203 protein-coding genes, 1 tRNA gene and 7 pseudogenes (1 of these 211 cut by a window edge) are annotated in these 230686 nt (G+C 41.2%); 118 read left to right on the top strand and 93 right to left on the bottom strand.

Translation table 11 applies throughout. From position 1 onward, the window contains the following. The 13 genes from RMZ43_RS09900 to RMZ43_RS09840 all read right to left on the bottom strand — a co-directional run. Positions 1–713 carry the 5' portion of an LLM class flavin-dependent oxidoreductase gene (locus tag RMZ43_RS09900; RefSeq protein WP_322653108.1) on the bottom strand. Its footprint begins 397 nt before the window's first position, so the window shows 713 of its 1110 coding nt (coding positions 1–713); its start codon is at positions 711–713; its stop codon lies off the left edge, out of view. A 74-nt stretch (positions 714–787) separates the two neighbouring features. After that, a complete protein-coding gene (locus RMZ43_RS09895) occupies positions 788–1861 on the bottom strand; it encodes an aliphatic sulfonate ABC transporter substrate-binding protein (protein ID WP_322653107.1) in 1074 nt (357 codons plus the stop codon). 70 nt (positions 1862–1931) lie between these two features. After that, positions 1932–2117, bottom strand: a complete 186-nt coding sequence (locus RMZ43_RS09890; protein ID WP_322653106.1) for a hypothetical protein — start codon at positions 2115–2117, stop codon at positions 1932–1934. Between the two features lie 86 nt (positions 2118–2203). Next, positions 2204–3442 carry an acyl-CoA dehydrogenase family protein gene (locus tag RMZ43_RS09885; protein WP_322651435.1) on the bottom strand — a complete coding sequence of 413 codons (1239 nt, stop codon included), beginning with the start codon at positions 3440–3442 and terminating at the stop codon, positions 2204–2206. Positions 3443–3448: 6 nt separating this feature from the next. Further along, positions 3449–3604 (bottom strand): hypothetical protein, encoded by a 156-nt coding sequence (locus tag RMZ43_RS09880; protein ID WP_322651436.1) that lies wholly within the window; start codon positions 3602–3604, stop codon positions 3449–3451. A gap of 248 nt (positions 3605–3852) precedes the next feature. Next, positions 3853–4650, bottom strand: a complete 798-nt coding sequence (locus RMZ43_RS09875) for a class I SAM-dependent methyltransferase (RefSeq protein ID WP_322651437.1) — start codon at positions 4648–4650, stop codon at positions 3853–3855. A gap of 198 nt (positions 4651–4848) precedes the next feature. Beyond that, on the bottom strand, positions 4849–6786 hold the full coding sequence (locus tag RMZ43_RS09870; protein ID WP_322651438.1) for a TIGR03986 family type III CRISPR-associated RAMP protein: 1938 nt from the start codon (positions 6784–6786) through the stop codon (positions 4849–4851). Further along, positions 6767–7381 carry a type III-D CRISPR-associated protein Csx19 gene (csx19, locus tag RMZ43_RS09865; protein WP_322653105.1) on the bottom strand — a complete coding sequence of 205 codons (615 nt, stop codon included), beginning with the start codon at positions 7379–7381 and terminating at the stop codon, positions 6767–6769. The genes RMZ43_RS09870 and csx19 overlap by 20 nt, the downstream gene beginning before the upstream one ends. Then, a complete protein-coding gene (locus tag RMZ43_RS09860; RefSeq protein WP_322653104.1) occupies positions 7374–8897 on the bottom strand; it encodes an RAMP superfamily CRISPR-associated protein in 1524 nt (507 codons plus the stop codon). The genes csx19 and RMZ43_RS09860 overlap by 8 nt, the downstream gene beginning before the upstream one ends. Continuing rightward, entirely contained in the window at positions 8887–10500 is a 1614-nt protein-coding gene (locus RMZ43_RS09855; protein WP_322653103.1) for an RAMP superfamily CRISPR-associated protein, read from the bottom strand. Before RMZ43_RS09855 ends, RMZ43_RS09860 begins: the two co-directional genes overlap by 11 nt. Continuing rightward, positions 10497–11165: an RAMP superfamily CRISPR-associated protein gene (locus tag RMZ43_RS09850; RefSeq protein WP_322651442.1), complete on the bottom strand. Its 669-nt coding sequence runs from the start codon at positions 11163–11165 to the stop codon at positions 10497–10499. Before RMZ43_RS09850 ends, RMZ43_RS09855 begins: the two co-directional genes overlap by 4 nt. After that, on the bottom strand, positions 11166–12803 hold the full coding sequence (locus RMZ43_RS09845) for a Cas10/Cmr2 second palm domain-containing protein (protein WP_322651443.1): 1638 nt from the start codon (positions 12801–12803) through the stop codon (positions 11166–11168). Continuing rightward, complete coding sequence (locus RMZ43_RS09840) at positions 12800–14074, bottom strand: Card1-like endonuclease domain-containing protein (RefSeq protein WP_322653102.1); 1275 nt, start codon at positions 14072–14074, stop codon at positions 12800–12802. Before RMZ43_RS09840 ends, RMZ43_RS09845 begins: the two co-directional genes overlap by 4 nt. 114 nt (positions 14075–14188) lie before the next feature. On the opposite strand from RMZ43_RS09840, the gene RMZ43_RS09835 reads away from it, so the two are divergent. Then, the gene (locus RMZ43_RS09835; RefSeq protein ID WP_322653101.1) at positions 14189–15580 is read left to right on the top strand and encodes a TIGR03985 family CRISPR-associated protein; all 1392 of its coding nucleotides are present in this window, start codon (positions 14189–14191) and stop codon (positions 15578–15580) included. A gap of 195 nt (positions 15581–15775) precedes the next feature. On the opposite strand, the gene RMZ43_RS09830 is transcribed toward RMZ43_RS09835, so the two are convergent. Both RMZ43_RS09830 and RMZ43_RS09825 read right to left on the bottom strand, forming a co-directional pair. Continuing rightward, complete coding sequence (locus RMZ43_RS09830) at positions 15776–17113, bottom strand: LLM class flavin-dependent oxidoreductase (protein WP_322651446.1); 1338 nt, start codon at positions 17111–17113, stop codon at positions 15776–15778. A 629-nt stretch (positions 17114–17742) separates the two neighbouring features. Then, complete coding sequence (locus RMZ43_RS09825) at positions 17743–18864, bottom strand: LLM class flavin-dependent oxidoreductase (protein ID WP_322651447.1); 1122 nt, start codon at positions 18862–18864, stop codon at positions 17743–17745. Positions 18865–19027: 163 nt separating this feature from the next. Between RMZ43_RS09825 and RMZ43_RS09820 the strand changes: the two genes are divergently transcribed. From RMZ43_RS09820 to RMZ43_RS09810, 3 genes are all read left to right on the top strand, one after another. Continuing rightward, positions 19028–19387: a hypothetical protein gene (locus RMZ43_RS09820; RefSeq protein ID WP_322653100.1), complete on the top strand. Its 360-nt coding sequence runs from the start codon at positions 19028–19030 to the stop codon at positions 19385–19387. A gap of 222 nt (positions 19388–19609) precedes the next feature. Further along, positions 19610–19777: a hypothetical protein gene (locus RMZ43_RS09815; RefSeq protein WP_322651449.1), complete on the top strand. Its 168-nt coding sequence runs from the start codon at positions 19610–19612 to the stop codon at positions 19775–19777. 29 nt (positions 19778–19806) lie between these two features. Then, positions 19807–20565: a gamma-glutamyl-gamma-aminobutyrate hydrolase family protein gene (locus tag RMZ43_RS09810; RefSeq protein ID WP_322653099.1), complete on the top strand. Its 759-nt coding sequence runs from the start codon at positions 19807–19809 to the stop codon at positions 20563–20565. 350 nt (positions 20566–20915) lie between these two features. Here RMZ43_RS09810 and RMZ43_RS09805 read toward each other — a convergent pair whose 3' ends face one another. From RMZ43_RS09805 to zwf, 3 genes and pseudogenes are all read right to left on the bottom strand, one after another. Then, positions 20916–22013 (bottom strand): AI-2E family transporter, encoded by a 1098-nt coding sequence (locus tag RMZ43_RS09805; protein ID WP_322651451.1) that lies wholly within the window; start codon positions 22011–22013, stop codon positions 20916–20918. 255 nt (positions 22014–22268) lie between these two features. After that, positions 22269–23105, bottom strand: coding sequence for an LssY C-terminal domain-containing protein (locus tag RMZ43_RS09800; protein ID WP_322651452.1), 837 nt, complete (start codon positions 23103–23105; stop codon positions 22269–22271). A 36-nt stretch (positions 23106–23141) separates the two neighbouring features. Continuing rightward, positions 23142–24524: pseudogene (gene zwf / locus RMZ43_RS09795) on the bottom strand (glucose-6-phosphate dehydrogenase). 705 nt (positions 24525–25229) lie between these two features. Here zwf and RMZ43_RS09790 point away from each other — a divergent pair. After that, positions 25230–26408 (top strand): annotated as a pseudogene (locus tag RMZ43_RS09790) (IS630 family transposase). Here RMZ43_RS09790 and RMZ43_RS09785 read toward each other — a convergent pair. Both RMZ43_RS09785 and RMZ43_RS09780 read right to left on the bottom strand, forming a co-directional pair. Beyond that, entirely contained in the window at positions 26371–26574 is a 204-nt protein-coding gene (locus RMZ43_RS09785; protein WP_322653989.1) for a hypothetical protein, read from the bottom strand. The pseudogene RMZ43_RS09790 and the gene RMZ43_RS09785 overlap by 38 nt on opposite strands. Positions 26575–26642: 68 nt before the next feature. Continuing rightward, the gene (locus tag RMZ43_RS09780; RefSeq protein WP_428850715.1) at positions 26643–26849 is read right to left on the bottom strand and encodes a hypothetical protein; all 207 of its coding nucleotides are present in this window, start codon (positions 26847–26849) and stop codon (positions 26643–26645) included. A 37-nt stretch (positions 26850–26886) separates the two neighbouring features. Here RMZ43_RS09780 and RMZ43_RS09775 point away from each other — a divergent pair, with 37 nt between their 5' ends. The 26 genes and pseudogenes from RMZ43_RS09775 (at position 26887) to RMZ43_RS09650 (ending at position 60390) form a co-directional block, all read left to right on the top strand. Next, complete coding sequence (locus RMZ43_RS09775) at positions 26887–28575, top strand: alpha-keto acid decarboxylase family protein (RefSeq protein WP_428850714.1); 1689 nt, start codon at positions 26887–26889, stop codon at positions 28573–28575. A gap of 165 nt (positions 28576–28740) precedes the next feature. Continuing rightward, on the top strand, positions 28741–28929 hold the full coding sequence (locus tag RMZ43_RS09770) for a hypothetical protein (RefSeq protein WP_322653986.1): 189 nt from the start codon (positions 28741–28743) through the stop codon (positions 28927–28929). Further along, positions 28922–29107 (top strand): hypothetical protein, encoded by a 186-nt coding sequence (locus tag RMZ43_RS09765; RefSeq protein ID WP_322653985.1) that lies wholly within the window; start codon positions 28922–28924, stop codon positions 29105–29107. Before RMZ43_RS09770 ends, RMZ43_RS09765 begins: the two co-directional genes overlap by 8 nt. A gap of 643 nt (positions 29108–29750) precedes the next feature. Continuing rightward, on the top strand, positions 29751–30572 hold the full coding sequence (locus tag RMZ43_RS09760) for a response regulator transcription factor (RefSeq protein WP_322653984.1): 822 nt from the start codon (positions 29751–29753) through the stop codon (positions 30570–30572). 460 nt (positions 30573–31032) lie between these two features. Next, positions 31033–32736: an HAL/PAL/TAL family ammonia-lyase gene (locus RMZ43_RS09755; RefSeq protein WP_322653983.1), complete on the top strand. Its 1704-nt coding sequence runs from the start codon at positions 31033–31035 to the stop codon at positions 32734–32736. A gap of 17 nt (positions 32737–32753) precedes the next feature. Further along, on the top strand, positions 32754–34193 hold the full coding sequence (locus RMZ43_RS09750) for a cytochrome P450 (RefSeq protein ID WP_322653982.1): 1440 nt from the start codon (positions 32754–32756) through the stop codon (positions 34191–34193). Between the two features lie 58 nt (positions 34194–34251). Next, positions 34252–35760 (top strand): class I adenylate-forming enzyme family protein, encoded by a 1509-nt coding sequence (locus tag RMZ43_RS09745; RefSeq protein ID WP_322653981.1) that lies wholly within the window; start codon positions 34252–34254, stop codon positions 35758–35760. Between the two features lie 329 nt (positions 35761–36089). Further along, positions 36090–37910, top strand: coding sequence for a ScyA-related TPP-binding enzyme (locus RMZ43_RS09740; protein WP_322653980.1), 1821 nt, complete (start codon positions 36090–36092; stop codon positions 37908–37910). Then, the gene (locus RMZ43_RS09735) at positions 37907–39043 is read left to right on the top strand and encodes a 3-oxoacyl-ACP synthase III family protein (RefSeq protein WP_322649044.1); all 1137 of its coding nucleotides are present in this window, start codon (positions 37907–37909) and stop codon (positions 39041–39043) included. Before RMZ43_RS09740 ends, RMZ43_RS09735 begins: the two co-directional genes overlap by 4 nt. A gap of 59 nt (positions 39044–39102) precedes the next feature. After that, on the top strand, positions 39103–40164 hold the full coding sequence (locus tag RMZ43_RS09730; RefSeq protein WP_322649043.1) for a cupin domain-containing protein: 1062 nt from the start codon (positions 39103–39105) through the stop codon (positions 40162–40164). Positions 40165–40256: 92 nt separating this feature from the next. Beyond that, positions 40257–41162, top strand: coding sequence for a hypothetical protein (locus tag RMZ43_RS09725; protein ID WP_322649042.1), 906 nt, complete (start codon positions 40257–40259; stop codon positions 41160–41162). A 42-nt stretch (positions 41163–41204) separates the two neighbouring features. Next, positions 41205–42203 carry a spondin domain-containing protein gene (locus RMZ43_RS09720; protein ID WP_322649041.1) on the top strand — a complete coding sequence of 333 codons (999 nt, stop codon included), beginning with the start codon at positions 41205–41207 and terminating at the stop codon, positions 42201–42203. A 203-nt stretch (positions 42204–42406) separates the two neighbouring features. After that, positions 42407–43405: an oxygen-dependent coproporphyrinogen oxidase gene (hemF, locus tag RMZ43_RS09715; protein WP_322649040.1), complete on the top strand. Its 999-nt coding sequence runs from the start codon at positions 42407–42409 to the stop codon at positions 43403–43405. Positions 43406–43756: 351 nt separating this feature from the next. After that, a complete protein-coding gene (locus RMZ43_RS09710) occupies positions 43757–44392 on the top strand; it encodes an L-2-amino-thiazoline-4-carboxylic acid hydrolase (protein WP_322649039.1) in 636 nt (211 codons plus the stop codon). A 201-nt stretch (positions 44393–44593) separates the two neighbouring features. Further along, entirely contained in the window at positions 44594–46183 is a 1590-nt protein-coding gene (locus RMZ43_RS09705) for an FAD-binding protein (protein ID WP_322649038.1), read from the top strand. 227 nt (positions 46184–46410) lie between these two features. Then, positions 46411–47697 (top strand): annotated as a pseudogene (locus RMZ43_RS09700) (glutamyl-tRNA reductase); the annotation flags it as partial. Positions 47698–47912: 215 nt separating this feature from the next. Next, entirely contained in the window at positions 47913–48977 is a 1065-nt protein-coding gene (locus RMZ43_RS09695; protein WP_322653979.1) for an aromatic ring-hydroxylating dioxygenase subunit alpha, read from the top strand. A 153-nt stretch (positions 48978–49130) separates the two neighbouring features. Continuing rightward, positions 49131–50207 (top strand): aromatic ring-hydroxylating dioxygenase subunit alpha, encoded by a 1077-nt coding sequence (locus RMZ43_RS09690; RefSeq protein ID WP_322653978.1) that lies wholly within the window; start codon positions 49131–49133, stop codon positions 50205–50207. A 208-nt stretch (positions 50208–50415) separates the two neighbouring features. Beyond that, complete coding sequence (hemE, locus tag RMZ43_RS09685) at positions 50416–51468, top strand: uroporphyrinogen decarboxylase (RefSeq protein ID WP_322653977.1); 1053 nt, start codon at positions 50416–50418, stop codon at positions 51466–51468. A 6-nt stretch (positions 51469–51474) separates the two neighbouring features. Continuing rightward, positions 51475–52461: a hydroxymethylbilane synthase gene (hemC, locus tag RMZ43_RS09680; protein WP_322653976.1), complete on the top strand. Its 987-nt coding sequence runs from the start codon at positions 51475–51477 to the stop codon at positions 52459–52461. 366 nt (positions 52462–52827) lie between these two features. Continuing rightward, a complete protein-coding gene (gene hemB / locus RMZ43_RS09675; RefSeq protein WP_322653992.1) occupies positions 52828–53817 on the top strand; it encodes a porphobilinogen synthase in 990 nt (329 codons plus the stop codon). A 312-nt stretch (positions 53818–54129) separates the two neighbouring features. Further along, complete coding sequence (gene hemF, locus RMZ43_RS09670) at positions 54130–55161, top strand: oxygen-dependent coproporphyrinogen oxidase (protein ID WP_416212444.1); 1032 nt, start codon at positions 54130–54132, stop codon at positions 55159–55161. Between the two features lie 33 nt (positions 55162–55194). Beyond that, on the top strand, positions 55195–56394 hold the full coding sequence (locus tag RMZ43_RS09665; protein ID WP_322653974.1) for an ABC exporter membrane fusion protein: 1200 nt from the start codon (positions 55195–55197) through the stop codon (positions 56392–56394). A 22-nt stretch (positions 56395–56416) separates the two neighbouring features. Next, a complete protein-coding gene (gene devC, locus RMZ43_RS09660; RefSeq protein ID WP_322653973.1) occupies positions 56417–57583 on the top strand; it encodes an ABC transporter permease DevC in 1167 nt (388 codons plus the stop codon). Positions 57584–57689: 106 nt separating this feature from the next. Next, positions 57690–58445 (top strand): DevA family ABC transporter ATP-binding protein, encoded by a 756-nt coding sequence (locus RMZ43_RS09655; RefSeq protein WP_322653972.1) that lies wholly within the window; start codon positions 57690–57692, stop codon positions 58443–58445. Positions 58446–58653: 208 nt separating this feature from the next. After that, positions 58654–60390 (top strand): Calx-beta domain-containing protein, encoded by a 1737-nt coding sequence (locus RMZ43_RS09650; protein WP_322653971.1) that lies wholly within the window; start codon positions 58654–58656, stop codon positions 60388–60390. Positions 60391–60693: 303 nt separating this feature from the next. On the opposite strand, the gene RMZ43_RS09645 is transcribed toward RMZ43_RS09650, so the two are convergent. Beyond that, positions 60694–60766 (bottom strand) — tRNA-Val (locus tag RMZ43_RS09645). Between the two features lie 113 nt (positions 60767–60879). Between RMZ43_RS09645 and RMZ43_RS09640 the strand changes: the two genes are divergently transcribed. Then, positions 60880–61500: a metal-binding protein gene (locus RMZ43_RS09640; RefSeq protein WP_322653970.1), complete on the top strand. Its 621-nt coding sequence runs from the start codon at positions 60880–60882 to the stop codon at positions 61498–61500. 3 nt (positions 61501–61503) lie between these two features. Beyond that, the gene (gene mazG / locus RMZ43_RS09635; RefSeq protein WP_322653969.1) at positions 61504–62331 is read left to right on the top strand and encodes a nucleoside triphosphate pyrophosphohydrolase; all 828 of its coding nucleotides are present in this window, start codon (positions 61504–61506) and stop codon (positions 62329–62331) included. A 125-nt stretch (positions 62332–62456) separates the two neighbouring features. On the opposite strand, the gene RMZ43_RS09630 is transcribed toward mazG, so the two are convergent. From RMZ43_RS09630 to RMZ43_RS09620, 3 genes are read right to left on the bottom strand one after another with little or no spacing between them, the layout of a single operon-like run. Then, positions 62457–63647 (bottom strand): transporter substrate-binding domain-containing protein, encoded by a 1191-nt coding sequence (locus RMZ43_RS09630; protein ID WP_322653968.1) that lies wholly within the window; start codon positions 63645–63647, stop codon positions 62457–62459. Between the two features lie 35 nt (positions 63648–63682). Further along, on the bottom strand, positions 63683–63913 hold the full coding sequence (locus tag RMZ43_RS09625; protein ID WP_322653967.1) for an aldehyde dehydrogenase family protein: 231 nt from the start codon (positions 63911–63913) through the stop codon (positions 63683–63685). Beyond that, positions 63879–64001, bottom strand: a complete 123-nt coding sequence (locus RMZ43_RS09620) for a hypothetical protein (RefSeq protein ID WP_322649023.1) — start codon at positions 63999–64001, stop codon at positions 63879–63881. The genes RMZ43_RS09625 and RMZ43_RS09620 overlap by 35 nt, the downstream gene beginning before the upstream one ends. Before the next feature lie 288 nt (positions 64002–64289). Here RMZ43_RS09620 and RMZ43_RS09615 point away from each other — a divergent pair, with 288 nt between their 5' ends. From RMZ43_RS09615 to RMZ43_RS09600, 4 genes are all read left to right on the top strand, one after another. Beyond that, positions 64290–66584 carry a PAS domain-containing hybrid sensor histidine kinase/response regulator gene (locus RMZ43_RS09615; RefSeq protein ID WP_322653966.1) on the top strand — a complete coding sequence of 765 codons (2295 nt, stop codon included), beginning with the start codon at positions 64290–64292 and terminating at the stop codon, positions 66582–66584. Positions 66585–66599: 15 nt separating this feature from the next. After that, complete coding sequence (locus RMZ43_RS09610) at positions 66600–66728, top strand: hypothetical protein (protein WP_322653965.1); 129 nt, start codon at positions 66600–66602, stop codon at positions 66726–66728. Then, complete coding sequence (locus RMZ43_RS09605; RefSeq protein ID WP_322653964.1) at positions 66715–66858, top strand: hypothetical protein; 144 nt, start codon at positions 66715–66717, stop codon at positions 66856–66858. The genes RMZ43_RS09610 and RMZ43_RS09605 overlap by 14 nt, the downstream gene beginning before the upstream one ends. Before the next feature lie 807 nt (positions 66859–67665). Further along, a complete protein-coding gene (locus tag RMZ43_RS09600) occupies positions 67666–68970 on the top strand; it encodes a glutamate-5-semialdehyde dehydrogenase (protein ID WP_322653963.1) in 1305 nt (434 codons plus the stop codon). 294 nt (positions 68971–69264) lie between these two features. On the opposite strand, the gene RMZ43_RS09595 is transcribed toward RMZ43_RS09600, so the two are convergent. Next, positions 69265–70677: an isochorismate synthase gene (locus RMZ43_RS09595; RefSeq protein WP_322653962.1), complete on the bottom strand. Its 1413-nt coding sequence runs from the start codon at positions 70675–70677 to the stop codon at positions 69265–69267. Between the two features lie 407 nt (positions 70678–71084). On the opposite strand from RMZ43_RS09595, the gene menA reads away from it, so the two are divergent. Genes menA through RMZ43_RS09580 form a run of 3 tightly spaced genes read left to right on the top strand, consistent with a single transcriptional unit; the run spans position 71085 to position 74433 of the window. Then, on the top strand, positions 71085–71981 hold the full coding sequence (gene menA, locus RMZ43_RS09590) for a 2-carboxy-1,4-naphthoquinone phytyltransferase (RefSeq protein ID WP_322653961.1): 897 nt from the start codon (positions 71085–71087) through the stop codon (positions 71979–71981). Between the two features lie 44 nt (positions 71982–72025). Beyond that, on the top strand, positions 72026–73045 hold the full coding sequence (locus RMZ43_RS09585) for an o-succinylbenzoate synthase (RefSeq protein WP_322653960.1): 1020 nt from the start codon (positions 72026–72028) through the stop codon (positions 73043–73045). After that, positions 73030–74433, top strand: a complete 1404-nt coding sequence (locus RMZ43_RS09580) for a 2-succinylbenzoate--CoA ligase (protein WP_322653959.1) — start codon at positions 73030–73032, stop codon at positions 74431–74433. The genes RMZ43_RS09585 and RMZ43_RS09580 overlap by 16 nt, the downstream gene beginning before the upstream one ends. Before the next feature lie 123 nt (positions 74434–74556). On the opposite strand, the gene RMZ43_RS09575 is transcribed toward RMZ43_RS09580, so the two are convergent. Continuing rightward, complete coding sequence (locus RMZ43_RS09575; protein ID WP_322653958.1) at positions 74557–74985, bottom strand: acyl-CoA thioesterase; 429 nt, start codon at positions 74983–74985, stop codon at positions 74557–74559. Between the two features lie 121 nt (positions 74986–75106). Between RMZ43_RS09575 and RMZ43_RS09570 the strand changes: the two genes are divergently transcribed. The 4 genes and pseudogenes from RMZ43_RS09570 to RMZ43_RS09555 all read left to right on the top strand — a co-directional run bounded on the left by RMZ43_RS09570 (position 75107) and on the right by RMZ43_RS09555 (position 77391). After that, entirely contained in the window at positions 75107–75646 is a 540-nt protein-coding gene (locus tag RMZ43_RS09570) for a GNAT family N-acetyltransferase (protein WP_322653957.1), read from the top strand. Between the two features lie 83 nt (positions 75647–75729). Beyond that, positions 75730–76506, top strand: a complete 777-nt coding sequence (locus RMZ43_RS09565) for an SAM-dependent methyltransferase (protein ID WP_322653956.1) — start codon at positions 75730–75732, stop codon at positions 76504–76506. Positions 76507–76737: 231 nt separating this feature from the next. Next, positions 76738–76878 (top strand): annotated as a pseudogene (locus RMZ43_RS09560) (cupin domain-containing protein); the annotation flags it as partial. 21 nt (positions 76879–76899) lie between these two features. Next, a complete protein-coding gene (locus RMZ43_RS09555) occupies positions 76900–77391 on the top strand; it encodes a hypothetical protein (RefSeq protein ID WP_322653954.1) in 492 nt (163 codons plus the stop codon). Between the two features lie 84 nt (positions 77392–77475). Here RMZ43_RS09555 and RMZ43_RS09550 read toward each other — a convergent pair whose 3' ends face one another. Together RMZ43_RS09550 and RMZ43_RS09545 are read right to left on the bottom strand one after the other, a co-directional pair. Then, the gene (locus RMZ43_RS09550; protein WP_322653953.1) at positions 77476–78174 is read right to left on the bottom strand and encodes a Crp/Fnr family transcriptional regulator; all 699 of its coding nucleotides are present in this window, start codon (positions 78172–78174) and stop codon (positions 77476–77478) included. An 8-nt stretch (positions 78175–78182) separates the two neighbouring features. Further along, positions 78183–79580, bottom strand: coding sequence for an amidase (locus RMZ43_RS09545; RefSeq protein ID WP_322653952.1), 1398 nt, complete (start codon positions 79578–79580; stop codon positions 78183–78185). A 290-nt stretch (positions 79581–79870) separates the two neighbouring features. On the opposite strand from RMZ43_RS09545, the gene RMZ43_RS09540 reads away from it, so the two are divergent. After that, positions 79871–81214 carry a hypothetical protein gene (locus tag RMZ43_RS09540; RefSeq protein ID WP_322653951.1) on the top strand — a complete coding sequence of 448 codons (1344 nt, stop codon included), beginning with the start codon at positions 79871–79873 and terminating at the stop codon, positions 81212–81214. A 264-nt stretch (positions 81215–81478) separates the two neighbouring features. Here RMZ43_RS09540 and map read toward each other — a convergent pair whose 3' ends face one another. The 5 genes from map to RMZ43_RS09515 form a co-directional block, all read right to left on the bottom strand. After that, complete coding sequence (map, locus tag RMZ43_RS09535; protein ID WP_322649000.1) at positions 81479–82306, bottom strand: type I methionyl aminopeptidase; 828 nt, start codon at positions 82304–82306, stop codon at positions 81479–81481. 279 nt (positions 82307–82585) lie between these two features. Beyond that, a complete protein-coding gene (locus RMZ43_RS09530; protein WP_322653950.1) occupies positions 82586–83110 on the bottom strand; it encodes a cupredoxin domain-containing protein in 525 nt (174 codons plus the stop codon). Between the two features lie 180 nt (positions 83111–83290). After that, complete coding sequence (locus tag RMZ43_RS09525) at positions 83291–86110, bottom strand: M16 family metallopeptidase (RefSeq protein ID WP_322653949.1); 2820 nt, start codon at positions 86108–86110, stop codon at positions 83291–83293. A gap of 139 nt (positions 86111–86249) precedes the next feature. Next, positions 86250–86693 carry a VOC family protein gene (locus tag RMZ43_RS09520; protein ID WP_322648997.1) on the bottom strand — a complete coding sequence of 148 codons (444 nt, stop codon included), beginning with the start codon at positions 86691–86693 and terminating at the stop codon, positions 86250–86252. Positions 86694–86772: 79 nt separating this feature from the next. Further along, positions 86773–87282: a TIGR02652 family protein gene (locus RMZ43_RS09515; protein ID WP_428850717.1), complete on the bottom strand. Its 510-nt coding sequence runs from the start codon at positions 87280–87282 to the stop codon at positions 86773–86775. Positions 87283–87523: 241 nt separating this feature from the next. On the opposite strand from RMZ43_RS09515, the gene RMZ43_RS09510 reads away from it, so the two are divergent. The 4 genes from RMZ43_RS09510 (at position 87524) to RMZ43_RS09495 (ending at position 92536) form a co-directional block, all read left to right on the top strand. Next, positions 87524–88051, top strand: a complete 528-nt coding sequence (locus tag RMZ43_RS09510; protein WP_322648996.1) for a gamma carbonic anhydrase family protein — start codon at positions 87524–87526, stop codon at positions 88049–88051. A gap of 204 nt (positions 88052–88255) precedes the next feature. Then, positions 88256–88381 (top strand): photosystem II protein Y, encoded by a 126-nt coding sequence (locus RMZ43_RS09505; RefSeq protein WP_012411301.1) that lies wholly within the window; start codon positions 88256–88258, stop codon positions 88379–88381. Between the two features lie 187 nt (positions 88382–88568). Next, positions 88569–89864, top strand: a complete 1296-nt coding sequence (locus RMZ43_RS09500; RefSeq protein ID WP_322653948.1) for a bifunctional folylpolyglutamate synthase/dihydrofolate synthase — start codon at positions 88569–88571, stop codon at positions 89862–89864. 602 nt (positions 89865–90466) lie between these two features. Continuing rightward, the gene (locus tag RMZ43_RS09495; RefSeq protein WP_322653947.1) at positions 90467–92536 is read left to right on the top strand and encodes a hypothetical protein; all 2070 of its coding nucleotides are present in this window, start codon (positions 90467–90469) and stop codon (positions 92534–92536) included. Positions 92537–92604: 68 nt separating this feature from the next. On the opposite strand, the gene RMZ43_RS09490 is transcribed toward RMZ43_RS09495, so the two are convergent. Beyond that, positions 92605–93909 carry an ABC transporter substrate-binding protein gene (locus RMZ43_RS09490; RefSeq protein WP_322653946.1) on the bottom strand — a complete coding sequence of 435 codons (1305 nt, stop codon included), beginning with the start codon at positions 93907–93909 and terminating at the stop codon, positions 92605–92607. A 211-nt stretch (positions 93910–94120) separates the two neighbouring features. On the opposite strand from RMZ43_RS09490, the gene RMZ43_RS09485 reads away from it, so the two are divergent. From RMZ43_RS09485 to RMZ43_RS09465, 5 genes are all read left to right on the top strand, one after another. Then, positions 94121–95227 (top strand): type IV pilus biogenesis protein PilM, encoded by a 1107-nt coding sequence (locus RMZ43_RS09485; RefSeq protein ID WP_322648992.1) that lies wholly within the window; start codon positions 94121–94123, stop codon positions 95225–95227. Between the two features lie 4 nt (positions 95228–95231). Further along, positions 95232–96008 carry a PilN domain-containing protein gene (locus RMZ43_RS09480; protein WP_322648991.1) on the top strand — a complete coding sequence of 259 codons (777 nt, stop codon included), beginning with the start codon at positions 95232–95234 and terminating at the stop codon, positions 96006–96008. Beyond that, positions 96005–96781, top strand: coding sequence for a pilus assembly protein PilO (locus RMZ43_RS09475; protein WP_322648990.1), 777 nt, complete (start codon positions 96005–96007; stop codon positions 96779–96781). Before RMZ43_RS09480 ends, RMZ43_RS09475 begins: the two co-directional genes overlap by 4 nt. A 140-nt stretch (positions 96782–96921) precedes the next feature. After that, the gene (locus tag RMZ43_RS09470) at positions 96922–99297 is read left to right on the top strand and encodes an AMIN domain-containing protein (RefSeq protein ID WP_322648989.1); all 2376 of its coding nucleotides are present in this window, start codon (positions 96922–96924) and stop codon (positions 99295–99297) included. Positions 99298–99488: 191 nt separating this feature from the next. Then, positions 99489–100523, top strand: coding sequence for a cysteine hydrolase family protein (locus RMZ43_RS09465; RefSeq protein WP_322648988.1), 1035 nt, complete (start codon positions 99489–99491; stop codon positions 100521–100523). A gap of 140 nt (positions 100524–100663) precedes the next feature. Here RMZ43_RS09465 and RMZ43_RS09460 read toward each other — a convergent pair whose 3' ends face one another. Next, a complete protein-coding gene (locus RMZ43_RS09460; protein WP_322653945.1) occupies positions 100664–101557 on the bottom strand; it encodes a LysM peptidoglycan-binding domain-containing M23 family metallopeptidase in 894 nt (297 codons plus the stop codon). A gap of 260 nt (positions 101558–101817) precedes the next feature. Between RMZ43_RS09460 and RMZ43_RS09455 the strand changes: the two genes are divergently transcribed. Beyond that, positions 101818–103026, top strand: coding sequence for an HhoA/HhoB/HtrA family serine endopeptidase (locus RMZ43_RS09455; RefSeq protein ID WP_322648987.1), 1209 nt, complete (start codon positions 101818–101820; stop codon positions 103024–103026). Positions 103027–103271: 245 nt separating this feature from the next. On the opposite strand, the gene RMZ43_RS09450 is transcribed toward RMZ43_RS09455, so the two are convergent. From RMZ43_RS09450 to ispD, 3 genes are all read right to left on the bottom strand, one after another. Next, complete coding sequence (locus tag RMZ43_RS09450; RefSeq protein WP_322653944.1) at positions 103272–103619, bottom strand: DUF760 domain-containing protein; 348 nt, start codon at positions 103617–103619, stop codon at positions 103272–103274. A gap of 219 nt (positions 103620–103838) precedes the next feature. Continuing rightward, the gene (scpB, locus tag RMZ43_RS09445) at positions 103839–104375 is read right to left on the bottom strand and encodes an SMC-Scp complex subunit ScpB (protein WP_109009187.1); all 537 of its coding nucleotides are present in this window, start codon (positions 104373–104375) and stop codon (positions 103839–103841) included. Positions 104376–104658: 283 nt separating this feature from the next. Then, positions 104659–105348 (bottom strand): 2-C-methyl-D-erythritol 4-phosphate cytidylyltransferase, encoded by a 690-nt coding sequence (gene ispD, locus RMZ43_RS09440; protein ID WP_322648985.1) that lies wholly within the window; start codon positions 105346–105348, stop codon positions 104659–104661. 69 nt (positions 105349–105417) lie between these two features. Here ispD and RMZ43_RS09435 point away from each other — a divergent pair, with 69 nt between their 5' ends. Next, on the top strand, positions 105418–106368 hold the full coding sequence (locus RMZ43_RS09435; RefSeq protein ID WP_322653943.1) for a glycosyltransferase family 9 protein: 951 nt from the start codon (positions 105418–105420) through the stop codon (positions 106366–106368). A gap of 260 nt (positions 106369–106628) precedes the next feature. Here the strand turns inward: RMZ43_RS09435 and RMZ43_RS09430 are convergent, their stop codons facing one another. Then, positions 106629–107114, bottom strand: coding sequence for a CRR6 family NdhI maturation factor (locus tag RMZ43_RS09430; protein ID WP_322648983.1), 486 nt, complete (start codon positions 107112–107114; stop codon positions 106629–106631). Between the two features lie 634 nt (positions 107115–107748). On the opposite strand from RMZ43_RS09430, the gene RMZ43_RS09425 reads away from it, so the two are divergent. Continuing rightward, on the top strand, positions 107749–108195 hold the full coding sequence (locus RMZ43_RS09425; RefSeq protein ID WP_322648982.1) for a Fur family transcriptional regulator: 447 nt from the start codon (positions 107749–107751) through the stop codon (positions 108193–108195). 149 nt (positions 108196–108344) lie between these two features. Here the strand turns inward: RMZ43_RS09425 and RMZ43_RS09420 are convergent, their stop codons facing one another. Next, complete coding sequence (locus tag RMZ43_RS09420) at positions 108345–111356, bottom strand: pentapeptide repeat-containing protein (RefSeq protein ID WP_322653942.1); 3012 nt, start codon at positions 111354–111356, stop codon at positions 108345–108347. Positions 111357–111499: 143 nt separating this feature from the next. Here RMZ43_RS09420 and RMZ43_RS09415 point away from each other — a divergent pair, with 143 nt between their 5' ends. Then, positions 111500–113263 (top strand): DUF3685 domain-containing protein, encoded by a 1764-nt coding sequence (locus RMZ43_RS09415; RefSeq protein WP_322653941.1) that lies wholly within the window; start codon positions 111500–111502, stop codon positions 113261–113263. Positions 113264–113374: 111 nt separating this feature from the next. Continuing rightward, entirely contained in the window at positions 113375–114085 is a 711-nt protein-coding gene (locus RMZ43_RS09410; protein ID WP_322648979.1) for a diacylglycerol/polyprenol kinase family protein, read from the top strand. Here the strand turns inward: RMZ43_RS09410 and RMZ43_RS09405 are convergent. From RMZ43_RS09405 to RMZ43_RS09390, 4 genes are all read right to left on the bottom strand, one after another. Next, positions 114041–114541 carry a hypothetical protein gene (locus tag RMZ43_RS09405; RefSeq protein WP_322653940.1) on the bottom strand — a complete coding sequence of 167 codons (501 nt, stop codon included), beginning with the start codon at positions 114539–114541 and terminating at the stop codon, positions 114041–114043. The genes RMZ43_RS09410 and RMZ43_RS09405 overlap by 45 nt on opposite strands. A 69-nt stretch (positions 114542–114610) precedes the next feature. Next, positions 114611–116065 carry a dihydrolipoyl dehydrogenase family protein gene (locus tag RMZ43_RS09400; protein ID WP_322650075.1) on the bottom strand — a complete coding sequence of 485 codons (1455 nt, stop codon included), beginning with the start codon at positions 116063–116065 and terminating at the stop codon, positions 114611–114613. Between the two features lie 121 nt (positions 116066–116186). After that, complete coding sequence (cobD, locus tag RMZ43_RS09395) at positions 116187–117317, bottom strand: threonine-phosphate decarboxylase CobD (protein WP_322653939.1); 1131 nt, start codon at positions 117315–117317, stop codon at positions 116187–116189. Between the two features lie 26 nt (positions 117318–117343). Continuing rightward, positions 117344–117628, bottom strand: coding sequence for an HU family DNA-binding protein (locus RMZ43_RS09390; RefSeq protein WP_010998076.1), 285 nt, complete (start codon positions 117626–117628; stop codon positions 117344–117346). A 689-nt stretch (positions 117629–118317) separates the two neighbouring features. Here RMZ43_RS09390 and RMZ43_RS09385 point away from each other — a divergent pair. The 3 genes and pseudogenes from RMZ43_RS09385 to ctpC form a co-directional block, all read left to right on the top strand. Beyond that, positions 118318–118542: pseudogene (locus RMZ43_RS09385) on the top strand (ISKra4 family transposase); the annotation flags it as partial. 227 nt (positions 118543–118769) lie between these two features. Next, complete coding sequence (ispG, locus tag RMZ43_RS09380) at positions 118770–119996, top strand: (E)-4-hydroxy-3-methylbut-2-enyl-diphosphate synthase (protein ID WP_322650073.1); 1227 nt, start codon at positions 118770–118772, stop codon at positions 119994–119996. A gap of 259 nt (positions 119997–120255) precedes the next feature. Next, positions 120256–121539 carry a carboxyl-terminal processing protease CtpC gene (gene ctpC, locus RMZ43_RS09375; protein ID WP_322650072.1) on the top strand — a complete coding sequence of 428 codons (1284 nt, stop codon included), beginning with the start codon at positions 120256–120258 and terminating at the stop codon, positions 121537–121539. 150 nt (positions 121540–121689) lie between these two features. Here the strand turns inward: ctpC and RMZ43_RS09370 are convergent, their stop codons facing one another. Further along, positions 121690–121875: a DDE transposase family protein gene (locus RMZ43_RS09370; RefSeq protein ID WP_322650071.1), complete on the bottom strand. Its 186-nt coding sequence runs from the start codon at positions 121873–121875 to the stop codon at positions 121690–121692. A 257-nt stretch (positions 121876–122132) separates the two neighbouring features. On the opposite strand from RMZ43_RS09370, the gene RMZ43_RS09365 reads away from it, so the two are divergent. Both RMZ43_RS09365 and RMZ43_RS09360 read left to right on the top strand, forming a co-directional pair. Then, on the top strand, positions 122133–122636 hold the full coding sequence (locus RMZ43_RS09365) for a DUF6174 domain-containing protein (protein ID WP_322650070.1): 504 nt from the start codon (positions 122133–122135) through the stop codon (positions 122634–122636). A gap of 634 nt (positions 122637–123270) precedes the next feature. Next, complete coding sequence (locus RMZ43_RS09360) at positions 123271–124110, top strand: DNA/RNA non-specific endonuclease (RefSeq protein ID WP_416212098.1); 840 nt, start codon at positions 123271–123273, stop codon at positions 124108–124110. An 80-nt stretch (positions 124111–124190) separates the two neighbouring features. Here the strand turns inward: RMZ43_RS09360 and RMZ43_RS09355 are convergent, their stop codons facing one another. From RMZ43_RS09355 to RMZ43_RS09345, 3 genes are all read right to left on the bottom strand, one after another. Next, the gene (locus RMZ43_RS09355; protein ID WP_322653938.1) at positions 124191–124583 is read right to left on the bottom strand and encodes a nuclease A inhibitor family protein; all 393 of its coding nucleotides are present in this window, start codon (positions 124581–124583) and stop codon (positions 124191–124193) included. 604 nt (positions 124584–125187) lie between these two features. After that, positions 125188–126084, bottom strand: coding sequence for an SPFH domain-containing protein (locus RMZ43_RS09350; RefSeq protein ID WP_322653937.1), 897 nt, complete (start codon positions 126082–126084; stop codon positions 125188–125190). A 218-nt stretch (positions 126085–126302) separates the two neighbouring features. Next, entirely contained in the window at positions 126303–128351 is a 2049-nt protein-coding gene (locus RMZ43_RS09345; RefSeq protein ID WP_322653936.1) for an elongation factor G, read from the bottom strand. Between the two features lie 408 nt (positions 128352–128759). Between RMZ43_RS09345 and RMZ43_RS09340 the strand changes: the two genes are divergently transcribed. From RMZ43_RS09340 to RMZ43_RS09325, 4 genes are all read left to right on the top strand, one after another. Next, positions 128760–129680 (top strand): tetratricopeptide repeat protein, encoded by a 921-nt coding sequence (locus tag RMZ43_RS09340; protein ID WP_322653935.1) that lies wholly within the window; start codon positions 128760–128762, stop codon positions 129678–129680. An 81-nt stretch (positions 129681–129761) separates the two neighbouring features. After that, the gene (locus RMZ43_RS09335; RefSeq protein WP_322653934.1) at positions 129762–130316 is read left to right on the top strand and encodes a phosphate-starvation-inducible PsiE family protein; all 555 of its coding nucleotides are present in this window, start codon (positions 129762–129764) and stop codon (positions 130314–130316) included. Positions 130317–130550: 234 nt separating this feature from the next. Continuing rightward, positions 130551–130796: a hypothetical protein gene (locus RMZ43_RS09330; RefSeq protein WP_322650065.1), complete on the top strand. Its 246-nt coding sequence runs from the start codon at positions 130551–130553 to the stop codon at positions 130794–130796. Between the two features lie 201 nt (positions 130797–130997). Beyond that, entirely contained in the window at positions 130998–131945 is a 948-nt protein-coding gene (locus RMZ43_RS09325) for a class I SAM-dependent methyltransferase (RefSeq protein WP_428850713.1), read from the top strand. A gap of 37 nt (positions 131946–131982) precedes the next feature. On the opposite strand, the gene RMZ43_RS09320 is transcribed toward RMZ43_RS09325, so the two are convergent. The 3 genes from RMZ43_RS09320 to trpS form a co-directional block, all read right to left on the bottom strand. Then, complete coding sequence (locus tag RMZ43_RS09320) at positions 131983–132975, bottom strand: cyclase family protein (RefSeq protein ID WP_322653932.1); 993 nt, start codon at positions 132973–132975, stop codon at positions 131983–131985. Positions 132976–133287: 312 nt separating this feature from the next. Then, entirely contained in the window at positions 133288–134208 is a 921-nt protein-coding gene (locus RMZ43_RS09315; protein WP_322653931.1) for a methylenetetrahydrofolate reductase, read from the bottom strand. Positions 134209–134266: 58 nt separating this feature from the next. Next, positions 134267–135277, bottom strand: coding sequence for a tryptophan--tRNA ligase (gene trpS / locus RMZ43_RS09310; RefSeq protein ID WP_322650061.1), 1011 nt, complete (start codon positions 135275–135277; stop codon positions 134267–134269). Between the two features lie 485 nt (positions 135278–135762). Between trpS and RMZ43_RS09305 the strand changes: the two genes are divergently transcribed. Both RMZ43_RS09305 and RMZ43_RS09300 read left to right on the top strand, forming a co-directional pair. Next, entirely contained in the window at positions 135763–135900 is a 138-nt protein-coding gene (locus tag RMZ43_RS09305; protein ID WP_322653930.1) for a hypothetical protein, read from the top strand. Between the two features lie 280 nt (positions 135901–136180). Further along, positions 136181–137761 (top strand): B12-binding domain-containing radical SAM protein, encoded by a 1581-nt coding sequence (locus tag RMZ43_RS09300; protein ID WP_322653929.1) that lies wholly within the window; start codon positions 136181–136183, stop codon positions 137759–137761. A 92-nt stretch (positions 137762–137853) separates the two neighbouring features. Here the strand turns inward: RMZ43_RS09300 and RMZ43_RS09295 are convergent, their stop codons facing one another. Both RMZ43_RS09295 and RMZ43_RS09290 read right to left on the bottom strand, forming a co-directional pair. Next, on the bottom strand, positions 137854–138720 hold the full coding sequence (locus RMZ43_RS09295) for a calcium-binding protein (protein WP_322653928.1): 867 nt from the start codon (positions 138718–138720) through the stop codon (positions 137854–137856). Positions 138721–138791: 71 nt separating this feature from the next. After that, on the bottom strand, positions 138792–140057 hold the full coding sequence (locus RMZ43_RS09290; protein ID WP_322653927.1) for a glycosyltransferase family 4 protein: 1266 nt from the start codon (positions 140055–140057) through the stop codon (positions 138792–138794). Positions 140058–140208: 151 nt separating this feature from the next. On the opposite strand from RMZ43_RS09290, the gene RMZ43_RS09285 reads away from it, so the two are divergent. Next, positions 140209–140949 (top strand): DUF429 domain-containing protein, encoded by a 741-nt coding sequence (locus RMZ43_RS09285; protein WP_322653991.1) that lies wholly within the window; start codon positions 140209–140211, stop codon positions 140947–140949. Positions 140950–140986: 37 nt separating this feature from the next. After that, positions 140987–141454 carry a DUF29 domain-containing protein gene (locus RMZ43_RS09280; RefSeq protein WP_322653926.1) on the top strand — a complete coding sequence of 156 codons (468 nt, stop codon included), beginning with the start codon at positions 140987–140989 and terminating at the stop codon, positions 141452–141454. Between the two features lie 215 nt (positions 141455–141669). Here RMZ43_RS09280 and brnA read toward each other — a convergent pair whose 3' ends face one another. The 4 genes from brnA to RMZ43_RS09260 form a co-directional block, all read right to left on the bottom strand. Then, positions 141670–141957 (bottom strand): type II toxin-antitoxin system BrnA family antitoxin, encoded by a 288-nt coding sequence (gene brnA / locus RMZ43_RS09275; RefSeq protein ID WP_322650056.1) that lies wholly within the window; start codon positions 141955–141957, stop codon positions 141670–141672. Between the two features lie 16 nt (positions 141958–141973). Continuing rightward, positions 141974–142132, bottom strand: a complete 159-nt coding sequence (locus RMZ43_RS09270; RefSeq protein WP_322653925.1) for a hypothetical protein — start codon at positions 142130–142132, stop codon at positions 141974–141976. Positions 142133–142341: 209 nt separating this feature from the next. After that, positions 142342–144906, bottom strand: a complete 2565-nt coding sequence (glgP, locus tag RMZ43_RS09265; RefSeq protein WP_322653924.1) for an alpha-glucan family phosphorylase — start codon at positions 144904–144906, stop codon at positions 142342–142344. A 574-nt stretch (positions 144907–145480) separates the two neighbouring features. Further along, positions 145481–145804, bottom strand: a complete 324-nt coding sequence (locus RMZ43_RS09260; protein ID WP_322653923.1) for a hypothetical protein — start codon at positions 145802–145804, stop codon at positions 145481–145483. 598 nt (positions 145805–146402) lie between these two features. Between RMZ43_RS09260 and RMZ43_RS09255 the strand changes: the two genes are divergently transcribed. The 4 genes from RMZ43_RS09255 (at position 146403) to RMZ43_RS09240 (ending at position 149065) form a co-directional block, all read left to right on the top strand. Beyond that, complete coding sequence (locus tag RMZ43_RS09255) at positions 146403–146540, top strand: hypothetical protein (protein WP_174707946.1); 138 nt, start codon at positions 146403–146405, stop codon at positions 146538–146540. Positions 146541–147097: 557 nt separating this feature from the next. Then, positions 147098–147793 (top strand): acyltransferase, encoded by a 696-nt coding sequence (locus RMZ43_RS09250; protein WP_322650051.1) that lies wholly within the window; start codon positions 147098–147100, stop codon positions 147791–147793. Between the two features lie 192 nt (positions 147794–147985). Next, positions 147986–148498 carry an outer membrane beta-barrel protein gene (locus tag RMZ43_RS09245; RefSeq protein ID WP_322650050.1) on the top strand — a complete coding sequence of 171 codons (513 nt, stop codon included), beginning with the start codon at positions 147986–147988 and terminating at the stop codon, positions 148496–148498. A gap of 282 nt (positions 148499–148780) precedes the next feature. Then, complete coding sequence (locus RMZ43_RS09240) at positions 148781–149065, top strand: hypothetical protein (protein WP_322650049.1); 285 nt, start codon at positions 148781–148783, stop codon at positions 149063–149065. 191 nt (positions 149066–149256) lie between these two features. Here RMZ43_RS09240 and RMZ43_RS09235 read toward each other — a convergent pair whose 3' ends face one another. The 3 genes from RMZ43_RS09235 to murJ all read right to left on the bottom strand — a co-directional run bounded on the left by RMZ43_RS09235 (position 149257) and on the right by murJ (position 154316). Then, the gene (locus RMZ43_RS09235) at positions 149257–152103 is read right to left on the bottom strand and encodes a DUF3769 domain-containing protein (protein ID WP_322653922.1); all 2847 of its coding nucleotides are present in this window, start codon (positions 152101–152103) and stop codon (positions 149257–149259) included. Positions 152104–152300: 197 nt separating this feature from the next. Beyond that, complete coding sequence (locus tag RMZ43_RS09230; protein ID WP_015114068.1) at positions 152301–152417, bottom strand: photosystem II reaction center protein I; 117 nt, start codon at positions 152415–152417, stop codon at positions 152301–152303. 294 nt (positions 152418–152711) lie between these two features. Further along, on the bottom strand, positions 152712–154316 hold the full coding sequence (gene murJ / locus RMZ43_RS09225; protein ID WP_322650047.1) for a murein biosynthesis integral membrane protein MurJ: 1605 nt from the start codon (positions 154314–154316) through the stop codon (positions 152712–152714). A gap of 432 nt (positions 154317–154748) precedes the next feature. On the opposite strand from murJ, the gene RMZ43_RS09220 reads away from it, so the two are divergent. Further along, complete coding sequence (locus RMZ43_RS09220) at positions 154749–157766, top strand: GAF domain-containing sensor histidine kinase (protein ID WP_322653921.1); 3018 nt, start codon at positions 154749–154751, stop codon at positions 157764–157766. Between the two features lie 521 nt (positions 157767–158287). Next, a complete protein-coding gene (locus RMZ43_RS09215) occupies positions 158288–158692 on the top strand; it encodes a PAN domain-containing protein (protein ID WP_322653920.1) in 405 nt (134 codons plus the stop codon). Between the two features lie 46 nt (positions 158693–158738). On the opposite strand, the gene RMZ43_RS09210 is transcribed toward RMZ43_RS09215, so the two are convergent. The 3 genes from RMZ43_RS09210 to RMZ43_RS09200 all read right to left on the bottom strand — a co-directional run bounded on the left by RMZ43_RS09210 (position 158739) and on the right by RMZ43_RS09200 (position 161326). Further along, on the bottom strand, positions 158739–159101 hold the full coding sequence (locus RMZ43_RS09210) for a hypothetical protein (RefSeq protein ID WP_322653919.1): 363 nt from the start codon (positions 159099–159101) through the stop codon (positions 158739–158741). Between the two features lie 112 nt (positions 159102–159213). Next, positions 159214–159720: a pentapeptide repeat-containing protein gene (locus RMZ43_RS09205; protein ID WP_322653918.1), complete on the bottom strand. Its 507-nt coding sequence runs from the start codon at positions 159718–159720 to the stop codon at positions 159214–159216. A gap of 85 nt (positions 159721–159805) precedes the next feature. Continuing rightward, on the bottom strand, positions 159806–161326 hold the full coding sequence (locus tag RMZ43_RS09200; RefSeq protein WP_322653917.1) for an LCP family protein: 1521 nt from the start codon (positions 161324–161326) through the stop codon (positions 159806–159808). Between the two features lie 115 nt (positions 161327–161441). Here RMZ43_RS09200 and RMZ43_RS09195 point away from each other — a divergent pair, with 115 nt between their 5' ends. From RMZ43_RS09195 to RMZ43_RS09180, 4 genes are all read left to right on the top strand, one after another. Beyond that, a complete protein-coding gene (locus tag RMZ43_RS09195) occupies positions 161442–162563 on the top strand; it encodes a mannose-1-phosphate guanylyltransferase (protein ID WP_322653916.1) in 1122 nt (373 codons plus the stop codon). A gap of 202 nt (positions 162564–162765) precedes the next feature. Next, positions 162766–164412 (top strand): ABC1 kinase family protein, encoded by a 1647-nt coding sequence (locus tag RMZ43_RS09190; protein ID WP_322650078.1) that lies wholly within the window; start codon positions 162766–162768, stop codon positions 164410–164412. Positions 164413–164513: 101 nt separating this feature from the next. Further along, positions 164514–165494, top strand: coding sequence for an ABC transporter ATP-binding protein (locus RMZ43_RS09185; protein WP_322650042.1), 981 nt, complete (start codon positions 164514–164516; stop codon positions 165492–165494). Between the two features lie 64 nt (positions 165495–165558). Beyond that, the gene (locus RMZ43_RS09180; RefSeq protein ID WP_322650041.1) at positions 165559–166347 is read left to right on the top strand and encodes an ABC transporter permease; all 789 of its coding nucleotides are present in this window, start codon (positions 165559–165561) and stop codon (positions 166345–166347) included. 100 nt (positions 166348–166447) lie between these two features. On the opposite strand, the gene RMZ43_RS09175 is transcribed toward RMZ43_RS09180, so the two are convergent. The 5 genes from RMZ43_RS09175 to RMZ43_RS09155 all read right to left on the bottom strand — a co-directional run bounded on the left by RMZ43_RS09175 (position 166448) and on the right by RMZ43_RS09155 (position 173029). Then, positions 166448–168172: a serine/threonine-protein kinase gene (locus tag RMZ43_RS09175; protein WP_322650040.1), complete on the bottom strand. Its 1725-nt coding sequence runs from the start codon at positions 168170–168172 to the stop codon at positions 166448–166450. A gap of 152 nt (positions 168173–168324) precedes the next feature. Then, positions 168325–169161 (bottom strand): alpha/beta fold hydrolase, encoded by an 837-nt coding sequence (locus RMZ43_RS09170; RefSeq protein ID WP_322653990.1) that lies wholly within the window; start codon positions 169159–169161, stop codon positions 168325–168327. Between the two features lie 119 nt (positions 169162–169280). Then, positions 169281–170201 (bottom strand): bestrophin family protein, encoded by a 921-nt coding sequence (locus RMZ43_RS09165; RefSeq protein WP_322653915.1) that lies wholly within the window; start codon positions 170199–170201, stop codon positions 169281–169283. 582 nt (positions 170202–170783) lie between these two features. Beyond that, a complete protein-coding gene (locus RMZ43_RS09160; RefSeq protein ID WP_322653914.1) occupies positions 170784–171188 on the bottom strand; it encodes a VOC family protein in 405 nt (134 codons plus the stop codon). A gap of 776 nt (positions 171189–171964) precedes the next feature. Beyond that, complete coding sequence (locus RMZ43_RS09155; RefSeq protein WP_322653913.1) at positions 171965–173029, bottom strand: NAD(P)/FAD-dependent oxidoreductase; 1065 nt, start codon at positions 173027–173029, stop codon at positions 171965–171967. Positions 173030–173173: 144 nt separating this feature from the next. On the opposite strand from RMZ43_RS09155, the gene RMZ43_RS09150 reads away from it, so the two are divergent. From RMZ43_RS09150 to RMZ43_RS09140, 3 genes are all read left to right on the top strand, one after another. Then, on the top strand, positions 173174–174016 hold the full coding sequence (locus tag RMZ43_RS09150) for a YaaW family protein (protein ID WP_322653912.1): 843 nt from the start codon (positions 173174–173176) through the stop codon (positions 174014–174016). Then, the gene (locus RMZ43_RS09145; protein ID WP_322650035.1) at positions 173998–175380 is read left to right on the top strand and encodes an O-antigen ligase family protein; all 1383 of its coding nucleotides are present in this window, start codon (positions 173998–174000) and stop codon (positions 175378–175380) included. Before RMZ43_RS09150 ends, RMZ43_RS09145 begins: the two co-directional genes overlap by 19 nt. Before the next feature lie 292 nt (positions 175381–175672). After that, positions 175673–176185 carry a hypothetical protein gene (locus RMZ43_RS09140; RefSeq protein WP_322650034.1) on the top strand — a complete coding sequence of 171 codons (513 nt, stop codon included), beginning with the start codon at positions 175673–175675 and terminating at the stop codon, positions 176183–176185. A 111-nt stretch (positions 176186–176296) separates the two neighbouring features. Here RMZ43_RS09140 and RMZ43_RS09135 read toward each other — a convergent pair whose 3' ends face one another. Both RMZ43_RS09135 and RMZ43_RS09130 read right to left on the bottom strand, forming a co-directional pair. Next, entirely contained in the window at positions 176297–176485 is a 189-nt protein-coding gene (locus tag RMZ43_RS09135; protein WP_100897830.1) for a DUF6887 family protein, read from the bottom strand. Continuing rightward, on the bottom strand, positions 176478–176654 hold the full coding sequence (locus RMZ43_RS09130) for a DUF6888 family protein (RefSeq protein WP_322650033.1): 177 nt from the start codon (positions 176652–176654) through the stop codon (positions 176478–176480). The genes RMZ43_RS09135 and RMZ43_RS09130 overlap by 8 nt, the downstream gene beginning before the upstream one ends. Before the next feature lie 164 nt (positions 176655–176818). On the opposite strand from RMZ43_RS09130, the gene RMZ43_RS09125 reads away from it, so the two are divergent. The 6 genes and pseudogenes from RMZ43_RS09125 (at position 176819) to RMZ43_RS09100 (ending at position 183990) form a co-directional block, all read left to right on the top strand. Continuing rightward, positions 176819–177340, top strand: a complete 522-nt coding sequence (locus RMZ43_RS09125; RefSeq protein ID WP_322650032.1) for a Ycf51 family protein — start codon at positions 176819–176821, stop codon at positions 177338–177340. 643 nt (positions 177341–177983) lie between these two features. Continuing rightward, the gene (locus tag RMZ43_RS09120) at positions 177984–179174 is read left to right on the top strand and encodes an iron-containing alcohol dehydrogenase family protein (RefSeq protein WP_322653911.1); all 1191 of its coding nucleotides are present in this window, start codon (positions 177984–177986) and stop codon (positions 179172–179174) included. After that, complete coding sequence (locus tag RMZ43_RS09115) at positions 179171–180403, top strand: aspartate aminotransferase (protein WP_322653910.1); 1233 nt, start codon at positions 179171–179173, stop codon at positions 180401–180403. The genes RMZ43_RS09120 and RMZ43_RS09115 overlap by 4 nt, the downstream gene beginning before the upstream one ends. 49 nt (positions 180404–180452) lie before the next feature. Then, a pseudogene (locus RMZ43_RS09110) lies at positions 180453–180602 on the top strand (ArsR/SmtB family transcription factor); the annotation flags it as partial. A gap of 522 nt (positions 180603–181124) precedes the next feature. Continuing rightward, a complete protein-coding gene (locus RMZ43_RS09105; protein WP_322653909.1) occupies positions 181125–182015 on the top strand; it encodes a CHAT domain-containing protein in 891 nt (296 codons plus the stop codon). Between the two features lie 25 nt (positions 182016–182040). After that, positions 182041–183990: an ABC transporter substrate-binding protein gene (locus RMZ43_RS09100; protein WP_322653908.1), complete on the top strand. Its 1950-nt coding sequence runs from the start codon at positions 182041–182043 to the stop codon at positions 183988–183990. 182 nt (positions 183991–184172) lie between these two features. Here RMZ43_RS09100 and RMZ43_RS09095 read toward each other — a convergent pair whose 3' ends face one another. Next, entirely contained in the window at positions 184173–184391 is a 219-nt protein-coding gene (locus RMZ43_RS09095; protein WP_322653907.1) for a hypothetical protein, read from the bottom strand. A gap of 198 nt (positions 184392–184589) precedes the next feature. Between RMZ43_RS09095 and RMZ43_RS09090 the strand changes: the two genes are divergently transcribed. Beyond that, on the top strand, positions 184590–185141 hold the full coding sequence (locus RMZ43_RS09090; protein WP_322650029.1) for a hypothetical protein: 552 nt from the start codon (positions 184590–184592) through the stop codon (positions 185139–185141). Between the two features lie 92 nt (positions 185142–185233). Here RMZ43_RS09090 and RMZ43_RS09085 read toward each other — a convergent pair whose 3' ends face one another. Next, positions 185234–188908: a PAS domain S-box protein gene (locus RMZ43_RS09085; RefSeq protein WP_322653906.1), complete on the bottom strand. Its 3675-nt coding sequence runs from the start codon at positions 188906–188908 to the stop codon at positions 185234–185236. Between the two features lies 1 nt (position 188909). Next, a complete protein-coding gene (locus RMZ43_RS09080; protein ID WP_322653905.1) occupies positions 188910–189164 on the bottom strand; it encodes a helix-turn-helix domain-containing protein in 255 nt (84 codons plus the stop codon). 490 nt (positions 189165–189654) lie between these two features. Between RMZ43_RS09080 and RMZ43_RS09075 the strand changes: the two genes are divergently transcribed. Continuing rightward, the gene (locus RMZ43_RS09075; protein ID WP_322653904.1) at positions 189655–190710 is read left to right on the top strand and encodes a 1-acyl-sn-glycerol-3-phosphate acyltransferase; all 1056 of its coding nucleotides are present in this window, start codon (positions 189655–189657) and stop codon (positions 190708–190710) included. An 85-nt stretch (positions 190711–190795) separates the two neighbouring features. On the opposite strand, the gene RMZ43_RS09070 is transcribed toward RMZ43_RS09075, so the two are convergent. Next, on the bottom strand, positions 190796–191029 hold the full coding sequence (locus RMZ43_RS09070) for a hypothetical protein (protein ID WP_322653903.1): 234 nt from the start codon (positions 191027–191029) through the stop codon (positions 190796–190798). Here RMZ43_RS09070 and RMZ43_RS09065 point away from each other — a divergent pair. Further along, complete coding sequence (locus tag RMZ43_RS09065; protein ID WP_322653902.1) at positions 191021–191638, top strand: Uma2 family endonuclease; 618 nt, start codon at positions 191021–191023, stop codon at positions 191636–191638. The genes RMZ43_RS09070 and RMZ43_RS09065 overlap by 9 nt on opposite strands. 106 nt (positions 191639–191744) lie before the next feature. Here the strand turns inward: RMZ43_RS09065 and RMZ43_RS09060 are convergent, their stop codons facing one another. Together RMZ43_RS09060 and RMZ43_RS09055 are read right to left on the bottom strand one after the other, a co-directional pair. After that, positions 191745–192206, bottom strand: coding sequence for a GNAT family N-acetyltransferase (locus RMZ43_RS09060; RefSeq protein WP_322653901.1), 462 nt, complete (start codon positions 192204–192206; stop codon positions 191745–191747). A gap of 213 nt (positions 192207–192419) precedes the next feature. Beyond that, positions 192420–192773, bottom strand: a complete 354-nt coding sequence (locus tag RMZ43_RS09055; protein WP_322650023.1) for a winged helix-turn-helix transcriptional regulator — start codon at positions 192771–192773, stop codon at positions 192420–192422. Positions 192774–192892: 119 nt separating this feature from the next. Here RMZ43_RS09055 and RMZ43_RS09050 point away from each other — a divergent pair, with 119 nt between their 5' ends. The 3 genes from RMZ43_RS09050 (at position 192893) to RMZ43_RS09040 (ending at position 194903) form a co-directional block, all read left to right on the top strand. After that, positions 192893–193510 carry an isochorismatase family protein gene (locus RMZ43_RS09050; protein ID WP_322653900.1) on the top strand — a complete coding sequence of 206 codons (618 nt, stop codon included), beginning with the start codon at positions 192893–192895 and terminating at the stop codon, positions 193508–193510. Between the two features lie 347 nt (positions 193511–193857). Continuing rightward, a complete protein-coding gene (locus RMZ43_RS09045) occupies positions 193858–194352 on the top strand; it encodes a hypothetical protein (RefSeq protein WP_322653899.1) in 495 nt (164 codons plus the stop codon). A gap of 224 nt (positions 194353–194576) precedes the next feature. Then, positions 194577–194903 carry a DUF6464 family protein gene (locus RMZ43_RS09040; RefSeq protein ID WP_322650020.1) on the top strand — a complete coding sequence of 109 codons (327 nt, stop codon included), beginning with the start codon at positions 194577–194579 and terminating at the stop codon, positions 194901–194903. A gap of 145 nt (positions 194904–195048) precedes the next feature. Here RMZ43_RS09040 and RMZ43_RS09035 read toward each other — a convergent pair whose 3' ends face one another. Beyond that, on the bottom strand, positions 195049–196065 hold the full coding sequence (locus RMZ43_RS09035) for a hypothetical protein (RefSeq protein WP_322653898.1): 1017 nt from the start codon (positions 196063–196065) through the stop codon (positions 195049–195051). 660 nt (positions 196066–196725) lie between these two features. Between RMZ43_RS09035 and RMZ43_RS09030 the strand changes: the two genes are divergently transcribed. Genes RMZ43_RS09030 through RMZ43_RS09010 form a run of 5 tightly spaced genes read left to right on the top strand, consistent with a single transcriptional unit; the run spans position 196726 to position 201392 of the window. Continuing rightward, the gene (locus tag RMZ43_RS09030) at positions 196726–197973 is read left to right on the top strand and encodes an ABC transporter substrate-binding protein (protein WP_322653897.1); all 1248 of its coding nucleotides are present in this window, start codon (positions 196726–196728) and stop codon (positions 197971–197973) included. Positions 197974–197981: 8 nt separating this feature from the next. Further along, complete coding sequence (locus RMZ43_RS09025) at positions 197982–198932, top strand: branched-chain amino acid ABC transporter permease (RefSeq protein WP_322653896.1); 951 nt, start codon at positions 197982–197984, stop codon at positions 198930–198932. A gap of 14 nt (positions 198933–198946) precedes the next feature. Further along, positions 198947–199549: a Uma2 family endonuclease gene (locus RMZ43_RS09020; RefSeq protein WP_322653895.1), complete on the top strand. Its 603-nt coding sequence runs from the start codon at positions 198947–198949 to the stop codon at positions 199547–199549. 49 nt (positions 199550–199598) lie between these two features. Next, positions 199599–200546: a branched-chain amino acid ABC transporter permease gene (locus tag RMZ43_RS09015; RefSeq protein WP_322653894.1), complete on the top strand. Its 948-nt coding sequence runs from the start codon at positions 199599–199601 to the stop codon at positions 200544–200546. 54 nt (positions 200547–200600) lie between these two features. After that, entirely contained in the window at positions 200601–201392 is a 792-nt protein-coding gene (locus RMZ43_RS09010) for an ABC transporter ATP-binding protein (protein WP_322653893.1), read from the top strand. Positions 201393–201407: 15 nt separating this feature from the next. On the opposite strand, the pseudogene RMZ43_RS09005 reads toward RMZ43_RS09010, so the two are convergent. Both RMZ43_RS09005 and RMZ43_RS09000 read right to left on the bottom strand, forming a co-directional pair. Continuing rightward, a pseudogene (locus RMZ43_RS09005) lies at positions 201408–202289 on the bottom strand (Rpn family recombination-promoting nuclease/putative transposase). A gap of 59 nt (positions 202290–202348) precedes the next feature. After that, a complete protein-coding gene (locus RMZ43_RS09000; protein WP_322653892.1) occupies positions 202349–203188 on the bottom strand; it encodes an Rpn family recombination-promoting nuclease/putative transposase in 840 nt (279 codons plus the stop codon). 160 nt (positions 203189–203348) lie between these two features. Here RMZ43_RS09000 and RMZ43_RS08995 point away from each other — a divergent pair, with 160 nt between their 5' ends. From RMZ43_RS08995 to RMZ43_RS08965, 7 genes are all read left to right on the top strand, one after another. Continuing rightward, positions 203349–204080, top strand: a complete 732-nt coding sequence (locus tag RMZ43_RS08995) for an ABC transporter ATP-binding protein (protein ID WP_322650011.1) — start codon at positions 203349–203351, stop codon at positions 204078–204080. Positions 204081–204113: 33 nt separating this feature from the next. Continuing rightward, positions 204114–204677, top strand: coding sequence for a Uma2 family endonuclease (locus RMZ43_RS08990; protein ID WP_322653891.1), 564 nt, complete (start codon positions 204114–204116; stop codon positions 204675–204677). A gap of 80 nt (positions 204678–204757) precedes the next feature. Beyond that, positions 204758–205795 (top strand): endonuclease NucS domain-containing protein, encoded by a 1038-nt coding sequence (locus RMZ43_RS08985; RefSeq protein WP_322653890.1) that lies wholly within the window; start codon positions 204758–204760, stop codon positions 205793–205795. Positions 205796–205947: 152 nt separating this feature from the next. After that, positions 205948–206595, top strand: coding sequence for a histidine phosphatase family protein (locus RMZ43_RS08980; protein WP_322650009.1), 648 nt, complete (start codon positions 205948–205950; stop codon positions 206593–206595). Between the two features lie 85 nt (positions 206596–206680). Beyond that, the gene (locus RMZ43_RS08975; protein WP_322653889.1) at positions 206681–207706 is read left to right on the top strand and encodes a glucokinase; all 1026 of its coding nucleotides are present in this window, start codon (positions 206681–206683) and stop codon (positions 207704–207706) included. A 45-nt stretch (positions 207707–207751) separates the two neighbouring features. Beyond that, positions 207752–208414: a hypothetical protein gene (locus tag RMZ43_RS08970; protein ID WP_322653888.1), complete on the top strand. Its 663-nt coding sequence runs from the start codon at positions 207752–207754 to the stop codon at positions 208412–208414. A gap of 95 nt (positions 208415–208509) precedes the next feature. Next, entirely contained in the window at positions 208510–208788 is a 279-nt protein-coding gene (locus RMZ43_RS08965) for a type II toxin-antitoxin system ParD family antitoxin (RefSeq protein WP_322653887.1), read from the top strand. A 107-nt stretch (positions 208789–208895) separates the two neighbouring features. Here RMZ43_RS08965 and RMZ43_RS08960 read toward each other — a convergent pair whose 3' ends face one another. From RMZ43_RS08960 to RMZ43_RS08945, 4 genes are all read right to left on the bottom strand, one after another. After that, positions 208896–209048 carry a hypothetical protein gene (locus RMZ43_RS08960; protein WP_322653886.1) on the bottom strand — a complete coding sequence of 51 codons (153 nt, stop codon included), beginning with the start codon at positions 209046–209048 and terminating at the stop codon, positions 208896–208898. Between the two features lie 123 nt (positions 209049–209171). Further along, positions 209172–210389, bottom strand: a complete 1218-nt coding sequence (locus tag RMZ43_RS08955) for an ABC transporter permease (protein ID WP_322653885.1) — start codon at positions 210387–210389, stop codon at positions 209172–209174. Between the two features lie 127 nt (positions 210390–210516). Beyond that, positions 210517–211986 (bottom strand): efflux RND transporter periplasmic adaptor subunit, encoded by a 1470-nt coding sequence (locus RMZ43_RS08950; RefSeq protein ID WP_322653884.1) that lies wholly within the window; start codon positions 211984–211986, stop codon positions 210517–210519. An 842-nt stretch (positions 211987–212828) separates the two neighbouring features. Continuing rightward, on the bottom strand, positions 212829–213431 hold the full coding sequence (locus tag RMZ43_RS08945) for a Uma2 family endonuclease (RefSeq protein WP_322653883.1): 603 nt from the start codon (positions 213429–213431) through the stop codon (positions 212829–212831). A 114-nt stretch (positions 213432–213545) separates the two neighbouring features. On the opposite strand from RMZ43_RS08945, the gene RMZ43_RS08940 reads away from it, so the two are divergent. Next, positions 213546–213677, top strand: coding sequence for a hypothetical protein (locus tag RMZ43_RS08940; protein WP_322653882.1), 132 nt, complete (start codon positions 213546–213548; stop codon positions 213675–213677). Positions 213678–213875: 198 nt separating this feature from the next. Then, a complete protein-coding gene (locus tag RMZ43_RS08935; protein WP_322653881.1) occupies positions 213876–214640 on the top strand; it encodes an ABC transporter ATP-binding protein in 765 nt (254 codons plus the stop codon). 142 nt (positions 214641–214782) lie between these two features. On the opposite strand, the gene RMZ43_RS08930 is transcribed toward RMZ43_RS08935, so the two are convergent. Next, on the bottom strand, positions 214783–215313 hold the full coding sequence (locus RMZ43_RS08930) for an orange carotenoid protein N-terminal domain-containing protein (protein WP_322653880.1): 531 nt from the start codon (positions 215311–215313) through the stop codon (positions 214783–214785). A 222-nt stretch (positions 215314–215535) separates the two neighbouring features. On the opposite strand from RMZ43_RS08930, the gene RMZ43_RS08925 reads away from it, so the two are divergent. Next, positions 215536–215910 carry a hypothetical protein gene (locus tag RMZ43_RS08925; RefSeq protein WP_322653879.1) on the top strand — a complete coding sequence of 125 codons (375 nt, stop codon included), beginning with the start codon at positions 215536–215538 and terminating at the stop codon, positions 215908–215910. Between the two features lie 111 nt (positions 215911–216021). Here RMZ43_RS08925 and RMZ43_RS08920 read toward each other — a convergent pair whose 3' ends face one another. Together RMZ43_RS08920 and queG are read right to left on the bottom strand one after the other, a co-directional pair. Beyond that, positions 216022–216660, bottom strand: a complete 639-nt coding sequence (locus RMZ43_RS08920) for an HAD-IA family hydrolase (RefSeq protein ID WP_322653878.1) — start codon at positions 216658–216660, stop codon at positions 216022–216024. After that, positions 216635–217609, bottom strand: a complete 975-nt coding sequence (gene queG, locus RMZ43_RS08915) for a tRNA epoxyqueuosine(34) reductase QueG (protein WP_322653877.1) — start codon at positions 217607–217609, stop codon at positions 216635–216637. Before queG ends, RMZ43_RS08920 begins: the two co-directional genes overlap by 26 nt. Positions 217610–218146: 537 nt before the next feature. Between queG and RMZ43_RS08910 the strand changes: the two genes are divergently transcribed. Beyond that, positions 218147–218566 (top strand): ketosteroid isomerase family protein, encoded by a 420-nt coding sequence (locus RMZ43_RS08910; RefSeq protein ID WP_322653876.1) that lies wholly within the window; start codon positions 218147–218149, stop codon positions 218564–218566. Positions 218567–218664: 98 nt separating this feature from the next. Here the strand turns inward: RMZ43_RS08910 and RMZ43_RS08905 are convergent, their stop codons facing one another. The 3 genes from RMZ43_RS08905 to RMZ43_RS08895 all read right to left on the bottom strand — a co-directional run bounded on the left by RMZ43_RS08905 (position 218665) and on the right by RMZ43_RS08895 (position 221636). Next, the gene (locus RMZ43_RS08905) at positions 218665–219090 is read right to left on the bottom strand and encodes an ATP-binding protein (protein ID WP_322653875.1); all 426 of its coding nucleotides are present in this window, start codon (positions 219088–219090) and stop codon (positions 218665–218667) included. A 3-nt stretch (positions 219091–219093) separates the two neighbouring features. Further along, positions 219094–220767, bottom strand: a complete 1674-nt coding sequence (locus RMZ43_RS08900) for a SpoIIE family protein phosphatase (RefSeq protein ID WP_322649996.1) — start codon at positions 220765–220767, stop codon at positions 219094–219096. Between the two features lie 149 nt (positions 220768–220916). Continuing rightward, positions 220917–221636, bottom strand: coding sequence for a response regulator transcription factor (locus RMZ43_RS08895; RefSeq protein ID WP_322649995.1), 720 nt, complete (start codon positions 221634–221636; stop codon positions 220917–220919). A 323-nt stretch (positions 221637–221959) separates the two neighbouring features. On the opposite strand from RMZ43_RS08895, the gene RMZ43_RS08890 reads away from it, so the two are divergent. Then, positions 221960–222715, top strand: a complete 756-nt coding sequence (locus tag RMZ43_RS08890; RefSeq protein WP_322653874.1) for a WecB/TagA/CpsF family glycosyltransferase — start codon at positions 221960–221962, stop codon at positions 222713–222715. Between the two features lie 259 nt (positions 222716–222974). Further along, complete coding sequence (gene ftsE, locus RMZ43_RS08885; RefSeq protein ID WP_322649993.1) at positions 222975–223721, top strand: cell division ATP-binding protein FtsE; 747 nt, start codon at positions 222975–222977, stop codon at positions 223719–223721. A 65-nt stretch (positions 223722–223786) separates the two neighbouring features. On the opposite strand, the gene RMZ43_RS08880 is transcribed toward ftsE, so the two are convergent. Beyond that, positions 223787–224584 (bottom strand): armadillo-type fold-containing protein, encoded by a 798-nt coding sequence (locus RMZ43_RS08880; protein WP_322649992.1) that lies wholly within the window; start codon positions 224582–224584, stop codon positions 223787–223789. 415 nt (positions 224585–224999) lie between these two features. After that, complete coding sequence (locus RMZ43_RS08875) at positions 225000–225578, bottom strand: hypothetical protein (protein ID WP_416212443.1); 579 nt, start codon at positions 225576–225578, stop codon at positions 225000–225002. 699 nt (positions 225579–226277) lie between these two features. On the opposite strand from RMZ43_RS08875, the gene RMZ43_RS08870 reads away from it, so the two are divergent. After that, positions 226278–227174, top strand: coding sequence for an alpha/beta fold hydrolase (locus tag RMZ43_RS08870; protein WP_322653872.1), 897 nt, complete (start codon positions 226278–226280; stop codon positions 227172–227174). A gap of 520 nt (positions 227175–227694) precedes the next feature. Here RMZ43_RS08870 and RMZ43_RS08865 read toward each other — a convergent pair. After that, positions 227695–228282 (bottom strand): Uma2 family endonuclease, encoded by a 588-nt coding sequence (locus tag RMZ43_RS08865; protein WP_322653871.1) that lies wholly within the window; start codon positions 228280–228282, stop codon positions 227695–227697. Positions 228283–228447: 165 nt separating this feature from the next. On the opposite strand from RMZ43_RS08865, the gene RMZ43_RS08860 reads away from it, so the two are divergent. Beyond that, positions 228448–228903 (top strand): nuclear transport factor 2 family protein, encoded by a 456-nt coding sequence (locus tag RMZ43_RS08860; RefSeq protein ID WP_322649989.1) that lies wholly within the window; start codon positions 228448–228450, stop codon positions 228901–228903. A gap of 409 nt (positions 228904–229312) precedes the next feature. On the opposite strand, the gene RMZ43_RS08855 is transcribed toward RMZ43_RS08860, so the two are convergent. Next, positions 229313–230005, bottom strand: a complete 693-nt coding sequence (locus tag RMZ43_RS08855; RefSeq protein ID WP_322653870.1) for a hypothetical protein — start codon at positions 230003–230005, stop codon at positions 229313–229315. A 338-nt stretch (positions 230006–230343) separates the two neighbouring features. On the opposite strand from RMZ43_RS08855, the gene RMZ43_RS08850 reads away from it, so the two are divergent. Continuing rightward, positions 230344–230643: a helix-turn-helix domain-containing protein gene (locus RMZ43_RS08850; protein ID WP_428850712.1), complete on the top strand. Its 300-nt coding sequence runs from the start codon at positions 230344–230346 to the stop codon at positions 230641–230643. Positions 230644–230686: the final 43 nt, after the last annotated feature.

The raw sequence follows: 230686 nt of genomic DNA, 5'->3' as shown, positions 1-230686 counted from the left end.
TCTGTTTCGCCCAAAATCGGACGTAAGGAAACACTAAATCGTAAATCTTTTCCAGGCGGTGCTGCGGCTTTCACCTCTGCGATCCGTTGTTTAATAGCAGCTATGGGTTCTCCCCAAAACGCATATACATTACTGTGCTTTGCACCTACATCCACAGCAGCACCAGAAGCACCACCGAAATATATTGGTATATGCGGTTGCTGTAAAGGTTTAACTTCCGAAAATGCTTGTTTGAGTTGGTAAAACTCCCCATGATAATCGAAGGGTTTTTCACTCGTCCAAACTCGCCGCACAATATCGAGATATTCATCAGTACGGCGATAGCGAGTATCATGATCGAGCCAATCACCATCGCGCTGTTGTTCGGCATCGCTCCCACCAGTAATAATATGTACTGCAACGCGACCATTAGAAAAGTGATCTAATGTTGCTAATTTACGGGCGGCTAAAGTGGGAGCCACAAAACCTGGTCTATGTGCAAGTAAAAATTTGAGTCGTTCGGTTGCAGCAGCCACATAACTGACTACATTAAAGCCATCTGGCCCTGTAGAACTATAACCAACTAGCACTCGATCAAAGCCACCATCTTCATGGACTTTTGCAAATTTGCGGACATAAGCTAAGTCTATACTTCCCCCGGTAATAGATACGGTAGGACTATGTAATTCAGACGCTTCTCGCGTACCAATCATGCCAATAAATTCCACAGACATATTAATTTTGCTCCAAATCTTTGTTATTTAAGTTTTTAGTGGTAGTTATTCTGTGCCTCTTTTCATCTTTCCTACTACCTAGCGGCGGTAGTTTCTAAAGGACATACTGCCTTTGTAATATCTACTCGTTGCGGAATAATTTTTTGCTCTAGTAACCAGTCAGCTGTTTTTTGAAGCTTGGCAATATCTTCAGTATTAGGAAATACGTAAGACTCTGGGCCTCGATTTTTAGTCACCTGCTTGGCTACCGCATCAGAGACTTTTAGCTCTTTAACGAGAAAATCTGATGCAGCATTAGTATGTTGATTTAACCATTTACCATCCTCACTCAAAGCAGTGAGAGCAGCTTTCACGGCTACAGGATTCTCTTTAGCTGCATCACTACGAACAACCATAATGCCGTAGGTAGGAGCAGGGTGTGTAGTGGTGATTCTTCGCGCCTTGTGTTCTAATTCTGCAATGGAAATATAAGGTTCCCAAACTGCCCACGCATCAACAGAACCTTGATATAGAGCAGGTGCAGCGTCATTCGGTGATAAGTAAACTCGCTGGACTTGATATGAAGGAATATTTTCTTTTTCCAAAACTTTTAATAACAGGTATTCCCCTGCACCACCTTGATTAACAGCAACTTTTTTACCTATTAAATCAGTCGGTTTACGAATGGGAGAATCACCACGAACTAAAATAGCATTACTCAAAGAATCTGGTCTAGGACGCTGTACAGAGCCAATACAAAGAGGTTGTTTGGCAGCAATTCCAGAAATGGAAGGAATATCACCACAGCCGCCAATATCCGCCCGATTACCATTAAGAGAACTTAAAAGCGTAGCGCAACGGTCAAATGGCCCACTCCATTCAACTTTAATATTTTGCGTCGCTAACTGACGCTCTAACTCACCTCGTTGACGCGCAATCGGAATAATCCCGCCTTTTTGGTAGCCCAAGCGAATTACAGTGTTTTTCTCTGTAGTTTTGGTAGTGAGAGTTTTTGAAGAGGAAGCTGAGTTAACTGTGGCATTGATAGCTGTTTGTTGACTGCAACCAGAAGCTATCAAACCAAGAAAAGACGCTGCAACTGCGAAGGTTGTACTAGCAGAATACTTTTCTTTGTACTGAAAACGGTGTTCTTTGAAATAATTCCCCACAATGGACTCCTTGATATTTTGGGTCAGTTTGGCATTGTAATGAAACGACCAGTCTGTAGTACGCGGGAGGTTAGAAGAACTCCAACCACCGTGATGAATCAATCGGTAAGAACAACCCTAGCAGTACAGGCTGCTGGAGAGTTTGGGATAATGGGCTTTGGAGATAGTCTGTTGGAGAAGCGTAGACGCAAAGCGGCTTGTCGCCAGACATCGCCTCTTTACTTGCTCTCAAAGAAGTAGTATCAATTGCACTCATAGTTCCTCTCAACGGTTTCGGTTGGCTGCGAGATCCTCGATTTCTGATAAATTGCTACAAGTTAAAAGTCAGGGATCTGAACAAAATTAGAAGAATCCTCGTTGTGGCAATGGTGTACCGTTGATCTCGTAGTCGCCGATCGCACGAGCCTTAAAGTGATTTGGATTGTGTGAGGACAAGGTGCGGGCGTTGCGCCAGTGACGATCAAAGTTGGAGCTTTTCTTTGTTGTGGAAGCCCCACCAACTTCAAACAGCAAAGTGGCTGAACGTAGAGCCAAATCATCAACAATCAATTTGGCTTTGGCTGCACTCAGAGAAGTTGCCAGTGCCGCAGCTGTCTCTGCCTCTTCACCCTGAGCTTGGGCAGCAGGGAGGCGATCAAGACCATCAGCGGCCGCTAAAACAATTGCTTCGGCAGCAAAGGCATTGGCGGCAATCTGCCCGACAGTCTGCTGCAAGATTGGATCTTCTGAGGCTTGCTCGGATACAGCATGGTAGAAAGTCCGGGGTCGGGTACGGACGAGGGCTGTTGCATCGCGTAGAACGCTGCGAATAATGCCAGCATTAATTGCTGTTAAAAATAATTGCGGGACAATGTTGTATGGCAGGTTGTCTTTATCTGTGTCTGTCTCAAAAATTACTTCGTCCACTTCTACACGGACATTTTGGAATGTTGTTGTTCCAGTGCCTGTAAGCCTTTGACCGAAGCCGTCCCAGTCGTCCACCAGGTCAATGCCCTCCCGGTTGGTGGGAATGAGTATAAATGCTCTAGTGCCATCGGGTACTAGCACACGCACGAAAATCAAGTCTGCATAAAGGCTGCCAGTGCTGTAATACTTAGTCCCATTTAGACGATAGCCATCGCCATCAAGTGTTAATTTTGTATTCACGACTTGGCCGCCACCAGATCGCTTAACTTCCAGTTCGGTTGAAGCGAGTCCAATAATCGCGCCATCGACGACGGCTTTGAGCCAGCGACGATTCCTTTGGGTGCGCTCAGAACGCAAAATTCGCTCTGTTACAGAGAAATGATTCCGCACAATGTGAGCCACGTTTGGGTCAGCATCCCCCAGCTGAATCACGACCTCAAACAGTTCGCGTGCCGTGCTACCACCACCACCTTCGGCAACAGGGATTCGCAATGCACCCAACCTGGAACGCCGGATCAATTCAACTACATCATAAGGAAGGATGCGATCGCGATCGCGCTTACTTGCCCCCAGAGCAATAAAATCAAAAAGCTGCTGGAGTTCCGGTGAATTTGCTCTCACCGGAGCCGAAAACTGAATTGTCGTATCTGCAAGTTTCTCTGGACTCTTAATCATTAGTTTCTATCTCCGAATATCCTGTGGAAAATCTATGTTGGTGAGTGGTGAAGCAATTACTGTTTCTGGGTGACGCGATGGCACTACAAAGTTGAAGAATGTTTCCAGCCTTGAGGCGATTACATCTGGTAACATATTCAAGCCAACGACTGCACTTGACAACAACCATTCCTATATAAAGGTTTTAGATGTATTTAAGTTTTATAAACTACTAAAAATCTACCGAATTACCGTAGTTTATACTCCCAAATTTTCCCCAAGTTGTCAATCTGTTTTAAGGTCTTTTTGCAGGAAAGACTCAAAGTTGAAAGCCCAAAAGCGTCTAAACTCGCTTGCCGCCAGCGATAACACCAAACTTAATTACGAATTACAAATTATTTAATCATATCTGCAAAATGATTTAGATAAGATTACAACAAGTGGGCTACGTATAAAGTAGTTAAGTAACCTTTAGTAATTTGACCATTGAACTTGGTATTAATTAATTCAGCGATCGCATGAAAAAAACGCGCTTTTGTAATGCGCTCTAAATTTAAATGACCAGAGTAAGTATTTAAGAGGTTGAGATAACTTACACTGTTGTATGTTGCATCCCATCGATAAGAGCGATAGACTACTTCACCAAACAAACCTGTTTGTTCAATCTCACTTGTTTTATTAGGGACTTTCTGCTCACGCAAAGGAGGCTCATCGTCTTTAACCAGTTGAGGAGCTAAACTTTTATATAGCTCCTGTACTTCTTCAAAGAAGCCATGACTAGCATCACTATGTACGTGTTCATTCCAAAATAGCGCGATCGCTCCTTCATCTCTGAGGGCAAGATCCGTTTTTTTGTAAGCAATACTTGGGTCAAGCCAATGAAAAGCAGTCGCCGAAATCACTAAATCAAAAGCATTTTCTTCGGTCATCCAATCCTCAAAAGCGATGTTATGCACTTCTACTTGCGGATAAGCAGCCAGATTTTTTTGAGCAACTTTAGCAAGATTCTCACCCAACTCAATACAGAGTATACGATAACCCCGGCGGGCAAAGGGTAAAGTTGCCTGACCAGTACCACAACCAATCTCTAATATTCTTCCGTTTGGAGTGATTTTTGAGAGAGACACCACATCGTCAAAAAGTGCCTCTGGATATCCTGGTCGAACTTGGTCATATAACAGTGCTACTCGATCGAAAGTGGTTCTTAAGTGACTTATCTCATCTGTCATGTGTTTGTGGTCAAGATAATTCGTAATTATTACCCCACGACTGAAGTCGGTTTTAAAATTAGATACTACAAATATTACTTAATGCGATCGCCTTTAGGTTATATCAAATTTTTTATAGAAATGTTACATAAATCTCAGACAGTTTGAGCGATCGCATCTATAGGCTAAGTTGAGGAAGCGATCGCGTTTGAACAAGGATTAATCTATCACATCTAAAGGAGTTGGTAAGACACGGCGATTTTTGTATTCATTAGGTTCGCCATCTAGTGAATTTTGCTCTCGTTTAATTTCCATATATCGAGTGTTTGATGGTGCTGAATGCCAACTCAGCATTGTTAAAAGCATTTGAATCCTGGGTATGTCTTTAAATTTTCCTGTTTGCTGAAGCTGCTGAAGCACATAATTTTCAAATATCTGTTGATAATCTGGATTATCATCTAGGTTTTCTGCTATTTCCCAACTATTATTATTAAATAATTGAGTGTATCGTACTTTCCGTTTGCTTAAATATAACTTGCTTTCAATTTTTACTGCACCCATACCTAAAGGTTTACCCATCCCTAATGAAAGACGGTAGTTATTATCTGGAGCAATATCAAGAATCCACATTAATGCACCAATTTCAACGTTACTCAAATTTTCAAATTGAATAGTAAAGTTAAATGTAACGCCTGCTTTTATTGGTTGAATCTGAGTTTGAATCTCTTCATTTTTATCGGGTTTAGGATGGTGAATATCGTAATTACTTCCTTTATGCCAATATAGTTTGTGTCCACGAATTACAGTTTCTTCAGTAGGTTGACTTGCATAATGTTTCAGCTTTGATTTCTCAGCTTTAGTTTCTTCTGGTTGTACTAGGTAATGTTGATATGTACTTGGTTTGGGACTAGCAAGAATCTTGGGAGTGATTACACCCTCAGTCATAAATATTTTATCTGGCGGCGTTTCACAAATTGCATCACTCACAGAAATTCTACCTGCACGACTTTGGTTTTTCCCTTCAGGTTGCTTTTTCTGTCTCACAAAACCAAAAATCGCCTCAGCAATATCAATTATGGAATCATCTCGCAAATATTCTGGAATAAAATCTACGACTGTCGCCGCTTTAGCATCACCTTTTGGAGAACAGGGAATGCGGAAATTAGGACTATGACCAAATAATGTAACTATATTTCCTTGTTTTGGTTGACAATAAAATACAGGACGGTCTTCTTGCAACATCCCTAATTTTTCGTCAAAGGGTGGTTTTTGTTGGAAGTCTGTTAAAGCATTGCAATAATGTTTGATTGCATCAGGGTCAATTATATAAGTTTTACTTGGTCTAGGATCAGGAGCAAATACAACACAGTGATAGGTACGTATACTTTCACTATCAGTGTCAGAAGTTTCCTTCATGTTTCCACTAGTAACTAATCTTCCTTGATTTAGTGGGTATTGTTTGGGAATAGTGACATCCTCAACTATATACTGATACTGTCCTTTTGGTCTAATTCTCTTAAAACTAATTGGTATATTTTGGGGTAAATAACCTGGATCATCAAATCTCTTTAATTCGGGAAAATCAGCCGATGATAAATCTTCTTCTTTTACCCAAGCGAATGAGGTTGAGTTATTTTCTCGTGCTGGTATAATCTTCCAAATATCACCATCACGTTTGAGATAACCAGCTTTTACTTGATTTGGTTTTATATATTGTTTGTATGCTTGAGCAAGGGAATCATCTTTAGGTAAAGTGGCAACAGCACGAAAATATAATCGCTGATGATCTGAGACTTGAGTTATTTTGCTGAAACTAATAATTTCGATTAAAGTCCGTAGCATTCCTCGCAAACTACTACCAGGAAGTATGGGTTTTTTCGTGATGAGGTCAATGTAATAAAAATCTGGTGAATTTTTGGCTTCTTTACCAGATTCAAATTCTTCTTTGGTTAATCCACAACGAATGTATAGTGGTGAAGAAGTTGTTAATATACATTCAATTCTGCCAGTATGCCTATCTGGATAATAACAGTTGTTGTTACGTAATTTGCCATTACTTTCTAATTCTGCGGAGACTATTTTATCGGGTAGCTCAACAAAATTATAAGGTGCGATCGCTTTCTTCTTATTTGGAATTTTACGAATGTGCTTTTTCATCGATAACCTTTCTTGATTTAAGTGACACGAGCCGACTAAGATAAATTCGAGCTAAACCTATATTTTCGTCATAATCAATATAGTTATGAACAATAAGATATAGAGGACGATACGATTTTTCAGTTTTATTAAACTCAATCCCAGTCACAGGTACAGCATGACGTAAACCTTGAGAACCATCTGAGACTAAAGTAAATTTATCCTTAACTTCTTCTGCTTGCGTTCCCCAGAGGATTTGCTTTTCGGTAAGAAATTCTGTATCTTTATTATCTTTAATAAGAATAGCTTTTAACCCGTCTTCAGTTCGCCAAAACATGATTTCTGCGCTGTCGCCAAAAACTCGACCTTGTTGTAGGGTTTCATAATTAAAGAGGGGAAATTTATATTTAGGAAATAGTTCTTCTGGTTCAGTCGGTGTAATTAAATTTGCTTCTGAGTCAAAATATCCCCAAATAACACCATCTTCTGCATGAGCTAGGAGATATTTTAAGTTATATTCTGAAGACTGAACTTTTTCTTGTAGCCATTTGCGTAAGTCAGTAGTATTAGAGATATTTTGAATATCATCAAGGATTTTACAATCTGGTTTACTCATACTGTTTTACCTGATTTACAAATTCTGTAACCAAAATATTTAATTCCGCTTGTATTTTATTGAGAGAAGATTTTTTATTCAGCAAATCCTCAACTTGCAGTTTGTTATCCTTAAGTTTAAATTTCCATTTCTTGGGTGAATTTGTATACCAATTAATAATTGCTTCTTTACCTTGTAATCTTCCCCGTCCAATACTGCTTGTACTACCTACAGGTAAATCACCAGTCCATAAATCTTTCAGTAATAAAAGCAGTAAGCCGATTTCATATTTTTCTGGTTGGCGTAATTCAATTTTTAATTTTAGTTCTGTTTTTTCGTTTGCGAAAATTGGTTGTTCTTGAAACAATGCGCCGTGTAATGCACCACCTGTAAATCTATCGATCGCAATTCGGGTTTGCACTAAATCGTTAGTTTCTTTAATGATGCTTTCATGAACTATTAATCGACTAGCTTGTGCTTTGAGATTGTTATCGTTAGAAATTAAATCAAGATTATCCTTGTTATCTTTAACAAAACCAAACATCTCATCAATTATTTGTATTCGAGAAGTTTCTCTTTGGTTATTTTCAGCTAGAGTATTTACAATGCGTTCGGCTCGATGACGCAACACACCAGCTAAACTAGTACCAGATAGAATTGATTTAAGTTCGCCATTGCGTCGAGATTTGAGATGTACGTCGTCTGGTGCTTTTTGGGTATCAGCTTGACTGGAACGAATTAATAAGGGACTAGCGAGAGTGAATGTAGCTTGAATTGTGAAGCGATTTCTGTTATCTTTCCAGCCTGATTTTACCTTAATTCCTGCTTTTTGAAATGCTTCTAATATTTTGGGATAGCTGTTATGAGATGAGAATAAACCTGTTGTCCAGTGCTCAAAGTTCAGCCATTCTATAAGATTGTCGAGTTTTTGCCAATCAAATCGCCATACTTGCCATGTTTTCACATGACAGCGACCAAATCCGCGTCTTTTTTTCATACCCAGAGAGATTTCACCATCTTCTAATCCTTGTAAGACGATGAATAATTCTCTAATTAATTGCTCGCGGTCATCTGATTCTCCTATCAATAATTCAAAGTAAAGTTCAAATTTAGTTCCAGCTTCTAATAGTTCCAAATCATATTTAGCTGTGTCTACAGCTGTTCCGGTAAGACTACTGATTTCGACTCCATCTCTTAATTCAGTTTGGATAAATTCGCTGCTGAGTGCATCGTTAACAATTAGCGGACTTTGTTCACCATCATTATCACTGCGATCGCCACCAAACAACAATGATTTTTCTGTAGCATCATAACCATGTTCAAATTCTCGCAAATAGTTCCTTAATGCTCCAGTAATAGATGAACCCATGAGCAATGCTTTATCTTCTATAATATCTCGTAAAATTACTAAATCAGCGTCACCATCAGCATCGCCACTACCTAAACCAGTTGGCGTATCTAAAATTAAAGTGCCTTTAACTATTATGCGTTCAATAATCAAGCGTTGATTGCGAGTTTTGAGGCGTTCACAAATCATCTATATCCTCCTTTTTTGCCTTTTTTGCTAATGCCATAATTAGGCGTAAAGTATATTTTTCTGCTAATTTGCTATTTTGAGCGAATTCATCAATAATACTTCGCTCTACACTAGCAACATTGACTCTTAATTCTTGTTGATTACTCATCCATGACCAAGAATTTGGATGACTTAACCAGGTTTCAAGCTGCTGTTTAAGAGACTGATTATTTCCACCAATTTTGGCATTATCGAATTGACTACTAACCTGTAAAAGTGATACTACTAAATTACAATCACCTGTTGTAAGAGCTTGTCTAGCTACAAATTCTAAACGAGAAAGTTGACTATTATGAATATCACCTTTGATTGAATTACGTCCCAGATATTTTTGCAAAGCTTCATCTAACTTTTTATGCAACAATCTTTCCGCCATTTGTGCGGCTAAATTATGTGAGCTATCTGTTTCTAACTTGGGTACAGAAGTGTCTGAAATAGGATCTGGAACTTTGAGTATAAAGTCTTCTTGATTTAACCAGTTAATAGTAACTCTACCAAAACCTTCAGTTTTTCTTTCTCCAATACCTTTGGTTTCTATTACTTGAATTTGCTCTGACGTTAAAGAATTTTCTAATTTAAAAACAAAAACACTTCCGGCTGCGAGTGCTGTAACTGTCGGTAAAGGTAATCCCCATTTACGATTGAATCCACCGACTATAGTACTACTGCTAAAGCATCTTATCGGCTGAATCTCTCCCCCTAAAATTTTTTTCAACTCTCGTGTTAGGGGTGCGGGTATTTCGTGTTTTGTTGACGGTGGAATGATTGCATATTGCCCCCAGTCGTCGCGTAAAATTAAGTCACTAAGCAATGTAGCTGTCAAAAATTTTCTATCAGTTCTATCATCATCGTCAACAGGAATATTTACTTCGTTCCAATCAGCCGCATCAATGATATTACTAATATGAATTTGAGTGTGTCCATACCCTGCACTCTGAGAACCACCAAGCCAAATATCTGGTGATTTTGCTAATAAATTTCTGATAACCTGAGCATCAGTTTCGCTACTACATAATATTACAGCTTGAAAAGTCTGTTCGCTATCAATAGCTTCATAACGAAATATTTCTCCTTCGCCTTGGCGCGAACGTCCTTTTTTGCGATCGCGGTGATTGTGAATATTAATTCGTCGGTTTTCTTTATAATGAGTTATCATACCGCGTTCCTTAGTCCAAAAACCTTCACCAAAAGGTTTGGGAGTTTCTAGTTCATCTCCTTTATCAAGACTAAAATCATAAACCCGTAAAGGAGACTCATCAGTTAATTCTGTGTTTTTTTCCTTGAACCAAGAACGAGGAATTGGTAGTGTGCGTTTACCTTCTTTGCTTTGCAAATAAGCATTTAAATAACAGGTACTATTCCCATAAAAAAATAACCGCTTAACTTCATCTTTTGCTAAATCTAATTCCGATAAACTATGCTGCTTCATATAGCGTCCAATCACAGCACCCCGAATCATACTACCCGGAATATAAGAATAAGAAACATCACTATTCGGGTCGCCTGCAAATGAAGTTGCAAGTATGGGTTGTTGCGTTCTTAATGATAAAGTGATTACCTTCACTTAACTTCCTCCATAACTTTTCCAAACAAGTTTAGATAGTCATGAGTAATATCTTCCCCCGCATTATCATGGAGACTACATTTTACATGACCTCTTCCTCGATTTCGTCCGCTTCCTATACGTCGCAAAGCTAATACACTTGCAGCTAAAAGAGATAAACTTTCTTGCTTAGGTTGAGTTTCAAAAATTAACTTTGCCTCAAATTCAAGTTGACGTATAACCACACGAAATGAGCGCAAACTACCTTCATCCGCTACACCAATTTGGGAATTAATAGCAGTTTGACGGCGAATAGCGGTTAAAGAATCAAGAATTTCATTGTTCGTTAATTCTTCATTCTTAATTTGCCAAGCTACTGCTGTGCGTAAATCTTCTGGTAAACAAGCATCTCCAACATGGAGAATTCCCATTGTTTCTAAAGAACTACCAGGTATACCAAATAAAGTACAAGCTATATTTTCCCAGTAAGCACGAGCCTCTTTTGGTACGACACTTATTAAATTATCTGACTCTTCGCTTAACAAGCCCTTCAGAGTCCGTCCACGCAAGTAAGGAAATCCATAATTATCATGCTCTACTTCCTGGTCAATTACGCCTGCTACACCGTCACCTCGTCCAAAAGTTGTATCGCTTAAAAGTGTGATTTTTAGTTTATATACAATCAATTAATTACTCCCAATTCCTAAATAAAAGTCCATAGCTTCAATAGCATCAAAGTAACCACACATAGCATTTACCCAACCTTCTTTAATGAGTTTTTCATTTTCACCAGATGATGTAGGATACAATGGTAAATTGGGTAATTTATAAGTTAATAAAAACTGTGCGATCGCTTCACTAGAACCCTTTCGTAATACATCTCGCAACGCCATAATTTTGTTTTGGCGTTCTCTCCATTCATCTCCTTGCTTAAATTCGCTAATAACTTGAGTAAAACCTGGCCAAGTACGCCACTCATCCTGACTCTCTAACCATAACGGACGCATTTCTAAATGCCAAGATTGATTATTTTTAGGGACTTCATATTCACGCCGACGGATTTCTGAGATTGAACCTAGTAAACCACTAGCTGCAAAATGCCAATCAATTGCAGAAAAATAATCTACTCTGTGCTTTTGTCGCTCAGTTTTAACAAATTCCTTTGCTGATTGACATAAATCTTCACTCATTTTATAAGCTCGTGAAAAAGGATAATGAGTTTTGACAATACAAACACCAGCGCAAGCTGTTAAAGGTTTTCCATCAGTGACTTTTTGTTCTTGAAACTTTTGCAAGCATAATGCAGCCAATTCTAAACCTAATCTACCCTCACAAATAAAAGTAATATCATCGCCTCCATAAACTAAAGGACGGAAGGGAAGATAAACTTTATTATTTTTGCTATCCTGCTTTAAATTAAATCCATCAATTTTACCTTCGACTCTCCCTGATTCGATGTTTTTTATGAGAGTTTCAGCCACAGCTTTTAGTGTCTTAATACCTGCTGAGTCAACACTTTTAGAAAACTCGCGCATTACATTAAGGTAATCTCGATTTTCTTTACCCTCACCACACTTTTTAAATCTATCTCCCATACCATTACCATCGATATGAACAACTGCTACATAGCTAGACTCATCTTTAGAACGACCTAGATTATCTGTTCGATTGGGAAATTCATAAATACTTTCGTCAACTACTTCCGAAAAAATCTGCTGAAGTTTTACATTGGCTCTTTTAATAGCTATTAGCTTTTGCCTTGTTTCAGTAGAAATCAAATAGCTATCGAGTGCTTCATCGTCATCATAATTGATGTACTTATCACTTCTATCAACAGCAGGAAGCTGAGTTGAATTGCAAGTAGCAGTAACTCCTAAAGTAAGTAATGGTGCAGAATGTATTCGCTCGTATTTTTGATGCTCTATCTCATTTTTCTTTAAATCTTCCATTATTTCGTATAACTTATCGTTTTCCCAATCAAAATCAGCATGAGCAACTAATAAATTAATTCCTGATGCTTCAGCTAAAACTTTTTTACTCAATATGCGAGTAAACTCAACAGCAATTTTCCGTGACTTAAATAGAATCAGTGCATTTCCACCATTGGCATAAATTATTTCTGCATCAAGTCCGCTAGTTTCAATCGGTTGTTTTTGACGACTTTTAGGAATGCCTAAGTTGTTTTCTAGTATGTCTTCAACCAATTCTTTAGTGGCTTGAGATAAAAGAAACGAAGCACCAATATTTTCGCGTAGACGATTGCTATTGAAAATATAATTTTGCTTGCCAGTTGTATCAACTACAGTGATAGTAAACTGTTTCATTTTGCCCCCCTGTCATTTTCAAAAATCCACTTAATAATGTTGTCTGACAAATTCAGTAAATCTGCACATCCAAAAACAGCAATTTTGTTACCAGAGACTATATTGCTAATTTCTGCTTTGAGTGTATCTGGTTCATCTGAACGGCAAACTAAAGCAACCCTTGCTTCTTCTCCTCCCATTTGTTTAGCTCTTAAATATGCTTCAAAAAGTTTGCTTTTACACAATTTTTTATCACTAGCAGTTGTACAAGAAATTGCAAAAAGCTGATAACCGCGTGTAAATGCTACATCAAATTCAAAGCCATCTTTAGTTCCCTGAAGCGGGATGACAAAATTTAAGCCATAGTCTGTTATTACTTGGCTATTAGCAATCTTTTTAATTTGCTCTAAAACATAATGCTCTAGCCATATTCCATCGAGGAATTTACAAAAATCTTCAATTTCTGTAAAAAGTCCAATTTTCTTAACTTCTGCTAAAGCCAGATTATCGTCACTTGTTAATAGCTGTTTATCTCTAAATACTTCTACTATTTCTGATGGTAATTTATTTAAAGGAATGAACAACTTAGCCAAATCAGTCTTATTCTTCCATTTTCGATTCTCCTTCCGTGCTTCTGGACAAAATATATTATGATACCAATCAAACCACTGAGTTACCTTAGCCTTATCTGCAAACACTTTGACAAGTTCTTGAGCTAATTCTGGTAATTCTGGTTCCTGAGTCGGATTTTTCTTTAAATTCAACCCATGCAACTGGAAAATTCTGGCTAGTGGAATTTGTAGCGTATCTGCTTTAACTTTTAAACGCTCCCGTTCGTTATCTTCTCTATCTATACATATCTCTAATCTCCGAGGGTCAACATAGCTAAAAATAATACCGTTACGTCGTCTGTATACTTTACCAGTTTTATCCTGAATCTCTTCATAAAGCAATGTCCGGTAAGAATGTGCAGACATTGCTTTTGTACCACCTGTATAATTTAGCCCTATTTTTCCGTTGTTGATGCTTTTTAGTTTTGTGTTAATTTCTTTTTGAATGTGGTAAGCATCTGACTCATAATCATTCAGAGGAAGAAAATTTACATTAAACGCACTATCAAAACTATCTTTCAGCCGCTTGGCTTCATCCAAGGTATCTGTCGTATGTACTAAATACGCAGTCCCACCTTGGTGAAGCAATAACTTGGCCGCTACATAGTTGGGTAGGGGGTTTTCACCAACTAGCAAAAATAGATGGTCAACTTTATACTGCTCAAACTGAGTTGCATTCATGGGGTTGAGGTATCAGCTTTCTAAAAATATCCCCCCAGTATTACACAGTATCGGAAGTACCCCCTTCCAATACTTGCTAATCTGGAAAGCGTATCTCCGACGTACTCAACTACCGTGAATCTACGTTTCAGTCATCCCCCATCTCCACAACTATTACAACAACTAGCCAAAGGTTCTTTAGAGCAAAATCAAAATCTTACCCGTGCTATCCGCTTATGGACATTGCTGCATTGGCTTTACAGTGACAAAGGATATACAGCTATTGAAAGTAATTTTACTTATGTAGCTTGGCGTAAAGCTTTTTTTAGTGAAACTCATCAGGACGAAACTAAGCAAGATATTCTTAATCATCAAGATCCGGATTGTGCTTGTCTCAAAACAATCAGACAATGGTTTTTAGAATTGGAAGTGCCTGTAGACGAATGGCAATATTCTCTACAACAAGAAATATCAATATCAAATTCTGAACTAGAGAAGCTACTAGAAGAACGCCTATTTGCTCAAGTTCGGAAATCATTGCAGAGTGATTTAGATTTATTAGTCAGTCGAAAGTATTTGCAAAGAGAAAATTCTATATATGGAAGAAGTAAATATTACCAAAGAGTAGAAAAATTACCATTTTTTGAAACTGCCTTTAGCAATAAAAATCAAGCTTACTTGGCAGAAACTCTAGGTATGTTCAGTTTTCTTGACCCCAGTTTACCATTACTGGCTGAAGAATTTTCAGAACAAATAGATGAAGATAATCATCGCGTATTTTTGTATGTTGATTATCTCGTACCAGAATCGAGTCCCATACAAGATGCTGTCGATGAAATTCAAAGCGAGTTACAGTCGCTTTGGAATTCACAAAAAACTGTTCCCATATTATTGACTTATTACAGCGCACATCTTAACTTACAAAAAGAGTGCGCTGTTTACCCTGTTTGTATTTACTTTATGGAAAGAGCTAAATATTTATGTGCCTACGGTAGTACCCCAACAGGCGAAATTAATTGGTACAAATATCGCTTAGATAGAATAATTTCTAAACACATACAAACTTTAGACTGGGAAGACCCGCGCGTTCCGCAATTATTAAGAGAACAATATTATGATAACCAACTACCTACTCCAAAAACTGTGAATGTGAAATTAAAAGAAGTGTGGGGATGTGATTTTTATAAAGATAAAGAGTTAATGATATTGCGGTTTGAAAGATATTTTTATAAACGCTACATCCAAAAAATTAGCATTCATGATGCTTTCAAAATTATTGACTACCAAATTGTGATTAAGTTAATTAAACAAAATACTCTAAATGCAGAACATCAAAAGAATATTCTAGAAACTCTCCAATCTCGTCCAAGCACAGACGCTTATTATCAAGTAGATTACCGAGTAAACGACTATTATGTACTTCGATGGTTGCGAGCTTTAGGTTCCAAAGTTGAAGTATTACTGCCTTTAAATTTGCGCCAACAAATGGCAGAGGAAAGCCGAAATCTCTGGAATTTGTATAAGTAATCAGGCTAAGTAAAACGATTGAGAAAAATCAAATCATGTTAAGAAAAGTGAAATTAAAATTCTTTCGCTCCTTTTTCACATAGTGTCTCGTAGAGAAGGCAACTAAGCAATTTTTGCGATCGCATCTCCATACCAAATAATAGTAAGGAAGTAATTGGATATTTTACTCCCTTATAGTCTCGATCTGACTTGTACTTATACCACTGTAGTCTGGAAGAAGCGATTAGCAGGGCGTGTCAGACCAAGATTTTCACGCAACGTCTTACCCTCGTACTCTTGACGAAAAATCCCACGCCGTTGGAGTTCTGGCACAACTTTATCGACAAAATCATTCAATCCTTCAGGAAGAAAAGGGAACATGATGTTGAAACCGTCAGAACCTTCCTCAATCAGCCACTGCTCCATATCATCAGCGATGCTTTGGGGTGTGCCGACGAAGGACAGTCCGCCGTAACTGCCAATGCGTTGCGCCAGTTGTCGAATAGTCAAGTTCTCACGTTGCGCTAAGGCTATTACTCTTTCTCGTGAAGAGTGACCAGCGTTAGTCAGTGGGATTTCTGGCAAGGGGCCATCAGGATCGAAACCCGAGACGTCGTAGCCAAGCGCACTATTTAGGCTAGCGATTCCACTGTCATAATGTACTAGGCTATCTAAATGAAGACGCTTGGTATGTGCCTCGGCAACGGTTTCTCCCACGATGACTAAAGCACCTGGAAGGATTTTTATACTGTCTGGGTCACGGCCAATTGCCCGCGCTCGTCCCTTAATGTCTGCAAATAAAGCTTTGCCAGCTTCCAGATTACCAGCAGGTGCAAACACAGCCTCGGCGGTTTCGGCAGCTAATTGTCGTCCAGCTTCAGATGCGCCTGCCTGAACGATTACCGGCCAGCCTTGGACAGGTCTGGCGATGTTTAATGGCCCTCGCACCGAGAGATATTTTCCCTGATGATTCAGAACATGAAGCTTTGCAGGGTCAAAATAAATCCCTGCTTCCACATCCCGAATAAACGCATCGTCAGCGAAGGAATCCCAAAGACCCGTGACAACATCATAAAATTCTCTAGCCCGCCTATAGCGTTCATCATGCTCTATCTCTTCTTCTAAACCAAAGTTGAGCGCTGCGTCTGGATTGGCTGTGGTGACGATGTTCCAGCCAGCACGACCGCCACTAATATGGTCGAGAGACGCGAAGCGGCGAGCGATGTGGTAAGGCTGGTCGTATGTTGTGGAAGCAGTAGCTACTAGCCCGATGTTTTCGGTGACGCTGGCAAGGGCAGAAAGTAGGGTAAAAGGCTCAAAAGAGGTGACAGTATGGCTGCGCTTCAATGCGTTGATTGGCATATTCAGCACCGCTAAGTGGTCAGCCATGAAAAATGCGTCAAACTTGCCTTGCTCTAGTTTCTGGATGAATCGTTTCAGCGCTGGGAAGTTGAAATTAGCGTCAGGTAAAGCCCCAGGATAGCGCCAAGCGCCTGTATGTATGCTTACCGGGCGCATAAAAGCACCTAGTTTTAATTGCTTCGATCTGCTCATTAGTCCTCCGTATCAAGTTTAAAATACAGGTGCGTAGGCGTAGCCCGCCGTTCGCGCAGCGTCTCGTAGAGAAGGCATCGTCCCTTTGAAGTAGTTATTGGTTCTTAAAAATTTTTCGTCAAACTTTAACATTGAAATTATATCTAAGACAAAAAAACATAACTAAAGCATAATATCAATTTATTTTTATAATCTTACTTTGATAGATAAATATAATAGGACTTAGACCTGATGTTTTTATATTTTATGTTTGTAGTGTGATTCGCAACGACATCTGAAAAGATACCTCATAAAAAAATAACTACTAATAGCTAACAAGCTTATATTTATTACGAAATTAACCTCTTAATTATTCATTCACACTCACAAGTTTGAGCAGTCTAGATATAGGGATATCCAAGAAGTAAGAAAGAAACTCTTGCCGCCAAGTATCATAAAGTACTGCTAAATCATCAGTTCAAGCTGGACGAGTAAGTATTGCTGTCATAAAGTTTCCTTTGGGTAGTGGAGAGTGGAAAACAATTTAATCCAAAATATAAAATTCTTACTTAGCCTTTAGTACAACACAGCGGAAATAAACCAATCATTTCAAATCAACGAAACCCTTATACTGTATTCATTTTTAATTTTTAATTCCGCTTTGCGGTACTAGCTCCTATTTTCAAATTGGTGTGGGCGCAGGTCGTCACAGACATCGCTGCACTATCTACTATTAACGTTCGCACTCTTGGTATAATTTCCGCAGTAAAACGCTCCATTTCTGTGGTAAAAGGCTGGAATTGCAGCATAAAAGTATCAATTCCTACTTTGGTAAATTCAGCAATCCGATGGGCTACAGTTTCATAGCTACCAACCAATCCTGCTGCTGTACCGCCATTGCTCCCCACACCAGGGTACTTAGCCATGTTTTTGAACATAATGACTTCAGAATCTACTCCTTTGAGTAATTCTGAGCGATCGTCTTGTGCTAGTATCATTGCTCTGAGGTTTTGATATTCCGCTTCCGCCTCTTCATCTGTCGGTCGAGCAATCACAAAAGCTGACATAGCGAAGCCCAGAGGTTGGGAGCGAGAGCGAGTTTTTTGAGTGACAGCCGCAATGGTTTCGCGGATGACTTCAATGGGACGACCATTGAGGAAAAATGTATGCGCTTCTTTTGCGGCTAGTTCTTGGGCTGGTTCTGACTCTCCACCCACATATATACGCGGATGTGGTTTGGCTATGGGTGGGGGATTGAACTTCAAATCATTAATCTGAAAATATTCACCGTGAAAGTTGACTTTTTCTCCACTCCATAAAGCTTTGACAACTCTAATCCATTCATCTGAATAACGATAACGCTCATCGTGGGGAAGGAAATTTATCCCCGCTTTTTCCATTTCTGGCTTGAACCAAGCACTGACTAAGTTAATCGCAAAACGTCCGTGACTGATTGCATCAATACCTAAAGCCATCTTTGCTAAAACGGCGGGATGAAACAGTAATGGCTTAACAGCTGCAATAATCTCGATAGAGTTGGTTGCTTCTGCCAGCGCTGCTGCTGCTGTCCAGGTTTCTAGTTGGTCAAGTTCTTGATTCCTGGGATTGATAATATGTTGCGCTATTAAAGTTGTGGTAAACCCGCACCTTTGGGCCAATTGGATTAAACTCTTGGCTCGTGAGTAACTAGCATCACGAGGTTCAAGAGGATGGTTCATCACACCGCAGTTACCGTAAACGGGAATCCAAATCCCATAGCGTGGTTCAGACATAGCTTTCTAGAACCTTTGTAGTCAGTACTAAAACTTTATTTTTGCACCTAGAATAATCATACGTTAATTCGGTAGATATACCGTATTATACTATTAAATTTGCATAGATGAAGATAAAAAACAAGGTGTATCTCCCCAGCCCCCACTTAATTTGGAGGCAAAAATGTCAGAACCACGCTACGGTATTTGGGTTCCAGTTGGGGGTAATTTTGGCCCTCTCGATACGCCAGATGAACAGATTGATGCTAGTTATGAACGCACGCGATCGCTAGTAGTTGCTAAAGAAGTTGACCCAGAAGCCGCCATGTTCAAACTCTTCGCTAAAAATCCGGCGGTTGGTGGCAATGGTGGTATAGCCGCAGGCTTGGTTGGTAGCTACGACACAGTTGCCACCAGAATAGCTGCTTTTGCCGATGCAGGTATCGATACATGTATGTTGCAATTCAATCCCTTTGCACCAGAAATGACCCGCTTTGCCGAAGAAGTTATGCCTCGCGTCCGACACTTACAGCCTGTAGTTTAACTGCGATCGCACTAGGTGAAAATTTGGAAGTTGCATACTCTCATATGGTTAAATCGGGTTTTTCTGGTAGACGAAGCTGGTAGCTTGAGCGATTGCGCCGATGAGTTTTTAAAGAGTTGTCAATTCATTGCTCAAGCACAAGGTTGAAACCCAAATTACTTTGTGGCAGAGTTCGTTAAAAGCATAGTATAAATTAACACCTAAATAAGTCCATCTAAAGAAATGCAGATATTTGAACTAGTTGGCAATCACTTGTATGTACCAGATTTTGAATATCTATTAGGAGAATTGCTCTACGCCTCAGCTACAGAAGGAATTAAAAACCCCAAAGTTAGAGCTTACGTCGAAGTCAGAAGTCGGAGGTCGGAAGTCGGAAGTACACTTTTATAACGGGGATTAAATAGTGAAATAGCATCAAGATGAGTAGAAAATCTCGAAAACCATTGATTGGGATTACAACTTATGGTCGCCTTGCACCATTACCATTTTCTCTGCCAAGCGAATATATAGATGCAGTCCGTGCTTCAGGTGGCATTCCTATATTATTACCACCAGGAGAAGTTGAGCCTGCTCAACTTCTAGATTCTTTGGATGGTTTAATCATCTCTGGTGGTGGAGATATTGACCCTGCTTGCTACAACGGTTTTGTTCATCCTACTATTTATTCTGTTGATCGCGAACGTGATGCTTTTGAATTGCAGCTTGGCAAGTTTGCTCTTGAACGTCATCTACCGATATTGGGTATTTGCCGGGGTTTACAAATTCTCATCGTCGCCTGTGGGGGTACTCTAATTCCTCACATTCCAGATGTCTACGGTACATCTGCATTACATCGTCTAGAGCCGGAACCTGGACGACGTTTACCTACAGAACATTTGGTCAGGATAGATGTAGAAAGCCTTTTAGCTGACTGTTTACAGAATTCTCACATATCTGTAGTTTCTTGGCATCATCAAGCGGTAGATAAAGTACCACCTGGTTGGCGGGTTGTTGCTCATGCTTGGGATGATGGAGTCATTGAAGCTGTGGAGCATGAACAGCATCCTTGGGCAATCGGTGTGCAATGGCATCCTGAGCTATCAATTCTCAATCATAGTCATCAAAGACTTTTTCAAGCTCTAGTTCAGGCTGCACATACACAACACTTATATGATGAGCGTAATCCCGGAATTGGTTGAGCAATATGAGGGGGGACGCTTAATTAAGCACCAAATCCTTTCAAATAATTATACTTATTCCTCGAACATTTACCCAGGAAGATCCTTTTGTCTAAGGGTGGAAGGGGCTGAAGCTGAAAATGCGCCTTGGACTCGACAGCGTTGGCAAGTTCTACCAACAGCTAGTCTTTACAGTTAGCGAGGCTGTTAGTGAACCTTACTGAAACGCTTTACGGGTAACAGATTAAGAAGAATATTTTATTCTCAATAAAATCTACATTTTTATCATTACTTATTGCGAAAATATTAAGCGCTTATTTTGAGTCTTGGAAAGTAAATCAAACAGTAAATGTTGATTTTTTCTTCGATTTTCAACTTTGGTTTGGATCTTGAGTAATATCGTTCGATTGAACATCTATTCCAGTTTCAACTCCAACTGATATCAGATTTTCTGACGGCGTAAACTCATCAATAAGCGTAATTATCACTGCTGCCGCAGGCACTGCAAGCAGCACACCAATAAATCCAAATAGCTTACCCATTACCAAAAATGTTACAATCACCATCACTGGATGAATATTAACTTGCTGACCCATCACCAAAGGCTGAACAATATGGGCATCTATTTGATTCATTACAAAGAAAAGTATTAACACAAATACTAGCTTTAGCGGTGAAATACTCAAGGCTACTAACGCTGGTAAAAAAGCACCAATAATCGAACCAAAATAAGGAATTATTTCAAATAAACCTGCAATAATCCCAAATGGCAGTGCTGACGGAATCCCCAAAATCAAAAGTCCAAACGTTACTCCAGCACCCAGAAATATCATCGCTATTCCTGTCCCAAAAATCCAGCCTCGCAATCTTGTCTCGCAAGCTTTAAGGATTCGTTTAGACCGTTGATGATGTCGCCTTGGAACTAATCTTAAAATCCCTTTCACTAAGGAATTAGGATCGTAAGCCATGTAAAGCGCTAAAATTAACGTCGCTACCAACTCAACGGTTAAACTTAAAGCTTCACCTAAGAAAACTGGTACTCCCCCTAGTAACTGGTCGGTTAAATTCCGTAATTGTATTAGTGCTTGGGAAATGTCAGGAATAAAAGTGAATTTCTGACGCAGTTGTTCAACATCCCCTGTTAATCTATTGAGATAAGTTGGTAATGTTTTGATTAATTTTTGGGATTCAAATGTCACACTAGGTAGGACTACAGTAGCTAATACCACAATAAATCCGACGATTAATCCAATTAGTAGCAAAACAGCAATATCCTGTGATTTGACTAACTTTTGCAAAAACCTTAATAGGGTTCGCAAAATTAAAGCAATCAATGCTGCAACAACTAAAAGTTCTAATACTGGTAAAAGTTGATATAAAATGTATAGTACTGCCGCTACCATTACTGCCAATGGCGCACCACGAGTTAACTGTGACCATCCATTCTCTGTATCTCTGTGATTCGCCATTAATATAACTTATTCTTCTGTTTTAGTTTGACAAATTTAGTGCCTGGGATGGCGCAGAATTTTTATTTTTAAGATTAGCTGTAAGCCTGATTACCACAAGTTTCGTTTTTCTCTCTTGTTTGTGCCCATATAATCAAGTCAATTTTAATTTGTTCAGATATTTCACTCCCTAGCTAAAATTTTATTCTATTTACCCTCAAAGAGGTCTAGAAATTTAAATTATCTTTCTTGAGAAATAAGTTTACCAAATTGTAGCTATTTCAAATAGTGTCGCAGCCATGACCACAGGTGATTTTTGAACTGAACAGGCTCTGGTGATGGTGAGTAAGTTGATGGTTTTGTTTGAGCAATATTATTCCTTGAAAGTACACAAATAGTTAGTTCGCCATCTGTATAATATCTGTCACCTCCTCCGTTACGACCAACCCATGTGGCCCCTATACCTGTGACTTGATATAATTGGGCAATCTGGTGTATCTTTTCAATACTTTTAATTACGTTATCTCTTTCTTCATCAATATCTGCATTAATATGGTGAGTAATTTGTCCTGTGCGGTGGCTAAGTTCCACGCTTTGGTCAAATGTTGCTGAACCTAGCCATAGGGGTCTACTATCAGCATTCAGGTTGTTTGATTGCCACAAGCGAATGTGATGTCTAGTTTTGGCATTGTTTCCTATAGGTAGTTCAAAAGCTAAATCCTGTTTGCGTCCCCACAGATATAAATTACTTACAGGTGCAGTTGGGTAAGAATCCTTGAGAAGAACACTTTTTGCAATTCCAACACTTGAGCGTAAGGTGATTGGGTCTGCCGGATACCAGCCTGCTGCCAGTAGCGTCTGCACCACTTCTGCTGTTGTACCGACAAATCCAATATTCAAAGGATCTCCAGATATACCTTCTGCCGTTTGCGTCGTTTTCGGAGAATGTTCCAGCTTGGGGTTATGTTCGTAGTGACGCCACAGTGCTGGTAAAACGACATAACTCACCAGTCCATATAAGCCGAGCAAACCAACTGACGTTCCAAAAATATACCAAAACCAATGTCGATGTTTTGGGCGTGCGTTACTATTTGAGTTAGAGGCTTGTTGCATTTGAATCCGGCGACCAAACTATATTGACTTTTTTAATTAATCATCTTTAGTTAATGGGTTGTACCACTGATCCCTTGGCAAAAGTAGTTGATCTGACTCAGGTGGGCCCCATGTATTTGGCTCATACTCATAAATGGGTGTGACGTTATCGAGAATTGACTGGACAATCCGCCATTCCTCTTCTACGGTATCTTCTCGTACAAACAAGGTGGGATCGCCCCGCATGGCATCACCCAATAGACGTTCATAGGGTTCCATCTCGTCGCCACCTCCGTGAAAGGCTAGGAGTTCAACCGCAGAGCCGATCATATCTTCTCCAGGGATTTTAGCGCGAGCGCCTAATCCCACAATTACCTCTGGATCTAGTAAAAAACGAACATAATTAGCGTTTTCTTTTCCTCCCTCCTGGAACACATCTAAAGGTGGACACTTGAGCTTGATCATCACCTCAGTAGTTTTGACAGGCAATTTCTTCCCAGCCCGAATGTAGATGGGAACTCCTGATCACCGCCACGTATTAATATATAACCGCACAGCAACAAAAGTTTCTACTTGGGAGTCAGGAGAAACACCTTCTTCGTTACGATAATTACAAAATTGACCGCGAATAATCTCATCAGGTTGTACTGAAGGTATAGCTTTGAGAATACGTTCTTTTTCATCCCGGATGGAATCGACAGCCGTACTAGCGGGAGCATCCATACATACTGAAGCCAATATTTGCAGCATGTGATTTTCCACCACATCCCGAATTGCGCCAGTTTCCTCATAGAAGCGCCCCCTTCCTTGAATGCCAAAGTCCTCTGCCATCACAATCTGGATGCTTTCAACATAGTTGCGATTCCAGATAGGTTCAAGAAGAGAGTTGGCAAACCGAAAATAGAGTAAATTTAGCAGTGGTTCTTTGCCCAGGTAATGGTCGATGCGATAGATTGATGATTCGGGGAAAACTGATGCCAGAATTTGGTTTAACTCGCGTGCTGATTTCAAATCCCGTCCAAATGGTTTTTCAATTACCACCCGCGCATTTTTAGCACAGCCTGATTTGCCCAATCCTGTCACTACTTGTGCAAACAAGCTCGGTGGAATTGCCAAATAGTAGAGGGGACGAGTAGCATCACCAAGCGCTTGACGTAATTTTTCGTAAGTTTCTGGTTTGTTGTAGTCACCAGCAACGTACTGGAGTAGACCAGAAAGTTTCTCAAATGCGTCTTGATCTATACCACCATGATGTTTTAAGCTATCATGTGCCCTTTCCCTAAGTTGATCTGTCGTCCAAGGTCGTCCGGCAACCCCAATCACTGGGACATTGAGATTGCCTCGTCGTACCATTGCCTGAAGGCTGGGGAAGATTTTCTTGTAGGCCAAGTCACCTGTTGCCCCAAAAAATACCAGTGCGTCTGAATCAGAAGTTTCCATGACTAACCTCTTTAAAAATTAGCTTTTTCATCATGCCCGCCAAACTGATAGCGCATGGCTGACAAAAGTTTATCGGCAAAGTCTGCTTGCCCACGCGAGCTAAAGCGAGCAAAGAGCGCCTAACTTTTCACCAGAGTCGGTACAGATTCATCAATTGCTACGATCGCACTCTAGCGCCCTTCGTCAAAATCTGATACACGACCACCAAACTCTTCTTGATTGAGGCTTGTCAATAAGGCGATCGCTGTCAAATCCAATTAGCTTTGAAGCAATTACACTACCCCCCCTTAGTTTAGACCAAAGAGCTGTCTGCACAGACAAAATTTTCAAAGCCTGTTGTGGTCAGTGTAATAACATTTCCACTGTTATTGAAGCTGATGTTAGCTGGATTTAGGGCATTGCCCGAAATTACACCAGAAAAAGTGAGTTCAGAGCGATTGAAAGCACTGAGGTCTAAAGTATCAAAACCTTTTCTACCATCTACAATCCCAGTCCCAAACCCTTTGAAGTAGTAATTTCCAATGCCTAGATCAATTTTGATGCCACCACCAATATTGACTTTTTGTTGGACATCATTAATGGTACTGGTAGCAGTAATTTCGTCATTACCATCGCCAGTCCTAATTGTTCCCTAGTGGTCTGTCGCATTAATTCTGCTGGGTTAGAATTGAAACAGAGAGTTGAGCGATCGCAGATCAGAAGAGTATGCCAAAAAAGCACATAGTAAAGCTAACACAAGAACAGCATCAACAATTAGTTGAAATAGTGAAAAAAGGAAAAGCAACGGCGCGAATGATTCGTCGGGCGCACACTTTACTCATGGCTTCGTCAGGTGAAACAGATGAAGCGATCGCCAAAATTTTACACATAAGTGTAGCCACAGTGGAAAGGACGCGGAAACAGTTTGTCCAAGAAAATTTGAAAAATACTATAAGCGAGCGTAAGCGTCCTGGAAAACCACGTAAGCTAACGGTCAGTGCAGAGGCATTTTTGATTGCTACCACTTGCAGCCAGCCACCAACAGGACACCAACGATGGACATTACAATTGTTAGCTGACAAGCTAATTAGTCTAGAAATGGTAGATAGTATCAGTGCCGATACAGTAGGACGCACATTAAAAAAAACTTGACTTTTGCCTTGGCTGAAAGAACAATGGTGTATCCCACAAGTAAGTGCAGAATTTGTCTGCTGTATGGAAGATGTACTAGATTTATATGCTCAACCAATTGACCTAAAACGTCCATTGGTGTGCTTCGATGAAAGATTGTGCCAATTAATTGGGGATGTTCATCAACCGATACCACCAACACCAAAAACAGAAGATAAACCCGGAATAGTGGAAAAAGTTGATTATGAATATGAACGCAATGGCAGTTGTAATCTATTTGCTTTTTTAGCCCCATATTTAGCATGGAGACATAATTATTGTTACTCCCCGAAGAACTAAAGTTGATTTTGCTTATTGTATGAAAGATTTGGTTGATATTCATTTTCCAGATGCGGAAATAATTCGATTAGTAATGGACAACTTAAATACGCATACAATCAGTGCTTTATATCAAGCATTTACCCCAGAAGAAGCAAGGCGAATCGCCAAAAAATTAGAGATTCATCACACACCAAAACATGGCAGTTGGTGAGCCAGTGCGTTGGGCGGGTTCCCCGACTTGAAGCAACTGGCGAACCCGAAGGGTTAAACATGGTTGAAGTACTTGTGCGCCAATGTCTTCAACGAAGAATACCCGATACCAAAACTTTAGAAAAAGAGATTTCAAGTTGGGAATGTGAACGTAATATAAATAAAGTTTGTGTGGATTGGCGCTTTCGTACAGAAGACGCTAGAGTTAAGCTTTCAAAGATTTACCCAACCCAGCAGAATTAATGCGACAGACCACTAGCCCACTATTGATCACCAAAAGTTGCCAAGAACCAATTTTACCTGCAAGCTGGCTATAAAAGCTTTGAAGAATATTGCCAGCGTGAATTGCATTATACGCCTGGGGTCGATACCGACGAATCAACCAACTGCTAGGAGGTAAAAAGGTCATAGACAAAGTTGGCGAGTTGGGGGGACACATCAAAAATGAGCGTCAGGCTCGTCCGTTACTTCGCTTAGTCAAGAAACCAGAGAAAATAAAACAAGCTGTAGCGATCGCTCTAAAAGAAAACCCCTCCCCAAGTGAATCAGACTTTGCGGCGTTAGTGTCCCATTTACCAGAGAGCGGAAATATTCATCAGAATGCACCGAAGCGATCGCTAGTTTAAAGTCCGACATCACAAAATCACGTTGCTCCCAATTAGCTCTTACTTCAGAGATACGCATCTAAGTTAAAGTTTTCATACTCTAAAGGGGTAAAATTTTGGCTCGGACAATGGCAAAGTTTACTGTTAGCGACTATTTATTGCTTCGTCTGGAGCAAATCGGCATCAAGCATATCTTTGGCGTTGCTGGAGACTACAATATGGAGTTTCTCGACTATATTGTTAACCACAATAGCATCGAGTTAATTCCTACTTGCAACGAACTTAACGCATCCTATGCTGCCGATGGTTATGGTCGGCTCAATGGTATTGCAGCGTTAGTAACTACGTTTGGTGTTGGTGAACTCAGTGCTATTAATGGTGTCGCTGGCGCTTATGCTGAACACGTTCCTGTTGTAGCGATTACTGGTGCTCCTGCAACTAAAATTCAAGCTCTTGGTTCACTTGTCCATCATACGCTTGGTACTGGTGATTTTTCAATATTTGCCCGGATGTATCAGCAGGTAACGGTGGCTCAAGCATATTTAACAAACGAAAATGCAGCAACGGAAATTGACAGAGTTTTAGGTATCTGTTTGCTGAAGAAATTACCTGTTTATATTTCCATACCTATGGATGTTGCTCTGAATGAGGTATCTGCACCGTCTGAAAACTTTATACCCCCTGTATTTCAGAGTGATGGCGCTACAATAGCCGAAATAGTTGATGTCTCTGTAAACATACTAGAAAAAGCTTCCCAACCTATTATTCTTGCTGATATTGGTGTAGCTCGTTATCACTTGCATGAACAATTGCGAGAACTGCTAACAGCTACCGGATACCCTTATGCCACGATGAACATGGGAAAAGGATTGCTAGAAGAAACCCACCCCCAATTCATCGGCATATATAATGGTGCTGCCAGTCAGGAATCTGTCAGAAAACGTATTGAGCAAGCAGATTGTGTTTTAACTATCGGTGCTTTGATGACTGATTTCAACACAGGCAAGTTTTCTGCCAAACTTGATCCTAGCCAAACTATTGAAGTGCATGGGCATTATGTAAAAGTTAAACATGCTTTATACAACAATGTCGCTATGGCTGATGTGCTTTCTGCTTTAAGCCAACGATTGCAGCGTCGCGATCCTCAAACGCTGAATTTCAAATCAGCAGCAGAGAATTTAGATGCTGGTTTTATAATGCCAATGGAAGGCGGCTCTTCAGCACCGATTACGCAGCAGTATTTTTGGCATAGATTTGCTCATTTTCTCCAAGAAGATGACATTATCGTTGCTGAGACTGGAACTTGTTTGTTTGGTGTCTCTATCGTTCCTTTACCAAAAGGAGCTACTTTCGTTGGGCAAGTACTTTGGGGATCGATTGGTTACTCTGTTGGTTCATTACTTGGTTGTGCGTTGGCGAAGCCCACCGCAGGTATCGCCGCATCACAACGTCGCTCTATCCTACTGGTTGGTGACGGGTCTTTCCAAATGACTGCACAAGAACTTTCAACCATTCTCCGCTATAATCTAAAACCGATTATTTTTTTGATCAACAATGACGGATATACTATAGAGCGCGATATTCACGGTGAACGTATGCCCTATAACGACATTCAACCTTGGAATTATCATCAGCTCCCTAAGGTTTTCGCTGGCAATGGCTGGGGAATTAAAGTTAGTACCGAATCCCAGTTAGACAAAGCATTACAAACAGCTCAACAAAACCGTGACCAACTTGCTTTTATTGAAGTTGTCATGGATAAAATGGACAGCCCAGAGGTTCTGTTGAAAATGTTACAGCAATAAAGCAACATACTGCCTGATCAATTATTCAGTACGCTAATGAGTGATGAACGTTGGGGCGTGATGCTGAAGTTTGATCAGGTCAGTTCGGATAAGTTTGCTCAACTGGTGGCAGATGCGCCCGATTGGGTGGAGTGGATGGGGTGAATCATTTGTTGATTGCCGTGTTTGTCACCCCTTCAGCCTTTTATTACTCAACGGTATGCCTACGTTACTCATCTGGGTAAACGCGGTACGCCTGAAGCTGTGGGTACTTACGCCAATTATAAGAGCCTGTTTACAAGCTGCTCTCAAAATCTAGAGGCTAAGTCTTTGCTGATGTGTGCATTAGCTCTCCAGTGCGATCGCTTTGTTTAAGAAATTTGGAGAGGAGCGATCGCAGCAGACGCGGCACGCTGCTAGTCAAATCCATCACGCCAACAATGCCAATAACCCCTTGCCGCCTTCTCTACGAGACACTCTACGAACGGTATTGCTAGCCAAGAGCGGGTACGCCATTGGCAAACTCCACTTCATCGGATTTTCGATCTACTGACTCTGATTTTTCAAGAGTACCCTTTAGGGTACTAGATATGACAATACAACTTTCATAAAGTGGGAAAAACATAGTCAATCAAATTGTAAACAAATGTAAACTTTAATCTTAGCTTTGCGTAAAATCGGAAAAATAAAACTGAGTAATACTTACTATATAGGACTTATGCATTGATAGAAACAATTAAATATGGATATGAATTTTCAGGTATTAAAACAATTCGCAATTCGCTTTTTCGCCCATTTGCAATTACGTTTTGCGTTAGCGAGTCTGCGAGCGTCCGGGGATTTAGACCCCTACCCAAAACGGGCTGCCTGTCTTGCTGGGGACTCAAATCCCTAAAGTTTGTTCAAGTTTGATTTTTTCACTATTAGCCAGCGATCGCTGTCGACTTACTTACGCCATACAAAAATATTAGACATAATCCGAAATATTACAATTTGATTGTGTAGCTAAATACATCGATCCAAAAGTGAGATCCACCCCGTTAATCCTCAACGGTTTTACTGTTTTTATTCTTAAAAACAATCGTTTGGATAAACCTCTAGTTTAAAAGAGAAATGGATTTCAATACTCCTCTGGTATTCTACTTCCAACTTTGCTCATTTTCCGACATACAATCACTAAATACTAGGAAAAGATAATGACAAAGATTTTAGTTATTGATACGGAAAAAGAAGCCCGTAACATGTTTTTAAAATGTTTGGAGAAAGAAGGATTCGATGTGATAGTTGCAGAAAATGGCCTTGTCGGTGTTGAGCGGGCGCAAGAGTACTTACCCGATTTAATAATCAGCGATATTCTAATGCCAAAACTTAATGGTTATGGTGTCTTAAGAGCGCTGCGGCAAAACCCTATCACAGCGATTATCTTGTTTATTTTTGTCACGACCAAAGTGACTCAGGCTGACATTCGCAAAGGCATGGAACTTGGAGCTGATGACTATCTTACTAAGCCCTGTAGTCCAAAGGAATTACTGAAAGCAATAATATCTCGTCTGGACAGGCAAGCCTCGCTCCAAAAGTGGTATGCTGCACAGTTCCAGCCACTCCTAAAATCACCCGAAATTGAGATTACGAAACCAACTACGCCTCAATTGATTTTTCCCTCTGACCCCCAGTTGAAAAAGATATTTTATTTCATTGAGGCTAATTATTACCAACAGATTACTCTCAATGACATAGCCTTGGCAGTAGGTTATTCTCCTAGTTACCTTTCTAAACTAGTACGACATAAAACTGGACAAACTATACAAAGTTGGATCATTCAGCGCCGAATGGCAGCAGCACGTTCCTTGCTTGTAGAAACTTCAGAAAAAGTAGAACAGATTGCTACATTGGTGGGGTATCAACATCCAGTTCATTTTTTTCGCCAGTTTCGCCAATATCACGGGGCAACTCCCCTAGCTTGGAGAAAGGCAAAGGCGCATTGCAGCTTTATTAAATACGATATTCACCAAAACTAGGACAATAATTGTTAGTTTATTAATCTAATTAGTTATTGTTTTTAATTCTAAAATATTTTAAAGTACGAAAAGAGAAAGATAGTTTACCTTCTGGTTTTATTTTCGATTAAATCTCTCTGACAGATTCTTCTCGTTTTTGAATCAAGCCTAATTTATACATCAGTAATTATGAGCAGGTTTTAATGCAATGATCGCATCTGGTACAGATTATTTGATGATTAAAGTTTACCTAAAACTAACCAAAGCCCTCTCAGATGAGCCTGAGTCTTTCACAGTGGAAGGATTGAGCAATTACTAATGCAGGAAATGGTCATTTTATGCCAGTTCTTTGGTCGTTGGACTCAAAACTATAACACCACTGCAACGGCAAAGTTGGCTCCAATTCCCTTTACTGCACATACTTGAACAAGTGAATTATAAACGTGTAAATAACTACAAAAAAGGACAAGTAAACTACCAGATGAATACAGCATCTCTACGCCAAAATACAACCTCTGTTTCTTCATCACCCTTATTAGGTAATTTAGACAAAACCGTAGTTGTAGGCAACCGCAATTTGACAATCAACGAAGTTGTTAGTGTAGCACGTCATGGTACTCTAGTACGCTTAAGCGATCACCCTGATGTGTTGCAGGGTGTGCAAGCATCTTGTGACTACATTCATAATGCAGTTGAATCGGGAGATCCAATTTACGGTGTGACTAGTGGCTTTGGCGGCATGGCAAACGTCGTAATCCCCCGTGACTGTGCCGCCCTGCTGCAAAATAATCTGATGTGGTATCACAAGGTAGGAGCAGGAAAAAGATTACCATTGGCTGATGTGCGTGCTGCCATGCTCTTACGTGCCAACTCCCACTTGCATGGTGCATCTGGCATCCGTTTAGAACTCATCCAACGCATGGAAACGTTTTTAAATGCTGGTGTTACTCCTTATGTGTATGAATTTGGCTCAATTGGTGCCAGTGGTGATTTAACGCCTTTAGCCTATATTTCTGGAGCATTGATTGGTCTAGCTCCAAGCTATACCGTTGACTTTAACGGCGAAGAAATGGACGCACCAACTGCGTTAAAGAAACTGGGTTTAGAGCCATTGCAACTACTTCCAAAAGAAGGGTTAGCAATGATGAATGGCACTTCAGTTATGACAGGTATTGCAGCTAACTGCCTACATGACACCAAAATTCTCTTAGCACTAGCTATGGGTTCACACGCCTTAGCTATCCAAGGTTTGAGAGGTACTAATCAATCATTTCACCCATTTATTCATCAGCTCAAACCTCATTCAGGTCAAAAATGGGCTGCTGCTCAAATGCTCAACCTGCTTGCTGGCTCACGCTTAATCCGCGATGAGTTAGATGGTTCTCATGACTATCGCGGTGAAAACCCCATTCAAGACCGTTATTCGCTACGCTGTTTAGCACAGTATATGGGGCCGATTGTTGATGGTATAGAGCAGATTCAAAGACAAATTGAAGTAGAACTTAATGCTGTCACAGACAACCCGCTCATCGATGTGGCAAACCAAGCCAGTTATCATGGCGGCAATTTCTTAGGACAGTACATTGGTGTAGGAATGGATCAGTTACGTTACTATATGGGGTTATTGGCGAAACACTTGGATGTACAAATAGCTTACTTAGTAGCGCCGGAATTTAACAATGGACTGCCACCATCTTTAGTGGGTAACCAACAACGCAACGTCAACATGGGATTGAAAGGATTGCAAATCACTGGAAATTCAATTATGCCCCTGTTGACCTTCTATGGCAATTCCATAACTGACAGATTTCCTACCCACGCTGAACAATATAACCAAAATATCAACAGCCAAGGTTTTGCGTCTGCCAACTTAGCGCGTGTAAGCGTGGAAATCTTTCAACAATATATGGCGATCGCTCTGATGTTTGGGGTGCAAGCCGTTGATTTACGTACTTACCTCGTTGCTGACCATTATGACGCCCGTGTTACCCTGTCACCCGCAACTAAAAATCTCTATATGGCGGTGCGCGATGTAGTAGGACAAAAACCTTCACCTGGACGCCCTTACATTTGGAACGACGATGAACAACCCCTAGATGAACACATTGCCTTGATCGCAGAGGATATCGCAGATGGAGGACAGATTGTCCAAGCCCTGAAAGAGACTTTATTTAGCTTAGACTAAGGTTGTACAAAAACAAGATGCTAAAACAGAGTATTTCGGCAGACGATGCCCCCGGACAAGCCGCTTCTCTACAAGAGAGTTCGCCAACGCGTTTACGCAAAACTCCTCCTGGCCCGCATGGTTATCCAATCATCGGCAACCTTCCACAAATGTTGAGAAATCCACTCCAGTTCCTAACTAACGCTGTACGTCAATATGGTGATGTTGTCCATCTAGGAGCGATGGGTTCTCAGCAGCTTTACTTAGTGGCTCATCCAGATCATTTGAAATACATTCTGCAAGAAAACAGTCGCAACTATATCAAGGGCGAAAACTTCCAGGCAATCAAGTTGGTGATTGGCGATGGTTTAGCAGTCAAAGAAGGTGAATCCTGGCGGCGTGAGCGGCATCTTATGCAGCCAAGTTTTCATCGCCAGAAAGTCGGCACACTGGTCAACCTAATGACTAAAAACATCGCTCAGATGCTGGAGAACTGGCGCAACATTGACTCAGATAAACCGCTCGACATCTTTGCAGAGATGATGCAATTAGCGCAGACGATCCTTCTGGAGAGTTTGTTAAGCATCGATTCTGATGACGAAATTGATAAACTCAATCAAGCTTGGGACACGGCATATAAGTACCTTAGTAGCCAACTCTGGGCAGTAATCAAGCTGCCTTTGTGGGTACCCACGCTCAAAAACCGCAGATTTCAACAATCGATGCAAACCTTGGATGGAGCTATCTATCGGATCATTCGGGAACGTCGAGAAGGCAGCAAATCTCCGGATGATCTGCTCTCAATGTTGATGGATGCTTATGACCAAGAATCTGGTCAGGGAATGAGCGATGAGCAACTGCGCGACGAAATTATGACAATTTTCACCGGTGGGTTTGAAACTTCAGCTGCCGTTCTTGCGTGGACTTGGTATTTGCTCTCTCAAAACCCAAGCGTAGAATATCAATTGCAAGAGGAAATTAGCCGTGTTCTAGACGGGCGTACTCCAACCTTGGAGGATTTACCAAGCTTAAAATATACCAGGATGGTCATCGAAGAATCGATGCGGCTTTATCCGGGTGCTTGGGTTTTCACTCGCACTAATCTAGAGTCTGATCAAATTGGCGACTATCATATACCAGCTCGCTCCTTGATCATGGTCAGCCCCTATGTCACGCAACGGCTACCAAGCTTCTGGGAAAACCCCGAAGAATTCAATCCCGAACGTTTTGCACGGGAACAAGTTGCTCAACGCCCACGCTATGCCTACTTTCCATTTGGGGGCGGGCCACGCCAATGTATTGGCGAGATATTTGCGATGACCGAAATGCAGTTGGTTGTAGCGATGATAGCCCAAAAATACCGTCTACATTCAGTACCAGGACATCCTGTTGAAGAGGAAGCAATGTTCACATTGCGACCTCACCACGGAATATTGATGACCTTAGAATCGCAAGTGAGTCTTGTTGATGCTTACTAAAAAGACTTTGTTAACTTAATTTGCTTTCGTCTGCTGCTTGAAGTGAGTATTTTCGGTGATGAACATTGCACAACATATACAGAGGGGTCAACTGTTATTTCCTGACAAAATCGCTCTGATTTTTGAAGACAACTATTTTACTTACCAACAGCTTGACCAACTAGCTAATCGCGTGGCTAACGGATTACGGGGATTGGGAATTCAAAAAGGCGATCGCGTTGCCTTATTTTTACCGAATATTCCAGTATTTGTCTTCTGCTACTTGGGAATTCAGAAAATTGGTGCTGTAGCTGTTTCACTTAATGTCATGCTCAAGAGTGATGAAGTTAAATTTATCCTCAATGATTGCAGTGCTAATACACTTATTACAACAGAGGAACTCAGTAAGAATGTACCAGATTGGGACTTATCCCAACTTGAACATATTTTGATTGCAGACGGTCGATCAAAAAAGGGAATTAATCTAGAGCAACTGATGGCAAGTGCTGTACCCAAAGCCTGTGCTGTCGAAATGGAACGCGACGAGCCGGCTGCTATTGTCTACACATCCGGTACAACAGGATTTCCTAAAGGCGCTACACTTTCTCACGGCAATATCATTTCAAATATGTATTCCAAGAATCGTTGTTGTGGAATGCACTCTGATGACCGACTATTGCTTTATCTGCCGCTATTCCATTGCTTTGGTCAAAATGCAATTCTCAACGCCGGATTAAACGCCTGTGCAACCATTGTTTTACAACGCCGTTTTGAGCCAGAGAAAGTACTTGAAACTATTGCTAATCAAGGCATAACGATGTTTTTTGGTGTACCAACAGTTTTCATAAAACTACTGAATATGGATACGTCTGGTTACAACCTTAAAAGTGTGCGTTATTATTTTACTGCCGCCGCACCGATGTCACCCGAAGTCGTCCAACAGTGGCAGAAAAGGCATGGTTGCGTGATTCATGAAGGGTATGGTCTGACTGAAACATCTCCTTTCGCCTGCTACAACCACGACTTGAAATACAAACTTGGCTCAATTGGTGCCCCCATTGAAAATGTCGAAATGAAAATTATCAATTTTGATGGTAAGCAAGTACAACCAGGAGAATTGGGTGAGATCATTGTTCGAGGCCCGAATGTCATGCTCGGTTATTGGAACCGTCCTATTGAAACTGCCCAAGTTCTCAAAAATGGCTGGTTTCATACTGGTGACATTGGCACGATGGATGAGGATGGCTATTTTTATCTTGTTGATCGCTTAAAAGACATGATTAATGTTTCTGGCTTCAAAGTATATCCTGCGGAAGTTGAGAATGTCCTCTATACACATCCAGCGATCGCTGAATGTGCTGTCTATGGTGCTCCCGATCCTGTAAAAGGTGAGATAGTCAAAGCTAAGATTCTCTTAAAAGCAGATTTTGCCATAACACAAGAGGATATAATTGCCTTCTGCATTGAGAAAATGGCGAGTTACAAAATTCCAAGCGCGATTAAATTTATTGATTCCCTACCCAAGAACGCAATGGGTAAAGTACTCAAACGAATTCTACGTGAAGAAGAACTTTCAATTGCATCTTAGAAAGTTGCATAAATGATGTCCTAATCAACGTTAAATATATCAAGGGCAGATTTAGCAAACAAATTCTACATATTACTGAAAGTATGGTCGCAAAACCCACCTCTACAAATTTGTAAAGAACTGAAGCTCTCTTCTAAAAGTCTCCAGATACTTAAATGACAAGTGAATGGTGGTTCGACTGTCAAAGACTTTGAAGAAATTGTGCCAACGGTTTTGTAATACCAAAATAAGTGATCAACTATCTATAGTCTAAGTTTGATTGTCAAGATAATCTAGATAGTTTGAAATTAGATTGGTGGTTACTAAATGACTTATATTTGAGGCTAACTATGGATTCTAAATCCCTTACTGCTGGTGATCTCGAACGTTCATCTAAATCTTCTATTTTCCCACCATTTTCACCTTTTGGAGATGGACAGACAAATACTCGCTTAGACATACCGATTCTCAGCAGTGAACAATCTGCGCCGCTTTCTGTTGCCGAAGCTGTAGTCAGGATGCTGCAAAGACTGGGAGTGCGTCATGCTTTTGGTATCTCTGGCGGAGCGATCGCCTCACTCTGGGCTAGTCTAGAACATAGCGCCATTGATGTACTTCACTTTCGTCATGAAGCTGGAGCAGGTTTTGCAGCCATTGAGTCATACTTTGTTAATAACCGCCCTGTTGTTGTGTTTACTACAACAGGGCCAGGAATTACCAATGCTTTAACTGCACTGTTTGCAGCCCGTTGGGAAGGTGCAAAGGTGATTTTCTTATCAGCTGCTACCTCAGCACCGCAGCGTGGGCGCTGGGCTTTTCAGGAAACCAGCACCTACACAATGCCCAACGAATTGATTTGTACATCCGGTTCGCTATTTCATTATGCTACTACCATCGAGTCTGATGATGAACTGCCAGAGATTGCTCGCAGACTTGCTCTTGGTTTGACAAGACCAGGTGGGTTTGTCGCTCATCTGAGTATCCCTACAACAACTCAGTCAAGTTTACTCAAGACACCATTACCTGACGCGACTTTCTCACAAGCTCTCACGAGTCCTGAAGAGAGTGCGATCGCTAAAGCTGTACAATTACTTTCTGAAGCGCCCTTTGCCATTTGGGTGGGCTTTGGTGCCAGAGGTGCAGCAACAGAAATCCGCCAATTGGCCGAGAGAACTGGAGCAGCAGTGATGTCTTCGCCACGCGGCAAAGGTATCTTCCCAGAAAATCATCCTCAATATATCGGCGTCACAGGCTTTGGAGGTCATGCCTCAATTTTGCAATACATGCAAGAGCAACGTCCTGGCCGCATACTGGTTTTGGGAAGCCGATTGGGTGAATTCACCTCTTTCTGGAATCCGGCGATGATACCCTCACGAGGGTTCGTGCATATAGACATCGATCCAGAAGTACCCGGAACCGCTTATCCATCTGTGGAGACTTTCTTCATTCAGTCTGATGTGCAAGCCTTCGTTAAATCCCTACTAGAATATTTTCCCGAGCGTGCCAGTCAGTGCCCTGTACTGCCTCATCCCCATAGTGCAATAACTAGTCCCCGCTCCAAAGGGCCGGTGCGCCCCGATGTGTTAATGGATGCAATTCAACAGGTATTTGTCGAAGACAGCGATGCAGTGGTGTTGACCGAAGCAGGTAACTCATTTGCTTGGGGAACTCACACCCTGAGATTTACTGAACCAGGTCGCTATCGGGTCAGTACGGGGTTTGGTTCAATGGGACATGCCACCACAGGTGTTGTGGGTGCCGCCCTAGCACGAAATGGTAAAGCTGTCGCCATTGCTGGAGATGGTGCAATGCTGATGAACAACGAAATTAACACCGCCGTTAAATATCAGATTCCTGCCGTCTGGATTGTCTTGAATGACGCACACTACAATATGTGCACTCAAGGTATGTCATTGTTGGGATTCAACGGCGTAGACACGCAGATACCATCAGCAGATTTTGTGGCAATTGCCCGTGCAATGGGAGCTGACGGCATCCGTGTCGAGGAAGAAACCGAACTCCAGACTGCACTAGAAAAAGCGCTTGCCTCAAAGGTACCGTTTGTGGTCGATGTAATTATCGACCCAAATCAGACTGCACCTTTTGGGAATCGGATTCAAAGTTTGATTAAACAAGGGGCTAAAGAAATAAAAGGAGAATTGTCATTATGAATCAGGCAGTAGGAATTCGCTCACTTACAGTTACTTTTCCTAGCGTTTTACGTACAAACGACTATTGGAAAAATCATTATCCAGAATTAGTGGCTCAAGCCGAGCAAAAAACATTAGCGAAACTATTTTCTGCTACTGCACCCACTACCAAAAGCTATGAGTTCGATCTCGAAATGGCACCATATTTGTCAGATCCATTCCGTGGTGCCGTCGAGCGGCGAGTACTAGCACCAAGTGAATCTTCTATAACATTAGAGAAGCGTGTGGCATTTGATGCGATCGCTGCTGCACAAATGTCACCCAATGATGTCGATTTGATGATTGTTACCTCACTGTTCCCTGAACGCATTGCACCAGGCAACGCTGCTTTCCTTGTTGGCGAAATGGGCTTGCGTTGCCCCGCTTGGAATCTTGAGTCAACTTGCTCTAGTGCTTTGGTTGCACTCCAGACTGCCACTTCATTGGTGCAAACGGGAGCTTACCGCAATGTGTTGGTGGTTATTTCTTGCGTTTACTCTCGTTTTGTAGACGAGGATGATACCCTATCTTGGTTTATGGGTGACGGTGCAGGAGCCTTTATGGTCGGTGCGCTCAAACCCAATCAAGGAGTTTTGGCAAGTAAAATCATTCATACTGCTGCCACCTGCGGAGCCTTCTTTAATGAACTGACAACAGATACCGAAGGCAACCCACGGATGCGTATTCAGAATGGAAAAAATGCCAGTCAACAGATCCGTGACACGGGTGTTGAGTTTGTTCGTACATGTAGTGAAGCTGCTGTTGCAGCAGCTGGTATAACTCTTGATGAGGTAAAATTCTTTGCTTTCAACACACCTACTGCCTGGTATGCAAATTTGTGTATACAAGCACTAGGGATTGATCCGGAACGGACAATCAATCTTTATCCGCAGTATGCAAACATTGGGCCAGTACTCCCGATTGTCAATATGTACTATGGCGCACATTTGGGGAAAATTCAAGAAAATGATCTGATTCTTGTCTATACAATCGGTTCAGCATCTACTGCTGCTGCAACAGTAATGCGTTGGGGCGATGTTAAATTAGGACCTCTCCCTGCTGCTGCAACTAGTGTCAACCGTCAAGAAGAAAAAGTTTTCATGGTAACTGGGTAAGTATAAGATTCACCCATAATAGGCTGCTATGCGTTCAGATAATCTTAAGGACAACTACTGTGAAAAAATTATCAATGGTTATTGCTGGAGCAGCACTTTCCACGCTATGTTTGGGTTTAGAAGCTGCACAGGCACAACCAAAAGACTCCTCTAATAATATTTTGCCCCTTTCAACAGTAGGACAAGATGTGTTGGTTGTACCACCCAATGCACTTGATCGCCCAACCTACTCTGTAATAACTGGTTTAGCTACTTTTTTAGCAACTGGTAAAGAGACTGGTGGACAGTTTTCATTATTTGATCTAACTGTTCCACCGCAAGCTGGGCCTCCACCTATTATCCAAACTCAACAAGACGAAGGGCTGTACATTCTAGATGGGCAAATGTCTATCTTGCTAGGGAACGAAGGCATTATCGGGACACCTGGAACCTTTGTCTATTTTCCTAAAGGTAGACGCCACACCTATCAAAACATTGGGACAACGCCTGCAAAGGCATTATTGCTTACGACTCCCTCAGGGTTTGAGGGGTTTTATAGGGAAGAGGGACGAAACACACTGGTTACAGATCGTTCAAATCCACCAGAGCCATTGAGGGATTTTGCAGTAATTGGGCAAATCGCTGCAAAGTACGGATCGCAACTCGCTTTGTCGCCTGAAACTACCGACTTGCCTCCAGACTTTAATTTTGTGGTAGTGCCACCAAACGCATCAAATCGTCCCTCATTTAGTAAAGCAGGTGGGCTATATACCTCTTTGGCAAGTGTCGAAGAAACCAACGGGCAATTCTCGCTGTTCGATATTTCTCTTACCCCGCAATCTGTTTCTGAACAACTAATGAGCAACGACCAGGAAAGCCAGTCGTTTTACGTTTTAGATGGAGATGTAACGTTCCAAATTGATGACCAAAGTATAGTAGGCACTCCAGGAACCTTTGTCTACGTTCCTCAAGGAACACCTTACGCTTTCCAAAATCAGGGAACTAGCAAAGCAAGAACGCTTTTACTCAGTAAGCCAGCCTCTGTTCCAGAGCCTGCTTTTACAGTAAGTCTATTGATTTTTGGGCTTTGTGGTACGGTCTCTCTACTCAAGCGCAAGCATCAACAGCAACCTTTGGGGTAAGTAGACTTTGTATATGAATTGATTTTTGTTTTGCAATAAATCAGCAGTTAATTGCATCTCAATTTATCAACAGATTGTTAATCAGGAAATATATGAATAGAACAAATTTATCGCTTGCTGCACTAAGCGCATTATTATATACTGTAGGAATTGCAAGTGCAGCAAATGCAACTCAATATTTAGGAAATTCACAACCCTTAGGCAAAGGCTTTGTTCGCTCTTTTGTCACACTTGATGACCAGGGACATCCTTCAGAGGTTGGTGCTATACTTACCCAAGGAAGCCTATCACTACCTGTCAGTAACGATACATCTGATATTGTCATTCCGCTTTCTTTACCATCTGAGGCATCAACAACAGTATTTGATTCTCTTTTATTGAAGTATCGCACTCATGGTGTTCCAGGAATTCCAGAAGCTCTTGGTGTCCCCCGAATCACACTTGATGCTTTCTTACTTACCCCTCAAGAAATAGCTTTAATCTGCCCAAATGCTGGTACAAATAGTTCAGAACCTGTTTGTACTGGTGATGAATTGGCACAAGCACTAAAGCCACCAAAGCCAGAATTTATTCCTCAAGGGATGCAACCAACTGGATTTGTTGAGCCAGGGTTCGGAGAGCGCTATTTTGATCCTGAGGCAGCATTACCTATCTTTACAGGACAGCAGCCATTTAACACGCTTTATGACTATGCGTTCTTCGATGGTCAAATTAGTTTGACATCCTTTGGAGCTACAAAAGCTTTCCTTGAGACGCAATCAAGTATTACCAAACCTATTAAAGTACCTATCTCCTATCCTAAGACTGGGTATTATCCAACCCAATATAGCGTCAGCTTTGATCCGACTAGCCAAGAATACAAACTATCGCTAAGTGGATTGACCTTTCGCTCCGTCCCTGAACCCTCTTTTACATGGGGACTATTAGGACTTGTTACTTGTAGTGCAGTTTTCCTGCAAAAAAACAAACTGAAACAACAGAAATTAGTTCAGCAATAACATTGGAAAACTCTACTTGTTTACCAACATAAGAAGAATATTATGGCAAATCAACAAATTTTCAAAAGTCTTCGAGGAACCATCACAGCTACAGCGATCGCAGTTAGCTCAATGATTGCAATAGCATCAGCTGCGACAGCAGTCACATTAAAGGTTTCTGTTGAAAATCTTGGGCCAAGCGGTGGCTCTCTATTGCCTCCAATCTGGGTTGCTTTTCAAGATGGTAGCTTTGATACTTTCGATGTAGGTGCTCCTGCCTCATCAGGAATCAAGTATATGGCTGAGGATGGCATTTCAGGTCTTGAGAGCAACATTTTTGGTGAGTCGGATTTCCTTAGCAATGTATTGTATAGAGTTATACCTAAAAAATCGACTATTGGCGGTTTGTTTGCTGAAAGTTCAGCAGCTAAGAACGGTGGTGTTCAAGACCTACTCTTCCCTAACCCCGCTGATTGGTTATACCCGAATGCTCCAGTCGCTTTCCCAGGTCAGGTTGCCACAAAGACGATTGAGTTGAATGGCGATACTACCAGCCATCGCTACTTTAGCTACGCCTCATACGTCTTTCCTAGTAATGATGCTTTCATCAGTAATGAGAAACCAATCGAAATCTTTGATGCTAGCGGTAAATTCATCGGAGCTGACTTTATCGTTCTCGGAAATCAAGTCTTGGATGCTGGTACTGAGGTGAACACCGAAGACCGAGCTAACATCGGATTCCCATCTGAGAGAGGATTTGAGTTTAGCGCACTTGGTAGTGGCATTCCCGAAAATGGGACGATCCAACCCCACCCAGGCTTTAAACCCCTTGGTGCCGGCGGCGTCCTTGATTATACTCTTGGCGGAAATCAACTTTTTGCCAATGCAGATTTTAAAGCTTCAGGCTACCAAGTAGCGCGGATTAAAATCACAGAAGTAACCAAGTCTGTGCCAGAACCATCTACAACTGGAGCGATCGCCTTCGGTGGACTTTTAATCTTGCTTCGTCAAGTCCGTCGGAGCATGAAACGAAATCCTCACCTAAATTTGTCTCATTCGTAAAATTATCGTTGATTGACATTTGTGTAGAGGTAGGTTTTGTAACAAATCTCTGATTCGTTGCAGGCTTTTTAATAAAACCTACCCCTACACCAACAGAAAATTACATTAACAATTTATTCACCTAGAAATTTCCTTGAGCTAAGTCCATTAAAGACTAAATATCGCAAACTTTAACCCAATCAATCGTGGCGAAAGAAGCAACTATGTCTAAAATTTTAGAACGATCAATCACACAAAAACTGGAAATGCCCGGAATAAAAGTGTTCAGACAAATGTTTGATAACACTTGTCAAATGATTGAACAACTTGATGGCAAGGGTAAATTTATTGAACAACCGTGGACACGTAATAACGGCACTTGGGTGGGTGGTGAGAGTAGTGGAGACTCAATCTATATTGACCGAGCTTTAGACAACGGCAATGTTTTTGAAAAGATTGGAGTCAACTATGTAGCGATCAAAGGTGAACTGCCTCCCGGAATGACTTTTGAAAAGTCAGGAGCTTTGGCAACAAGTGAAGCGGATAAAACTTTTGGCGATAAAGGTACTCCCTATTTTGCTACGGGTACTAGCTTTGTTATCCATCCCCATAACCCAATGGTTCCAATCGCCCATGTCAACTACCGTTATTTCCAACTGGGTCATAGCAACCAGCCAAATTATTGGTGGTTTGGTGGTGGTGCGGATCTAACCCCTGCATACCTGTTTGAAGAAGATGCAGTTCACTTTCATAAAATACACAAGGATGTTTGCGATAAACACGATACTTCCTATTACCCACGTTTTAAAAAGTGGTGTGATGAATACTTTCATGTATCTCATCGTGGTGAAAGCCGAGGAGTTGGTGGAATTTTCTTCGATCATCTAAACAATCGTCCTGTAGAAGAACTTCTAGCGTTTGTTACAGACTGCACTGAGGCATTTGCTCTCGCCTACCTACCGATTGTAGAGAGGCGTAAGGATATGAATTTTACAGAAGAGAACAAGTACTGGCAGCGAATTGTTCGGGGACGTTATGTAGAGTTCATTCTAACTTCTGATCGCGGTGCTCGCTTTGGTATAGCCAGTGGCATGGTGAACCATCAAAGTGTTTTCAACTGTATGCCTCCGGCTGCTTCTTGGGCATATAACGATCAACCCACTCTTGGTAGCCAAGAAGCAATCTTAAGAGAAGTTTTGAGAACTCCACGAGAGTGGGTATAGGATTTCGGAATTGATAAAGACAGCCAACACAGTAAAGGTAGCTGTTGAGTGACATGAAAATAACACAACTGCTGAACATGGAGCGATCAAAAGTTAAGACTTGGATAAAACCTCAATTGAAAATCTACAAAAGATTTCCACAAAAAGGAGGAAGCAATGTTATTTTACAGACGATAAAGCTTTATTGGTTGGTAATAAATGAGTTTGAAGTTGATCTTGTATTAGCTTGTCGTGATATTCTCAGATATTTTCTGATTGTCTTGATCATTTATTGCCTCTTTTCCACAGTTAATGTTCATCCATAAAACTAGTTTTTGTTTGTGATTATTGTAAAATAATAGGGAAGTGAAGATGGAAACTAAGATAGGTGTAGATAAGATAGGTGCAGGCGATCTACGGATGGAAGACATCCTCAACATAGATGAATCAAAAGCTATGAGCTTGTTCCGGAATAGATTTGTCAGATATAAAAAGCTGGCAAAGGAAATGGGAGATCAAGCCGCTTTTGAAAAAATGATGGAAAAGTACCCTGAACAGCAGAAAGCATTAATGGGTGCTTTTATTGATAACGCTACTTTAGCCGAAGGCTTCAAGAAACCAATTCCCCTGTTGAAAATGATGGGCTTTGTTACGGAAATAGTAGATATTTCCCAGAATGGAACAGACGCTACACTTGAAATTCAAAGAGTTTGCCCAGCTTTATCTCTTGCTAAAGAGTATGGTTTTGAAACGCCTTGCTATCTGCTCTGCGAAATGGAACAAGAAGCAGCCAGAAGAGCTTTTCCTGGCTTGAAAGCTTCAATTCTTAGTAAACAAGCTGAAGGCGACTGTGTTTGTGTATTTAAGTATGAAAGACCAGAACAACAGGTGACACAATCCACGAAAAATACATCGAGCATCTTTTCTAAAGTCATAAATCTGTTTCGAGTAGTTCCCGTTCTTATTCAGATCGGTATTAAGATGCTCAAGATTCGCCTTTCTAATTAAGTGGTAGTTTTGAACAATTTTAGTAGTAGTCCAAAATTATTTTGATGCACTTAATCTGGTGCTCTCACAGTTGAAAACTGGCTTTATGTCCATCGCACGTTTCTGTCAGCTTGAGAGATGGTGAGTCAAAACGTTTAAATCATACGCACATTATCAGTGTCTAGCCTCTCTTTATGAGTTTTTGCATTGTCAAGGTAAATCATGAACAGTGTTATCTCAGATCTACAACACATCATCGAAGGTGAAGTTAGCGGCATAGAAGAAGATTTAGTCGCAGTTTCTCAAGATTTTGGTGGCATTATTCAAAAACAACCCCAAGTTGTAGTTCGTCCTCAGAATGCAACTGATGTGGCGAAATCAATACAATATGCTGCCAAGCAGGGGATAACGGTTTCTTCGCGGGCGGCAGGACATTCGCTTAGTGGTCAATCCCTAAACGAGGGAGGCATTCTCTTAGATATGAGGAGGCTGAACCAAGTTCATGACCTTGATGCAGACCAATTATGTTTTAAGGCAGATGCTGGTGCAACTTGGCGACAAATTGTGAATGCATCAATTTTGCACCGTCTGATTCCTCCTGTTCTCACCAATTACTTTGATGTCACTATAGGGGGAACCCATTCGGCGGGAGGACTAGGGCAGAGTTCGTTTCGTCATGGCTCCCAAGCCGATAATTGTTTGGGGCTAGAAGTGGTTACTGGAACAGGAGAGTTGGTCTGGTGTACGCCAAAGCAAAACAGTGAGTTGTTTTATCATGCACTCTGCGGCTACGGACAATTCGGTATTATTACAAAAGTCCAGCATCGGCTTAGGCCCTACCGTCCTCTCACCCGTACCTATTTCCTCTGCTACGACGACTTAGATACCTTTCTACAGGATGAGCAATTGCTAATAGCAGAGGATCAGGTGGATGGGTTGCTGGCGTTATTTTCTCCTTGCATTATGGGCGTGGCTAGATCTGGAGAAAAAGGACTACGACCGCTCATTGAGTGGTTCTACAGGATGCAGATTACCTTAGAAGTTGATTCACTCAACGGCATCAATGAGGAAAAACTGCTCTCAAGTCTAAACTTCTATCGTCATGTTTACACCGAAAATTTGACTTTTGAGGAGTTTGTGCAACCTGTAATCCAGGTTCCTCATCTTCCCGGAACGGCAAATCCTTGGATTGATGTGCTTTTGCCAGGATCGACCGCAAAAGAATATATTGAAACGGTTCTTGAACAGGTTCCCGGGTTTATTGACTTCAGGACTACTCCCATCGGTTCCTTTGGGTTGGTTTCTCACAATACCAATATGCCTATGTTCGCCTTACCAGAAGAAGAGTTGGTTATCGGGTTTGGGATGTATCCCACCGTTCCCAAAGCTCAAATTCAGCCTATTTTAGAGCAGTTGAATCTGTTTACTAATCTAGCGTACCAAATGGGTGGTAAGCGGTATGTAGCAAGTTGGGCTGAATTGGATTTAGCGCAGTGGCGACTTCAGTTTGGTGATTATTGGTTGCAAGTTAATGAATTGAAGCAGAAATACGATCCTCAGGGAATCTTGAACCCAGGGTTTATCAAATATGAAGACATAACCTATGCAGAGATGGAGCAGTTACACACTCCGTTTACTCAAGCGGTTGTCTCTGAATTACTGCCAGTTCCTCTCACCAAAGATATTCCTGTGGTCGCATCGTCTGATTCTCGATTAACCCTTTCTCCTAAAGCGATCGCTCTAGCAGCCTTAGCAATTCTATTTTTCTTGCTGTTCGGTGTACCCTTATCCGGTCAGGCGTATCCGCTTTAATCTGTTGATTGGTATGCAAATTCGTGAGTGGAATCTACAACAAACAAACTTTTGCTTTTTGAAACTCGTGTTTACCTCTAATACCGTTTCACTTTAAGGTTGATACATTTAGGCAAGCAGGGGAGCAGAGGAGCAGGGGAGCAGAGGGGAAAGAATTTGTATCAGGATTTTAGTGAAATGGTATAACTCAGCAGAAACCAGTTAATAAAAGTGTAAAAGGAGGAAGGATGAATATTATCGCCGTCGGTCTTAGTCACAAGACTGCTCCGGTTGAAATTCGTGAAAAACTGAGTATTCCAGAAGAGAAAATTGAACAGGCGATCGCTTGTCTATGCAACTATCCCCATATCCAAGAAGCTGCTATTCTTAGCACTTGCAACCGATTGGAAATTTATCTGGCTGTCCTATCAGCAGAGCAAGCGATCTTAGAAGTGACTCAGTTTCTTTCAGAGCATAGTAAATTATCTAGCCAAGATTTGAATTATCATTTATTTGTCTTGCTTCAGCAGGATGCTGTGATGCACCTGATGCAAGTTGCTTCTGGTTTAGATAGTTTGGTCATCGGAGAAGGACAAATTCTCGCTCAAGTCAAACATGCCTACAAACTAGGTCAACAGCACAATGGCATTAAACAGATTCTCAATCAACTCTTTAAACAATCGCTAACAGTTGCTAAGAAAGTCAGAACAGAAACTTCGATTGGTAGCGGAGCAATCTCAATCAGTGCGGCAGCAGTAGAACTTGCTCAAGTCAAAGTGAAAGATTTGTCAGCCTATCGAGTGGCGATCGTGGGTGCTGGCAAGATGTCTCGATTACTGGTGCAACATCTGTTATCTAAGGGAGCAAACCGCATTTCAATCATCAACCGTTCTATCGAACGGGCACAGGAATTAGCCAATCAGTTCAGCGAGGCTCAACTGCAATGCTATCTCCTGAGCGAAATGATGACGGTTATTGCTGCCTCTGATCTGGTGTTTACTAGCACTGCTTCTACAGAACCTCTACTAGATCGAGCCAAACTGGAGATGATATTGGCAGCTAATCAACCACTGATGTTGTTTGACATCTCCGTTCCACGCAATGTTCATGCTGATGTAAATGAGCTGGCTCATGTTCAAGTGTTTAATGTCGATGATCTCAAAGCTGTTGTAATGCAGAACCATCAAAGCCGACAGCAGGCGGCGATGGAAGCTCAAAGGTTGATTACAAAAGAGGTAGAAGCATTTCGTGCCTGGTTGCGATCGCTAGAAGCCGTTTCTACAATTAGCTGCTTACGAGAAAAAGTAGAAAGCATTCGTGAGCAAGAGTTAGAAAAAGCAATGTCACGCCTTGGTTCAGAGTTTGCTAAAAAGCATCAAGAAGTGATCGAAGCACTCACCAAAGGCATTGTTAACAAAATCCTGCATGAGCCAATGGTGCAACTTCGCACACAACAGGATCTAGAAGCCCAACGCCTTGCGGTTCGGACTCTGCAAATGTTGTTTAACCTAGATACCGAATTTCAAAATCGCTCTATTAGTAAAACAACCACGATCACTACTACTACTACTACTAAAATAATCACCAAAATTTGATGAATCGCTGGTTAAAAAGTCGGTTGAATCGGTGTTAATGGAGAAACTACATCTCGAACAAAAATTATCACGTCAACTTACTACCTCTGATTATTTAGAAATCATTCAAAAGTAAAAACAAAGAATTCCCCATATCTAAATTGCAGGAACTAAGGATGTTAAAAAATTTCTGGTACGCTTGCGAATTCAGCAAAGCCGTCACCAACCAGCCCAAGCAAATCGTGATGCTAAAGCAAAAATTTGTCCTCTATCGTAACTCTCAAGGACAAGTGATAGCCCTCAAAGATCAGTGTCCCCATCGTGGCGCTGCCCTCTCTATGGGCTGGATTGACAACGACTGCATTCGCTGTCCTTATCATGGATGGCAATTCCAAGCAGATGGGAGATGTGTTGATATACCTTCTAATGCACCTGAGACTCCTATTCCTCCAAAAGCTCGTGTCGAGACTTACCCAGTGCAAGAAAAATATGGGTTTGTTTGGATGTTTTATGGAGATTTACCAGAAGCAGAGCGTCCGCCAATTCCACCTTTGCCAGAATACGAAGAACCAGGGCTTCATCACCTTTTCTACGAATATAAAGTAAACACTCATTACACTCGCACCTTAGAAAATTCTTTGGACTACGCTCATACCCGTGTAGTACATGCTAATTCTTTTGGCAAAGGGTTTGAACGAGACCAAACAATTGGACAATACGAGATTAATGTAGAAGAGTTTGGTGCAAGTTCCACAGTTGTTATCAAACAACACTCTAGACCAAAAGGTTTTTTAAAGTTTTTCCATCACTCAGGAACCACAGATGTTACTTCAAAAATAAGCTTTTACCTGCCTAATATTAATAAGATGGAAGGTTATTTTGGTGGTGGTAAGCTTGTTAATTTTGGCATTCACATTCCTATTGATGAAACCACCACACTTATTAAGCGGATTCAGTTTCGCAGCTTCTTTACTTACTCTTGGGCAGATCCCGTATTCCAAAGGTCTAACTTGAAGATAAGTAGGGAAGATGCAGTAGTAGCTGAGTCTCAATATCCTAAAGCTATACCTGATGATTTGACAGATGAAGTTCATGTTGCTTGTGATGCTATATCTCTTGCTTATCGTAAGCTCCGTCAAAAATATCTGAAGATGGGCTGGGGTTTAGAATCGTGTGAGAGTAAATTAGGCAACTCGAATGGAAATCTAGTACAACCCTCTTCTGCTGCATTGGTGAACTAGAGTTTTATCTTATAGTCCGCTAGATTCAATGAAGGTATTTCTTTTAAGCTCTGCTTCACTGTTGATTACATCTATTTCATTAGTTCAACCTGGTAAGTGCAACTTATATCAAATTACCAAAACAACTTTTCATTAAAGCAGGAGCTAAAAGTAATGAAGAACTTGAAAAACTTTTGGTACGCTTGTGAACTCAGTACAAATATCACTAAGCAACCCAAAAAAATCATCATGTTTCAGCAGAGATTTGTTCTCTATCGCAATTCTCAAGGACAAGTCGTAGCCCTAAAAGATCAGTGTCCTCATCGCGGTGCTGCTCTCTCTATGGGCTGGATTGACAACGACTGCATTCGCTGTCCTTATCATGGATGGCAATTCCAAGCAGATGGGAGATGTGTTGATATACCTTCTAACGCACCGGAAACCCCTATTCCTCTAAAAGCTCGCGTCGAAACTTACCCAATTCAGGAAAAATACGGGTTTGTTTGGATGTTTTTAGGAGAATTACCAGAAGCAGAACGTCCGCCTTTGCCCTCAAATCTTCCAGAATATCTATTTACAAGTATGCGTCCTGCTCCCCATGTGGATCTCGATCATGCTAATTATGTCCGTCTCATGGAAACGAATCTTGATTTTGCTCATGTCATTGCTATCCATCGGAAAAGTTTTGGTCAAAGAATTCCACTGAATTCAACTGTTAGATACCAAGTTGAGGAGGATGACTGGAGCGCTGTTGCTAAATTCACCTATGCTTCCTTAAATAATCCCAAAAAAATCTTGAACTTTTTACTAGGTGGACGCCCGCAAGTAACACTAAGATTGAGCTTTTACCTACCTAACTTTACCCTAGCTGAAATTAGTGTAGGTGGAGATACTAGATTTCCGATTAAGTTCGCTGTTTTAGCAGGTTACTGCCCAATTGATGAAAACACAACTTCTGTCAAACGTATTTTGTTCCGTAACACTCTACCCCTACCTTGGCTAGATAAGTTGTTCATCAACCTTGACTGTCTACTAGCTCAGGAAGATACGGTAGTTATCGAAACTTTAACTCCTCAGTCACTTCCTGAACCATCAGAAGAACTTCACGTTGCTGCTGATGCTCTTAATATCACTTTGCGTAAACTTCAGCAAAAATATCTGGCAAAGGGCTGGAGTCTAGAGCCGTCTCAGGGCAAATCAGATGATTCAAACGGGCATTGGGCAAAACATTCTGCTGTGTTGGTGAATTAGATTCCACATCATAGAAAAGTCAAATAAATCGCGCTCAAAAAGTTTGTGGCACATTTGTCATAGATTGTTCTGATTCCAGCTTACTTAATTGATGATACTTTCTAGTGAGTTTGTATTTACACAAGTCATTTTGTCTTCTGTCTGACAATCCATTTATTTGATGATCTCCAGGAATTGGTAAACAACTAAACAAGGAATTCTTTGATATATGCAAAACTATAGGTTATTGCAAGCAGCCCGAGGTGAAGTACTGGATCGTCCGCCTGTGTGGATCATGCGCCAAGCGGGTCGCTATATGAAAGTCTATCGGGATTTACGCCAAAAATACCCCTCTTTTCGAGAGCGTTCTGAAAACCCTGATTTGGCAGTGGAAATTTCCCTGCAACCTTTCCATGCCTTTAAGCCCGATGGGGTGATTATGTTCTCAGATATTCTCACGCCGCTACCTGGTATTGGCATACCCTTTGATATTATCGAAAGCAAGGGCCCAGTATTTGAAAACCCAATTCGTACACAGGCGCAAATTGATGCGCTCACACCCCTTGATCCCGAAACATGTTTGCCATTTGTGCGTGAGATTCTGACAACACTGCACAAAGAAGTGAATGGTCAAGCAACTATTTTGGGGTTTGTTGGCGCTCCTTGGACGCTAGCTGCTTATTGCATTGAAGGTAAAAGTTCAAAAGACTATGCCATCATTAAGGGTATGGCTTATTCACAGCCAACCATGCTGCATCAGTTTCTCGCAAAACTTGCAGATGCGATCGCTATTTACGCGCGTTATCAAATTGATTCTGGGGCACAGGTAGTGCAACTATTTGATTCTTGGGCAGGACAACTCAGCCCTCACGATTTTAAGACGTTCTCTCTACCTTATCTGCAACGGGTCGTGCAACAAGTCAAAGCAACCCACCCAGACACACCCCTGATTCTGTATATCAACAACAGTGCTGGAATTTTGGACTTCATGGCACACTCTGGTGTAGATATCGTTAGCGTAGACTGGACTGTTGATATGGCAGTGGCACGGCAACGCCTCGGTGCAGATATAGGAGTTCAAGGAAATATTGATCCGTGTGCGTTATTTGGTTCTCAAGAGTTTATCCGCAACTGCATTCTCGACACAATAAACAAAGCAGGGAACCAAAAACACATTATGAACCTCGGTCACGGTATTCTACAGAACACTCCAGAAGAGAATGTTGCTTTCTTTTTTGAAACTGTTAAACAATCCAACTATTTGTGCAATAATTCTAACTAACGTTATATGACTACACTCCATTCCACTTCATCTACGATTTCTAGTTCTACTCGCACAATTCGCATTGGTTCTCGTAAAAGCCAACTAGCTCTGATTCAAACTTACTGGGTGCAAGAACAACTCCAGAAACGCTTTCCTAATATTTCTTTTGAAGTTCAAACTATGTCCACCCAAGGTGACAAAATCTTAGATGTTGCCTTAGCCAAAATTGGGGACAAGGGACTCTTCACCAAAGAACTTGAATTGGCAATGCTAAACGAAGAGATTGACTTTGCTGTTCACTCTCTTAAGGATCTGCCGACTCGTTTGCCAGAGGGGTTAGTGTTAGCAGCTGTAACAGAACGGGAAAACTCAGCAGATGCTTTAGTTGTGCATGAAAAATACAAAGATAAGCAAATTGATACGCTACCAGAAGGTACAGTGATTGGTACATCTTCCCTGCGACGGCTAGCACAGTTGCGCCACCAATTTCCCCACTTCACGTTTAAAGATGTGCGAGGAAACTTGAATACGCGGATGGCAAAGCTAGATGATGGGGAGTACGATGCATTGATTTTGGCAGTTGCCGGATTACAACGGTTGGGGATGAGCAATCGCATTCATCAAGTTTTGCCAACTGACGTTTCTCTCTATGCTGTCGGACAAGGAGCCTTGGGCATTGAATGCCGTAGCGACGATTTGGAAGTGCTGTCGCTCCTTAAAGCAATTGAACATATCCCAACCCGCGATCGCGTTCTTGCCGAACGTGCATTCTTACGGGAATTAGAAGGCGGTTGCCAAGTGCCAATTGGGGTTGATACCCAGTTGCAAGCAGATACACTAACGTTAACGGGGTTAGTCGCCAGTGTGGATGGTAAACAGGTAGTAAAAGATTCTGTGACTGGTTTTGTTAACGAGGCAGAACAGCTAGGAATTCAATTGGCTCAAAGTTTGCGGCAACAGGGAGCGCAGGACATTTTGGAGGAAATTTTTAAGACAATCCACCGGGGCTAATACCAATTCGCAATGGGCTTCTCTGCGAGACGCTAAAAGCGAACGCCCCGCTACGCTAACGCAATGACGCTCATTTCTCTCTACGAGACGCTACGCGAACGCTAACGCAATTAAAAAACTTAGATACAGCAATTCTTTCGAGGTTTACATCTGTATCAGATTTTTCGTGAAATGGTATAAGAAACTTGCTGGTAGAGCATATTTACTAAGAACGTAGAATAACCTGCATTGTTTAGTTACATCAAATCCGTTTGATGGATGACTAATAGTAAAGGCGGGTTTAGCAGATAAAACTTTAATCGAATCAAGGGTTTGATGACAAAACTCGCCTCTACAAACCGTCCTTTTTTATCTTTAATCACCACTATGTTTCCAATTCATCGCCCTCGTCGCCTGAGAAGTCATCCGCAACTTCGTCGGATGGTGCGTGAGACTGTTTTGACAACCAGTGATCTTATCTATCCCCTCTTTGCCGTACCTGGTAAAGGAATTGCCAAAGAAGTGAAATCCATGCCTGGTGTTTACCAGTTGTCAGTAGATAAAATTGTGGAAGAAGCCAAAGAAGTTTACGACCTTGGCATCCCTGCAATTATCCTATTTGGCATTCCTCAAGATAAAGACTTAGAAGCAACGGGCGCATGGCATGATTGTGGTATTGTGCAGAAAGCTGCTAGTGCTGTGAAACAAGCAGTGCCAGAACTAATTATCATTGCTGATACCTGTTTATGTGAATACACTAGTCATGGACACTGCGGCTATCTGGAAGTTGGTGACTTGACTGGGCGCGTTTTGAATGATCCAACACTAGAGTTGCTGAAGAAAACAGCGATTTCTCAAGCTCAAGCTGGTGTAGATATCATCGCTCCTTCGGGGATGATGGACGGGTTTGTGCAGGCAATTCGGATTGGGTTGGATGAAGCTGGCTACCTTGACACTCCGATTCTTTCATATACCGCAAAGTATGCTTCGTCTTACTATGGCCCTTTCCGAGATGCTGCTGAGTCAACGCCACAATTTGGCGATCGCCGCACATACCAAATGGACTCTGGTAATACCCGTGAAGCCCTCAAAGAAGTTGAACTTGATGTTGCTGAAGGGGCTGATATGCTCATAGTGAAGCCAGCCTTAGCATACATGGACATTATCTGGCGCGTGAAGGAGGCAAGCCAATTACCTGTTGCTGCTTATAACGTTTCTGGCGAATATTCCATGATTAAAGCCGCAGCACTCAACGGTTGGATAGACGAACAGCGAGTAGTCATGGAAACATTGACTGGCTTTAAACGGGCTGGTGCTGACTTAATTCTGACCTACCATGCCAAAGATGCTGCTCGTTGGTTAGCTAAAGGCAATTGAACAAGAGGCAGGGGAGCAGAGAGCAGGGAGCAAGGGGATAATTCATACCAATTCACAATTCGCAATGGGCTTCTCTGCGAGACGCTAAAAGCGAACGCCCCGCTACGCTAACGCAATGACGCTCGCAGGCTCGCTACCGCTACGCTAACGCAATTAAAAAACTTAGATACAGCAATGCTTTCAAGGTATGCATGTGTATCAGATTTTTCGTGAAATGGTATAAGACCCCCCTGCCCTCTGCCCCCTGCTCCTTTGCGGTTCTAATGATAAGTCTTTCACTGAACACGATTAGGAGATTAAGTTGAGATGATAATGACTGCTTCGACTTCTCAAGCAACCCAATCCAAATTACCTCCAGCTGATGCAAAGGCCAGAGTCAGCCAATTCATGCAGCAATTGCAAGATAACATTTGTCAGAACTTGCAACAACTTGATGGCGTAGCCACATTTCAGGAAGATACATGGGAACGGGCTGAAGGAGGTGGTGGGCGATCGCGCGTTCTACGTGACGGTGCGGTTTTTGAACAAGGTGGAGTCAACTTTTCCGAAGTTTGGGGTTCCTATCTTCCATCCTCAATTTTGGCACAACGTCCTGAGGCAACTGGACATAAATTTTATGCCACAGGCATTTCTTTAGTGTTGCATCCTCGCAATCCTTATATACCAACGGTTCATCTCAATTACCGCTACTTTGAAGCAGGGCCAGTTTGGTGGTTTGGTGGTGGTATTGATTTAACACCTTACTATCCTTTTGCTGAGGATGTAGCTCATTTCCATTCCACGCTCAAACGGGCGTGTGACGCTCATCATCCTGAGTATTATCCAGTGTTTAAGCCTTGGTGCGACGAGTATTTTTATCTGAAACATCGTCAGGAAATGCGGGGTGTAGGCGGTATCTTCTTTGATTACCAAGATGGTCAAGGTCATCTGTATCGAGGCCCCAATATCGAAAATCCAGCAGCTGTTTATAGTAACCAAATTGGAACTATAGAACCACGTACTTGGGAAGAATTATTTGCTTTCGTGCATAGCTGTGGAGAAGCTTTTTTACCTGCATACGTGCCGATTGTAGATCAGCGACGCTTTATGGAATATGGCGATCGCCAGCGTGACTTCCAGTTGTATCGCAGAGGTCGCTACGTGGAATTCAACCTAGTTTATGACCGTGGAACAATCTTCGGTCTCCAAACAAATGGGCGCACAGAGTCAATTCTGATGTCGCTACCACCTATAGTACGCTGGGAATACGGCTATAAACCAGAAGCTAATACACCAGAAGCCGAGTTGTATGAAACTTTTTTAAAGCCTCAAGATTGGGCTGACTGGACATCTCAGGTCAGATAAAAGAGCTATTAATCACTCCACACAGAACTCAAGATGAACTTCCAAGTATTATCAAAGCGTTCACATCAATGGACGTTTGCCCTGATTATTGCTGCCACTGCCATCTCAAGCACAATTGTTTTCTATAGCATTTCCCAATTAAGACAGAATGCCCAGCCAACGGTCGTTGTAAAATCTGCTCCAATCGTTCGCAAAATCACTGCTTTAGGACGCATAGAACCAGCAACGGAAGTTATCAAAGTCTCTGTACCTGCAACTCTGAGCAATGAGCGCGTGGCTAAACTACTAGTACAACGGGGCGATCGCGTTAAAGCAGACCAGGTCATTGCAATCATGGATGCACAAGCTCGTTTGCAAAATGCCTTATTTGAAACGCAAGCACAGGTTAAGGTATCGCTATCAGAATTGGCAAAGGTGAAAGCTGGCGCTAAATCTGGGGAAATTGCCGCCCAAAAAGCTGAAATTGTTCGCCTGCAAAAGCAGTTAAAAGGCGAAATTGCTAGTCAACAAGCCACGATTGCTCGTTGGGAAGCTGAGGTGCGAACTGCCAACTCTAACTACAATCGCTATTTCTCACTTTACAAAGAAGGAGCGATCGCTTCTTCAGAGCGAGATCAAAAGCTGCTTGTTTTAGAAACAACACAAGCACAGCTTAACGAAGCTAAAGCTAAACAAGACCAAACCGCAGATACAATAGAGCAGCAAATCAGACAAGCCAGAGCTACCTTAGAGAAGATTACTGAGGTACGTCCGGTTGATATACAGGCAGCTCAAGCTGAGGTAGATAAGGCAATCTCAGAAGTTAAAAAGGCCAATGGTGACTTAGCCCAAGCATACATCCGCGCACCGATGGCAGGTCGCATTCTTGATATTTACGCTAAACCTGGAGAAGTCGTTGGCACAAATGGCATTGCTGAACTAGGACAAACTAACCAGATGCAAGTCGTGGCAGAGGTTTATCAGACTGATATTGAGAAAATTCAGCAAGGTCAACCAGCCATGATCACAAGCGAATCATTTTCTGGTAGTCTTCGTGGAACCGTTCGTTTAATTGGATTGCAGGTGATTCCTCAAGAAGTGACTAGTGGCGAACCCGGAGAAAATCTTGATCGCAAGGTAATTCAAGTGAGAATTCAACTCAATCCTGACGATAGCCGACGGGTTGCGAATTTAACCAACTTGCAGGTACAAGTCGCTATTCAACCCAAGGCTTTATCAAGCAATAGTCAGTAGACACTCTAAATATCAAAATTTTATGTTTCGTAAATTATTCCGTAAAACACCGCTAGCTTGGCTGCAAATGAGTCGCCAAAAAACCCGTCTGCTGGCTGCGATCGCAGGAATTACCTTTGCCGATTTTTTGATGTTTTTTCAACTTGGTATCAGGGATGCATTGTTTGATTCACAGGTTAGTCCATACGCCACACTTCAAGGAGATTTGTTTTTAGTTAATAAGTTATCTGATAACCTTGCATCGGTCAAAAGTTTCTCAAGAGACAAGCTCTATCAAACATTAGGTGTTGATGGTGTAGCATCCGTTAGCCCGTTGTATATTGGTCAAGCAACATGGCGAAATCCTGACAGCCAAGCTAGTCGTCAAGTCTTTGTTTACGGGATTGATCCAAATCGGTCAGCCTTTAGTTCTCCCGATGTAAATCAAAACTTGGATAAACTAAAGTTATTAAATCGAGCGCTGTTCGATAAAGGAGGGCTTCCTCAACTAGGAAATGTATCTGCTTTATTAAAGAAGAATAACCCAATTTCCGTTCAGGTGAATAACTTTGAAATTAAGGTTGTTGGATTATTTTTACTCGGTTCTTCCTTTTCTGCTGAGGGCAATCTCATCACGAGTGACTCTACTTTTTTAAGACTCTTTACTCGTCGGAAAGCGGATGAAATTGATGTAGGGATCATTAAACTGCAACCTAATACATCAATTGAGCAAGTGCAGGCAAATTTGCGAACAATTTTGCCTAATGATTTATTGGTGCTAACTCTTAATGAATTCACCGCCCGTGAACGCGCATACTGGGAAACAGGTTCTCCTATCGGCTTTATCTTTGGACTTGGCGTAGCAGTCGGTTTTTTAGTCGGAGCGGTCATCGTCTACCAAATTTTATACACAGATGTTTCTGATCATTTGCCAGAATATGCAACATTGAAGGCAATGGGCTACAGTGATGGGTATTTAATTGGGATTATTATTCAAGAGGCGCTTTTCTTAGCGATTCTGGGCTTTATACCAGGTTTTCTACTTGCAAATGGACTTTATACTCTCTTCAGGTCTGCAACGCTTCTGCCGATCGCAATGAAACTGAACCGTGCGATCGCGCTGCTGGTGTTGACTATGATCATGTGTGCTGGAGCCGGAGCGATCGCTATGCGAAAGCTACGAGCTGCTGATCCTGCTGATATCTTCTAAATTTTTAATTGGGTTGAAGTTTGTCAAAGCTTCACATCTCAACTCATAACTTTCTACTGATACTAATTGTCTAAAAAAAACTGAAAATCATAATTATTGAATATTCATGCTAAAAGAAACTATTCAAGAAACTCAAAACTCAAAATATAAAACTCAAAATTCTTATCAAAAGCCTGTTATTTCTGTTCGGCAGCTTAACTACTACTTTGGTTTAGCACAACTTCGTAAGCAGACTTTGTTTGATATTAATCTCGATATTTATCCAGGTGAGATTGTAATTATGACTGGGCCATCCGGTTCTGGTAAAACCACACTACTAACGTTGATAGGAGGTTTACGTTCAATGCAAGAAGGTAGCCTCAAGATATTAGGGCAGGAGATGTCTTGTGCAAATAAGCGACAAATAATGCAAGTGCGGAAGCAAATTGGCTACATTTTCCAAGCACATAACTTGCTGACCTTTTTAACAGCAAAACAGAATGTACGAATGTCTTTAGAACTGCATAACAAGTATTTAGGGCAAGATATGAATCAGTTGGCAAGTGACATTCTTAACACAGTTGGTTTAGGCGATCGCGTCGATTATTATACAGACAATCTTTCTGGAGGACAAAAGCAACGAGTGGCGATCGCTCGTGCCTTAGCTAGTCATCCCCAAATTGTTCTTGCAGACGAACCGACGGCTGCCCTTGATAAGAAATCAGGACGCGATGTTGTAGAACTTATGCAGCGTTTAGCCAAAGAGCAGGGATGCACAATCTTATTAGTTACTCATGACAACCGAATCCTTGATATTGCCGATCGCATAGTTCACATGGAAGATGGACGATTGTTAAAGGAGTCCAAAGAACAGAAAATATAAAATTTCATGCTCAAATCAAAGGATGAACCATAAAAAGCTTTTTGGAGCGCACCGTTTCTTGTGTTTTATCAAAACCAGGACAAGTCAATTGTGTCTCAACCCAAGTTATTGCAGATTTGGAGCGATCGCTTAATGCAATGGGATTGAAACAGATATTTTGCCATTAAGAATTATTTGCAAAACAAACTATCTTAAAAGGAAAACTACAATGGAAAGAATTTCTTCTCAAAACACACCATCTAATTCATCAAAACAATCATATTGGGTAGTTGGCGACTCAGTTAAGTTTATAGCAACTGGCAAAGATACTAATTATAAATACGATTTATTTGATGTATACGTTCCACCAAATGTTGGAACTACACCGCACATCCACCTTGCACAAGAAGAGGGATTCTATATTGTAGAGGGAAAAGTAAAGTTTCAATTAAATAACCGAGTTATAACTGCAACTCCTGGAACTTTTGTTGACATTCCTAAAGGTCAAATCCACGCATATCGCAATGTTGAAACGACACCAGCGAGAATTATATTGCAAGGCGTTCCCTCAGGGCTTGACAAATTGATTCAGGATACAAGCCGACCTTTCTCAGACCCAGCTGGTTTTCCACCCTCAGATGAGTTTCTTGATAAAATTGTAGAAACCTTTGCCAAGAATAATTCAGTAGCGCTAGACTCATTAATCTTTACTGCCAATAAATTCAGTGTTAATGAGGATGGCACACCCGTAGCACCAATCACCGTATTTCGCCCATTGGATGATAAAGGGGCAGTTAGTGCCACAATTCTTTTAAGTGATGGCACTGCTACAAGCCCTAAAAACTTCAACGCTTCCCCGATAACAATCAACTTTGCAGATGGGGAGAGAATCAAGACCGTAGACATTCCCATCGTTGATAATGATATTATCGAAGGTAATAAGACTATCAACCTCACCTTGACCAACGCTACAGGTGGCGCAATCATTGGACTGTTACAAAATAAGGCTACGCTGACAATTTTGGACAATGATGCCCGACCCAAGGGGGAAAACAGCGTTCTTTTAACCGGAAGTGACGGTAATGACATCCTTACGGGTGGGGATGGCATTGAGAACATTATAGGTACAAAAGGAAATGATACCCTGACTGGTGGTGGAAATAGCGATCTGTTTACAGTTCATCTTGGTGACGGCATTGATACAATCACTGACTTTGATGGTGTAGGAAGAGGAATTAACCCATCAGAAAAGGTGTCTCAGGAAATAGATACTCTGAAATTTGAGGGTAATGGGCTAACCACCAGAAATATGCTTCTGACTCAGAATGGAAGTGACCTGCTCATCACCTTCGAGGGTGTTAAGGATACTGGGGTCATTCTACAGAATTTTGCTCTCGAAAATCTAGATAATCTTCGTAAGACTACAGGTGCGTCGCTGGACATCGGCAATATTCTGTTTAATGGGCAGACGGCCTTTCAAGACAGCTTTGATGTTTTTAATGCAAATCAACAAAGCCAGAGTATTTTCAATCAAAATTCGGTTACTTTCCTCAACGACCTAGACAATAATACCAGTGGCTTTGACAATTCTAATGATGTTATCAACGGTCAGGGTGGCAATGACTATTTACAAGGGTTAAGTGGAGACGACCTGCTACGGGGCGGTACTGGCAATGATACTCTTGTCGGCAGTTTTGGTGCAGATACTTTAATTGGCGGTAGTGGCAGCGACCTGTTTGTATTTGCACCTAGACATGGGATTGATACTATTGTTGACTTTACTCATGGTGAAGATTTCATTGGGCTTTCAGGTGGTCTAACGTTTGCTGACCTGACGATTATTCAAGGTACTGCTAATAGTGCAAACGATACTTTGATTACTATTACCAGCAGCAATGAGCTTTTGACAATCTTTAGTGGGGTACAGGCCAGTACTATCACAAGTGCCGATTTTACCATTGTTTAACACTATGGCTCTTCTGAGAAACAAGGCAGGAGGCAGAAGGGTTTTGAGATTTTGCCTCTCGTCGTTCGTCGTAGAACTTGTGACAAAGATCCAGATCCAACTTGAAGACTTTTCTTGTGATGTAGAGATTCTGTAACCCTTATGCCACAGGGCTTTCTGTAATTTTATTCTTTCTTACTTCTGCCCTCTGCCTAAACCAGCCCACTATGTGATCGCCAAAAGTTGCCAAGAACCCATAAGCTTGCCGTTGTGGCAAGCTTATGGTTCCAATTAAAAAGCCGCCAAGTGGCGGCTTTTTAAATATGGGCAGTACCAGACTCGAACTGATGACATCCTGCTTGTAAGGCAGGCGCTCTACCAACTGAGCTAACCGCCCGTTTTACTAATCCTTAACTAATATAGCAAAACATTTCGCATTGCGCTAGTAGTTTCAAGAAAATCTTTTTTTCTCTTATACTGACTCAGTATTCAGTTAACTCAGGATTTAGGATGCCCTCTGGTCGGACGCACGATCGCATTACTATGTATGCTCTGCCGTTCGTGGCGGGCGTTACTTTCTGGCAAACTCGCAGTAGTAATGCGACTTTGTTAGTTGCAGGCGGGTTTCTCTTTGGTGGTCTAATGTTTGGCCCCGATTTGGATATATACTCTGTGCAATTTCAACGCTGGGGTTTCTTGCGCTGGATTTGGCTACCTTATCAAAAAAGTCTGCGGCATCGTTCTTTTTTATCTCACGGGCCGATTATTGGCACGATTTTGCGGATACTTTATCTGGGGTGTTTGCTTGCTATTGTGGCAATTTTTGTTTTGGCGATTGCCGAAAGGTTAGGGAATCTAAGCTTTACTTGGCAAGATTTGGGACAAACTGTGGGGCGATCGCTCCTACAATACGATACTGAATATATCGCCCTATTTTTCGGTTTAGAACTCGGTGCGATGAGTCATTCTCTGAGCGATTGGGGCGGTTCGGCATACAAGCGCTTTCAAAAACAGGGCATTCGTGGGTTGCTTCCTAGTGGCAAAATTAAGAAGCGGAAAGTTACAACTCGCGGTAATCGTCGAGCTACAGTTAGCAAAAAGAGCAACGGAAGAACGACAAAGGACAAATGACAAATGACAAATGACAATGTTGATACTTTGGCGGCGTTGCAGGAATTAATTGAGGTGGTGGCGAAATTGCGATCGCCTGATGGTGGTTGTCCTTGGGATTTGGCTCAAACTCCTGAAACCCTCACCCCTTATGTAATTGAGGAAGCTTATGAGGTGGTGGATGCAATTAAGAGTGGGGATAAAGATGCGATCGCAGAGGAGTTAGGCGATTTATTATTACAGGTGGTATTGCAAGCCCAAATCGCTAGCGAATCTGGACAATTTTCCCTCAAAGAAATAACTCAGGGGATTTCCCAAAAGTTGATTCGCCGTCATCCCCATGTGTTTGGTGATGTATCGGTGGCAAGTGTGGATGAGGTGCGGCAAAATTGGGAACAGATTAAAGCTGCGGAGAAAGGCGAAACATCTCCACAGGCGCAAAAACTGAGTGCGAAACTTGCTCGTTATGGGCGCACTCTTCCCCCACTGACGGCGGCGATGAAGATTTCCCAAAAAACTGCGGCGATCGGGTTTGAATGGGAAAATATTCAAGGTGTTTGGGATAAGTTTCATGAGGAGTTGGGGGAGTTTCAACAGGCTTTAGCTGAGGAAACACCCGAACGGCAAGAAGCAGAATTAGGCGATTTACTGTTTGCAGTGATTCAGCTAGCGCGTTGGCATAATCTTGACCCCAGCGCCGCTTTGCAAGGCACAAATCAGCGATTTGTCCAGCGATTAGAAAAAATGGAGGCAGTTGTCAATCGCCCCCTTTCTGATTACAGTTTGGATGAATTGGAAAAGTTATGGCAACAGGCAAAAGCTCAAATTGCTAAAGAAGGGAGTGGGGAGTAGGGAGTGGGGAAGAGGACTTGGGGACAAGGAGAATTGGGGACAAGGGGAAAGACTTATTGGAAGTTCTCACCTCTTGTCCCCTTGTCCCCCCTGCTCCCCTGCTTCCCCCACTTCCCACCCCTTCTTCAACCTTTTTCCGCATCGAACCACTTATCATATAGCGATTGATAAGTACCATTTTCTTTGAGACTCAGCAGAGCCTGATTAATTGGTTTGCGGTAGGGACTGTTATTAGGCAGAATGATGCCGTAGCTTTCTTCACGTAAGATACTGCCAACAATTTGTACTTTCCCTTTGCCTTCGTTGGCTGCATAGAACAGAAGTACAGGTGCATCAAACACCACAGCATCAGCTTTTTTTGTTTGCAAAGCATTGTAAGCTTGCTCAATTTTACTAACTTCTAAAACTGAAATCTTATGTTCTCGTAGATATGCGGCGGCTGTGCTACCGGCTGTTGTGGCCACTATCTTGCCGGGTAAATCGTCTATAGTCTTGATATCGCCCTGAAGCTGTTGTACTGTCAATGAGGTAGTAGCGCTGGCTGTAAAGTAGGCAACAAAAAGGACTCCGATGAACATCCAGACAATGCCTACTAAGCGTCCTAGTACTCCCTTGGGCATTTCATCAGCTTGGGTTGCTAATGTGGCAGCTGCCCACCAACAAGCTTTGAAAATGCCAGGAAAGTATGATTTGGGAATCATCCCATCTTGATGATGGCGCTCAGATAACCAAATAATGTGGGCTGCTACAACAATTAACACTAGGGCAAGGCCTATTACCTGCAAGAGGCTAGTAGAGAAAAATAATTCTAAAATATTTGGGAAGGTACTGTTGTTGGTTTCTGAGTTTCGTACCATAATTTGCAGCCCCCCAGCCAAAATAGGTAATGAGAAATCAAAATTCTGCTGGCGTTCGGCTGTAATGGAGATAGCTGCAATCCCCAAATTAGCTTTGTTGTCTTTAATAGCAGAAAGTAGTTCCGGCACAGAGGGATATTCAATAAATTTCGACTCTACACCTATTTGGTTAGCGATGCTGCGCCAGAGGTCGATACTAAATCCTGATAGCTCACCTTTGTCTTGTATCACAAAGGGCGGTATAACTCGTGTAGCTACTAATAACGGTTGTTGGAGTTGTGGTTTTTGAGCCAGTCCTGGGGATGTCATTAACAATAATGCCAGAATCCCACCTAATAATCCTATGCAGGTATACAGTGCTAAGGAATGCCTGGTTTTGTTTTTACGGTCATATCTGCTTATTGGGCTTTTTCTCTCAGCGATAATTTGGCGCAATTTAGTAGCGATCGCATTCATCATCAGAATTTTCTAGGGGTTGTATGCAAGTCTATTTATCATGCCCACCCCATATTAAATATCACGTTCATCATCCCCCTAAGGGACTTCCAAATAAAAAATATACCATCGCTATAGAGGCAAGGGGGCAGGCTAGTGAAAGCAGTACGGGCTGCTTCTACTGCTTTGTCTACATCTGCGGCGTCTGCTTGTGAGACTTCACAGATTACCTCGTCTGTAGTCGGGTTGATTGTTTCAAATCGGCGTAGGCGTAAGCCCGTCGTAGACATCGCTGAGACTATTTACCCACTCATTATTGATCAACAATTGGGTTGGGCCAACTTTAACCTGTTGTCCTGGTACTGTTGCTGTAACCATCAGGCCCTCCTTAAGCTATAAAAAAATTTGCTTAAATCTACCTATTATGTTTGTTACTGTACAGCCCTTTAGGTGGATTTCTTTACGAATTCTTTATCTTAAAATAGTAGTTAGAGGTTAAGACAAATTATGTTGTGTCTAACTCACTCTGTAGAACTCGCGTTGTCAAAACAAACCTCTATCTTTTGAGCAATAGTTTTGATATCAGCTTTTAGCGTACAGTTGGGCTTAATAATCGCTTGATTTTTCCTGTGGCGTGCGCGTTGTAGTCTTAGCAAAGTGAGCAACATGAATGTAGACGATTTTAGTCAACAAATAGAGACACTTAGCTCACGGGTGAAGGGATTGTTGCATAGTACTGCAAATGAGCCGGACTCGCAACTAGAGCTAACAGCTGAAGCATTTGAAGAACTGAAAATCACTTTGGAAGAACTGAAAATCGCCTCTGAAGAACTACAAGCAACACGAATGGTAGTTGAAAAAGAGCGTCAGCGCTACCGAGAATTATTTGATTTTGCGCCTGATGGTTATATAGTAACTGATACGAATGGGATTATCCTAGAAGCTAACCGTGCCGCTACCACACACCTCAATGTTTTACAGCGATTTTTGATTGGCAAACCGCTACTTACTTTCATCGCCAGAGCAGATCATCAACATTTTTTTAATTACCTAACTCAGTTGCAGCATCTCGACCGGGGTGGGGAATGGGAAGTGTGTTTACAACCACGAGAAAAAATCTGTTTTGATGTTGCTTTGACAGTAGTTACCGTCCGTAACGAGGAAGGTAAGGCAGTTGCTCTACGCTGGCTAATGCGCGACATTACCAAGCGTAAGCGTTTAGAGTCGGAGCGCGAACAGTTATTTGCCAATGAACAAGCCGCCCGAATTGCAGCGCAAGAAGCACAGAGGCGTTCTAATTTTTTGGCTGAAGCAAGTCGTGTACTGGCATCTTCTTTAGACTACCGTACCACTTTAACCAGCGTCGCGCAATTGGCAGTGCCTACCCTAGCCGATTGGTGTATTGTAGATGTCGTTGAAAATAATTTGACGGTCTTCAATAACCCAGTGATAGCTGCATCTGAACCGCAAAAGGAAGCAATAGTAAGAGAATTGCGCCAACGCTATCCAATTCCTGTTGATGCTGATTATGGGCCAGCGAAGGTTTTAAGAAGTGGTAAGTCGGAACTAGCTACAACCATTCTTGAGTCTTCATTACAAAAAAGTGCGTCAAACCAGGAACACCTGTTTATGCTGCACCAACTCCAACTTAAATCTCAGATGACTGTGCCATTGCTGGTACGTGAACGCAAGTTGGGGACAATTGTATTTGCGTCTGCACAACCAGGACGGTATTACACGATTGTAGACCTGGCAATGGCTGAAGAACTTGCCCAACGGGCAGCCTCCGCCATTGAAAATGCACAGCTTTATCGCCAAGCCCAAGAAGCTAACCGAATTAAAGACGAATTTTTAGCGATCGTTTCTCACGAACTTCGGACACCTCTCAACTCTATGCTGGGTTGGGTTCAAATAATCCGTAATCGAAAATTGGACGAGGCAACTACCTTTAAAGCACTGGCGACAATCGAGCGGAATGCTCAACTTCAGAGGAAACTGATTGAAGATATTCTGGATGTTTCCCGCATTATCCAAGGTAAAATCCGCCTAAATCTCCGTAAAGTTGACCTGGTACTTGTAATTAACGCAGCCATTGAAGCTACATATCCTACATCTGAAATTAAGGATATTCAAATTGAATCTAACCTTGATTCTTCTGTTGATAAGGTTATGGGTGATGTAGAACGCCTGCAACAAGTGGTCTGGAATTTGCTCTCTAACGCTGTCAAATTTACGCCGAGTGGAGGGCGAATTGAAGTACATCTAAAGCAGGTAAACTCAAATGCCCAGATAACTGTGTCTGACACAGGTAAAGGAATTAGTGCTGACTTTCTACCTTTTATATTTGAGCGCTTTCGTCAAGCTGATAGCACAACTACTAGAGCAGAGGGTGGTTTGGGGCTGGGACTGTCAATTGTGCGCTACATAGTAGAAATGCACTCAGGCACAGTCCACGCAGCTAGCGAAGGTGAAGGACGGGGAGCAACATTTACGGTGTTGTTGCCAAATATAGAATTGCAACAAGAGCAGCAAATTAAAGAGAGTGAAGTAAAAACCAATAATCTCTCAGCGCTGAGAGGTTTGCAAATACTCGTTGTAGATGACAGTCCCGATACTCGTGAGTTAGTTACCTTTATTCTGCAACAGTCTGGAGCAGAGGTAATATCGGTTAGCTCTGTAGCTGAAGCTTTAGAAGCGCTGGTACGATTAAAGCCAGATGTTTTAGTCAGTGATATCGGAATGCCAGATGAAGATGGTTATGCGCTGATTCGCAAAGTGCGAATCAGCGAAGCAGCTCGAGAAAAAAAAATTCCAGCTGTAGCACTGACGGCCTTTGCAAGAGATGAAGAGTCAAAGCTGGCTCTGGAAGCTGGATTCCACGTTCATCTATCCAAGCCAATTGAGCCAGATAAGTTAGTAACTGTGGTGGCGAACCTGGTTAAAGATAGCCAACAAGTTTAATGCACAAGTAAGCTTTTGGTAGCAAATGCGATCGCCCAACAAGCAAATGTTGTGGCTCAACAAGCAAATGTTGTGGCTCAACAAGCAAATGTTGTGGCTCAACAAGCAAATGTTGTGGCTCAACAAGCAAATGGTGTCGCTTAACAAGCAAATGTTGTCGCTCAACAAGCAAATGCGATCGCCCAACAAGCAAATGCGATCGCCCAACAAGCAAATGGTGTCGCTTAATAAGCAAATGGTGTCGCTTAATAAGCAAATGCGATCGCTGATATAACAAAGACCTAACCCCAGTAGGGAACTGTCCACAAAAGCTAAAAGTAGCTTAACTGTGGGCTGACTCGCCCGCCTAGAACTAAAGTTCAAGGCTAATAGCTAAAGTCTACTAGAAGTAGACTAAAGATTTTTAGCAATATCAGGACTTACACAAAATAATGAAAAAACGAACCGCAAAGTCAGATGACTTTCGCTATTAGCAAGGAACTTCAGTTCCTTGCGGGGCTGTGAATTGGTTTGATTTATTAAGTTACATAAAAAAAGGAGGTAGTTACTAACTACCTCCCGACAAATTAAAGCTTGGATGGACTGAGAAATGCTTTAACAGCAGGCTAGAAACTCAGCTAGCTGCTCAAGAACATAATCAAGACCATTCCCAGGATAATCGATCCACCGCCAAGGATGAAGCGTAGGAATCTGACATCAGAGTGAGAATATCGGTTTCTGCTGCTTGTTCGTCATTACAATTTCGTAAAAATTCAAATATTAGTAGTATAAATTATTCACTTAAGGAAAAGACTAGAGAAACATACATTACGATGTCTCCCTAGTCCCCGGTACGCATAAATCATTTTTAAGACTTTCAAATAAGCTATGTAATAATACTTATAATTTTTTAATGGCTGTAAGTTTAGTACCTCTAATATGTCTGCCTTCGATAATCATAGAATAAATGTTTTGAACTAAGTTTTGCTTCACCCGATTAGAGTAATTACTAATTACCCAAATGGTTCACCCGATTGGGGGAAGACGATAAGCAATGATTAACTCACATTGATAAGATGAGGAAAAGGTAAATATTTGTACTATGACTATTGTTAACATTTCTCCCCTAATTGCGATCGCAGGGCAAACCCGCCAAGCTGCAAGCAAACTAGCGATTCTTTCCACTGAGGCAAAAAATCAGGCGATTGAAGCGATCGCTCAAGCTTTAGAATCAGCTAGAGATGAAATTTTACAAGCAAATGTTGCTGATTGTAAAGCTGCTGATGCTGAAGGAATTCCCAAACCACTTTATAAACGCTTGCAGTTGGATGAACATAAATTAAGAGATGCGATCGCAGGGGTACGAGATGTTGGTAAGCTAGCTGATCCTATCGGTAAAGTACAGATTCACCGCGAACTTGATTCTGGTTTAATTCTCAAGCGAATTACTTGTCCTTTAGGTGTTTTAGGAATTATTTTTGAAGCACGTCCAGAAGCGGCGATTCAAATTGTTTCTTTAGCGATTAAATCGGGTAATGGTGTGATTCTTAAATGTGGAAGGGAAGCGGTACGTTCTTGTGAAGCGATAGTTAAAGCAATTAAACAAGGATTATCTCAAACTGCTGTTAACCCTGATGCAATACAGTTACTCACAACTAGAGAAGAAACTTTAGAACTTTTGCAGTTAGATAAATATGTAGATTTAATTATTCCTAGAGGTTCTAATTCCTTTGTGCGCTTTGTCCAAGAAAATACGCGGATTCCTGTATTAGGTCATGCTGATGGAATTTGTCATCTTTATATAGATAAATCGGCTGATATTTCTAAAGCAGTTCTGATTACAGTAGATGCGAAAGCGCAATATCCTGCTGTTTGTAATGCAATTGAAACTTTGCTAGTTCACCAATCAATTGCTAGAGAGTTTTTACCAAAAGTCGCTGAGGCTTTGCAAGAACGCCATGTAGAATTAAGAGGTGATCAACGCACCTTGGAAATTTTGCCTCATATCGTACCTGCAACACAAATAGATTGGAAAACAGAATACAGCGATTTTATTTTGTCTATTAAGATTGTAGATTCTTTAGAAGATGCGATCGCGCATATTAACGAATATGGTTCTCGTCATACCGACGCGATTATTACTGAAGATTCAACATCTGTAGAAAGTTTCTTCGGATTAGTCAATTCAGCTAATATATTCCACAATTGTTCTACCAGATTTTCTGATGGTTTCCGCTATGGTTTCGGCGCAGAAGTAGGAATTAGTACACAACAAATGCCTCCCCGTGGCCCTGTTGGTTTAGAAGGATTAGTTACATATAAATATCAAATGACTGGCGATGGTCATATTGTAGCTACTTACACCGGGGCGAATGCTAAAGCTCTTACTCATCAGGATTTAGTGTAAATAGGACTTACGCACACTCTACGAATTCTTCTCTACGAGACGCTGCGCGAAGGCGTTCTTGGCGTCTTGGCGGTTCGATAAATTAAGCTTTTCGGCAATTTTTGCGTAAGTCCTGGTAAAGTATTTTCATAGCAATTCTATATGAAGATCCACAGAATATTAAACGAACCGCCAAGTACGCCAAGAGCGCCAAGAATAAAGCCTTGAAGCTAGTCTAACAAATAGCTGCACCCTAACCAAGCAAATTTTATTGATTGAGTGTTGCAAAATCATCGATGGTTGATAAATTAGCTATTAAACTAATGCTTTGAGTAATGCCTGAAGTTTAAGTTGCACCTCTGCAAACTCTTTGTCAGGATCAGATCCCGCGACTATACCAGCACCAGCATACAATCTCGCGCGATCGCCATCAATTAATGCTGAACGAATTCCCACAATAAACTCGCAGTTTCCCTGAGAATCTATCCAACCCAAAGGCGCAGCATACAAACCTCTTTCAAAGTTTTCATAACGCCGAATTTCCGCACAAGCTATATCTCGTGCTGCACCAGCAACGGCTGGTGTCGGATGCAATTGAGCGACAATTTTTAATGGATGTATATTAGCTGGAACCATAGCACTTATTGGTGTCCATAAATGCTGGATATTCGATAATTGTCGCAGCCGTGGTGCTAATATTTGCGGTAATAAACCTAGCTGGCATAGGCGTTGTGTAATGAAATCAAGCACTAGTGAATGTTCGTGTTTTTCTTTTTCACTATTCAGCAAGCGATTGGCATTAGCTGCATCTTCAGCAGGGGTTTTACCTCGTGGTGCAGAACCTGCTAAAGCATCCGTAATTAATTGCTGATTATTAATACTAATTAATCTTTCTGGACTTGCACCAATAAAGTTTTGTCCTTTGCCATTACTTGTAGAAAAAATATAACAATTAGGATGTATTTTTCTAAGATTAATTAAAGATTTAACTAAGTCAAAGTTGTGGCTTGATTTTACATCTAATATATCTGCGAGGACAATCTTGCTTAAATGACTAGATTTAATTTTTTCCAAAACAGAGACTACTGAACGTTTAAATCCATTAGCATTAGTAATAGATTTCTTGTATAATTTTGCTGGAAAGAAATCAATATTAGTCGAATAGTATTCTAAAGATTGGATAAATTGAATTTTATTTTGCAGATTCTCCAATAACTTTGGAATATTTGCATTTTTATTGATAATTATATTTGTTACTAATATGCAACGCTGATTTTTCACAGCTACTTGCCAACGGGGAAGAAAAATGGTAGCAGATGGAAACGGATAATCTACTTGGACATTTTGATCAAAAAAGCTGAAATAACAAAAAAAGTGAGGCCCAGAAAATCCTTGGTTAGCGTTACTAAAATTAATTATATTTTTTAGACAAGATTTGATAAAATATTCAGCTTGAGTAAAACGATCTACACCATCAATTTGTAACTTTGCCACGGCATCAATTGCCGCGATCGCTTCTCCTTTACCTTTATCCTCAAAGTAAAAATTTATTTCATTTGCTTGTGTTAGTTTATCTAATACAAGTAAAGGGTCAACTAAATCGATCTCCTGAGAGATACTGACAATTTGCCTGCAATTACTTTTGACGCACTTTTCTTGCACTGCTACCAAAAATTGATATAAATCTTTGTGTACAAAGAGGTTGTTACGACATGGTGAAACTGTCATGGATCTATAGTAAATTTTTTTTAAGTTAACTTCCTAAAGTGTAATTAATCGTGGTCGTATTTCTACAGGTAACATATTAAGTTATCATTTCACCAGCGTAGGATTTGCGTTGTTTATGGTGTTCCCAGTCTCTGACAAGCCAGTTCCAGCCCAAGCTGAAACATGAGAGTAGAGTGTTAACAACACAAGGTTAACGAGCCACAGTCAAAGTAGCAGTTGTTTTTAGCCCATAAATATCTAGTACAGCACAACCTAAAAAAGCTACCATCCCAACAGTTCAAAAAGCCAAATCATAAGTTTTTTGACTTTTAACTTTTGACTTTTGACTTCCGCGTAGCGGTACGTCTCTTTAAATTATAAAATTCCAAGTGTAAGTAATTTTCAGGTAATTTAATTAATCACGACTAATGACAACCAAGCAGATTTTATATCCCAACACTAAGTTATGGATGGCAGCGATTAAACCGCCAATGTACAGTGTTGCCATTATGCCCATTTGGGTAGGAACAGCAGTAGCATTTGCCGAAACTAAAATTTTTAATGGTACAGTATTTTCTACTTTTATAGCTGCGGCAATCTTAATTCTCGCCTGGGAAAATCTCAGTAATGATGTTTTTGATTCCGAAACAGGTATCGATCAAAATAAGCACCATTCTCTGGTTAATTTAACAGACAATAAGCCATTAATATTTTGGATAGGAAATTTGTGTTTAGGTTTGGGGTTGCTGGGCATACTAGCGATCGCTCTTTGGCAACAAGACCTAACTGTTATTGGCATCATTTTACTATGCTGTGGTTTAGGCTATATGTACCAAGGGCCTCCCTTTCGCTTAGGATATCAGGGTTTAGGCGAGATTCTTTGCTTTTTTGCCTTTGGCCCCTTGGCAGTGGAAGCAGCATACTACAGCCAAACCCAAACTTGGTCAATGACAAGTTTAGCAGTCTCAGTTATTGTCGGGATTGCCACAACCTTAATTTTGTTTTGCTCACACTTTCACCAAGTTAAGGATGACATAGCCGCAGGCAAGCGATCGCCTATCGTCCGTCTAGGAACAGCGAAAGGGGCCCAACTCCTAGTTTGGTTTACTGGTAGTATTTATCCCCTCACCTTGCTGTTTGTGCTATTGGGAATTTCTCCAGCTTGGACGTTATTAAGTTGGGTAAGTTTACCGTTTGCTGTCAAATTATGCCGCCATGTCCAAGAAAATCACAACCAGCCAGACAAAGTTAGTAACTGTAAATTCATCGCTGTAGCCGTGCATTTCTGGGCTTGCTTGCTACTTGGACTAGGATTTATGCTTTAGTTGGGCATTAGACATTGGGCATTGGAGCAGAGGGAGAATGACTAATGACTAATGGCTACAGATTTGAATTTCGTCCTTATCAGCGAAGATTTGTGCGGGTTACTACCAATCATGGTAATTGGGATATTCGTGAAGGTATTATCCTCCGGCTTACTGATGAATCAGGTAAAATCGGCTGGGGAGAAATCGCCCCCATTAGCTGGTTCGGTTCCGAAACCCTAGAACAAGCCTTAGATTTTTGTCGTCAACTCCCAGAAGAAATCACAGAAGAGATCATTTTCTCCATCCCAGATGAGTTACCTGCTTGTCAATTTGGCTTTGAGTCAGGGTGGGAGTGGGGGAGCAGAGGAGCAGAGGAGCAGAGGAGCAAGGGAGCAGAGGAGAAGAATTTAAATTTATCCTCAGCATTTCACTCCTTGCGCTATAGCGGTTTATTAACATCTGGGAAAACGGCTTTAAATCAATGGAAAACTCTATGGCAGCAGGGATATCACACATTTAAGTGGAAAATTGGTGTGTATGCGATCGCTGATGAACTAGAAATTTTTGAGTCACTCATACACACCTTACCAGTCTTTACCAGACTGCGATTAGATGCTAACGGTGGACTCAGCTATGAAGAGGCTAACTTATGGCTGCAAACTTGCGACAATTTTAAGGCGAATGCAGAACTACCCGTAGAAATTGAATTTATTGAACAACCGTTACCCGTTGAGCAATTTCAGCAGATGTTGAAATTGAGTCTAAGTTATGAAACTGCGATCGCTATAGATGAATCTGTCGCCACACTTAGGCAACTCGCCGCCTGTCATCAACAAGGTTGGCGAGGGATTTTTGTGATTAAGCCTGGGATAGTTGGATCGCCATCTCGTCTGAGAAAGTTTTGTTACCAGCATAAAATTGATACTGTATTTTCGTCAGTATTTGAAACTGCGATCGGTAGACTTGCAGCACTCCAGCTAGCGGCAGAATTATCCCGAAACAATAGGGCAGTTGGTTTTGGCATCGACCATTTTTTTGAACAAAAAGATACCTGGCTTCAAAGTCTATGGAACGACCTTTAAACTGTCTTAATAACCTAGCTGAAAATGATTGGCTTATCGGTTATAACAGCCATCAATTTAATCAAATAGCTCAAGAATTATATTTAGAACTAACACAATTATCAGCGTGTGGAATCCCACCAAAAATTATCTTAGCCGAACGCGAACCATTAAGATTTCTAGCAAGTTTCATTGCTGCTTGTGCGGCTAATTGTCCAATTTTTCTTTGTAACCCCGACTGGGGAACACAAGAATGGCAGCAAGTCTTTGATTTAGTAAAACCAGATATTATTTGGGGAATGGGGAATAGGGAGTGGGGAATAGAAAATCGGAATTGCAAAGAAATTACTATCATATCCCCCTCATCCCACCACTCCCCATTCATCCTAATTCCCACAGGTGGTTCATCGGGACAGATTAAATTTGCCATCCATACTTGGGAAACTCTCATCGCATCTGTACAAGGATTTACAGAATACTTTCAACTAAAACAAGTCAATTCATTTTGTGTATTACCGCTTTACCACGTTAGCGGTTTAATGCAATTTATGCGCTCTTTCACCACCGGAGGTCAACTGGCTATTCTGCCATTCAAAGCAGTAGAAACAGGTCAAATATTCAATATTAAACATTCAGACTTTTTAATATCTTTAGTCCCAACGCAGTTACAAAGAATCTTGCAAAATCCTGAATTAACTCAATGGCTAACCCAATTTAATACTGTACTTCTGGGAGGTGCGCCAGCGTGGAACGAACTACTAGAAAAAGCTAGATTTCATCGCATCCGGTTAGCGCCTACTTATGGCATGACAGAAACCGCCTCTCAAATTGCGACCCTCAAACCAGATGATTTTCTCAACGGTAAAATTAGTAGTGGTCAAATTCTTCCCCATGCAAAAGTAACTATTCGCAATCAGCAAGGCGATATTTTAAATTCCAATCAAATCGGAAATATCTTCATTCAGGCTCAATCTTTAGCCCTTGGGTACTATCCTATAACCAGAGAAAATCAAGCTGATTTCCAAGTAGATGATTTAGGCTTTTTAGACGAGCAAGGTCATTTAAATATTGTTGGACGTAACAGCGACAAAATTATTACAGGTGGAGAAAATATTTACCCAGCAGAGATTGAATCAGCTATACAAGCAACTCAATTAGTTGCCGATATTTGTGTAATCGGCATCCCAGATAAACATTGGGGACAAGCTCTAACAGCAATTTACATTCCCAAAAAACCAAATACCTCTGCTTTAAAAATCCAAACCCTACTCAAAGACAAACTCAGCAAATTTAAAATTCCAAAATATTGGATTCCCCAGCAAAGCCTACCTCGCAACTCCCAAGGTAAAATTAACCGCCAACAATTACAGCAAATAGCCAGAGAATTCCTGCAAAATTCCATTACATAACCTCTCTCGACTTTCTTCTCTCTGCGCCGCGCCAGTTGCTACCCTGCGGGAACGCCAAAGGCGAACAAGTCGGGGAACCCTTTCGGCAGTTCCTTCTGGGGAAACCCCCAAGACCGGACTGCCTCACCAACGCACTGGCTTCTCTGCATCTCTGTGGTTTGTTTCCAACCACTGAATAATCTCATCAGGTAATTGCTGCTTACTTCTACTACTTGCATCAATACAAACATGCCTAGTAATAGCCTTAGCAACTATCGCCTCAGCCACTGTAATTTCGTAAGTAATTTCAAACTTATCACCACCTATTTTTTGGGGAATTAAGCTAATCAATAACTTGTCCCCGCCAAACATAGGGCGCAAAAAATCGACACTAGCATGAACAATAGGGAAAGCTACAGATGGATTAGTAAAAAAATCTTTGAGATTAATACTTGATGCTTCGAGAGATTCTTCATAAGCTTCATGACAAATGCTCAAAACATTAGCAAAATAAACTACCCCAGCAGCATCAGTGTCTTGAAAACGAACTGTGCGGTTATAAGTAAAAGACATTTTTGACAATTAAATTAATTAAATATAAAAAAATAGCAGGTTTATCGCCTGTACAAACCAATTTTATTTTAACTAAGTATTCTACCAGAAGCGATCGCTAAGTTGCGTATAGAGAAAAAACATGATCTTAGAAACCCACCGCTTGCTAATGCGTGATTTTGTAGAGGCAGACTGGCAGGCGGTTTTTACCTATCAATCCGATCCTTTGTACTTGCGTTACAGCTATTGGACGCATCGCACACAAAAGGATGTTTGTGAATTTGTCCAGATGTTTATTGATCAGCAAAAAGAGCAACCTAGAACAAAGTTTCAGTTAGCTATTATCCTCAAAGCAGAAAATCAGCTTATTGGTAATTGTGGTATCCGTGTAAACGACCCGGAAATGCGGGAAGCAAATATCGGCTATGAATTAAATACTCAGTATTGGGGACAAGGTTATGCAACAGAAGCAGCACAAGCCATTTTAAAATTCGGCTTTGAAGAACTGAGAATGCATCGTATCTGGTCTTGTTGTGTTGCACAGAATGTTGCTTCTGTAAAGGTATTAGAAAAAATTGGTATGCGTCGTGAGGGTCATCTGAGAGAAAAAGAATTAATTAAAGGCAAGTGGTACGACAATTTTATTTACGCTATCCTTGACCACGAGTGGAAAGCAAAGTAATACTGCTTCTATGAGCTACCTCAGAGACAATATCGTAAATTGCTGGGAAATTGAGGATAAGACAAGTTCAGAGGGTCACAGACATGACCAACACTATCCTCAATTTCCAAACAGCTAGCGGACATGAAATTTTAGCAGCAGCAGGTAAAAAATATCTGCGTCCTGGTGGACGAATAGCCACGGAGAAATTATTTCAGTGGGCAAACTTTCAGCCTGGAGAAACAGTTTTAGAGCTAGGTTCTAGCTTTGGATATAGTGCGATCGCTTTAGCAAAAAGCTACCATGTCAAAGTAGTAGGCGTTGAAAAAAATCCTGATAGTGTAGCTTGTGCGCGTGCTAATATCTGCGCTGCTGGGTTAGAAAATCAAGTCGAAATAATTGAAGGTAATATTTTCAACCTAGAGGCAATCTCAAGAAAGTTTGATTATGTATTGGCAGAAGCCATTCTCACAATGCAATCCCCATTGGGAAAAGCCAAGATTTTAGCTGAAATTCATAATCGGCTCAAACCGGGAGGTAAATTTCTCTCCCATGAACTGTTAGCCACTGACAAAGAAGAACAAATTCATGCTGACTTAGCACGAGTAATTCGAGTTAATTCTACACCCCTTTCCGAATCCAACTGGATTACGGCTTTTGGAACAGCAGGATTGCAAGTAGAGAAATGCCAAACTGGCTCAATGAATTTATTGAATTTAAGGCGGATGTTTCAAGATGAAGGTATTTTTAACACAATTCGGATTTTGTGGAATATATTGACGCAGAGAAATATTCACAAACGGGTTTTAGAAATTAACCAAGTTTTTCATAAATACCAACACGAATTAGGCTACATCATTTTGTGTGCTGTTGCCTTGTAGGATAATTTATTGCCAAAACTATAGCAATCCTATTTGGGTTGTGAAAAATATAGATTAGGAAACGAACCGCCAAGGACGCATTCGCGCAGCGTCTCGTCAGAGAAGGACGCAAAGGAAGGAAAGAAATAAAGAGAGATATAATTTTCACGAATGATTTAGGACTGCTATATCACCTGATAAATACCGATGATTTTTGAATTATTTTCAATCTCTGTTTAAGGTAGAGGTTTACTTACTTTGTCTGGAGAAGATATTACACTTCAAACTGGTGTTTTTGTCTTTATGCCTGCTAATGCACCTCATGCTTTAAAAGCTGAAGAAAACCTGACATTTCTGCTCACACTTTCTGAGAAAGTCGCAGAGATTAATTAGTTATCTATGGAGTCTTAAAAAATGCGATCGCTACTTTTAACTTTTGCTGAAAACTTGGATTTTTCTGAAACTCAGGTGGAAAAAATACTATCACAGCCTCTAACGAAAGTTCTCAAATTGCCTAAATTGCAGCAAGAATTAAACAGCTTAGATACCAATTTGCTTAAAGAAACCTTACCCACAGCAGGAGGAGTTTTAGCTAAGGAATTACCACCTTTCTACAACTGGCTAAAAAATGAGTTGGGAGTGAAGCGGGTTCCTGATAGCCCCGATCACACAACAACATGGGTAATTGGTTTCCTCCATAATCAAGAAAGTTTAACTCATTTAGTTCAGTTACACCGTCCAGTACCTCGTCCGGCTTTAGAAGCTTCTATTCCCCGTTTGATAGGGATGTTTGAAGGTGTCAAAGACGCGCAAGTTCGGCAAGAATGGCAAAAAGCGATCGCGGCTCTGTGTTTAGTTTTAGTAGTCGCTGCACGCGATGAAGATAGAGCAGCTGTAGCAGTCTGAGAACTCTTTACGAAAAATTAACCTTATGAAACCTGCCCCCGCAGGTTTTTTCTGTGAAACCGCGAATTGTATTTGTCAGATGCTCTAGTCTATATCTCCAGATGCGATCGCATCCAATTTATCTGTATCAAGTATTGTAATCGTTCCTCCCCGACTATAGGCAATTACTGGTTTAAGACTTTTAATTAACCGCACGCATTCTTCGTAAGTAATGCCACTACTTCGAGCCATGCGATAATAAGATAATTTGACTTTTAAGCACTCGCCTTGTGAAGTTGATTCAGTTCCAGACTCAGCAGCAAAATATTGAATTAATCTCGCAAGGCGAACAATAGCTCTTTCAGAAACTAAGCCGTGAACTATTTCATGTAATTGCTGAATTCGACTGTTAAAAACCATCAGCATTCGTAATGCAATTTCAGGATTCTGCCCAATAGCCTTTAATAAAGCATCTCGTTCTACAGTGAGTATTTCACAATCAGATTCAGCAGTCACAGTTGCCGGAGAAATTCCATTTCCCAACAAAGCAGGAGCCGCAAAAATTTCCCCAGCAGCTAAGGCGCGGAGAATCGTTTCCTTCCCCGTCATTGCTGTTTTTGTAACTTGAATTGATCCACTTACAACAGCATAGAGTTTTGCTGGTAATACGTCGCCCTCATGCAGAATAATCTCACCTTTGCGATACAGTTGCACCTGAGTATGAGGTTGCAAACTTATCTTTTCTGGTGTTTTTAAACCTCTAAACACAATTATTTGTGAAAGTTGTTCCAGCGATGCCTGCATGATCAACCCTATATTGCAAAGGCTGGACGATGATGAATCCAAGGGTTAGCTGCTTCTAATTGTGCTGCTAGGCTGATCAGTGTGGCTTCAGCCGCAGGTTTACCAATTAGCTGCACACTCATGGGCAAACCATTACTATCAAAACCTACAGGAATTGCGATTGCAGGTTGTCCAGTTGCATTTGCAGGCGGACAAGGGGCAACCCACTCAATAATATTTTGGAATGTCTCTTCTGGACTCAGAGAAGCCCATTCCCCAACGCGGATAGGTGAATGTAAATAAACTGGCAATATCAACACATCCACAGTATCGAAAAACGCCACAATTTGCCGTGCCACTACCTGCATTTTAGAAACTGCTTGCAAATACTCAGGAACAGAACCTGTGCGTGTAAATAACCAGCGATTCACTGGCTGCAAGGCTTCAACAGGAAGTCCTGATGCAGCTACCCCAGCTTGCCAGACGATTTGAAATGGTTCAACTAAACCACTAAAATCTGGAGATTTCTGTTCAATGTGGTGGCCGAGTTGTTCTAATAACTCAACTGTTTGCCGGACACCTTGCTGACAGTTAGCATCAGCTTCTCCCAAAGGAGAAATACTAGTGTCAAAGGCAATTCGCAAAGCACCAAGTTTTGTCCCAGTAGCGGCGAGAAATGATGGTTCAGGATCTGGCAACCAGTAAGGATCGCCTGTTGTATAGCCAGATATAGTATCCAAAAGCGCAGCAGCATCAGCCACAGTCCGGGCGATCGGGCCGTTGACGGCAATGCCAGCGAGGCGTTCACCTACGGGTGCTTTACTTACCCTGCCCCTGGATGGCTTAATTCCCACCAAACCACAACAAGCCGCAGGCCCCCGAATTGAGCCACCGCCATCTGAACCTTGAGCGATCGCACACAATCCCCCTGCTACCGCCGCCGCCGCCCCACCACTGGAACCGCCAGGAGTGTATTCTAAATTCCACGGATTTCTGGCTGGGGGAAAACCCATAGGCTCGCTGTATGGAAACGAACCTAATTCGGAAGTGGCTGTTTTACCGAGAATAGTAAACCCAGCTTGCTTAATCCGCGTCACAACCCAATCATCATAATCAGGGATATTGTTCAGCAATGCGGGATTTCCATAAGTACAGGTAACACCTGCTACAGCATTGAGGTCTTTAATGGAAATCGGTACACCAAAAAATGGCGGTAGTTCTGAGGTAGTTGTCAATAATTCTGTTTTGGCTTTGGCATCTGCGATCGCTAATTCTGCCGTCACCGTAAAATAGCTTCCTAATTGGGGATTCAACCGCCCAATCCGTTCTAAATATATTTCCAATAACTCTAACGGTGATATTTCCCGGCGACGGATTAATTGCGCCAACTCTAGCGCTGGGGTAAATGCTAAATCAACTTCATTCATATAGTTAGTGAATGGTAATTTTGGTTTTTTCTGGGATTTTTAAACTTAAGTTGTTACTTTACCAGCATTTGCGGGAACTATACATTTTATAGCTGCTGAGATTTGCCACCTAAGGAAGAGGCAGAAGGAGCAGGGGAGGAAAAGAGTTATTATTCAGCAATTTCTCTTGCCCTGCTCGCCTCAACAAATAACTTTGTTAACCGAACCGTATTGTCCCTACTCCCTTTCGTCTTTTTCAAGCCATTTTAATTGTTTCGCATTAACTTTCGACAAATCCCTAAGGGGTATTTATGGCTAACCTAGAAAAACTTGTTAGTGAATTACCAACACTGATTCAGAGCCTAAAACTGACTATTGGCGATTCTAATCAAATCATGGAGCAAATTATCCTGATCAATAATGCTCAGGAACAACTACGAAATATTAAGAAATTAATTGCTCAGGAATTGAAATTTGAGAATATCAAAAATTCTGCGATCACTACACTTCCTCGAATAGGTACTGTAGCTACTTTGTTTATACCTAGTGTGGAATTAGTAGATCCTGCGATCGCAGAAAAATTTGGCCACTTAAAAACTCAAATTTCATTAACTGAATTACAATCAAAAATTGATGATTGGATTGAATGGGGTTATTTTTTGCAAGCAATAGCTACTGATATCCTCAGTGATATTCTGTTTGTAAATCAACTCAATTCTGATATTAATCATCTAAGCATACGCACAAAATTTCAGATTATTGCTGGAAATTTACAAAATAACTTAATTTTTGAAGATATTAATATTTTAAAACGTAAAATTCAAAAAATTAGCAATTATCAAAATGAATTATTAGAACTACAACAGAAATTAAATTATGTTTTTGATACTATTAAAAATAGCCGTAGTTTATTAAATATTCTATTAGGTGTGTCTGCTTTCTGTGGAAAATCTGGTTTCACCTTAGAGTGGTTAGATGATGACCACGAATTAATTATATCGAGCGATGGCAAATTTCAAGAATTAACAGATATTCTCAATGATTGTGATTATTTCCAAGAACAAATTACTGCTTTATTTATTCAGGGTGATACTTTAAGAGAACAGGCAGAACAAACCCTAAAAAGGATTGAACAAGGAAGTAGTAAAGAACCAATTATTAGCCAGCATGTAAAAATAGTAACAAAGTTTTCGACCCAAAAAATAGTACGTTCAACTTTGTTCATAGCTTCAAGTTTACTAATCTTGGGTTTTGGTGGTTGGAAAATTAAAGAGCAAAGTCTACAATTACAGCAGATGAGTCTAAGTTTAGCTCAAGAAGAGAGTGCTGCGATCGCAAAGTTTAAATCTGCTCAAAAACTTGGTATGGAGGCTGCTTCTCTGGCTCAAAATCCGCCCCATCCTTTACAAGTCTGGCAAGAAGCACAAAACAAATGGTATCAGGCAATAATCTTATTAGATAGTATTCCTAATGAAACATCAGTTTCTGAGCGAGCAAAGAGGAAATTGGCTTACTATCGAATTAACTATAAATCTATAAGTCAAAAAGTGTTAATTGAAAAAAAAGCCTTAGCAAACTTAGAGTCAGCCCAAAAACTAGCAATAGAAGCTAATTTATTTGTACAAAATTCGCCTCATTCATTATTAGTTCGGTAGGAATTTTGAAGAATCAGATGTTGATATAAATCGTCGTGACACAAAGCGGGTCATGAGCAAAGATTTGTATTTAAACGTTGGATTGCGATCGTTAGCCAAAAGCTACCACATCTAAGTCGGCCACAAACGAAAGTTTTGGCAATGTGGAGTTTTAGTATAGAAATGATACTTTTCCCTTCGATTTTTGTAAAAAAAAAATTAAGAGGCAAATCGCTTTCTTTTGAAGCTTCACCTCTCTTAACAACAGATAATGACAACTAACAATTAAACCTTAGAACGGTCAGTCAAAATTTCATAACCAGTCTCTGTCACCAAAACTGTATGCTCAAACTGAGCCGACAAAGAATTATCCACAGTTACTGCTGTCCAACGGTCAGATAATGTCCGGGTGTGTCTAGAACCCGCATTTAAAATTGGCTCAATTGCCAGTGTCATCCCCGCACGGAGTTTAACATTTGGCATCTCGCGGGTACGGTAGTTGAATACTGAAGGTTCTTCATGCAAGTTACGACCGACACCGTGTCCAGTAAATTCTTCGACTATACTAAAGCCGTTAGATTTCACATGATCTTCAATTGCTCCAGCTAAGTCAAGCAGGTATACACCAGCCTTAACTTGCTCAATACCCTTATATAAAGCTTCTTCTGCTACGCGAATTAATTTAGCAGCTTCTTGGGTCACTTCACCGACAGCAATTGAAATGCAAGAATCACCATGAAAGCCTTGATAATAAGCGCCTGTATCTACCTTTAATACATCCCCCACCCGAATTACTTTCTTGGGACTAGGAATGCCATGCACTGCTTCATTGTTAATGCTGGAGCAAATAGAACCTGGAAAACCGTGATATCCTTTGAAACTAGGTGTTGCACCCATTTCGCGGATGCGTTTTTCTGCATAAGCATCTAAATCAGCCGTGGTCATTCCTGGCTTTACTAGCTCAGAAATTTCTTTTAGGACAGTTGCCACAATTTTCGCTGATTGCCGCATGATTTCAATTTCACGCGGCGATTTAATTTCAATTCCTCGGCGTTGCTTTTTCGCTGGTGCAGGCTGAGTCGCTTGGGAAAGTAAGTTACTGAAAATGTTCATGGGAAACTAATAATTACTGGTGGCTCTGACGCTGAAGTATCAATGCTTTCTCTAGATTAATTGAGAAATAATATCTATAATTTAAATTATTTTAATCCCTGATAGGGATTCTTCCAATTTAGCCGTTAACGTATATATAATAACACGTTCAGCTACTCCTAATATGTTGAGCTTGAATCAAAATTGCCATAAATTATTTTCCCTGCACACTATAGGGCTGAGATAAATTTTCTTTAATTGAAACATTAGATCGCTGTCAAATACTGAGTCGGATAATTTTTAATTCTTGATGGCAATTTCTCCAGTCATACCTGCTTCGGTATGTCCCGGTATTGGACAACGTAAGCTATAAGTGCCAGATTTCAGGGGCACAAATACCCATTCTGCCTCACCACCCGGCTTGAGTTCGAGTTCGTGAATGGCTCCTTTGATTTCTACTTTGCCTGCTTGGACTTTTTGTGTCCAGATGCCATCGGCAAAATCTTTAGCAGTAAAATAGTGCTTCAGTTGACTGGGATTGGTAAGCCGTAGTTGATAGCGTTTGCCAGCCTCGAATTCCAAATGATTTGGCTCAAACTTGAGTTCGTTGGCTGAATTACCCAAGCTAACTGTAATTTCTGTGGCTGGTTGCTTGAGTAAATCCCCAGACAAATTTGCCGCCATTGCTGGAGTAGCAGCGATGAAATTTAAGCTGAGAAACAACGTTAATATCACGTAGTTCCGCCGTAATATTTGCAGCCAAGCACTAATAGGGAAAGTAAGAGATGCAATTATAATTTGACATAAATGGTTGTAAATTTTCATCAGTAGTTATCAAAAGGCAATGCTATTAATAGGTAGCGGGCAAACCACTTTACCCATTTTTTATATTATCCATGCCTAATGCCTATCTTTACTACTGGTCAAGTTTAAATTGATGGGTAAAGAAGTTTGTAGTAAGGACTAAAGTGCTTACTACAAAACCTCAATAGCTTAGATATTGTACTACCTAACGCTTTTTTCTGCTAATACAGATGGCCCAGCAGTAACTACTACGATTTGATCTGGGTGGAGTAACTCACGAGCCGCTTGATTAACTTGGGTAAGGCTGACTTTATGGATTTTGTCAGTGAAGGAGTGCAATTCTCCTTTATCTAGTCCATACACCTCATTCATCAGAATTTTATCTGTTAATTCCTCTGGGTTTGCTAGCAAAACGTTGTAGTTACTGATGAGAGTGCGTTTAGCTGTTTCTACTTCCAGTGCGGTAACGCCTTGTTGATGGATTTGTTGTAGTATTTGCCGGGTGCTAGCGATCGCTTTTCTGCTATCTTCAGGACTAGTTTGCATTTCTATCAAAAATGTGCCTGCATTCTTCCCGGCTTGGAAGGAGCTATAAATTCCATAGCTCAAACCTTGGCGATCGCGCACTTCTGCACCTAGTCTACTAGATAAGGTATCGCCTCCCAAAATCTGGTTCAATACTAAGGCTGCGTGAAACCGAGGATCGTAACGGTTAATACCTGTATAACCCATATATGTCACAGCTTGGGCTTTACCTGGTAAAACTGGGTTGACACTGATTATTTTCTGCGGCATTAACACCAGAGGATATTTTAATGTCGGTGCTTGCCCCCTAACTTCCCAGTTACCAAACTCATTTTTAATCAGCGATCGCACTTTGTCTAGATCAAAATCTCCCACCAGCGCCAACACTGTCGTGTCTGGGCGATAATGTTTAGCTTTGAAATCAATCACATCCTGGCGCTGAATCTGCTGTAAACTCTCCTCTGTGGGAAAAGTATGTAAGGGATGTTTTTTCGGGTAAATTGACTGAACAAATACTCTTCTGGCTACTTCTGATGGCTCATCTAATTCCTGTTGCAAGTCAGTTATAGTTTGTTGGCGATGTAATTCCAACTCTTTGGCTGGAAAGGTACTATTTTTAACAACATCTGCCAATATCTCAATGAGTATCGGCAAATCCTGTGCTAAACTATCACCTTCGATATGCACACCTTCGCGGTAGGAGTGAAAGTCTAAACTCGCTCCTCGTTCTGCCAAGAGTTTGGCAATAGTTAAGTCATCCTTGCTCTTTGTGCCATTTAACAAATTATCTGCTACAAAAGCAGCCAGTCCAGCTTTATCGTCTGGATCAAATTCCGCCCCAGCTTGAATGTGACCGCTCAAGGTAACGGTGGGAGTACTATGATCGGGTAACAGTAATAACCGCAAACCGTTAGTAAATTTAAATTCCTGTGGTAACACTTGGGCGATTGCATCTGTAGCCAAATCCACAGGCGGTAAGTACTTCATCACCTCAGAAGGAAGCACAGGTGCGCCAGGAGAAAAATTCTCTGTAGTTTGGGCTGAGTCTGGTTTATCACCAACTCCTGTTACCAGCTTCTGAGTTGGTTCAAAAAAGCCTGCTGTCCTGGCTTCTTTTGTCAGGTATTTGTTAATTACAGCGACAATATCCGTCGGCTTCACCAGACGGACAGCAGCTAAATAGCGGTCTGTGTAGCGATAATCACCAACTGTTGTCTCATCAGTACCCAAGCGCATTGCTTGAGAGGTGATATCACGATTACTCAAAATTACATCTGCTGTTAATTGGGTTTTGGCTCGTTCTACTTCTTCAGAAGTCACGCCTTTTTCTGCTACATTAGCGATCGCACTACTGAACACTGAGTCAATTTTTTTCAAATCTTGTTTAGAACCAGCCGTCACCAACACCTCATACCAGCCAGATTCTCGCAAACTGTTAACGGAGGCTGTAACCTCACTAGCTAAACCTGATTCCACCAATGCCTGATAAAGTCTAGAATTTCGTCCCTCTGTCAAGATGTAATCCATTACATCCAGCGCAGGCACATCCGGTTGATTTGCATCCGGTAGCGGATACACAACTTGTAACAGCCGCCCTGCTCCCGCTTCTCGCAATATTATCGGCGATGAGAGAGATGAGGAAGAAATAACTCCTGCCTCCTGCCTTCTGCCTTCTGCCCTCTGCCTCCTGGATACTTTGCCAAACACCTCTTTAATTGTTTCCAGGGTATTTGCAGTTTGAAAATCTCCAACAATTACTAAGACGGCATTATCGGGACTGTAAAAATTGCGGTAATATTTTTCTACTTGCTCAACCTCAAATTTCTCGACATCAGCTTTGGTACCACCTACAGGCAATCCATAAGCATGATTGGGAAACACCGCCTTCATAACGGCGCGATTGAGGCGATATTCGGGGCTATTTTCGTAACCCTGCAACTCGGAAATTACTACCCGCTTCTCATTCGCCAGTTGTTCTGGCTCAATCTGGGAATTTTGCATCCTGTCTGCCTCCAGCACTAAGAGCGCTTTTAGCTTATTTCGTTCCACAGTACCGTAATATGCAGTTTGATCGTAGCTGGTGAAAGCATTGGAATCACTACCTAAAGCACTAAACAAACGGCCAAATTGAATTGGACGGTTTAGAGTACCTTTAAACATCATGTGTTCCAACTGGTGGGCAATGCCATTTACGCCCGGTTCTTCGTTGCGTGAGCCAACCTTGTACCACACCTGCACCGTCACTACTGGCGCAGTATGCACTTCCTTTGTCAGGACAGTTAGACCATTTTCCAGCACTGTCTTACGGACATTTTGTGTCAGTGTTGAGGGCATTATTCTTTTTACTAGCAAGGTTGATTGATATTTTTCTTTGTTAGATATGGCTGCATGTTGGCTATGAGCAGGTTTATTGCTTAACAAAAAAACCGCTACTAGCCATAAGCTTAAAAATAATAATGGCAAAGGATATTTATAAAATCTGGAAAATCCATACATGTATTTAGCAGATTATGTAAATTAAATTACATAATTATTTTGGAAAGTGACGTTAGTTTAATCTGTCCAAAAAATCTGTAGCCTCAGTAACAATACAGAAAAACAATATATTAGCAATAAAGGTGATAAAAAAGCTAAATTATGGGAGTTTTGCTAAAACCCGAATAAATTCCAAAGGTAAGCCATCGGTATCGGCGATGAAAGCCACTTCGTAAATGCGATCGCCTATTTGCTGTTGTGTCGGTTCTAAAAGTACTTTCAACGGTTGTAATTCTTCAGTTTGACTCTCAGCCGCCAGAAATACACGCTCTTGTAAATTTGTCAACCAGCTAGGTAAATCTGGTGTAATTTCAGTTAAATCGAACGAGAGATGATAATACCCCACATAATGCTCGTCAGCAAAGGCATCTGGGGCTGGTTTTGGTTCGGGAATTTGGATCAGTTCAATTCTGCCGCCCAATCCTTCCATCCAACAAGCTAGGGTGTAGCCTGTAGTAAAGCGTTCTGAGATTGTAAACCCTAAGTATTCGTAGAAGGCGATCGCTCGATGAATATTCGCAGTCCGAATAGAAGCGTGGTGCATAATTAGTCCTTAGTCCTTAGTCATTAGTCACTTGTCCTTTGTTATTTACTAATGACAAATGACTAATGACAAATGACCATTACTCAAACAACCTGAAATAAGGGTAGCGTACAGGGACGCCAGGTTCTTTTTCCAAGTCAAAATTAATTACTTCCCAACAGGGATCATCTGAGGTATCGGGGCTAAACTCCACAGGTAAACCGTATAAACGCGCAGCAGTAGCTTCTGGTTGTCCAGAACGCCAAGGCGTGCTGCGTTCCAAATAGCCACTCATCAATTCCTGATAGCGCCGAGCAATAATTACTCTTGTTGCTCGAAAGCCTTGGGTATAGAGCTTATCTAATGCTTCGTGAATTTCAAAGCGAATACCATCGGGATGAGTATGCTGTCTATACCATTCATTATTCCACCTCCGCCAATGACGCCCCGATTGCAAATGGATTAACTCTCCATTTTTAGGATTAGCTTCAAACGCGCCATGACGCGTACATAAATAGGTATCTGTTAATGTCAGCGCCGGAATAGTCTGGCGACAATGGGGACACTGTATTTCAGGCCCAAACATCGGGTACTGCAAGCCTGGATTCATCATGAAGTGCGTAGAAACATAATTTTGTCTTCACCAGCGCTAGTGTATTGTATATACACTTTGGCTCCATCACTTTGGGTTATTTGGTCACTGCTGCACAGACACGGAGTTGCGGCAGCAACAATGCTCACTAGTGTTTTCCTCACTGTAGAGGCTTGACGCTGTGATATCCTAGTTGTGCAACCAGCCTCAAAGGTTGGAGTTTCTCCAGTGTTCCTGGGTACCATATTCATATTCTATCGTGTCTACCGCTTCTTACTGGACATCTCCTGATTTTTCTCAAGCTGCCTTTATCGCAGCCAACGCTGTTGTTATGGGTTCGGTAAATATAGCAGCAGGGGTAAGCATTTGGTATAGCGCAGTGGTTAGGGGAGATGTGGAACGCATTGAAATTGGCGAATGCACAAATATTCAGGATGGTGCAATTTTACATTGCGATCCTGGTTTTCCCACAATTTTAGAAGATCATGTCACTGTAGGACATCGCGCTGTGATACATTCCGCTTACATTGAGCGTGGAAGTTTGATTGGCATAGGCGCAGTGATTTTGGACGGGGTAAGAGTGGGCGCTGGTAGCATTATCGGTGCTGGTGCAGTGGTAACTAAAAATGTACCGCCTTTGTCCCTAGTTGTCGGTATTCCTGGCAAAATACTGCGCCAAGTAACAGAGGCTGAAGCCGCAGAACAGATTGAACACGCTAAACGTTACCAAAAGTTAGCTTTAGTTCATGCTGGTAAGGGGACTGATATCGGGTTTAGTAAGGCTTAGGGAGTGGGGAGTGGGGAGCAGAGGGAGCAGGGGGAGCAGGGGAGGCAGAGGAAGAAGAACTATTGATTCTTCAGCGATGCTCAATACTCAATAATTTAAACATTCTTTACATATCTACTTGGAAAAGTTGCCCACTTCAGCTAAAAATAAAAATGAGAGTAGTTGACAAAACTTTAATTTCTACTTAAAAGAGGGGTTCTAGATATGGATATCGATTACCGTATAGCGATCGTTTTAGCACCAGTTGTCATTGCTGCTAGCTGGGCAGTATTTAATATTGGCGCTGCGGCTTTAAGACAAATTCAAGGCTTTTTGGATAGAGAAGCTTAAATTCATTAATTGGGCATGGGGGCATTGGGCATTGGGCATTGGGTTTAGTAGTGCCCCTTGTTCGTGTGCCCTTGTGTCTTACCCTGCGAGAAGCTAAAGCTATATCTTCCCCAGTCTTTTTATTCAATTTTGAATTTTGAATTTTGAATTTTGAATTTTGAATTGATTTCTCCCCACTCCCCCTTCCTTGGATATCGACTCTGTAATACAACCCCTGCAACGCTTTGGTGTCCATCTGGGACTCGATCGCATCCTCAACCTTTTAGCAAATCTTGGTAATCCTCATCACCAAGTTCCGGTAATTCATGTTGCTGGCACTAATGGTAAAGGTTCAGTCTGTGCCTATCTTTCCTCGGTACTCACTGAGGCTGGTTATCGTACAGGACGTTATACTTCCCCCCATTTAGTCGATTGGACGGAACGTATTTGTCTGAATGAACAGCCAATTTCTTCTGAAGAATTGAGTCAATTATTCCAACAAGTCCAAGGGGTTATTAGCCCTGAAGACGAATCGGCAACTCAGTTTGAAGTAATTACGGCGGCTGCTTGGTTATATTTTGCCCAGCAGCAAGTTGATGTGGCTGTGGTAGAAGTCGGACTAGGAGGGCGCTTGGATGCTACCAATGTTTGTCTAGAACCCTTGGTTACGATCATCACTTCCATTAGCCGGGAACACTGGCAGCAACTTGGCCCTACTGTTGCTGACATTGCTAGAGAAAAAGCTGGTATCCTCAAACCTGGATGTCCCGTTGTGGTTGGAGCATTGCCACCAGAGGCAGAGAAAGTTGTGCGATCGCGTGCTTTAGAATTACAATGCCCGATTTTCACGCCTCAACCCGCCCGTCAAATCGCTACAGGATGGGCAGAATATCAAAATATTCAAAATTCAAAGTTAATTAAATACCCTTTGCCATTAGCAGGACAAATTCAATTAGCAAATTCAGCTTTGGCAATAGCAGCTTTAGAAATTCTCCAACAACAGGGTTGGCAGATTTCTGAAGAAGCCATAACTAACGGTATGGCAAAAACTAAATGGCCGGGGCGGATGCAATGGGTTACTTGGAAAAACCATAAATTATTACTTGATGGCGCTCATAATACCGCCGCCGCCGAAGTTCTTCGTCAGTATGTCGATAGCTTAGACGCAGTTAACCCCAAGCCAGTCAATTGGGTTATAGGAATGTTTTCTGATAAGGATCATGCTGATATTTTTACCGCCTTACTGCACCCAGGCGATCGCCTTTTTTTAGTACCAATACCAACAGAATCTTGGCCAGGTAGAACTTCTGCTGATTTAGACTACTTAGCAAACCTAGCTTATAATATTTGTGCCGAATTAAGCGATCGCCAAATCCATCCAGATTTATTCACAGCACTAGAAACCGCAACCTCAACCACAGACGATTTAATCGTTGTATGTGGTTCCCTTTATTTAGTCGGCGATTTTTTAGCAACAGCTATATCTATAAGTTCACTACAATGATTGTTGCAATTGCTTAAGCCTTTCTTATATATGGAATAACATTTGCTGCAAAGGTTAAAGTAATTGCAGCAAATGATTATACATTTCTTGCAAATACTTAAGCCTTTCTTATATATGGAATAACATTTGTTACAAAGGTTAAAGTAATTGCAGCAAATGATTATACATTTCTTGCAAATACTTAAGCCTTTCTTATACATGGAATAACATTTGCAGCAAATGTTCAAAGTTGAGATAGTAATACCATTTATTTTTGAAAATGCGCGATAGCGCGGGTGGGGTATTTCTGTACCTCACGTTGGCATAGGCTAAGAAGAGAAGTTTAAATCTGCTGTAAGTGCCTCCAGCATAGCTGCCTGGTGCCTTGCGAGAATAACACCCAGCCTATTGACAAGGTTTAGATATTCATCAAAAGATTTAAGCTATTTAACGGTTAATTAACTAATTTTTATTACAAAAAATCAGCCGTTGACTAGCTGACACCAAAAGACCGCTATCAATACAACTGGTAATTGTAAGCCTTGTAATTCGTGATTAAATTTCCTAATTACGAATTACGTAGCTTGCATGTTGCCTGCATATAAGTATTACCAATGAAAATCATGGTTAATTCATCATTGAATCTTTCTGACCTCAACGGCGCTAATGGCTTTGCTATCAACGGTATCAATGAAGGTGACAGATCAGGCGTTTCTGTCAGTAGTGCTGGAGATGTCAACTCCGACGGCATCGCTGACCTGATTATTGGGGCGTTCGGTGCCGACCCCAACGGCGACGATTCAGGGCAAAGCTACGTGGTATTTGGCAAGAAGACAGGATGGAGCGCCACTCTCAACCTCTCTGACCTCAACGGCGCTAATGGCTTCGCGATCAACGGCATCAATGAAGATGACACATCAGGCTCTTCTGTCAGTAGTGCCGGAGATGTCAACTCCGATGGTATCGACGACCTGATTATCGGGGCATTCTTTGCCGACCCCAACGGCATCAAATCAGGGCAGGGCTACGTAGTATTTGGCAAGAGGACAGGATGGAGCGCCACTCTCAACCTCTCTGACCTCAACGGCGCTAACGGCTTTGCTATCAACGGCATAGCGGCGGATGACATTTTAGGCCGTTCTGTCAGCAGTGCCGGAGATGTCAACTCCGACGGCATCGCTGACTTGATTATCGGAGCATACCGTGCCGACTCCAACGGCGACGATTCTGGGCAAAGCTACGTGGTATTTGGCAAGAAAACAGGATGGAGCGCCACTCTCAACCTCTCTGACCTCAACGGCGCTAACGGCTTCGCAATCAACGGCATCGCGGCGGAAGACTCGTCAGGCTTTTCTGTCAGCAGTGCCGGAGATGTCAACTCCGACGGCATCGCTGACCTGATTATCGGGGCACAGAAAGCCGACCCCAACGGCTACAATTCAGGGCAAAGCTACGTGGTATTTGGTAAGAAAACAGGATGGAGCGCCACTCTCAACCTCTCTGACCTTAACGGTGCTAACGGCTTCGCGATCAACGGCATCAATGAAGGTGACGAATCAGGCGTTTCTGTCAGCAGTGCTGGAGATGTCAACTCCGATGGTATCGACGACCTGATTATCGGGGCAGACGGTGCCGACCCCAATGGCTACTTATCTGGGCAGAGCTACGTGGTATTTGGCAAGAGGACAGGATGGAGCGCCACTTTCAACCTCTCTGACCTTAACGGTGCTAACGGCTTCGCTATTAACGCCATAAATGAAAGTGACTTTTTAGGCTTTTCTGTTAGCAGTGCCGGAGATGTCAACTCCGATGGTATCGACGACCTGATTATCGCGGCAGACAGTGCATCTCCCAATGGCTACTTATCTGGGCAGAGCTACGTGCTATTTGGCAAGAGGACAGGATGGAGCGCCACTTTCAACCTCTCTGACCTTAATGGCGCTAACGGCTTCATTATCAATGGCATCAGTTTATTGGACAGGTCAGGCTATTCTGTCAGCAGTGCTGGTGATGTCAACTCAGATGGCATCGCTGACCTGATTATCGGGGCATTCCGTGCCTCCCCCAACGACAACAGTTCGGCTGGGCAAAGCTACGTGATATTTGGTGGGAAGAATATAGGCAAAACCAGTACCATTAACCTAACGGGAACTGCTGGTAAAGATACTCTTGTCGGCACAGACAGCAACAACATCATCGACGGCAATGCTGGTAACGACATTATTAATGGCTTCGGTGGTAATGACCTGTTGCGAGGTGGGTCAGGTAATGATACTCTCACTGGTGGATTCGGCAATGATACTCTGGTTGGCGGTGCTGGCAATGACGTACTCACAGGTGGTACGGGTGCTGACAAATTTATTTACAACACTGATGCTGCTTTTGCCCTAAGTGGTGTTGGTGTAGATGCGATCGCTGACTTTAAGAGTTCCCAAGGTGATCAAATTATCCTTGATAAAACTACTTTTAGTGCGATTGCTTCAACTGCGGGAGCAAGTTTTAGTAACAACAGTGATTTTGAAATCACTTCTTCAGCAGGGACTAGCAGGGCAACAATTGTCTACGATCCTGTGAGTGGGCAGTTGTTCTACAACCCTAATGGCAGCGCGGCTGGTTTTGGTAGCGGTGGTCTATTTGCGACTCTAACTGGTGCGCCAACTCTTACGGCATTAAATTTTGTGGTGCAAGCGTAGTTTGTCCAAGACACCCTCAGGACTTAGGCAACTTGCCTAAGTCCTACATCCATTATTTCGTTTGTCTACTAACTCCTGGCACTGTTCCACTCCTGCGCCGCATCTTCTACAGCTTTATCTACAGTCTTTTGCCCTAACATTGCTGCTTGCAAGTTTTCGTAAACTGCCTTTTGCAGTTTGTTGAAATCCTTCAAAGTAGGAGTTAATATTTCTGCCTTTGACAATTCTTTAGCACTCATAACTCGGGCTTTTTCTATTGTTGAAGCATTAGCTGGAACATTTGTAAAGTAAGTATCAGATAATGCCTTGATTGTAGAAGGTAAGACATTTGCAGCTTTAGCAAAGGCTAACTGATTTTCGTCATTGGTGACAAATAAAGCAAACTTAACAGAAGCGTCTGGTTGTTTGCTATCGCGGGGAATAACCATATTCATCACCGCGACATTTTTCTTGCCTGTGTCACCAGTGAGTTGAGGTGCTATTCCTGTAGCTTGAGCAATTTTCGGGGCATTATTAGCGATCGTTTTCAGAAACTCTGGCCCAGAAGCTAGAAACGCAGTCTCTCCAGATTGGTATAAATCGATCGCGTGGCGATGTCCTTGCGTCAAAGCTTCTTTAGGAAGTAAGCCTTTTTTATACAAGTCTACCCAATACTGAAACGCTGCCTTACCTGGTGCTGAATTAAACGCCGCTTTTCCCTGAGCATCTATTAAAGTGACTCCCATTTGCACAAAAGATTCCAGCACTTCACCAGAATCTTGTGGTACGAAAGTCACAAAAAAGGCATATTTGCCAGTTTTATCTTTAATTTGTTGCGCTGCTTGTGCCAATTCTGCGTAGGTTGCAGGCGGTTTATTGATACCTGCCTGTTTTAATAAATCGGTGTTATAAATGGTTAGCCGTGTGGTGAGATACCAGGGAATCCCAAAACTCTTGCCATTAAGCGTAGAAGATTGCCAGATATTCGGTAGATAGGAGGAACGTACATCCTTTGGGACTTTTGCATCTAAATCTAACCAGGCATTTCGTCCAGCAAGTTGGGAAGCAAAACCCGGATTCAGGTTAACTACATCAGGTGGCGTTTTTGCGGAGACAGCTGTTAATATTTTGTTCTCCATCGCCGCCCAGGGTACATCAACCCAGTTAATCTTTATACCTGGATTTTGCGATTCAAAATTCGCAATTAGGTTTTTGAAGTAGTCGGTAAATTGAGGTTGGAGTTGCATCGTCCAAAACTCAATAGTTGCCGCCCCTGAAGTAGCCTGTTTTGTACCTGTACCAACATTACTTGTGCTGCAACTTACAATCCAACTGGTTAATAAGCCAAGTAGTGTAAAAGCAACAAGTTGTTTAAATTTTCGTAATTGAATCATTTTCCCAGTATTTTTACGCTTGCTCAGTGTGAAAAGCTTAGATCAGAATTGTCGAGATTCTAGGCTAAATAAATTAACAGTAATAGAGGCGACTAGGGACTAAGGACTAGGGACTGGGGACTGGGGACTAGAGAAAAGTTTTTTTAATACCCAATACCCAATAACCAATGCCCAATGCCCAATTAAATTTAGCAGTCCATCGGGCACAACTGTGGTAAAAAGCTTCAAAAGTCTGTTTGGCAAATCAAAAAAAGGGGTCGGCATCGAACTTGCTCCTGAAAGGGTGAATGTAGTTCAGCTACGCAAGCAGGGTCAAGGCTTGAAGCTAGAAACATTTACATCGGTAGCAGTTCCAGAAGGCGTAGTTACCGATGGTCAAATTACCGATCCCGCAGCAATGGCGCAATTAATCCAGCAGGCGCTAACTGAGAGCAAAATCAAAACTTCTCGGGTTGCCACTGGTGTACCAGGGCGAGATTCCATCGTTCGGATCATACCAGTGCCAGCAGAGTTAGATGATAAAGAACTGCGAGAAATGGTTCTCAACCATGAAGCAGGTCTATATTTACCCTATCCTCGTGAAGAGGCTGATGTAGATTATCAGAAACTTGGGTACTTTGTAGATGAAGATGGCATTGAAAAAGTACACGTACTTCTAGTTGCCACTCGTAAGGAGATAACGGATACCTATATCAGTACATTTGAGCAGGCAGGATTACAAATCGATGTTTTAGAAATTAACAGTTTTGCTTTGATTCGGACTATTCGTGAGCAATTGCGACAATTTGGGCCGCAAGAAGCAGCAGTACTAGTTGATATAGAGTTCGACAGTACAGAAATCGCCATCATCGTTAACGGAGTGCCACAATTTTCGCGCACAGTCCCAATTGGGACTTATCAAATGCAAACTGCCTTAGCAAGGGCAATGAGCTTACCCACATCACGAGATATGGAACTGTTACACGGTATGGTGATTCCCCAAACTTCTCTAGATGGCGGCAAAACTGGGGTTACTGAAATCAATCCTGGTATGGCAGCCATATTGAGAGTATTGGGAGAACTAACTGATGAACTGCGCCGTTCCATCGATTTTTACCTTAATCAAAGTGAAAATTTGGAAGTAGCACAGATTATATTAGCTGGCCCAGGAGGTGGACTCCAACAGCTAGATGAGTTCTTTACCCAACGATTGAGCTTGCCAACTACTCAAATAGATCCAATCGTAGCTCTGTCCTTAGAAGTTGACACTGATAAATATCCACAGGTGCAACGCTCTGGTTTGGCGATCGCACTTGGTTTAGGAATGCGGGAGGTGTAACAAAATGTACAGCCTAGATGTTAACTTTCTTAAAGATCGCCCAGCATATCAGAAAAAACCTGAGAGATCGGGAGGAATATCCCTAAAGTTTCCTACGGGGGATTTGACACTGCTGTATGTAGGAGTTGGAGTAGGTGTAACTCTTCCAGCTTTATTGGGAATTGGTTACTTGTTATTGCAAGGAAAGATTGTTGAATTAGATGGTCAAATTGCCCAACTAGACCAAGAAAGCAAGAGGTTAGATACAGAAATAGGAAATATTAATAAAATCAAAGACGAGACGAAAGCGATTAAAGGGGAAACCCAAGCTTTAGTTACTGTATTTGACCAAATTCGACCTTGGTCAGCAATGCTGCAAGATTTGCGCGATCGCATTCCAGCAGCAGTGCAAATTAAGACCATCAAGCAAACCCCACCCATTCCGGCTGCGGAAGGGAAGCCAGCAAGCAATCCCGCCGGAGGGTTAGAAATTACTGGATTGGCTCGTTCTTTTAACGATGTCAATGATTTTTTGTTGAGTCTACAACAGTCTCAATTCTTGAAGCCCACAGAAAGCAGAATTGTGACAGCAACGTTAGTAGATGCTCCCTTAGCTCCAGGTGTGAGTCAACCTGCTAGTGGTGTAACAATTAAGCTACCGCAAGTAGTTGAATACACTATCCAATCAACTATGAATGATGTTCCAGCTTCAGAATTAATCCGGGAGTTGGAAAAAAAAGGCACAGTGGGGTTAGTAACTCGAATTCGTAGTATCCAACAAACAGGAGTCATTTCAAAATGACGCTGAGTGATGATTTAAATTTTGGCGAACAAGGTGGGGAATTCGAGCAGGAAACACCAGCATCCCCCGTGCTATTTGGTATTGCCTTCACACCAAAAATTATTGGGATTTTAGTGGGGCTAATTGGTTTAGCAGGAGCAGGTTATATATTATTAAACCTGCTCATGCCAGCTTTGGAAAGCTATCAGCAACAGCAAGCTAAAAGCTCTGAATTGCAAGGGCAAATTGAGCAAAAAAAAGCCAGTATCAAAGAAATTGGCAAAGTTAAAGACGAGCTAGCACAGGCAAAACAGCAAAAAGTTCAGGTTTTAGGTTTATTCGCTAACGAAAAAAGCTTAGATACATTGCTGTTGGATGTGAACCGTTTAATAGAGTCTGGTAGTACTCCAACTTCTGTTAATGCAGTGAGAGCCAAACTAAAAAAATTTGTGCCAGTTTCTCAAAAACCAGAACCAATTACCGATGGAACTTTAGGGCTACAGGTTGACGGTAAGCTGCAACGCAGCAGTATCAATGCCGAAATTACAGGAACTTATGAGCAAACACAATCGATAATTCGTAACATTGAGCGTTTACAGCCTTTGTTAATAGTTAAAGACTATCAATCAACTTTGGCTCCAGTAGAGTCAAGATCCCCATTGGATAAAACGCCGGTGCAGGTTGGCCCAGCAACGATTAACACATCATTCCAGTTACAGGTATTGATGCCACTTACTCCAGAAGAAATAGCCGCAGCAGCCGCAGCCGCAGCTAAAACTGCTCCGAAAAAGTAGAGACGCGATTAATCGCGTCTGTACAGGAGTTAAGAATTACAAATTATCATTCCTAACTCCTAACTATTCACTCCTAACTACTTTTTCTCAACTTCTCAGAATTGTTTGTAAACAAGGTTTTATAAGGTGAGGAATGAACTGTGAAACAGCTTCACGGTAATAGTTTTATATTAGGTACTGCCGCTTTTGTATTTTTGGCAGCTCAACCAGTTTGGGCACAAATTAGTCAAATTACTAATGTCCAGTTAAATCCAGTTAATGGTGGAATTAATGTTGCTTTGAAAACTTCTTCAGCGTCGCGCCCCCAAGTTTTCACTACAAAAAGAGGCAACGCTTTAGTCGCAGATATTATCAATACTCAATTACGATTACCACAAGGTAAGAGTTTTCGTCAAGATAGCCCAGCACCAGGAATTGCATCTGTTGAGGTTAATCAGCTTGATGCCAATAGCGTCCGGGTGACGGTAACAGGGAGTAATAATACACCTAGCAGTCAACCTGTGGTGCGATCGCAAAATGGAATTACACTCAGCTTTAGCCCATCGTCAGGCACTATAGCATCAACACCAACGCCAGCAGCACAAACTTTCACAGCACCGCCTGCTACGACTCCAGCCCAACCTGGTCAAAAGCCAGGGGTTCTTGTTCCCAACCCGGAAGTCACCATTGACGGACAACCTGCACAACCTGCTGGGCCAGGTCAACCTGTGAGTCAGGCTCCACCTTTTTTACCTAGAGCCGTTGCCCCACCCGTAGGAGATATCGCCATTTCTAATACTGATGCTTCTCCTAGCACCATTGACTTAGGAACTCAAGAACGTGTACCGCGTTTAGTGCTGCGAGATGCGCCAGTGCGTGAGGTTTTGTCACTACTTGCCCGTGCTGCTAATTTGAACTTGGCTTACGTGGAAGGTCAACAAGCTGGCGCTGCTGCACAAGCAACCTCTCAAACAATCTCTTTAGATATAGAAAACGAGCCAGTGCAAGATGTGTTTAACTACGTTTTGCGCTTGAGTGGTCTAGAAGCTAACCGCAGTAATCGCACAGTTTTTGTAGGGGCTAAACTACCTAATGCAACGCGTGACATGGTTATGCGTAGCCTGCGACTCAATCAAGTATCAGTAGGAGTTGCCATCAACTTTTTGGTTGGCTTAGGAGCAGAAAGTGCCATCAGCCGCGAACGACAAGTTACCAGCGTTAATGCTGTACCTGTTGGGGCTGGAGCTACGCCCATCACCCAAACTCAGACCACTACAGAAAGCAGAGTTGAAACTCAACGTGTTACTTTTACAGACTCTAACCCATTATTGAGAGGTTTACAGGCATTAGGGGATGAGCGCACAAATGCTCTAACCTTGATTGGCCCTCCCCGGCTAGTTGAGATGGCGATGGCTCAACTAACTCAGCTTGATATACGCCGTCGTCAAGTAGTAGTCAACGTCAAGATTATCGATGTTAACCTCTTGAATACGCAAGATTACAACACCAGTTTTTCCTTTGGGGTTGGTAACAACTACTTTACAAATGATGGCGGTGCAGCATCTCTAAATTTTGGTGGTTCCAGACCTGCTACAAGAGCCGAAGCATCAACCAGTGTGACTAGTACACCTACAACCGCTAATCCACTTAGTAGCGCAAATATTTTTCTTGACCCACAAAATCCAACCACAGGAGTAGCTAGTGCTGGTGTAAGCTCTAACCCAACGCAACCAGGACTTTCATCATTTACCGCAGGAACTCCAGGAACAATTACATCTGTCCCAACTCAGTTTGACCCAGTTACTGGTGCGCCAACTCAATTTAGTAATCAAGTAACTGGCCAAACCCCTGCTCAATATACATATAGCTTGCCGTCTATTTACCAGTTCCCAAAACGTCTTCTCACTAGTTTGCAAGCTCAGATTACAAATGGTAACGCCAAGATTTTGACAGACCCGACGTTAATTGTTCAAGAAGGTCAAACCGCTAATGTCAACCTGACTCAGGAAGTGGTAGGCAATATTAAAAGGGAAATAGTTCGCGATGCGAATCTTGCTACAGAAACGATTACAGCAGATAAAGATCGAGTAGGTTTAACCCTAGCTGTTAAAGTTGAACGAATTGACGACAATGGTTTTGTCTCTCTATCGGTAGCCCCCGTTGTTAAAGCACCCCAAGCTCCAGCTACTATCAACGTTGGAGGAGGTGGTAGCCAACAAATATTCTTGGTATCGGAGCGCTCTCTTAATTCTGGCTCGATTCGCTTGAGAGATGGTCAGACGCTGATTCTCTCAGGTATTATTCAAGACACAGACCGGACTTCTATCTCCAAGATTCCTATTTTGGGTGATCTTCCACTAATTGGTTCGCTATTTAGAAGTACAAACAGACAGAACCAGCGCAATGAGGTAATTGTATTACTCACACCTCAAATTATGGATGACACAGAGAACTCCTCCTACGGCTATAACTACACTCCTAGCCCAGAGGTGCGGCAAATCCTTGAGCGTCGAGGCTTGAAAGTTCCGACGAGGTAATAAAGATAATGAGCAGGTAAGTTACATCTGGCAAAGGCTCAGAACCCCAACTTCTTTAAGAAGTTGAGGTTCTTTTTGTTGACGAGTAGGATTAAATTCAAATGTTGCAAAGTTTGGATGAGAGCGATAACTTCATTAAGCTTTGCTATTAAATTTATAAATGTTATTACAGAATAAAAGTGACTGTAATTATGAACACCCAAATAACACCCCAACTACTAATTCCCTCACACTTTAACCCTGAAGAAGTCGGCAAAGTCTGGCGCGTACCTTACCAAGAACGTGCTGTCGAAGCTGAAATCTGGGCAAAACAACACGATATCAAACCTGCATCTTTAGATAAAAACCGGATTTGCCTACTATTAATTGATGTCCAAAACACCTTCTGTATACCTGAATTTGAATTATTTGTAGGTGGAAAATCTGGAAAAGGGGCTGTGGATGATAACGTCAGGTTATGTGAATTTATATATCAAAATTTGGGAGTAATTACAAAAATTGTACCCACCCTGGACACCCACACAGCAACGCAAATCTTCCATCCGATCTTTTGGGTAAACGCTGCGGCAGAACATCCCACTCCGGCAGCGACTAGCATCACCCTAGCAGATATTGAACAAGGTATTTGGAAAGTCAACCCAGCAGTTGCTGATACTGTTACTAATGGGGATTATGAATTATTAAAAAAACATACTGACCATTACGTTAAGCAACTAAGTCAAGACGGTAAATATCCCCTGACAGTTTGGCCTTATCATTCTATGTTGGGTGGTATTGGTCATGCTTTAGTTTCATCAGTAGAAGAAGCGATATTTTTTCACGCAATTGCTCGTCAGAGTCAGACGCAATTTGAAATTAAAGGTGAAAATCCCTTAACAGAAAACTATTCCATCTTGCGTCCAGAGGTGTTAGAAGATTTTGAGCAACGTCCACTTGCTTTAAAAAACACGCGCCTGATTAAACAACTTTTAGAATATGATGCAGTAATTATTGGTGGTCAAGCTAAAAGTCACTGTGTTGCCTGGACAATTGACGATTTATTAACAGAAATTAAACAGGTAGATGCTACCCTTGCTCAAAAAATCTATTTGCTAGAAGATTGCACTTCTCCTGTTGTTGTTCCTGGTGTTGTGGACTACACAGAACAGGCAGATGCAGCATTTGCAAGGTTTGCAGAGGCAGGAATGCACATCATAAAATCTAGCGAATTTGGGAATTGGGCATAGAGCATGGGGAAGAGGACTTGGGGACAAGGAGAATTGGGGACAAGGGGAAAGACTTGTTGGAAGGCTCTAAACTTTTGTCACCTTGTCCCCTTGTCCCCTTGTCTCCCCTGCCCCCCCTGCTCTCCCTACTCCCCATTCCCTCATTTTTTCAAATAACCCTTTGGATCTTCTGCTACCCAACCCAGAGATGAGCTAGAACGCACTTCAAAATGGAGGTGCGGTTGACTGGAACTTGGTTTTCCACTAGTTCCTACTGTTCCCAGTAAGTCTCCTTTTTTTACTTGTTGACCGACAGTAACCTTGATACTGTCAAGCTGGGCATAGCGGCTTTGGAGTCCGCCACTGTGGTTAATAATGACTAACTTGCCGTATGAACCTTGATCATTAGCAAAGGCTACGGTTCCAGGCGCGATCGCTAGCACATCTGTACCAACTGGTGCTAATAAATCAACACCACTGTGGAAGAAAACTTCACCTGTAGCAGGATTAATTTGCCAGCCGTAAGCTAATCCCACATTTGCCACTTCCCCCAAAGGATAGCCAGACAAAGATGCACGGTTTAGTGTACCTGCATCAGTAGGTATAGGGGACTTCGTTACAACACCATTGGGTGACCAATTTACCCCTGGAACAAACACAATTCTGGGGTCTTGTTGGCAGCCATTCACCTCAAAAAGGCTATCAGCACGAACTTTGTATTTTGCTGCCACTTGTCGCCAAGTTTGACCACGAGGCACTTCGACGACAATCCCATTGTAGGGAGGAATCTGAAGTACACTACCAACGCCTACGCTCGCACCGCTCTGCAAAGCTGGATTCATGCCGATAATAGTTGTAGGTATCAGATTGTAGCGCTGGGCTATGCTCTCTAAAGTTTCGCCACGAACAACTTTATGGCGTTGGAAGCGAGATAGGGCTGGAGTTGGGCAACCACCCACAGCAGCTTTGGCGCTGTTGATGTTTGGCAATATGGATACTAAGCTCAAGGCGCTAACTAAGCTACAGAGAATCAGTTGACGGAAGGGTAAAGTCATGTATACAGGTAAAGAGCGCATTAACTTTAAATTTTAGATGGGAAAAGTGGGGAGTGGGGAGTAGGAAGTGGGGGATGAGGGAGCAGGGGAGAGTTCAATGTGCCAAGTTCAATCCCCTCTGCCCCTCTGCTCCCTGCCCCCTGCCCCTTTGCCTCTTCTGCCCAATCCCTAATTCCTCCTAAATTGATCTGTCCACTTGCCGTTAGCTTGACTACACTTAGAAATTAGCAACTGCATTTCTGTCCTTAAGCAGAATGATTATGAAGTTATCCTTAAAGCAACTGGCGGTTTATATATTTTTACTGGTGTTTGGCTGTGGTGCAGGTTTCTTAGGCAGTCGCTATCTCCTGCTCAAAAACTCTTCGTTCCAGCAGTTAAGAAATGTAACAATGGCTTCGCCTCCAGAATCTGTAGTGCCAAATTCTTCTAACGGAGCGGTTGGGGCTACTGGGGGCGATAATGTGAATTTTATTGCGACGGCAGTGCAAAAAGTTGGCCCGGCTGTGGTGCGAATTAATGCCACTCGCAAAGTCGCTAATCCTATCTCTGACGCCTTGAAAAATCCCCTCTTGCGGCGATTCTTTGGGGAGGATGAGCAACCAATTCCCCAAGAACGCATTGAGCGCGGTACAGGATCGGGATTTATTTTGAGCCAAGATGGAGAATTACTCACTAACGCTCATGTCGTAGCTGATACAGATACAGTACAAGTCACCCTCAAGGATGGTCGAAGTCTAGAAGGGAAGGTGGTAGGAGTTGATTCGGTGACAGATGTGGCGGTGGTAAAAATAAAAGCGGATCATTTACCGACTGTGAAATTAGGCAATTCGCAAAACTTAATACCAGGACAATGGGCGATCGCTATTGGTAATCCTCTTGGTTTAGATAATACTGTCACTATCGGCATCGTCAGCGCTACAGATCGCACCAGTACTCAAGTCGGTGTACCAGATAAACGAGTCAGCTTTATCCAAACTGATGCCGCAATTAACCCTGGTAATTCTGGTGGCCCCTTGTTAAACGCCCAAGGTGAAGTGATTGGTGTTAACACTGCCATCCGCGCTGATGCTCAAGGACTCGGTTTTGCTATCCCTATCGAAACTGCCGCTCGCATCGCTAATGAACTTTTTACCAAAGGGCGTGTACAACATCCCTTTTTGGGTATTGAAATGGCAGACCTTTCTCCCATCAGAAAACAGCAGATTAATCAAGAAAATCAGATCAACATTCAGCAGGAAGCTGGGATTGTAATTAAAGAAGTCACAGAGGATTCCCCAGCCAAGCGTGGAGGACTGCTTCCTGGAGACGTGATACAAAAAGTTAACGGTAAACCAGTTAAAACCTCAGCCCAAGTCCAGAAGCTCGTAGAGTCCAGCACAGTTGGGGACATTTTAGCGATCGAAGTCAACCGTAGCGGTAAAATTCAAACCTTCAAAGTACAATCAGGAGCTTATCCTGAAAGGAAGTAGTCAAGATAATTCGTAATTCGTAGTTGCAAGACGCTTGCGGACACCAGAAAGCGCGTCGCTGTCAGTGGAAGCTTGAACTCTCCACAAATGTCTTGTTAACCACTAAATTTTTAATTCAGTGTGGGCTGCTGTAACCTTTTTAATTACGAATTACGAATTACGTTAGCGCAGCGGTAGCGAGTCCACGAGCGTCATTAGTAATTATTTGGTCAATAGTCCCAGAATATTTGACTACTGACTATTGATTATGGATCATTAGACAAATGCTCTAACTGCATTCTTTGTTCCATCTGGCGCAGAAAATACCCTGTCATCATGGCCGACGCTAGAAGCCCAGCTAAATTCTCCCGATCTGTTGTAATTTGCACGTTAAAGTTTTCTGGCGGGAGCATTCCCACAAGCCCTTGGACATTTTGCGAGATGATTTGTTTAATTTCGGGGCTGGCGGACTGAGCAATCCTGGCTAAAACATCAGGAGACTGATGCTGTAGATATTTGAGTAGCTGATTCGGGTATTGCTCAGAGTGGTCTGAAAGAAGTTGATTAGGGTGTTCCTCAGAGTTGTCATTTAAAAAGTCAGGATTAAACACCATTGGCAGTTTTATTTAGCTTAATTGCTAACTCCACTTTAAACCATAGTACAAGGGTAGCGCATTCACCATAGGTATAAGTCAAGAGGAGGGAAGAAGGGCATGGGAGCAGGGGGCAGGGGGCAAAGTGATTTGAGTGAGAACTTACAACAAATCTTTCCCCTTGTCCCCTTGTCCCCTTGTCCCCTTGTCCCCTTGTCTCCTTGTCCCCTTGCCCACTCCCTACTCCCCACTCCCCACTCCCTCCAGTTCTAGTTCTAGTTGTTCTTCCTTCTGGCTAGTAGAAAGTATTTGGGGGAGTTGTTCGATTTGGAAATATTGATGAAATTTTGGGGTTACTTGGAGTGAATAAGAGCGAGAATCGCTGTCTCGACGCTTGCGGATGAAACCAAGTTCTACAAGTTCTGGAACGTGCTGATATACTCCTGAACCGCGCAGGTTAATCAAGTCGCTCTGGAGTATGGGACTATTTAGGGCGATCGCAGCTAAAGTCCGCAATGCACCTACACCCAATTCTACTGGTATCATCGTTTGCACTAAATCATGAAAATCAGACCGTAGTTGCAAACTGTAACCATCTGGAGTTTCTACTACCTCTAGGGCGCTATCTCGGTGGGCATAGTTGTCCATTAGTTCAATTATGCCTTCTTTGACAGTGGCGCGATCGCACGCGGCATACTCGGCAATTTCGCCGAGCGACAAGGGTTTACCCTTTAAATACAGAATTGCTTCTATCTTTGTCGCTGTGGCTGTAATCATTTAGTTATTAGTCATTTGTCATTGGTCATTAGTCATTTGTCATTGGTCATTAGTACATGACAACTAACAATCAACAAGTGTGTGGCATTATATCGTAAATTGTCAAAATATTGTTTGATATTCTCAAATTGGGTATTGGGCATGGGAAAGAGGACTTGGGGACTCTTGAGAATTGGGGACAAGGGGAAAGACTTGTTGGAGCTCTAAACTTTTGTCACCTTGTCCCCTCTGCTCCCCTGCCTCCCCTGCTCCCTCATCCCCCTCATCCCCCACTCCCCAACCCCTAATCCCCAATCCCTCTACTTGTGAGAATAAATTCTGCGATCGCTAAATCTTGGGGAGTTGTCACTTTTAAATTTGTCTCTTCTCCCTCGACAATTCGCACTTCAATACCACATTTTTCAAATAGAGCTGCGTCGTCAGTTACTTCCCAACCTTGACGGACACCTTCAGCGTGACACTGTTTCAACAATTTGACATCAAATCCTTGGGGAGTTTGTGCCGCCCATAATTGCCGTCTGTCGGGTGTTTTTTGAATTATGCCTTGTTCATCGACAACTTTAATCGTGTCTTTGACGGGTACAGCAGCAATTAAACCGGGACAATGGCGAATGGCTTGGGCACAAGAGTTAAATAAATCTGGTGTGGCCAGGCATCTAGCCCCATCATGAATTAACACTTGTTCTGCGGCTACTGGTAGCGCCTGCAAGCCGTTGTAAACAGATTCTTGGCGGGTGGAACCACCTGTAATCAATTCAACTGGTTTAGTCAGCTTTAGATCGGCGAGAATTGCGTTGAAGTCTGGCCAATCCGTAGGCTGAGAAATAATTCCGATCCAACTGATTGTACTGGCGGCTTCTGCGGCTAATAAAGTCCAGGCAATAATTGGTTGCGATCGCACGACTAGCAGGAGTTTATTGCGGTTACTACCCATTCTTTTTCCGGTTCCCGCAGCTGGAATTAGTAAATACACAGAATTCCTCAATCTTTAAGCTATATATTTTCCCCTAAAATAGGGAGCGAGTAAGCGTCAATAAATATTATGCGAGTAGTAGCCCTTGTACCTGGCGGAATTGGCGACCAAATTCTCTTTTTTCCGACTCTAGATGACCTCAAGCGCAATTACCCTAACGCTCAGATAGATGTCGTTGTTGAACCCCGGTCAAAGGCTGCCTATCGAGTGAGCAAGTCAGTTCACGAGGTACTGGCCTTTGATTTTCAAGACCGTAACAGTCTGGCAGATTGGGGTAACTTGGTGGGGACAATTCGCGATCGCGAATACGATGTTGCCATTGCTGTTAAGCAAAATTGGTTGATGGGTCTTTTAGTCTGGTTGACGGGAATTCCCACACGCATTGGCTACCAAGGCAAAGGAGCGGTTTTTCTTAGCAACGCTGTGCCATTTAAACCATCACAGTATGCGGCGGCAGTATATCATGATTTGCTGCAACCATTAAGCATAAAAACTCCTGTCCCAGAATTAGCTGTAAATGTGCCAAAAACAGATATTGACTGGGCAGAAAAGGAACAAAAACGTTTAGGGGTTCATGAAACAGGTTATATCTTGATTCATGGCGGTTCTGGCCAGGCTAAAGAACTGGATAAAATCTACCCTGTCCAGAAGTGGCACCAAATTATTCAAAACTTCCAAGATAAGCAACCGGATCTGCCTGTGGTAGTCATTAAGGGAGTTGACGATGAGCAGTTTGTGCGATCGCTTCTGGGGTCTTCTCCAGATATCAAGGTGACTGCCCCAGATGATATTGGTAAGTTAGCTGCCATGATTGCCGGGGCAAATCTAATGTTGTCCACTGATAGTGCGGCACTACAACTGAGTGTTGCAGTCCAAACCTATACCATCGCCCTATTTGGGCCCACTGATCCAACGGAGTTGTTGCCGAAAAACGAAAAATTCCTGGCCATTAAATCCCCCACAGGAAAAACGGCGGATGTTTCACCAAACGCAGTTTTGGAGAAAATTTGGGGCGGCTAAACCAGCAGTTTGTCTCAATTTCTGCAATTAGTCTATTGGATATTCCAATATAGTTATGCGTTTGTTGAATGACCGCAAAACCTGGACGTGACAGCTAGATTTTGCGGTTATTCAGAAAAAGAATACAGAATTCAGAATCCAGAAGTCAGAATTAAGACGTTCTCTATGAGACGCTGTGCTATTCACCAGCGATGCACTGAGCATAGCCGAAGTGTCGCTTAACTTCTTCTGAATTCTGACTCCTGACACCTGAATTCTTATTAAAATATCTCAAAAAAAGCATCCTCTAATTCATAACCCAGCATTTGAGCCATAGACTTCAGGCGTGAAAGGCTAGGGATGTTCTGTTGTTTGAGCCAATCACCTAAAATAAAAATTTTGTGCATCAAAAATATTTCTAAGGCTTCAGGATTGTACTGAATGCCTTCTTTGGAACTGAACTGGTGTGGCACAAGCATGGCGCTATAACGAGCAAATTCTCCAGCTTTCCAATCTAGTAAAAATGGTAGCCACGGGTATTTGGCATCTAGGCGTATAAACCATAGCCGCACCTCTGGAATTTCTGAGAGTTCCCGTGGATCGCCAGGTTCGAGTTCATAATTGATATCAAAGCGTAGCTGCTGTTCATGGGATGCGGCCCCATCTTGCAGCAGTTGTTCAATCACCGTTGACGCAGGCGACAGATCCAGATTGTTAATGAAGTCATTATTGAGTGCGATCGCGATTGTCTTTGATTCAGCAGCCACTTTTTTGATGCTCAACTGTAGGATCGACAATCTACAGTAGCAGCTTTCAGGTATTGACGCTAGATTGACCTCTAGAAATAAATTAGTATTTACTAATACTTTATTTGTTGATAATTTGGTCAACCTACACAAGTCTGACCTTCTCTAATTTATTTGATACTTTTGCTTAGTTTTCGCTGGTTATAACAAATATACATTTAGTTGCTAGCCTTGATATGAGCTGATGGTGATAACTGCGGCGGTTTACGCCTACGTCACTCATGTACACTGAATTTATAAAGTTAAATGTTACTTTTGTAACAGCGAGAAATACTTGCCTTGAACTAAAAAATTACTACACGATTAACATGGTGTGACATTAAAATTAGCCTACTTGGGGCAGGCGTTACCTTTTCCAAGGTGGACATTTACAGCAATTTTAAGTTAAAGTTGTAATGAGTTTGTTTTAGATTAAGGTCTGACAAAGTAGCCGTCAATAAGCAAAAAAATCATTATCGCAACCTGTAACTTCCGCAGCATCAAAAGCCAAAACACAAGCACAGGTAGAAAAAGTGTGTGCAATATCATTGCATATATTAAATAAGCAATAAACATTTAAACGGGAAAATTCCCTCAACAGTTAAGAAGCTGTAATATGCAAAAACAAACAATTTCTACAAAACCAATTCGTTCTTTAGAAGATGCGCTTGAGCAGTGCCAAATCTTAGGTATGCGTGTCAGCCGCCAGCGCCGTTTTATTCTAGAGTTACTTTGGCAAGCAAATGAACATCTTTCTGCTAGAGAGATTTATGATCGCTTGAACCAACAAGGTAAAGATATCGGTCATACTTCTGTTTATCAAAATTTAGAAGCATTATCCAGTCAGGGCATTATTGAATGTATTGAACGCTGTGATGGGCGTTTGTATGGCAATATCAGTGATTCTCACAGTCATGTAAATTGTATAGATACAAATCAAATTCTTGATGTTCATGTAGAACTTCCAGAAGAGTTAATCCGCAAAATTGAAGAAGAAACAGGAGTGCGAATTACTGACTACAGTATTAACTTTATTGGCTACCGTAACCCGCAAGAGGAGTAGGGGGCAGGGGGAGCAGGGGGAGCAGGGGGAGCAGGGGGAGCAGGGGGGACAAGGGGACAAGGGGACAAAAGTTTAGAGCTTCCAACAAGTCTTTCCCCTTGTCCCCAATTCTTAAGAGTCCCCAAGTCCTCTTTCCCATGCCCAATGCCCTATTCCCCAATAAAATTATTACCAAAAATTGTCTCATCATCGACATCATCATATAAATCTTCTGGTAAAATTGTGCCTTCAGAGCTTTCAATTAGTCCGATCGCAGGGGGTTTGTTCCAATTATTATCTGTGTTTGTCGCAATTTTGACGGTACTTAAGAAAGGCTGTTGTGATGGCGAATACTTAAATTTTTGAAACGACTCTTGGGAGAAGGAAGCATTATTATCGCTGACTAATTTTTTATCAGTCTCAGTGAGAATGGCATCAAATAAGCAGGCGTTAGTAAGATTAGCAGAATTAAGGTTTGCGCCTGTAAGATTGGCCTGTTGAAGGTTTGCGCCTGTAAGATTTGCCTGTTGAAGATTTGCACCTGTAAGGTTTGCGCCTGTTAAGTTTGCACCTGTGAGGTTAGCCTGTTGCAAATTCGCTCCTGCCAAATTCGCTCCGATTAACTCCGCATTTGATAAGTTTGTCTGCTCAAGACTTACCCCAGTTAACATTACTTGTAACAGAGAGGCTCCTGATAAATCGAGTCCAGCTAGAGACTTAATTCGAGTTGCGAAGGCATTTTTATTCAAAAGGCTTGTTCTAGCAATCAGCGCACTTAAAGCCTCTGGATTGAATTCTGCCAAATTGATTGGATTCCCACAAGGACAAAAGGGAAGTTTTGTTTCTCGGGAGCAAGCACAAAGCAATAAAAACACATTCAGTCCCACAGCAGCATTCACCTGCTCAACATTCACCGGGTTTTTCAGTGTGTGAAAATGACTCAAAGCTTTATGGGCTATACCTTCATCTAACCAATAGCCTTGACAGTAAGCACGCCAGAAGGACAAAAGCCGTTGGAACAAAACTTCAAAAGAAAACTTCTGCTTTTGCTCTCGGCGTAAAATTGCGTAGGCGCAGCCCGCCGCAGGCATCGCCAATTTCTCAATTTCTTGGCTAAGTATCCCGTAACCCAGTAAATTGTAAATATGCTGGGCTACACCACTAGGAGAATCAACCACAAAAGTAAGCGTGCCATAAACCTCATCTTGGCACTGAGTCAATAATTTCAACTCAGCAGTTATAGCCTCAGCACAAAGATATTCTCCTAACTTAATATGCGAAAACTCAATTAAACTAGTTTTTGCTGCACTTTCTAAATACCGAATTTTAAAATAAAACTCTGGTAGAGTATTTGCTTCCTCAGGCAAACTAATTTGATGACGTTGTGAGTGTAAAATTTTCAGAGCGATCGCTTGCATCTGCTCAAGTAAATCTTGAGGATGACGATTAGCGAGTAAATTAGCGATCGCTTCTGGAGTCCGGTGGATATGAGCCAATCCTGAGCGTAGTAGCATCGTTTTAATACCGCCAGTTAGCGGATAGCCCAACAACCATCGACTCAGGCGATGATGAATTTCCCATAACAGAGAAGACTTTGGGTTATTAGCAGCTAAGTGTAATAGTTCATCATCTAGCAGTCCCTCTCGGTGTAAAATGCCCAACAAATGCAGCATTAGAGGTTGACGGACAAGGGCAGAAAATTCTTTTAACTTTGATTGACTAGCAAATAACCCTGCCTGTTTTAAGAATATAAAGAAATTTTGAGCGATCGCTAAAGATTGCACTTTTGTCCATTGCTGAAACCATTGTTTTAGTTCCTCTGCATCCAACGGCTGAATGATAATTTGCTTCAATTGCAACGGGATCTCTGGAGCAATTTCTTGTAATGTCGTTGATCGACTCGTTAAGAAAATTTTGTGTCGGTGCTTAGATTGAAAATTCAGTAATTGCTGAATAAAAATTGCTTTTGCCCTTATCCCATGAGCAGAAGGGGGAAGTTCATCTAAACCATCCAACAGTAACAAACAAGGGAGATTTTCTTGCTCTAACCAAGTTGAAAGATTAACACTAAAGGCAGAATTTAGAGTTTCGATAAAAGTTTTACCATAAGTTACATCCCGTAACCTAATTACTATAGGCATCCAATTAGGGTAAAATTCTTCTGCTATCTGTGCTGCCCAGAGTTGACAAAAGCTAGTTTTTCCATAACCAGGTTCCGACTCAATTAGTGCGATCGTTTCTAAATCAGCTAGCTGTTGCTGCGCCCATGTTTTTAAATCAACTGGCTTAACAGTTTTTTTATCCTGCTCAGAAATATTTTCCTCTATTGGTAAGCCTTTTTGTGCAACATAAATATCGTTGAGGGCAAAGGATTCTATCAGCAAAGGTATACTGAGGCTTTTAATCAAACTTGCCCGATAATGTTCTCGCTGCAAATCAATTTTCTCAGTGGCTATAGAACCTACTTCTGGGGCGATCAAACTGGGAGATAATGAAATCCCTAAACGAAAAAATTTTTGTAGCTGCGCTAAAGGTGCAGCATTCTCGGTAACGACTACCAGTAAGTGACCAGGAAGCGAGTTGAGCAAACGCTGTGTTAGGAGTTTAGCTTCAGGTTCCTCTACACCATTGGTAACTAACCAAGCTATGGCAGCGTTATTTATTTGTTGCACCAGTAATGAGTCGGCAACCAAAGACAGTGCTTGTTCAGCTTGAGTATCAGTTAATTTACCTGGACTGAGAGTTTTTAGTAACCCTTGCAGTTGTGGATCTTGGAGAGTAAGTTTACCCATTTCCTCCTTCGGGATGAGTATACTTGCCCGGTCTAGCCACGGTCTTTGCAGGCTTGTTTCCTGCTCTATAATTGCTTGCAAAGCTTGGAGATAGCCAATTTGAAAAGCTAGCCATGTGCCTTCGTTACGTTTTAAAGGTTTTTTTTGGCTGAGGCTACGTAACAGGTTTTCTGTCAACTGGGAAATGAAATTGATTTCTTCCCAAACAATAGCTAAGGGCAGTTCTAAAACCTCTACCAAAGTACAAATATCAAAAGGCATCAAGCTTTTGACTTCCATATCCTGAACAATTCGGTAGGCAATACCTGCCAATTGTCCAGCCGAAAATCCTTTGATTTGATTGATTGCGATATAGCGTTCTGCCAACCAATGGCGAATACTCAAGTTCATTTAATTACACAGTGACGGCTGCATAAGGCAATTATGATCGATTTATCAGTTTGCGAAAACAGGTAACAATGGGGAAGACAAAGTTTTGTATCAAAGTTGTTTTCTGATTGGTAAAAAACAGTGCTTGTGTAACTGAGTAGACTATGAGCGATCGCCCTTTAAAATTATTGTTAATCGACCAAGACCCAATTTTTCGTCTGGGATTACGGGTAGCTCTAGAAGCAATTCCTAACCTAGAAGTCACAGGAGTAGTAGAAAATTATACTACTGCCTTGCAGATTTTAGCAGAAATTGCCCAAGAAGACCCAAATCAAGTCAATTTGGTGGTTTTGGAATTCGGTAATGGTCGCTCCACCACCAGTCAACAGCTAGGTTTACAATTCTGTCGGCAACTCAGAGCCTTATATCCCAACCTGCCAATTTTATTTCTCAGTTCTATCCAAGAACAAGGACTGCTATTGGCTGCCAAATCTGTTGGTATTAATGGCTACTGCCCTAAAGGTATAGCACTTCCTGAATTAGTCGCCGCCATGCAAGAAGTTGCAGATGGTGGTGACTATTGGTTCCAAGACACCCAAGCAATCACAACTCCTAACTCCTGTACAGACGCGATTAGTCGTGTCTCTGCCCACTCCCCACTCCCTTTTTATAAACTGCGAAATAATTTACGTTTGTCAGGAATTGCTCACATTGAAGCTACTCTAGCCGCAGTAACAGCGCAATTACAAGTTCCCGGGCTACCAGTATTAGATCGAGCAATTCTAGCTGGACAGAGACGAGAACTGCTAGCGGCTCGTTGGTTGCTAAATCGGTTGTTGGTTTCATCACAAGAAAAGCAAGAAGAAGATATTCCCGTTGCTGATGAGCCGCCTATAAATCCTTGGTTGAGTAGTGCCATTCAACAAAGGCAAATGTCACCTTTACTTAGTCCGGGAACACTACAATCTGCATTATTTGCATCTTGTGTTACCAAACTTCAATTTTCTTTACGAAATGTCACAGATATACCTTTAGAAATTGATATATTTCGTGAAGATAAAAAACGAGAATTACTTTATCTTATCCTGCAAAAACTAGCTGAACAGTTGGATGAATTACGCGCTTCTCAAATAGATATAAATCAATTATATGAGGTAAAAGTTAGATTACTAAGTGAGCTATGGCAAGCAGCAATTACAGATTTTTTTGGGAAATTTTCTCGGATAAAATTGGAAAATAGAAATATAGAGATTGTTAATTATTTATTACCAAGTATAGAAGTTGTCCAAAGAGATATTCTTAATAAAATTCCGTTAGTTTGCGAATTATATTCCTATTTAATGTTTCAAATAGAATTGAACATTGATAATACATCCTATCCAGTAATCAGTGCTGAAGCTAAGTCTCAAGCATTAATGATTTTAGAGAACTTGTTGATTCAGGTAGCGAATGGGGTAGTGCAACCACTGTTAAATTCTTTAGCAGATGTAGAGGTGATTAAACAAAACTTTTATGGACAGCAATTGATTTCTACAAGAGAGATTGAAAGATTTAGAAATAATTTGTCGTGGAAATATAGACTAAAAAATTATATAAATGAGCCAAAAGCCGTTTTTGAAAGTCGCTATGAACTATTTGTAATTGCACCTCGTGGGATTGCCAATACATCAGTTTATGCTCCTCGAAATCAGGAATTAGTAAAACTTTCTAATATTCCTTTAGTAGTGACATTAGTTTTAGAATTTAGTGATGCGATCGCACCGCGTTTAAAATCACTATTAGCTTTTGCAGGTAGCGGTATAGTCTTTATTCTTACACAAATAATTGGTAGAGGTTTAGGTTTAATCGGTCGTGGTATTCTTCAAGGTATTGGTAGTGCTTCGTTAATAGAAAAGAACCTTAGACGAAATAGCGATCGACCTAAGTGAAGGAACAGGGGCAGGGGAAGAAATCAATTCAAAATTCAAAATTAAACAACTTCTGTCTTCTGCCTCCTCTTTCCCAATGACTAATGACTAATGACTAATGACTAATGACTAATGACAAACAATGATTTTATCGGACTAGCAATTTCTTATATTTACGCTATTGGTCTGCTTGTTCTTGGCGAGGGACTACGCAGGCTGTTTGGTGTGAAGCCAGATTTGACCCGCAAGGTAATCCATATTGGTGCAGGGATGTGGGTTTTTGGTGTCCTGCTACTGTTTAAGCACTGGGAAATCGGAATTATACCTTTTGCTACCTTTATCGGACTTAACTACTTGTTTTACCGCCACCGAATCATCGGCGCAATGGATACCCAGGATAGCTCACCTGGTACAGTTTATTTCGCTATCTCAGTAACACTGCTTTTCGGGCTACTGTGGCGACCAGATGGGCCAGTAGATAGCGTTGCGATCGCTGTTGCTGGGATAATGGCGATGACCTGGGGTGATGCACTAGCAGCATTAATCGGTAGGCGCTTCGGGCAGCATAAATACCAAGTGGGAAATTCTGTGCGTTCTTGGGAAGGTTCAGCAGCAATGTTTGTAGTGAGTTCAGTAGTCATTTTCTTGGTGCTGTTGCTGCTACCAGGTTCCTCGCTGAGTCCCCTAGCAAAACCTTTTAGTTTAGCATGGGCCCTATTGACGGCGGTAATAACTGCTACTTTCGCTACTTTAGCAGAGGCAGTCTCACCCCACGGTACAGATAACCTCAGCGTGCCTCTAGTAGCGGCAGGAGTGGTATGGGTTTTGATGCAGGGCTTTTAAACCAACGTCCGAGTTCAGAGGCTCAACGTCCGAGTTCAAAGGCTCAACTTCCGAGTTCAAAGGCTCAACGTCCGAGTTCAGAGGCTCAACGTCCGAGTTCAAAGGCTCAACTTCCGAGTTCAGAGGCTCAACGTCCGAGTTCAGAGGCTCAACTTCCGAGTTCAAAGGCTCAACTTCCGAGTTCAAAGGCTCAACTTCCGAGTTCAAAGGCTCAACTTCCGAGTTCAGAGGCTCAACGTCCGAGTTCAAAGGCTCAACTTCCGAGTTCAAAGGCTCAACGTCCGAGTTCAAAGGCTCAACGTCCGAGTTCAAAGGCTCAACTTCCGAGTTCAGAGGCTCAACTTCCAAGTTCAAAGGCTCAACTTCCGAGTTCAAAGGCTCAACTTCCGAGTTCAAAGGCTCAACTTCCGAGTTCAAAGGCTCAACTTCTGAGTTCAAAGCTAGTAATAAATACAAGACTCACTTTGATAGCACTATTTCTAACTCCCCACTCCCCACTCCCTATTCCCTACTCCCCACCCCCACTCACAAATTCCAATTGCGACGGAAATGGAAGAAACCTTCTAAAAACTCTTGCAAAGCAATATTGCTATTTAACCTTTGCTTACTCCACTCTCTTGCAGCTTGTTCCAGAATTTCTGAAAAACTCGGATAGACAAGAAATAAATTTGCTAAATCTTTGACTTTAATTTTTTGGGACATTGCCAAAGCAATCAAATTAATTAACTCTCCAGCTTCTGCCCCCAATATCGCAGCTCCCAAAATTTCGCCATTGTCTAACACAATTAATTTACACATACCAGTGGTTTCATCTCGAAGCTGGGCTGCTGCCACTGTTTTAAAATATTGTCGCAAAACTAAAACTTTATCTTGACTAAAGATGCGTTTTGCCTGCGCCTCTGTTAAACCCACTTGCGCCACCGTCGGCGCAGAAAACATTGCCCAAGGAATGAAGCGATAATCTACTCGTAATTTTGGGAAAAAGAGGGCATTGTTCAGGGCAATTTTTGCTTCATAATTAGCAATATTGGCAAAGTCGTAACCACCAATTACATCACCACAAGCGTAAATACGGTGGTTAGTGGTTTGGAGTTTATCATTCACTACCAAGCTACGCCGATGCCATTTCACACCTACCATCGCCAAATTTAGAGATTCAAGATTTGGCTGTTGTGCAGTCGCCACTAAAATCTCATCAGTTTCAATAGCTTTATCTCCTGCTTGAATCCACTTTTTATCCTCAATTAGCCTAACCTGAGTCACTGGCTTATCAGTGAAGACGCGCACACCTTCGACTTCTAACTGTGCCTGAAGCAATATGGCTATCTCAGGGTCAATATTAGGTAGAACATAAGGGTGCTTGACTATCAGCGTTACACTGCAACCAAACCGCGCTAAAGTTTGAGCAATTTCAATGCTTTGGGGAATACCGCCGATAATTACCAAATTTTTGGGTAATATTCCTCGCTGTAAGTATTGCCAAATATTAGATAAGGTTAGGTAGCCAGTGGCTTGCAATCCTTCAATATCTGGAATTTCTGGACGCGAACCACTAGCTAGCAAATAGGTACGGGCGCGTAATAGGCGATTGTTAACGGCAAAAGCCAGTTGAGGTGAAGATTGAAATTGACCACTGCCAACAATGATATCTACCCCAGACGCGGCTAGGATGGCTGGAGAATGCTGTTCCTTGAGATTTGAGGCGACGCATTGAGCATACAGCATAGCTTCTTGCCATGCCATAGATATATGGCATTCTTCTGAGGTATCAGTATGTGTGGCATGAATACCAAAACTAGCGGCATCATTCAACTTCTGCGCCAGTTTACCGATTTCGGTAAGAGCATGATGATAAGTAAACCCGTAGTCTACTTTAGGTTCCACCAGGGCAACTGTAGCACGTAGTTGGGTTGCAGCATGAGCAGCATAGTATCCAGCAAGACTGCCGCCAATAATTACAACATCGTAGTCAATAGTCATTTGTCATTTGTCATTTGTCATTGGGCATGGTAAAGAGGACTTGGGGACTCTTGAGAATTGGGGACAAGGGGAAAGACTTGTTGGAAGTTCTAAACTTTTGTCACCTTGTCACCTTGTCACCTTATCCCCTCTGCTCCCCTGCCTCCCCACTCAACGCTGTTAGTAAGCGTTGGTTATCAGACTCTTCACGTATGGCAACCCGGAAAAAGCGATCGCCTAGTTCTTTAAAACTAAGGCAATCGCGGATTAAAATCTGGTGATGCTTGAGCAATTGTTGCTGTAACTGCAAAGTAGACTTTTGGGACTCAACTAGTAAAAAGTTAGCAGCGCTTACTTGGGGTTGCAATCCTGGTATTTCAGCCAAACCCTGAAAGAGTTGGTTTCGTGCAGGTGGTAGCCATGCCCAGGTTTGCTGCTGAAACTCAGTATCCTGGAGTGCCGCAATTGCCGCCGCCGCCGCTAGCGTGTTTACGGGCCAAGGGTCACGCCATAACTGCCATTTAGCTAGGCAGTCGGGGTGTGCGATCGCATATCCTAATCGCAGTCCTGGGAGACTGTAAAATTTAGTCAGCGATCGCAATACTACTAAGTTTTTATATTCCTGCACCACCGGAATCAGGCTTTGTTCCTCATTAGGCGGCACAAAATCCATAAATGCTTCATCTACCACAACCAAAGCAAATTGCTCCAGGTAGGGCAAAATAGACTCCCGCGAAAATAGTTTTCCGGTTGGGTTGTGGGGATTATTCAGCAATAGTCCTTTGTCCTTTGTCAATGACAAATGACCAATGACCAATGACCAATGACCAGTGACCCTTCGGGTTCGCAGTTGCTCATGGGGGAAACCGCCAAGACCGCACTGGCTCACTAATGACAAAGGACACTCCAGCACTTTAGCGTTGTACGACTTCAGGGTTCGGTTGTAGTCGCCAAAGGCTGGAGTGATTAAAATTGTCGCGGCTAATTGGGCTAATTCCCTACCTATGAGAGTGAGTAATTCTGCGGAGCCGTTACCCGGCAGAATCCACTCAGGCGGCAATTGATGGAAGTGACTGAGAGCTAGTCTCAGTTCACTATAGTTTGGGTCTGGATAGTGCTTAAGATTACCAATTTGGGACAGAATAGCAGCGATCGCGCTATTTGGAGGCCCCAACGGGCTGATGCTAGCAGAAAAATCCAGAATAGCATCAGGGGAACAGCCAGCCAGTGCTGCTGCCCAGGCTAAATTTCCCCCGTGTGCAGGTTGCCGCATTAAAAAAGGGTTCCCGAAGACAGAACCTATGCTTTTGGGGGTGCTACCTTTTCTCTAAACAGTTTTCCTGCCGAGAAGGCAGGAACCCTCGTTGCTGGAATTTCCATTTTTTCATTTGTTTTCGGGTTGCGACCTTCGCGGGCTTTACGTTCCCGTGATTCAAATGAGCCAAATCCTACCAATGTTACCTTATCACCAGAGGAAACCGCTTCAATAATCGTTTCCAAAGCGGCAGTTAAGACTGCATCCGCTTGTTTCTTGGTAACACTAGCTTTTTCAGCTACGGCATCAACTAATTCACCTTTGTTCATGTCAAACTCCTGAAGGTTTACTTGAGATTCTTTACGGATGCACCCTGATGCATCTGTACTGAAATCTTTGTTTGCGAAAATACAAAAATCATCCTTTGGGAGTAGCTTTACTCAAAACGGCTGTACATCCCATCGGCTCGACTTTTCAATGAATCATTCTAAGGTGTTGTAGCCTGATGTGGATAGATGAAACCATTAATTTATATAGATTTCAGGATTTTTTGTAATTTTAGGGTACTTGTTTCACTAAAAACTACCCCAAAAGTAGGAAAAAATACCTAGTAAATGCTGCAATCGTCAAGAAAACAGAAGAATGAGGAGGTGGAAGATGGTCAGCATTTGTTGGGATTCATTAATGATGGTGAAGAGTTGTTGCTGAGATTCACTAATATTTATACAAAATAGTTTGTAGTAAGCATTTTAGTGCTTAAAAATAAGGACTTCAGTCCTTACTCAACGAGAAAGTTAGTCGCTCATGAAGGAAACCCCCAGACGCTCGTGGACTCGCTCTAAGCGAATGCGAGTGCGTCTCTAAGAGTTGGCTTTATGCTGCGCTATCACCCTTAGTGTCTCCCTTTGGGCTATATCCAATTTTTTTCCCTGCCTCCCCAGTGGTCTGTCCCATTAATTTCGCGTCTCTACAAGGTTTTGGTAACAAACTAATCAATCAGAACTTATAGGACAGACCACTAGGTAAAACTAGGAAAATAAAAAGCCTAATAGGGAAACTGACTCTTAAAGCCAAACAGCTACAAAGACTAGGTTTGAAACCAAGAAGTAGGTTAAATCCATTACTTCAAAAGTGTTGTTTGAGGCTATTAGCAAATGAATCATACCAAAAAGCAGAAATTAAGATTGAGGTATTAACAGGAGTGAAAGTTAGTTACTCAACGCATCGCTTCCTTAAGCTTTCCTGCTGAACCCTGCGCGATCGCTACTCAAGCTACTCAGTTAAAAAGATTTTTAGCAATATATCTTTACAAGTGAGCAAAACTTCTCAATTACTTTTTATTTCTTTGCCTGTCTCATTCTCCATTTTTTTCTATTTAATCACCAAAAGAGCCACCACCTGTGGCAATCTGGGAAACAGAGATTTATCAAATCTGATATTTTTACGACAGCAAATTTACCTAATCAGGTTATGCAAACTCTGCCCATAGTAGATACTTCAAATACTACATCCAGCCAACCTACCTTTGATACAACTATCAAGCGGCGTAAAACCCGCCCTGTAAAGGTGGGAAATGTCACTATTGGTGGTGGCTACCCTGTTGTAGTACAGTCAATGATTAACGAAGACACCCTTGATATTGATGGTTCTGTGGCTGGTATTCGTCGTCTGCACGAAATAGGCTGCGAAATTGTCCGTGTCACAGTGCCAAGTATGGCTCATGCTAAAGCATTAGCAGAAATCAAACAAAAATTAATTAAAACTTACCAAGATGTGCCCATTGTGGCTGATGTCCATCACAACGGACTAAAAATCGCCGTAGAAGTTGCCAAGCACATAGAAAAAGTGCGGATTAATCCGGGGTTGTATGTGTTTGAAAAACCAAACCTCAATCGAACTGAGTATACTAAAGCCGAATTTGACGAAATTGGCGAAAAAATCCGCGAAACCTTAGAACCTCTGGTAGTTTCTTTGCGCGATCAAGGTAAATCGATGCGAATTGGGGTAAATCACGGTTCCCTTGCTGAGAGGATGCTATTTACCTACGGTGACACCCCAGAAGGCATGGTGGAATCTGCCATAGAATTCATCCGCATTTGTGAATCTTTGGATTTCCGCAACCTGGTAATTTCCATGAAAGCCTCACGAGTACCGGTAATGCTAGCCGCCTATCGCCTGATAGCCAAGCGCATGGATGAACTAGGTATGGATTATCCGCTACATTTAGGCGTTACAGAAGCTGGTGATGGAGAATACGGGCGAATTAAATCTACAGCTGGTATTGCTACCTTACTTGCTGATGGCATTGGCGATACAATTCGCGTCTCACTTACAGAAGCACCAGAAAAAGAAATTCCCGTCTGTTATAGCATTCTCCAAGCTTTGGGATTGCGAAAAACGATGGTGGAATACGTCGCTTGTCCTTCTTGTGGACGCACCTTGTTTAACTTAGAGGAAGTGTTGCACAAAGTTCGGGAAGCCACTAAACACTTAACTGGTCTTGACATAGCGGTTATGGGTTGTATTGTCAATGGCCCCGGAGAAATGGCGGATGCCGACTATGGTTATGTTGGCAAAACACCTGGTTACATTTCTTTATATCGTGGCAGAGAGGAAATTAAAAAAGTCCCAGAAGATAAAGGTGTAGAGGAATTAATTAATCTGATTAAGGGAGATGGACGCTGGGTAGAACCGTAAAGGGTTGGGGGAGTGGAGAGAGAAATCAATTCAAAATTCAAAATTCAAAATTCAAAAACTTCTGCTTCCTGCTTCCTGCCTCCTGTGGCCATCCCGATTCCCCACTCCCCACTCCCAAAAATTTTGTATAAACCATCAAGCTAGCCGGATTGTCAAGTATTTTGTTTAAATTAGGGATACATACTCGGTCTGTACAGTGGTAGCCTGTGTTAGATTGAGCATACTGACTATATATTTTCCCTCTGACGCAGCTGTCATTATGGTGATTACAAAAAATAGGCTTGTTTTGGGTGCTACGGCAGTGACACTCTCCACGATCGCTGTTACTAGCCTTGGCATTCACTCCCGAGGTCAGGCTTTATTTAAAGCAAGTCCTAAACAATTAGTAGATGAAGTTTGGCAAAATATATACCGCAATTACGTAGATGGTACTTTTAATCAAGTAGACTGGCAGGCTGTTCGTAAAGAATACTTAAGCAAGTCCTACAGTAATCCGCAGGAAGCATATAAGTCCATTCGGGAAATGCTTAAAAAGCTAGATGACCCCTACACCCGGTTTATGGACCCAGCAGAATTCAAGAATATGCAAGTGGATACCTCTGGAGAATTGACAGGGATTGGGATCACGATCAGCCAGGATGAAAAAACCAAGCAATTGGTTGTAATTGCGCCAATCGAAGATACACCAGCTTATAAAGCTGGTATTTTGGCAAAAGATGTCATCCTCAAAATCAACGGCAAAAATACCAAGGGGATGGATACTAATCAGGCAGTATCCCTAATTCGAGGTGAAGCAGGAACGCAAGTCAGCTTAACAATTGAGCGTGATGGTCAGACAAAACAGTTTGACATCAAACGGGCGCGAATTGAAATTCATCCAGTTAAATATTCCCAAAAGAAAACACCAGCAGGTAATCTTGGCTACATTCGCCTGAACCAGTTCAGCGCCAATGCTGGTAAAGAAATGCAAACCGCTATCAAAGATTTAGAAAGCAAAAAGGTAGCTGGATATATTTTGGATCTGCGTGGTAATCCCGGTGGCTTACTTTTCTCCAGTGTAGAGATTGCCAGGATGTGGATAGACAAAGGTAAGATTGTCTCCACAGTTGAACGCCAAGGAGAGGCTGAAAAAGAAGAGGCAAACGGACGCGCCTTGACAAATAAACCTTTGGTGGTACTGGTAGATAAAGGTTCAGCCAGTGCAAGTGAAATCCTCTCAGGGGCTTTGCAGGACAACAAGCGTGCTACTTTAGTTGGTACTCAAACCTTTGGTAAGGGACTGGTGCAATCGGTGCGTCCCTTGGAAGATGGCTCAGGATTGGCGGTAACAATTGCTCATTACTACACCCCCAACGGTACTGATATTAATCATAAAGGTATTAGTCCAGATGTGAAGGTAGACTTGAGTAAAGCCCAGATGCAAGAATTGTGGCTTCATGAACGTGACAAACTTGCTACTTTAGCAGATCCCCAATTCGCTAAAGCAGTAGACGTAATAGGCAAAAAAATTGCTGCTCAGGGCGCAGCCACAGCAGAAAAATGAAGAGTTAAGAATAAAGTTAGAAGTCAATAGTGAGGAGTTAGGAATAAAAACCATCTTTGTAAACTCTTAACTCCTGTACAGACGCAGTTAATCGGGTCTCTACTCCTAACTCCTGTAGAGACCCGATTAATCGCTTCTCTACTCCTAACATTAAACTGGTTGGCACTTTCCAGCTCTAATAAGTCCGATACGCCGAGCGATCGCTTCTTCTTGCGAACTAAAAGGCCCCCACTGTTCTATAATCTCTATATTATCGTCGCCAACTTTGTCGCTGGGGACAATTTCGCAATTACCAACAGATCGCTTGACAATATACCAAGTTTGTGATTCATTCATACTTGAAATAAATATTTGTTTTTTACAGTAAAAATTCTACGGCATAGAGAAAATATTCTCGCATGTATGCAATACGATACATCGGATCTGATTTAGCTATAGGCTACACCCACCAACCAGTCCCTTACAGTGATAAATTTGCTATTTGCACTTGTATACCCACTGATAAATTTTAATAAAAATATAAAGTGTACTTAAATTTTCAAAAGTATTATATATAATACATGTATAATACTTTTGAAATTTAAGGGATTGATATGCGTTTACCTATCATTATCAGTGCCGGATTATTGCTATCTTTCGGACTGAACCTACCAGTAATGTCCAAATCTTCCATAGAGATAGCACAATCGCCAGCGAGTAATAACTTAAATTTAAGGCGATTACAAAAGCGATTAGATTTTAATCGCAATTTCTGGAATAAGCAAAATATTTCCAACTATAGTTATGAACTTAGCAATAGTTGCTTTTGTATAGAGGATGCTAGGGGGCCAGTAGTAATTAAAGTACGTAATGGTGTAACAAGTTCTATCACTTCTTTAGCTACAGGTAAAGATGTTAAAGAATACTTTCAAAGTTACAACACAATTCCTAAGCTGTTTGATGTGATTCAAGATGCTATCAAACGTAAAGCCTTCAGCCTGAATGTGCGGTATGATGCTAGATTCGGCTATCCAACCCAAATTGATATCGATTATAACAATCAGATAGCTGATGAAGAAAAATATCTTACAATTAAGAATTTTAAGGTAATTAAATAAAATAGCCGCCACTGCAAACAGAAAATTAAAGATTAAGGCAATATAGGAATCGTATTTGATTTTTGAAATTATCTATGTGGGCGGGGAGTGGGAAATTAGGCTTTTCGATCTGTACCGAGCTTTTTCAGAAATCAAACATTAGCCCTATAGGTATACTTACCTTATCTTGTATGAATGCTTAAATTGTCATCTTGAGCGGAGCGAAACATTTGGAGAAAATTTTCTCTTCCCTGAGTTCCGCTCAAAATGACATTCCTGATTTTTTTGACTTTTGCAAAAGGTTTATTAGCTACTGGGGTTTAAGTTTCTATGTTCTGCTGTGCGAATTGCCCCATTTCTCACATAATTAAATTTCCTCTAAGAAAAAAGATTGGTGTTGCTGATTAGATGTATAAATCTTGGTATAGGGGTACAAAATTTTAAGCGTAGGCGTAGCCTGCCGTAGGCATCGCTCGTTACCAAGGTAATGGCAAAGTAGTGATTTATTGATTGTTAACTCTTGCCGAACAAAGATTTCTGGCTATGGTATCACTACATCTTTACCATTACAAAAATCTTTAGTTTTGTATCACTGAATGCTTGATATTGAAGTGAGAAACTCGGACACTGTTTTTGCAATCAAAAGTACAAAAACGTGAAAAAAATTAAGATTTTCAAGTTTCTGCTACCATTTGTGATGGTAGTTTTATTGATAATTGGGTTGGCAAAGATCGTACCGGCCCAATCATCAGTAAGTGTTCACCTAACCCTTGGCAACCCCAGCAATGCTGGAACTTTCAGCCTAAATAACTACTTGCTGGTAAAGCCACAGTATGTAATTGGTTACAACTGCTCAATAGGTAGAGCAAACTGGGTGTCTTGGCAGTTAAATAGTAGTTGGTTAGGTAACACACCAAGGCAAGATAATTTTCGACCTGATACAACACTTCCTTTTGGATGCTATCAAGTTCAATCTACCGATTTTAGTGGAAGTGGGTTTGATCGTGGTCACATGACACCTAGTGGTGACAGAACTAATAGTGTTACCAATAATTCTGCCACCTTTTTGATGAGCAACATGATTGCTCAAGCCCCAGATAACAATCAGGGAATTTGGGCAAGCCTAGAGGAATATTCCAGAACTTTAGTAGGACAGGGTAAAGAACTTTACATCATATCTGGTGGATATGGGATGGGCGGTACCGGGTCTAACGGAAGGTTCTATACAATAGCTAATGGACGAGTTCAAGTCCCTAGTATAACTTGGAAAATTATTGCTGTACTGAATACTCCAGGTTTAGGTCTTGCTGGCGTGACAACCAACACGAGAGTTATTGCTGTCAGTATTCCCAACATGCAAGGGGTGCGAACAGCGAATTGGAGAAACTATCGGGTTAGCGTTGACTCATTAGAATCTCTAACTGGATACAATTTTCTCTCAGAAGTCTCAACATCTATTCAGTCTGTAATAGAAGCGCAAGTTGACAATTTATAAGTTTGGATGATTTCAAAAATGAGAAAGCCTAGCTACACAGATAGCTAGGCTTTTATTTAGATAAATTTCCAACCTACTTACTAGGTTTCAACCAGTTTTGTTACTACTCCAGCTAAGTCACCATTTTTAGTTTGGCCTATGATATAAGCGTCAATATTTATTTGTCCAACACGATAAACGCTGATGTCACTAAGATTATCTTTAAGCGTTTGGATAAGTGTTTGAAACTTTTTCACATTTTTTTTCTGTAGTTCATTGTGCCACTCTTGCTCAAATGCACAATTACGAAAGAGATAGTCCAAGTCTACTACTTCTACTGGCAGGTCTTGAGAACCTGTTAGCTGTAATATTTTCTCCTGTGTTGCGGGTGCAGCATCTTTCCACTGAACAACCTCGAAAGGGTAATCCGACTCGCTCATCATTAACAAGCCAGTACTAGCTTCCTTTAGTTTTTCGACAATCTCGCCGCTCATAGTCATCAGTTTCTAGCAACGCTCATACTGTATCATTCAGCCGACAGCAAGGTGGAAATGGGACAACTCGACCATTGGGTAAGAAATTTAGCGCAGATGAAGCAAGAATTACAATTGCTTAGTTTGATAAGAAAGTTTCAAATCTTTCCTTAGTAAATTGCTTAGAGTTTAGATGTGCTTGTCCTGATTTACGCAAGTCTTATTACCCATCTGATAGTAGTTTATATGGGTAATTTAGTTATGAAGATATTCCCTCACAAGCAACTAAAGTAAAGCATTCACACCACTAACGCCGTTTTAGTTTCTCCCAATTTTAAAAGTTTCAGCGCCCAAAAATTCCTCATTTATCAGTGACAAGATTTTATCTATAAGAATCCTATTTGAGTTTTGAGCTAATTCCGTACATCTGAAGGGTGGTAAAAGTAGTACTCAACATTGCACCATTCTCCTAACCGCTACCAACCGTTTTATTTTCAAGGCAGGTCTGTTATTGACCCTCGTAATACGTCTAAAATTGTTTGGATTTCATCATATAAGTAACAATGTATATTGTATATTTCATGCAATTGAAATTATCTCAAGCCATTAGCCTAATAAAAAACTTTTAGGGCTTTGAAGTTTCTGTTTCTGGCTGGATCATAATAGGCATACTGCCTTTTTCAGAACCAATAATTACAAGCTTAGAATTATTAGATTGAGCTAGCTTTTCGGTGGCTTCAATCGCTCGCAATTGTAGCACTTGGTTGGTAAGTTCAGCAGAGATAATTTTTTGGGAATCAGCTATACCTCGCGCTTCAATACGCTTTCGTTCTGCCTCTTGACGCTCTTTTTCTAGAACAAATTTCATCTGCTGGTTTTCTTGCTCTGTCTTGAGTCTGTTTTGAATTGCAGCTTGTAGAGTATCAGGCATTTTGACATTTCGCAAAAGAGCTTCTTCAACGATGAAACCCAAAGCTGGTATCTCCTGAGTAAGTTGTTGGTCAATTTTTTGGGCGATTTCTTGGCGTTTGGTAGAGTATATAGCACTGGCTGGGTAGTTTGCCGTAATGGCGCGGACAGTAGAGCGGAATCTGGAAATCACCAGTTGTGTTTCATCATCTCCAATTGTTTTATATACTGTAGCTGCCTTTTGCGGATCGAGCTTGTATTGAAGACTGACATCAAGATTTAGGCTCAAACCTTCTTGGGATGTTACATCTACATTTTCCTTTACATCCTTAATGCGAGTGGAAAAATTCAGCACTTTGTTAAAGGGATTAAGCAAGTGAACACCAGGATTGAGAGTAGTTTCAGAAACTTCGCCAAACAAGTTGACGACACCGACATTGCCTGGTGGGACAATCACCAAAAGCCTAGAAATAGAATTCAGTACTGCAATACTGCCAATCAATATCATAATTGTGCGTATTGCTAAACGTGACTTTTCACCAGATATCTTATCTGTATTGAGGTAAACGAGAATTGCAATTAGGCTAGTTACAAGAGAGACTATAAAGCCCATAATTTTTTCTGTGAGTTAAGAGGAATGTACTTAATCACATAATTCCCAAATGCCTTTATGAAACTAATACCATTTCACGCAAGTTAGCGGTTTATTAATCTTTTTACAGATTAAATAAACATTCCCGACTTCTGAGAGAAGTCGGGAATCTTAGCCTTGGAACGATGCCTACGACAGGCATTGCCTACGCGACTCTACAATTAATCCAAAATACAAAATTACTTGCCGTTGCCGTTACTACCATTGCCATTGCTGTTAATGACACGTTCGGCGAGTTTTTCTGGTACTTCCTGGAGATGGTCATATTCCCAGTGGAAGGAACCTACGCCCAAGGTGAGCGATCGCAGCTCTACAATAAAGTTTTGCATCTCTGCTTGTGGCAAGTATGCAGAGATATTATCCCAGCCTTGCCAATCGTTTCTGCCTTCATAGCCTAAAATTTGCCCCCGTCTACCACTCAATAGTTGCAGCACTTTGGAAGTAAATTCGCTAGGTGTAGTCACTTCCACCCGCAGAATTGGTTCTAATAAAGTAGGTTCCGCTTGGGGTATTCCCGTTTGCATTGCCAATCGGGCAGCTTGTTTAAAGGCTTGTTCGGAACTATCAACGTTGTGATAGGAACCATTAGTCAAAGTTACCGCTAAATCCACCATTGGGAAGCCCAAAGGCCCATGTGTGAGAAATTCCCGCACGCCCATTTCCACGCCAGGAATGTACTGTTTAGGAACCACACCGCCGACAATGGTTTCATTAAAATTAAAACCTGTACCGCGTGGTAGGGGTTTGATGTCAAGAAAAACATCACCAAACTGTCCGTGACCACCACTTTGGTGTTTGTAGCGCCCATGAATTGAAGCTACTGTTTTGCGGATGGTTTCTTTGTAAGGCACTTGCGGTAAATGGGTTGTCATTGGCAAGTTATATTTGCGGCGCAGTCTATCTAGGGCTACTTGTAAATGAATCTCGCCTTGTCCCCACAAGATAACTTCGTGAGTATCGCCATGTTGTTCCCAAGCAAGTGAACAGTCTTCTTCTAATAACTTGGTGATGGCACTGCTAAGTTTTACTTCATCGTTGCGTTTTTCAGGTGTAATAGCGAGGGCATACACTGGTTCCAACTCTACAGCTTTGGGTAATTTTATTGCCGACTGCTGTTCTGTGGAAATTGTATCGCCTGTCTTGATTCCTTCTAAACGGCTCAATGCGACAATTTCACCAGCATTAACTTGGTTAACTGATTGCTGTTGTTGTCCCATGAGGCGGTAAATTCCACCAGTGCGAATGCCATTGAGGACAATACCATCAGTTAATTTGCCCCGCCAAACACGTACCAAAGACAGTTTGCCACCTTGGGGAGTGTAGTAAGTTTTTAATACCTGCGCTAGAGGTGTATCACCTTTTATGTTTTTTAAACGACGTTCTGCTGTGGTTTCTGGTTCAGGGGCTTCCCGCAACAAGGCTTCTAATAGAGGTCTAACACCATAATCTTGTTCTGCTACACCAAAGAAAACGGGCACTACCAAATCTGCCCCTAATTCCATTTTTAAATCTTTGAGGATTTCTTCTTGAGGAGGTTCGATGTCTTCTAAAAGTTCTTCGAGTAAATGGTCGTCAAAATTTGCTAAGGCTTCGAGCATTTCTGCCCGCGCTATATGTTCTTCTTCTTTTAAACTTTCGGGGAAGGGAATGGGATCGGCAGGTGCGCCTGGATGATATTGATATGCCTGTTCGCTCACCATATCGATAAAGCCGGTGAGTTGTTCCCCGTTCATGATGGGATATTGATGCGCTACCAAAGGACGGCTAGATACTGCTTTCAGGGCGTGCAACGTTTCCAAAACGTGAATATTTGCCCGATCCATTTTGTTGACGAAGACGAGGTGGGGGATTTCCCAATCGTCGAGGAATTTAAATAGAGGAGCGAGGGTGAGGACGCGATCGCGTATGGGTTCGCAAACTACAATTGCCGCATCAACTCCCATTAAAGCATTGTACGTTTCTTGGGCAAATTCTACACTTCCTGGACAATCAATAAAAGTGAAGCGAATGCCGTTATACTCAGTGCTAGCGGCGCTGACTTCTACACTCATGTGGCGATCGCGCGACTCGGCAGCACTATCTCCCACTGTATTGCTATCCTTAACACTTCCTTTGCGAGAAATTGCCCCTGTGACAAATAACAAGCTTTCTAGTAAAGTGGTTTTTCCACTTAAATAAGGCCCGACAATTGCAACATTCCGCGAACCCGATTTTACTTTTTCGTTCATAAAACCTCCCTTGCGGTAAGTCTTTCCTAACCGCATGATTCTGTATATATCAAGGGTTAAAGAAGAATCCAGAAGTCAGAATTCAGGATTCAGAATCAAGACAGTAGCTAGTCCGCAAGCGTCTTAAACTGATTTATTTCTTTGCCAGTCGTACAGAATTCATTCTGAATTCTGGCTCCTGACTCCTGAATTCTATCTGAGAAAAAATGCTTCTCTGGAGTCAAAATTACCCCTTCTTTAATTTGTTATTATGCTCCTTTTAATCTAAATTTAAAAAAATTGTAGTCTGTCGTAAGATTTAGCTTAATAGAACTTAACAAAAGTAGGCTTTTATGGCAAAATAAAAATTTTTGTAAAAAAGTTTTTATAAAGTAAATTTAACCGAAAATGTTGCAAGTCAGAAAATCAATGGGAAAATCATTCTTTAAATATCGCATAGCCGGGTTAGTAAGTTTGATGCTGCTTGTTAGCATTTCCTTTGCATCTCTTTCTCTATCTGCTCCTATCCCCTTAAAGCTGGCACAATCTAATGGTAAAACTGCTATAGACTGGTTAAATCAAGGTTTACAAGCAATTCAGGCGGGAAAGGTACAAGATGCGATCGCAGCCTTCAAACAAGCAGCTAAATTAGATCCAACATTAGCACCAGCACACTATAATCTAGGGCTAGCATTGCGACAAACGGGACAATTACAACCCTCTGCGGATGCATTTTATCGAGCGACGCAAGCCGATCCTAAGTTTGCGCCAGCTTTTGCGAATTTAGGTGGTGCGTTGTTAGAAGGGAATAATTTACAGTTAGCTAACGATTACTTGCAACGCTCCCTAGAACTCGATCCTAAACTGGGATTTGCCCACTATAACCTGGGGTTGGTAAGAGAACAGCAAGGAAATTGTGAGAAAGCGATCGCATCTTTTAAAAAAGCCATAGAATATAGCAAAAATGCACCAGAGCCTCCTTATCATATAGGGATGTGTTATCTCCAACAAGGCAAACTCGATCAAGCCAAAGATGCTTTTAATCAGGCAGTAAAAATTAATCCGAAGTATCCTGAAGCTTACTACAATCTCGGCTCAATTTGGTTTGGGCAACGCAAATCACAAGAGGCATTAGAGGCTTTTAGAAAATCAGCCGAAGCTAACTCTAACTATCCCAATGCTTATTATGGTGCAGGGTTAGCTTTTATGCAGTTACAGCAATATGGAGATGCAGTACAAGTATTGCAATTTGCTAGAGATTTATATAATGCTCAGAAAAATCCTCAGTGGGCAAAAAATGCCGAGCAATTGTTGCAACAAGCACAAAATTTAAATTACAAACCTCGCTGAGGCGCAAACGCTTAATATTGCATAACATAAAACTATTGGGTTGACTCGCTGGTGTTGTCTGAAGTTGTCCCGATTGGAAAAATGTACATGCAAAAGCGCCAGAAAAGTCGATTTTTATTTAGCGATCGCTGGCTTGATCGGCACTCAATTGTTCGCAACATGGAAGCCTTTCAAGACTTAATTGTGATTGTCTTGTGTTTGGGATTGTTCGCCGTCATGCTGATCCAATTGTGGGGGATAGCGATCGCCATCACGCAGCCACTAGACTATAAACATGTGACTGCAAAAATACTATTTGTGTTGATTTTAGTCGAGTTATTCCGACTATTAATGGTGTATTTGCAAGAACACAGTATTTCTGTGGGAGTGGCAGTTGAGGTAACAATTGTATCTCTACTGCGAGAAATAGTAGTTCACGGAGCGCTGGAAATGCATTGGGTTAATACGCTTGCAATTTGTGGTTTGTTGTTTGTTCTGGGTGGACTACTCGTAGTCTGTGCTAAAACGCCACACATGGATTGCATGAGTGCTAACACTAAGTTTTGTCCGGTTGTCTATAGAGGAGGTAGGGAACGGCAAAATGAGTTGGAATTCCAGTATTCACGTCAATGTGATGATAATCAACCGCTTGGATAAATTGTTATGACAAATGGGGAGTGGGGAGTGGGGAGTGGGAAAAAAGCATTTTTTTACTCTTCACTCCTTTGCTTGGGGCTGTATCAGGAAATTTAGATGCATCTAAAATCTAAAATAGTATAACTTACTTTTGCAAGGAACTTCCGACGTATTGAAATATACTCTTTTTGGAAGATGAATCCCTCTTTTAGGGTGAGTATAAGTTAATTAGAAATTCTCAAAGAGGGTCAAGCAATGACTACAAATACAGGTAACGGACAGTCTCAACAAGCGATTAGCGACTTGGAGTATGATTTTGTCACCGTTTTGCACAATAAGGCTGAAGCCGTTAAAGCTTATGATACCTACATTAAAGATGCAGAACAAGTAGGTTCTCAGCCATGTGTAGAGTTGTTCCAAAAATTGCGGCAATCTGATATTGAACACGCACAAGAGATTCGCCAACATCTACAACAAGTGCTGCAACACGGTAAAATGTAACCCAGGTTTTAAGTGCGTAGGCGTAGCCCGTCGTAAACATCGCTTCTGCTAAATATAAAAGAGGCGATCGCACTTGCTGATTACATTAGACACCAGGACAAACGCATTTTATTTACTAATAAAAACTAATAAAGAACAAGTTTGAAAGAGTGCGTTTGCGTTTAGGGTTTTGTAGAGAGGAAAACGGGAGAGCAGAGAGCAATGCCTATAGCGGACGGGTACGCCATCGCACCCATTTATAAGAACGCTATTTGCTCTATGCTGAAGCGGAAAGTCAAAATAACAGCTATGAAATTTACACAAAATCTCAGGCCCCGCCAAGGCTTACTGAAAGCCCTGACTCTAGTTTTCCTCCTATCGGTATCTGTAATGCCCCTTAATGTTCTAGCCAACGAGAGCGAAAAAGCGACATTCAACAGTACAAATACGCTTCAAACCATACTCACCAGCAGTCATCGTTCAGAGCAGAATCGCCTCCGAGACAAGTACCGCCACCCAATCCAGACTTTGGAATTCTTCGGTCTGCGCCCAAATATGACCGTAGTTGAATTGTGGCCGGGAGGTGGCTGGTATACCGAGATATTAGCCCCATTTTTAGCGCCCAAGGGACAACTCATAGTTACTAACTTGGGTGACGCAAGTAAACCGGCTTTGGCTTTCCAAGAAAAACTAGCAGCTAATCCAGAGATTTTTGGTAAAGTCAAAGTAGCCCAAATTAATCCCCCAAATGAATTGACCCTAGCACCAGACAATTCTGTAGACCGAGTTGTTACCTTCCGCAATATTCACAACTGGGTTAAAGCAGGCTATGCCGAGCAAGTTTATGCGGCGGCTTATAAAGCACTCAAGCCAGGAGGTATTCTGGGAGTGGAAGAACACCGCGCGCTGAAGGGAACTTCTTTACAAGAGAGTATTAAAACTGGCTATATGTCTGAAGATGGGGTAATTGCTGCTGTGGAGAAGGCTGGCTTTAAATTGGTAGGCAAATCAGAAATTAACGCCAACCCAAAGGATACCAAGGACTATCCGGGCGGAGTTTGGACACTACCTCCAACCTTAAGCCAAGGTCAAAAGGACAGGCAACGCTTCCTTACCATTGGAGAGAGCGATCGCATGACCCTTAAGTTCGTTAAACCCAAAGCCCCCTAATTAGATATAAGGTAATCAATAAATCAATTGTTTCATCTCAGCGTACCCTTACACCCAATTTTGTATCCCAGTGCAAGGGTTTATCTGCTTTTTTTAGGGGAGACTCTGGTATGTGATCTACTGAAACGCCGTATTTCCAATTTGGTGGACAGATAGCAATGTAACGTGCATAACCTCCTAAACCACCTTTGAATTTGGGATACCCAATAGAGATCAACGCGCCTGTTTCTGGTACCTGATCTAAATTTGCAACACCCTCTGCTTGGGTATATCCGTTTTTCAACAGCCAAGCTTCTCCTTCTAGTGTTGGGGTGTTATCTGTATCCAGGGGTTCGTGTCCGTGAAAAAGAATGTGGCGCTCAAGGTGCAGAAATTGCAAAGCTTCTAGCTTCACACCAGGAAACTTAGTTCTTGTAGCTAGTTCGGGCTTTGGCCATTCTTTAGACCAGTCAGAGCGAACAAACACAACTGAGCCTTGAGGAATCCTGCCATATTTGCGTTCCCAATCTTGAATATCTTTGACACTCAGGTGGTAATTGGGGTCTTTGACAACTTTATCCTGGATCGGAATTATTACTAGAGGACGAACAGCAAATGTTGCTGGCAATTCATCAATAGCTGGATAGTCAGGGTTCCAGTGAGCAGGTGGATCTAGTTGGGTTCCTAGCTGATCGGTGGATAAATCGTAATGAGTTGCTTCAAATCCATCCTTTTGGTAAGTGTATGGCTCACCCGTTTTTGGACTGATAGTAGGAGCAAACTTTGATGAATCAAAACCTGACCATACAGGAATTGCTGGAGCGATCGTATGAGTCAAGTCAACATATTTGGCTGACTTGAGCAACTGCTGATAAACTTGCCACAGGTCAGGCTTACGTAATGGCTGTACCGCATTTACAGACACCAAACCAACACCAAACAGAACTATTAAACAAATAATTCCCCAGAAAGTTTTTTGCAATGGTTGACGCAAAAATCTATCTAGTTCCTGCTTTAGATGTGAATAGTTATATTGCGGCAGTATTGTCATTGTGTTTTTTATTATTACTTTTGAAGGCTCTAATTGTTTTATCACAAATTGCTGTATTGTTTATCCTGTAGCTGTTTCGGGGTATATAGTGTAATACGGTTCAGTTAAGGCTAAAACTCTTTGTCAAACTCAATTTTTTTAACGTAGACGCTTCGGCTTGCCGCAGGCTACCGCCAAGGACGCCAAGGACGCAGAGAGAAGAAAGAAATGCTTAACTGAACTGTATTGGTATATAGTGTAAATACATCTGTTTCACCATAAAAAAGCAGATGGCTGTTCCCATCTGCTTTAATAAAAGATTAGTTATCTGCTTTACTTAGATACCAACTGATTAACTGGAGCAATCCCAGCCAAATCTAAAATTGGCGCGATCGCATCTTCTCTCTTCACTGCCATCATGTGGACACCCTGACATAATTGCCGCGCTATCTGCACTTGCTCGGCGGCAATTTTCATACCTTCCTCAATAGGATCTTTGGCTTTTGCCAATCTATCAATAATATGTTGGGGAATATTTACACCCGGAACACATCTATTAATAAACTGAGCATTTTTTGCCGATTTCAACAGAAAAATTCCTGCCAAAATTGGTTTTTTATAACCAGAGGCAATGGTATCCATGAACTTTTCTAGCCGCTCAAAATCGGTAATTAACTGACTTTGAAAAAACTGCGCTCCGGCTTCGATTTTGCGTTCAAATCGACTTTGCAAACCCGACCAACTTTTACATTGCGGATCTACTGCTGCACCAACAAATAAATCTAACGCTCCATCTGTCAAGGGTTTCTCGTTGCAATCAACGCCTTGATTCATCTTCCGAATCAGTTGCAGCAGTCGCACAGCTTCTAAGTCAAACACTGCTTTGGCATCTGGATGATCGCCTGCTTTTACTGGGTCGCCAGTCAAAGCTAAAATATTACGGATACCCAAAGCATGAGCGCCCATCAAATCAGCTTGTAAACTAATGCGGTTGCGATCGCGGCAAGCAATTTGACAAATCGGTTCTATACCATTTTGTGACAAAATCACCGATGCCATTAACGAAGACATCCGTAACACTGCGCGGCTACCATCAGTAATATTGACAGCATGAACCCTTCCCTTAAGAGTCGCCGCCATTTGAATCATGTGCGCTGGATCTCCCCCTTTCGGCGGTGCTACCTCGGCGGTAATTAGAAATTCACCTGCTTGTACAGCTCTCTGAAAAGCTGTGGGGCTATGGGTGTGATGCATAAAATTAAGAGTTTCAATTTCTTAAATGGTATAGCCAATCACACCGAAAAGGGACAAATTATAGAGGAAGCGAATAGCCTAAAGCAGTTTTGACTTGTGATAAAGTTTGATTTGCGATCGCTCTAGCTTTTTCCCCTCCATCCCGCAATACAGATTCCAAATAGCTTTTATCCGCCGTTATCGACTGATATTTTTCTTGAATTGGTTTCAGAGCCTCAATTATCGTGTCCGTCAATAATGGCTTAAATTGTCCCCAACCCATATCCTGACATTCAACTGCTACATCTTCCTTCGTTTTACCAGAAAGCAATGTATACAGCGTTAACAAGTTATTACACTCTGGACGCGCTGGATCATCAAAAGTCAGTCCACGAATGGGATCGGTTTTGCAACGCTTAATTTTGTATTGAATCTGTTCTGGTGAATCTAGCAGATTGATTCGGCTTAACTCAGAAGGATCAGACTTCGACATTTTGCGTGTACCATCCGCCAAACTCATCACCCTTGCCCCTTCCTTACGAATCAAAGGGTCTGGTAACTTTAAAACTGGTTGCTCTGGTTTACCAAATTGGTGATTTAATCGAGCTGCAATATCCCGTGTTAACTCCAAGTGTTGCTTTTGGTCTTCACCCACTGGCACTTTATCAGCTTGGTAAAGCAAAATATCGGCTGACATCAGCACAGGGTAATCTAATAAGCCTGCACTCACATTTTCTCCCTGTTTTACAGCCTTTTCTTTAAACTGGATCATATCTTGCAGCCAGTTTAGAGGTGTAATGCAGTTGAGCAACCAGGTGAGTTCACTGTGAGCCGAAACGTGTGATTGTACAAAGATGGTAGAGTGATTTAAATCAAGACCACAAGCTAGATAGAGAGCAGCAAGGGTGTAGGTATCAGCTGCCAACTGTTTTGGGTCGTGTGGCACTGTTATCGCGTGTAAATCAGCCACAAAAAGGTAATTTTCGTATTCGCTCTGACCTTCTACCCAGTTGCGAATGGCTCCCAAATAGTTACCTAGATGGTAATTGCCGGTTGGTTGAACTCCAGAAAGAACACGTTGCTTGCCCATAAATTTCAACTTAGTTATCTCAAATCCGCGCTAGTAAAGTGGCGATGTCTGGCGACAAATTGCTTTCCGCCTACGCAAAACTCATTTAATTTTGACATTTTCCAGGTCAAATCGCCGTTGTGGAATGAGAGATTTTAACTCAACTCCGATTCTTCACAAAGGAAAACGACAAGTTTGTGTGGTAAGAGAGCTTTTACCCGAATTTCTCACGCATAGTGTGAGAGGTGTGAGAAGCTACGAAAGTATAATTCTGTATCCTCCCACACCCCTACACTCCTTGGATTTCTCACAAGTAATAAATCCAGGTTTTAGGGCAATACGGTTCAGTTAAGAATTTCTTTCTTCTCTCTGCGTCCTTGGCGTTCTTGGCGGTTCGTTAAAAAAATTCACTTCAATAAGCAGTTTTAGCCTTAACTGAACCGTATTGGGTTTTAGGGTGGACATTGTAAAACTTGACTGTAGTTGTAAAATAAAAAGTCGATGCGATGGCATTGTTAGTCGATGCAATGGCATTGTTAGTCGATGCAATGGCATTGTTAGTTAATGCAATGGCATTGTTAGTTAATGCAATGGCATTGCTAGTTAATGCAATGGCATTGCTAGTTAATGCAATAGCATCATAAAAGATTGCGTTTACATAACATAATAATAGAAAAACTAAACTGCAAAACGCTATAACTAAAGCTTTTTCTCTTCATCAAAGCAGTTTATGTACTCTTGATTACAAAAATAGACAAAATTTAAATTTTTTTCAGAGAAAGTAGCAGTAACCTCGAAATTATGAGTTAATTCTTTGGCTCACACTAGTGGGCTATTAGCATCATCTCTGCAATGAACATCCAAAACACAGATTTATCCAAAGTAAAAATTTTTTAAACAAAATTTAATTAGAGGACTACAGCAATGAAAGTACTCTTACTTTACCCCCGCTTTCCTAAAACCTTTTGGTCTTACGACGAATTCATGAAAATAGCGGGACTTAAGGCATTTATTCCACCGCTAGGAATTCTGACTGTTGCTGCAATGCTACCAACAGACTGGGAAGTTCGGTTTTATGACCGCAATGTTAATCAAGAAACGGATGCTGATTGGCAATGGTGCGACATAGTAATTCTTTCTGCCATGCTTGCACAAAAAGAAGACTTTCTTGCCCAAATTCATAAAGCAGCACAACTAGGGAAAAAAGTTGCTGTGGGTGGCCCTTATCCAACCTCAGTACCAGAAACTGCCCAAAAAGCAGGAGCTAACTATTTGATTTTAGATGAAGGGGAGATTACAGTTCCACAATTTTTAGATGCGATCGCTAAAGGTGAAGAACAAGGAACCTTCCGCGCCCTGGAAAAACCAGATGTAACCCAAAGCCCCATTCCTCGCTTTGATTTACTCAAGCGAGATGATTACTTAATGATGGCAATCCAGTTTTCTCGCGGTTGTCCTTTTGAATGCGAATTCTGTGACATCATCAATTTATACGGTCGCAAACCACGTACCAAAGAACCCAGCCAAACCCTAGCAGAACTTCAAACCCTCTATGACTTAGGCTGGCGCGGATCTCTATTGGTAGTCGATGATAACTTTATTGGCAATAAACGCAATGTAAAACGCCTCTTACAAGCATTAATTCCGTGGATGCAGGAACGCAATTATCCCTTCACCTTCCTAACTGAAGCTTCCGTCAACCTAGCAGAAGATACTGAGCTATTAGAATTAATGGCTAAAGCTGGTTTCTACGGAGTCTTTTTGGGTATTGAAACACCAGATCAAGATAGCCTGCAAGTCACTCGCAAATTTCAAAATACTCGCAATCCCCTTTTAGAAGCTTGTCGTACCATCAATGAAGCTGGATTGTTAATCTATGCAGGATTCATCATTGGTTTTGATGGTGAAAAGACTGGCGCCGGGAAGCGAATTGAAGCTTTTATTGAAGAAACCAGCATTCCTCAACCGATGCTAGGTATACTGCAAGCCCTTCCCAATACTGCCCTCTGGGAAAGACTAAAACGAGAGCAGCGATTATTAGAAGGATTTGGCGGTTTAGAGGTGGGGGATCAGAATTCCTTGATGAATTTTGTTCCTACTCGGCCGATGGCTGAAGTTGCTAAAGAATATCTAGAGGCAATTTGGAGAATGTACGAACCCAAAAACTATCTCCGACGTTGTTTTGAACAGTGCCTTAAGATTACACCTAATCCCCAACTACAGCAGACAATGTATTTTCCTCCTGGCAAAGGACTGCGGCTACTTGCACACTTGCTTTGGCGACAAGGTTGGCAACGGCAGGAAATTCGGGGTCAATTTTGGCAACAGCTTTGGGCTATTATTCGCACCAAGCCGCAATTCGTGAATATGTATTTGGGTTTATGTGCTGCTGGTGAGCATTTTTGGGAATACCGCCTTTTAGCCAGAGAGCGCATTACTGAGCAGTTAGGATTTGATCCGTTGACTACGCCTACCCCTATTGAAAAACCATTAGTAAGAATTTAAGATTAGTTGATTGTTGAGCGATCGCTAATCTGTGTTTTATAAATAGCGATCGCATTAATTTTGCTCACAAAAACTAAGCTTTTAAATTCGATTTACCTTTCTGCTAAACTCACCTGTCCACCAATTAACCTTATAAATCCAGTTCCAGAGTGCTGAATCTCCAAAAAACTTGCTTGCTCCGGTGAAGTTTTATAAATCCGAAATGTCTTCATAATTCCCAAGGTGGCAGTGCTTTCTAGAGGCCCAACAAAGCTAATATCTCGGTCGAGAAAATAAGGTTGATTAGCCCAATAAGTCATCTGATTTGCATTCAAAAAATAGCAGCCTGCATGAGGATTGAGGGCACGACAAAAGATAACTGGTGCATTCATAATTATACCCTTGAGTTCCGGTTGCTCCTGTACATTTTGAAAGGGAGCAGTTACTCGCAAAGCCAAATTCCCATCAATGTAAGCTTTATGAACCAAACCGGAAGGGGAGATTTCATAACGATTTGGCTGGAGCAAATTTAAATCACCCGCTTGTTGAGTAAACCAATTTAATTTTATAAAAAACCAAGGATCATGGATAATTAGGTCATCTTCCAAAAAGCAGTAATAATCATACTGACCAAGACAACTTTGCAGAACCGCTTGGCATTCAAACCCCAAAAGCAAAGGTTCTACATTAGTAGAATGATGCTTATATAGATGGGATGGTAAGGGAAGCTGATTTAAAAGATGATTATCTTGGGTTGTACAAATAACAATATCTAATTCGTGCGATTGCGGCTGGTTAGCAGGAAAAGCTATTCGTTGAGCGATGTTAATAATACTTTGAGATTTACCAAATAATTGGTATAAGGCGGTAAGGCTATTAGTTAACGCCTGCAAACGTGGTTTCGGATCTTTGCGTTGGGAAGCATGACGACCCTCACCACTAGGTTTGAAAAAATGGGCAATAGTAAAAATAATTCGCATTTTAAATATCGCTTTTTATTTCTTTGTCATTAGTCATTTGTTGGTTATAACTAATGACCAATGACCAATGACTAATTTCTGCCAAATCCTTTAGAAGTTGGACGCTTTTTCAAACTATCAGAATTTTTACCAGCAAACATCCATTGCAAATGCTGTGGTAACAGTTTTGCCAAATCATAACGCTTGATAATTGTCTCTCGCGCATTCGCACGAATTGCTTGCATTTCTTGAGGATTATTCAGGGCCTCTTCAATCCTATTAGCAATATTATGGGGAGAAAAGAAATCTACCAGCAGTCCATTTACCCCATCCTGTACGACTTCCAATACTGGCGCAGTCTTAGAAGCTATTAGTAAACATCCTGCTGCCATTACTTCCAACATTGACCAGGATAAAACAAAAGGACGAGTTAAATAAACATGAGCAGAAGAAGCTTGCAAAACCTGAAGATACTCATTGTAAGGAAGTCTATCTGTAAAGTGCAGCCTCGATAAATCTAAAGATGATTCTAATTTTTCTAACATTAATTGTTTATAAGTCTGCCCATCAGGAAGATTCTTCCCATAAGCCACCCTATCTTCTCCTACAACTACAACATGGCACTTAGGTCTTCGCTGCTGAATTAACGCCACCGTTTCCATAAATTGCGGAAAACCTCTATAAGGTTCCATCCCCCGTCCCACATAAGTTACCAACTCTTCCACATGAGAAAGGTCGAGATTTATTCTTGGTAAAACTAACTTTGCGCCTGGTTTGGGAACGAAATATTTGGTATCAACACCATCATGAATTACAGTAAGTTTGCTATGATATTCTTTGGGAAATTGCTGACGCTGCCAGTTAGTTGGAGAAAGACCGCGATCGCAGCTATATAAATCAGTCAAAATCGGCGCATTTTTGACCCTAATGCGGCATTCATCATCAGCATTCAATGGTTCATTGGGATCAAAATCTGCATCGGAACCGTGAGCATGGTAAAACCACTCAAAATAACATAATAATTCTGCTTTAGGGAAAATATCTTTCATAAATAAAGTTGGGCCCCAACCAGAATGACCATAAACGATATCTGGAACAAAACCCTCAGCTTTCAATTTTTCTGATACGCGATAGACAGCCTGCGCCGTGAGAACAGCATTTTCCAGGTTGCGAACGTAATGGTGGGTTTGGGGAGCAGCTTCACGAGAAGGAGTGTAAATAGCTTTAAAAACGCCAGGTATTTCGCCTTCACGACGATTTGTTCCAAAGACGACTTGACAATTAGGATCTTTACCTAAAACTGTCGCTAGATTACGAAATTGCGAGGGAAAATTGGGATGTAAAAATAAAACTTTCATTGGAATAATCTTGATTAATTTATTGCCAGATAAAATAAATTAAGACAAGCTATTTAAGATTATAAGATTATTTTTCACAATTTTTAGTAAGTAAATTTAGGTGAATCGTTGCCACGAAATGCGAAAATAATTGCAAATTCGTGTTATGACAATGAAATTTATTGGCATTGATTTAGGCTGGAAATCTCAACCAAGTGGACTATGCTGCTTAGAATGGATAGATGGACAACTGCAACTACTTGATCTAGATCGTAAAGAAGCCATTGCAGACATCCTCACCTGGATTGATCAAAGTGTCCAACCAGACGAACCAGCCATTATTGCCGTAGATGCACCTACTCTCATACCCAACCTCACTGGAAGCCGCCTCCCTGATAAACTCAGCCACAAATACTTTGGTAAATATCATGCAGGATGCTACCCAGCTAATCAAAACCTACCCTTCGCCGATCGCACCATCAACTTTGGCTTAGAGTTAGAATCACGCGGTTTTGCACATGCACCCACCATAGAACCGCAAAAACTCAGCAGATATCAAATAGAAGTCTTTCCCCACCCGGCGATCGTTAACCTATTCAACTTAGAACGCATCCTCAAATACAAAAAAGGACGACTCAATGAGCGTCGCCTAGAACTAATCAAACTCCAAAATTATCTTCTCAATATCCTCCCCTCTCTTTCTCCTCCTCTGCGTTCTTGGCGCCTCTGCGGTTCGTTTACTTCAGAAATCCCCACCACAGGCGCAGCCCTCAAAGCAACCGAAGATAAACTAGATAGCCTAATTTGCGCTTACGTTGCTGCATACTGGTGGTATTGGGGAGAACAACGTAACTTAGTATTAGGCGATCGCACCACTGGCTACATTGTGATCCCCCAAAAAATGTTAGCCTAAAATTGTAATCTCGTAAGATTTAACTCAAAGAGGTTTTATGCAAGGAGTTAGTTCCAACTTGAGTTTAAAAGAGCTTTATGAAATTGATGATCATCTCTGGTTAGAGGAAACAATCAAACTATTAAAAGCTAACCATTTAAAAGAATTAGATTTAGAAAATTTAATAGAGGAGTTAGAAAACTTGGGCCGTAGAGACAAAGCCAAGGTCGCTAGTTTATTAGAACAAATTATTATACATCTTTTATTGCTGCAATATTGGACGCAAGAATCTCAATATAATTCTGGACATTGGAAAGCAGAAATCAGAAGTTTTAGGAATCAATTAAAACGTAACTTGACAACGAATTTATATCAATACTTAGAAAATGAATTAGCATCAATTTATGATGATGCATTAGGATATGTAATTGATAAAACTGAAGGCAAACTAGATAACTTACCTCAATCTTGTACTTATACTTTAGAACAGATCCTAAATATTAATTTTCTACCTGAAAATGTTTGATATAAAAGGCGTTGCTAAACTTAAATCAGCAATGCTTCGTCTTATGTATCATATATTTTGATGTTAAACATAATAATACTTTTCAAACAATCTTCTTTATTGCTTGATTTTCCTGTTCAAAACATGGAGTTTACAGAGTGAAATTTGAGGAATTTGGGTTGGGTAACAGCACACGCAAGAACCGATGCTTAGTGCGGCAAGCTACGCAATCAAATTTATGATTTAATCTGGTTCTTGGCCAGATAGTGTTCATCAAGAGCGCGTCTTAGCATCATTTTAATCACAGCTTGACGACTAATATTGAGTTCGGTTGCCATTTTGTCCAGTTCGTTGAGCATCAGACTAGGAATTTCAAGGTTTGTTGTGACTATATCCTGTCGTCTTCGTGAAGTCATTTGACGAGGTGTTCCGACTCTTGTTGTCGTGGAGTCAAAATAACGATCAATGACTTCCTCTCCGTCCTCAATTTTATCCTCAAGTTCTTTAATAGAAATATTGTTCATAGATTTCTCTTTCCCGTCAAGTACTTTTCCAATAAGTAATTAACCAAATATATTCCCCTTCACTATCATAACGAACTTCATAAATGACTGACAAAAGGGTGTTTTCCAAATATCCAATAGCAATAAATTGTTCTGGATCATCTTGTTTGATTCGTTCTACATAGTCGCCTGCCAAAATAATAACGATCTCTTCTAAAGAATATCCCCTATTTTGCTTAAGAAGCTGACTTTTGTGATTATCCCAATCAAATCACATTTCCCTTATAATTCCTCATCATTCTAGCAATAGTTATTTTGGGGCGTGACTGCATCACATAATAAAAGGCATTGCTAAATTTAAATCAGCAACGCCTAATCTTGAGTATCAAAAATTACTCACTACTCTTATTCTGCCCAAGCAATCAACCTTGGTTCATAAGGATTAGCTAAGTATTGATTCTTCGGCAATACACGCAAAGACAAGCCTTGCAAACCAGAAGCAGTATAAGTGATATTAGCCGTGTAAATGCTCAATTGCTGTGCATCTTCACCTTGATAATCCATCACCACCGGCACAGCGTTGACAATATCACCATTGGCATCGATCGCACCTTGATATAACTCCACCTGCACATCATCATTCGCTAAAGTTGCTAAGTCAACCTTGGCTTTGACAGCAACGGTTTGGTTAACCTCAATATCTGAAGCTGCCGATACATCAATATCTTTGATTCTGATGTTGAACCAGTGTTCGCCCAATTTTTCTTTCCAAGCAGCTAGTTCTTTGGCTGGAGCATAGTTATCAACAGTCAGGGTATGATAGCGATCGCTAGCTGGGAAATAAGCCCTTTGTGCATATTCTCCTACCATCCGCGCTGTATTAAAGAAGGGACAATTCAACCGAATTGCATCCTTCATTTTGGCAACCCACGGACGGGGCAAACCATCAGTATCCCGATGTTCATAAAATAACGGTACAACTTCCTTCTCTAACAATTCGTAGAGAGCATTTGCTTCTACTTCATCCTGGTAGTTGGGATCGTCGTAATTCTCTCCATGTCCAATCGCCCAGCCTGTGCGAACGTAATCAGCTTCATCCCACCAGCCATCTAGTACACTTAAATTCGGCAAGCCATTCATTGCAGCTTTCATGCCACTAGTGCCAGAAGCTTCCCGTGGACGACGCGGTGTGTTTAACCAAATATCGCAACCCGCAACCATTAACCGGGAGATGTGAATGTCGTAATTGGGAACAAACACTACCTGCTTTTCTAAATGTTGTTCGCGGATAAAGTGATTGATCTCACGGATCAGTTCTTTACCAGGAATATCCTTCGGATGTGCTTTACCAGCAATCACAAATTGCACTTTCCGGTCTTTGTTAGCTAGTAAAAGCCGCTTAATCCGATCCAAATCACGCATCCACAGGGTAGCGCGTTTGTAGGTGGCAAACCGACGGGCAAAGCCAATGGTGAAAGCGTAAGGATCTAAAACTTCTTGTGCCTGGCTAATTTCGGAAGCCGAAGCACCGCGATCGGTCAAATGCTTGACCAAATGATCCCGCACATACAAAATCATATCTAAGCGGCAGCGTTCGTGATTGCGCCACAATTCCTCATCAGGTATGGCGTCCATCCGATCCCACAATGGGCTATCTGGTGGTGCTGATGACCAGTTTGGCCCCAGGTAGCGATCGTATAATTCTTGAGTAGATTTGGCAACACAACTCCGAGCATGGACACCATTAGTAATTGCTGCGATCGGTACTTCCTCTACTGGCACTTTCTGCCACAAGCCCTGGAACATTTGCCGCGACACCACACCATGCAGTTGGGCCACACCATTAGAAAATGTTGCCATCTTTAGCGCCAGCACTGCCATACTGAAAGGCCCAGATAAATCGCCTGTATTCTCGCGCCCCAGTCCTAAAAATTGCTCTTTGGGCAACCCAAATATCTCTGCATAGTACCCCAAGTAGTACAGCATTTTTTCAGGAGCAAACAAGTCAATCCCTGCTGGTACTGGCGTGTGGGTAGTAAAGATATTACTGGAAGCCACCACCTGTTTAGCTTGGGGATAATTCAGTCCTTCTTCCTGAATCAGCAAGCGGATGCGTTCTAGGGCAGAGAAGGCGGCGTGGCCTTCATTCATGTGGTAAGCTGTGACTTTCAGCCCCAAAGCTTTGAGCATTTGCACACCACCGATCCCCAGCATGATTTCCTGGTGGATACGCATATCGATGTCCCCACCATACAGCTGATCTGTAATGTCGTGGTCGTAAACATTGTTAGGTTCAATGTTGGTGTCCATCAGATACAGGGGAACCGTTCCTACCTGTACACGCCAAACTCTGGCATACACCTTGCGTCCTGGATAATCTACCGCAATCCGCAGTTCTGAACCATCGGCATTACGCTCTAGATGCAAGGGCATATTGTAGAAATCATTGCTCAGGTAGCGTTCTTGCTGCCAGCCATCGGCATTCAGATACTGGGCAAAATAGCCTTGCTGATACAGTAAACCTACGCCCACCAGGGGTAGCCCTAAGTCACTGGCAGATTTGAGGTGATCCCCCGCCAGAACGCCCAAGCCCCCAGAATAGACGGGCAAACAATCTACAAGTCCAAATTCCGCCGAAAAATAGGCGTAACATTCTTTTGGCTTTTGCTCCCGTTGTTTCTGATACCAGGTACGCTCTTGCAAATAATCGTCTAACTGACGGTCAGCTCGATCCATTTGCGCTAGGAAGCCTTCATCTTCGACAACTTCCAGAAGCCGTGATTGAGAGATAGTACCTAACATTAACACCGGGTTATGATGGCTAGACTCCCACAGGTCAGAGTCTAAGCGACGGAATAAATCTTTAGTGTCAACGTTCCAATCCCAGTGCAAGTTATATGCTAGCCGCCGTAGTGGTTCGAGTCGTGGCGGTAGTGAAGGAGATACGTTAAATGTGCGAATTGGCTGCATAGGTTGGCAAAACTCCAAGTTTAGCTATGGTTATTGTTTACTCTCTTTACCAATGTTGCCAATTCTTTATACAGTAGTTTGTGAAAAAGCGATGACTTTGTTAAGCATTGAGAATTTCTTTTAACCTCGTTGCTAAAGTTTACACCAAGGTGTTTCTAATTCTATGCCTTACCCTCAGCCATGTACTTGGTATATTAAAATTTAATCATTTAGTGCCATATATCACTTAAAAAAATTTAGTTTTGAATAAATAATTTATATTTTTTTTAGAATTGATTCCGGGGATCAATCTAAGGTCTTGGCTGAGAGCGAAAATTCCTTTATAGCTGCGTCAAGGAACTAGAATTTTAATTATTTCTTAATAAAATTGCCCTACTGGAGAGGAAAGACTTAACTAAATTATTTTTGGTTAAGGTTAGTTTAAGGTGATGTAATGCTCAATAGACCTTAGACATCGTTTAAAATTAAATTCTTTAAAAATCATACCAAGCAGTTAACTAGGAAAAGCATCACTAACTACTTGGTATAAAATTTTAATACTAGATTTAAGTAAATAACGTAGTAATGTGTTATTTCATGCGCCTAGTGAAGGCTGATCTTTGGTACTTTTGGTCATTGACAAAGCTACAGCTGCTGCATAAGCAATCTCGGCTGCCATTTGATAAGCAAGTTTGATACTAGATGAAGCGTCTTTGGCTTTAGGAGAGAGAGAAGCTTTTTTTCGGCGCGACTCAAGTTTTACATCACCCGCCGCTATAGCTCGCTGTAGAATGATCCAGGCATCTAGGTCTTCTGAGTCATAATTACTTTGAAGTTGCGATCGCAGTTGATCTTCGGCTACAACACTCAGATAGCCGATAGTTAGAGCTTCTTGGACAATTTCTTTAATTAAAGCCATAATTTGAACCAAGTGTGTGAGTTAAAACCGATACCTTAATCTGGGCATTTAATGTTCTTTCTGAACTTTTCCTAGAAACTAAGCTACGTTTTAGCTTTCTTTCAATAAAATTTATAATAAATAGTGGCAAGCACGCATCACCCGCTTGGCTCACCCGAATGGGTGATTTACAAATTTTTAGATACAAGCAATAAGGAAGAGGAAGATTTTTAGCTTTTTAACCAAGAGGGTGTCATCAGTATAGTAGATATCATTCTGAGTTAACACAAAAATATAAAAGTATTTGAACAAACAATAATACAAATATAGACATAAATACTAATTAATCGCTTAGAGAATTTTTAAAGTTCCCATTTTCAAGAAATTTTCTCTAGGTGTATAAAATTATTGAAGAGTAGCGTAGACTTTGCTTGCCGTAGGCATTGCTTTAGTAAAAAAGTTAACTAATCTCACCATTAGAATTAACAAGCAACCTGAAAATCAAATTATTTCATAAGAGTGTTCCATTAAAAATAAAATGTGCTATCGTTAAAAACAATTGTTATTAAAAACCATTTATGTAATTAAAAACATAAATTGGTTAGTCTGTAAATCATCTGTGTGCAACATGATTGGAGCAGCATACTCTAGAAATTCGTTGCAAGAAAGCCGTCATAGCAGTCGGGGAAGCGCTTACTTGTTTGCACCGATGGTTAACTTCAATGTGATGGCTGATGTGGGAGATAATCCACCCTAGTTGGATTTTAATCGGGCATAAATACCCATAAAAATCTAACAATAATTACATTGTCATGCTAGGCAGAAATTTTATCTAATTTTTGAATATAGTCTAGTTAAATGTATTTTTTGTTGCAATATAGCTTGTGGAACTGAGTTGTTTCAAAAGACTAAAACCGCTTGAGAAAAAGTATCCTCAAGGTAAACAACTTTATCCTTATTTGCGTAACAAGCTTTGCAAATTTACCAGATAACCGAAACAGTAGCCTATCTAAACCAAAGAATTTTCCATCAGACAATTTAATCGTCTGGGTTTGACCCTGCAATTCACTAAGATTGATTTGGTGAAAAAGAAGCGATATTTTTACGTGCTGTAAATTGCTCACATAGTCAAAACCAGGCTCTGGTTTTTCAACATTTGGAAAACCATCTAAAAACATGGGTAAATTTTGGTAATACTGCCAATGGAAATCATGTATTAATAAGTACAAAATCTTTTGGCATTGGCAAAATATTAGAATACAAAGCCAACAAATCAATCCTGTCAACAACAATTAATTGAAGAGATATGTAGCCATGCATAACGAGCAATATTTTTCCAAATTGCAGCGCGTGCAAGAACTTTTAGTAACTACTGTGTTCGGGGATATTCCTACACTTATTTTGGGGCCGAAGTTGCGTAATTTGGGATATCGTAGTATTTTTGCCTATATAGGCAGCCCAGTTTATATTCAAAATGGTGTTGAATTTAACGGTACTTGCTGTATTGAGATAGGCAGTGGAGTATATATTTTCAAGGGTGTGCGGATGGATGCTAGAGGACATAAAAATAATAGAATTCATCTGGGAAATAGAGTCGCTATTGAGCGTAACGTTGATATAGGGTCTTTAGAAAATACGTGTATACATATTGATGAAGACACCTTTATTGGCCCCAACGTGGCTATTGAGGGGCCAGGAGACATCAAAATTGGTAAACACTGCTTAATAGCTGCTTACTCAGGGATATATGCTAATAACCATAATTTTGCCGATCCGATGGAGCCGATTAAATACCAAGGTGTTACTCGCAAAGGAATTGTAATTGAGGATGACTGTTGGCTAGGGCATGGAGTAACAGTATTAGATGGAGTTACCATCGGCAAAGGCAGTGTTATTGGTGCGGGAGCAGTTGTTAATAGAGATATTCCTCCTTTCTCCGTTGCTGTAGGCATACCTGCACGAGTAATCAAAAACCGAATTGGCAAAGACTTAAGCATTAGTTCAAATTGAGAAATAGGGGATAGGGCATTGGGCATTGGGCATAGTAATTATTTCCTGTAATAATTAACTTGTTACACCCAAGTGGGTGAGAAAGAATTCAGCCACTTGGGTGAACCAGATGTGCGAGGTTACATTTTGTAAAAAAAGAGATTCTAGTACTAGAGAATATTGATTTTACTTAACTCTAGTGAGAAGAATTCTATGAAACTTACAAAATTAGCTGCCTCTTTCGTTGCTGTTGCTTCCATTGTTCTTTCGGCGGGAATTGCTTCTGCTCAAACAGCTGGCACAAACGGCAATTACATCGGTGCTGGTATTGCGGTTGGTGCAACTAGTGGCGGACAAGGAAACGATGAATCACAAGTTGGTGGTAATATTCAAGGACGTTACGCCGTTCCCAATGCGCCTGTTTCAGTGCGGGGTTCTGTGCTGTATGGTGGTGATGCTGCCGCAATTATGCCCATAGTGACTTACGATGCGCCCATTGCCAAAAACACTAACCTTTACTTCGGTGGTGGTTATTCTTTTGTAACTGACGAAGGTCAAAAAACCCCGTTGGGCAATCAGAATGCACCTGTAGTTACCCTTGGTATTGAATCAGAAGTTAGCAATAATGTCATTGCTTATGGTGATACTAAATGGGGCATTGATGCCTACAGAAATAGTGATGCTGATGCTGTCAGCTTCCAAGCCGGATTAGGCTATCGTTTCTAGTGATTTTGAGCTAGAAAATAGCTTATTCACAACCTAAAGCAATGATATTTGCCAGCCGTAATATTAGGCTTTTCGATTACATAAATTACAGACCATTCGTAGGGGCACAGCATTGCTGTGCCCCTATCGTGTTTGTATCTAAATCAGAGCCTTAATAATAATTTATTCTCTTCTTTTAATCATTTTTATTGATGATTTTGATAAATAATTATATTGGCTATTATCAATAGTTTTTTTTAAAGTAAAATTACCAATTTTAAATACGTGTAAAAGATATTACTCATGGAAAAAATTAATGCCATACCAGAAATGCTAGGTGAAACAACTGATGTAGAAACTTGGCTAATTCGAGCGGGGCTAAAATTTTCAGATTTAGGTAACGATGCTGCAAGTACTGCAATCCGTAAGCAATGGCGAGAGTACCAAGCCGCAGTGCAAAGATGCTGTGCAACCCTACACCAACCACCGTCACGTATTCAACTAAGCGGCGACTATGCCAAGCTGAGAATACCTGGTGCGGCATCAACCAATTGTGCTGTAAGCTGTCGAGTCGTGCCAAATCCTTAGACTGGGCAAAAGATAGAAAACCTTAAAGAATCAAGTGTCGAGTCGGGCAACTGCTAAGGGACTTCCAACTAAAAAAATATTCTATCGTGGTGTAGGCAGGGGGGCAGGGAGCAGTTCTTGCTGGGGGAGAAAGAAAAATATGATCTGAGTAAATTGGATAATTTATTTTCTGGAAGTCCCTAACTATCTGACTAATAATCCTGTTGCACACCTCCTACCACTGGTTTAACTTCAGAAAATGGATCAGTGCCGCCACCCCAGTTAAAATCACTAATTCGGATGCTGATACCGCCTAACTCCAACACCGGATTGTAACGCAAGGTGATGCCATAGGTGCGACGGCTATATTCCACAATGTAGTCGGTGCTAGTCTCTTTACCAGTATCCAAGTTAACAGATGTTTGAAAGCCTAAGCGAAAAGGGCCGTAGATTTGTTGTGATATCCCGGCGCTCAACACTTGGTTATCAACGGAGCGATCAAACAAAAATGGTGATAATCCGTTGTTTAAGCCTTGAGAATAAGTAATATTGAAGGCTGTGTAGTCTAAAAAAGGTCGAGAAAAATGACCAATTTGCCCTAGTAAGCCAATTGTACCAGTTAGGGTGCTTTGGTTATCGCCATTGGTGTAATAACTGGTAGTGCCTGTAAGTCCAGCGATCGCTTGCAAGTAAGGAACTACAGGGTTAGCAGTGTATCGTAATCCCCCAGTGGCAGTGGGTGGTAATGGTTTTCCCTGCCACAGCAACAGCCCAGTACTAAGGGAAGCGCTGCCTTGTAAACGACCTAGTGAGATGCGATCGTTTTCTCGCACTGGTTTTAGTAAGTCTTGGCGATCGGTATTGGCATCGATATATCGAGCGCTTCCCTGATAGGTGAGGTTGATGCCACTTTTGCCTAAAGGAATTACAGGAGAGGTAATAATGCCGCCAAGACTGCTCTGGACGGTTTGAAAACCGAGGGTACCGTTGTAAAAACGCTCGCGGTAGCTATACTCCAGATTCAAAACATGGGGAAGGGAAGTCCCTAATATCTGGCGCAATCCTAACCTCGCCCGCAAATTATCTTCTACCTTGTTCAAGTCAAAACTAGTTAATTCCCCAGTCCCGTCAATGACTGCTCTTGGATTCAAAACAGAATTTATCTTTGTCTTGACAGCAAACAGTGCGCCTAAATCACCCGTGCCTTCTTGTACAGTTCTTTGTATTAACAACTGAGGCGTAATTGTCCAGCGTGTATTCTCTGTATCAATGACTGGAAAGCCACGCTCAATATACAAACCACCCCGATCTTTTCCATCATAACCAGGGGAAGCTATTGCAGGTGTAACGTCCCGCTCCCGGCGGTCAATAGTTCGCTCATTCACCGGAATTGGTAAAGAGACGCTTCGATCAAATACCAAACGCTGATTCTGTGTCCTGATGCGGTCTACCAAGGGTGATTCTCGCGTCAGAGTTACTGTATTTGCCCGTAACTCTAGTTCTGGGGGCGAAAAAGGATCGTTGGTGAGGCGAACATCCCTTGCTTGCCAGCCTTGGGGATAAAAGTCAATGTGTTCAGCTTCAAACCTGAGCCGATTCACTACACCCCCTGTTTTCGGAGGCGCGATGTTGCTAGCATTTGCCTGACCACCTATGTTTACATCAATTCCTCCAGGGCTGCTCACACCGGAAAGAGGTTGATTGGCTCTAATGCGATCGCTCGGTGGACGTCTTGGAACTCCACCAGCAGTTACACCCGTGGATGAAAAAGCAAAATCTGTTTGTGCTGAGGGTACATAAATTTCTCCTCTACCATTTAGCAGTTCTCCACTATCTTGAACAAAGTTATAAGTAAAGCGTTGTCCGCGCAGTACCTGATCGCCCCGTGTTAAAGTTACATTGCCGAACCCAGCAGCAATCAAGTTGTCTAGATTTACTTGCAGGCGATCGGCATCCACCACCGCCCCATCAAATCGCACAACTACATTACCAACAGCCGTAATAATTCGCCGTTGCTCGTCATACTCTTGCCGATCTGAAGTGACTTCTACAATTCTCGGTTTAGCTGGCGCAGTTGTATCAAATGGTTGACTTTGCGGCTGATTAATGGTGTTGCCATCTGGTGTAGGCGTTGGTGCTTGAGCTTGTTGTTGGGCTTGGGACTTGAATCCTACAGTGATGGGCGATGAGAGTTGGTTTGTCAGTTTACGAGACGTGAATTTTATAAAATTTTGTACTGATTGAGAACTCGGTGCAAGATCAGCAGCAGATTCAGAGATATTGTCTCTTCCTGAAGACTGTATTGAAGTAATATCACTTTGCTGTTTTTGCGGGGTTAACTTCTGTGCTAAGATTCCCGCTTTGGATTCGATTTTATTGCTGTATGTAGCACTTGGAACAGTTTGGAGAGGACGCAAAGACTGGGCAAGTTGGGGTTTTTGGGAAACTTTATAGCTAAAGCTAGCATCCAAAAAGGTTTGTTTTTCTCTACTAAAGTTGAGAGTTGGCGCTCGCTCACCAAGTTTTTGAGAAGGTTCAAATTTTAAGTTTACAGAGGAAGTCTCCGCTCCAACTTTCTTTGGCAACGTAGTGGTTTCTCTTTGCGTCTCCTGCTTGCGTAACGCCGCTCTTAGCAGAAGTTCCGAGCGCTGAACGTTGACACTCGGACTTGTTTTTGTGTCTTCTTTCTTTCGGTAATTAGAGGTTTTAACCTCCTGCGTAGGATAACCAACGATCAGCGATCGCCCCAAAGGTGCAGCAGTTCCAGAACTGTTGATGGGCGAAATTTCTGGTGAATGGGGTACAGAGGGAGTTTCGGCAACTACCAAGTGATTTTGAGTTGAGTTGATCGGAGTTGGCAATGGGGGATCGCTCTTGGTTTTACCCGCAATTGCTAACTGAGCCAAATCCTTGGGCTGTTTGGATTTGTCTATCTTTTCGTGTATTCCAGTATCTACACCTGAAAGAAAATTTGTATGACTAGCAGATGAGGCGGGATTTACAGCTTGTAAAGATTCGAGGATAAAAGGCGGATCAGGCGGCAGAACTGGATGAAGCATATTTGAGCATAATCGGGCTAACAAACAGCCAAATGACGGAGGGAAGGATTAAATATACATTTTGCCTTCCGACTGTCGCCTTCTGCTACCGGTAGCAAGCCACTTTGAGGAGGAAACTTACTAGGCGAAAGTTTAGTAAGTTTCCGTGGGGTTTAGTATCTTCCGCCTTCTAAAGTCGCGGATGATTTATCGCCCTTTTACTCTAAGTCCCGACGGCCGGGGTTACGAGCTGGATCGTTTGACAAAAATCCGAAGACGAAGATAGTGACGAAGAAGGCAACAACAATATAAACAGCGATTTTTAAAGTCAGCATAGAAATATCTCCAAGGGGTAAGACAAAGAAAGCTTTTCTTTCAGGATCTGCCATGCAGAAAAGATAGCTACTTTATATTACCCAAATCTCGTCCCTTTTGAGAGGACTCTGGGGACTTGGGACTGGCGACTTGGAGATTAGGGACTAGCACTGCCTACCCTAAGTTTATTAATAATGGTGCAAAATGTCATTTGTCTGACTTTTAGATGCCCTTAAGAAATAGCTCAGAGACTGGTTATTCTTGTAACGTTTATTGTGACGTTAACTAACGGCAAAAGTTTCTTCAGATAACAGTTATTTTTTCAAAAAGCGCTGACGTAGACGAGATATAAAACTATTCACCTCTGGTATTTTCATTGATGAAGCGATCGCAGCAAACACTGCAATCCCCACGAAGCCTGATATACACAACTGCAACACCAAAATCAGTAAACCCGTTTTACCCAGCAATTGTTGAGAAGCAACCAAAGTCCCATAGCTTGCTATCCCAGCTACCAAACTACCCGCAGTCAAACCCAAAATCGGCAAACTCCATTCACGCCAAGGTAAACCATTGAGCTTGCGATCAAGCAACCATAACAGCATTAACATTGAGCTACAATTTACACCCACCGTTGCTAACACCAAACCGGGAGCGCCAAAAGGTTTAACGAAAAACCAATCTAATATGATGTTGAGCAAAATGTTAAAAATACTGATGCGAAAAGGTGTCTGTCCATCACCTAAAGCGTAGAACACCCGCACCAAAACATCACGTCCCAAATAGGCAAACATCCCAATTCCATAAGCTACTAGCAAGGATGAAACTAGCTGTGTGGCATCTGGCTTGAAAGCACCGCGCTCATATACCACCTGTACAATAGGTACTGATAACGACACCATCAGCGCCCCTAGCGGTAGCATGGTGAAGGCAGTAAGTAGCAGTCCTTGGCGAATACGTAACTTTAAATCTGACCAATTTTCGGGGTCAGCAAGTTTGGCAAATATCGGTAACAGGGGCAGTAAAATGATATTAGAAATAATCCCTAACGGAGTCTGTACTAGTAGATTCGCATAGTTAAATCCTGCCGCCGCACCAGGAATAGGACTGGCAAAATAAAGGTCAGTGGCAACATTAATTGGCATCATTCCAGAGGAAACTGTTGCCGGAGTCATGATTTTAATGACTTCTTGAACGCCTGGGGATTTAAAATCAAACCGCAGGCGTAATGTGCCTAGTCCTAACCGCCATTGGACAATTAGCTGCACTAACCACTGGAGAACTGCACCTGCCAAGGTTCCCCAAGCTAAAACCATTCCACCGATTAAAGCGTACTCCGGCTTAATAATGTCTTTGCCCAGTTGCATAGCCAAGATACCAAGACCGGCAACAACGGTAATACTGGATAATAAGGGACTAATGGAGAGTAACCAATATTGATTGGCTGTATTGAGAGTGCCAAAGCCAATGCCAATTAATCCGGCAAATAAAGCCATTGGTGCCATAATGCGGAGTTGTTGAATTGCGATCGCTCTAGTTGTCGCTTCCAAACCATGACCGACTAAATCAACGATCGCATCTGCAAATAAAACTTGAGCAATTGTCACTACTAATAGCGATCCAGCTACCAGAGTTGTTACGGTTTCCACTAGGGGAGCCGCTTCTTCTCGCCGCCGCTTGGCTAAAACGCTGACAACTGCACTGTGTAATGGCCCATTAACACCACCGAGTAATATCAATAGAAAGCCAGGGATAATATAGGCATAACTATAGGCGGTGGCAGCAGCACCAACACCAAAAGCGGCAGCGATCGCTTGCTGCCGCACTAAACCGAAGACTTTACTAATTAAGGTGGCTGCGGCAACAATGCCAGCAATTCCAGCGAAAGAACGAGAGGGTTTTTGGTCTTGTTGTGTCACGAATATTACCCGACAACTCTTGCAGAGTGCATACTTTAAAACATTTAACCTGAAATTCCGTAATCTGTCAGGTAAATTTTGATAAATTACTTATTTTACATGGTTTCGCCCTACAGCCCTTTGGGCATCCTACGGTGGATATTGGCACGATCGCTCAAAGGACTTCCAAATAAAATCACAGAGTGAGCAGGGGGATCAGTTCTTTTTTGATTTCTTCCGGCAACACTCACTTAGTCATATCCTTTATTGTGTACAAACCAAAATTATTTTTTAACCCATTATGAGGATAGAGAAAGAAAGGGGAACTATAACAATAACCATCTTCTGAGAAATTATTGAACACTGCAAAAATTTGCAGTTTGTCATATTTTTGGCACCTTTTAACTTCATGAAGTTGGTATGAGGAATCATTAAACGACATAATCCAGAGCAATGGAACCCAATTCAAATTTCACGGACAATCAACTTCTTTTGTCAAACGCTCAACTTCAAGAACAACTAGACCAACAAAAGGCTCTGGCGAGTGTAATTGTCCGAATTCGGGAGTCTCTTGACTTAGAAACAATTTTTCAAACTACCGTTACACAAATGCGTCAGTTGCTAAATGCTGATCGTGTGGCAGTCTTCCAGTTTGACCAAGAAAAAAACTGGGAGGGAGAATTTGTTTCTGAGGATGTTGCACTTGACTGGAACTCAGCACTGGCAATAAAAGTTTACGACCACTGCTTTGGAGAACAATTTGCTTCGAGTTATCAACAAGGTAGAGTGCAAGCAGTAGCAGATATTTACAAGGCGGGACTGAGTGATTGTCATATAGCATTTTTGAGTAAATTTCAGGTAAAGGCCAACCTCGTTGTCCCTCTATTGCGCCAAAAGGAATTGTGGGGATTGCTTTGCATTCATCAGTGCAGTAAGGCTCGTGACTGGAAAGAATCAGAAATTGAGTTTATTCGTCAAATTGCTGACCATCTTACCGTCGCGATTCAACAAGCGAAGCACCTCAATGAAGTCCAATTGCAAGCCGCAGAATTGGCTCAAGCGGCTCAACGCGACCAAGTAATTGCTCGGATTGTCGATGAAATTCGCTCACCCCTTGATATTGAAACTATATTTAAAACAACAACTCAAGAAATACGCCACCTGCTGCAAGCTGATCGAGTTGCAATTTTTAGCTTTAATGACGATTGGAGTGGTAACTTCGTTGCTGAATCGTTGGCAGAAGGCTGGACTCCTTTAGTTGGTGTTGAGCCTGCGATCGCTGATACTTATTTACAACAGACGCAAGGTGGACGTTACGCTCACAACCAGACATTTACAGCCAATGATATTTACCAAGCCGGATTAACAAACTGTCATGTAACCCTATTGGAGCAATTTCAGGCAAAAGCCTTTGCAACTGCTCCGATTCTCCAAGGAGACAAACTTTGGGGAGTCATTGCTGCTTATCAAAATTCTTCACCCAGACAGTGGCAATCTTATGAAGTCGAATCACTAAGCAAAATCGGCACACAAATTGGTGTAGCAGTGCGACACCATAAGTTGCTCACATACGCTCAGTACCAAGCAGAGCAACAAAAGACATTAACTAGCGTGATTACTCGAATTCGGGAGTCTTTAGATTTAGATACAATCTTCCAAACTACTGTCACCGAGGCACGGAAAATGCTGCAAGCAGATCGAGTGGCAGTCTTTCGTTTTGACCCTCAAAAAGATTGGGAAGGAGAGTTTATTTCTGAGGATGTTGTATCTGAGTGTAACTCAGTAATAACAGAAAAAGTTTATGATTATTGCTTCGGTGAAAACTTTGCCCACCTTTACGCCCAAGGTCGAGTAAATGCGATCGCTGACATTTATCAAGGAAAGTTTCCCGGTTGCTACGTTCAAATCTTAGAAAAATTTCAAGTGCGGGCAAATATGATCGCACCTCTATTGAAAAAAGGTGAACTTTGGGGATTGCTGTGTATTCATCAATGCACCGCTCCTCGTCAATGGCAACCCTCTGAAATTGAATTTGCTAGTCAAATAGCCGAGCAATTGGGAGTGGCATTAAAACAGGATTCTTATTTAAAGCAAGTTCAAATGCAGGTTGTCCAGTTAGCAGAAGCTACTGAACGGGAGAAAGCAATGGAACGGCAAGAATTGCTGGCTGCAACTATTGATAAAATCCGTCAGTCACTTGATATTAAAACTATTTTTAGAACCACTACTCACGCTGTGCGAGAGTTGCTCGAAGTCGAGCGAGTTGCAATCTACCGTTTCAACTCAGATTGGAGCGGTAAATTTGTAGCAGATTCTTTTAAAGATGGTTGGAAACCTGTTTTACAAGCTCAACCAATGATTATAGAAACTTTTGAGGACACAGACGATGATAACGAACTTCCGCGTAACGAAACCTTTGTCCCAATTCGGGAAGGTGAAAAATTATGGGGATTATTAGTTGCTTATCAAAATTCGCAACCGCGTTATTGGAAAGAGGAAGAAATTAATTTACTGGCTCAAGTAGGAGTGCAACTGGGAATTGCGATTCAGCAGGCAGAATTACTCGAACAAACTAAACGTCAAACTTTAGAACTTACTCAAGCTCTGCAAGAATTAAAACAAACTCAGACCCGGTTAATTCAGGGTGAAAAAATGGCAGGATTAGGACAACTACTTGCTGGAGTTGCTCATGAAATCAATAATCCTGTGAGTTTTATTTTCGGTAATCTTATCCATTTAAATGAATATACTCAAGAATTGCTAAAGGTAGTAAAACTTTACCGTCAAAATTCCTCCCTTTTGCCAACTTTCCAACAGCAAATTGACAAGACTGATTTGGACTTTCTTATCGAAGATTTACCTAAAACCCTTGAGTCTATGAAAGTAGGCACAGAGCGAATTTGTGAGATTGTTTTATCACTGCGTAACTTTTCTCGTACAGATGAGGCTGAATTGAAGCCAGTAGACATTCATGAAGGATTGGATAGTACTTTGCTAATCTTAGGGCATCGGCTCAAAAACAATAATGAACGCCCAGCTATTGAAATTGTGAAAGAATATGCTACTTTACGTTTGCTCGAATGCTATCCAGCGCAATTAAATCAAGTGTTTATGAATCTTCTAAGCAACAGTATTGATGCATTAGAGGAAAAGTTTAAAACTATACAGCAAAGGTATTTGAATTTATCTCAAAGGTGTCCAAAAATACCCTTAACTATCTGGATTAGTACGCAAACCGTTAATAACCAGATTGTAATTAGAATAGCTGATAATGGTCTGGGGATTCCAGAAGAGGTGCGATCGCACATGTTTGATCCCTTCTTCACTACCAAAGCACCAGGTAAAGGTACTGGGTTAGGATTATCTATCAGCCATCAAATAATAGTTGAAAAACATCATGGTCAGATTAAATGCTCTTCTAAACCAGGAGAAGGAACAGAATTTTTAATTGAAATTCCTAGTAGTAGTTAAAAGCGACTAGTGTTTGGAATTCTCAATCGATATTAAGTAGGGGAAGAAGGGTAAGTAGGGGTTGCTGAAAAAGTGATAAAAAAGCCAGAGAAGGATTAATTAGTTATTCAAGCAAGGAACAAACAGAAGTTTTTCTTGCGTGTAACTAGTAAAATCATAAGTCATAATAATATTAAAGCGAAAAAAAGGTGTAGTTTTCAAAAATAGATACAAAAAAGCACTAAATAACCATGACAGATGAGTAGATAGATTCATCACTAAAAAAGTAATAGCAACTGTTTTCCTGTCGCTTATCCCTAGCTTTTCTTTGATTATTAATGCCCCTAATACCATCCGAAATGATTTTGCGGGTGCTCCCATCTCTGGAGAAAACAATGAAGAATATTCTGATTCAAATTCTTTCCAGGAGATTGAACCCCAAAAGTACCGTATTAATAGGGTTTGAGATGTGCTTACGCTGACCTAAATTTTTACTACAAAATGGTATTATATAACCTAGAATTATTAGGTTATATAATATCATGGAACAATTTCTTAATGTAGTTAAAGATACACCCATTCCTACTATACTAATCATAGTAGGATTGTTTTTCCTTTTTTTAGGAATAGTAACTAAATTTAGTACGCTTGAAGTTCCATCACAGCAAAGACAATTAGCTATTTTCCTTGGATTATTCCTTTTAGTTGTTGGTTTAATTTTAAACTTTTTTACAGTCAAAAATTATATCACACTTTTTGGCAAAGATGCTTTCGGTAATGATATTAAACATGAATTAAACATCACTGAAAAAGAATGTATAAAAGAATGTAAAAATAATCCTAAATGTGTAGCAATTGTAGTTTCAGATACACAGGAGTGTTGGTTGAAGTCTAATGCAGATAATACTAATAATAATCCATCAAGAACGCTTATAAAAATAAGGTAAGAACTGGTGCACTACGACGAACAGTACCACGTTGAATAAAAGCGCTTCAAGAATTACGCCAGTTACGGAAATACGTATATACTGTCTGCCAAGCAGGAAAGTCGCCTGGTAGCGTAGGCGTAGCCCGCCGTAGGCATCGCCATCTCACTTCTTCTAGCAGCACATAAGTAAGTTGGCGTGAAAAAACCAAAGTATGTAAAGATAAGTAAATACGGAGAATGCATCTACCGAGGTGACTAAGACATGGGCGCTCGTTTAAGAATATTTCTGACTTGCGATCAGGATAAAACTTTATTAAATCCCATTCAAAGGTACCAGTTTCACCAGATATTAACATTAAGGTAACTCGATAAACAAAGCCACCTTCGCTAGAATCAGAGCTTTCAACTTTAAATATCAACAATTTCATTTAACGAGTACAAAAAAACCGCTTTTCCGAATTTTCCAAACTTAATAAAGAAGTTTGATTTTCCATTTTTTCGCAAAAATGTCTTTGTTTTTAGACTCAACGCTGAGATTCTTTATTTACAACCTAAACTATCTCGCGTTGACATACCTGTAACCGGATTTACCCCATCGGCCCTTTCACACATTAGCGACACTTGATAACGGTCAATTAAAGCGTCGGTAAAATCAGCGCCTGTAATTTCGGCATCAAAAAAACGGCTGCGGGTCAAAGTTGCTTCCGTAAAAATGGCATTTTTCAGGTTAGCACCATCCATAGTGACGCGATCAACTAAAGCGCCGGTCAGATTCGCACCCTCCAAATTTGCCTTTAACAAAACTCCTTTAGTGAGAATTGCATTAGTTAAATTCGCTCCTTGAAAATTCGTCCCCCGCATTTCTGCTGCTACAAATGTCACACCTGCTAAATCAGCATGAGAAAAATCACGATTTTCTAAATTTATATTGTTGTAATTGATTGTATTTATCTGAGCAAAAGCCGGTTTGGGATTAAGTATTACCCACCCAAATGCCAGTATTAAAATTACAATCAAACCCAAAAAGCGCAGTAAAATCTTTTTCATAACTTTATTATTTATCACCAGTCTTTTGTCATTAGCCGCTTGTCATTTAACCAATGACTCATGACTAATGACTAATGACTCTTGACTATTTCCAATCTTTACCAATCCGAATAGTGAGATCAGATTCTAAATCACCAATCGCCGCTACCTCAATTTGACCCAAGCCTAAGACTTTTTGCAAATCAACTCCAACTCGTCGGTTGCCTTTTTGGACAACGATCTGAGTTTGACGTTGGGTATCTGGCCAATCAGGCACTTTGTAAATATTAGTAAAGCCTTTCTGTTTCAGATAAGCAATAACTTTTTCAGTTAGCTGAGGTTGATTGGAAGCATTTTGAATAGCAATTTTGAGGTTAGGAACCTGGCGCATATCTGGTTTTAGACCAGGTACATTTACCCCAACATAATCATTCAACAGGCTCTGTTGTCCAGTCATATTTAGCCAATAGCTATCAGGGTCTTTGCTAAAACGGCTAAACGTACCAGGCAACACGGTCATTTGGAAATTATCTCGATCCAAGTTGAGGCCGAAATTCACCAACGCCATCATTTCTTCCATCTTCAGGTTGGTATCAAAGTATTTTCGCATCAAGCGAGTTAACTGAGGCAACCTGGGTAAGACGGTAGGACTATTTAAGCGTTGCAGCAATGCTGCTGTTAGTGCTTGCTGACGCTGCACTCTTGGTAAATCTCCCAAACCTGGTTCGCGGAATCGGACAAACTGTTCTGCTTGTTCGCCGTTGAGGGTTTGCCAGCCACTGACTAAATTAATCGACAGCCGACTGCTAGAGTCTTTATATTCCATTGATTTGGGAACAAATACCTCTACTCCGCCTAACTGATCGACTAATTGCCGTAAGCCACTAGTAGAAATACGGATATAGCGATCAATTGGGGCATTGTTTAAGGTACGGCTAACTACCCGTGCAGCCAAGACTGGGCCGCCTTTGGCATTAGCATCAGATACCTTAGTTAAACCCTTTTCTCCCTTTTCTGGGATGGCGATCATCGTATCTTTGGGAATGGAAAGCACCCGTACAGATTTTTCACTAGGATTGAGCCTTACTAGCAGCATGGTGTCGCTTTTCCCAGCAAAGCTTTCTGGTGAACCATCAACAGTACCGCTAACTGGTTCAATCCCCATAATTAAAATATTCATGGGTCGTGAAAGATTGTACTGGGAAAGTTTGCTCCATAACTCCCCTGGTAATGGAATTTTTATCTCGTCTTTAGCAGTAGTTCCTAAATCTTCATCTGCTCGATCTAGATTGCTCCACAACGGAGTCCACAGCGCTAAGGTTGATACCAGTAAACCAGATAAGATGATGCCGATGACAACCGTCATGATCCACAACAGCCATCGAGGCATGGTTAAGCCTAGTCTCTCATAAAGCTGATTGGGAATTGCCCCCACTGATTCGACAACGCTACGGTTAGGATTCGCTGGCGGGTTTAGTTCGACATTCTCCTCCTTTAAATCCTCTACTTGTGCTGGTGTTACTTGATTTTCTGTTCGTTGAAGTTGCTGCGATCGCACGTCAGTTTGAAATTCTGCAACTTGCTGAGATGTCAACGGATTTTCTGACCATTCGACTTGTTTTATCACAATTATCTCCCCACTCAACCACTCCCTAAAAGTATGTTAATCCAAGCTACAAATATTGCCAGTGGAAAAGCTCACTGTAAACTTGTAATGTTCTTCGGTAGGCGTGTATGACAACATGAATACTTTATTGTTCCCCGTAATCCTTGCTGGTGGTAAAGGTGAACGTTTTTGGCCCCTGAGTCGCAAAGACCGACCCAAGCAATTTTTAAGTCTTGATGGTAGCTCTAGAAGTTTATTACAAGCAACCGCCGATCGATTGATTGAACTCGGTAACGGTGAGTCCAGCGCGGTCTTGGGGGTTTCCCCCATGAGCGACTGGCGAACCCCAAGGGGGTGGGATTCCTTGTGGGTAATTACTTCTAATCAGATAGCTGAAGGGGTAAGACAACAATTACCTGAACTACCATCTCAGAATTTATTGATTGAGTCGGAAGGAAGAGACACCGCCGCAGCCGTTGCTTGGACAAGTTTAGAAATCAAACAGCGCTATGGAGAAGACGCTGTGATTGGCTTTTTCCCTGCTGACCACTGGATTGCTGATCAAGAGGCGTTTGCACGCACATTAAGCGCGGCTACGCAACTAGCAGCAAGCACAGCAGCGATCGTTACACTGGGGATCAAGCCTACTTTTCCATCAACCGGTTACGGTTACATTGAACAAGGTGAAAAAATAGGTAGCTTTAATGAGTTGCCAGCTTATCACGTCAACCGTTTTACTGAAAAGCCCGACCGGGAAACGGCAGAAACTTTTTTATCTACGGGACGCTTTAGCTGGAATAGTGGAATGTTCGTTTTTCGGGCAGGGGTTGTTCTCAAGGAACTACATGCCCATGCACCAGAAATTATCGAACCTTTAGAACAACATGGCCCTGATATCTATCCCCAGTTGCCTAAGAAGAGTATAGACTATGCGCTAATGGAAAAGACAACTCTAGCATACGTTTTGCCAGTTGATTTTGGTTGGGATGATTTAGGAGATTGGAATGCGATCGAACGCTTACTGAAAACAGAAGAGACTCCCAATGTGGAACTGGCTACGCACGTAGGGCTAGATACGCAAGGGGCGATTATTTACGCCTCAAATCCAGAGGATGTAGTTGTTACAATTGGTTTAGAGGACGTGGTGATTGTGCGCGATCGCAATGTCACCCTCGTCGTTAAAAAAGAACGTACCCAGGAAATCAAGCAGATCCTTAAAATTCTCCAAAGCGATTCCCGATTTACCGACCTGCTATAAAAGTTAAAACCCTTGGTAGAGGCGAAAAAGCCTATTTTTCTATTATAACTTGACTTTGGGAATTGGGAATTGGGAATGGGGCATTGGGCATTGGGCATTGGTTATTAATTCTTGTCCCTCACTCCCCCTGCTCCCCCTGCTCCCTGCCCCCCGCCCCCTGCCCCATTCCCCACTCCCCACTCCCCACTCCCCACTCTCAAAAATGTTCCTCACCCAAACTGTTCCCCGTCAACGAGAAATTCTTGAAGTATTCCTTCGCAATGGCTGGGACTATATGCGAAGGTTACTTACTGGTGGCAAAGCTGATGAACCTCAGTTACCTACACCTGCGGTTTTAAAAAATATCCTGGTAGACTTGGGGCCAGTTTACGTTAAACTTGGCCAGCTAATGTCTACGCGTCCAGATTTACTAAACGCCTCCTATATTGAGGAACTATCAACTCTACAAGACGAAGTACCACCAGTTCCTTGGTCAGAGATAGAAATAATCCTCCGTAAAGAATTAAAACTTCCACTAGCAGAAACCTTCAGCACAGTTAACCCGATTCCAGTAGCAGCAGGATCAATTGCTCAGACACATCGAGCTACATTAATAGATGGTCGAGAAGTTGCTCTGAAAGTGCAACGTCCAGGAATTGATCTGACCATTGCCCAAGATATTGCTTTAATTCAAGGTATTGCCGATTTAGTAGCGCGGACTGAATTTGGGCAAACATACGAAATTAAATCCATTGCCGAAGAATTTACCAAAGCTCTAGAAGCCGAGTTAGATTTTACACGGGAAGCGGGTTTTACAGACCAATTGCGACGCAATTTATCTAAAAGTCGCTGGTATGATCCCACGCAAATAGTGGTTGCGGAAATTAACTGGGAATTAACTACAGCAAAATTACTGGTGATGGAATGGCTGGATGGAGTGCCGTTCCTAGCGGCGGATTTAGATAGTGACCCTAACGTTAAAGACTCTGCTGAAAAGCGTAAAGAAATAACTACTTTGTTATTTCGGGTATTTTTTCAACAACTATATATTGATGGCTTTTTTCACGCCGATCCCCATCCGGGAAACTTGTTTTATCTCAAAGATGGTCGTGTTGCCCTCTTAGACTGTGGCATGGTGGGAAGACTTGATCCCCGTACACAGCAGATATTAACAGAAATGTTGTTAGCGATCGTTGATTTAGATGCTCAAAGGTGCGCTCAATTAACTTTGCAATTATCAGATTCTGCTCAACCAGTAATTTTGTCGCGGTTAGAAAATGATTACGATCGCATGTTGCGAAAATATCACAATGTCAGCCTAACGCAAATCAACTTCAGTCAGATAATTTATGAAGTATTACAAGTTGCCCGCAACAATAAAATTAGATTACCTAGCAATATGGGTTTGTATGCCAAAACCCTAGCGAATTTAGAGGGTGTAGCGCGGACATTCAACCCAGAACTTAACTTTTTTGATGAAGTAAAACCATTAATTACAGACTTATTTCGTCGGCAATTATTGGGCGATAATCCAGTGCGATCGCTATTACGGACAGCCTTAGATATTAAAAGTCTGTCTCTCCAATCTCCCCGCCAAATAGAACTATTATTAGACCGAGTTACCTCGGAAACCTTACAGTGGAATTTATCGCTGCGGGGGTTAGATGGTGTGCGGCGTACTATGGACGATGCAGCGAACCGACTATCTTTTAGTATATTAGTGGGTTCGCTGATTATGGGTGCAGCAATTATTTCCACCAGAGCGCAGACAACACAGCTATCTTTTTTAAGTACCACCCTGTTTGCAGTCGCTAGTTTATTGGGTTTGTGGTTAATTATTAGTACATTGCGATCAGGACGTTTACGGTAAAACCATTTTAGATTTTGAATTTTGGATTTTGGATTGAAGGAAAAAGCCTTCGACTGAGCGCTCATGCCGCAATCTAAAATTTAATTTCTAACAAAAAAAATATGTCAATTATCATTGCTGAAAATCTGAGTAAATCTTATCCAGTGGCAGTTAAAAGTCCGGGTATCAAAGGTACAATCAGCCACTTTTTTCGCCGCACCTACCGCACAATTAAAGCAGTTCAGGATGTTTCCTTTGAAATTGCCCCTGGTGAAGTAGTGGGGTTTTTGGGCCCAAATGGTGCTGGTAAAACTACCACACTCAAAATGCTCACGGGGCTGATTCATCCCTCTAGCGGTACAGTCAAAGTTGCTGGACAAATTCCGTTTCATCGCAAAGAAGCATTTTTGCAAAAAATTACCTTGGTAATGGGGCAAAAGCAGCAGTTAATTTGGGACTTGCCAGCACTGGATTCTTTGAAAATTAATGCTGCTGTATATAACATCTCTGATAAAGAGTTCCAACGGCGGGTAGGAGAACTAACAGAGATGCTTTCCCTAGAAGGTAAGCTTACTCAACCAGTACGGAAGCTATCTTTGGGTGAACGGATGAAGGCAGAATTGCTAGCAGCACTTTTGCATCGTCCCCACGTATTATTTCTAGATGAACCAACGCTGGGACTAGATGTAAATGCTCAGGTAGCGGTGCGCGATTTTTTGCGCGATTACAATCAGCGTTATCAAGCTACAGTGCTGTTGACGAGTCATTACATGGCTGATATCACAGCTTTGTGTCAACGAGTGCTGTTGATTCACGAGGGAAGGCTAATGTATGACGGTAGTTTAGATGGACTACTAGAACGTTTTGCCCCATACCGGGAAGTTCATATAGAGTTAGCCCAACCTCTACCGATAGAAAAACTTATGACCTATGGTGATGTGCAACACTCAGAAGGGCGATCGGTGCATTTTATGGTATCTAGAGAGGCGCTCACCCGCACCGTTTCTAAGATTTTGACGGATTTGGAGGTAATTGATTTAACAGTTACTGAACCGCCTGTAGAAGAAGTTATTGGACGAGTTTTTCAGGCAGGTGTCGTGTAGTAGAGACGCGATTAATCACGTCTGTAAAGAATTCTAAGTAACTTTTGTAGCGAGAAGTGAATAAATGAAGCGGATAATTAGAAAAGCCTTAACTTTGCTATCAGTATACTATGCCTATATGGTTGAGTATCGAGCAGAACTAATCTTATGGATTTTGGCTGGGTCTTTGCCGATTATTCTTATGGGTATCTGGATACAGGCAGCACAAGGCGGGCAGTTTGGGCTATCACCTGTGGATTTTGCTCGTTACTTTATCACAGTTTTCATCGTGAGACAATTAACAGTTGTCTGGGTAATTTGGGACTTTGAAGCAGAGGTAGTGGAAGGCAAGCTTTCGCCCAAGTTGCTGCAACCACTCGACCCAGTATGGCATCATGTTGCACGTCATGTTTCTGAAAGATTTGCTCGGCTAATGTTTGCTTTTCTATTAGTGGGATTATTTTTTATTCTTTATCCCCAAGCTTTTTGGGTACCAAGTTTGAGTAGGTTTTTGCTGTTTACATTGGCAGCGATGTTAGCTTTTGCTTTGCGGTTTACGATTCAGTACACCTTTGCCATGTTTGCCTTTTGGACAGAACGGGCTAGCGCTTTAGAAAATTTTTGGTTGTTATTTTATCTATTTTTATCTGGTTTGATAGCACCTTTAGAGCTTTTTCCAGAACCTATGCAAAAAATAGTGATGTTTACACCTTTTCCCTATTTGATTAATTTTCCTGCGAGTCTTTTGGTAGGGCTACCCGTAGATATAGGGCGAGGATTTGGGTCAATAGTGGGATGGATATTAGTGTTTTTGGGTGCGAATCGCTTTCTTTGGCGTGCAGGTTTAAAGCGTTACTCTGGGATGGGAGCTTAAATAAAGGATGTAGATGAGCACAGTTGTAGTTTACGAGTAAAGTGGCGATATCTACGATGGATTAAGCCTATGCACTAATATATTTTATTTGCTAGAGATTTTATAAATTACTCGGTATTGTCTTAAACTTTTCTGCCGTTCCCAAAGAATAATCTTCTAACTTAAAATCAGCAAAAGGCTTCTTTTCTAACCTATTCCGTAATGCTTCATCAAGAATTACACCTGGTGATAGTTTTTTGACACCAATGATTATAATACTTCTCTGATATTTAGTTAAATCCTGATTTGCCTGACAATCACTCCGTTGAAATTGTCCTAAATTTAATAAACGATAACCTTTAATACTTGGTGTATTAATCAACAATTTTTTTACGAAAAATTGTATTTGTTTAGAACGTTCTAGAGCCATTCGCTGTTGAACTTCTATATTGCCTTTACAAGAAACTGTGCCTACAGAGATAATCTCACTAGGGTCTTGCATTATATTCTGTATACGTTCTTGTTCTAATTTTAAATTTAAAAGGTCAAGACTAATAATTTCATCATTATATTTAATTTGAAAATTGCTACCTAAAAGCCATTTATATTCTACTGATAAAACAGCTATATTAAATTCGGCTACCCTCCCCTGACTATCCTTACCTTCTTTATAAGGAAAATAATCAATGTTACCTTTTTTTTCTGGGTATTGCCCATAATTTTGCCTTACAGAAAATTTTGATGTCCGCGTTGCTAAAGCCACTATACTAATCAATCCTAATATCACTAGCAGTGCTACAAAAAATTTCAGTAGAGGTAATTCTTCTAGCTGTTTATGTGGAGCAAATGAAGTTTTAGTAATTAGTGGTGGCAATTGTTCGATATTACTATCCTTTACTAAATTAATATTTTCAGGAGTAGTTTCTGTTAGTTGGTTTTCAATTTCTTCTAAGCGTTGTAAAATCTCTTGGGCATTAGCGGGACGTTTTTCTATAGCTGGCGCTGTGAGCCAATCAATTAAGTTCAATAGTAAGGGTGAGATATGGATAGTATGATTTTGCCAGTGCAATAAATTTTGCTGCATATCATACATATCTAAAGGATGGTATCCCGTGAGTAAAAATATAAATGTGCGCCCCAAGGCAAAGAAATCTGATTGCGGTACTGCTTGAGCATTCATTTGTTCTGGAGCGCTGTAGCCAGATGACATAAGTGCTGTCATTCCGTCGCCGTTGTTGAGTTTATCTGGGTAGGTTCTATCAATTTCAGTGGCAGTGCCAAAATCAATTAGTATCAAATCCCCCCAGCCCTTACCAAGGGGGGATCTAATCATGATATTAGATGGCTTAATATCTCGATGCAGGTACTGTTTACTATGCACTAAATCCAAAATTTCTACCAATTGTTTTAACCAAGCTACAGCTTGTTCCTGCGAAATAGGATAATTCTGCTGCTGCTTTAACCATTGTTCTAAGTTGTATCCATCGATTTTTTCCATTGCAATGCAATGCAACACTAAACCATTTCGGGTTTGATATTGGAAGTAACTATCTTCTTTGGGAATGCCGGGATGCTTAAGTTGTCCTAATACGGTTACTTCTTGCTGAAATAGTTCTACTGCTTTAGCGTCCCCTGATAAATCCTCTTTGAGTATCTTGAGGATTTTAGGGGTATCTTGTTCATAAGCTTCATAAACTTTACTAAATCCTGTTTTGTCACTCAACAGGCTCATCACCCGATAACGCCCTAGCAATTCCAAATGGGAACCACAACTTTGACAAAAGCGGTTTTGATGATTATCCGGGTGGTTTGGTTTAGGACAAACGGGATTGATACAAAGGCTCATGAGTGGGAAGTGGGGAGTGGGGAATCGGGAATGGAGAGATGAGAGAGATGGGGGAATAACTAATGCTCAATGCGCCATGCCCAATCTCGCCAGACATCACTCCTATTAATTCTTCTGTTGCTGTATGATAATCCCGTCCAATAATTGATTTTCTATCTGTGTTCTGCCAAGAAAGCTGCTACAGTTTGGTTAAATGCCTCTGATTGTGTCAAAAACGGCCAATGGTTGCCGGGAACTTGACAGATGCGTAAGTTTTTAAGATAGGTTTTGTATGGTTTAATTTGCCAATCTTGGCGGTTCAAGCCTTGTTCTGGCTGGATGAAGATGGCAGGAGTGTCAAGAGGAATTGTAAAACCAGGTACTTGCATTACTGCTTCAAAAATCCCGTCGCGGGCGGCTATAGTAAATTTGCTGCCCCAACTACCATCAAGTTTTTGTTCTATTCCTGCTTGGAAGACTTGCTGCTGTAAGGAACTCCATCCTTGATATTGCTTTAACTGCTGTGCTTGTTGTTTTGCTTCTTCATAACTGGCAAAGGGGCCCATGCTTTTGAGAAAAGGCAAGAAGCGATACAGCATGGGAAAAGTTACCCTGAAAAGGCTGGGCATTTTCCAGATAAAAATTGGATCGACTAGAATTATACTCCGTAAACGCTTTGGGTTTTGCCTTGCCCAGATGGCGGCTAATTTGCCTGTCCACGAGTGGCTGACAATATGGGCAGATGTCCATCCGAGATGATCCATTAGTGCTTCGAGGTCTGCGATCGCACTTTCAAAGCTATAATCTTTCTCAGGCTTACTACTTTGCCCGTGTCCACGCATATCTGGTGCAACTATGTGGTAGTCTGCCGCTAGGTAATCTCCTAAACTAGACCACACTACAGCATGGTCGCCTAAGCCGTGTAACAGTAGTAAAGGTTCTTGCCCTTGGTTCCACTCTAAGTAAGAAAGTTGAATATCAGGCTTTGATAATGTTTGACGTACAGCCATCATTGCACATCCACCAATGAAGAGATAGTTTCGCGTTTATATATTACTGCGAAAGAAGATGGACGCGACCAGATGGGACTTGAAAGCGATAACAAAGCCTTGTAAGTTATTCCCCAATCTCAACTTTTCTCATAGGTCAAATTACCTCGATGCGATCGCGCATTTGGAGTCAGAGTAATTAAATCGTCAATATTGCGTTTCATTGTCTGGCAAATCGCATCTAAAGGTAAGTCGTTAGGGTCGTAACCAAAGGGGTTTTCTATCTCCAAGCCGATGGCTTCAATACCAAATACTGTAAAACCAACGAAAGCAGCAATTAAACCTGTCCACCAACCCAGACTTTGCACTATTTGAAATGGAAACAGGAAACAATATAGTAACAATAATTGCTTTAGATGAATGGAATAAGCTAATGGCATAGGTGTTTTTAAAATACGTTCGCAAGCACCTAAATTATCTACAAGACTATTCAATAATTCTTGCATAGATGTCAACTGGTAGCTATTAAGGCAATTGCGATCATACTGCTCCTGTAAATAATCTCCTATCCAAAAAGCAACCTCTATGGGGGGATTATTCATAATCTTCAGTTTTATATACTTACTAGATGGCATTAAATCTTCTAACTCACTATTAACTGTTTCTCCACGCAAATGTAATTTAGTTGTTACGGCAAAAGCTACCAATAAATTTAATGCTGTAATTTTATTTTCTTTATCTTCTGGTGAAATTTCATCAATTGATACCCAAATTTGCCGAGCCAAGTTTCGGATGTTATTTACTAAAGAACCCCAGCATTTTCTCCCTTCCCAAAATCGCTCATAAGCAGTATTGGTACGAAACACAAGTAACAAACCTAAAACGATACTAGGAATAACACTCCCTAAAATAGGTTGGGATACAGGCATCTTAAAATGGTAAAGTAAAGAAATCAAAAAGCCGAAAGCTCCACACCATAAAACATGTTTGTAAATTGCTTTCAAAACTGAACCTTTCAGTTGTAATTTTAGGCGTAGCCATGTGAGTTTTTCGGCTGTCATGTAGTCGTCACCCTAAGAGAATATTTACTGAACCGATAGATAAAATATCGATACTTTAAAAATAATAACTATAGTAATAGCACAATTGGCAGAGAGGATACTGTAATAAATACTGTTGCCATCACAGGATATCCTGGCGGTAATAAGTGTATCTTACCTTCTGTTACAATCTGCTGAAGTAGTTAGGGGAGGCTGATCCCAAGCGTATTGTCTTTTTTATGTAAAAGTCAAAAGCGATCGCGGTTAATTGTAATGAAATGTAAATATTTCTCGGTAGCTGCATAAACCCCGCGCCTCACGCCGATAAATTGATAAAAGAAAAAGTATATGGCTATCGGTCAGCAACCCCAATAAATCAAAAAGTTTTAACCTGTATAAATCCTGACGATTTAGGTTATGTGGAAAAACTTACGAAAAACCTAACCTCATAATCCCCTTTCTGGTGCGGGAAAGAGGAAATATTAAAGTTTCTCTTTTTAGGCTACCGTGTGTACACCGTAGCCTAAAAAGAGAGGGTTTTCCAGATACTGTGAAAAGTTCAGATACAAATCCTGCCCTGTAAATTACACCTTTAGACATAACTTATTTAGTTATGTCTTTTTTGTTAGTAGTCTCAAAACGTTGAATTTCAATTAAATAACCACTGGGATCGCGTAAAAAACAGTGGTAAATGTTGTACTTTTCATTTAGTGTAGGTGGTTTTTCAAATTCAACGCCACGTTCTTTAAGATATTCAAACCACTCATCTACCTCCTGTGTTACCAAGGTAAAAATGACACTTGATTGCTTGTCGGCTGGAGGAACTGATATTTCGCTTGTTTGACACAAACCTAAGTATCCAGAACCACTGACAGTATAAATATGACAGCTTCCTTGATCGAGCCATAACTCCAAACCGAGTTTTTGCTCGTAGAATTCTCTAGATACATTGAGATTGTGCGTATAAAAGAAGGTAATTTGCTCGTCGATTTGCGGATGAACAGACATAAATACATTTGAGTATATACCCTAAGGACATCGGGCGATCGCATCGGTCACAATTAATTGATGTTAGAAACCTGTTACTACTCCAGATGCGCTTAAGGCATCTGGAGTTTCTTTTTGAAAATAAACCATGTCTACGACGGACTGCGCCTACGCAATTTTCCAAATCATCCGGATATGCCAAAACACGGCTGAATAGGAATGTATACTGAATTATTTATATCTAAATATGGGGCATCAGTTATTGATGTACCCCTCCTGCCAAACAACTCTTGCAAAACAGCCTCAGATTAACTGGGGCTGTTTTGCGTTACTTCCAATAAAAAAAGTTGGTAAACGAGAAGTACAGTGGTTTGTCCTCATAGACTTTTATCTACATTTGGGTGTATACCCTGATGACGTAGGATTCTCTTACGGTGAAAATTTGGTATAGGTAAATGCGTATCTTTCCTGGCTCCAGATTTGCCACAAATATTTCTGGAGTTTTTTCATTATTAGAATTTATAGGTTTATAAGCGATCGCACCCCCAATTTTGACTAAATCAAAGTACGCTCGTATCTACATATAAATACTTATTTAGTTGTATATTCAATAAAAATATATTTTAACCTAGCAATGGTCAAAGTTTACACCTCAAAAGTAACATACGTAAAAAATATTAACCAATCCCACGCCTACGAAAACATCGCAAGTATTTCCAACACACTGCCGTGATTGTTGGTTTAGAAAAATAGCGACTCGCTAGACGGCAAAATCAGTCTAGCGACAGATGAAGGGATCAGAAAAAAACGTTTAAAAAGTTCACACAATCTAAAGGTAGATGACGCAACTGATGATTAATTTCATCAGCAGCAGCTAATCCAGAAAGCATCGCACCTTCGGCAAGATTGCCGCCACACCAATCACCACAGCAAACTAAAGGTAAGGGAGTTCCGGCAGACAAAAAAGCTTCCTGCCAAGGACGGCTAGGAAAGGCATAACGCCAACGATGTACTTGCATCCATTCGGGTGTATTCAGCCAAGGAAGGGAAAGAGATTCAGCTGCTCGTTGCAACATAAGCTGTCCAACAGGTTGTAAATCCTGGGATTCTAAATGGCGTTGAGCAAAATCAGCACTACTTTGCACCACAAAATGTGGTTGCTGAGGATTAGGACGCTTGCTACTATCCAAACCAATCCATGCTAAATCAGCATCATCTACAAAAGTTAGAGCTTTCCACTCAGGGAAGGGTTGGGATGTGGGAAAATATCCAGCGATCGCACTAATCGAAGGGTAAAATTCCACAGAACGCAAATTATCAAGAAAGACTGCATCTAATACACTTTCACCCAAAGGTTCTAACAGCATCACGGCTTGGGGTGCAGGAATGGCGACGACTAAAGCTTTTGCAGCTAGTTCTTCATTACTAGATTCGAGAGTCAAACGCCAACTATTTTCCGGAGTTGGGGTAATAGCGATGACACGCTGATTCAGTAATATTTCTAAACCTGGGGCAAGGGATTTAGCGATCGCACTCATTCCTCCAGGTGCAATATAACGCGGACTGCGGTTTTTGGGTTCAGATAAAGGAGTGCCTGCGGTGAGTTCGTAAACCTCCTCTGTCCAAACTTCGAGGATATGGCGCGATCGCAATATCTCCACAAAACGTCTAAATAATTCACCCTTTGGCTTCAGGTAACAAGCCCCATGATCCGCGCAAGTTCCATGCAAGCGGCGTGTAGCCAGCCGCCCTCCAAAACCACGGGACTTTTCCACCACTAGCACCGAATATCCAGCTTGACTTAACTGCTGGGCGCAGACTAAACCGGCTATTCCGGCACCAATCACTGCAATATCAGTCATGAGTCAATAGTCCCTAGTCATTGGTTATTAGTTATTAGTCATTAGTTATTCGTTATTATCAAAGGACAAAATTACTACTAATGACTGCTGAAAGCTAATAGTAGAATAAGGTACACAAAGCTGCATAGAAGGGAGGAACGGAAATTGGATGAAATGAGGGCGGCGCTAGAGTTAGCAACCGAAGAAGAATTGCAAGATTTAACAGCAATTTTATTTAGTCGTAAGTTCAATCCCCTAGACTATGTACACACACCCGAACCCATTGAAGTACAAAGCCAAGACCGCAAAGCTTGGCTAGATGCACTAGAGGGTCGCTTTCGCTTTTTGGCGGCAGACGGAATGACAGTATTGCGGGGACGCACAGGCCAGGTAACTTACCGAGAAGCGTTAGTTCACGTATGTAAATATCTAAAAATTCCCTATTCTAATCAGCTGCCAACCATTGATTTAGAAGCAGAAGTATTTTTGCATCTGCTAGGACAGGTGTGGAAAAAACTGCCTGAACAGGAAAAGCAAAAATTGACTTTACAGGTGCAGCGTCAGCTTGTCAAATCAGAACTAAAAGAACCACTACCACTTTTATTGCAACGTGACCCCTTGGGGTTACTTTTCAAAGGCGGTAGTGCGATCGCTGTTACTTCCATGCTCCAGCCGTTTGTACTTAAGCAAATTGCCCGTCAATTTGCCATCCACTTTGCTACTTATGAAGTAGCTAAACAAGCGGCAATTACAGGCTCAGAAGCAGCTGCAACGCAATTTCAAAGCTATGTAAGTATGCAAATGGCTCGACGGGGTATGACTATGAGCGCAGCTCGTTATGGGGCAGCCCGCACTATGTTTGCTGTGATTGGGCCGATAATGTGGACTTGGTTTTTTGCAGATTTAGGGTGGAGAGCGATCGCTACTAACTACGGTCGGATCATCCCGACTATTTTCACCTTAGCTCAAATTCGCCTCACTCGTGAGGAATGTTGGGAGCCAGCTTGAACAAGGTTTTTGACTATTTTAAGTCTCGTTGGCAATCTGCTTGGAACTACTCTCTATGGGCACTGTTAATCTTCCCATTGAGTCCTTTAGTGGGGGCTGTGACTATCGGTTTTGTATCATTAATAACTTGGTTGAAACAATCCCGCCAAATTAGTCGCCGTCCCCTCAACTGGGGATTTGCCCTTTTGAGTGTCTTACTAATCATCAGTGCTGGGTTTGCCGATGGTAAGACATTAGCTTTCCTCGGCTTATTTAATTTATTACCCTTCTTTTTACTTTTTGTTGCCCATAGCGCCCTGATTCAAACATTTGCCCAATTGCGGCAAATGGCTTGGGTTTTGGTGATCGGTTCTATGCCCCTAATAATTATCGGCTTGGGGCAGTTATTTTTGGGCTGGAGTTTGAATTTAGAGATTTTATGGGTTGTGTTAAATTGGATAATCGTACCAGGAGGAAATCCGCCAGGTCGCATCGCCTCACTCTTCTTGCACGCTAACACCTTCGGAGCTTATCTAGCGATAATTTTCATTCTTAATTTAGGGTTGTGGGTAGAAAACTATCAGCAACTAAGAATCAAAAATAAACAGTCATTTCCCTTCCATCTCCCCACTCCCCACTCCCCACTCCCCTTTCTTTTCCTAACCGTGGCGATGATTACAAATTTCATCACCTTAATTTTTACCAACTCGCGTAATGGGTGGGCGATCGCTATTTTTGCCTGTTTAGCTTATGCACTCTACCAAGGTTGGCGCATTCTTGTGGGTGGTGTCGCTGCGATCATCTCTAGTGTACTTTTGGCAGCTTTTGCTCCCTCACCAGTCGCTCAATTTTTTCGTCAGTACGTTCCTGCCTTCTTTTGGGCAAGGTTAAATGATGACATGTATCCAGATAGACCAGTCGCTTTAATGCGAAAAACTCAGTGGCAGTTTGCCTGGTCTTTAGCTCAGGAACATCCTTGGACTGGCTGGGGATTACATAGTTTTAGTACATTCTACAAAGCGCAGATGCATACTAGCTTAGGTCATCCCCATAACTTGTTTTTGATGTTATCTGCTGAAACTGGTTTTCCCAGTACTCTGTTATTTTTTGGCTTACTCGCTTGGATTTTGATTAGAGGTATCCAATTATTCCGAAAGTCAAAATATATAAATCAAGAAGACAGATTGATATTTTTCAGTTATCTTCTGGCTTTTGTTGGGTGGGTTCTATTGAATACAGTGGATGTAATCATATTCGATTTTCGTTTGAATGCGTTTTCATGGTTAATTTTGGCTGCTGTTTGTGGAGTAGTATATCGTTATAACCTACATGATAGGCTTGCATCTCATCCAAATGAGTCAAGAAATGACAGACAGCAACTTTAAATATCCATCATTTTATTTTCAGTGTATGCACTGGGGACATTTAGAGTTTCAAGTTAATAAGATTACTATATTCACGTCTGTGAGTGTAACTAATACCTCATTAGTTACTGTTGCTGATTGTTGGGAAGGTGTAGGGACAACCCTTTGGGGTTTTCCTGCATGACGGGCATCTCTTGTAGATGCCCTTTTGTATATATATTTATTATTTTTCTTAAGTTCAACACAATTTTAAAACCTGTTGATTTGACAGAATATCTGAAATAATTTGACCTTTTATAAAGGAATGTAAAACATGGTTGCTGAAATGAAATTAGGTCTTTGTAACCCGCCAGAACCTATTTATTTGTATGTGAAAAGCGGAGAATTAAACGGGGAATCTTACTTGTGGTATAACTACGATAATGATAAAACTATACCTGTACAACAAACAGGGCTAACTGGCTATATATCCGAACTTAAATTAACGACGAAAGAATTTAGAGAAAAGGACAACATTAAATTAGATATCGTTGTTAGAGCAGATGAAATTTATGTTGTTAGGACTGGGATAGAAACGAACTTTGCTAAAACTTTCCTTTTAGCTGTATCATGTGTCCAGGACTTTTCCAAGCCCCTAATTATCGCTGCAATTGCTGGAAAAGAGAATGTGGTTTTTTGTAACCTCTACGACGCGGCGACTAAAATCAGAATTCGTTCTGAATGGAACAGAGATGCCGATTGGCTAGCAATCATTGATAGTGTTCAAACTAGGTTGCAGACATCTAAAAGTTCCCATATTATCTCTGGTGAGCCAATACTATTCTAGAAAAACTGAAGAAACAGAGAAAGTGGGTTAAGTAATTTCTTTCCCAGCTTTATTATCTACAACCTAATAAAATCGCATTGCTCCCTAACAGAGTAATGATGTATTTTTTAACTATGGCTCTAACCCTTGGTTACGTTTTTCTTGGATGACTTGTTGTAGTTCATCTACTGAATTGAGACGTTTGCCATTAGACTGAACGTGTAATGCTAGGGCGTGAATTGCTTCACTATCGCCACGATTTTGTAAGATATAATCTCGCAATTGCTTGCGTGTCATTTCTCTAAAGTTAGGCTTATTCATAATCAACCTCTGCTTCTAGATTAATTACAACAACTGTTTCTTCACCTGCTATTACTACGATGTTATTTGTTCGCTCATCTAAGATAACTAAATAAACCGGGAGATACATTCGTGTTAGCCAAGTCAAGACTCGGTATAACTGTTTCAATTGTTCTGAGGTTGGCTCCATTTCACCGCTCAACTTAGGCTAAACCCAAGTTTAAACTTTATTATGACTGCGATAGCACCCAATATTCTGATTGGCATTAAAGACTACGATAAGCAGTATGGTGTAAGCTCTCGGTAAAATAGGTGTGTCGGTAACGAAAAAAAGACGCATCCATAACCAACCTTATGTTCACAACAGCTAACTTTCTTCAGTACACCCAATGGTCAGGTATAGCTACTTTGCTATTTGCTGCCTTAACAGTTTTGGCTTTTATTCTCAAATGGGGCCTCCGCTTTCGCCTAGTGGGTACAACTGGCTTTATGCTGGTGGTGACGGCTGGTTTATTTGCACTCTCCATAGTCCCCTTGAGTCGGACTGTGATTCCAGGAGCAGCCCATTACACTTTAGTTTATGATAATGGGTCAACACAAGCGGTGATTGCCACATCACCCCAAATTACACCCACCCAATTAGATGCAACTTTACGTCAAGCAGTTAGTAATCTGTTTTCTTCTGGTCGCTCAGGTACACGGGAAGAGGACAAGTTGACTGTTCGCGCTCGTACCATTATCCACCCGGAACCAGGGACTTCTGTACCAGTTTACTTGGGTGAAGCCAAGCGATCGCTCGTTTCTCGTGAAAATTCTGTAATCGCAGTCGAAATTTACACAGAAAAATTCGCCCAATTGCCAAAATCTACGGCTTAAGGGGCAGGGGGCAGGGGGAGTAGGGGAAGAAAATACTTTCTCATCTCCCTCATCTCCTTACTCTCCCTGCCTTCTTTGATAATAATTTACCTTTTACCAGGATGACATAATTTATTTTGTATTTACCGATACATTTATGGTTATTTTTAGATTAAGATATTCACACTTTTAGTGGTGACACTTTGGGAAAAAGTTAATTAGCGCGACGGCAGTGGGTACTGGCAATTATGATTTGTCAGTTTTTATCTTAATTACCACTGTTGACATTTTTACAAGTTTTTGCAGCAAATGAATTAGCTGTCGGAGCGTAGAGCTAAATGTTCGTCCCTAAACACCTATCCATAGCTGGAATGACCATTGACTAGATTATTCAGTTCTCAATCTCTTTTCTTGAGAATCTGAGAATGGTAATGTTAATTAATTATACGGTTATTCAAAACTTTGATAGTTCGGAATTTCAGGCTAATGGGCATTATAGATTCAAGCAACTTCGTGAAACTACCTTTCTAGTTTATTGCTTGGCTCAAATCCAAATGAGTCGGGTGTAAGGTTGGAGCCATCCAAAAAGCAGTTTGACAACAAGCATTCCTTGTCACCAGTCTATTAGATTAAGAAATATCAAGGTTTTGGCAAACTAGATTATATGTCTAATCAAATTTCTACTCAACCTTCTTTGTCTACTCAAACCTCTAGTTCATTATTTACCCTCACAGTTGCCCCAGCAAAGGTAATCCGTGGTTCTGGGGTGTTGCAAGCAGCCGCAGCAGAGATCGCCTGTTTGGGAAGTCGTCCCTTAGTTGTGGCAGGTGATTCTACTCTCGCCATCAGCCGAAAAAATTTGCTCCCAGTTTTAGAAACGCAACAGTTACATACTGCCCAAGCGTCATACAGTGCAGATTGCTGTGAAGCTAGCCTGAAATCTTTGCAGAAGAAAGCAAAAGAACACAAAGCTGATGTAATTATCGGTGTTGGCGGTGGCAAAGCGTTAGATACAGCGAAATTAGTCGCGCATCAGTTACAGTTACCAGTGGTGACAATTCCAACATCAGGATCTACCTGTGCAGCTTGGAGTGCCCTGTCGAATGTTTATTCGGAAAATGGGGCGTTTCTTTACGATGTGGGGCTGTCTCGTTGTCCCGATTTATTGATACTTGATTATGACTTGATTAAAACTGCACCACAACGGACTTTGGTAGCTGGAATTGGTGATGCGATCGCTAAGTGGTATGAAGCCTCGGTTAGCAGTGGGCATTTGCAAGACACTTTAATTATTGCGGCGGTGCAACAAGCGCGAGTTTTGCGAGATATTTTGTTGCAAAAGTCAACCCCCGCCCTGAAAGAACCAGGTAGTGAGGTTTGGCGAGAAGTCGTAGACGCGACTGTTTTATTAGCTGGGGTAGTTGGAGGACTGGGAGGAGCGCAGTGTCGCACAGTTGCGGCCCATGCCGTGCATAATGGTTTAACGCACATTTCAGGACATGGCAGTATTCATGGCGAAAAAGTTGCTTTTGGAATTTTGGTACAACTGCGTTTAGAAGAAATGCTACAAGGCAATCAACTAGCAGCATCAGCACGACAACAGTTGTTAAAGTTCTACACAGAAATTGGACTGCCACAAAAATTAAGTGATCTGGGATTGGGCAATATTACATTAGGCGAGTTGCAAACAGCCGCCGAAATTGCCCTAGTTCCTAATTCTGATATCCACCGACTACCGTTTAAAGTCGCGCCAGAACAGTTAATGGCGGCAATGGTTTCTACCACTGCACCCATAGATAGTAGAGATATGAATCGAGTTTCGCCCAAGGGAATCAGTGACGAGGTTGAAGCATGAGTTTAAATTGGATTGTCCCAGCAGAACGTATACAAAAACTACCACCCTATGTATTTGCCCGTTTAGATGAACTAAAAGCTAAAGCACGGGAACAAGGATTAGATTTAATTGATTTGGGTATGGGAAACCCCGATGGTGCAACACCAGCACCAGTTGTAGAAGCTGCGATCGCTGCTTTAAAAAATACTGCTAATCATGGTTATCCCCCTTTTGAGGGGACTGCTAGTTTCCGCAAGGCGATTACCAACTGGTATCATCGCCGTTATGGTGTGGTTCTTGATCCTGATAGTGAAGCTTTACCGCTACTCGGTTCTAAAGAAGGATTAACTCATTTAGCGATCGCCTACGTTAACCCTGGCGATTTAGTTCTAGTTCCTTCCCCAGCTTATCCTGCCCATTTTCGGGGGCCTGCGATCGCAGGCGGAAAAATTCACAGCTTGATCCTCAAACCAGAAAATGACTGGTTAATTGATTTAGCTGCAATTCCAGATGAGGTTGCAAGACAAGCTAAAATTCTCTATTTCAACTATCCCAGTAATCCCACTGCTGCCACAGCCCCCCGCGAATTTTTTGAAGAAATCGTCGCCTTTGCCCGCAAATATGAAATTTTGCTGGTGCATGATTTGTGTTATGCCGAGTTAGCTTTTGATGGTTATCAACCCACTAGCTTGCTAGAAATTCCCGGCGCGAAAGAAATTGGTGTGGAATTTCACACCTTATCTAAAACCTATAATATGGCTGGTTGGCGTGTTGGGTTTGTGGTAGGTAATCGCCATGTAATTCAAGGTTTACGGACACTCAAAACTAACTTGGATTACGGAATTTTTGCAGCATTACAAACAGCAGCCGAAACCGCTTTGCAATTGCCAGATGTGTATTTGCATGAAGTACAACAACGCTACCGTACCCGCCGCGATTTCCTGATTCAAGGGTTAGGAGAGTTGGGTTGGGATATTCCTAAAAGCAAGGCAACTATGTATCTTTGGGTGAAGTGTCCTGTGGGTATGGGTTCCACGGATTTTGCCTTGAATGTGTTGCAGCAAACTGGCGTTGTTCTTACCCCAGGTAATGCCTTTGGGGTTGCAGGTGAGGGTTATGTAAGAATCAGTTTGATTGCCGAATGCGATCGCTTGGGTGAAGCTTTACATCGCTTTAAGCAAGCTGGTATCCGCTATCAACCTGAAAACGTAGTTTCTACTTCAGGAGCAATCGCTGATCTCGTTAGTTGATTAGCCACTTAGTATTAACGTGTAGGAATTGCTACGACAGCAATAATTCTGTGTGTGTGATTTGTGCGAGGCATTGGGGGTAAATCAGTCGAAACTATCTTTTCATCTGAAAACCCTCAAAGAAGCTAACTTAGTTAACTCCCGTCAAGAAGGATGCTGGATTTATTACAGCTTGAATTTGCCCCAGTTTAGTGTTTAAGAAGAATATCTGACAGATTTTAGCCATAGTAGCGTAATTTCATCTACCCGTTTCTGCTAGGATTAGGGGTAAGTACACTTACTGAGTATGAATAGCAAACGAACAGAAAACCGAGTTAAGGATTACTAGCGAGTTATTGAAAAGTTACTGCGATACTTCTTGAAATAAAGCGGTAATGGGAAAACTGGGAAATAATTTAACTACTGTCTTGGTACGGTAATCAACTGCAAAGAACTGATATCAAAACTGAATCATGTTGCCTTAATCCCTACGGCAAAAGTTAATATTAACTAACCTTTGTAAATAATCTAACCAAATACTTCCGCACCTTTAGATCAAAGAGTGTGAGAATCTGGTAACAATAAAACAATTTTGTTTTTTATTTAAGGTTTGGGTAAATTTAGATTTACCAACACTTACTACAGATGTACTACCTTAACGATAATACTGTGTCAATTAAATAAGAAAAATTTATAAATTTATATTATCAAACTTTAATAAATGGTAACAACAATCTTAATTTTGGCAGCAAATCCTAAAAATACATCACGGTTGCGTTTGGAAGAGGAGGTGCGTGAAATCGATGCTGCATTGCAAAGAGCCAAACACCGCGATCAGTTTGTCTTAAAGCAGAAGTGGGCAGTGCAGCCAAGGGAAATTATACAGGCAATGTTGGATATAAAACCACAGTTCGTTCATTTTTCTGGGCATGGAACAGGAGATGCGGGTTTGGCATTTGAAAATGAAACTGGGCAGGTAAAGCTAGTCGATGGAGAAGCCCTAGCTGGACTATTTTCTTTGTTTGCCGATCAAGTTAAATGTATTGTCCTTAACGGTTGCTATTCTCAAGTACAGGCAGATACAATCTCTCAACATATTAACTATGTGATTGGCATGAACAAGGCAATTGGAGATAAAGCAGCAATTGAATTTTCTGTGGGTTTTTACAATGCTATAGGAGCAGAATGCTCCGTTGAATTTGCTCATAAAATTGGCTGCAAAGCAATTCAGTTAGCAGGTATTCCAGAGCAATTGACCCCGACTCTAAAGAAAAAAATAAATGTTGAGGAGAAAGACCAGCCTCTAACCTCGGATGAATTATTGTCTAAGTCAAATCAAGAACTAAATGATTCTGATAAAAAACTACTTGTAGATATTTTAATCCGTAGTGGACAAGCAGAAAATTGTGAACGAAAAGCACTATGTATAAAAATTGGAATTGACCCTGCTGGACTTAACTTTATTGATAATAATTCAGATAATACTTTTTCTACAAGGCTTATTAACTATTTGCACAATATAGATGACCAAGAAGGTCTTTGTAAAATTTGTAAGGTACTTGAAGGTATTTTTCAAAGAAGTAAGTACTTGACTGATTTAGAAAGTATTAAGTCAAAATTAAATTGTATATAGGATGAAAAGTTAGGTTTTAATCTTTATGTCTCAAAATCTTTTAGACTCCTTCGATCAAGAGAGATTAGCACAATTATTAACTGATAGTCAACAATCAAACACACAAGAGCGAGTAACGTTATGTATAAGAATTGGAATCGACCCTGCTGAACTTAACTTTCTCGACAATACTGCTGATGTAACTTTTTCTAGAAGGCTTATTCACCATCTAATTAGAATAGGTAACGAACAAGCCCTTTGCAAACTTTGTTATGAGGTACTATTTCCGATTTTTTCTAATAACCAAAAACGTATGCCTATTTTAAACTATATTGCCGAAAAACTCAATTGTCGTAGAAGTTTAATTCCACTTACTTCTCATTATGTTCCGCCAGTTATAGATCCAACTCCAATAATAAAAATTGTTATCTTTTCTATCCTTGGGATTGGAGTAATTGGAGTAATCGCTATCATTATTAAATTGATATTTTTTTCAGAGACGCAAGTATCTGATAAAACTCCAATATCCAGTGCATCTTCACCTACTCAAATAAATACTAATAATGATGGTTATAATATAAATCTAGATATGATTAGTGCAGGAGAAAGGAATTTAGCCAAATATGAAGGAAATAGTTCGCTAGAAAAAAGCAACTTTAAAAAAGCAAAAGACTTGGGAATAAATTACCTTGAGAAAGGTCAATATGACCTTGGAATTCAACAACTAAAAATTGCAAGAAGTTTCTACAATAATTCACCTGAAACATTAATCTACCTTAATAATGCCAATATTGGCCAAAAATCAGCGTACACTATTGCAGTTGCTGCATCTATAAGTCAAGATGATAACTATGGTTTGGGAGTTCTACGTGGTGTTGCTCTAGCCCAGCAAGAAATTAATAAGAATATTCAAAATAACAACTCATCTCTAAAATCTCCTATAAAAGTTGTACTTGTAGATGATCTAAATCTTGTAAATTATACTCTAGCTAATTTTTTAACTCAACCAAGTATTAATATATCAAACAGAAATCCAGACATAAAAATAGTAGGTTTGATTGGTCATCAAATTAGTGATTTGACACTTAATTTAGGAAACATTTATAATGATAAAAAATTACCCGTTGTGTCTCCTTCCTCAACTTCTACAGAACTTTTTGGAAAATTTACGTATGTACATCCTGTTGCTCCAAGTACCTATCAAATGGCTCAGAAATTAGCTCAAGAAATAAAACTTCAACAAATTGAAAATAAAAAAGTTATTGTGTTTTACGATCAAAAAGAGGCATTTAGTAAATCATTCGGGGAAGAAATTTGCAAGCTGCTAGTGAAACCAGAGATAGAAGATTGTGAACTTTTAGATTGGAGCAGACAATCTATTGATGTTCAAAAACGTCAGCAAATAAATGTTCAAAAACCAGGAATAGTAATTGCATTTAATCCAAACAGGATAACTGATGATAATCGTCTAAAAGCCAATCAAATCATCGATCTTGCTGTTGCATCTGGAAAGAAATTATTCGCAGGGCCTACTCTATATGACTTTTCCCTTGTAGATACTATTAGAAAGAAAGAAGTTACTCTAGTTAGAGTAAGTCCTTGGGATAGGAAGTTCTCGATCAGCGATTTAAGACCAAGTATTGTACAAAGTATTGTAAACAATAACAAGACATTTTTAGATTTAAATACAACGACTTGGAAAGCAGATGTTAATTGGTTCACATTAATGGGTTATAATGCAACTATGGCTTTATTTGAAGCAATTAAAAAATCTGGCTCGCTCCCTCCATCTGATGATGCGGCAGTTAACGAAATTCGCAAAAAGATAAACGATCAGTTGAGTGGAGATTTTAGTGCGACTGGAGCTTTAGGGGAAATTCACTTTAAAAATGGCTTTGTTAATGATGGTAATTTGATTTGTTTATCGACAATATCAAAAAATAGTCAAGATACAGCAGAGTGTGAGTCAAGTCAATCACTTCCTATTAAACCATAATTAAACAGGTAGGAAGCAGGAGGCAGAAGGGGAGAGGATTTTACTTGTTTCTTCCATCCATAACGGAAGCGAGCGCGTCCGTAAACAGCTTCTGTCACTATCAAGAGGACAATCTCTATAAGCTTTATCAGTCAAGCAATACAAGCTATTCTATAACAAAAACTTGGTTATTGTATTTGTTATTAACCCAGGTTGCTACAACTATAAATCAGGTTAGCGATCGCTTGAAGTAATTTAGCTGGTTCCACAGGCTTGGTGATATACTGCCCAAAGCCGGCGGCAATTGCTTGTTGGGAATCAGCCTCAGCTGCGTAAGCTGTAAGGGCGATCGCTTGAATTATCCCTCCCATCTCTGGTGACATGGCTCTAAGAGGATGTTTGAAAACTATTATTGCTAACATCAAAACCTCAGAAACCTAACCCCCTGTCCCCCTTCCCTACAAGGTAATGGGGGTTTCAAAGCCTCTATCAGCACTGACATCAACGGCGGGAGGAATGGAAGTTGAAAATTATCCTGATTGACGACAACAACAGTGTAATTACTAAATACAGAGTGTTATATAACTCACAACACTAGTGGATTTAGTATAAGCAAATTTATGTTGTCTGATTTAGATTTAGTTCGAGAGTTTGTATCCAACTCTATCCAGAAAAAAGATATTTTATTGGCAAATCGTTCTTTAGCAGCACAAACAGTTTATAATACTAACCGTCTGGCAACAAAGACTGAGGGCGTAATTGCTACTGCCCGATTAAATACTACACAAACGGAATTCTTGATTCTGTCTAACTCATCCCATTGGGAATTACTAAATCAAGCTTTACCAGAATCTAATTATCTCCTGAAAGGAAACATAGATAGTAGTGGTTTCTATCACTATCAACACTGCGAAATACCTAAAGACTATAAGTTGCAATGTACTAAATCTGTGTTTTTATGGCAAGCTTGGTGGAAATATCGCAAAAATACTTTACAACGAGGAATTCCATTGGATATTTTAATCCAGGCAAGAGATTCATGGTATCCAATCACAGATTTAAAGATTAGTGATGGACTTCTGTATGTCAAAACTTTAGTAAGTGAGATAGAAATTTATGCAGATGATTTAGTGATTTGGTTAAGCAAAAGTGAAGTAAATTCTCAAAATTAATCATTAGTTAAAAACTTTACCCTTCCTTATTCCTTACAAATCAGTTCCCGATCGCCTTAGTGTTCTGTCTCATTAATTTTGATGAGTTTTTATTAAGTAGCTTCCAGATTGCTACAACTATAAATTAAGTTAGCGATCGCTTGAAGTAACTTAGCTGGTTCCACAGGCTTGGTGATATGCTGCTCAAATCCGGCGGTGATTGCCTGTTGGGAATCAGCCTCAGCTGCATAAGCTGTAAGGGCGATTGCTGGAATTGTCCCTCCTTGTTCTGGTGACATAGCTCTGATTCGACGTATCAGCATATAGCCGTCTACCTCCGGCATTCCAATGTCGCTTAACAGCAGATTTGGCTGGAACTCAGGCATAATTCGTAGTGCCTCCATAGCAGATGCAGCCTGAGTTACTACCGCGCCAGACTGTTCCAAAATAAAAGCAATTAACTCTCGCGTATCACGTTCATCATCTACAAGGAGAACTTTCACTCCATCTAGATTGGACGAATCATCAAGTTGTCTATCAATTTGATGGCTATTAAAATGAGTCTTCATTAGAGGTAGCATGACTGTAAAGGTTGCTCCCTGTTCTTCGCCCAAACTTTCAGCCTTAACTGTGCCGCCATGTAGCTCTACGATGTGACGGACAATAGCTAATCCTAATCCCAGTCCGCCGAATTTTCTGGTAGTTGCGCCATCAGCTTGTCGGAAGTAGTCAAATACGAATGGTAAAAAATCTAGGCTAATTCCCTTACCCGTATCACTGACTCGAAGTTCAGCCTGAGAACCAACAGACTGTAAACTGATTTCTACCTGTCCACCTTGGGGCGTAAACTTAATAGCATTGGAGAGTAGGTTCCAGATAACTTGTTGCAAGCGACCTGAATCACCTGTTACTAGGAATTTTGGATCGTACCTTTCGGACGGCGGAAGCGCAACTTGGATTTGGGATTTTCGATTGTCAGTTTGGTTGTTAAAATTGATATCTAAATTTCTATGAGGATTTTGTAATCCGAAGTCTAAAATTGTAAATCGCAAATTGATAGATTTGGCTTGGGCAGCTAGACGGACAGTTTCTATTGCAGATACGATCGCAGTTTCCAGATTCACAGGAGCAATATTCAGACTAAGTTTACCTTGCAAAATGCGAGAGACATCCAACAAATCTTCAATTAGTTGAGTCTGAAGCTTGGCATTGCGCTCAATGGTTTGGAGAGCGCGAGTGGTGGTTACTTCATCATACTTTTTGGTTTGCAGTAACTTCGACCATCCCAGGATCGGGTTTAACGGTGTGCGAAGTTCGTGGGAAAGAACCGCCAAAAATTCATCTTTGATCCGATTAGCTTGGACTAATTGCTCTTTTTGCTGCTGTAACGAATCCATCAACTGAGCGCGTTCCAGAGCAACCGCCACCTGATCGGAGGTCGCTTGTAGCAGGGCAATTTCCCCAGAAGTAAAATGGGTACGAGTGCGACTGGCAAAGGAGAGGACACCAAGCAGCTTTCCTTGAGCAATTAATGGTTGACCTGCATAAGCTGTGATTCGCAAAGCTTTGAGGATGTCGGCATTGGGATAGGTAGAGTGCGGCACATCATTGAGGACGATTTGATGGCATTCTTGCGCCACTTGTCCGCAAATTCCTTGATTAAATTCTAGATATTGAATTGCTTGAAATACTTCATCAGTAATACCGTTCCAGCCTACTAACCGAAGTTTCTGCTTACTTTCGTGCGTCTCAATTAAATAGTGGAAGTAAAAATGCAAATCCATCTGCGCCGAGAGTTTGCTAAACAAGCTGTTCATTAAATCTAAGGGGCGCTCGGTTGAAAGCAAATCGCTGGTTGTTTCAGAGAGCAGTTTGAGTCTTTCACTGCGATCTTGCAAGGCTTGTTCTGCAAGCTGGCGTTCACGAAGGATGCGTTCGCGTTCGGTGATGTCAACTGCAACCCCTCCTACCAGACGTTGCCCAGATGCATCGGCAATGGGAAACTTATATACTAAAAATTCGCCGAGTGTGCCATCTGTGCGTGGAGCAGACTCGATCGCTTCAAGAACCTGATTTGTCTGGGCAACCATTCTAATGTTATCAAGGAACGGTTGAGCGATTTGGGCTGGATACAAGTCAAAAATATTTTTATTAATCGCCCTATTGATTGCTACATCGAATGTACTTAGATAAGTTGGACTGAGATAAAGTACACGTCCGTCTGCATTCGTAATCCACGCTGCGGCGGGAATATTATCCATAAAAGCTTGAAATTGCTCTTGACTCTGACTCAGCGCTTTTTTAACTTGCTGGAGATCGCTAATATCAAGAATGAATGCAACTAAGTTCTGTTGAGATTCACCTAAGACAGAGTAGCCAACTACAACCGGCACACTGGAACCATCTTTGCGAATGCATTCCTTCTCATAAGGAGTACAGGTTCCCTTCGCTGTTGCCTCAGCAATAGCCAGTTCATCTAAATATTGGTACTCTGGAGGCGTGATATCAGTCCAGCGTAGTCTGCCTGACTGGATATCTGCTTGGGTATAGCCGACAATTCGCAAGAACTCGTCGTTGGCTTCAGTGATCATACCATTCACATCACCAAAGAGAATACCAACTATATTCGCTTGGAAAAAACTCTTAAGGCGTTCTTCACTTGCTCGGACTGCCTTCTCTACTTGCTTGCGTTGGCTGATGTCACGGAAGAAAATATCAAGACCATCTTCACAAGGGTAGGCGTGAATCTCCAGCCACAGGTCATACTTAGACGGCAAGTAGTAGTGATGCTCGAAGTGGACGGGAATCTGTTCTGCCATCGCCCTTCGGTACTGATGGTCTACATTAGTGCCCACTGATAAGGGCCATTCCTCCCAGTGCGACTTACCGATAATCTCTGTCCGGAATTTGCGGTTAATTCGCTCTGCCTCGGCATTTTGATAGATGATTCGCCAGTCCCGGTCTAAAGTAATAAATGCATCACTCATGTTTTCTAGAGTGCGTGTGTTCCGCTCATTGGCTTGCTGTAATGCCGCTTGGGCTTGTTTGCGTTCGCTCAAATCAACAACGAAGCCAATGACCGTTTCTTGAGTATCTCCTACGACAACAGAACCGATCAGAACGGGAATGCGATCGCCATTTTTGCAGATATATTCCTTCTCAAAGGGTTTACAGACTCCGGTTGTTCTGAGTTCTTCTACTGAACGCTCACTTAATAAAAGATATTCGTTTGGAGTAATCTCGCGCCAGTTTATTTGGTTAGCGTCAAAGTCTTTTCGGGTATAGCCGACCATCTTCAGAAAAGCATCATTGGCTTCCACGATCGAGCCGTTGCTCATATCAGTTACGATAACTCCAATGATGTTGGATTCTGCCAGTCGGCTAAACCGCATTTCGCTATTTTGCAACAACTTTAGGCTCGTTTCTGCTTTGCGTCTAGCAGTTCGTAACTCTGAAGAGAGGGCGGTAATTAAGAAAGATACTAGTGAGAACGAGGTTAATTGTACCAAGACGTTCGGGCTGAGGAAATCCAACGAGTAGACTGGCTCGATTAAAAAATAGAAAGCAGTTGTAACAGAAAGAGCGATCGCTAGTACTCCAAATTTCATGCCACCATACCAGGCACTGATTGCCACGGCAGCATAAAATAATGTAAATACGCTCGGATCGAAGACTGGCAACAACAGTCGCGTCAATAGCAGCGCCGCTATGACTGCCAAAATCATCACGCTGTATGTTAGTAACCAAGAGCGCATCATCAAAATTTTTTCGAGTACTTTGACCATCATCTTAAGAGTCCTCCCGTTGCTTTGCCTTTAGGAGATACTCGGTCAGTAGTCTTTTGCCTGGTTCGCCCATTTTCTGTAACATTTCTTGAATTAGCTTTAGTGCCATCTGTGAAGGCACTGAAGATCCATTCTCCCAGCGATTAACTGTTCGCAGAGAAACTCCCAACTTGGCTGCAAACTTTTCCTGAGAGAGATCGAGCTGCTGCCGAAGTTCACGGATTAAATCTGAAATTTTTAGTGACTTTCCTAGTTCCATAATAGGCAGAGTAAGACAGATGTCTCGCCATTTGTCTCCAACTTGAGGAAGAATTTAAACTATCATTAGTTATTATTAATTTCATCTTTTGGCTGAATAATAATATTACTTATCAGTTTTGATTAATTACTGTTCAATGATTTAAGTCCTCGCCATACTTCTGATAAATGTTAACTGTTTTAAGGTGTGCGACAAAAAATTATTGAGACAAAATAACTGTATTAACTAACTATAAAATAAAAATTAAATTTTTTCAGGTGCGTAATGCCAAAATAGTATAATTATGAAAACTTATAAAAATTTTAAAGGTTTATGCATTGCTAAAAATCTATGCCTGGTGTATTGTATATTCATGCTTCATAACATACTTAAATATTATTTACAAAAGATGTAGTTAATTTTACTCCCACAGTAATATCCCAATAGTAAATCTATAAAGCTATAATAAATTAAATAAAATTTATTTTGTGTTTAATTAATATCATTAGTTTTGATAAATCAACACTCTGAAAACCTCCTAAAGACTCAGCTAGAAAATGCACCAGTTAAAGGCTATATATTTAGCTGGTTTGATTGGTTTTGTCTTTGGTATCCTCCAGGCTGGCTGATTATATTTAACCGTCATTGGCAGCACTATCATACCGATCCAGACGGTTGGAATTGGCTTGAATATGGATTATTTTTAATTCCTGGCGGATTTTATCTGGCGCTGCTGAGTCGTTGGTTGCGTCTTGGTTTTCGTTCACCTCGAACAGAAGTTAGTGAATTTGATCCCAAATATCAACAAGCTTTTCGCAAAGAAGTTCTTGCCCCCATTGTCGAATACTATTTTCGTGGAGAATTACAACAAGTTGAAAACTTGCCGCAAACAGGGCCATTGATTGTGGCAATGAACCACGCAGGGATGAGTTTTCCTTGGGATTTTTTGACCTTGGGTTATTTATTAAGTAAAGCTAGAGGATGGGTAATACAACCCGTAGCAAGTCCTACATTGTTTGAACATCCTTGGATAATTTGGTGGCTACCACCTAAATGGTCGCAGGTTTTGGGTGGTGTGCGAGCCGAATTAGATGATTTTGAAGCAGCGATCGCTGTGCCAACGTCTATAGCGATCGCCCAAGGTAAAATTCTCTTATATGCACCTGAAGGTATCCGCGGCCTTGGGAAAGGTTGGAGGAAACGCTATCAACTAGAAAAGTTTGATGTGAGTTTTATTAAATTGAGCGATCGCTATCAAATTCCTATTCTGCCAGTAGTTTGCATCGGTAGTGAATCTTTACATCCTTGGGCTGTTAATTTCAAAAAATTACAAAAGCTAATCAAATTACCCTTTTTTCCTATCTCGCCTTTAATGCTTGCCTTAATTCTGTTTCCGTCAATGGGAGTTTGGGCAATGAGAACTCGCCTGCATTACTTTATTCAGCCTTTGGAACCAGCACAATTGCACAACCATTCAAACAAAGAGCGTAAAATAACTTATCGGCAGGCACAACAATTACGGGAAAAACTGCAAATTAAAATTAATCAGTTATTGAGAGAAATTTAATCCTATAGCAATCTGATTTGATTTTTGAACTTCTTTGCCTGGTGCGCGTTCGCAAAGCGTCTCGCACGGAAGCGCAGCGCAAGTGTCAACTTAAGCCCAAGCGAATGAAATTGCCTGCTGCACACTGCATAAACGCATCTACATAGGCAAAGTTTGCCCTCCCTGCGGGTAGGTGAGAGGCAATTTTATTGTTTTGGCTAAAATCACGACATTCATAACCAACATCACGATATTCCTTATCACCCCGAGAAAATAGACGGCGGGGTTTTCCATTGGCAATGGTAAAGTCAAAACAAGCGGAGGTTTTGATATGGCTCAAGCTTTACCCAAACTATTGACTTTTGAAGAATTTATTGCGTGGCTGCCGGAAAACACCGGAAAACGGTACGAATTACACGATGGGATAATTGTAGAAATGTCTCAACCGAGTGGAAAGCATGAAAAAGTTACGGAATTTTTAGCAGGAGAAATTACCGTTGAATATAAGCGCTTGAAACTACCATACTTTATCCCCAAAACAGCTTTAGTAAAACCACGGAGAAAATCATCGGGTTACTTGCCAGATATCGTATTAATCAACGATGCTAATTTGCCAAATGAAGAATTGTGGGAAAAAGAATCTACTGTGACTCAAAGTGAATCCATTCCTTTGATCGTCGAGGTTGTAAGTATAAACTGGGAAGATGATTATTATACCAAATTAGGGAATTACGAAGCAATGAAAATTCCTGAATATTGGATAGTTAATTATGCAGCCTTAGGAGCCAGAAAGTTTATTGGTAATCCCAAACAACCAACCATTTCTATTTATCATTTAGTTGAAGAAGAATATCAATTTGCTCAATTTATGAATTCTGAACGTATTATATCTCCTACTTTTCCAGATTTAAACTTGACTGCTAATCAGATTTTAAATGGTGCTTTTTAGAGCATTTTTGATCTACACTTTTTCTTTCCATTTTACCCAAAACCCGACAAGTATTGGATGGAATGACTTTTATCTCAAAGTGCTTAATCCGAACTCAGGTTAATTATTAAATTGATTTTTCCATAATAAAATTTATTAGTTTTTGCCCTCTACGTTCTACCTCTTGCTGTTTCATAACAATAAAGTGATGTCTTTCAAAAAAAGGTTTGGCTGTAATACTAGCTTCTACAAATAACTTTTCAATTCCCAAAGACTTTGCTTTTGATTCAAGCTGTTCTAAGATTTTCTTACCAATCCCTTTTCTTTGAAAATCTTTATGACAGTAAAAACGGTCAATATGTCCATTAGCCTCTAATTCCCCAAAACCAATAATTTTACTTTGTTCTTCTGCTATATAAGTAAACTTACTTCCTAAACCTTTAATCCATACGTCAATATCCATATTTGCTGGTGCCCAAGCATCAACCTGTTCTTGTGTATAATCGTGAATATTCACTTCATGAATAGTGTCGTAGAACAATTTCATAATTTCTTCGGTATCAGCTATTTCGTATATTCTTAATTTCATAAATAAGATAATTAATCATAAAGAACTATATTAAAAATCTTATCATCCCTGGCGTATCTAATTAGCTTACGAGTACAATGATTTTCGGATATATAACAGAATGTAAAGAAAAATATACAAATAAAATAATCAAGAGTTTCTTAATTGTGAAAGCTTTTCTAAAAGTGTTTGAGAAATCGAACAATAATAATTAATCTGTCTATATGATTGTTTTTACTTTTTATTTTCTCTGGCAGTTTCTACTTCATGAAAGTGATTTATTGACCACTGGCATAATAGCCGAAGTGGTTCAACCAACGTTTCTCCCAACGATGTCAAGGAATACTCTACTGTGGGAGGATTAGTAGGATAAACTTTACGCTTTACAAGACCATCTCTCTCCAAATCACGCAGAGTACGGGTTAGCATTCGTTGTGAAACGTTTCCAATTTCTCTATGCAACTCACCATAGCGTTTCGTACCTTGGGATAAAACGTAGATGATTGCTGTAACCCATTTGTTAGAAACCAGTTCAAGTGTCTGCCGTAAATAAGGATGTGAGTTGAGGATTTGAGGTGATTGAGCCATGTTTAGGATAGATGCTACGTACACTTGTGTTCCTACTTGTGCAATGCTTGATGTTCGTTTCAGAATGAAGTCTAGAGATTTCTGAGATTATATCAACGGTCAACTAGGAAAACAGCACAATGAAATTTTCTAACTTCACTCAAGAAAACTCGGCTATGCTTCTGATTGATCATCAAGTTGGCACTATGAAGCTGATCAAGAACTTGCCTCTGACTGAGGTAGAGAAGAATACTCTTGCACTTGCAAAAGTGGCAAAGGTACTTAAGATACCTGTGGTTTTGACAAGTAGCCAAGAGGAGCGGTTTCAAGGTTTGCTGATGACTGCTTTAGCACAAAGCCTACCTGAAGCTTACGAGGTAAGAATCAAGCGTGCAGGCATTGTAAATGCTTGGGACGATAAGAACTTTGTTCAAGCAGTCAAAGATACAAATCGTAGTAATTTAATTATGGCTGGCGTAACTACGGACGTTTGCTTAGTTTATCCGGCTATCAGCGCAGTGCGCGAGGGCTACAGTGTTCAAGCAGTTATGGATGCTTCTGGTTCACCATTCTATCTCTCTGAAGATTTAGCACGGCAACGGATGCGTGATTCTGGAGTTGTGCTAACTGCTACAATCACTTTGATTGCTGAGTTGGTTAAGGATTGGAGCCGTCCCGAAGGTGTCGAGTTACAACAATTATTGTTTAATGATGTGCTACCCCCTGAGTTTATTGAAGGCACTAGCACTCCATATTAAGGGACTTCCAAAAAATAATTATCCCAAATTAATTTGTCCGTCTGTACGGTAGCACAGGTGTGCTACCTTGCGATGGAATTTTTTTTTACTAGAAATTCTTTAATACTTAGTTAAAAGCAAGCAAAGCGCGGCAATCCTCAATACTGCTCGGGTTTTGGATTTTCAACTCGGAATTGGGTTTGGGGAAAAGGTTAAAGGTTTTTTCTTTCCCCTTAACCGACAAGTATTGCGGCAATTCTAAACCTTTGCGATTGCTTCTCTTTTTAGGTATCACACTTAATATAGTACAAATATACTAATTAGCTGCTAAAATGCTTTAAAAGTCAGCTAGCCTTGCTTGAGGTAGTATGAAAAAAATCCAAGATACGGACAAAAAGCCCATTTTGCTGTTCCAGCCTACATCTGTAATTACTCCTATATTGCCACTGCAACCCCAAGAAAAAAAAATCATCAGTGAACGGGAGCGTTTTATAACCCAAGTCGAACGTATCAATCAGATGGCACAAGAGTTAGAAGCAGCGATATTAGAGTTGAAAGCGATCGCTAACACATTGAATACTCAAAAACGTTGCCCACTCTTGATAAAGGAGCTATGCAAGAATATTTGTCAGTATTTCGCAGTTAGCGTCCCTTGGGTGAAACGAAAGTCTAACAAATCATTTATTTTGACAACGCGAAAAGTTGATTTACTCCAAAATGAAAGGGAAGCCGCACTGCTAGCACAGCAACTTCGTCAGCAAACCAAAAAAAGATTAGCATCGCAGCGACACAGAAAAAACAAGAATGCGGCTAAACCTGACATAAAACACTTCTTCAAAAAGGTATTAGTCAACAAATCTTAAACTTATCTAGATTCAACGGCAGATCACCTCTGAGGTTTTAACAGTTATGCTGATTGAAGTGGCAGAAGTAAATTTTTCCTCAAAATTACTCACCACATTACCATTGCTAATTGCTACAAACTGTGGTAGGAAGTAGGCAAGCCTGCCCTAATATTTGCACTTCCGTAAACCCAGAGTGCAACATCAGGGACAATCAATCAGCGCATAGAAGAGGTAAAAAGAAGGTGTTAAAGACACTTTTAGTGATTGCCGTTGGTTTTTTACCGTCCCTGATTTCTCTGTGGGCGATCCGCAAAACCCATGCGCGATCGCGCTTACGAATGAGGCAAGCAGCCATGAATTTTCCACCGATGCAGGGACGACAAAACATCAGACCTGTAGAAGGCGATCGCTATTATTTAGAAGGTGTGGGTTATCTGATTGGCGATATCAGCTGCAAATTTAATGCCCGATCTGGCTACATGCGTTGTGCTGTCAATCCCCAAGGCCCATGTAATGGTTGTCGTCACTACGAACCTAAGGAATTAGCTGGTAGCGAAAAAAGGGCTTGATAAATTTTACCTGCCTAATACTCAAAAAATCTTAAATTACTGAAGAAGGGGAAGGGCATAACTGGAGAGAGCAATTTATCAAAGTGTTCGTTAACTGATGTCCTAAACTAAGCCTACCCTTCACCCTAGAGAAAAACTTCTGTAACTATGGGCCAGCATTAATATAAAGTGCATTATCAGTTCCTAGACCAGCACAGATCGCCTGATTTGAACCTAAGCGAGTACAACTAGGATTTGAGGAGTATACACCTCCCAGATATTGAGGTCCACTCCACGAACTGCCATTAAACCGATTCACATAAAGTGCACGATCAGTTCCTAGACCAGCACAGATCGCCTGATTTATACCTAAGGAAGTACAACTAGGATCTGAAGAGTATACACCTCCCTGATATTGAGGTCCACTCCACGAACTACCATTAAACCGATTCACATAAAGTGCATTATCGGTTCCTAGACCGGCACAGATTGCCTGATTTGAACCTAAGCGAGTACAACTAGGATTTGAGGAGTATACACCTCCCTGATATTGAGGTCCACTCCACGAACTACCATTAAACCGATTCACATAAAGTGCATTATCGGTTCCTAGACCAGCACAGATCGCCTGATTTATACCTAATGAAGTACAACTAGGATCTGAAGAGTACACACCTCCCAGATATTGAGGTCCACTCCACGAACTGCCATTAAACCGATTCACATAAAGTGCATTATCAGTTCCTAGACCGGCACAGATCGCCTGATTTGAACCTAAGCGAGTACAACTAGGATTTGAGGAGTATACACCTCCCAGATATTGAGGTCCACTCCACGAACTACCATTAAACCGATTCACATAAAGTGCATTATCGGTTCCTAGACCAGCACAGATCGCCTGATTTGTCGCCAAGGAAGTACAACTAGGATTTGAGGAATATACACCTCCCAGATTTTGAGGTCCACTCCACGAACTGCCATTAAACCGATTCACATAAAGTGCACGATCAGTTCCTAGACCAGCACAGATCGCCTGATTTATACCTAAAGAAGTGCAACTAGGATCTGAGGAGTATACACCTCCCAGATATTGAGGTCCACTCCAAGCTGCAAGAACTGGTTGGCTTACCAGAGATAAAATTACCGATGTTGTGCCTGCTAAAATTGTAAATTTCTTTTTCATAAAATCTAATGTTTTCCTCCTTAATACTGCTCTTGTGTTTGTTGGAAAGATTTAGACAGATGTAAAGTTTTAATTCCTGAATTTTTATTTCAGTTTGGCTGGTATTGTACGATGAAACCACGTACCTATTTCTGATTCAGTTTCAATTCTAAAAGTTACAGAAATCAGTTACAATCCTTTACATAGCCACTTCAAACTCAGAACATTTGTGGGATAGAATTGCTCTTATCAGCCGTTAGATTAAGAGATAATTTATAAAGTAAACCTTAAATTGTAGGGTGCGTTATAACGCTTAACGCACCGAAATACATGGTGTGTTACGGCTAATCTGTACTCTTTCAAAGTCCCAAATTTTTGCATAGCCGTAACACACCCTACTTTAATACTTACTTTATAAATAGACTCTTAAGTTTGACTCGAACATCTGACACCTGAGGGCGCTGACGCTTAACGATTCCCAAGTTTGACCTGGGAATGGTAAAATCATGGCTAATTATAATTTGTATTTACAAACACTTTGAATATTTGTGTTCGCATGGTCAAATAAGAATGATTTAATATAATTCGTGCAAAAGTGGAAATCTGCGTCATTTCTTTGCAGATGATGAAAATTACTATAAGCTTTTGCCGAATATCTAATAACTACATGATTCTCTAACGATGAACAACGCGATCGCTCAGACAACAGCATTATTATCAACTTGCGCTTTACTACTAACAGGCTGTGGTGGTGGCGGTGGCTCTGTGGCAAATTCTCCAGATAGTACTACAAATAACACTACAACTAACACCGCCCAGACTACGACTACATCGGGTGCTATTCCCATCGGTATTGCCTTAGCACAAACTAGCAACGTAGCATTACTTGGTCAAGAGGGATTTGTGGGAGCCAGAATTGCCGAGAAGTATTTCAACAGTAAAGGCGGTATTAATGGCACTCCGATTAAATTGGTAACTCAAGATACTAGCGGTGATGAAGCTGGAGCAATTAACGCTTTTCAAACTTTAATTAACAAAGATAAAGTTGTCGGTATTGTTGGGCCTACTTTATCACAGCAAGCTTTTAGTGCTGACCCCATCGCCGAACGTGCTAAAGTCCCAGTTATTGGCGCATCAAATACCGCAAAAGGAATTCCAGAAATCGGTGATTATGTAGCCCGTGTATCTGCCCCCGTCTCTATAGTTGCTCCTAATTCGCTGAAAGCTGCACTCAAGCAGAATCCTCAAATTAAAAAAGTTGCAGTTTTTTACGCCCAAAATGATGCATTTAATAAATCGGAAACGGAGATTTTTCAAAAAGCAGTAAAAGAACAAGGACTAGAATTAGTAACAGTTCAAAAGTTCCAAACTACTGATACAGACTTTCAAGCCCAAGCTACCAATGCAATTAACTTAAAACCAGATTTGGTAATTATTTCGGGGCTAGCGGCTGATGGTGGTAACTTAGTGCGACAACTGCGAGAACTGGGTTATAAAGGCATAATTATTGGTGGTAATGGTCTAAATACACCAAATGTTTTATCAGTGTGTAAAGCACTTTGCGATGGAGTGCTGATTGCTCAAGCTTACAGTCCTGAATATCCTGGTGAGATTAATAAGGTATTTCGCCAAACCTATATTGAGCAATATAAGAAAGAACCAGCCCAATTTACCGGCCAATCTTTTGCTGCGGTGCAGGTATATGTTGAAGCTCTGAAAGCGTTGGATAAGAAAACCAAAATCAACACATTACCTCTTGATAAACTGCGGACAGAATTGAACAAGGAAATACTAGCTGGAAAGTATGATACTCCTTTAGGTGAAATTGCTTTTACACCAGTCGGTGATGTAATTCAAAAAGAATTTTACGTCGCCCAAATTAAGATGGATAAAGATGGAAACACTGGAAAATTCGTATTTATAAAATAGTTGCACTTATGGATATAACTCTATTTTTGCAACAATTTTTGAACGGATTATCTATCGGTAGTATCTATGCGATTTTTGCATTGGGATATACCTTAGTTTATTCTATTTTGGGCATCATTAATTTAGCTCATGGCGCGATTTTTACCTTGGGTGCATATTTCACTTATGCACTCATAGGTGGTAACTTTGGGTTTAACGGCTTACTAGCTAATGCAGTCTTGCCGATAAAATTACCATTTGCTGTAGCTTTGATTTTAGCAAGTACCTTAGCAGGGTTAGTAGGGGTACTAATGGAACGGGTTGCTTTTCAACCTTTGCGCCGTCAGGGATCTGATCCCTTGCTAACTGTTGTTTCTAGCTTGGGGGTAGGAGTCGTAATTGTAAATTTAATTCAGTATTTAGTAGGCGCAGAAAGTTACACATACCCCGCAAATACTTACGGTAATTTGCCACCTGCGATTAATTTTGGTACTCCAGAAAATCCAATTCCGATTCGCAGCGTTCAAGTGGTAATTTTTGCTGTATCAGTTGTAATTGTGGCAATTCTTACCTATTTTATTAATCGAACTAAATATGGTAAGGCAATGCAAGCGATCGCAGAAGATCCAACTACAGCTAGTTTGTTAGGAATTAATAGCGATCGCTTTATCATCCTAACATTCTTCATCAGCAGTTTTTTAGCAGGATTGGCAGGAACTCTAGTTGCTTCTAGTGTTAGTATTGCAGGGCCATATTTCGGCATTGCTTTTGGTTTGCGCGGTTTAGCGGTGATTGTCTTAGGTGGTTTAGGTAGTATTCCCGGTGCAGTAGTGGGAGGCTTAGTAATTGGATTAGTTGAGGCGTTTGTTCCTTCTGAATTCTCTGGATATAAAGACGCAGTAGCCTTTGGAATTTTGTTTATTATGCTATTAGTTAGACCCCAAGGTTTGCTAGGGCGGCGATTTATTCAAAAAGTTTAAATAGACGTAGCACGATGAAAACATACACCAGACAAAAACTAACTTTTGAGCAATTTTTAGAACAGTGTCCAGAAGAAGGTTTATATGAACTTGTAGATGGAGAAATTGTAGAGGTGCGTGCAACTAGAAATCATGATGATGTCGCCAATTTTATATTGTTTGGTTTCAATGATGAAATTAGGCGACTAAACTTAAATTATGTAGTTAATAATACAGCAGTCTTTAAAACTATAACTGCTAATGAAGTAGAACAAGGGCGTAAGCTTGATGTAAGTGTCATAGATAAAGATACATGGCGCTCAAATCGTTCTGCTTACTCTGCACTTGAAGAACCTATCCAGTTAGCTGTAGAAGTAACATCAACCAATTGGGAAGATGACTACATTGATAAATTGGATGAGTATCAACGTTTAGGTATTACAGAATATTGGATTGTAGATTATTTGGCAATTGGGCTAAGAGAATATTTGGGAAATCCAAAAGTTCCGGCTGTATTTGTTTTTCTATTAGATGCTGAGGGAAAATATCAACGGACACTTTTTAGAGGTTCAGAACGAATTGTATCACGAACTTTTCCCGAACTGGCGCTGACAGTAGATCAAATATTAACAGCTTAATAGGTTATAAAAGCGATAGTTTAATTAAGCTTAATCAAATTTTTTTAAAATGGCTGATTTTTTCGCTACTTATGGTTCTCTAATTGTCTCTATGGTATTGGGGGCGCTAATAGGATTATCGCTTTACTTACCGCTAATGACAGGACAATTGTCTTTAGCTAGTCCAGGATTTTATGCTTTAGGTGGGTATATTGCAGCAATTTTATCCACAAAGGTTTTTACATCTAGCAGTAGTTTATTTCCCATTCCATTGTTGTTATTGGAGATGTTAATTGCTGGTGTAATTTGTGGTTTTTTGGGTGTAATAGTAGGAATTCCAGCGTTGAGATTGCGAGGAATTTATTTAGCGATCGCTACTATCGCTTTTGTGGAAGTTCTGCGTGTCATCTCTCTCAATCTAGATATTACAGGTGGTGCTGTGGGAATTTTTGGCATTCCTCAACCTTTCCAAACACCAATTGAATATTTATGGATTGCTTTGCCCTTACTATTAATTAGTATGGTGCTGTTTTATCGTTTAGAACGCATCCGTGTAGGAAGAGCTTTTATTGCTATCCGCGAAGATGAATTAGCTGCGGGTGCAATGGGAATTGACCCCACTTATTACAAAGTTTTGGCATTTACGCTAGGGGCTATACTTGCAGGAGTTGTAGGTGCAATTAGCGCCCACTTCCTTAATACCTGGAATGCTCGTCAAGGTACTTTTGATAGCAGTATTATATATTTAACTTTTGTTTTGATTGGTGGTTCAAGAACTTTTTTAGGTTCGGTAGTTGGAGGTATGGTATTTACAGCCTTACCAGAGATTCTGCGAAGTTTAGCTGATACTGCTGGTTTACCTAATTGGCTAGCACAATTTTTGCGCGATGGGAGATTAATTATTTTTGGTTTTTTAATAGTAGTAGGTACAATATTTTTCCCGCAAGGGCTAATTACTCCAGATATTTTTCAAAAACGGAAAATCATGAATAAACGAACCGCAAAGGGCGCGAAGTAAGAAGAGTTTTAGAGAGTTATTGCGTCAGTTTTATATTCATAATAATATGCAAAAATGTCACATAGTATTCCAGAAGCTAACAACAGTATTGTCTTAGAAGCAAGAGCATTGACTCGCCGTTTTGGTGGTTTAGTGGCGGTGAATAATGTATCTTTTAGTGTAAAGAAACATGAGATTTTTGGATTGATTGGCCCTAATGGTGCTGGCAAAACAACACTGTTTAATTTGATTACTGCTTTCATCCCGCCTTCTGGCGGGAAATTAATTTATCAAGGTGCAGAAATTTCCCAACTGCGTCCTCATCAAATTGCTACTTTAGGTATCGCCCGTACCTTTCAAAATATCCGTTTATTTGGGGAATTATCGGCGTTAGAAAATGTGATAATTGCTCGGCATTTACACACTAAAAGTAATATGATTACAGGAGTTTTGGGATTACCACCAGCGCCTAGAGAAGAACTTAAAACTAAGCATAAAGCTTTAGATTTATTGGATTTGGTAGGATTAAGCGATCGCGCCCACGAAAAAGCCAAAAACTTTGCCTATGGCGATCAACGTCGCTTAGAAATTGCCCGCGCTTTAGCATTAAAACCGCAAGTCTTACTTCTCGATGAACCTGCGGCGGGGATGAACCCTAACGAAAAACAGCAACTCAGTGAATTTATCCGTAGCCTGCGCGATCGCTTCAATTTAACGATCATCCTTATAGAACACCATGTACCCTTGGTTATGGGTTTGTGCGATCGCATTGCTGTATTAGATTTTGGGCAATTGATTGCATTGGGTGAACCAGCAGTTGTTAGAAATGATCCGGCTGTAATTGAAGCTTATTTGGGAAATGAATGATAACTAACTTGAGAATTACAAAATCTGTTGCAATTCCTCAATAGTATTTGCAGTTACAATATTCCGTAAAATTGTTTTCAAACGCTCTAAATCTTGAATCTGGTTAATTTGTGGCATCAAATTTAAGCCGCGATCGCTGAATTTCAACTCTAAATTAATTTCAATCGCAGAAAGTATTCCTCGCAGTTCCCCGCTTACTTCCCCGCTTGCTTTCCCTCGTGCTTCCCCGCGTGCTTCTCCTTCGCGTAAAATTTCTTGATACCAAGGTGATTCACGTAATACGGACATATCCCACCTCATGATTTCTTGAACGAGCGTATTCTCTAAAACAAACGTAGCAAAAAAAGCTAGAACTGTTTCCAGTTGGTTGAGTTGTTCATCAGCACGGAGAATTTGCAATGCTTTTCTAATAATAGATTCATTTTCACCACCTTTGAGAATGGGTACAAATGGCAGTAAGGATGGTAAGGGTTGTTGAAAAGCAATATTCACATCAATTTCCCACAGGTTAATTACCCGATAATCTTGTATTGCCCGTAATCCTGCAATATTTGATGTAAAGCTTGTGGGTATTTCGTTGTTACCAGTTTTAAGAATATTTATGAGAACAGGATATGTTGGTAAGTTATATTTTTCTTCTGCTAATGCAGTATAAGCACGCATCCGACGCGGCATTTGGGATTGATAACGTAATTGCAATTCGTTGAGAAGCAAAAATTCTCCATGCTGGGGACTACTGACACGGATTAAAACATCACTTTCCCGGCTAATCCACTGGAATTCACTATTTAGAATTTCCCCAGCAACAACATCAGGAATCTACGTTACCCATCTTACCCAGTTATTGGGTGCGAGGCTGATTAATTTTTTGGTACTAACATCAGCAGGCTTCGTCATTAAGGTATGGATGCACTCAATAAGTGAGATTTATGGTAACTTGAAATTTTCTATGGAATTCATGTAGACAAACTTTGGATAAATTCGTCTAAAGAACTCACAGCGATCGCGCTATCCATTAAATTTTCTAATTTTTCCACACTTTCACCCTCAAGCCTTATTTCCACTTCATGAGGAATTTCACCAAAGCGTTGTTCCAATACTCGGATTAGCTGCCGTCGCGCACCCTGCTGAATACCTCTTTGCTCAATTTCCTGATACCAAGGCGATTCTCGCAATACTGCCATATCCCACCTCATGATTTGTTGCACTAAAGGCGTGTCTAACACAAAGCTAGCAAAAAATGCCAGCAATGATTCTAACTCGTTCAACTCTGCATCTGCTCTTAGCGCCTGTAATGCGCGTTGCACAACTGATACTTCTCCCCCTCCTCGCAGGATTGGCACGAAGGGTAGCAAGGATGGTAGTGATTGCTCAAATACTGTTTCAGCATCGATTTCCCACAAATTAATCACGCGATAATCTTGGATAGCACGTAATCCCAAAAATTCCTGCTCGTAACTATTGACAATAGTTAAGTTAGATGGTGGCGGTAAAATGTTGATTAGTACTGGGTAAGTTGGCAATTGATAGCGTTCTTGTGCCAAGGCAGCATAGGCTCTCATCCGTAGAGGCATCTGTGCCGTGTAACGCAACTGTAGTTCGTTAAGTACCAGAAAATCTCCATGAGTAGCACTGTATGCTTTCACCAACACATCTGTTTCGCGGCTAATCCAGTGAAACTCAGAGCCGAGAATTTCTTTCGCCACGACTTCAGGACGCTGAGTCACCCACTTTACCCATGCGTCGGGAGCTAAATTAATAAGTCGTTTGCTACCAATATCTGCTACTTTTGCCACAGGACGTTTGATATATTTATCAGTAATTAATGGTACATCATAAAGATTGCGGTATTATGGCGTTGGTTTGAAGTTGCAGCAATGTCTACGCACTGTTTTAAGAAATGTATGATTGATGTATCTTAGGTTTTGAATCAACATTTCTGGATGTAAACCGCCGATGAAAGCCGATAGTAAGCCAAACTATACAATTTTAGAAATTCAAGAACTTGATGTTAATTATGGCGGCATCCAAGCTCTAAAAAAGATTAATTTAATTATTCAAAAAGGCGAGGTAGTTACTCTAATTGGTGCTAATGGTGCTGGTAAAACTACTACACTCCGTGCCATATCTAAAGTAGTTAATCCTAAAAGTGGCGTAATTATCTATAATGGACATAATATTAACCGCCGCCAAACTCACGAAGTTGTCCAACTTGGTATCGCCCATTGTCCTGAAGGACGCAGAGTATTAGCGCGGCAAACAGTATTTGATAATTTGCTTTTAGGTGCTTATATTCGCTCCAATCAAGCTGAGGTAAAAGCAGATATCCAGCGTCAATTTGAGCTATTTCCGCGTTTATCACAAAGACGCAATCAACTAGCAGGAACCCTCAGTGGTGGTGAACAACAAATGTTAGCGATCGCTCGTGCTGTCATGAGTAAACCACAGCTATTACTTTTAGACGAGCCTAGCTTAGGTTTAGCACCTGCGATCGTCCGGGAAATCTTCTCGATTATTGAAAATCTCCGAGCTACAGGCGTGACTATTTTGTTAGTTGAACAAAACGCGAATTTGGCTTTACAAATTGCCGATCGCGGCTATGTTTTGGAAGCTGGTTCTATAACTTTAACGGGTGCAGCATCAGAATTAATTAGTGATGAGCGAGTTAAAAAAGCTTATTTAGGATAATTCATTAAATGAAAATTTGGAAGGTACAAGCACATGGTAAAATCAGCAACTAAACCTCTAACCTTAGAAGAATTTTTGAAACTACCAGAAACAAAGCCTAGCTCAGAATACATCAATGGTCAAATTATTCAAAAGCCCATGCCTCAAGGAAAACATAGTATTCTTCAGGGTGAATTAGTCAGTAATATCAATTCTGTAGCCAAACCTCAAAAAATTGCCCTTGCTTTCCCAGAATTGCGATGTACTTTTGGCGGACGTTCAATTGTACCTGATGTAGCTGTGTTTGCTTGGGAACGGATTCCCATAGATGAACGTGGAGATGTAGCTAATGTCTTCAAGACGTATCCAGACTGGACAATTGAGATTCTGTCGCCAGATCAAAGCCAGACTAAAGTAACCGGAAATATTCTACATTGTTTAAAACATGGTAGTCGTTTAGGTTGGTTAATTGATCCAGGCGATCGCTCTGTTTTAGTCTATCCACCAAAGCAGCAACCAGAACTTTTACAAGAAGACCAAGAAATATTACCAGTTCCTGATTTAGTTAGTGATTTTCAATTAACTGTAGGGCAACTATTTGGATGGTTAAAGTTATAAACAATTGTATATATTCATATCTAATTTTGGGAATACTAAAGGTAGTAATTTACTCAAGTTAGAGCCAGATAATGGATTTCGTGAATTTAATAAAAACGGGTAATAGTTGGAAATTTGCGACTGAAGCTGATTTAGAAGATTTTGTCTGGGCGAATTTAAAGGAGCTTTTCGGGTTAATTCCGCTAAAGCGACAATATTATATTAAAGGTCAAATTTGCGATATTTTAGCCTTGAATGATAAAAAACAGTTAGTAGTGCTGGAATTGAAAAATGGTGAAGACAGATATATTGTTCAGCAACTAACTCGATATTATGAAGCTTTACTTGAGAATAAACCCTTCCTAGACGAGGTAGACTATGGACAACCTATTAGTTTGATAGCAATTAAGCCTAATTTTCATCGAGATAATTTTACAGATAGAAAGTACAACCATCTGTCTATTCAATTTCTCAGCTTTCAAATATTGGAAGCAAGTAAAAATTTCTATTTAGAATTAAAAGACTTAGATAATGGCAAATTGTCAAAAATAGAAATACCTCATCAGGAAAGAAATGTTAGTGAAGATATATCTGCTCCTCCTAGAGCAATTATTAACCGATTAGCTAAATGTCACAATTCTAGTGAAAATGAGCGAGAGACTGTACTCAGAATTCGTAAAAAAATTCTTGGCTTTGACAAACGCATCCAAGAAATTGTTAAGCCTAATTCTATTGAATATGGTAAAGGAAAAAGTAAGCTTTGTGCTGAGTTTTACTTCGGTAGCACTATTTATGGTTTTAAAGGTAGACCTAACCTATTTTTAAGATTACCTGAACCAGAACCATATTTAAAACAAAATACTCTGAGAATGCATATTTTTCCTGATAAAGATTGGACTAGTTTTTATAGAATAATTCACTACCCTAGAGCCTTTATAAGTAATAAAATTAGATCCTGTAGCATGTATGAATATCCAGCATTTATAGAAACAATAAAAAGATGTGCAGAAGGTGAATTACGAGATGAGCGATCGCGCATCTGTTATGAAAAATATGAAAAACTTATTCTGAGTGGAACTAACTCTCTAGAGATTTTAGTCGAGATTGCTTTAGACACTTGGCTAACGGGACTTAAGTAAAACTACATTGATAGCATTTATAACTTTTCCTAATCATCATTATTATTAAATATTATTACGATTTTTGTCATATATTAATATTTGCAGCCCTCCTTGCAGATATCTATATATTTGTTTAGCGGCGAATTCTATTCACCGGAATAATTAAACCCATGAGTCAAATAGTTTGGATAGCAAGACACGCTAACCGCCTCGACTTCGTAAACCCTGATTGGTTCCTCACCGCCGAACGACGCTATGATCCGCCCTTGTCTGATGATGGTATGGTGCAGGCACAACAGTTAGCTAGACGATTGAAAGGAGAAAAGATTGGACATATTTTCGCTTCTCCTTTCCTGCGAACCGTACAAACGGCGAACGCAGTTGCAGAAATGCTCAACTTGCCAATCAAACTCGAAACAGGCTTGAGTGAATGGCTAAATCCAGTTTGGATGACAGAAGAACCCGAAAGACTCTCAACTCCAGCATTAGCAAAGTTATTCCCTAGAATTGACACCAGTTACACTTCCCGCATCGCCGCCAAATATCCTGAAACTCACGAAAAAGTGCGAGAACGTTCTGGGCAAACTGCGAGATGTTTAGCTACTGAGTTCTTCCCAGAGGATATCTTGCTAGTGGCACATGGCGCATCTGTGTTGGGCGGAGCAATGGGGTTAGTAGGGGAAATTGCCAAAACAGAAGTTAAGGCTTCTCTATGTTCCTTAGTAAAAGTGGTACGCGAAGATCCAGAATGGTTATTAGAACTAAAAGGAGATACTTCCCATTTAACCCACATAGAAGAAGTTATTCGATTTGCTTAAACCTCTGATAGAGATTTGGGTTCATGACTTCTGCTAGGTTGGGTATATCTTACAAAAAAAGTAATTTAATTCACCAATAAATTCTATGACTTTGTTACTAGCAGGAGACATCGGCGGTACGAAAACTATTCTGCAATTGGTTGAAACATCAGACTCATCAGCAATACATACTATTTATCAGGAAAGTTACCACAGTGCCGATTTTCCTGATTTAGTACCGATAGTGCAGCAGTTTTTGGTTAAAGCAAATACATCTATACCAGAAAAGGCTTGTTTTGCGATCGCAGGCCCCATTGTCAAAAATACTGCCAAACTGACCAATTTAGCCTGGTTCCTAGATACCGAACGTTTAGAAAAAGAATTGGGTATCCCGCATATTTCTTTGATTAACGACTTCGCCGCCGTTGGCTATGGCATTTCAGGTTTACAAAAAGAAGACTTGCTGACATTGCAAGTTGGCAAACCTCAACCCGAAACCCCTATTGGAATTATTGGTGCTGGTACTGGTTTAGGACAAGGATTTTTAATTAAGCAGGGGAACCGCTATCAAGTCTTTCCCTCAGAAGGTGGACATGCTGACTTTGCCCCTCGAAACGAGATCGAGTTTCAACTGTTGAGATACCTGTTAGGTAAACATGATATCCAACGCGTTTCTGTAGAACGCGTGGTTTCTGGAATGGGAATTGTGGCAATTTACCAATTTCTGCGCGATCGCAAAATTGCCGCCGAATCACCAGATATTGCCCAAGTCGTCAGAACTTGGGAACAAGAAGCCGGACAAGAAGAGAAAAGTGTTGATCCTGGTGCTGTCATTGGTAAAGCTGCACTAGAAAAACGCGATCGCCTCTGTGAACAAACTTTGCAATTATTTGTAGAGGCTTACGGTGCAGAAGCTGGCAATCTTGCCCTGAAACTCCTACCTTATGGTGGTTTATATATTGCTGGTGGAATTGCGCCCAAAATCCTGCCCTTAATTCAAAACAACGATTTCTTATTAAATTTCACCCAAAAAGGCAGGATGCGCCGCCTCCTTGAAGAGATCCCCGTGTATATTATCCTCAACCCACAAGTAGGGCTAATAGGTGCTGCTTTATGTGCTGCTAGGTTATAACAGCTAGCATCATCAGTGAGATCGGCATCTCAAAAGGCAAAAAATATGACAATTAAAAGTCTGTTGCCACTAATCGCCGCCACACTCGTTTGTGGTGGCTCTGTTTTTGTGGAAGCGCGTCAACCCAAACCTACTACGGCTGTTGTTAAACCAAAGGTTTCTCAACCCAAACTTCCGGCGACTGTTGTTAAACCAAAGGTTTCTCAACCCGTGCAGCCAAAATGGAAGTTATACACTGCACCAGATGGACGCTTTAGTATTTTGATGCCGGGAAACCCCAACAGAAATACTCAATACCAAAAAACTTACATGGGGGAAATTACCTTACAAATATTTGTCGCTCAACCACCAAAACAGCAAGTAGCTTATGTAGTTGCTTACAATGATTTTCCTTATAGTTATGGTCAAGTAACTGATCCCCAAGCTTTACTTAATAATGCACGGGATATGGCTTTAAAGACTACAAAAAGTAATTTAATTAGTCAAAGAAATATTCGTAGTTCCAATAATCATCCTGGTAAAGAAATTGAGTATATCAATTCTGGAGGGAAAATTACTAGAAGTAGAATGTATGTTGCCGAAGGAAGATTATATCAAGTAATGGCAATAACTACAAAAAAACAGCAAAAGACATTAGCTAAAACCATTACGGGATATTTAAATTCTTTCCATGTAGTTTTGAAAAAGCCAGACAATTTTGGATTTTAGATTTTAGATTGATTCTCAAGCCTTAAGCATGCTTTCAAAAGTGTATTATTAAATCATACACTTTGAGAAGTTAGCTTTAAGCAGGAGAATTTCTTATGAGAACGACACAGGCACTCACTATCACATTGCCCCATGACATGTTGGAGATGGTCAAGGCTAAAGTCACCTCTGGCGAATATGCTACAGAAAGTGAAGTTATCCGGGATGGTCTGCGTACTCTCCAGGCGCGTGACGCTGCTATAGAAAAGTGGCTGCGCGAAGAAGTTGTTAAAAGCTATGACGAATGTGAAGCTGATGCAACGCTGGGTGTCCCCGCAGAACAGGTTATAGCGCGTATCCGCTCCCAGTACCGGAAGCGGACAACAGCAGAGTAACGCTAGATGAAACAATACAGCGTCATCTTCTCGCCACGGGCAGAGCAACAACTTGGCAGTCTCTACGCCTATATCGCTGACCGTGGCGGGGAGTAACAGGCAGAGCATTACATCAGTGGCATCATTGCCTTTTGCCAGAGTCTTTCCACCTTCCCAGAACGCGGAACCAAACGCGATGATCTCAGACCGAATTTGCGGATTATCGGGTATGCCAAGCGGGTAACAATCGCTTTTTCCGTAGAACCTGATCGGGTAATCATCCACGGCGCTTTTTACGGAGGACAGGATTATGATTCTTTTATACGGGAGGAGTTATAAATCCGATCAGAACTGGATGCGATTAAGCGTAAGGATGGGGTGGCTTGCGATAAGCTTGTTGCTCACTAAGCACTTCTTAAGGCCACAATCGGGTCGAGTTTAGCAGCGCGACGTGCAGGAACAACACCAAAGAATAAACCGATACCACCAGAGACACCAACTGCCATAGCGATCGCTGCTGGAGAAAGTGCCGCTTCTAAGGGAGTCAAGGCTGCTACTAATAGAATGCCACTTATACCAACCGCAGTCCCAACTAAACCGCCAGCTGCGGAAACTATTACAGCCTCAATGATGAACTGTAGCAAAATATCTTGCTCAGTTGCGCCGATCGCTTTTCTCAATCCGATTTCTTGAGTGCGTTCGGTGACGGAGACAAGCATAATATTCATGATACCAATGCCGCCGACAAATAAAGATATGCCAGCGATCGCTGCTAGCATTATTGTCAATGCACCTGTAATTTGACCGACAGTTTGCAAAGCATCCTTTTGAGAACGGATAGTAAAGTCGTCTTCACCATTAATTTTGTGCCGTAGACGCAACAAATTAGTAATTTGAAACTCTGCTGCATCCACACTATCTGAATCACGAGCCGCAGCGACAAAATAATCTAAGGCGATACCATAAGGAGAATTCTTTCCCACAAGTCGGTTTGCTGAAGTCGTGATTGGTATTAAAGCAGCATCATCATAATCTGCTCCCACGCTGGAACCTTTGGTTATTAATGTCCCAATAACTTGAAAGCTGGTATTTCCAATGCGTAATTGTTGACCGATAGCGTTACTATTACCGAATAGTTTTTCTGCTAAGTCTCCACCTAACACAACAACTTGGTTACTTCGTTTAATGTCTACCTCAGAGAAAAACCTGCCTTTATCAGTTTCAAAATCCCGCACTGATAGAAAGCTCGGAGTTGTACCAATAATGTTAACATCGGTGTTTCTGTTGCGGTATACAACTACTTGTCTCCTGTTTAACTCCGGCGCAACTCCTACTACTGTTGGTACTTGAGAGGCGATCGCTTCCGCATCTTGTAACACCAAATTTTTTGGTACTTCAAAAGATATACGCTGAGTCTCTCGATTACCTGGCAGTATAAAAAGCACATTTGGCCCTAATGACTCCAGTTGTTTATTAACGTATTTTTGCCCACCTTCGCCAATGCCAATCATGGCAATCACTGAGGCATTGCCAATAACTATACCCAGCATAGTGAGGGCGCTACGCAGCTTATTCGACAACAGGGTTTTCCCCGCCATTTGAATACTTTCTAAAAAATTCATGCCAATTTTGGATTAAAAGTTTTTATTAAAAGGCTGTTCGAGTTATTAGGGTTTGTAGTCAGCACTAAAGTGTTGAAAAAATAAAGACTAAAGTCTTTACTACGAACTTGCTTATCGCAATTTGGGATTATTTATTTTGTTGTTCTTTCGCCTTCTCAATTTTGTAGTCTTTAGGTGGATTAACAAAAATGCGATCGCCTTCTTTAACTCCATCTAAAATCTGAGTTTGGTTTTGAATTTGCGCCCCAATTGTTACTTCGCGGAATTGGGGTTTATTCTTTGCATCAGGTACAAGTACACCAGTTCGACCCTTTTCGGTGACGATTGACACCGTTGGTAACACCAAGGCATTATTGACGCGATCGCCAAGAAAGGTCAGATCCACATTTAAGCCAGAACGCAGTTTATCTGCACCAGTATCCAAAGCAACCCGCACCTGGAAGGATGTCACACCTTGTTCTACTACTGCTTCTGGAGCAATTAGGCGCACATGACCTTTGAAAACTTGATCGGGATAAGCATCAGCGACAATTTCCACCTGTTGTCCGGGTTTAATTCTGCCAAGATCGGCTTCAGGAACTTGAGCTAATATTTCTAACCCCCGTGCTACGGCGACAATTGAACTAGAAGTTGCCGATGCACTAGTAGAAGCAGAAGTTGTGGGTGTAACAAACGCCCCAGGATCGGCATACTTTTGGGTAACAATTCCTGAAAGAGGAGCGCGAATAATTGTATCTTCCAACTGCACTTGTACACCCTTCAACTGAGCCTTAGCCGCTTCAACAGCTGCTTGACGCTGGACAATTTCTTCAGAACGAGTCCCATCTTCTAACAGTATCAATGCTGCCCGTGCTTCATTAACTGCTGCTTGACGTTGGGCAATTTCTTCAGTCCGACTACCACTTTGGACTAGCGACAATCTTTTTTTAGCTTCTTCTAAATTGGCTCTAGCACTTTTGTCTTCACTGAGGGCTTGATCGAATAATTGTTTTTTCTCTGCTCCCTGTTGATATAGATATTGATAACGCTTTACCTGTTCATTGGTGTAATTCACCTTAGCTTGAGCTGCATCAACTTGGGATTGAGCTTGAGCAATTTCTTGGGGACGATTACCGACTTTAGCTTGGGTTAGCTGGGCTTGAGCTTGTGCTAACCGCGCCTTAGCTTGAGCAATTTCTTGAGGACGACTACCAGCAAGGGCTTCGGCAAGTTGCGCTTGACTTTGGGCTAAGTTAGCACGGTACTGGCTCCTTTGAGCCTCAATACCTGCGCTATCCATGCGGGCGAGAATTTGCCCTTGTTGAATGCGATCGCCTTGTTGGACATATAATTGCGACAGCACTCCAGGATTTTTCGGACTAATATTTACGGTCTGAACTGGCACGACTTTGCCACTAGCTGTAATCCGCAACGTGACATTTTTCGCTGCTACTGGCACAGTTAATTGAGCAATGTCTTCTTTATTTGCCCCTTGATTTACCAGAGTATAGGTTGTGGCTGTACCAACAACCAAGACACCCCCTGCTATCAGCCCCATCAGCCAGCGTAATGGATATTTAACTTTGCCAACAACAGGAATTTCTATGTAGGTAGCCATATCTAGAAGCCTATAAATCTTGTTTTATGGGAGTAGCCTGTAGTTATATTGATGATGCCTAGCTGCCCATAGTAAAACCACCCCTTCAGAGCAAACAGCTGCGCTTTTGCTCCCCTCCGCGCTTATGGGGAGTGGTTGGGGCTTCCTCTTAACTATGCTTAATTGAGCGGACATAAATATTAAAGGGCAAGTGCAGGAATACGGTGTTGTTAAAATTTTTGGATTAAATCTTTATTAATAAACTAACAACTAGACGCATAGTTAGCTTCATAGTTGCTTAATCTTCCTTCATAATACGTGTTACATATCTGTATGTCCTCACCTGAATGGGTGACTTTAGCCACAGTCAAATTTCTTCAGCAGACTACAAAGCGAGACCTTAGTAAATAAGCTTTCAGGTAAGGTTTTGAGAATTTACGCAATAAATAATATTAGGACTTACGCACACTCTACGAATTCTCGGCGCTCTTGGCGTCTTGGCGGTTCGAGAAATTAAGCTTTATAGAACAGAAAGGGAATTCAACCCAATCAGTTCGAGAACCACGCTTTTTGAAGTGGGGAACGTAAGAACATGTTTCCCCCTTCATTCTACGGCAGGAGTCAGGGGTAATTTTCCCTCGCTCCCTGCCCCCTGCCTCTTCGTTGAATTTAGGTGGTCGTTTATTGAATTCGGGTAGTCGTTTATTAAATTCGGGTAGTCGTTTATTGAATTCGGGTGGTCGTTTATTGAATTCAAGCAGTGGTTAGGGTGGGGTAAAACCCAATACAGTTCAGTTTTTTCTCTCCCCCTGCTTCCCCTGCTTCCCCTGCTCCCTCTGCCTCCCCTACTCCTGCCTCTTCGGTCAACTCCATACTTCGGTTAAATCCAACACAAACCCAGGTAAGATATCTTCCCCTGACAGATTTGCTGGTTTATTCAAAACTTCTACATCCCGACTTGGGCGATAAATTTCTACCTTTTGATTTTTCCGGTCAATTAACCAACCTAAGCAAGCGCCATTTTCTATATATTCTCTCATTTTGGCGCGTAACTTTTCTATGGAGTCATTTTTAGAACGTAGTTCTAGTACGAAATCAGGGCAAATTGGAGCAAAAATTTCTTGCTGTTCTAGAGTCAGAGCATCCCATCTTTCTTGACGTATCCAAGCAGCATCAGGAGAGCGATCGCTTCCATTAGGTAAATAAAACCCAGTAGATGAGTCAAAAGCTACACCTAATTTTGTTTGACGGTTCCATAACCAAAGTTGTCCGGCAATATCAAAGTTTCGCTTTCCTGTATCGCTGCCGGTTGGTGGCATAACAATCAACTCTCCCGTAGCAGTTCGTTCTAATTGTAAATCTCGGTTAACCAGTGCTAACTGAACAAACTGCTCATGGGTAACTGTGAGTGTAAGTGTGGGTGGAATATTGACGGCTAGAGTTTGGGATAAGTTGGCTTGTGTCATTGTTCCGTCTTTAAACTAGAACCCAAATGTTACAGAAGACTAAAATAGTTTCTCTTTTGATTACTTCCAAAGTAGCATCCAAAAGTTGTTAGGTGCTTTTTCGCATTTTACGTTATGAATTTGCAGCTAGTAATTTCCCAAACAAAAACCTCTGTAGTTGCGATCGCAGATTTAGGTGATATCCTCCGTGCTGAGATCACGAAGTTTGTTCCCAACAGTACGGCGAGCGTAACAACAACCCGATAATTTATCTTGTAATAGTGGTTACTATAGTAATAATTAGATAATACTAATTTGAGCAGTAATTACAATAGATGGAGCGCTCAAAGCAATTACCAGCAACTCTTTCTTTACGAGATGCACTGGTGTTCACAATCTAAAATCCAAAATCCAAAATTGTATAATAAATTACTCTCTTCTCAGTCCCAGATTACTTATTTTTTTATGGCAAACACTATTACAATTACCGATTCCCTATTTCCTAATGCTGTACCAAAACCAGCAATCATTCGACTAGAAAACATTTTTAAAATTTATGGTAGTGGTGAAACAGAAGTACGAGCGCTAAATGATGTCAACCTAATCGTGGAACAGGGCGAATATTGTGCAATCATGGGGCCTTCTGGTTCTGGTAAATCCACAGCCATGAATATTATCGGTTGTCTCGACCGTCCCACAGACGGACATTATTACTTAGATAACCTCGATGTAGCTCAAATAGACGATCGCTCATTGGCACACATCCGTAATAAAAAGCTGGGGTTTGTGTTTCAACAATTCCATTTGTTGCCCCAATTAACAGCCCTAGAAAACGTGATGTTGCCAATGGTATATGCTAGTGTGAACCCAAAAGAAAGAAGCGATCGCGCCATCGAAGCTTTGACAAAGGTAGGTTTAGCAAATCGCCTCAACAACAAACCAACTCAACTATCTGGTGGACAACAACAACGAGTTGCGATCGCGCGGGCGATCGTTAATCATCCCGTAGTACTCTTAGCCGATGAACCCACAGGTGCACTTGATTCGCGCACAACCCAAGAAGTCTTAGATATTTTTAGCGAACTCAATGCTAGTGGAATTACCGTTGTCATGGTAACTCATGAACCAGAAGTTGCTCGTCAAACCCAGCGCATCGTTTGGTTCCGTGATGGTCAAGTAGTACACTCTAATCTGACACCATCTGACTTAAGTAGCGTTGCTATGTCATAGCTTATTAAAGTCCGCCTACCTTTGGCTTTCTCACAGGGTAGGCGAACGAGAGTTTATGCAATAGCGATTTCACAGCCAAAAAGCCCATAATTAAAGCATACGTGATTTTTGACTTTCGCCTTGCGGTAGTCGCCAGTAACGATTACAAACTTGACGTTTTTCCAGTTTCTGCTTGCGTCTCAATTGGCTTAACATCGGTGTAACCCACTTCACCAGATATTGTCCGAAACACCGAAATTTGCTCGTCAAAATCTAATTTTTCAATCTGGGAAACCAGATCAGTAATTGCCTTAGTTGGTTGATAGCTAGCTGGTAGGTCAACTACCTTATCTCCCATAGCTACTGCCCAAGCATACCAAACTAACAGCTGATTGTTTTCTTTTATCGCCCCATAAGCACGAGAATATTCTGTATCTTTGCGGTTAACTATATCCCGCATAATATCTAATTGTTCTTCATCTGATAACTCAAAATAATCTCCTAGCAGAAGTGGTGCTAACTCAGGTTCCGCCGCAGCAGGAGCAGCTGGTGTGATAGAATCACCCATTTTTTTATAAACTAAATAGAACCAGGCTAATTTTGCATCGGTATCCAACTTATTAAACGCATCTACCAAATTTTGAGATTCATTGCTCTGGGCTTGAGAAATATCTTTATCGTAACTTGCAGTCATAATTTTATTTCCAAAGAAATTTTACACACTAAACTAAGGCTTACCAAAGTTTGAGCATCGGATTCTACTATCAAGAGAAAGAGTTATATTAATTTCAAATTGCAGCTTTAATCTATCTTTTAATAGAGGTAAAGCCTCTCCCTTGGGAGCAAGTAAAGAGTTAATTACTTTGTTATACTTTTTTAAGTAAGCAATAAAAAATTTAACTTAAGGATTTTAATTATGCCTGATGAAATAAAGCCCAATGTTAATGAAGCTCCCACCCATGATGCTCAATTAGCTGCCGATAGCATAGCTAGTGGTGAAGAAAATGCGCCAAACGTCGATTTTGATGCTGATTATGCAACTGCACAACAATTCAGCGTTAGTGAAGTTGATCGCACAGGTAAAGGCGCAGCAGCAGCCGATGCAGCCACTGCACCTCAATATAAAACCTCTAAACCAGTAGAGACAAAAACTCAAACGCAGCCAACTGGTAATCCCGATGATTATTCAGAGTTAGCCAAGGAAGTTGGGAATACTAAGACTGAGGGTGTAACTAATGTCAGTGATGATCTAGTAGAACAAGCTTTGGAAAAGGGTGAACGGAAAAATTAAGTTTTCCTGATATTTTGCTATTTTGTAGGGTGGGCATTGATATACATGGCCCACCCTACTGTTTTAGTGAATCGCCAATACTTGAGATGACCAATGATTAATGACTAATGACTAATGACCATTATTCATCACTTCTAGTAGTTCGCTAGGTCGCTGAATTAAATAATCTGGATTTTGCTTGGCTAGTACTTCCGGTGAATTAAAGCCCCAAGTTACTGCAATTACTTGGATGTTTGCTTTCTTTGATGCTTCGATATCTCTGGTTTCATCTCCAACATAAATCACTTCTTGAGGTTGGAGTTGATTTTGCCTTAATACATTATTAATTATGGTTGTTTTACCAAAAATCGTAATTCCTGAGTAGATAAAATCAAATAAGTGATTTAAATCATTAATCGTCAGAAATTGCGTCACATTGTCTTTAGAATTAGAAGTGATAATTCCCAATTTATATCCTTCATTTTGGAGTTCTATTAATGCTTCTTTAATTCCCGGAATTGGCTTTAATTCTGGGATTTTGTTTTTTAATTCTCCTTTAACTTTTTTAACTAAAAAAGGTATCTTAAATAGAGAAACTCCTGAGTATTTAATGATTTCCCTAGATGTTAAGTTTTTAAGGAAGGATAATTGCTCTGGGCTTATGTGTCTAAAACCAAAGTCTACAGCTAGACGATTGGCAATACTTACAAGGGCATCTACTGTATCAGCAATAGTGCCATCAAAATCAAAAATAATTACTTTCGGGGTCATTATTTCGCCTGGATGCGTCAAGATTAGCTAGGGCGTTGCGTCGTAACATTTCTGGCTTAATCCGCCGCAAGGCAGATGCTGGAAATCGTTTATCCCACTCCTGAACTGAGATTTTGGCTAATTCTAGCAGGTGGGGGGCAATATTCGCAGGATTTGGCTGAAACTCTTCAATATCAGTTGTGTTAGCAAAACGTTGATTCCAAGGACAAACATCTTGGCAAATATCACAACCAGCAACCCAGCCTTGCAAATTGGGTATTACTGTCTCTGGCAATTCCTCTGCCCGATTTTCAATCGTATGATAAGCAATACAACGATTGGCATCGACGACAAAAGGCTGGGTAATTGCACCTGTAGGACAAGCCTGAAGACAACGAGTACAGCTACCGCAGTGTTCTGTATGGGGGCGATCGCTCTCTAATTCCAAATTAGTCAACACTTCTCCCAAAAAGACCCAAGAGCCATATTCCCGTGTAATCACATTACCATTTTTGGCAATCCAACCAATTCCGGCAAGTTGAGCCAACACTTTATCTTGCACCGGGCCAGTGTCTGCATAATAACGAGCTAATACACCTTCACCAAGTGATTCTAGCCATCTGGCTAGCTGCTTGAGTTTTTTATGCATTACTTTGTGATAATCCCTTCCCCAGCCATAACGAGAAATTTTGGCGTATTCCTCGCCTTCTGGACGTTGATGTGGCGTATAGTAATTTAGCGCCACACACACTAGCGATCGCGCTTCTGGCATAACTAAGCGAATATCCTGGCGTTTTGGGTTAGCCATCCATTCCATATCAGCGTGATAACCCAGTTCAATCCATGCTTGTAACCTCTGCGCTTCTATGGTATCTACCTTATCTACAGCAGCAATTCCAACCTTGTGAAAGCCCAACTCGCTGGCTTTCTCTTTCACAATATTGCTGCTTGTTACGGAATACTGATTCATTTTTTTATCTAGATTTTGCCTAAATAAAGGCGATTTAATTTTACATTACGTAGTAAATACCTTTGATTAACATTTGTTGCTTATTCTAAGCAATGGGTATAAATAATTATCGTTGAGATAAGGCAGGGAATAGGGCGCAGTTCTTGCTGGGGGAAAAGGGGTTTGAGCCTTGTTTACTATTCTTCACACAGTTTGCTTTTATTGCGCCTACTTACTAATATAAATTTTTTTATAGGGGTTTTCGTTTGGAATCAAAACATGCTATACGCACAGCAATGCTGTGCCCCTACGAGTGGTCTGTATTCCCATGCAATTCAGAACCGCTATATTGCAACATCTCTACCATCGTCAGGAAGATTTATACAAATGTGGCAATCTATCTCAACAGTAGGTTTCTTTTTAGCTATTTTTGTATTGAAATTAATATTTAGGTAGCATATACAAATATTTTTACGATAAACGTAAAAAATAATACAACTCCATAAAGAAACTTATGGAGATTGTTAATTTTAAATTTTGAATTCGGAGCGAAGCGACGTGACCTCTGCTGAACAGTTGAAAGAAGAATTCCAGATCGAAGGAATTACAGAAACAAGTGTACTGCGTTATTTTGAAACCTTAAATGCAGGAGAATTTGAGGCAACAGCTGCCTTATTTGCCCAAGATGGTGTGATGCGTCCACCATTTGAATCTGATATTGTGGGAACACATGCGATCGCAGCCTACTTAAAACAAGAAGGCCAAAACATTAAAGCTTATCCCAACACGGGAATAGCTGAAGCTTTAGAAAACGCTACGATTCAAGTCCAAGTAACAGGCAAAGCACAAACTTCGTGGTGTAGTGTGAATGTCTTGTGGTTATTCATCCTCAACCAACAACGGCAAATTTCATATACTAAAATCAAACTTTTAGCTTCTCCCCAAGAGTTACTTTCTTTACGTCGTGAAAACTCGTAAACAAGTATAATAGCTTAGGTAATGTTTGATCCTACCCCAAACAAAATCCAATACAGTAAATTCACATAACACATTACTTAAAAAACAATAACTTTTGTCTATTTCACTAATTCGGGTAAAGTAGCTTCTAACTTTAGACAGTTGGCACCATCAATTTGCAACTGATAGTCTACTTTATCCATCAGACGATTCATAATTAGCCAACCATAACCACCTTCTTGTTTTTCCATCGGGTTTGGAGCATAGTAGTCAGACATATCAAAGCCTTCGCCGTAGTCCCAAACTTCGAGGGCAAGATCCCGATTTTTAACTTCCAAACGTAGTAAAATCGGTAAATTTGGTTTGTCCTTATGGGCATGACGGACTGCATTTGAGTAGGCTTCTACTAAAGCCAGCCTCAAACGGCTTGATTGTCGTGACCAGTCTACAGATTCTCCTAGCTGGATTTTCAAACATCCCAGCAGCCAGGTTTCGACAATATTAAGAAAACTTAAGTCACTTGGTACCTGAAGCTCACTTTTCATTACTTACAAAATCTCCAGTGAAAGTATAGTTTGATCATCTTCTTGAACGTTGTTGTCTGCCTGGATGCGGGCTAGTAAATGGTTAAGAGAAAGCGGTTGTTGCTCTTGTTGCAAGAGTTGCCAAAGACCATCTTGATTCAGCATAGAACGGTTAACCGGGTCAACGCCAGACTCGGTTTTTCCTGAGAAAGCAAAATTATTTGATACTGTAGCTTCTGTAATTCCATCGCTGGCCAGCAATAATGTGTCTCCAGCAGCGAGAACCAAGCGACCAGACTGTGCCTGCCACTTAGGCAAGATCCCTAAAGGAACGCTGCGAACTTTTAGGTAATTGGGATTGTCGCTTAAAGCACCTTGACGTGACCATAACAGTGGATAAATATGACCAGCATTAGTGTAGACAAGTTCCTTAGTACTAGGGGTATAACAGGCTAACACAAGAGTGATGAAATAATTGTTGCTAATTAAGTCTTCACTGAGAGCGTGGTTGAGGTTCTGCATGACCACATTTGGCTCGGCTGGTGCTTCTTGAGATAATTCTCGGCGCAAAACTGAAATAACACTAGCCATAAATAAAGCAGCTGGGACACCCTTTCCAGAGACATCACCCACTGCCAACCACAAATCGCCTTTGGGATGGACAAAAACTTCAAAAAAATCGCCTCCTACTTCCCGCGCTGGGTAACAGCAGGCTTGTACTTTCACACCTTTAATGTCAGGTAAAGTTTGACGTAGCAAGTTGTATTGAATTTGGCGGGCTACCTCCAACTCATTGTGAATTTGCTGTTGTTTTTCTTGGAGGCGCTGGTAGAGTTTTGCTTGAGATAGGGCTAAGGCTGCTTGTTCGGCAACACCTGCAATTAGTTGGATGTCTTCGTCTTGCCAAGGGCGATCGCGTCCCCATTGGTGGAGAACCAGCACAGCTAATAAATGCTGCTGATAGCTAAGTGGCACAACTAGGTGGTGAGAAGGATTACCCTCATATACATCTTGAGCAAGTTGATAATGACGGGTTTCCAGCACTTTTTCAGTTAAAACACTGGGGTCGAAGAAGCAATCTGATACATCGTATTTTGGATCGCGGTATAAAAACTCGTCTCGTGTGAGGCGATCGCCCTCTACTGGTCTAAGCAAACAATTGCTAGCTTCAAATGTTTGTCCAATAGTTACGACAATTTTTTGCAGCATACTGTCGTAGTCTAGAGACTCTCGAATTGCCGTTGTTACAGCATTAAACAAAGATTCTCGCTGTAGGGCCCGACCCAACTCTTGGGTGCGCTTTTTAACTAGACGATATGTATCAGTGGCTTGCTCAACTAAGGCTCTGAGTCGTTCAGGATTCCAGGGTTTGGTAATGTACTTAAATACCTGACCAGAGTTAATTGCATCCACCAAATCTTCGACATCGGTAAAACCAGTTAACAAAATCCGAATCGTGTCTGGAAAACGCTCTACGGTGCGACTAAAAAATTCAGTGCCATTCATTTCTGGCATTCTTTGGTCAGAAATAATCACCGCCATTTCACCAAACTGATCCAAGAGTTCCAGAGCGCCAGAAGCATGATTGGCTTTATATACTTGAAAATCTCGCCTAAAAGTACGGTAGAGTAAATCTAAGTTATCTGGCTCATCATCTACCACCATGAGCTTAAGTTTGTCCACCCCAATATCCGCCATATTTAACTTTATTTTTCACATATTTGAATGGCGAGATAATATAATTTTTATCCCACCTGAGAATCAACAAAAAATTAATAACTAATCATTTTCAAAAGCTATCAGTTATCAGTGTTTTAAAACTTGATAACTGTTCACTCAATTTAACCTTATCCTACTAACCCAGAACGCAAGGCGCGGACTGCTGCTTGGGTACGGTCATCGGCACATAGCTTATTCAAAATGTTGCGAACGTGAGTTTTAACAGTCCCAACAGTGATATAAAGCCTTTCAGCAATTACTGCATTACTACAACCTTCGACAATCAACTGTAGCACTTCCAATTCCCTTTCTGTCAGGGTGTAAGGTTGAATTCCTTCTAAATTCTCGACATAATCAGGGTTAGAGGCAATGGTCTTAGTATCTACAAAAGCTGATTCCAACTTTTGCGGATTTTGTTGCGCTTGTTGTAATACAATCCGAGCGATCGCAGGATCGATCCAAGCGTTGCCATTGTAAGTTACTCTTATTGCTTCCAGCAAATTATCAAACTTGATATCTTTCATACAGTAAGAGTCTGCACCAGCCGCAAAAGCTGCTAATACAGCTTCTTTGTTATCCCGCAGCGTCAAAATTAACACCTTTGTTAATAGCTGCTGCCCATTAGCACTAGATTTTACCTCCCGTGTCAGTTCAATGCCATCCTTATCTGGTAAACCAATATCTACAATAGCAATATCTGGTTGTACCATTTTTAACATCTTTATCCCCTCAGCAGCATTGGCAGCTTCACCTACAACCTCAATGTCATCTTTTTGCAGTAGTGCTGTCCGAATACCTACACGAGTTAGGTCATGATCTTCAATCAGAGCGATACGAATTTTACTCATAGCCAACTTCAGACCGTTACACTACCTTAACCAGAAAGTCGAGTTTCGTGATATACTCCCACACTAACTGCAAAGTAGTATAGTGGGGGTTTCTGTTCCCAGAACCAGAGTTACGAGTTGAGCGTTTTATACTTAGTAGAATATTACACTTCAACAATTAAATTTGGGCTGGTTCAGCTCAATTACAAGCGCCCAAGACTAATTAGTTATGCTTTCTATTGTTGCAGGGCAATGGGAATCTCTCGTGCTTAAGTTCTAATATAAAAAATTTGATAAACTTAACATTCAAGTAAATCTGGTGTGAGGTTAATCCAGAATAGGTTATGTCTAAAGGCAATGAAGCATTTTCAGTGTTAGGAATACCAGTTCATGTGATGGCCAACTATCCAGGCTGGTTATTAGAATGCCTGGGTGCAGGCAAAGGAATTCATGTAGTAACGCTCAATGCAGAAATGACTATGCAGGCAGAGCAGAATCAAATCCTAGCTCAAGTAATTAAAAATGCTGAACTAGTGATTCCAGATGGAGCCGGGGTTGTTCTGTATTTGCGATGGCTGTTATGGCAAAAAGTGCAGCGTTTTCCGGGGATTGAACTAGCAGAAAAACTTTTGCAAGAAATCGGGCAACAGAAGACAGGGGCAAAGGTTTTTTTCTATGGAGGAGCGCCTGGAGTAGCCTTAGCTGCGGCAGATTTTTGGCAGCAGCAAATTCCAGATTTGAGTATAGTAGGAACTCACTCAGGCTACCATTCCCCAGAAGAAGAGGCACAATTGCGAGAAACTCTGGCTCAATTGCAGCCACAAGTGATTTTTGTCGGTTTGGGAGTGCCACGTCAAGAGTTATGGATTGCCGAAAACCGCCATTTGTGTCCTCATGCAATTTGGATTGGTGTTGGTGGTAGTTTTGATATTTGGTCAGGAACTAAAACTCGCGCTCCCGCCTGGTTAGGAAATAATAATTTGGAATGGTTGTATCGGCTTTATCAAGAACCTTGGCGTTGGCGGCGGATGTTGGCTTTGCCAGCGTTTGCTGTGAAAGCTTTTGTTTATCGTTTGACAGCAAGGGGTGCAATTAGTTGAGAGTGGGGCATGGGGATAAGGAGACGTGGCGCAGAAAAAGATCAAATACTATCTCTGTGTAAGAGTGTCCCCGTGTCCAATGCCTAATGCCCAATTCTGAGTGCTATTACTTAGTTAGTATTAAAGTCTTCAAAAAATTTAAATTTTCTTTGTTAAATTTTCAATTCCCAGGCAAAACCTGGGAATCCTTATTTTTGATAGGAATAAGCTAATCTAAACCCCTAAGCTATTTGGTTGTGGGGATAAGGAAAATTTAACAATGCCAGTATTAACAACTCAAGTTAAAACAGATAAATCCGTTCATACAGAGGACAATAAAACTCAACAGCATGTTAGTAATACTACTGTCAAGGTGCAATTGCAATCTGTAAGCAAGACTTATACTAATGGCACTCACGCCTTGTTAAATGCGAACCTTGAGGTAAAAAAGGGAGAATTTCTGTTTATCACAGGGCCAAGTGGTTCTGGTAAATCAACGCTCTTGAAACTGCTGTATGGCCAAGAGTTAGCGACGCAGGGAGAAGTGATTGTTGATGGATGTAATGTAGCGGGTTTACGAGGCGATCGCTTGTCATTATTACGGCGACGGATTGGCATTGTGTTTCAAGACTACAAACTGATTACCCAGCGAACAGTAGCGGAAAATGTGACTTTTGTCCTGCAAGCTCAAGGGTATACTCGTAAAGAAATTCAACGACGCTTAAAACCAACCTTGAAGTTGGTAGGTTTGCTGAGTAAAGCTGACTGCTTTCCAGATCAACTGTCTGGGGGAGAGCAACAACGGGTGAGTATTGCTCGTGCGATCGTTGGTACACCACCCCTACTTTTGGCGGATGAGCCAACAGGAAATCTCGATCCAGATAATTCCTGGCAAGTGATTCAGATTCTCCAGAAGTTAAATTCCTTTGGAGCTACAGTAATTGTTACTACCCACGATGAACAATTGTTACGGCGATGCAATCATCCGGTAGTGCAAGTTCGCAATGGACAGTTGTCTCGAAAATAAGCATTGGGCATGGGGCATTGGGCATTGGGAGCAGGGGAGAACAACAAATGACAAATGACCAATGACTAAAAAACGTGGTGCTTGACTTTGGCTGATACGGGTGTGAAAGTTGTTGCTGTTTTGGGGGGTAGAACTTGTAAGCGATGGTCTTTGACCGACCGGAGGTCATCGCAGGCTTGTAAACTCTTAAAAGCTGCCTCTCTGATCGCAACTTCTTCTTCTCGACTGAGTAGGAGTTGCAAGCATTCCACAATATCTTGCTGCACTGAAGAATCAACTCGCTTACGGCTGATGATTTTAGTTAGTTGACGTAGGGCAATCATCCGTTTTAATGGATCTTTTTCTGTTAAATTTACCAACAACTGATCGAGGTGGTCTTCTTCTCGATTTTCATAGAAGTTGACAATTTGCCAGACCAATAAAATTAAAGTTAACAGTGTTCCCACGCCTTGCACAATAGCACCAGCAGCAATCCAGGAACTGTAAGAATCAACCCAAATAGCAGCGGCCATGTAAGTAGTGACAGTAGCAAGACCACCACTTATGACTGCTAAGACTAACCGACGATTTGAACTGTTTAAGAACTTACGTATTTTAGACCAGTGTAATTGCCAGTCCCACTCCTGCATTGAGTAAACCAATACCATTATCCCAACGCCGATTGAGAGAGCCAATAACAGCATCCAGTTCCATAACAACATGGCGACGACAATTGTTAAGAACCCAAGAAAGCCTCCAGGCCCAGAGAAGTGCTTAAATGTTTGCTGCTTTGTTGCTCCCTTTGTCTTGAACAATGGATGCAACCACTTCCAATTGGGGATCTGGTTGATCAATTGCTGCCAAGAAGACGAAGCCTGTGCCACAGTGTTTACCTACTTGATTACGAAATTAACTATTGTATAAGTTTTACTACAGTTGAAGAAAGGGTGAAGACCCAAACCACAAAATGCCCGGTTTTTAAGGGCAGCATAGTAGACTAGTACAGCACGGCGGAAATCAAGATACCATTTTAAATGGCTCAGAGCAAGGGCATGAATCAATTCAAAATTTAAAATGACGCTCTCTACGAGACGCTAAAAGCGAACGCGGACTCGCTCTAAGCGAAGCCATGCCGTTAGCACAGCGTAAAGCCTTCTCTACGAGAGGCTTTACGCTGTGCTAACAAAATTAAATACGGCCAGACCCTTCAGGTGGGGTTTCCACCTGCCTTGGGATACAAGGATTTTTTCGCCCACAAGGAGCGAGGTTTTAAACCTAACTTTTTTTCATAAAGGATTTTTAAAGACAAAAACGAAAGTTATCAAGGGTAAATTGCCCATCAAAAGCACAAAAGGTAACGCTGTAAATGTTATCCCCAGTTATAGATAATAAGGTATTGGGGGAAATTCCCGAGTCTGAATTGGCAAGATTGGCGCTTGGTAGTACAGTTTGAGCGATGAGTTGGCGATCGCGATCGTAGGCGGAAAGCACCAGTCGTTGCGAACTAGTGACAAAGGCGCTAACCGAATTAACCGACTGCAAGAAAGTAGCCTCTAAGAATCCGCTTTTGGGCGCTCCCATTAAAACTGTTAGCCCTGAATAGGCTGGAAATGCTGGATTTGATGGCTGTATTGCTATAGAATTGTGAAAAATTACTCCCCAGCGTTCATACTGGCACTCTACTGGTTCAAAACACTTTAAGTCTTCTAAGTCTAAACAAATACAAGTAGGTACACTCACTCTGCCAGCGTCAATAGCTGACTCCACCTGATCCCCCCAAGCTGAAACTTTAATTTCATTTTGTATATTAAAGTCAAGCGCAAATTTAGCGTCTTCAATCGTTGGTAGTTTATTTAATTGAAGAGTAGCCTGTACCATAACATCCCGCCTTACCATTACTAGATAATAAATAGATTTACTAATACATCAAAAGCTATATTTCTACATGTTTAACTAGAATTAATAGCTTGTTAAAATAAGCATTTTTAATCTTATTGACGCTCAAAATTATTTATGAGTTTCTTCATAGGCTACCATAAAAACTTATGTTTTATTTTCGGCTTAGTGATCCTTGCTACAACGGCAAACCCTTGTAATACAGTAAATTCAAGGCTCAGTCACTTTTTGTTAGGAAAAAAAATCACCAAATCTTTATAAGTAATCCAGTAATTTTATATCTACTTAATCTGATGCTAGGAAGAAGTCTTAAAGTGATTGGTTCGCCGATAATAACAATGAGTGAGGAGTTTGAACTAAATAAGTAAGTATTCTGAGGTGACCAAAGGAGATGCGTTAACTCATCCTACAGCTTCAAGCCGTGGATAAATCTAGTCAAGAAATCATTAGTTATTATTCATTAGTACTTTTTTCACGATTTTCGCTAAGGGGGCACTAATGATTAGTGACTAATGACCAAGACAGCGAGTAGTAATATCATCCGATACATTGAAGGAATAAGCTTATTCACTTACTTTTGTGACGCGGATAAATTATCAAACGCTTTCTCCGTGTACAGTTGTCTACTGATTTACTTTATTACTCAGGTTATTTAATTACTACAGTCAACAAAAAGTACTTATGTTTCAACCACAAGGATTTGAACAACGCTCTATAAATACCTCTCTAGGTAGGATGGTATATTATACAGCCACTGGATCGCCTTGGCAGGACAATTTTACAACAAAAGATGATCGGGAAACTTTAGTGTTTCTGCACGCCTTTGGTGGTGGGTCTTCTGCTTATGAGTGGTCAAAAGTATATCCGGCTTTTGCCGCCGAATATCGGGTAATTGCGCCAGATTTAATCGGTTGGGGTAGGTCTGAGCATCCGGCACGGAGTTATAAGATTGAAGATTATTTAACCACGATTCGGGAGTTTTTCGAGCAGACTTGTACCGGGCCAGTAACAGCGATCGCTTCTTCTTTGACCGCAGCCTTTACAATTCGAGTAGCATCAGATCATCCTGATTTATTCAAATCTTTAATTCTCACTACACCAGCCGGACTTTCCGACTTTGGCGAAGACTACTCTCGTAGCTTTTTCGCCCAGTTAATCAGCGTTCCCTTTGTTAACCGTTTACTTTACAGCACTGGAGTAGCCACCAGTGGAGGTATTCGCAGTTTCTTAGAACAACGGCAATTTGCTCAATCTAATCGAGTGTACCAGGAAATTGTAGATGCTTATTTACAATCTGCCCAACAGCCTAATGCTGAGTATGCAGCACTCTCTTTTGTCCATGGCGATTTATGTTTTGATTTATCCCTTTACATTCAACAACTGACCACTCCCACCGCCATTATTTGGGGACAAAGGTCGGAATTTACAGGCCCCTCAATTGGTCGCCGCCTTGCCGAAATTAATCCCCAAGCAATCCGATTTTTTCAACAGTTGGAAGATGTGGGGTTAACACCGCAGTTAGAGTTACCAGCAGTGACAATTGGGTTAATTCGCCAATTTTTGCCTTTGCTTAATTAGTGCTTTGTTCAGTAGTATATCGGTAGGGGCGCACAGCCAGATGTGCGCCCCTACGAGTATCTCTATTAATTATTTATTTCTGTAGCTTATCCATGCGGAAAGCGCTATTATATGTAGAAAGTATTGCTTCTGCGCTCTTGAAACCATATTCTCAAGCCTATACAAATCTGGTGCGTAATACTGATTCGTCCATAACAGGCATAGACAATATTATAGGAAATTTGCGTAAAATTGATTGGACGAATAGGTAAGAATAAATTTCTAACAATTTCACAGACTGGAAAAATTTGACTTTTCAACATACTATAGATTGCTTAGATCAGCAAATAGCAAGAATAAATAATTGTGAATACGAGAATAGTTTAAAAGCAGATTTAATAACTCGGACATTTATTTGAATTATTGAAAATGGGAAAATCTCTTTCTCGCAAGCTCAATTAAATGCTGCTAAACAGACTTTGCTACCACTTTGGGAAAAAAGTTGCTTTGAAATGCGCCATGTGTATCCGAATAGATAAAGTTACATAATCTGCTCTAAATGCAACACAAATCCAGGTAGTACATTTTCTCCTGATAAACTAACAGGATTGTCTAATATCTCTACATCTTTACCTGGACGATAAATTTCTACTCGCTTGTTTTTTCGGTCGATTAACCAGCCTAATTGAGCGCCATTTTCGATATACTCCTGCATTTTCTCTTGCAATTCTTTTAAGGAATCAGTACGAGAACGCAACTCTACTACAAAATCAGGACAAATCGGGGCAAATTTTTCTTGTTGTTCTGGGGTTAAAGCATTCCACCGCTCAATTTTTATCCAAGAAACATCAGGAGAACGTTCTGCACCATTAGGTAAGGTGAAGCCACTTGAAGAGTCAAAACCTTTGCCTAATTTAGTCTGTTTATTCCAGATTCCTAACTCAACAACCATATCAAAGTTACGGTTGCCAGTATCACTACCTGTAGGTGGCATAATTAATAATTCCCCTGATGCTGTACGCTCAAATCGATAATCGCGGTTTTTCTGACACATCTGGAAAAATTGCTCATCAGTTAAGTCAATTTTCAATTTGAGTGTAGAAGGTAAAGTGGTTGTCGTGACGTTCATAGGCTATTGTGAGCATCTTAATTTATAGTGTAGTGTTGTGTGGAGAGTGATCGCATGATGAGGTGATGGCGATCGCACTTTACCTAATTAAATAAATTTGTCTACCTATTCGGTGCAGCTTTACCCAAATAGATTTGTTTAGAACCCTTGGGAATAGAAATCCAGATGCTTTGGTTATCTCGATGGCTAGTGTTAGGAATTATATTTGTTAGCTTAACTTTTAGCGCACCTTTATTTGCCAGTCAGTCTATGAACCAAGAAGATATCCAGATATTAATAGAAAAAGCTAAAGATGCATGGGTTGCTCAAGATGTCGATACCCTTGCACAATTGTTTACGGTTGATGGAGAACTAATCGTGCCTGGTCAATGCTGGCGGGGACAAGAAAGAATTCGAGAAGGAGTTACTCATTTTAAACAACAGTACTCAGATGTAAAAATAGTCATCCAACGGATTATTATTGCAGCAAACCAGGCAGCAGTAGAGTGGTACTACGAAGATACGGAAAAGGCGACAGGTCGTCGTAACAAAGCTGATGACGTAATTGTTGTAGATTTTAGGGATGGTCAAATTAGTCGTTGGCGTGAATATTTTGACACACAAACGCCCAATAACAGATAATTGCACTAGCGGTAATAGTCAAAATCTCCTTAATTCAAAACCAATTAAGGAGATTGGAGTGTCAAAATCAATTTGTAAGATAAAAAACACAAGACGTTTACCACCTCAGACCGCTCTGATGAAGAATTTAACCTTCCCTTGGTGCTAATGAAGTGGAGGAAGCGACAAAAACTCCACACCGTCAACGCATTTAATTTACACTGTTCAAACATCTGCGGTCGCTCTCCTTCGATGTTCGATAATGGGTCACAGCGGCATAACACCCATACAGTGTTGTCTGTTTTCATTTATTACAATAGCTAACAGTTGAGTGGAAAACTCCTCCTCTAGGGTAGAAATACTAGCTAGCCAAAAGAGAGAGCTATATTGTTCAAGCTTATCTAAAGTAATGTTTTAATTCTGTATAACTTTAGCTGCTCATTTGACGTCGTTGGGACTGTTCTTGGTTAAACTGCTTTTGTTGTGGTGTTAATTGCTTGTAATCACTTGAAGATTGCATATCCCACTGTAATTCCGCTAGTAACAGTAAACTAACGGTCATAATTAGCCCCGTTGAGAGAAACTGCATGACACCGCAGTAGGGTAAAACTATGATTCCCAGTAAATGAATAAACCCCATCAGAAGAAATGTGCGTGAACGCATTCCTACGCCGGTGCAAAAGTATCCGATAGCGCTTAATCCTAACCATAGTGGACACAGACGGATCAAGACCTCTCCCCATCCCAAAAAAATGCTTAGATCAGTCAGGATTAAACCCGCTAGGATTAAGATCCCCCAGCTATAAACAACCCAGCGTAGCTGTTCTACAGTTGCCCAAAACCAAGTTAAACTTACCATGCCAATCGCACCGAATAAGGTAAGCACTGACCACAAAATCGCCTGACTACTCCAGCTAATGGGTAGAAACTGGGCGGTTACAAAAATCCCGGATGAAATGAGTCCCCAGAGAATAAATGCTTGATCAACGCGAGTATAAAACTTTGAGAAGAGGATTAAATTTCCAATTTGGTAGTTTAGACACAGTAGACCTTGAATATCTTGAAAATCTAGCTCTTGCTGTTTTTCACGGAGGAGCGGCTCAGATAAATTGAAAAAACTCATTGATAATCTATTACTATCGGTAGATGGAAGAAGCTGTTACTCTATCCAAAGAGGTATTGTTATTTAAATATTAACAAGTAAAAAAAGTAGATTTAAAATTGCCTTGAAAAAAGACTGATTTTTAAATTTTGGATTTTTAATGAGACAGCAGCGATGGTTAACCCGCTTCGATTAAGCTTCGTTCAGTTAAGATGATTCCGTTCAATAAGCAGTAGCGCAGATCCACCCTGGTCAGGTCTACTTCCGTGAAATCAACATAACTAAGTACAAGTCACCGGAAAAAAGGGTCGGAAATAGAGGAAGATATCCTCTGTAGGGTTGCACAAAAAAAATCGGACATGCAGGGACGTATCTCAAGTATCCAGGTTCAAATGACTGGTGAGCAACAAGACGTACTAAACAGTTGGCTGCGTAAGTCAACAACTCCTGTGGGTTTAGCAAAACGCGCCCGTGCAATATTAATGTTGGCATCAGGGGAAACTTTTTGTAAAACCAGTGAGTATGTTGGAATGGGAGAACGTCATATCAGAAAGTGGGCAAGACGATTTATAGAGCAAGGTATCGAAGGATTATACGATGGCAAACGACCGGGACGACAAGAAAGTTTTTCCCCCTCAAGTCGCATTGTATCTGGTTAAAATAGCTTGTGAGCGACCCGATATGATGGAGCGCTCATTATCG

Source organism: Nostoc sp. CmiVER01, assembly GCF_034531135.2.
Classification (GTDB): Bacteria; Cyanobacteriota; Cyanobacteriia; order Cyanobacteriales; family Nostocaceae; genus Nostoc.
The sequence above is the reverse complement of the archived record's forward strand: the minus strand, read 5'-3'. Positions and strand labels throughout refer to the sequence as shown.

Excerpts from the sequence above, each read along its gene's own strand:
- RMZ43_RS09885 (WP_322651435.1), bottom strand. The coding sequence starts at position 3,442 with ATGATTAAGAGTCCAGAGAAACTTGCAGATACGACAATTCAGTTTTCG.
- RMZ43_RS09640 (WP_322653970.1), top strand. The coding sequence starts at position 60,880 with ATGCCCTCTGGTCGGACGCACGATCGCATTACTATGTATGCTCTGCCG.
- RMZ43_RS08965 (WP_322653887.1), top strand. The coding sequence starts at position 208,510 with ATGAGAACGACACAGGCACTCACTATCACATTGCCCCATGACATGTTG.
- devC (WP_322653973.1), top strand. The coding sequence starts at position 56,417 with ATGTTTCGTAAATTATTCCGTAAAACACCGCTAGCTTGGCTGCAAATG.
- RMZ43_RS09540 (WP_322653951.1), top strand. The coding sequence starts at position 79,871 with ATGGCTAACCTAGAAAAACTTGTTAGTGAATTACCAACACTGATTCAG.
- RMZ43_RS09130 (WP_322650033.1), bottom strand. The coding sequence starts at position 176,654 with ATGGAGCCAACCTCAGAACAATTGAAACAGTTATACCGAGTCTTGACT.
- RMZ43_RS09755 (WP_322653983.1), top strand. The coding sequence starts at position 31,033 with ATGAATACAGCATCTCTACGCCAAAATACAACCTCTGTTTCTTCATCA.
- cobD (WP_322653939.1), bottom strand. The coding sequence starts at position 117,317 with ATGCGGCAACCTGCACACGGGGGAAATTTAGCCTGGGCAGCAGCACTG.
- RMZ43_RS09325 (WP_428850713.1), top strand. The coding sequence starts at position 130,998 with ATGCCTATAGCGGACGGGTACGCCATCGCACCCATTTATAAGAACGCT.
- RMZ43_RS09295 (WP_322653928.1), bottom strand. The coding sequence starts at position 138,720 with ATGCGAATTATTTTTACTATTGCCCATTTTTTCAAACCTAGTGGTGAG.
- RMZ43_RS09785 (WP_322653989.1), bottom strand. The coding sequence starts at position 26,574 with ATGACCTTTTTACCTCCTAGCAGTTGGTTGATTCGTCGGTATCGACCC.
- RMZ43_RS09045 (WP_322653899.1), top strand. The coding sequence starts at position 193,858 with ATGAAAAAAATCCAAGATACGGACAAAAAGCCCATTTTGCTGTTCCAG.
- RMZ43_RS09170 (WP_322653990.1), bottom strand. The coding sequence starts at position 169,161 with ATGGCTGTACGTCAAACATTATCAAAGCCTGATATTCAACTTTCTTAC.
- scpB (WP_109009187.1), bottom strand. The coding sequence starts at position 104,375 with ATGATTACAGCCACAGCGACAAAGATAGAAGCAATTCTGTATTTAAAG.
- brnA (WP_322650056.1), bottom strand. The coding sequence starts at position 141,957 with ATGAACAATATTTCTATTAAAGAACTTGAGGATAAAATTGAGGACGGA.
- RMZ43_RS09455 (WP_322648987.1), top strand. The coding sequence starts at position 101,818 with ATGAAGTTATCCTTAAAGCAACTGGCGGTTTATATATTTTTACTGGTG.
- RMZ43_RS08970 (WP_322653888.1), top strand. The coding sequence starts at position 207,752 with ATGACAATTAAAAGTCTGTTGCCACTAATCGCCGCCACACTCGTTTGT.
- RMZ43_RS09195 (WP_322653916.1), top strand. The coding sequence starts at position 161,442 with ATGAATACTTTATTGTTCCCCGTAATCCTTGCTGGTGGTAAAGGTGAA.
- RMZ43_RS09625 (WP_322653967.1), bottom strand. The coding sequence starts at position 63,913 with ATGTCTACGACGGGCTTACGCCTACGCCGATTTGAAACAATCAACCCG.
- RMZ43_RS09525 (WP_322653949.1), bottom strand. The coding sequence starts at position 86,110 with ATGTATGGATTTTCCAGATTTTATAAATATCCTTTGCCATTATTATTT.
- RMZ43_RS09025 (WP_322653896.1), top strand. The coding sequence starts at position 197,982 with ATGGATATAACTCTATTTTTGCAACAATTTTTGAACGGATTATCTATC.
- RMZ43_RS09710 (WP_322649039.1), top strand. The coding sequence starts at position 43,757 with ATGGAAACTAAGATAGGTGTAGATAAGATAGGTGCAGGCGATCTACGG.
- RMZ43_RS09315 (WP_322653931.1), bottom strand. The coding sequence starts at position 134,208 with ATGCATCACACCCATAGCCCCACAGCTTTTCAGAGAGCTGTACAAGCA.
- map (WP_322649000.1), bottom strand. The coding sequence starts at position 82,306 with ATGAACATTTTCAGTAACTTACTTTCCCAAGCGACTCAGCCTGCACCA.
- RMZ43_RS09515 (WP_428850717.1), bottom strand. The coding sequence starts at position 87,282 with ATGAATCCAGGCTTGCAGTACCCGATGTTTGGGCCTGAAATACAGTGT.
- RMZ43_RS09870 (WP_322651438.1), bottom strand. The coding sequence starts at position 6,786 with ATGAAAAAGCACATTCGTAAAATTCCAAATAAGAAGAAAGCGATCGCA.
- RMZ43_RS09290 (WP_322653927.1), bottom strand. The coding sequence starts at position 140,057 with ATGAAAGTTTTATTTTTACATCCCAATTTTCCCTCGCAATTTCGTAAT.
- RMZ43_RS09720 (WP_322649041.1), top strand. The coding sequence starts at position 41,205 with ATGGCAAATCAACAAATTTTCAAAAGTCTTCGAGGAACCATCACAGCT.
- RMZ43_RS09190 (WP_322650078.1), top strand. The coding sequence starts at position 162,766 with ATGTTCCTCACCCAAACTGTTCCCCGTCAACGAGAAATTCTTGAAGTA.
- RMZ43_RS09335 (WP_322653934.1), top strand. The coding sequence starts at position 129,762 with ATGTACATGCAAAAGCGCCAGAAAAGTCGATTTTTATTTAGCGATCGC.
- RMZ43_RS08930 (WP_322653880.1), bottom strand. The coding sequence starts at position 215,313 with ATGACTGCAAGTTACGATAAAGATATTTCTCAAGCCCAGAGCAATGAA.
- RMZ43_RS09090 (WP_322650029.1), top strand. The coding sequence starts at position 184,590 with ATGTTGTCTGATTTAGATTTAGTTCGAGAGTTTGTATCCAACTCTATC.
- RMZ43_RS08875 (WP_416212443.1), bottom strand. The coding sequence starts at position 225,578 with ATGGTACAGGCTACTCTTCAATTAAATAAACTACCAACGATTGAAGAC.
- RMZ43_RS09650 (WP_322653971.1), top strand. The coding sequence starts at position 58,654 with ATGGAAAGAATTTCTTCTCAAAACACACCATCTAATTCATCAAAACAA.
- RMZ43_RS09820 (WP_322653100.1), top strand. The coding sequence starts at position 19,028 with ATGTCAGAACCACGCTACGGTATTTGGGTTCCAGTTGGGGGTAATTTT.
- RMZ43_RS09370 (WP_322650071.1), bottom strand. The coding sequence starts at position 121,875 with ATGAATGAATCACAAACTTGGTATATTGTCAAGCGATCTGTTGGTAAT.
- RMZ43_RS09305 (WP_322653930.1), top strand. The coding sequence starts at position 135,763 with ATGGCATTGTTAGTCGATGCAATGGCATTGTTAGTCGATGCAATGGCA.
- csx19 (WP_322653105.1), bottom strand. The coding sequence starts at position 7,381 with ATGAGTAAACCAGATTGTAAAATCCTTGATGATATTCAAAATATCTCT.
- RMZ43_RS09655 (WP_322653972.1), top strand. The coding sequence starts at position 57,690 with ATGCTAAAAGAAACTATTCAAGAAACTCAAAACTCAAAATATAAAACT.
- queG (WP_322653877.1), bottom strand. The coding sequence starts at position 217,609 with ATGAATCAGTATTCCGTAACAAGCAGCAATATTGTGAAAGAGAAAGCC.
- RMZ43_RS09530 (WP_322653950.1), bottom strand. The coding sequence starts at position 83,110 with ATGAAAATTTACAACCATTTATGTCAAATTATAATTGCATCTCTTACT.
- RMZ43_RS09235 (WP_322653922.1), bottom strand. The coding sequence starts at position 152,103 with ATGCTTCATCCAGTTCTGCCGCCTGATCCGCCTTTTATCCTCGAATCT.
- RMZ43_RS09140 (WP_322650034.1), top strand. The coding sequence starts at position 175,673 with ATGGTTGCTGAAATGAAATTAGGTCTTTGTAACCCGCCAGAACCTATT.
- RMZ43_RS09100 (WP_322653908.1), top strand. The coding sequence starts at position 182,041 with ATGTCTCAAAATCTTTTAGACTCCTTCGATCAAGAGAGATTAGCACAA.
- RMZ43_RS09555 (WP_322653954.1), top strand. The coding sequence starts at position 76,900 with ATGCGATCGCTACTTTTAACTTTTGCTGAAAACTTGGATTTTTCTGAA.
- RMZ43_RS08935 (WP_322653881.1), top strand. The coding sequence starts at position 213,876 with ATGGCAAACACTATTACAATTACCGATTCCCTATTTCCTAATGCTGTA.
- hemC (WP_322653976.1), top strand. The coding sequence starts at position 51,475 with ATGACTACACTCCATTCCACTTCATCTACGATTTCTAGTTCTACTCGC.
- RMZ43_RS09160 (WP_322653914.1), bottom strand. The coding sequence starts at position 171,188 with ATGTCTGTTCATCCGCAAATCGACGAGCAAATTACCTTCTTTTATACG.
- RMZ43_RS09030 (WP_322653897.1), top strand. The coding sequence starts at position 196,726 with ATGAACAACGCGATCGCTCAGACAACAGCATTATTATCAACTTGCGCT.
- RMZ43_RS09745 (WP_322653981.1), top strand. The coding sequence starts at position 34,252 with ATGAACATTGCACAACATATACAGAGGGGTCAACTGTTATTTCCTGAC.
- RMZ43_RS09875 (WP_322651437.1), bottom strand. The coding sequence starts at position 4,650 with ATGACAGATGAGATAAGTCACTTAAGAACCACTTTCGATCGAGTAGCA.
- menA (WP_322653961.1), top strand. The coding sequence starts at position 71,085 with ATGACAACCAAGCAGATTTTATATCCCAACACTAAGTTATGGATGGCA.
- RMZ43_RS09350 (WP_322653937.1), bottom strand. The coding sequence starts at position 126,084 with ATGGGCTTTATAGTCTCTCTTGTAACTAGCCTAATTGCAATTCTCGTT.
- glgP (WP_322653924.1), bottom strand. The coding sequence starts at position 144,906 with ATGCAGCCAATTCGCACATTTAACGTATCTCCTTCACTACCGCCACGA.
- RMZ43_RS09840 (WP_322653102.1), bottom strand. The coding sequence starts at position 14,074 with ATGAATGCAACTCAGTTTGAGCAGTATAAAGTTGACCATCTATTTTTG.
- RMZ43_RS09890 (WP_322653106.1), bottom strand. The coding sequence starts at position 2,117 with ATGAGTGCAATTGATACTACTTCTTTGAGAGCAAGTAAAGAGGCGATG.
- RMZ43_RS09155 (WP_322653913.1), bottom strand. The coding sequence starts at position 173,029 with ATGACTGATATTGCAGTGATTGGTGCCGGAATAGCCGGTTTAGTCTGC.
- hemE (WP_322653977.1), top strand. The coding sequence starts at position 50,416 with ATGCAAAACTATAGGTTATTGCAAGCAGCCCGAGGTGAAGTACTGGAT.
- RMZ43_RS09010 (WP_322653893.1), top strand. The coding sequence starts at position 200,601 with ATGTCACATAGTATTCCAGAAGCTAACAACAGTATTGTCTTAGAAGCA.
- RMZ43_RS09420 (WP_322653942.1), bottom strand. The coding sequence starts at position 111,356 with ATGAACTTGAGTATTCGCCATTGGTTGGCAGAACGCTATATCGCAATC.
- RMZ43_RS09735 (WP_322649044.1), top strand. The coding sequence starts at position 37,907 with ATGAATCAGGCAGTAGGAATTCGCTCACTTACAGTTACTTTTCCTAGC.
- RMZ43_RS09125 (WP_322650032.1), top strand. The coding sequence starts at position 176,819 with ATGTTCACAACAGCTAACTTTCTTCAGTACACCCAATGGTCAGGTATA.
- RMZ43_RS09545 (WP_322653952.1), bottom strand. The coding sequence starts at position 79,580 with ATGAATGAAGTTGATTTAGCATTTACCCCAGCGCTAGAGTTGGCGCAA.
- RMZ43_RS09810 (WP_322653099.1), top strand. The coding sequence starts at position 19,807 with ATGAGTAGAAAATCTCGAAAACCATTGATTGGGATTACAACTTATGGT.
- RMZ43_RS09475 (WP_322648990.1), top strand. The coding sequence starts at position 96,005 with ATGACGCTGAGTGATGATTTAAATTTTGGCGAACAAGGTGGGGAATTC.
- RMZ43_RS09695 (WP_322653979.1), top strand. The coding sequence starts at position 47,913 with ATGTTAAAAAATTTCTGGTACGCTTGCGAATTCAGCAAAGCCGTCACC.
- RMZ43_RS09355 (WP_322653938.1), bottom strand. The coding sequence starts at position 124,583 with ATGAGCGGCGAGATTGTCGAAAAACTAAAGGAAGCTAGTACTGGCTTG.
- RMZ43_RS09805 (WP_322651451.1), bottom strand. The coding sequence starts at position 22,013 with ATGGCGAATCACAGAGATACAGAGAATGGATGGTCACAGTTAACTCGT.
- RMZ43_RS09825 (WP_322651447.1), bottom strand. The coding sequence starts at position 18,864 with ATGTCTGAACCACGCTATGGGATTTGGATTCCCGTTTACGGTAACTGC.
- RMZ43_RS09060 (WP_322653901.1), bottom strand. The coding sequence starts at position 192,206 with ATGAAATTAAGAATATACGAAATAGCTGATACCGAAGAAATTATGAAA.
- RMZ43_RS09495 (WP_322653947.1), top strand. The coding sequence starts at position 90,467 with ATGGTTAATTCATCATTGAATCTTTCTGACCTCAACGGCGCTAATGGC.
- RMZ43_RS08955 (WP_322653885.1), bottom strand. The coding sequence starts at position 210,389 with ATGAATTTTTTAGAAAGTATTCAAATGGCGGGGAAAACCCTGTTGTCG.
- RMZ43_RS09550 (WP_322653953.1), bottom strand. The coding sequence starts at position 78,174 with ATGCAGGCATCGCTGGAACAACTTTCACAAATAATTGTGTTTAGAGGT.
- RMZ43_RS09595 (WP_322653962.1), bottom strand. The coding sequence starts at position 70,677 with ATGACAGTTTCACCATGTCGTAACAACCTCTTTGTACACAAAGATTTA.
- RMZ43_RS09780 (WP_428850715.1), bottom strand. The coding sequence starts at position 26,849 with ATGCGTATCTCTGAAGTAAGAGCTAATTGGGAGCAACGTGATTTTGTG.
- RMZ43_RS09520 (WP_322648997.1), bottom strand. The coding sequence starts at position 86,693 with ATGCACCACGCTTCTATTCGGACTGCGAATATTCATCGAGCGATCGCC.
- RMZ43_RS09245 (WP_322650050.1), top strand. The coding sequence starts at position 147,986 with ATGAAACTTACAAAATTAGCTGCCTCTTTCGTTGCTGTTGCTTCCATT.
- RMZ43_RS09425 (WP_322648982.1), top strand. The coding sequence starts at position 107,749 with ATGCAAAAACAAACAATTTCTACAAAACCAATTCGTTCTTTAGAAGAT.
- RMZ43_RS09740 (WP_322653980.1), top strand. The coding sequence starts at position 36,090 with ATGGATTCTAAATCCCTTACTGCTGGTGATCTCGAACGTTCATCTAAA.
- hemF (WP_322649040.1), top strand. The coding sequence starts at position 42,407 with ATGTCTAAAATTTTAGAACGATCAATCACACAAAAACTGGAAATGCCC.
- RMZ43_RS09815 (WP_322651449.1), top strand. The coding sequence starts at position 19,610 with ATGCAGATATTTGAACTAGTTGGCAATCACTTGTATGTACCAGATTTT.
- RMZ43_RS09210 (WP_322653919.1), bottom strand. The coding sequence starts at position 159,101 with ATGAAATTGTTGATATTTAAAGTTGAAAGCTCTGATTCTAGCGAAGGT.
- RMZ43_RS08870 (WP_322653872.1), top strand. The coding sequence starts at position 226,278 with ATGTTTCAACCACAAGGATTTGAACAACGCTCTATAAATACCTCTCTA.
- RMZ43_RS09050 (WP_322653900.1), top strand. The coding sequence starts at position 192,893 with ATGAAATTTTCTAACTTCACTCAAGAAAACTCGGCTATGCTTCTGATT.
- RMZ43_RS08980 (WP_322650009.1), top strand. The coding sequence starts at position 205,948 with ATGAGTCAAATAGTTTGGATAGCAAGACACGCTAACCGCCTCGACTTC.
- RMZ43_RS09615 (WP_322653966.1), top strand. The coding sequence starts at position 64,290 with ATGAATGTAGACGATTTTAGTCAACAAATAGAGACACTTAGCTCACGG.
- RMZ43_RS09250 (WP_322650051.1), top strand. The coding sequence starts at position 147,098 with ATGCATAACGAGCAATATTTTTCCAAATTGCAGCGCGTGCAAGAACTT.
- RMZ43_RS09135 (WP_100897830.1), bottom strand. The coding sequence starts at position 176,485 with ATGAATAAGCCTAACTTTAGAGAAATGACACGCAAGCAATTGCGAGAT.
- RMZ43_RS09410 (WP_322648979.1), top strand. The coding sequence starts at position 113,375 with ATGACAAACAATGATTTTATCGGACTAGCAATTTCTTATATTTACGCT.
- RMZ43_RS09120 (WP_322653911.1), top strand. The coding sequence starts at position 177,984 with ATGTCTAATCAAATTTCTACTCAACCTTCTTTGTCTACTCAAACCTCT.
- RMZ43_RS09085 (WP_322653906.1), bottom strand. The coding sequence starts at position 188,908 with ATGATGGTCAAAGTACTCGAAAAAATTTTGATGATGCGCTCTTGGTTA.
- RMZ43_RS09725 (WP_322649042.1), top strand. The coding sequence starts at position 40,257 with ATGAATAGAACAAATTTATCGCTTGCTGCACTAAGCGCATTATTATAT.
- RMZ43_RS09845 (WP_322651443.1), bottom strand. The coding sequence starts at position 12,803 with ATGAAACAGTTTACTATCACTGTAGTTGATACAACTGGCAAGCAAAAT.
- RMZ43_RS09450 (WP_322653944.1), bottom strand. The coding sequence starts at position 103,619 with ATGGTGTTTAATCCTGACTTTTTAAATGACAACTCTGAGGAACACCCT.
- RMZ43_RS08905 (WP_322653875.1), bottom strand. The coding sequence starts at position 219,090 with ATGAAAAGTGAGCTTCAGGTACCAAGTGACTTAAGTTTTCTTAATATT.
- RMZ43_RS08920 (WP_322653878.1), bottom strand. The coding sequence starts at position 216,660 with ATGACCCCGAAAGTAATTATTTTTGATTTTGATGGCACTATTGCTGAT.
- RMZ43_RS09065 (WP_322653902.1), top strand. The coding sequence starts at position 191,021 with ATGGCTCAAGCTTTACCCAAACTATTGACTTTTGAAGAATTTATTGCG.
- RMZ43_RS09490 (WP_322653946.1), bottom strand. The coding sequence starts at position 93,909 with ATGATTCAATTACGAAAATTTAAACAACTTGTTGCTTTTACACTACTT.
- RMZ43_RS08990 (WP_322653891.1), top strand. The coding sequence starts at position 204,114 with ATGGTAAAATCAGCAACTAAACCTCTAACCTTAGAAGAATTTTTGAAA.
- RMZ43_RS09480 (WP_322648991.1), top strand. The coding sequence starts at position 95,232 with ATGTACAGCCTAGATGTTAACTTTCTTAAAGATCGCCCAGCATATCAG.
- RMZ43_RS08900 (WP_322649996.1), bottom strand. The coding sequence starts at position 220,767 with ATGGCGGATATTGGGGTGGACAAACTTAAGCTCATGGTGGTAGATGAT.
- RMZ43_RS08925 (WP_322653879.1), top strand. The coding sequence starts at position 215,536 with ATGCCTGATGAAATAAAGCCCAATGTTAATGAAGCTCCCACCCATGAT.
- RMZ43_RS09330 (WP_322650065.1), top strand. The coding sequence starts at position 130,551 with ATGACTACAAATACAGGTAACGGACAGTCTCAACAAGCGATTAGCGAC.
- RMZ43_RS08945 (WP_322653883.1), bottom strand. The coding sequence starts at position 213,431 with ATGACACAAGCCAACTTATCCCAAACTCTAGCCGTCAATATTCCACCC.
- RMZ43_RS09185 (WP_322650042.1), top strand. The coding sequence starts at position 164,514 with ATGTCAATTATCATTGCTGAAAATCTGAGTAAATCTTATCCAGTGGCA.
- RMZ43_RS09285 (WP_322653991.1), top strand. The coding sequence starts at position 140,209 with ATGAAATTTATTGGCATTGATTTAGGCTGGAAATCTCAACCAAGTGGA.
- RMZ43_RS09620 (WP_322649023.1), bottom strand. The coding sequence starts at position 64,001 with ATGGTTACAGCAACAGTACCAGGACAACAGGTTAAAGTTGGCCCAACC.
- RMZ43_RS09830 (WP_322651446.1), bottom strand. The coding sequence starts at position 17,113 with ATGAGCAGATCGAAGCAATTAAAACTAGGTGCTTTTATGCGCCCGGTA.
- RMZ43_RS08850 (WP_428850712.1), top strand. The coding sequence starts at position 230,344 with ATGCAGGGACGTATCTCAAGTATCCAGGTTCAAATGACTGGTGAGCAA.
- trpS (WP_322650061.1), bottom strand. The coding sequence starts at position 135,277 with ATGGGCAAGCAACGTGTTCTTTCTGGAGTTCAACCAACCGGCAATTAC.
- RMZ43_RS09240 (WP_322650049.1), top strand. The coding sequence starts at position 148,781 with ATGGAAAAAATTAATGCCATACCAGAAATGCTAGGTGAAACAACTGAT.
- RMZ43_RS08950 (WP_322653884.1), bottom strand. The coding sequence starts at position 211,986 with ATGGCTACCTACATAGAAATTCCTGTTGTTGGCAAAGTTAAATATCCA.
- RMZ43_RS09800 (WP_322651452.1), bottom strand. The coding sequence starts at position 23,105 with ATGCAACAAGCCTCTAACTCAAATAGTAACGCACGCCCAAAACATCGA.
- RMZ43_RS09165 (WP_322653915.1), bottom strand. The coding sequence starts at position 170,201 with ATGACAGCCGAAAAACTCACATGGCTACGCCTAAAATTACAACTGAAA.
- RMZ43_RS09115 (WP_322653910.1), top strand. The coding sequence starts at position 179,171 with ATGAGTTTAAATTGGATTGTCCCAGCAGAACGTATACAAAAACTACCA.
- RMZ43_RS08855 (WP_322653870.1), bottom strand. The coding sequence starts at position 230,005 with ATGAGTTTTTTCAATTTATCTGAGCCGCTCCTCCGTGAAAAACAGCAA.
- RMZ43_RS08975 (WP_322653889.1), top strand. The coding sequence starts at position 206,681 with ATGACTTTGTTACTAGCAGGAGACATCGGCGGTACGAAAACTATTCTG.
- RMZ43_RS09605 (WP_322653964.1), top strand. The coding sequence starts at position 66,715 with ATGGTGTCGCTTAACAAGCAAATGTTGTCGCTCAACAAGCAAATGCGA.
- RMZ43_RS08940 (WP_322653882.1), top strand. The coding sequence starts at position 213,546 with ATGAATTTGCAGCTAGTAATTTCCCAAACAAAAACCTCTGTAGTTGCG.
- RMZ43_RS09630 (WP_322653968.1), bottom strand. The coding sequence starts at position 63,647 with ATGATGAATGCGATCGCTACTAAATTGCGCCAAATTATCGCTGAGAGA.
- RMZ43_RS09230 (WP_015114068.1), bottom strand. The coding sequence starts at position 152,417 with ATGCTGACTTTAAAAATCGCTGTTTATATTGTTGTTGCCTTCTTCGTC.
- RMZ43_RS09760 (WP_322653984.1), top strand. The coding sequence starts at position 29,751 with ATGACAAAGATTTTAGTTATTGATACGGAAAAAGAAGCCCGTAACATG.
- ispG (WP_322650073.1), top strand. The coding sequence starts at position 118,770 with ATGCAAACTCTGCCCATAGTAGATACTTCAAATACTACATCCAGCCAA.
- RMZ43_RS09705 (WP_322649038.1), top strand. The coding sequence starts at position 44,594 with ATGAACAGTGTTATCTCAGATCTACAACACATCATCGAAGGTGAAGTT.
- mazG (WP_322653969.1), top strand. The coding sequence starts at position 61,504 with ATGACAAATGACAATGTTGATACTTTGGCGGCGTTGCAGGAATTAATT.
- RMZ43_RS09095 (WP_322653907.1), bottom strand. The coding sequence starts at position 184,391 with ATGTTAGCAATAATAGTTTTCAAACATCCTCTTAGAGCCATGTCACCA.
- RMZ43_RS09035 (WP_322653898.1), bottom strand. The coding sequence starts at position 196,065 with ATGAAAAAGAAATTTACAATTTTAGCAGGCACAACATCGGTAATTTTA.
- ftsE (WP_322649993.1), top strand. The coding sequence starts at position 222,975 with ATGCCAGTATTAACAACTCAAGTTAAAACAGATAAATCCGTTCATACA.
- RMZ43_RS09365 (WP_322650070.1), top strand. The coding sequence starts at position 122,133 with ATGCGTTTACCTATCATTATCAGTGCCGGATTATTGCTATCTTTCGGA.
- RMZ43_RS09300 (WP_322653929.1), top strand. The coding sequence starts at position 136,181 with ATGAAAGTACTCTTACTTTACCCCCGCTTTCCTAAAACCTTTTGGTCT.
- RMZ43_RS09580 (WP_322653959.1), top strand. The coding sequence starts at position 73,030 with ATGGAACGACCTTTAAACTGTCTTAATAACCTAGCTGAAAATGATTGG.
- RMZ43_RS09600 (WP_322653963.1), top strand. The coding sequence starts at position 67,666 with ATGACTATTGTTAACATTTCTCCCCTAATTGCGATCGCAGGGCAAACC.
- RMZ43_RS09080 (WP_322653905.1), bottom strand. The coding sequence starts at position 189,164 with ATGGAACTAGGAAAGTCACTAAAAATTTCAGATTTAATCCGTGAACTT.
- RMZ43_RS09215 (WP_322653920.1), top strand. The coding sequence starts at position 158,288 with ATGGAACAATTTCTTAATGTAGTTAAAGATACACCCATTCCTACTATA.
- RMZ43_RS09390 (WP_010998076.1), bottom strand. The coding sequence starts at position 117,628 with ATGAACAAAGGTGAATTAGTTGATGCCGTAGCTGAAAAAGCTAGTGTT.
- RMZ43_RS09505 (WP_012411301.1), top strand. The coding sequence starts at position 88,256 with ATGGATATCGATTACCGTATAGCGATCGTTTTAGCACCAGTTGTCATT.
- RMZ43_RS09015 (WP_322653894.1), top strand. The coding sequence starts at position 199,599 with ATGGCTGATTTTTTCGCTACTTATGGTTCTCTAATTGTCTCTATGGTA.
- RMZ43_RS08960 (WP_322653886.1), bottom strand. The coding sequence starts at position 209,048 with ATGATTACCCGATCAGGTTCTACGGAAAAAGCGATTGTTACCCGCTTG.
- RMZ43_RS09145 (WP_322650035.1), top strand. The coding sequence starts at position 173,998 with ATGTTGGGAGCCAGCTTGAACAAGGTTTTTGACTATTTTAAGTCTCGT.
- RMZ43_RS09320 (WP_322653932.1), bottom strand. The coding sequence starts at position 132,975 with ATGACAATACTGCCGCAATATAACTATTCACATCTAAAGCAGGAACTA.
- RMZ43_RS08895 (WP_322649995.1), bottom strand. The coding sequence starts at position 221,636 with ATGAGTAAAATTCGTATCGCTCTGATTGAAGATCATGACCTAACTCGT.
- hemB (WP_322653992.1), top strand. The coding sequence starts at position 52,828 with ATGTTTCCAATTCATCGCCCTCGTCGCCTGAGAAGTCATCCGCAACTT.
- RMZ43_RS09460 (WP_322653945.1), bottom strand. The coding sequence starts at position 101,557 with ATGACTTTACCCTTCCGTCAACTGATTCTCTGTAGCTTAGTTAGCGCC.
- RMZ43_RS09585 (WP_322653960.1), top strand. The coding sequence starts at position 72,026 with ATGACTAATGGCTACAGATTTGAATTTCGTCCTTATCAGCGAAGATTT.
- RMZ43_RS09260 (WP_322653923.1), bottom strand. The coding sequence starts at position 145,804 with ATGGCTTTAATTAAAGAAATTGTCCAAGAAGCTCTAACTATCGGCTAT.
- RMZ43_RS09220 (WP_322653921.1), top strand. The coding sequence starts at position 154,749 with ATGGAACCCAATTCAAATTTCACGGACAATCAACTTCTTTTGTCAAAC.
- RMZ43_RS09465 (WP_322648988.1), top strand. The coding sequence starts at position 99,489 with ATGAACACCCAAATAACACCCCAACTACTAATTCCCTCACACTTTAAC.
- RMZ43_RS09570 (WP_322653957.1), top strand. The coding sequence starts at position 75,107 with ATGATCTTAGAAACCCACCGCTTGCTAATGCGTGATTTTGTAGAGGCA.
- RMZ43_RS09280 (WP_322653926.1), top strand. The coding sequence starts at position 140,987 with ATGCAAGGAGTTAGTTCCAACTTGAGTTTAAAAGAGCTTTATGAAATT.
- hemF (WP_416212444.1), top strand. The coding sequence starts at position 54,130 with ATGACTGCTTCGACTTCTCAAGCAACCCAATCCAAATTACCTCCAGCT.
- RMZ43_RS08890 (WP_322653874.1), top strand. The coding sequence starts at position 221,960 with ATGTCTAAAGGCAATGAAGCATTTTCAGTGTTAGGAATACCAGTTCAT.
- RMZ43_RS09205 (WP_322653918.1), bottom strand. The coding sequence starts at position 159,720 with ATGAAAAAGATTTTACTGCGCTTTTTGGGTTTGATTGTAATTTTAATA.
- RMZ43_RS08865 (WP_322653871.1), bottom strand. The coding sequence starts at position 228,282 with ATGAACGTCACGACAACCACTTTACCTTCTACACTCAAATTGAAAATT.
- RMZ43_RS09860 (WP_322653104.1), bottom strand. The coding sequence starts at position 8,897 with ATGATTTGTGAACGCCTCAAAACTCGCAATCAACGCTTGATTATTGAA.
- RMZ43_RS09020 (WP_322653895.1), top strand. The coding sequence starts at position 198,947 with ATGAAAACATACACCAGACAAAAACTAACTTTTGAGCAATTTTTAGAA.
- RMZ43_RS09345 (WP_322653936.1), bottom strand. The coding sequence starts at position 128,351 with ATGAACGAAAAAGTAAAATCGGGTTCGCGGAATGTTGCAATTGTCGGG.
- RMZ43_RS09400 (WP_322650075.1), bottom strand. The coding sequence starts at position 116,065 with ATGACTATTGACTACGATGTTGTAATTATTGGCGGCAGTCTTGCTGGA.
- RMZ43_RS09690 (WP_322653978.1), top strand. The coding sequence starts at position 49,131 with ATGAAGAACTTGAAAAACTTTTGGTACGCTTGTGAACTCAGTACAAAT.
- RMZ43_RS09180 (WP_322650041.1), top strand. The coding sequence starts at position 165,559 with ATGAAGCGGATAATTAGAAAAGCCTTAACTTTGCTATCAGTATACTAT.
- RMZ43_RS09415 (WP_322653941.1), top strand. The coding sequence starts at position 111,500 with ATGAGCGATCGCCCTTTAAAATTATTGTTAATCGACCAAGACCCAATT.
- RMZ43_RS09665 (WP_322653974.1), top strand. The coding sequence starts at position 55,195 with ATGAACTTCCAAGTATTATCAAAGCGTTCACATCAATGGACGTTTGCC.
- RMZ43_RS09175 (WP_322650040.1), bottom strand. The coding sequence starts at position 168,172 with ATGAGCCTTTGTATCAATCCCGTTTGTCCTAAACCAAACCACCCGGAT.
- RMZ43_RS09055 (WP_322650023.1), bottom strand. The coding sequence starts at position 192,773 with ATGGCTCAATCACCTCAAATCCTCAACTCACATCCTTATTTACGGCAG.
- RMZ43_RS09340 (WP_322653935.1), top strand. The coding sequence starts at position 128,760 with ATGGGAAAATCATTCTTTAAATATCGCATAGCCGGGTTAGTAAGTTTG.
- RMZ43_RS09565 (WP_322653956.1), top strand. The coding sequence starts at position 75,730 with ATGACCAACACTATCCTCAATTTCCAAACAGCTAGCGGACATGAAATT.
- RMZ43_RS08995 (WP_322650011.1), top strand. The coding sequence starts at position 203,349 with ATGAAAGCCGATAGTAAGCCAAACTATACAATTTTAGAAATTCAAGAA.
- RMZ43_RS09750 (WP_322653982.1), top strand. The coding sequence starts at position 32,754 with ATGCTAAAACAGAGTATTTCGGCAGACGATGCCCCCGGACAAGCCGCT.
- ctpC (WP_322650072.1), top strand. The coding sequence starts at position 120,256 with ATGGTGATTACAAAAAATAGGCTTGTTTTGGGTGCTACGGCAGTGACA.
- RMZ43_RS09435 (WP_322653943.1), top strand. The coding sequence starts at position 105,418 with ATGCGAGTAGTAGCCCTTGTACCTGGCGGAATTGGCGACCAAATTCTC.
- RMZ43_RS09575 (WP_322653958.1), bottom strand. The coding sequence starts at position 74,985 with ATGTCTTTTACTTATAACCGCACAGTTCGTTTTCAAGACACTGATGCT.
- RMZ43_RS08860 (WP_322649989.1), top strand. The coding sequence starts at position 228,448 with ATGCTTTGGTTATCTCGATGGCTAGTGTTAGGAATTATATTTGTTAGC.